Annotated in this window: 204 protein-coding genes and 1 pseudogene (2 of these 205 only partly in view); 83 read left to right on the top strand and 122 right to left on the bottom strand. The window is 61.4% G+C overall.

Annotation, left to right across the window (positions count from 1 at the left end; translation table 11 throughout):
- The 5 genes from QQL64_RS15685 to QQL64_RS15705 all read right to left on the bottom strand — a co-directional run.
- Nucleotides 1-160, bottom strand: the 5' end (the start) of a protein-coding gene (locus QQL64_RS15685) for an RNA polymerase sigma factor (protein ID WP_284401340.1). Its footprint begins 365 nt before the window's first position; 160 of the gene's 525 nt are visible here — the first part of the coding sequence; its start codon is at nucleotides 158-160; its stop codon lies off the left edge, out of view.
- A gap of 20 nt (nucleotides 161-180) precedes the next feature.
- On the bottom strand, nucleotides 181-1326 hold the full coding sequence (locus QQL64_RS15690; protein WP_284401342.1) for a VirK/YbjX family protein: 1146 nt from the start codon (nucleotides 1324-1326) through the stop codon (nucleotides 181-183).
- Nucleotides 1327-1434: 108 nt separating this feature from the next.
- Nucleotides 1435-2895 (bottom strand): efflux transporter outer membrane subunit, encoded by a 1461-nt coding sequence (locus tag QQL64_RS15695; protein ID WP_284401343.1) that lies wholly within the window; start codon nucleotides 2893-2895, stop codon nucleotides 1435-1437.
- Entirely contained in the window at nucleotides 2892-6068 is a 3177-nt protein-coding gene (locus QQL64_RS15700; protein ID WP_284401345.1) for an efflux RND transporter permease subunit, read from the bottom strand. The genes QQL64_RS15695 and QQL64_RS15700 overlap by 4 nt, the downstream gene beginning before the upstream one ends.
- Nucleotides 6065-7204, bottom strand: coding sequence for an efflux RND transporter periplasmic adaptor subunit (locus QQL64_RS15705; protein WP_284401347.1), 1140 nt, complete (start codon nucleotides 7202-7204; stop codon nucleotides 6065-6067). Before QQL64_RS15705 ends, QQL64_RS15700 begins: the two co-directional genes overlap by 4 nt.
- A 136-nt stretch (nucleotides 7205-7340) precedes the next feature.
- Between QQL64_RS15705 and QQL64_RS15710 the strand changes: the two genes are divergently transcribed.
- Nucleotides 7341-7958 (top strand): TetR/AcrR family transcriptional regulator, encoded by a 618-nt coding sequence (locus QQL64_RS15710; protein ID WP_284401349.1) that lies wholly within the window; start codon nucleotides 7341-7343, stop codon nucleotides 7956-7958.
- Between the two features lie 15 nt (nucleotides 7959-7973).
- On the opposite strand, the gene QQL64_RS15715 is transcribed toward QQL64_RS15710, so the two are convergent.
- The 5 genes from QQL64_RS15715 to cyoA form a co-directional block, all read right to left on the bottom strand.
- Nucleotides 7974-8747, bottom strand: a complete 774-nt coding sequence (locus QQL64_RS15715; RefSeq protein WP_284401351.1) for an SURF1 family protein — start codon at nucleotides 8745-8747, stop codon at nucleotides 7974-7976.
- Nucleotides 8748-8780: 33 nt separating this feature from the next.
- Nucleotides 8781-9179 (bottom strand): cytochrome o ubiquinol oxidase subunit IV, encoded by a 399-nt coding sequence (cyoD, locus tag QQL64_RS15720; RefSeq protein WP_284401353.1) that lies wholly within the window; start codon nucleotides 9177-9179, stop codon nucleotides 8781-8783.
- Nucleotides 9176-9805, bottom strand: coding sequence for a cytochrome o ubiquinol oxidase subunit III (gene cyoC / locus QQL64_RS15725; RefSeq protein ID WP_284401355.1), 630 nt, complete (start codon nucleotides 9803-9805; stop codon nucleotides 9176-9178). Before cyoC ends, cyoD begins: the two co-directional genes overlap by 4 nt.
- The gene (gene cyoB / locus QQL64_RS15730) at nucleotides 9798-11768 is read right to left on the bottom strand and encodes a cytochrome o ubiquinol oxidase subunit I (RefSeq protein WP_284402222.1); all 1971 of its coding nucleotides are present in this window, start codon (nucleotides 11766-11768) and stop codon (nucleotides 9798-9800) included. The genes cyoC and cyoB overlap by 8 nt, the downstream gene beginning before the upstream one ends.
- Nucleotides 11769-11829: 61 nt before the next feature.
- Complete coding sequence (gene cyoA / locus QQL64_RS15735) at nucleotides 11830-12792, bottom strand: ubiquinol oxidase subunit II (protein ID WP_284401357.1); 963 nt, start codon at nucleotides 12790-12792, stop codon at nucleotides 11830-11832.
- Between the two features lie 368 nt (nucleotides 12793-13160).
- On the opposite strand from cyoA, the gene QQL64_RS15740 reads away from it, so the two are divergent.
- Nucleotides 13161-14492, top strand: coding sequence for an MFS transporter (locus QQL64_RS15740; protein ID WP_284401358.1), 1332 nt, complete (start codon nucleotides 13161-13163; stop codon nucleotides 14490-14492).
- Nucleotides 14493-14522: 30 nt separating this feature from the next.
- Here the strand turns inward: QQL64_RS15740 and glmS are convergent, their stop codons facing one another.
- The 5 genes from glmS to QQL64_RS15765 form a co-directional block, all read right to left on the bottom strand.
- Nucleotides 14523-16352, bottom strand: coding sequence for a glutamine--fructose-6-phosphate transaminase (isomerizing) (gene glmS, locus QQL64_RS15745; protein ID WP_284401359.1), 1830 nt, complete (start codon nucleotides 16350-16352; stop codon nucleotides 14523-14525).
- A gap of 97 nt (nucleotides 16353-16449) precedes the next feature.
- Nucleotides 16450-17820 (bottom strand): pyridoxal-phosphate dependent enzyme, encoded by a 1371-nt coding sequence (locus QQL64_RS15750; RefSeq protein ID WP_284401360.1) that lies wholly within the window; start codon nucleotides 17818-17820, stop codon nucleotides 16450-16452.
- A gap of 174 nt (nucleotides 17821-17994) precedes the next feature.
- The gene (locus QQL64_RS15755) at nucleotides 17995-18225 is read right to left on the bottom strand and encodes an HP1242/YdcH family protein (protein ID WP_284401362.1); all 231 of its coding nucleotides are present in this window, start codon (nucleotides 18223-18225) and stop codon (nucleotides 17995-17997) included.
- A 292-nt stretch (nucleotides 18226-18517) separates the two neighbouring features.
- Nucleotides 18518-19135: a hypothetical protein gene (locus QQL64_RS15760; RefSeq protein ID WP_284401364.1), complete on the bottom strand. Its 618-nt coding sequence runs from the start codon at nucleotides 19133-19135 to the stop codon at nucleotides 18518-18520.
- A complete protein-coding gene (locus QQL64_RS15765; RefSeq protein ID WP_284401366.1) occupies nucleotides 19132-19812 on the bottom strand; it encodes a DUF4398 domain-containing protein in 681 nt (226 codons plus the stop codon). Before QQL64_RS15765 ends, QQL64_RS15760 begins: the two co-directional genes overlap by 4 nt.
- An 84-nt stretch (nucleotides 19813-19896) precedes the next feature.
- On the opposite strand from QQL64_RS15765, the gene QQL64_RS15770 reads away from it, so the two are divergent.
- Nucleotides 19897-21012: a PilT/PilU family type 4a pilus ATPase gene (locus QQL64_RS15770; RefSeq protein ID WP_284401369.1), complete on the top strand. Its 1116-nt coding sequence runs from the start codon at nucleotides 19897-19899 to the stop codon at nucleotides 21010-21012.
- A gap of 248 nt (nucleotides 21013-21260) precedes the next feature.
- Here the strand turns inward: QQL64_RS15770 and maiA are convergent, their stop codons facing one another.
- Nucleotides 21261-21923: a maleylacetoacetate isomerase gene (maiA, locus tag QQL64_RS15775; protein ID WP_284401370.1), complete on the bottom strand. Its 663-nt coding sequence runs from the start codon at nucleotides 21921-21923 to the stop codon at nucleotides 21261-21263.
- 168 nt (nucleotides 21924-22091) lie between these two features.
- Between maiA and QQL64_RS15780 the strand changes: the two genes are divergently transcribed.
- Together QQL64_RS15780 and QQL64_RS15785 are read left to right on the top strand one after the other, a co-directional pair.
- Nucleotides 22092-23255, top strand: coding sequence for a phosphoglycerate kinase (locus tag QQL64_RS15780; RefSeq protein ID WP_404601073.1), 1164 nt, complete (start codon nucleotides 22092-22094; stop codon nucleotides 23253-23255).
- Complete coding sequence (locus QQL64_RS15785; protein WP_284401374.1) at nucleotides 23255-23890, top strand: HAD hydrolase-like protein; 636 nt, start codon at nucleotides 23255-23257, stop codon at nucleotides 23888-23890. Before QQL64_RS15780 ends, QQL64_RS15785 begins: the two co-directional genes overlap by 1 nt.
- Before the next feature lie 18 nt (nucleotides 23891-23908).
- Here QQL64_RS15785 and QQL64_RS15790 read toward each other — a convergent pair whose 3' ends face one another.
- The 7 genes and pseudogenes from QQL64_RS15790 to QQL64_RS15820 form a co-directional block, all read right to left on the bottom strand.
- A complete protein-coding gene (locus tag QQL64_RS15790; protein ID WP_284401375.1) occupies nucleotides 23909-24526 on the bottom strand; it encodes an alpha-ketoglutarate-dependent dioxygenase AlkB in 618 nt (205 codons plus the stop codon).
- Between the two features lie 49 nt (nucleotides 24527-24575).
- On the bottom strand, nucleotides 24576-27653 hold the full coding sequence (locus QQL64_RS15795) for an error-prone DNA polymerase (RefSeq protein ID WP_284401377.1): 3078 nt from the start codon (nucleotides 27651-27653) through the stop codon (nucleotides 24576-24578).
- Complete coding sequence (locus QQL64_RS15800; RefSeq protein ID WP_284401379.1) at nucleotides 27650-29050, bottom strand: Y-family DNA polymerase; 1401 nt, start codon at nucleotides 29048-29050, stop codon at nucleotides 27650-27652. Before QQL64_RS15800 ends, QQL64_RS15795 begins: the two co-directional genes overlap by 4 nt.
- A gap of 144 nt (nucleotides 29051-29194) precedes the next feature.
- Nucleotides 29195-29797, bottom strand: a pseudogene (gene imuA, locus QQL64_RS15805) (translesion DNA synthesis-associated protein ImuA); the annotation flags it as partial.
- The gene (gene lexA / locus QQL64_RS15810) at nucleotides 29797-30417 is read right to left on the bottom strand and encodes a transcriptional repressor LexA (RefSeq protein ID WP_284401381.1); all 621 of its coding nucleotides are present in this window, start codon (nucleotides 30415-30417) and stop codon (nucleotides 29797-29799) included. The pseudogene imuA and the gene lexA, both read right to left, overlap by 1 nt.
- Before the next feature lie 141 nt (nucleotides 30418-30558).
- Nucleotides 30559-32709, bottom strand: a complete 2151-nt coding sequence (locus tag QQL64_RS15815) for a beta-agarase (RefSeq protein ID WP_284401383.1) — start codon at nucleotides 32707-32709, stop codon at nucleotides 30559-30561.
- Nucleotides 32706-34037, bottom strand: coding sequence for an APC family permease (locus tag QQL64_RS15820; protein WP_284401384.1), 1332 nt, complete (start codon nucleotides 34035-34037; stop codon nucleotides 32706-32708). Before QQL64_RS15820 ends, QQL64_RS15815 begins: the two co-directional genes overlap by 4 nt.
- 307 nt (nucleotides 34038-34344) lie before the next feature.
- Here QQL64_RS15820 and QQL64_RS15825 point away from each other — a divergent pair, with 307 nt between their 5' ends.
- Nucleotides 34345-35283 (top strand): ATP-grasp domain-containing protein, encoded by a 939-nt coding sequence (locus QQL64_RS15825; RefSeq protein ID WP_284401386.1) that lies wholly within the window; start codon nucleotides 34345-34347, stop codon nucleotides 35281-35283.
- A gap of 32 nt (nucleotides 35284-35315) precedes the next feature.
- On the top strand, nucleotides 35316-36416 hold the full coding sequence (gene dinB / locus QQL64_RS15830; RefSeq protein ID WP_284401388.1) for a DNA polymerase IV: 1101 nt from the start codon (nucleotides 35316-35318) through the stop codon (nucleotides 36414-36416).
- 37 nt (nucleotides 36417-36453) lie between these two features.
- Here dinB and QQL64_RS15835 read toward each other — a convergent pair whose 3' ends face one another.
- The 5 genes from QQL64_RS15835 to QQL64_RS15855 form a co-directional block, all read right to left on the bottom strand.
- Nucleotides 36454-37797, bottom strand: coding sequence for a DUF389 domain-containing protein (locus QQL64_RS15835; RefSeq protein WP_284401390.1), 1344 nt, complete (start codon nucleotides 37795-37797; stop codon nucleotides 36454-36456).
- 334 nt (nucleotides 37798-38131) lie between these two features.
- Nucleotides 38132-39973 (bottom strand): dihydrolipoyl dehydrogenase, encoded by a 1842-nt coding sequence (gene lpdA, locus QQL64_RS15840; RefSeq protein WP_284401392.1) that lies wholly within the window; start codon nucleotides 39971-39973, stop codon nucleotides 38132-38134.
- 12 nt (nucleotides 39974-39985) lie between these two features.
- Nucleotides 39986-41341: a dihydrolipoyllysine-residue acetyltransferase gene (gene aceF / locus QQL64_RS15845; RefSeq protein ID WP_284401394.1), complete on the bottom strand. Its 1356-nt coding sequence runs from the start codon at nucleotides 41339-41341 to the stop codon at nucleotides 39986-39988.
- Nucleotides 41342-41480: 139 nt separating this feature from the next.
- Nucleotides 41481-42311, bottom strand: coding sequence for a mechanosensitive ion channel family protein (locus tag QQL64_RS15850; protein ID WP_284401396.1), 831 nt, complete (start codon nucleotides 42309-42311; stop codon nucleotides 41481-41483).
- Between the two features lie 138 nt (nucleotides 42312-42449).
- Nucleotides 42450-43256 carry a DUF2884 family protein gene (locus QQL64_RS15855; RefSeq protein WP_284401398.1) on the bottom strand — a complete coding sequence of 269 codons (807 nt, stop codon included), beginning with the start codon at nucleotides 43254-43256 and terminating at the stop codon, nucleotides 42450-42452.
- Nucleotides 43257-43468: 212 nt separating this feature from the next.
- Here QQL64_RS15855 and QQL64_RS15860 point away from each other — a divergent pair, with 212 nt between their 5' ends.
- Nucleotides 43469-45124, top strand: coding sequence for an FAD-binding dehydrogenase (locus QQL64_RS15860; RefSeq protein WP_284401400.1), 1656 nt, complete (start codon nucleotides 43469-43471; stop codon nucleotides 45122-45124).
- Nucleotides 45121-46134: a 2-dehydropantoate 2-reductase gene (locus tag QQL64_RS15865; RefSeq protein WP_284401401.1), complete on the top strand. Its 1014-nt coding sequence runs from the start codon at nucleotides 45121-45123 to the stop codon at nucleotides 46132-46134. Before QQL64_RS15860 ends, QQL64_RS15865 begins: the two co-directional genes overlap by 4 nt.
- A 6-nt stretch (nucleotides 46135-46140) precedes the next feature.
- On the opposite strand, the gene QQL64_RS15870 is transcribed toward QQL64_RS15865, so the two are convergent.
- The 7 genes from QQL64_RS15870 to QQL64_RS15900 form a co-directional block, all read right to left on the bottom strand.
- Nucleotides 46141-46485, bottom strand: coding sequence for a DUF2845 domain-containing protein (locus QQL64_RS15870; RefSeq protein ID WP_284401402.1), 345 nt, complete (start codon nucleotides 46483-46485; stop codon nucleotides 46141-46143).
- A gap of 54 nt (nucleotides 46486-46539) precedes the next feature.
- Complete coding sequence (locus QQL64_RS15875; protein ID WP_284401405.1) at nucleotides 46540-47124, bottom strand: DUF924 family protein; 585 nt, start codon at nucleotides 47122-47124, stop codon at nucleotides 46540-46542.
- Nucleotides 47125-47126: 2 nt separating this feature from the next.
- Nucleotides 47127-47570 (bottom strand): PA2169 family four-helix-bundle protein, encoded by a 444-nt coding sequence (locus QQL64_RS15880; protein ID WP_284401406.1) that lies wholly within the window; start codon nucleotides 47568-47570, stop codon nucleotides 47127-47129.
- Nucleotides 47571-47679: 109 nt separating this feature from the next.
- The gene (locus tag QQL64_RS15885; protein WP_284401407.1) at nucleotides 47680-48432 is read right to left on the bottom strand and encodes a DUF2884 family protein; all 753 of its coding nucleotides are present in this window, start codon (nucleotides 48430-48432) and stop codon (nucleotides 47680-47682) included.
- Between the two features lie 71 nt (nucleotides 48433-48503).
- Entirely contained in the window at nucleotides 48504-49061 is a 558-nt protein-coding gene (locus QQL64_RS15890) for a hypothetical protein (protein WP_284401410.1), read from the bottom strand.
- On the bottom strand, nucleotides 49061-49606 hold the full coding sequence (locus QQL64_RS15895; RefSeq protein WP_284401412.1) for a peroxiredoxin: 546 nt from the start codon (nucleotides 49604-49606) through the stop codon (nucleotides 49061-49063). The genes QQL64_RS15890 and QQL64_RS15895 overlap by 1 nt, the downstream gene beginning before the upstream one ends.
- A gap of 99 nt (nucleotides 49607-49705) precedes the next feature.
- On the bottom strand, nucleotides 49706-50161 hold the full coding sequence (locus QQL64_RS15900; RefSeq protein WP_284401414.1) for a hypothetical protein: 456 nt from the start codon (nucleotides 50159-50161) through the stop codon (nucleotides 49706-49708).
- Nucleotides 50162-50392: 231 nt separating this feature from the next.
- Between QQL64_RS15900 and QQL64_RS15905 the strand changes: the two genes are divergently transcribed.
- A complete protein-coding gene (locus QQL64_RS15905) occupies nucleotides 50393-50809 on the top strand; it encodes a universal stress protein (protein WP_284401416.1) in 417 nt (138 codons plus the stop codon).
- 115 nt (nucleotides 50810-50924) lie between these two features.
- Complete coding sequence (locus QQL64_RS15910; protein WP_284401417.1) at nucleotides 50925-51746, top strand: ferritin-like domain-containing protein; 822 nt, start codon at nucleotides 50925-50927, stop codon at nucleotides 51744-51746.
- A 44-nt stretch (nucleotides 51747-51790) separates the two neighbouring features.
- Here the strand turns inward: QQL64_RS15910 and QQL64_RS15915 are convergent, their stop codons facing one another.
- The 4 genes from QQL64_RS15915 to QQL64_RS15930 all read right to left on the bottom strand — a co-directional run bounded on the left by QQL64_RS15915 (nucleotide 51791) and on the right by QQL64_RS15930 (nucleotide 54819).
- Nucleotides 51791-52258, bottom strand: coding sequence for a DUF6491 family protein (locus tag QQL64_RS15915; protein ID WP_284401419.1), 468 nt, complete (start codon nucleotides 52256-52258; stop codon nucleotides 51791-51793).
- Between the two features lie 354 nt (nucleotides 52259-52612).
- Complete coding sequence (locus QQL64_RS15920) at nucleotides 52613-53086, bottom strand: DUF6491 family protein (protein ID WP_284401421.1); 474 nt, start codon at nucleotides 53084-53086, stop codon at nucleotides 52613-52615.
- Between the two features lie 62 nt (nucleotides 53087-53148).
- Nucleotides 53149-53883 (bottom strand): hypothetical protein, encoded by a 735-nt coding sequence (locus QQL64_RS15925; RefSeq protein ID WP_284401422.1) that lies wholly within the window; start codon nucleotides 53881-53883, stop codon nucleotides 53149-53151.
- A 63-nt stretch (nucleotides 53884-53946) separates the two neighbouring features.
- The gene (locus tag QQL64_RS15930) at nucleotides 53947-54819 is read right to left on the bottom strand and encodes a LytTR family DNA-binding domain-containing protein (protein ID WP_284401424.1); all 873 of its coding nucleotides are present in this window, start codon (nucleotides 54817-54819) and stop codon (nucleotides 53947-53949) included.
- Nucleotides 54820-54926: 107 nt separating this feature from the next.
- Between QQL64_RS15930 and QQL64_RS15935 the strand changes: the two genes are divergently transcribed.
- From QQL64_RS15935 to QQL64_RS15945, 3 genes are all read left to right on the top strand, one after another.
- Complete coding sequence (locus QQL64_RS15935) at nucleotides 54927-56198, top strand: MFS transporter (RefSeq protein ID WP_284401425.1); 1272 nt, start codon at nucleotides 54927-54929, stop codon at nucleotides 56196-56198.
- Between the two features lie 25 nt (nucleotides 56199-56223).
- Nucleotides 56224-56889 (top strand): glutathione S-transferase family protein, encoded by a 666-nt coding sequence (locus tag QQL64_RS15940; RefSeq protein ID WP_284401426.1) that lies wholly within the window; start codon nucleotides 56224-56226, stop codon nucleotides 56887-56889.
- 88 nt (nucleotides 56890-56977) lie between these two features.
- Nucleotides 56978-57295: a glycoside hydrolase family 183 protein gene (locus QQL64_RS15945; protein WP_284401428.1), complete on the top strand. Its 318-nt coding sequence runs from the start codon at nucleotides 56978-56980 to the stop codon at nucleotides 57293-57295.
- 72 nt (nucleotides 57296-57367) lie between these two features.
- Here the strand turns inward: QQL64_RS15945 and aceE are convergent, their stop codons facing one another.
- From aceE to rsgA, 4 genes are all read right to left on the bottom strand, one after another.
- Nucleotides 57368-60061 (bottom strand): pyruvate dehydrogenase (acetyl-transferring), homodimeric type, encoded by a 2694-nt coding sequence (gene aceE, locus QQL64_RS15950; RefSeq protein WP_284401430.1) that lies wholly within the window; start codon nucleotides 60059-60061, stop codon nucleotides 57368-57370.
- Nucleotides 60062-60345: 284 nt separating this feature from the next.
- Nucleotides 60346-62634 carry an NADP-dependent malic enzyme gene (locus tag QQL64_RS15955; RefSeq protein ID WP_284401432.1) on the bottom strand — a complete coding sequence of 763 codons (2289 nt, stop codon included), beginning with the start codon at nucleotides 62632-62634 and terminating at the stop codon, nucleotides 60346-60348.
- Nucleotides 62635-62813: 179 nt separating this feature from the next.
- Nucleotides 62814-64088 (bottom strand): peptidase MATCAP family protein, encoded by a 1275-nt coding sequence (locus QQL64_RS15960; RefSeq protein ID WP_284401434.1) that lies wholly within the window; start codon nucleotides 64086-64088, stop codon nucleotides 62814-62816.
- Between the two features lie 7 nt (nucleotides 64089-64095).
- A complete protein-coding gene (gene rsgA, locus QQL64_RS15965) occupies nucleotides 64096-65151 on the bottom strand; it encodes a ribosome small subunit-dependent GTPase A (protein WP_284401437.1) in 1056 nt (351 codons plus the stop codon).
- Nucleotides 65152-65297: 146 nt separating this feature from the next.
- Here rsgA and QQL64_RS15970 point away from each other — a divergent pair, with 146 nt between their 5' ends.
- From QQL64_RS15970 to grxD, 4 genes are all read left to right on the top strand, one after another.
- The gene (locus tag QQL64_RS15970) at nucleotides 65298-66542 is read left to right on the top strand and encodes an aminotransferase class I/II-fold pyridoxal phosphate-dependent enzyme (RefSeq protein WP_284401439.1); all 1245 of its coding nucleotides are present in this window, start codon (nucleotides 65298-65300) and stop codon (nucleotides 66540-66542) included.
- Nucleotides 66543-66545: 3 nt separating this feature from the next.
- Nucleotides 66546-67145: an SGNH/GDSL hydrolase family protein gene (locus tag QQL64_RS15975; protein WP_284401440.1), complete on the top strand. Its 600-nt coding sequence runs from the start codon at nucleotides 66546-66548 to the stop codon at nucleotides 67143-67145.
- Nucleotides 67146-67253: 108 nt separating this feature from the next.
- Nucleotides 67254-68111 (top strand): UDP-2,3-diacylglucosamine diphosphatase, encoded by an 858-nt coding sequence (locus QQL64_RS15980; RefSeq protein ID WP_284401442.1) that lies wholly within the window; start codon nucleotides 67254-67256, stop codon nucleotides 68109-68111.
- 124 nt (nucleotides 68112-68235) lie between these two features.
- Nucleotides 68236-69156 carry a Grx4 family monothiol glutaredoxin gene (gene grxD, locus QQL64_RS15985; protein ID WP_284401444.1) on the top strand — a complete coding sequence of 307 codons (921 nt, stop codon included), beginning with the start codon at nucleotides 68236-68238 and terminating at the stop codon, nucleotides 69154-69156.
- 33 nt (nucleotides 69157-69189) lie between these two features.
- Here the strand turns inward: grxD and QQL64_RS15990 are convergent, their stop codons facing one another.
- Nucleotides 69190-69864, bottom strand: a complete 675-nt coding sequence (locus tag QQL64_RS15990) for a Fe2+-dependent dioxygenase (protein WP_284401445.1) — start codon at nucleotides 69862-69864, stop codon at nucleotides 69190-69192.
- Between the two features lie 153 nt (nucleotides 69865-70017).
- On the opposite strand from QQL64_RS15990, the gene QQL64_RS15995 reads away from it, so the two are divergent.
- Nucleotides 70018-71580 carry a tetratricopeptide repeat-containing sulfotransferase family protein gene (locus tag QQL64_RS15995; RefSeq protein WP_284401446.1) on the top strand — a complete coding sequence of 521 codons (1563 nt, stop codon included), beginning with the start codon at nucleotides 70018-70020 and terminating at the stop codon, nucleotides 71578-71580.
- Between the two features lie 89 nt (nucleotides 71581-71669).
- Here QQL64_RS15995 and QQL64_RS16000 read toward each other — a convergent pair whose 3' ends face one another.
- Nucleotides 71670-74876, bottom strand: coding sequence for a TonB-dependent receptor (locus QQL64_RS16000; RefSeq protein ID WP_284401448.1), 3207 nt, complete (start codon nucleotides 74874-74876; stop codon nucleotides 71670-71672).
- Between the two features lie 345 nt (nucleotides 74877-75221).
- Nucleotides 75222-76010 carry an AMP nucleosidase gene (locus QQL64_RS16005; protein WP_284401449.1) on the bottom strand — a complete coding sequence of 263 codons (789 nt, stop codon included), beginning with the start codon at nucleotides 76008-76010 and terminating at the stop codon, nucleotides 75222-75224.
- 230 nt (nucleotides 76011-76240) lie between these two features.
- On the opposite strand from QQL64_RS16005, the gene QQL64_RS16010 reads away from it, so the two are divergent.
- Complete coding sequence (locus QQL64_RS16010; RefSeq protein WP_284401451.1) at nucleotides 76241-77185, top strand: DegV family protein; 945 nt, start codon at nucleotides 76241-76243, stop codon at nucleotides 77183-77185.
- A gap of 21 nt (nucleotides 77186-77206) precedes the next feature.
- Here QQL64_RS16010 and QQL64_RS16015 read toward each other — a convergent pair whose 3' ends face one another.
- Nucleotides 77207-77989, bottom strand: a complete 783-nt coding sequence (locus QQL64_RS16015; RefSeq protein WP_284401453.1) for an SDR family oxidoreductase — start codon at nucleotides 77987-77989, stop codon at nucleotides 77207-77209.
- An 80-nt stretch (nucleotides 77990-78069) separates the two neighbouring features.
- On the opposite strand from QQL64_RS16015, the gene QQL64_RS16020 reads away from it, so the two are divergent.
- Nucleotides 78070-78285 (top strand): hypothetical protein, encoded by a 216-nt coding sequence (locus QQL64_RS16020; RefSeq protein ID WP_284401455.1) that lies wholly within the window; start codon nucleotides 78070-78072, stop codon nucleotides 78283-78285.
- Nucleotides 78286-78349: 64 nt separating this feature from the next.
- On the opposite strand, the gene sppA is transcribed toward QQL64_RS16020, so the two are convergent.
- Both sppA and QQL64_RS16030 read right to left on the bottom strand, forming a co-directional pair.
- The gene (sppA, locus tag QQL64_RS16025) at nucleotides 78350-80233 is read right to left on the bottom strand and encodes a signal peptide peptidase SppA (RefSeq protein WP_284401456.1); all 1884 of its coding nucleotides are present in this window, start codon (nucleotides 80231-80233) and stop codon (nucleotides 78350-78352) included.
- Nucleotides 80234-80288: 55 nt separating this feature from the next.
- Nucleotides 80289-81695, bottom strand: coding sequence for an MATE family efflux transporter (locus QQL64_RS16030; protein WP_284401457.1), 1407 nt, complete (start codon nucleotides 81693-81695; stop codon nucleotides 80289-80291).
- 90 nt (nucleotides 81696-81785) lie between these two features.
- On the opposite strand from QQL64_RS16030, the gene QQL64_RS16035 reads away from it, so the two are divergent.
- Both QQL64_RS16035 and QQL64_RS16040 read left to right on the top strand, forming a co-directional pair.
- Nucleotides 81786-82955, top strand: a complete 1170-nt coding sequence (locus QQL64_RS16035) for a DUF3667 domain-containing protein (protein WP_284401458.1) — start codon at nucleotides 81786-81788, stop codon at nucleotides 82953-82955.
- Nucleotides 82956-83364: 409 nt separating this feature from the next.
- The gene (locus tag QQL64_RS16040) at nucleotides 83365-85539 is read left to right on the top strand and encodes a primosomal protein N' (protein WP_284401460.1); all 2175 of its coding nucleotides are present in this window, start codon (nucleotides 83365-83367) and stop codon (nucleotides 85537-85539) included.
- Nucleotides 85540-85544: 5 nt separating this feature from the next.
- On the opposite strand, the gene QQL64_RS16045 is transcribed toward QQL64_RS16040, so the two are convergent.
- The 11 genes from QQL64_RS16045 to QQL64_RS16095 form a co-directional block, all read right to left on the bottom strand.
- The gene (locus tag QQL64_RS16045; protein WP_284401462.1) at nucleotides 85545-88790 is read right to left on the bottom strand and encodes an efflux RND transporter permease subunit; all 3246 of its coding nucleotides are present in this window, start codon (nucleotides 88788-88790) and stop codon (nucleotides 85545-85547) included.
- Between the two features lie 5 nt (nucleotides 88791-88795).
- Entirely contained in the window at nucleotides 88796-90277 is a 1482-nt protein-coding gene (locus tag QQL64_RS16050; RefSeq protein ID WP_284402224.1) for an efflux transporter outer membrane subunit, read from the bottom strand.
- Nucleotides 90264-91481 (bottom strand): efflux RND transporter periplasmic adaptor subunit, encoded by a 1218-nt coding sequence (locus tag QQL64_RS16055; protein WP_284401464.1) that lies wholly within the window; start codon nucleotides 91479-91481, stop codon nucleotides 90264-90266. The genes QQL64_RS16050 and QQL64_RS16055 overlap by 14 nt, the downstream gene beginning before the upstream one ends.
- Nucleotides 91482-91611: 130 nt before the next feature.
- Nucleotides 91612-93006, bottom strand: a complete 1395-nt coding sequence (locus QQL64_RS16060) for a sensor histidine kinase (RefSeq protein WP_284401466.1) — start codon at nucleotides 93004-93006, stop codon at nucleotides 91612-91614.
- Nucleotides 92999-93673 (bottom strand): response regulator transcription factor, encoded by a 675-nt coding sequence (locus QQL64_RS16065; protein WP_284402228.1) that lies wholly within the window; start codon nucleotides 93671-93673, stop codon nucleotides 92999-93001. The genes QQL64_RS16060 and QQL64_RS16065 overlap by 8 nt, the downstream gene beginning before the upstream one ends.
- An 89-nt stretch (nucleotides 93674-93762) precedes the next feature.
- Nucleotides 93763-94620: an RNA polymerase sigma factor RpoH gene (gene rpoH, locus QQL64_RS16070; RefSeq protein WP_284401468.1), complete on the bottom strand. Its 858-nt coding sequence runs from the start codon at nucleotides 94618-94620 to the stop codon at nucleotides 93763-93765.
- Between the two features lie 193 nt (nucleotides 94621-94813).
- A complete protein-coding gene (gene ung / locus QQL64_RS16075) occupies nucleotides 94814-95524 on the bottom strand; it encodes a uracil-DNA glycosylase (protein WP_284401469.1) in 711 nt (236 codons plus the stop codon).
- The gene (locus QQL64_RS16080) at nucleotides 95521-96363 is read right to left on the bottom strand and encodes a response regulator (RefSeq protein WP_284401470.1); all 843 of its coding nucleotides are present in this window, start codon (nucleotides 96361-96363) and stop codon (nucleotides 95521-95523) included. The genes ung and QQL64_RS16080 overlap by 4 nt, the downstream gene beginning before the upstream one ends.
- 146 nt (nucleotides 96364-96509) lie before the next feature.
- Nucleotides 96510-97475 carry a permease-like cell division protein FtsX gene (gene ftsX, locus QQL64_RS16085; protein WP_284401472.1) on the bottom strand — a complete coding sequence of 322 codons (966 nt, stop codon included), beginning with the start codon at nucleotides 97473-97475 and terminating at the stop codon, nucleotides 96510-96512.
- Nucleotides 97472-98161 carry a cell division ATP-binding protein FtsE gene (gene ftsE / locus QQL64_RS16090; RefSeq protein ID WP_284401473.1) on the bottom strand — a complete coding sequence of 230 codons (690 nt, stop codon included), beginning with the start codon at nucleotides 98159-98161 and terminating at the stop codon, nucleotides 97472-97474. The genes ftsX and ftsE overlap by 4 nt, the downstream gene beginning before the upstream one ends.
- Before the next feature lie 103 nt (nucleotides 98162-98264).
- Nucleotides 98265-99935: a DEAD/DEAH box helicase gene (locus QQL64_RS16095; RefSeq protein ID WP_284401474.1), complete on the bottom strand. Its 1671-nt coding sequence runs from the start codon at nucleotides 99933-99935 to the stop codon at nucleotides 98265-98267.
- A 369-nt stretch (nucleotides 99936-100304) separates the two neighbouring features.
- Here QQL64_RS16095 and trxA point away from each other — a divergent pair, with 369 nt between their 5' ends.
- The 6 genes from trxA (at nucleotide 100305) to QQL64_RS16125 (ending at nucleotide 106994) form a co-directional block, all read left to right on the top strand.
- On the top strand, nucleotides 100305-100631 hold the full coding sequence (gene trxA, locus QQL64_RS16100; protein WP_284401475.1) for a thioredoxin TrxA: 327 nt from the start codon (nucleotides 100305-100307) through the stop codon (nucleotides 100629-100631).
- A 157-nt stretch (nucleotides 100632-100788) separates the two neighbouring features.
- A complete protein-coding gene (gene rho, locus QQL64_RS16105; RefSeq protein WP_284401477.1) occupies nucleotides 100789-102576 on the top strand; it encodes a transcription termination factor Rho in 1788 nt (595 codons plus the stop codon).
- Between the two features lie 116 nt (nucleotides 102577-102692).
- Nucleotides 102693-103358 carry a response regulator gene (locus QQL64_RS16110; RefSeq protein ID WP_284401479.1) on the top strand — a complete coding sequence of 222 codons (666 nt, stop codon included), beginning with the start codon at nucleotides 102693-102695 and terminating at the stop codon, nucleotides 103356-103358.
- Between the two features lie 8 nt (nucleotides 103359-103366).
- Entirely contained in the window at nucleotides 103367-104857 is a 1491-nt protein-coding gene (locus QQL64_RS16115) for a sensor histidine kinase (protein WP_284401481.1), read from the top strand.
- A gap of 134 nt (nucleotides 104858-104991) precedes the next feature.
- Nucleotides 104992-106359, top strand: coding sequence for a glutamate--cysteine ligase (locus QQL64_RS16120; RefSeq protein WP_284401483.1), 1368 nt, complete (start codon nucleotides 104992-104994; stop codon nucleotides 106357-106359).
- Nucleotides 106356-106994, top strand: a complete 639-nt coding sequence (locus QQL64_RS16125; protein ID WP_284401485.1) for a LysE/ArgO family amino acid transporter — start codon at nucleotides 106356-106358, stop codon at nucleotides 106992-106994. Before QQL64_RS16120 ends, QQL64_RS16125 begins: the two co-directional genes overlap by 4 nt.
- On the opposite strand, the gene QQL64_RS16130 is transcribed toward QQL64_RS16125, so the two are convergent.
- Complete coding sequence (locus QQL64_RS16130; RefSeq protein ID WP_284401487.1) at nucleotides 106995-107456, bottom strand: DoxX family protein; 462 nt, start codon at nucleotides 107454-107456, stop codon at nucleotides 106995-106997. It abuts the gene before it with no gap.
- A gap of 275 nt (nucleotides 107457-107731) precedes the next feature.
- Here QQL64_RS16130 and bufA2 point away from each other — a divergent pair, with 275 nt between their 5' ends.
- The 4 genes from bufA2 to QQL64_RS16150 all read left to right on the top strand — a co-directional run bounded on the left by bufA2 (nucleotide 107732) and on the right by QQL64_RS16150 (nucleotide 110695).
- Nucleotides 107732-108001, top strand: coding sequence for a BufA2 family periplasmic bufferin-type metallophore (gene bufA2, locus QQL64_RS16135; protein ID WP_284401488.1), 270 nt, complete (start codon nucleotides 107732-107734; stop codon nucleotides 107999-108001).
- Nucleotides 108002-108068: 67 nt separating this feature from the next.
- Nucleotides 108069-108926, top strand: coding sequence for an MNIO family bufferin maturase (bufB, locus tag QQL64_RS16140; RefSeq protein ID WP_284401490.1), 858 nt, complete (start codon nucleotides 108069-108071; stop codon nucleotides 108924-108926).
- Nucleotides 108923-109726, top strand: a complete 804-nt coding sequence (locus QQL64_RS16145) for an HvfC/BufC N-terminal domain-containing protein (RefSeq protein ID WP_284401492.1) — start codon at nucleotides 108923-108925, stop codon at nucleotides 109724-109726. Before bufB ends, QQL64_RS16145 begins: the two co-directional genes overlap by 4 nt.
- Before the next feature lie 57 nt (nucleotides 109727-109783).
- On the top strand, nucleotides 109784-110695 hold the full coding sequence (locus QQL64_RS16150) for an AraC family transcriptional regulator (RefSeq protein ID WP_284401494.1): 912 nt from the start codon (nucleotides 109784-109786) through the stop codon (nucleotides 110693-110695).
- A gap of 56 nt (nucleotides 110696-110751) precedes the next feature.
- Here QQL64_RS16150 and dcp read toward each other — a convergent pair whose 3' ends face one another.
- The 8 genes from dcp to QQL64_RS16190 all read right to left on the bottom strand — a co-directional run bounded on the left by dcp (nucleotide 110752) and on the right by QQL64_RS16190 (nucleotide 121168).
- Complete coding sequence (dcp, locus tag QQL64_RS16155; protein ID WP_284401496.1) at nucleotides 110752-112962, bottom strand: peptidyl-dipeptidase Dcp; 2211 nt, start codon at nucleotides 112960-112962, stop codon at nucleotides 110752-110754.
- A gap of 119 nt (nucleotides 112963-113081) precedes the next feature.
- Nucleotides 113082-114185 carry a glycosyltransferase gene (locus QQL64_RS16160; protein WP_284401497.1) on the bottom strand — a complete coding sequence of 368 codons (1104 nt, stop codon included), beginning with the start codon at nucleotides 114183-114185 and terminating at the stop codon, nucleotides 113082-113084.
- A gap of 24 nt (nucleotides 114186-114209) precedes the next feature.
- Complete coding sequence (hpnH, locus tag QQL64_RS16165; protein WP_284401498.1) at nucleotides 114210-115349, bottom strand: adenosyl-hopene transferase HpnH; 1140 nt, start codon at nucleotides 115347-115349, stop codon at nucleotides 114210-114212.
- A 130-nt stretch (nucleotides 115350-115479) separates the two neighbouring features.
- On the bottom strand, nucleotides 115480-116082 hold the full coding sequence (gene idi, locus QQL64_RS16170) for an isopentenyl-diphosphate Delta-isomerase (protein ID WP_284401500.1): 603 nt from the start codon (nucleotides 116080-116082) through the stop codon (nucleotides 115480-115482).
- Nucleotides 116075-118357: a hydroxymethylglutaryl-CoA reductase, degradative gene (locus QQL64_RS16175; RefSeq protein WP_284401501.1), complete on the bottom strand. Its 2283-nt coding sequence runs from the start codon at nucleotides 118355-118357 to the stop codon at nucleotides 116075-116077. Before QQL64_RS16175 ends, idi begins: the two co-directional genes overlap by 8 nt.
- Before the next feature lie 90 nt (nucleotides 118358-118447).
- Nucleotides 118448-119524 (bottom strand): mevalonate kinase family protein, encoded by a 1077-nt coding sequence (locus QQL64_RS16180; protein WP_284401502.1) that lies wholly within the window; start codon nucleotides 119522-119524, stop codon nucleotides 118448-118450.
- Nucleotides 119521-120549 (bottom strand): diphosphomevalonate decarboxylase, encoded by a 1029-nt coding sequence (mvaD, locus tag QQL64_RS16185; RefSeq protein WP_284401504.1) that lies wholly within the window; start codon nucleotides 120547-120549, stop codon nucleotides 119521-119523. The genes QQL64_RS16180 and mvaD overlap by 4 nt, the downstream gene beginning before the upstream one ends.
- 46 nt (nucleotides 120550-120595) lie before the next feature.
- On the bottom strand, nucleotides 120596-121168 hold the full coding sequence (locus QQL64_RS16190) for a DUF2147 domain-containing protein (RefSeq protein WP_284401505.1): 573 nt from the start codon (nucleotides 121166-121168) through the stop codon (nucleotides 120596-120598).
- A 79-nt stretch (nucleotides 121169-121247) separates the two neighbouring features.
- Between QQL64_RS16190 and hpnI the strand changes: the two genes are divergently transcribed.
- The 5 genes from hpnI (at nucleotide 121248) to QQL64_RS16215 (ending at nucleotide 126769) form a co-directional block, all read left to right on the top strand.
- The gene (hpnI, locus tag QQL64_RS16195; protein WP_284401507.1) at nucleotides 121248-122393 is read left to right on the top strand and encodes a bacteriohopanetetrol glucosamine biosynthesis glycosyltransferase HpnI; all 1146 of its coding nucleotides are present in this window, start codon (nucleotides 121248-121250) and stop codon (nucleotides 122391-122393) included.
- Nucleotides 122394-122471: 78 nt separating this feature from the next.
- Nucleotides 122472-123899 carry a hopanoid biosynthesis associated radical SAM protein HpnJ gene (gene hpnJ, locus QQL64_RS16200; RefSeq protein WP_284401509.1) on the top strand — a complete coding sequence of 476 codons (1428 nt, stop codon included), beginning with the start codon at nucleotides 122472-122474 and terminating at the stop codon, nucleotides 123897-123899.
- A 59-nt stretch (nucleotides 123900-123958) separates the two neighbouring features.
- Complete coding sequence (gene hpnK, locus QQL64_RS16205; protein ID WP_284401510.1) at nucleotides 123959-124795, top strand: hopanoid biosynthesis-associated protein HpnK; 837 nt, start codon at nucleotides 123959-123961, stop codon at nucleotides 124793-124795.
- 2 nt (nucleotides 124796-124797) lie between these two features.
- The gene (locus tag QQL64_RS16210; RefSeq protein WP_284402230.1) at nucleotides 124798-125829 is read left to right on the top strand and encodes a flippase-like domain-containing protein; all 1032 of its coding nucleotides are present in this window, start codon (nucleotides 124798-124800) and stop codon (nucleotides 125827-125829) included.
- Between the two features lie 46 nt (nucleotides 125830-125875).
- On the top strand, nucleotides 125876-126769 hold the full coding sequence (locus tag QQL64_RS16215) for a ferritin-like domain-containing protein (protein WP_284401512.1): 894 nt from the start codon (nucleotides 125876-125878) through the stop codon (nucleotides 126767-126769).
- A gap of 275 nt (nucleotides 126770-127044) precedes the next feature.
- Here the strand turns inward: QQL64_RS16215 and hpnA are convergent, their stop codons facing one another.
- Nucleotides 127045-128037: a hopanoid-associated sugar epimerase gene (gene hpnA, locus QQL64_RS16220; protein WP_284401513.1), complete on the bottom strand. Its 993-nt coding sequence runs from the start codon at nucleotides 128035-128037 to the stop codon at nucleotides 127045-127047.
- Between the two features lie 236 nt (nucleotides 128038-128273).
- Here hpnA and QQL64_RS16225 point away from each other — a divergent pair, with 236 nt between their 5' ends.
- From QQL64_RS16225 to QQL64_RS16250, 6 genes are all read left to right on the top strand, one after another.
- Entirely contained in the window at nucleotides 128274-129443 is a 1170-nt protein-coding gene (locus QQL64_RS16225; RefSeq protein WP_284401515.1) for a phytoene/squalene synthase family protein, read from the top strand.
- A complete protein-coding gene (gene shc / locus QQL64_RS16230; RefSeq protein ID WP_284401518.1) occupies nucleotides 129440-131416 on the top strand; it encodes a squalene--hopene cyclase in 1977 nt (658 codons plus the stop codon). The genes QQL64_RS16225 and shc overlap by 4 nt, the downstream gene beginning before the upstream one ends.
- Entirely contained in the window at nucleotides 131413-132150 is a 738-nt protein-coding gene (locus tag QQL64_RS16235; protein WP_284401521.1) for a phosphorylase family protein, read from the top strand. Before shc ends, QQL64_RS16235 begins: the two co-directional genes overlap by 4 nt.
- 55 nt (nucleotides 132151-132205) lie before the next feature.
- Nucleotides 132206-132574, top strand: a complete 369-nt coding sequence (locus QQL64_RS16240) for a copper resistance CopC family protein (RefSeq protein ID WP_284401523.1) — start codon at nucleotides 132206-132208, stop codon at nucleotides 132572-132574.
- 31 nt (nucleotides 132575-132605) lie between these two features.
- A complete protein-coding gene (locus QQL64_RS16245; protein WP_284401524.1) occupies nucleotides 132606-134261 on the top strand; it encodes a copper resistance D family protein in 1656 nt (551 codons plus the stop codon).
- A gap of 96 nt (nucleotides 134262-134357) precedes the next feature.
- Complete coding sequence (locus tag QQL64_RS16250; protein WP_284401526.1) at nucleotides 134358-135260, top strand: polyprenyl synthetase family protein; 903 nt, start codon at nucleotides 134358-134360, stop codon at nucleotides 135258-135260.
- A 156-nt stretch (nucleotides 135261-135416) separates the two neighbouring features.
- Here QQL64_RS16250 and QQL64_RS16255 read toward each other — a convergent pair whose 3' ends face one another.
- The 3 genes from QQL64_RS16255 to QQL64_RS16265 are packed head-to-tail and all read right to left on the bottom strand — an operon-like array spanning nucleotide 135417 to nucleotide 137209.
- Nucleotides 135417-135767, bottom strand: a complete 351-nt coding sequence (locus QQL64_RS16255) for a hypothetical protein (protein WP_284401527.1) — start codon at nucleotides 135765-135767, stop codon at nucleotides 135417-135419.
- A gap of 60 nt (nucleotides 135768-135827) precedes the next feature.
- Complete coding sequence (gene bioD / locus QQL64_RS16260; RefSeq protein ID WP_284401529.1) at nucleotides 135828-136508, bottom strand: dethiobiotin synthase; 681 nt, start codon at nucleotides 136506-136508, stop codon at nucleotides 135828-135830.
- Complete coding sequence (locus QQL64_RS16265) at nucleotides 136505-137209, bottom strand: TMEM175 family protein (RefSeq protein WP_284401531.1); 705 nt, start codon at nucleotides 137207-137209, stop codon at nucleotides 136505-136507. The genes bioD and QQL64_RS16265 overlap by 4 nt, the downstream gene beginning before the upstream one ends.
- Before the next feature lie 80 nt (nucleotides 137210-137289).
- On the opposite strand from QQL64_RS16265, the gene QQL64_RS16270 reads away from it, so the two are divergent.
- Complete coding sequence (locus tag QQL64_RS16270; protein ID WP_284401533.1) at nucleotides 137290-137787, top strand: GAF domain-containing protein; 498 nt, start codon at nucleotides 137290-137292, stop codon at nucleotides 137785-137787.
- A gap of 53 nt (nucleotides 137788-137840) precedes the next feature.
- Here the strand turns inward: QQL64_RS16270 and yihA are convergent, their stop codons facing one another.
- Nucleotides 137841-138485: a ribosome biogenesis GTP-binding protein YihA/YsxC gene (gene yihA, locus QQL64_RS16275; RefSeq protein ID WP_284401535.1), complete on the bottom strand. Its 645-nt coding sequence runs from the start codon at nucleotides 138483-138485 to the stop codon at nucleotides 137841-137843.
- A gap of 114 nt (nucleotides 138486-138599) precedes the next feature.
- Here yihA and QQL64_RS16280 point away from each other — a divergent pair, with 114 nt between their 5' ends.
- The 5 genes from QQL64_RS16280 (at nucleotide 138600) to QQL64_RS16300 (ending at nucleotide 142382) form a co-directional block, all read left to right on the top strand.
- Nucleotides 138600-139412, top strand: a complete 813-nt coding sequence (locus QQL64_RS16280) for a c-type cytochrome (RefSeq protein ID WP_284401537.1) — start codon at nucleotides 138600-138602, stop codon at nucleotides 139410-139412.
- 57 nt (nucleotides 139413-139469) lie between these two features.
- Nucleotides 139470-140366 carry a thiol:disulfide interchange protein DsbA/DsbL gene (locus tag QQL64_RS16285; protein WP_284401538.1) on the top strand — a complete coding sequence of 299 codons (897 nt, stop codon included), beginning with the start codon at nucleotides 139470-139472 and terminating at the stop codon, nucleotides 140364-140366.
- A gap of 92 nt (nucleotides 140367-140458) precedes the next feature.
- Nucleotides 140459-141121, top strand: coding sequence for a thiol:disulfide interchange protein DsbA/DsbL (locus QQL64_RS16290; protein ID WP_284401539.1), 663 nt, complete (start codon nucleotides 140459-140461; stop codon nucleotides 141119-141121).
- 56 nt (nucleotides 141122-141177) lie between these two features.
- Nucleotides 141178-141963 (top strand): endonuclease/exonuclease/phosphatase family protein, encoded by a 786-nt coding sequence (locus tag QQL64_RS16295; protein WP_284401541.1) that lies wholly within the window; start codon nucleotides 141178-141180, stop codon nucleotides 141961-141963.
- On the top strand, nucleotides 141960-142382 hold the full coding sequence (locus QQL64_RS16300; RefSeq protein WP_284401543.1) for a hypothetical protein: 423 nt from the start codon (nucleotides 141960-141962) through the stop codon (nucleotides 142380-142382). Before QQL64_RS16295 ends, QQL64_RS16300 begins: the two co-directional genes overlap by 4 nt.
- On the opposite strand, the gene QQL64_RS16305 is transcribed toward QQL64_RS16300, so the two are convergent.
- Nucleotides 142293-143891 (bottom strand): glycoside hydrolase family 17 protein, encoded by a 1599-nt coding sequence (locus tag QQL64_RS16305; protein WP_284401545.1) that lies wholly within the window; start codon nucleotides 143889-143891, stop codon nucleotides 142293-142295. The two genes, QQL64_RS16300 and QQL64_RS16305, sit on opposite strands and share 90 nt — an antisense overlap.
- A gap of 170 nt (nucleotides 143892-144061) precedes the next feature.
- Between QQL64_RS16305 and QQL64_RS16310 the strand changes: the two genes are divergently transcribed.
- The 4 genes from QQL64_RS16310 to QQL64_RS16325 all read left to right on the top strand — a co-directional run bounded on the left by QQL64_RS16310 (nucleotide 144062) and on the right by QQL64_RS16325 (nucleotide 149439).
- Complete coding sequence (locus QQL64_RS16310; protein WP_284401546.1) at nucleotides 144062-146134, top strand: transglycosylase SLT domain-containing protein; 2073 nt, start codon at nucleotides 144062-144064, stop codon at nucleotides 146132-146134.
- Between the two features lie 11 nt (nucleotides 146135-146145).
- Complete coding sequence (locus QQL64_RS16315; RefSeq protein WP_284401548.1) at nucleotides 146146-147090, top strand: complex I NDUFA9 subunit family protein; 945 nt, start codon at nucleotides 146146-146148, stop codon at nucleotides 147088-147090.
- Nucleotides 147091-147138: 48 nt separating this feature from the next.
- Nucleotides 147139-148362, top strand: a complete 1224-nt coding sequence (locus tag QQL64_RS16320; RefSeq protein ID WP_284401550.1) for a multifunctional CCA addition/repair protein — start codon at nucleotides 147139-147141, stop codon at nucleotides 148360-148362.
- 141 nt (nucleotides 148363-148503) lie between these two features.
- Nucleotides 148504-149439 carry a glycosyltransferase family 2 protein gene (locus QQL64_RS16325; protein ID WP_284401552.1) on the top strand — a complete coding sequence of 312 codons (936 nt, stop codon included), beginning with the start codon at nucleotides 148504-148506 and terminating at the stop codon, nucleotides 149437-149439.
- An 11-nt stretch (nucleotides 149440-149450) separates the two neighbouring features.
- Here QQL64_RS16325 and QQL64_RS16330 read toward each other — a convergent pair whose 3' ends face one another.
- Genes QQL64_RS16330 through QQL64_RS16350 form a run of 5 tightly spaced genes read right to left on the bottom strand, consistent with a single transcriptional unit; the run spans nucleotide 149451 to nucleotide 152775 of the window.
- On the bottom strand, nucleotides 149451-150656 hold the full coding sequence (locus tag QQL64_RS16330; protein ID WP_284401554.1) for a class I SAM-dependent methyltransferase: 1206 nt from the start codon (nucleotides 150654-150656) through the stop codon (nucleotides 149451-149453).
- A gap of 3 nt (nucleotides 150657-150659) precedes the next feature.
- A complete protein-coding gene (gene tatC, locus QQL64_RS16335; protein ID WP_284401556.1) occupies nucleotides 150660-151415 on the bottom strand; it encodes a twin-arginine translocase subunit TatC in 756 nt (251 codons plus the stop codon).
- Nucleotides 151402-151764, bottom strand: coding sequence for a Sec-independent protein translocase protein TatB (gene tatB, locus QQL64_RS16340; protein ID WP_284401557.1), 363 nt, complete (start codon nucleotides 151762-151764; stop codon nucleotides 151402-151404). The genes tatC and tatB overlap by 14 nt, the downstream gene beginning before the upstream one ends.
- A 6-nt stretch (nucleotides 151765-151770) precedes the next feature.
- On the bottom strand, nucleotides 151771-152022 hold the full coding sequence (gene tatA / locus QQL64_RS16345; RefSeq protein ID WP_284401559.1) for a Sec-independent protein translocase subunit TatA: 252 nt from the start codon (nucleotides 152020-152022) through the stop codon (nucleotides 151771-151773).
- A 60-nt stretch (nucleotides 152023-152082) separates the two neighbouring features.
- Entirely contained in the window at nucleotides 152083-152775 is a 693-nt protein-coding gene (locus QQL64_RS16350; protein WP_284401561.1) for a lipid-binding SYLF domain-containing protein, read from the bottom strand.
- A 126-nt stretch (nucleotides 152776-152901) separates the two neighbouring features.
- Between QQL64_RS16350 and hemH the strand changes: the two genes are divergently transcribed.
- Together hemH and QQL64_RS16360 are read left to right on the top strand one after the other, a co-directional pair.
- Nucleotides 152902-153984, top strand: coding sequence for a ferrochelatase (hemH, locus tag QQL64_RS16355; RefSeq protein WP_284402232.1), 1083 nt, complete (start codon nucleotides 152902-152904; stop codon nucleotides 153982-153984).
- The gene (locus QQL64_RS16360) at nucleotides 153933-154823 is read left to right on the top strand and encodes an alpha/beta fold hydrolase (RefSeq protein WP_404601049.1); all 891 of its coding nucleotides are present in this window, start codon (nucleotides 153933-153935) and stop codon (nucleotides 154821-154823) included. Before hemH ends, QQL64_RS16360 begins: the two co-directional genes overlap by 52 nt.
- Before the next feature lie 31 nt (nucleotides 154824-154854).
- Here QQL64_RS16360 and QQL64_RS16365 read toward each other — a convergent pair whose 3' ends face one another.
- From QQL64_RS16365 to QQL64_RS16385, 5 genes are read right to left on the bottom strand one after another with little or no spacing between them, the layout of a single operon-like run.
- Nucleotides 154855-156030 (bottom strand): ABC transporter permease, encoded by a 1176-nt coding sequence (locus tag QQL64_RS16365; RefSeq protein WP_284401565.1) that lies wholly within the window; start codon nucleotides 156028-156030, stop codon nucleotides 154855-154857.
- A complete protein-coding gene (locus tag QQL64_RS16370) occupies nucleotides 156027-156761 on the bottom strand; it encodes an ABC transporter ATP-binding protein (protein WP_284401566.1) in 735 nt (244 codons plus the stop codon). Before QQL64_RS16370 ends, QQL64_RS16365 begins: the two co-directional genes overlap by 4 nt.
- Nucleotides 156758-158335, bottom strand: coding sequence for an alpha/beta fold hydrolase (locus QQL64_RS16375; RefSeq protein WP_284401568.1), 1578 nt, complete (start codon nucleotides 158333-158335; stop codon nucleotides 156758-156760). Before QQL64_RS16375 ends, QQL64_RS16370 begins: the two co-directional genes overlap by 4 nt.
- Before the next feature lie 7 nt (nucleotides 158336-158342).
- Nucleotides 158343-158540, bottom strand: coding sequence for a helix-turn-helix transcriptional regulator (locus QQL64_RS16380; protein WP_284401570.1), 198 nt, complete (start codon nucleotides 158538-158540; stop codon nucleotides 158343-158345).
- A gap of 45 nt (nucleotides 158541-158585) precedes the next feature.
- Nucleotides 158586-159188: a hypothetical protein gene (locus QQL64_RS16385; RefSeq protein WP_284401572.1), complete on the bottom strand. Its 603-nt coding sequence runs from the start codon at nucleotides 159186-159188 to the stop codon at nucleotides 158586-158588.
- Between the two features lie 491 nt (nucleotides 159189-159679).
- Here QQL64_RS16385 and QQL64_RS16390 point away from each other — a divergent pair, with 491 nt between their 5' ends.
- From QQL64_RS16390 to QQL64_RS16405, 4 genes are all read left to right on the top strand, one after another.
- Nucleotides 159680-160237 (top strand): fimbrial protein, encoded by a 558-nt coding sequence (locus QQL64_RS16390; protein WP_284401573.1) that lies wholly within the window; start codon nucleotides 159680-159682, stop codon nucleotides 160235-160237.
- 91 nt (nucleotides 160238-160328) lie between these two features.
- A complete protein-coding gene (locus QQL64_RS16395; RefSeq protein WP_284401575.1) occupies nucleotides 160329-161072 on the top strand; it encodes a fimbrial biogenesis chaperone in 744 nt (247 codons plus the stop codon).
- A gap of 50 nt (nucleotides 161073-161122) precedes the next feature.
- Nucleotides 161123-163876: a fimbria/pilus outer membrane usher protein gene (locus QQL64_RS16400; RefSeq protein ID WP_284401576.1), complete on the top strand. Its 2754-nt coding sequence runs from the start codon at nucleotides 161123-161125 to the stop codon at nucleotides 163874-163876.
- A complete protein-coding gene (locus QQL64_RS16405; protein ID WP_284401578.1) occupies nucleotides 163873-165060 on the top strand; it encodes a fimbrial protein in 1188 nt (395 codons plus the stop codon). The genes QQL64_RS16400 and QQL64_RS16405 overlap by 4 nt, the downstream gene beginning before the upstream one ends.
- Nucleotides 165061-165129: 69 nt before the next feature.
- Here QQL64_RS16405 and QQL64_RS16410 read toward each other — a convergent pair whose 3' ends face one another.
- A complete protein-coding gene (locus tag QQL64_RS16410) occupies nucleotides 165130-165477 on the bottom strand; it encodes a hypothetical protein (protein ID WP_284401580.1) in 348 nt (115 codons plus the stop codon).
- Between the two features lie 481 nt (nucleotides 165478-165958).
- On the bottom strand, nucleotides 165959-166705 hold the full coding sequence (locus QQL64_RS16415; RefSeq protein ID WP_284401582.1) for a ferredoxin--NADP reductase: 747 nt from the start codon (nucleotides 166703-166705) through the stop codon (nucleotides 165959-165961).
- A 95-nt stretch (nucleotides 166706-166800) separates the two neighbouring features.
- On the opposite strand from QQL64_RS16415, the gene QQL64_RS16420 reads away from it, so the two are divergent.
- From QQL64_RS16420 to QQL64_RS16430, 3 genes are read left to right on the top strand one after another with little or no spacing between them, the layout of a single operon-like run.
- A complete protein-coding gene (locus tag QQL64_RS16420; protein ID WP_284401584.1) occupies nucleotides 166801-167751 on the top strand; it encodes an ABC transporter ATP-binding protein in 951 nt (316 codons plus the stop codon).
- A complete protein-coding gene (locus QQL64_RS16425) occupies nucleotides 167748-168527 on the top strand; it encodes an ABC transporter permease (protein WP_284401586.1) in 780 nt (259 codons plus the stop codon). Before QQL64_RS16420 ends, QQL64_RS16425 begins: the two co-directional genes overlap by 4 nt.
- 55 nt (nucleotides 168528-168582) lie before the next feature.
- Nucleotides 168583-169302: a pseudouridine synthase gene (locus QQL64_RS16430; protein ID WP_284401587.1), complete on the top strand. Its 720-nt coding sequence runs from the start codon at nucleotides 168583-168585 to the stop codon at nucleotides 169300-169302.
- 3 nt (nucleotides 169303-169305) lie between these two features.
- On the opposite strand, the gene QQL64_RS16435 is transcribed toward QQL64_RS16430, so the two are convergent.
- Complete coding sequence (locus QQL64_RS16435; RefSeq protein WP_284401588.1) at nucleotides 169306-170844, bottom strand: MDR family MFS transporter; 1539 nt, start codon at nucleotides 170842-170844, stop codon at nucleotides 169306-169308.
- Between the two features lie 64 nt (nucleotides 170845-170908).
- Here QQL64_RS16435 and QQL64_RS16440 point away from each other — a divergent pair, with 64 nt between their 5' ends.
- Nucleotides 170909-171610, top strand: a complete 702-nt coding sequence (locus QQL64_RS16440; protein ID WP_284401589.1) for a TetR/AcrR family transcriptional regulator — start codon at nucleotides 170909-170911, stop codon at nucleotides 171608-171610.
- A gap of 101 nt (nucleotides 171611-171711) precedes the next feature.
- Here the strand turns inward: QQL64_RS16440 and QQL64_RS16445 are convergent, their stop codons facing one another.
- Together QQL64_RS16445 and QQL64_RS16450 are read right to left on the bottom strand one after the other, a co-directional pair.
- Nucleotides 171712-174408, bottom strand: coding sequence for a PKD domain-containing protein (locus tag QQL64_RS16445; RefSeq protein WP_284401591.1), 2697 nt, complete (start codon nucleotides 174406-174408; stop codon nucleotides 171712-171714).
- Nucleotides 174409-175136: 728 nt separating this feature from the next.
- Nucleotides 175137-175835, bottom strand: coding sequence for an ArsR/SmtB family transcription factor (locus tag QQL64_RS16450; RefSeq protein WP_284401593.1), 699 nt, complete (start codon nucleotides 175833-175835; stop codon nucleotides 175137-175139).
- Nucleotides 175836-175917: 82 nt separating this feature from the next.
- On the opposite strand from QQL64_RS16450, the gene QQL64_RS16455 reads away from it, so the two are divergent.
- Nucleotides 175918-176556 carry a flavin reductase family protein gene (locus QQL64_RS16455; protein ID WP_284401595.1) on the top strand — a complete coding sequence of 213 codons (639 nt, stop codon included), beginning with the start codon at nucleotides 175918-175920 and terminating at the stop codon, nucleotides 176554-176556.
- A 1-nt stretch (nucleotide 176557) separates the two neighbouring features.
- Here QQL64_RS16455 and QQL64_RS16460 read toward each other — a convergent pair whose 3' ends face one another.
- On the bottom strand, nucleotides 176558-177496 hold the full coding sequence (locus QQL64_RS16460; RefSeq protein ID WP_284401597.1) for a LysR family transcriptional regulator: 939 nt from the start codon (nucleotides 177494-177496) through the stop codon (nucleotides 176558-176560).
- A 92-nt stretch (nucleotides 177497-177588) separates the two neighbouring features.
- On the opposite strand from QQL64_RS16460, the gene QQL64_RS16465 reads away from it, so the two are divergent.
- On the top strand, nucleotides 177589-178563 hold the full coding sequence (locus tag QQL64_RS16465; RefSeq protein ID WP_284401599.1) for an NAD(P)H-binding protein: 975 nt from the start codon (nucleotides 177589-177591) through the stop codon (nucleotides 178561-178563).
- A 71-nt stretch (nucleotides 178564-178634) separates the two neighbouring features.
- Here the strand turns inward: QQL64_RS16465 and hrpB are convergent, their stop codons facing one another.
- From hrpB to gspE, 12 genes are all read right to left on the bottom strand, one after another.
- Nucleotides 178635-181145, bottom strand: coding sequence for an ATP-dependent helicase HrpB (gene hrpB, locus QQL64_RS16470; RefSeq protein ID WP_284401600.1), 2511 nt, complete (start codon nucleotides 181143-181145; stop codon nucleotides 178635-178637).
- A gap of 80 nt (nucleotides 181146-181225) precedes the next feature.
- Entirely contained in the window at nucleotides 181226-183652 is a 2427-nt protein-coding gene (gene gspD, locus QQL64_RS16475) for a type II secretion system secretin GspD (protein ID WP_284401602.1), read from the bottom strand.
- A 3-nt stretch (nucleotides 183653-183655) separates the two neighbouring features.
- A complete protein-coding gene (locus QQL64_RS16480; RefSeq protein ID WP_284401604.1) occupies nucleotides 183656-184363 on the bottom strand; it encodes a general secretion pathway protein GspN in 708 nt (235 codons plus the stop codon).
- The gene (gspM, locus tag QQL64_RS16485) at nucleotides 184360-185016 is read right to left on the bottom strand and encodes a type II secretion system protein GspM (RefSeq protein WP_284401605.1); all 657 of its coding nucleotides are present in this window, start codon (nucleotides 185014-185016) and stop codon (nucleotides 184360-184362) included. Before gspM ends, QQL64_RS16480 begins: the two co-directional genes overlap by 4 nt.
- The gene (locus QQL64_RS16490) at nucleotides 185013-186173 is read right to left on the bottom strand and encodes a PilN domain-containing protein (protein ID WP_284401607.1); all 1161 of its coding nucleotides are present in this window, start codon (nucleotides 186171-186173) and stop codon (nucleotides 185013-185015) included. The genes gspM and QQL64_RS16490 overlap by 4 nt, the downstream gene beginning before the upstream one ends.
- Nucleotides 186170-187030 (bottom strand): type II secretion system minor pseudopilin, encoded by an 861-nt coding sequence (locus tag QQL64_RS16495; protein ID WP_284401608.1) that lies wholly within the window; start codon nucleotides 187028-187030, stop codon nucleotides 186170-186172. The genes QQL64_RS16490 and QQL64_RS16495 overlap by 4 nt, the downstream gene beginning before the upstream one ends.
- Nucleotides 187027-187692: a prepilin-type N-terminal cleavage/methylation domain-containing protein gene (locus tag QQL64_RS16500; protein ID WP_284401609.1), complete on the bottom strand. Its 666-nt coding sequence runs from the start codon at nucleotides 187690-187692 to the stop codon at nucleotides 187027-187029. The genes QQL64_RS16495 and QQL64_RS16500 overlap by 4 nt, the downstream gene beginning before the upstream one ends.
- On the bottom strand, nucleotides 187689-188111 hold the full coding sequence (locus QQL64_RS16505; RefSeq protein WP_284401611.1) for a type IV pilus modification PilV family protein: 423 nt from the start codon (nucleotides 188109-188111) through the stop codon (nucleotides 187689-187691). Before QQL64_RS16505 ends, QQL64_RS16500 begins: the two co-directional genes overlap by 4 nt.
- Nucleotides 188108-188551, bottom strand: a complete 444-nt coding sequence (locus tag QQL64_RS16510) for a GspH/FimT family pseudopilin (protein ID WP_284401613.1) — start codon at nucleotides 188549-188551, stop codon at nucleotides 188108-188110. Before QQL64_RS16510 ends, QQL64_RS16505 begins: the two co-directional genes overlap by 4 nt.
- A 101-nt stretch (nucleotides 188552-188652) precedes the next feature.
- On the bottom strand, nucleotides 188653-189093 hold the full coding sequence (gene gspG / locus QQL64_RS16515; protein ID WP_284401614.1) for a type II secretion system major pseudopilin GspG: 441 nt from the start codon (nucleotides 189091-189093) through the stop codon (nucleotides 188653-188655).
- 59 nt (nucleotides 189094-189152) lie between these two features.
- Nucleotides 189153-190370 (bottom strand): type II secretion system inner membrane protein GspF, encoded by a 1218-nt coding sequence (gene gspF / locus QQL64_RS16520; RefSeq protein ID WP_284401616.1) that lies wholly within the window; start codon nucleotides 190368-190370, stop codon nucleotides 189153-189155.
- A 168-nt stretch (nucleotides 190371-190538) separates the two neighbouring features.
- Entirely contained in the window at nucleotides 190539-192272 is a 1734-nt protein-coding gene (gene gspE / locus QQL64_RS16525) for a type II secretion system ATPase GspE (RefSeq protein WP_284401617.1), read from the bottom strand.
- A 200-nt stretch (nucleotides 192273-192472) separates the two neighbouring features.
- Here gspE and QQL64_RS16530 point away from each other — a divergent pair, with 200 nt between their 5' ends.
- The gene (locus QQL64_RS16530; RefSeq protein ID WP_284401618.1) at nucleotides 192473-193258 is read left to right on the top strand and encodes a TatD family hydrolase; all 786 of its coding nucleotides are present in this window, start codon (nucleotides 192473-192475) and stop codon (nucleotides 193256-193258) included.
- 47 nt (nucleotides 193259-193305) lie between these two features.
- Here QQL64_RS16530 and QQL64_RS16535 read toward each other — a convergent pair whose 3' ends face one another.
- From QQL64_RS16535 to QQL64_RS16550, 4 genes are all read right to left on the bottom strand, one after another.
- Complete coding sequence (locus QQL64_RS16535) at nucleotides 193306-193842, bottom strand: pseudouridine synthase (protein ID WP_284401620.1); 537 nt, start codon at nucleotides 193840-193842, stop codon at nucleotides 193306-193308.
- A gap of 79 nt (nucleotides 193843-193921) precedes the next feature.
- Nucleotides 193922-194824 (bottom strand): class I SAM-dependent methyltransferase, encoded by a 903-nt coding sequence (locus QQL64_RS16540; protein WP_284401622.1) that lies wholly within the window; start codon nucleotides 194822-194824, stop codon nucleotides 193922-193924.
- 224 nt (nucleotides 194825-195048) lie between these two features.
- Nucleotides 195049-195513: a protease inhibitor I42 family protein gene (locus QQL64_RS16545; RefSeq protein ID WP_284401623.1), complete on the bottom strand. Its 465-nt coding sequence runs from the start codon at nucleotides 195511-195513 to the stop codon at nucleotides 195049-195051.
- 30 nt (nucleotides 195514-195543) lie between these two features.
- Nucleotides 195544-196461 carry a LysR substrate-binding domain-containing protein gene (locus QQL64_RS16550; protein ID WP_284401625.1) on the bottom strand — a complete coding sequence of 306 codons (918 nt, stop codon included), beginning with the start codon at nucleotides 196459-196461 and terminating at the stop codon, nucleotides 195544-195546.
- Nucleotides 196462-196830: 369 nt separating this feature from the next.
- On the opposite strand from QQL64_RS16550, the gene QQL64_RS16555 reads away from it, so the two are divergent.
- Complete coding sequence (locus QQL64_RS16555) at nucleotides 196831-197775, top strand: aldo/keto reductase (RefSeq protein ID WP_284401627.1); 945 nt, start codon at nucleotides 196831-196833, stop codon at nucleotides 197773-197775.
- A gap of 253 nt (nucleotides 197776-198028) precedes the next feature.
- Here the strand turns inward: QQL64_RS16555 and QQL64_RS16560 are convergent, their stop codons facing one another.
- The 7 genes from QQL64_RS16560 to QQL64_RS16590 all read right to left on the bottom strand — a co-directional run bounded on the left by QQL64_RS16560 (nucleotide 198029) and on the right by QQL64_RS16590 (nucleotide 203808).
- Complete coding sequence (locus QQL64_RS16560; RefSeq protein WP_284401628.1) at nucleotides 198029-198400, bottom strand: J domain-containing protein; 372 nt, start codon at nucleotides 198398-198400, stop codon at nucleotides 198029-198031.
- A complete protein-coding gene (locus tag QQL64_RS16565; protein ID WP_284401629.1) occupies nucleotides 198397-199119 on the bottom strand; it encodes a hypothetical protein in 723 nt (240 codons plus the stop codon). Before QQL64_RS16565 ends, QQL64_RS16560 begins: the two co-directional genes overlap by 4 nt.
- Nucleotides 199119-199964, bottom strand: a complete 846-nt coding sequence (locus QQL64_RS16570) for a DUF2167 domain-containing protein (RefSeq protein ID WP_284401631.1) — start codon at nucleotides 199962-199964, stop codon at nucleotides 199119-199121. Before QQL64_RS16570 ends, QQL64_RS16565 begins: the two co-directional genes overlap by 1 nt.
- Before the next feature lie 76 nt (nucleotides 199965-200040).
- Entirely contained in the window at nucleotides 200041-201078 is a 1038-nt protein-coding gene (locus QQL64_RS16575; RefSeq protein ID WP_284401633.1) for a TraB/GumN family protein, read from the bottom strand.
- Nucleotides 201079-201161: 83 nt separating this feature from the next.
- The gene (locus QQL64_RS16580) at nucleotides 201162-201971 is read right to left on the bottom strand and encodes an oxidoreductase (RefSeq protein WP_284401634.1); all 810 of its coding nucleotides are present in this window, start codon (nucleotides 201969-201971) and stop codon (nucleotides 201162-201164) included.
- A gap of 56 nt (nucleotides 201972-202027) precedes the next feature.
- Complete coding sequence (locus QQL64_RS16585; protein WP_284401635.1) at nucleotides 202028-202603, bottom strand: class I SAM-dependent methyltransferase; 576 nt, start codon at nucleotides 202601-202603, stop codon at nucleotides 202028-202030.
- Between the two features lie 362 nt (nucleotides 202604-202965).
- On the bottom strand, nucleotides 202966-203808 hold the full coding sequence (locus tag QQL64_RS16590) for a class I SAM-dependent methyltransferase (protein ID WP_284401637.1): 843 nt from the start codon (nucleotides 203806-203808) through the stop codon (nucleotides 202966-202968).
- Nucleotides 203809-203945: 137 nt separating this feature from the next.
- On the opposite strand from QQL64_RS16590, the gene QQL64_RS16595 reads away from it, so the two are divergent.
- Nucleotides 203946-204578 carry a peroxiredoxin gene (locus tag QQL64_RS16595; RefSeq protein ID WP_284401639.1) on the top strand — a complete coding sequence of 211 codons (633 nt, stop codon included), beginning with the start codon at nucleotides 203946-203948 and terminating at the stop codon, nucleotides 204576-204578.
- A 161-nt stretch (nucleotides 204579-204739) separates the two neighbouring features.
- The gene (locus QQL64_RS16600; protein ID WP_284401641.1) at nucleotides 204740-205408 is read left to right on the top strand and encodes a MarC family protein; all 669 of its coding nucleotides are present in this window, start codon (nucleotides 204740-204742) and stop codon (nucleotides 205406-205408) included.
- A 92-nt stretch (nucleotides 205409-205500) separates the two neighbouring features.
- Here the strand turns inward: QQL64_RS16600 and QQL64_RS16605 are convergent, their stop codons facing one another.
- The 3 genes from QQL64_RS16605 to QQL64_RS16615 form a co-directional block, all read right to left on the bottom strand.
- Complete coding sequence (locus QQL64_RS16605) at nucleotides 205501-205722, bottom strand: TonB-dependent receptor (protein WP_284401643.1); 222 nt, start codon at nucleotides 205720-205722, stop codon at nucleotides 205501-205503.
- Nucleotides 205723-205890: 168 nt separating this feature from the next.
- Nucleotides 205891-207018 carry a hypothetical protein gene (locus QQL64_RS16610; RefSeq protein ID WP_284401645.1) on the bottom strand — a complete coding sequence of 376 codons (1128 nt, stop codon included), beginning with the start codon at nucleotides 207016-207018 and terminating at the stop codon, nucleotides 205891-205893.
- A 167-nt stretch (nucleotides 207019-207185) separates the two neighbouring features.
- Nucleotides 207186-207560, bottom strand: coding sequence for an ArsR/SmtB family transcription factor (locus tag QQL64_RS16615; protein WP_284401647.1), 375 nt, complete (start codon nucleotides 207558-207560; stop codon nucleotides 207186-207188).
- 105 nt (nucleotides 207561-207665) lie between these two features.
- Between QQL64_RS16615 and QQL64_RS16620 the strand changes: the two genes are divergently transcribed.
- The 5 genes from QQL64_RS16620 (at nucleotide 207666) to QQL64_RS16640 (ending at nucleotide 215363) form a co-directional block, all read left to right on the top strand.
- Entirely contained in the window at nucleotides 207666-208412 is a 747-nt protein-coding gene (locus tag QQL64_RS16620) for a glucose 1-dehydrogenase (RefSeq protein WP_284401649.1), read from the top strand.
- 599 nt (nucleotides 208413-209011) lie between these two features.
- Nucleotides 209012-210247, top strand: coding sequence for a parallel beta-helix domain-containing protein (locus QQL64_RS16625; RefSeq protein ID WP_284401651.1), 1236 nt, complete (start codon nucleotides 209012-209014; stop codon nucleotides 210245-210247).
- Nucleotides 210248-210260: 13 nt separating this feature from the next.
- Nucleotides 210261-211415 carry an SO2930 family diheme c-type cytochrome gene (locus QQL64_RS16630; protein WP_284401653.1) on the top strand — a complete coding sequence of 385 codons (1155 nt, stop codon included), beginning with the start codon at nucleotides 210261-210263 and terminating at the stop codon, nucleotides 211413-211415.
- Between the two features lie 66 nt (nucleotides 211416-211481).
- Complete coding sequence (locus QQL64_RS16635; protein WP_284401655.1) at nucleotides 211482-213941, top strand: TonB-dependent receptor; 2460 nt, start codon at nucleotides 211482-211484, stop codon at nucleotides 213939-213941.
- 6 nt (nucleotides 213942-213947) lie between these two features.
- Nucleotides 213948-215363, top strand: a complete 1416-nt coding sequence (locus QQL64_RS16640; protein WP_284401656.1) for a coniferyl aldehyde dehydrogenase — start codon at nucleotides 213948-213950, stop codon at nucleotides 215361-215363.
- 90 nt (nucleotides 215364-215453) lie between these two features.
- On the opposite strand, the gene QQL64_RS16645 is transcribed toward QQL64_RS16640, so the two are convergent.
- Nucleotides 215454-216875 (bottom strand): OmpP1/FadL family transporter, encoded by a 1422-nt coding sequence (locus QQL64_RS16645; RefSeq protein ID WP_284401658.1) that lies wholly within the window; start codon nucleotides 216873-216875, stop codon nucleotides 215454-215456.
- 249 nt (nucleotides 216876-217124) lie between these two features.
- Here QQL64_RS16645 and QQL64_RS16650 point away from each other — a divergent pair, with 249 nt between their 5' ends.
- Complete coding sequence (locus QQL64_RS16650; RefSeq protein WP_284401660.1) at nucleotides 217125-217415, top strand: YcgL domain-containing protein; 291 nt, start codon at nucleotides 217125-217127, stop codon at nucleotides 217413-217415.
- A 53-nt stretch (nucleotides 217416-217468) separates the two neighbouring features.
- Nucleotides 217469-220933, top strand: a complete 3465-nt coding sequence (locus tag QQL64_RS16655) for an ankyrin repeat domain-containing protein (RefSeq protein WP_284401662.1) — start codon at nucleotides 217469-217471, stop codon at nucleotides 220931-220933.
- Nucleotides 220934-220943: 10 nt separating this feature from the next.
- Here the strand turns inward: QQL64_RS16655 and QQL64_RS16660 are convergent, their stop codons facing one another.
- The gene (locus QQL64_RS16660) at nucleotides 220944-222044 is read right to left on the bottom strand and encodes a glycosyltransferase family 9 protein (RefSeq protein ID WP_284401664.1); all 1101 of its coding nucleotides are present in this window, start codon (nucleotides 222042-222044) and stop codon (nucleotides 220944-220946) included.
- A gap of 135 nt (nucleotides 222045-222179) precedes the next feature.
- Nucleotides 222180-224015 carry a monovalent cation:proton antiporter-2 (CPA2) family protein gene (locus tag QQL64_RS16665; protein WP_284401665.1) on the bottom strand — a complete coding sequence of 612 codons (1836 nt, stop codon included), beginning with the start codon at nucleotides 224013-224015 and terminating at the stop codon, nucleotides 222180-222182.
- A 117-nt stretch (nucleotides 224016-224132) separates the two neighbouring features.
- On the opposite strand from QQL64_RS16665, the gene QQL64_RS16670 reads away from it, so the two are divergent.
- The 3 genes from QQL64_RS16670 (at nucleotide 224133) to QQL64_RS16680 (ending at nucleotide 226010) form a co-directional block, all read left to right on the top strand.
- Nucleotides 224133-224921 (top strand): glutaminyl-peptide cyclotransferase, encoded by a 789-nt coding sequence (locus QQL64_RS16670; protein WP_284401666.1) that lies wholly within the window; start codon nucleotides 224133-224135, stop codon nucleotides 224919-224921.
- A 110-nt stretch (nucleotides 224922-225031) separates the two neighbouring features.
- Nucleotides 225032-225604: a DUF4865 family protein gene (locus tag QQL64_RS16675; protein WP_284401667.1), complete on the top strand. Its 573-nt coding sequence runs from the start codon at nucleotides 225032-225034 to the stop codon at nucleotides 225602-225604.
- 25 nt (nucleotides 225605-225629) lie between these two features.
- The gene (locus tag QQL64_RS16680; protein ID WP_284401669.1) at nucleotides 225630-226010 is read left to right on the top strand and encodes a tautomerase family protein; all 381 of its coding nucleotides are present in this window, start codon (nucleotides 225630-225632) and stop codon (nucleotides 226008-226010) included.
- Nucleotides 226011-226028: 18 nt separating this feature from the next.
- Here QQL64_RS16680 and hemB read toward each other — a convergent pair whose 3' ends face one another.
- Complete coding sequence (hemB, locus tag QQL64_RS16685) at nucleotides 226029-227021, bottom strand: porphobilinogen synthase (protein WP_284401670.1); 993 nt, start codon at nucleotides 227019-227021, stop codon at nucleotides 226029-226031.
- Nucleotides 227022-227231: 210 nt separating this feature from the next.
- Between hemB and QQL64_RS16690 the strand changes: the two genes are divergently transcribed.
- The 3 genes from QQL64_RS16690 (at nucleotide 227232) to QQL64_RS16700 (ending at nucleotide 230604) form a co-directional block, all read left to right on the top strand.
- On the top strand, nucleotides 227232-228758 hold the full coding sequence (locus tag QQL64_RS16690; protein ID WP_284401671.1) for a S53 family peptidase: 1527 nt from the start codon (nucleotides 227232-227234) through the stop codon (nucleotides 228756-228758).
- A 120-nt stretch (nucleotides 228759-228878) separates the two neighbouring features.
- Nucleotides 228879-229895: a glucokinase gene (gene glk, locus QQL64_RS16695; RefSeq protein WP_284401673.1), complete on the top strand. Its 1017-nt coding sequence runs from the start codon at nucleotides 228879-228881 to the stop codon at nucleotides 229893-229895.
- A gap of 25 nt (nucleotides 229896-229920) precedes the next feature.
- Complete coding sequence (locus QQL64_RS16700) at nucleotides 229921-230604, top strand: HAD family hydrolase (protein WP_284401675.1); 684 nt, start codon at nucleotides 229921-229923, stop codon at nucleotides 230602-230604.
- Between the two features lie 38 nt (nucleotides 230605-230642).
- On the opposite strand, the gene QQL64_RS16705 is transcribed toward QQL64_RS16700, so the two are convergent.
- On the bottom strand, nucleotides 230643-230686 hold the 3' end of the coding sequence (locus QQL64_RS16705; protein WP_284402234.1) for a DEAD/DEAH box helicase. The gene runs 2983 nt beyond the window's last position; the window shows 44 of its 3027 coding nt (coding positions 2984-3027); its start codon lies off the right edge, out of view; its stop codon occupies nucleotides 230643-230645.

Here is a 230686-nt window from a genome sequence, read left to right on the forward strand (position 1 = left end):
TATCCAGGGTAAGCATGCGCAGGTAAGCTTCTTGAGCAACTTCCTGTGCGTCGGAAAGCGAATTGAGGCGACACTGAAGAAACGCGATCAAGGCACGATTGTGCTCGCGAAACAGCTTTTCGATGTCGCCTATGTGCTCCGACAGCGTCACTGTCGCCATCCCCTCATTAACCAATGTGTTTAGCTTACCCACAATGTTTCACGGAAGTTCTGCATGGGCCTGTATGCCGCTTGCCGCTCCGGTGCCAGGGACTCGGGGACCCGGCAAGCGGGCTGCCCGAGCGCATTGGCCAGCAGTTGTTCGGCCTGCAGCCTGAGCGCTTCGCGACGGCGGAAAGCAGAACGATGGTTGCTCGGCACGTCCGCTTCCGACTTATGCGTCTGCGATGACGGTAGCGCATACCAGCCGCCGTCGACGGGCTTGCCCTGTTGTTCCTCCCAGAACGCATCGTAGTCGGAATGCAGCGGGCGTCCAGCGCGCCGCAGGGGATGCTGCGCATTGCTGATCGCTACGATCTGCTCGATGCCGTAGCGCCGTGCGAACGCATAGACCAGCGACAGCATCAGCTGCTTAGGACGCATGCCATGCAGGTTGCGGGTCAGAACACGAACAACTTCTCTGGCGTTTTCACCATTGGGTCCTTGCAGGCATCCGATCACGATGCGCGGACGATGCTCGTCAACGATCGAGAACACGATGCGGTAAAGCGGATGACCGTTAGCGTCATTGAGCTGCAGGCATAGCTCACCTTCGCAGCCCATGAAAATAGGTGGGCGCAGGCATAGCGCCAGCAACGTGCCATCCTTGGCGACAAGCATTCCCAAACTAGCGTGGCCTTGCGCATAAATCGCGTTGAACAACGACCTAGGCAACTGCGCCAACGTAAATCGATAGTGCTGACTCAGACTTTCCAGGCGCTGTCGCCGGCGCCATGCGGCGTTCACATAACGGTGCATGTGACGCTCCAGCATGCGTGGATCGCGTTGCCGATAGGCACGCATGCTTGCATGACCGTACACCAAATTGAGGAAGTGCCCATGCCGCCGCGGCATGCAAGCACTACGCGCAATGTACTTCAGCGCAGACGCGGCGCGCTTGTACCAGGCACCACGCCAATCCTGACGATCGCGTAGCGAATGCAGCATGGGGGCCAGTGAAATTCTGGCGAGAGCATGCCTCAGCCGTGTCACGACGATGCGGCACTTTCCGAGGAACGATGAGGATCGGCCGAAGCGTTGCGATTCCGACGGCGATGCACCCGGGGGCAGGAAGGCTTCGATGCCGACGCCCAGAACGCCGGCAGGTGGATGATTGGGTTTGTTCAAGGCAATCGCCCCAAGAGACAGTCACAGTTCTCTCAAGACGTTTCAGGGCCGCGATTTTGAAATGCTGAGGCGGGGGCGAGCTTCTCCCCCTGCAAGCAGGGGGGAGAATCAGCGGGCAAGCATGGTCGCAGGGGGCTCGCCCATCGCCTGGAACAAGGCTGCGGTATCGGTCATGCGGGCGGCTTTGGCCTGGATTTCCGTCAACCTCGCGCTCTGCCAATGCTGCTCGCTAAGTACCGCCGTCGGGTAGGAAACCGCACCCAAGCGATAACGCGCACCGGTATCGGTGAAGGATTGCTCCGCCGCCGTGGCGGCGTCCTGTGCGGCTTGCAGCGCCAACGCGTCCTGATTCAGCGCTGTCAGGGTATCGGCAACGTTTTGGAACGCGTTGAGCACCGCCTGCTGGTACTGCGCCAGCGCCGCGTCGTAGCTGTCGATAGCGGCTCTGCGCTGCGCCATCAACGCCCCGCCGTGAAAGATCGGCTGCGTGAGCGAAGCGCCCACGCTCCAGATCGAGGCGGCGCCGGTGAACAAGGTCGATGGTTTGAAAGCCGCCGAACCCAACGAGGCGGACAACGAGATATGCGGAAACAGATTGGCCGTGGCAACACCGACCTGCGCGGACGCCGCATGCACCGCCGCCTCTGCCGCTAGCACGTCCGGCCGCTGTTGCAGCAGTTCGGAAGGCACGCTGACTGGCACGTCCGTCGGCAGATGCAGCTGCGCCAGCGTCAGGTTCGACGGCGCCTGGTCTGGCGTGCGGCCCATCAGTACCGCCAGCGCATGGCTCGCGCGCATGGCTTGCGCACGCAACGGCGGAAGCGACGTATCGACGCTCGCCGCCGCTTGTTGCGCGGCCAGCAGATCGTCATGCGATGCCGCACCAAGCCGGTAGGCGCGCTCCGTTAGATCGGACTGCTCGTGCGCCAACACAGACAGCCGCTCGCTGGCGCTCACTTGTTCGGCGAGCGAGGCTGCGTTGACGGCGGCGATAACGATATTGGCTGCCAATGCTCGTTGAGCAGCATCGAATTCGTAGGACTGCTGATCGACCTTTGCGGTGACTTGTTCGATGTCGTGGCGTGTCGCGCCAAACAGATCGAAGTTGTAGTTCAGCTCGAGCTGGCCGGCATAGACGTCATAGAGGTTGGTCTGTGGCCCAAATTCCGGCACACCCAAGGCGCGCTGTCGACTCGCCTGCCCGCCGGCGTCGAGGGACGGCAGCATGCTGGCACCGATCTGCGCGCGCAGTAGTTGATGCGCCGCTTCAAGCGTGTGTTTCGTCGCGGCCAGCGATGGATTGTTGCGCAGCCCCTCGTCGACCCATGCATTGAGCGTGTCGTTACCATACAAGCGCCACCATGCCGGCACCGCACGCGCACCTAGACTGAAATGCTGCGCAACGCTGTCCGCCTTGGCGCTGTCGGCGGGAATCGGCTGCACGGCATAGTGGTCAGGCGAAGGCGGTGCCGGCGGCCTGGACGGCGGCGCGAAGGCACATCCGGCCAGCCCCATCGCTGCAAACAGCATGGTCACGCGCGTTGATCGAATGATATGTCCAGGTTTCATGCGGCAGCCTCCGGTTCCTGCGCCGGCTCATCGGCGCGCACGCGGAACCACACGGCGTAGAGCGCCGGCAGATAAAACAACGTCAGCACCGTCGCGATGGTGATTCCGCCCATCAAAGCGGTGGCCATCGGTCCGAAGAAGTTGCTGCGCAATAACGGGATCAGTGCGAGCACGGCCGCGGCAGCCGTCAAGGTAATCGGCCGGAAACGCCGCACCGTGGCACCGACGATGGCCTCCCAACGCGGATGGCCGGCACGGATATCCTGTTCGATCTGGTCGACCAGGATCACCGAGTTGCGCATGATGATGCCGAACATCGCAATGGTGCCGAGCATGGCGACGAAACCGAACGGCTGACCGAACAGCAACAACGCGGCAATCACACCGATCAGACCGAGCGGCGCCGTCAGCACCACCATGAACGTGCGACTGACGCTTTGCAGCTGGATCATCAGCAAGGTCAGCACAGCGATCACCATCAAGGGCATCTGCGCATTGATCGAACTTTGCGCCTTCTCGTTTTGTTCCACTGCACCGCCTATTTCGACGCGATAGCCGACCGGCAAATGGCTGCGGATATCGGCGAGCTTTTTGTCGACGGCGTTCGTGACGTCGAGACCCTGCGCACCGCCACGCGTATCCGACTGCACGGTGATCGACGGTTGCCGATCGCGCTCCCAGATCACGCCATACTCGAGCCCGTATGTAACGTGTCCGAGTTGCGCGAGCGGTATCGCGGTTCCGCTGGGTGTCGGTATCGCCAGCCGTTCGATCTCATCGGGATGGATGCGGTCGCCATGCATGCTGCGCAGGTCTACTGCGATCAATTTGTCGCGCTCGCGGAACTGCGTCACCGTGGTTCCCGACAGCGTCATCGCGAGGAAATTGGCCACGTCCTGCGAGCTGATACCTAGCTGACGCGCCTTCACCTGATCGACTTCGAAACGCACCGAGCGTTCGGCGGGCTCGTCCCAATCGAACTGCACATTGGTGGTGTTCGGGTCGGCGCGCATCACTGTGGCGACTTGTTCGGCGATTCCGCGCACCGTCGCGATATCGTCGCCGTTGACCCGGAACGCTACCGGGAAGCCCACCGGCGGACCGTTCTCCAAGCGACTGACGCGGCTGCGCACGGCGCTGAAATCCTGCTTCAACTCGCCATCCAGAAATGCCGCCAGTTGTTCGCGCTGCTTGACGTCCTTGGCGGTGATCACGAACTGGGCAAAGTTGGGCTGCGCCAACTGCTGATCCAGCGGCAGATAGAAACGCGGCGCGCCGCTGCCCACAAAACTGACGTAGCTGGCGATTTCCTTGCGTCCTTGAATAGCTGCTTCGAAACGCTTTGTTTCGCGCAACGTTGCCGCATAAGACGCCCCTTCCGGCAGACGCAGATCGACCAGCAACTCAGGGCGATCGGAACTCGGAAAGAACTGCTTGGGCACTAGGCCAAAACCCGCCAGCGAAATTACGAACAGCGCCACCGTCGAGGCTAGCACCAGCCATCGATTGCGCAGGCAGAAATCCAGCCAGCGGCGGAAGCGACGATAAAAGGCGGTGTCGTAGATCTCGATGTCTTCGCCGTTATGCACCGGCTGCGAAGCTTTCGCGCTGCGCGCTGCGCGTAAACGCTGCGGCAAGAAGCGGGCCCACCATTCCTGCCCCACCTTCGCGCGCTCATGATGCTCCGGCAGCATGTGATAGCCCAGCAGCGGAATCACGATCACCGCGGCCAACCAGGACACCAGCAAAGCGATCGCCGACACTTCGAAAATCGACCGCGTGTATTCGCCGGTGCCCGACTTCGCCAAGGCAATAGGCAAGAAACCGGACACCGTCACCAAGGTGCCCGTCAACATCGGAAAGGCGGTGCTGGTATAGGCAAACGCAGCGGCGCGCATGCGGCCCCAACCCTGCTCCAGCTTCACCGACATCATCTCGACGGCGATGATCGCATCGTCCACCAGCAGGCCCAACGCGAGCACCAGGGTACCCAGGGATACTTTGTGCAGGCCTATGCCGAAGATATCCATGCATAGTGCCGTAGCGGCCAGCACGAACGGAATCGAGATCACCACCACCATGCCCGTGCGAAAACCCAGGCTCAACAAACTCACCAACAGAACGATGGTGACCGCTTCGGCCACCGATTCCAGAAAGTCGTCCACCGAATGCGAGACGGCGTGCGGCATGCTGGTAACTTCCGACAGCTTCAAACCGGCCGGGAGACGCTTCTGCAATGCGACCGTCGTCTGATCCAACGCTTTGCCGAGCTGGATCACATCGCCGCCAGGTTGCATGGTGACACCGATGCCTAGCACCGGCTGTCCCATAAACCGCACTTGCTGGGTCGGCGGATCATCGTAGCCGCGGCGAATGGTGGCGATATCGCCAAGCCGGATGCTTTTGCCGTTGATGTGCAGCAACGTGTCCGCCAGCGCATTCATATCGTCGAACTGTCCGCTCGGTCGTACGAACATGCGATCGTCGGCAGTCGTCAGCACGCCGACCGACGCCACCGCGTTCTGCTGATCGATCGCCTGTGCGATCTGTTGCGGGCTGATGCCCAACTTAGCCAGCTGCACGTTGGGAATGTCGATATAGATGTGCTGGTTCTGGTCGCCAAAGTAATCGACCTTGCCTACCCCAGGTACGCGCAGCAGTTCGGCGCGCAACTGGTCGGCGTAGTCGTGCAATTGCGCCGGTGTATAGCCGTCGCCTTCCAGCGCATAGATGTTGGTGTAGACGTCGCCGAATTCGTCGTTGAAGAACGGCCCCTGCACGCCCTGCGGCAGCTGCGTGCCGATATCGCCCACTTTCTTGCGTACTTGATACCAGGTCTCCGGCACGATGGAGGCGGGTGCCGAGTCCTTGATGTTGAAGAAGATCAGCGACTCGCCGGGACGCGAATAACTGCGCAGAAAATCGATCGACGGCGTTTCCTGCAGCTTGCGGGAAATGCGGTCGGTCACTTCTTCTTGCACTTGTTGCGCGCTGGCGCCGGGCCAGAAGGTTTGGATAACCATCACCTTGAAGGTGAACGGCGGGTCTTCCGACTGCGACAGATGCTTGTACGACAGCATGCCGAACAACGCGATCATGCCCATCAGAAAAAATACCAACGACTGATGGCGCAGTGTCCACGCCGAAAGATTGAAGCGTTCGCTACTGCTCATTGCGGCGCATCCTCAGGATGCGGCGGCGCTATCGGCGTCACCTTTTCGCCCGCCGTGACGGTGTGCACACCCTGCATCACCACCCGTTCGCCTGCCTTCAATCCATCGGCGATCAACACATCGCGCTCGCCGTAGCGGACGATGGTGACGGGTCGCAGTTCCAGTGTCGCATCGGCAGGACGTACCACCCACACGGCCGGATGCTCGCCCTGGTGGAACAACGCAGTGGCCGGGATGCTTACCGTTGCGCCGGATGGCTTGCTGCTCTGGAGCGCTACATCGGCGGTCATGCCGAGTTGCAGCAGCGTCCCGGGCTGGTCGATAGTGAGTTTGACGAGATAAGTGCGCGACTGCGGATCGGCTGCTGGTGCGATTTCCCGCACATGCGCAGCGAAGACGCGACCCGGCAATGCGGGCAAGGTCACCGTGGCTGTTTGTCCGATGACGATGCCGTCGACTCGGCTTTCCGGCACATCGAGATCCACATCGCGGTCGCCCGACCATGCAAAGCCGAACACCGCCTGCCCCGCGGCAAGCACTTGGCCCACATCCGCCTGCCGGCTGGTGATGGCGCCGTCGTGATCGGCGACCAGCATGGTGTAGCGCGATTGATTCTGCGCCAGCTCGACCTGCTGCTTTGCCTGATCGCGTGCGGCAAGCGCGGAGGCGTAGGCATCCTGCGTCTGTTCCAGCTGTAGCTGGCTGATGAGGTTCTGTTTGGACTGCGCTTCGTCCCGGTCGCGTTGCTGCGTGGCGAAAAGCAGGCGATGTTCGGCCGCCTCCAGCGCCGCCTTGGCTGCGGCGAGCTGGTTGCCCGCATCGGCTGGATCGAGCTGGGCCAAGGCCTGCCCTTTCTTCACGACATCGCCCGCGGTGACATAGCGCGCGGTCAATTGGCCGCTCACTCGGAACGACAGTGGCATCTCATAGCGCGCATGAATTTCGCCAGGGAAGCGACCGTAGGACAGACCGTCGACTGCCTGCACCGGCAATGCGATGACCGGCAAGGCCGCCTCTGATTCCGGCGCTTTCCTGCCGCATGCCGCCAGCAGGATCAGCGGCACGGCCACGGCATATGGCAGCCAGGCGCGCCGCCGCATCCGTTGGCGTGGCTGGGGAAATTCTCGGACGTTCACGGGCCGCTCCTGGGGATGGAAGGGGTTTGGCGGTCGCGACCGCCGGAAATACGATAATGAACTCTAATACACAACTGTATCTGAATTCAAATGGGTATCGAAATACATGTGCCAGAGGTCGTGGTAATATGGCGCCATGCCACGTAAACGACTGACCCGCGAAGAAAGCCGAGAACAGACGCGAGTACGCCTGCTCGATGCGGCTGCGGTCGCGATTGCCAAGAAAGGCTTGACCGCGACCAGCGTGGAAGACATCACCGGCCACGCCGGCTACACCCGCGGCGCGTTCTACTCGAACTTCAAAAGCAAGACCGACTTGTTCATCGAGCTGCTCAAGCGCGATCACGTGGACGTACAGGAAGGCTTGCAGCAGCTGCTCGACACCGATCTTTCCGGCAAGGATCTGCAGCGACAACTCGCGCTGTTCTACAGCCAGTGTTACGGCGATAACACCAGTTATGTACTGTGGGCCGAAGCACGGCTGCATTCGGTGCGCGACGCGAAATTTCGTCAACGCCTGAACGCCTTGTGCCTGGAAAAGCGCGATGTGATCGCTTACTTCATCACGCAATTCTGCAAGCGGATGGAAATGCCCTTGCCCGCTTCGGCGGCCGATCTTGCACTGGCAATGATGGGGCTGTGCGACGGCGTGAAGTATTTCAACATGAGCATGCCCGGCGAGCTACCGGACAACGCCGCCGAGTCGGTGCTCAGCGCGATCTTTAGCGCGACGTTCTTCGGTTCTCGCGCCTGAAGCCACTGCGCTTGTTCACGCAGAACGACGAAGCCGATATTCGTCGTAGCCCACGTAAAGGCTGGCAGCGAGCACCATCAAGGCAAGCAGATACCAGGTGATCAGGTAGCTGAGATGGTTGTTGGGAAAGCTGATGACGGTCTTGCCACCATGAGGCCATGACGGCTGACCCGCATCAGCTGGTGCAGCATCGGCGTCCACGAAATAAGGCGCCACACCGGTGAGGCCGCGGGCGGCGGCAATCGCCTGCACATCGCGCGTATACCAGCTGTTGCGTGCAGGATCGTTGTGACGCAGGAAAACCGACGGTTCGGACATGCGCAGCAACCCGGTCACGGTGGTTTCGCCGCTGGGGCCGGCTGCGCAATGCCCATCACGGCCGCACCAGTCGGAAGGCGCATACCCCCGATTGATCAACACGATGGAACCATCGGCCATGCGCAACGGCGTCATGACCCAGTAGCCGCTGCCTTCGTCCGTGGCGGCCCAGATCAGCGTCTGACGATCGTTGAGGAAGACACCGCGCAGAAGCACATGCCGGTACTCATCGTCTTCGGCATTTACATGGCTCCATTGACCGGGCGCAGGCGGCGCAACAGGCGGCGCGTGCACGCGTTGATCGACACGCGCGATGAGATCGCGCTTCCAGGCAAGGCGGTGAACTTGCCAGTTGCCCAGGGCGACAAAGCCGCTGAACAAGCACAACGCGAAGATGGCGAGCAGCGTCAGCCCCAGCGGACCGCGCGGGCCGCGCACAACGTCTTCAGTGGAAGTATCAGCGGGAGGCATGATCGGGAATGATCGCATGCCTCCGATGTTTGGTCACGGCTGGTTGCGCGCGTCCTGCATTGTCCACGGCATCATGTTGCTGTTGAGGTGGTACATGATCCAGATGGAACCGCTCAACGTGATGACCACCAGTACGATCGTGAAGACCAGCGCGAGCATGTTCCAGCCGCCCTCGGACTTCGTGTTCATATGCAGGAAGTAGACCATGTGCACGATGATCTGGATGCCCGCCAGCAAGAGTATCAAGGCGTCGGCCGGGCCGGTTTTCGCGAACGCACCGCTCATCACCAACCAGAACGGAATGGCCGTCAGAATCGCCGCGAGCGCAAAACCCGTCATGTAACCTTTCAGGGTGGCATGGATGGCGCCGACGCCGCTGTCATCGTGCTCATGCGCATCGTCGCCGTGAACGGGCTGGGTGTGTTCGCTCATGGCAGCACTCCCATCAGATAGACAAAGCTGAAAACACCCACCCACACCACGTCCAGGAAGTGCCAGAACATGGACAGGCACATCAGCCGGCGCTTGTTGGCAGGAATCAAACCTTTCTTGCCGACCTGCACCATCAGCGTAATCAGCCAGATGATGCCGCAGGTGACGTGCAGGCCGTGCGTACCGACCAAGGTGAAGAACGACGAAAGAAACGCGCTGCGCTGCGGACCGGCGCCGATGGAGATGAGGTGGGCAAACTCCGTCAATTCCAAGCCGATAAAGCCCGCACCAAGCAGGCCGGTGACCGTCAACCACGCCATCATCGGAGCACGCCGGTTTTGCTGCATTTCGAGCACCGCAAAGCCATACGTGATCGATGAGAGCAACAACAGCGTGGTGTTGACTGCTACCACGGGCAGCTCGAGCACCTGCGCCGCTGTGGGCCCGCCCGCATAGTTCCGACCTAGCACGCCGTAGGCCGCAAACAGGCAGGCGAAGACGAGGCAGTCGCTCATCAGATACAGCCAGAAACCGAGCAGCGTGCCGTTTTCGACGTGATGCTCGCCCTCCACATGGAAGCGCAGCGGTTCCGACGGACTGCCCATGGCGATCGAGGTATCAGACATGGCCAAGCAGCTCCGTACGTGACGACTCGACGCGCGCCACTTCGTCCGCCGGTATGTAGTAGTCGCGGTGGTAGTTGAAGGTATGGCCGATCGCGGTGGCGATCAGCGCGGCGAAAGAGATGATCGCCAACGGCCACATGTACCAGATCATCGCAAAGCCGAACACAGTGGCGATGCCCGCAAGAATGATCCCTGCGCCCGTATTCTTCGGCATGTGAATGGGCTGGAAGCCTTGCAGCGGCCGCTGGTAGCGATGTTGCTTCATCTGCCACCACGCATCGATGTCGTGGATGCACGGCGTAAAAGCAAAGTTGTATTTCGGCGGCGGCGACGAAGTGGACCATTCCAGCGTGCGCCCGCCCCAGGGATCACCGGTGACGTCGCGCAGTCTCTCGCGGTCGCGGAAGCTGACGTAAAACTGCATCAGCATGCTGAGGATGCCCAGCAAAATCAGGAAGGCGCCGAACGCCGCGATCTCGAACCAGATCTGCAGCGAAGGATCGTCGAAGTGACTGAGCCGGCGCGTGACACCCATGAAGCCAAGCACGTAAAGCGGCATGAAAGCGAAATAGAACCCGGCCACCCAGAACCAGAACGAGCACTTGCCCCAGAACGGATCGAGCCTGAAGCCGAAGGCCTTGGGGAACCAGTAATTGACACCCGCGAACATGCCGAACAGCACACCGCCAATGATCACGTTGTGGAAGTGAGCGACCAGAAACAGGCTGTTGTGCAGCGAGAAATCCGCCGGCGGCACGGCGAGCATCACGCCGGTCATGCCACCGAGGACGAAGGTCACCATGAAGGCCACCGTCCACAGCATCGGCACTTCGAACGTGATGCGCCCGCGATACATGGTGAACAACCAGTTGAAGATCTTCGCGCCCGTGGGAATCGAGATGATCATCGTGGTGATGCCGAAGAACGAATTGACGCTGGCACCCGACCCCATCGTAAAGAAGTGGTGCAGCCACACGAGGTAGGACAGCACCGTGATCACCACCGTGGCGTACACCATCGACGCATAGCCGAACAGTCGCTTGCGGCAGAACGTGGCGGTTACCTCGGAGAAGACACCGAACGCCGGCAAGATCAGGATGTAAACCTCCGGATGGCCCCAGATCCAGATCAGGTTGATGTACATCATGGCGTTGCCGCCAAGCATGGTGGTGAAGAAGTTCGTGCCGGCGTACCGGTCGAGCGCCAGCATCGCCAGCGCCGCGGTGAGTACGGGGAATGCCGCCACGATCAGCACGTTGGTGCATAGCGCCGTCCAGGTAAAAATCGGCATCCGCATCAGCGTCATGCCGGGCGCACGCATCTTGATGATGGTCGTGAGCAGATTCACGCCCGATAACAAAGTTCCGACACCGGCGATCTGCAAGGCCCAGATGTAGTAATCCACCCCGGCATCCGGGCTGGCCGCAATATCGGAAAGCGGTGGATACGCCAGCCATCCCGTACGCGCGAATTCGCCGACGAACAACGACATCATCACCAGCACGGCACCGGAAATGGTCATCCAGAGACTGAAATTGTTGAGGAAGGGAAATGCCACGTCGCGTGCGCCGATCTGCAGCGGCATCACGAAGTTCATGATGCCCGTCACCATCGGCATGGCGACGAAGAAAATCATGATCACGCCGTGCGCAGTAAATATCTGGTCGTAGTGGAACGGCGGCAGATAGCCCGTCGAATGGCCGAACGAAATGGCCTGCTGCGCGCGCATCATGATCGCGTCGGAAAAACCGCGCAGCAGCATCACCAGCGACAGAATGATGTACATCACACCGATCTTCTTGTGATCGATGCTGGTAAACCACTCGTGCCAGAGATAACCCCACAGGCGGAAATACGTGACCGCCCCCAGCAACGCTGCCCCAAGCAGCGCCACGACAATGAACGTGCCCACCACGATCGGCTCATGGAGTGGCAGTTGATCGATGGTGAGTCGACCGAAAATCAGTTGAGTCAGGTCGGGATGAGCAAGCATCTTTTGCACCCGTACGCGGTCTGGCAGGTCACTATGGATGGGCCGTCGGCATGGCGGCCATGCCGGTCGAATCGTTGCTGGATCGCATAGCGCCGGCATCCGATGCTTTCATGTTGCGCATGCATGACATGCTGTCTGGTTGAATACAGTTGGTCAGAATGTCCTCGTAAAGCCCCGCGTCCACGGTCGCGTAACGGTGTACTGGCTCGTCCTGGCTCGGCTGTTGGAGCTTCACATAAGCATCGCGACTCAACGCGTTGCCACTGGTCTTCGCTTGCTGGACCCACTGCGCGAAGGCGTCCTCGCTTACGGCGTGGAAGGTGAAGTGCATCCCGGAAAAGCCTGCGCCGCTGTAATTGGCCGAAAACCCCTCAAAATCGCCGGGTTTGTTCATCACCGCCTGCAACTGCGTCTCCATGTTCGGCATGGCGTAGATCTGGCCGGCCAGCGCTGGAATGAAGAACGAGTTCATCACTGTCGAGGCAGTTATCTTGAACTGGATGGGCCGATTCACTGGTGCGGCCAAGTCGTTCACGGTGGCAATGCCCTGTTCGGGGTAAATGAACAGCCATTTCCAGTCGAGCGCGACCACCTCCACCGTCAACGGCTTTACATCGGCGGGAACCGAGTGCCCGGCCGCTATACGGTCCAAGGGACGATAGGGATCCAGCTTATGCGTGCTGACCCAAGTCAGTGCGCCCAGCGCGATGATGATCAGCAACGGAGCCGACCAGATCAGCAGCTCGAGCATGGTGGAGTGATCCCAATCCGGGTCGTAGTCGGCCTCTTTGTTCGACGCACGGAAGTGCCAGGCGAACAGCAAGGTCAACGCGATCACCGGCACGATGATCAACAGCATGAGCAACACGGAGTCGATGATCAGATTGCGCTGCTGCAGCGCCAAGTCGCCGGAAGGCGACATGAGTACCGTATGGCACCCGGCTAGCAGGGCAACGGGAATCAGGAGCAGTCCTCGGAGAGCCTTGATGGACATAACCGGCGACTTAACCAAGAGGGAAAGGGTGTGCTGCTCTGAAAAGGTACGCCGATCGGCGGGTCACAAGCAAATGATGTGGATACTTTGTTCGATTCTGCCTAGTTTTGTACGATTCTGCCTATGCGCTGTGCCACCAAACGAAGCCCGTGGAGCGTGCAGACCGACCTACCGTATTGAAACGTCGTGACAAGCTGATGCTAAAAAGGCTACCGATCGCGCCTGGCTAAGTCACCACCCGTTTGGGGGTTAACGGCGAACGCAGTCGCCTCATACACTCCGCGAGAAATTGAACGCCTATCCCTAGCCTTGACGCTAAGACGGTGCCATGCTGTAGCTGCCGCACCTCCCTTTTCCGGGTAACGACGATGTCAGGTACGTTTCAGGATCAGCGCGAACCCGCCGGCTTCACCGAGGAAGAACTCGGGCGCATCCACGCCCACGCGAAAGTGGCGCCGGGCGAGATTGCCATCGGCGTGGTGATTGGGCGAACTTCCGAATACTTCGATTTCTTCGTGTTCGGCATCGCATGCGTATTGGTGTTTCCGTCGGTGTTCTTCCCGTTCGAAAACCGATTGGACGGCATGCTGCTGTCCTTCATGGTTTTCTCGCTCGCATTTATCGCGCGCCCGATCGGCACCACGCTGTTCATGTCGTTTCAGCGGCGCTGGAGCCGCGGCACCAAGCTGACGATCGCGCTTTTTTTGCTCGGCAGCGCGACGGCGGGCATGGCTTTCCTGCCCAGCTACACCACGATTGGCGGCTGGGCGATCGGTCTGTTGGCGTTCTTCCGTTTCCTGCAAGGCATCGCATTGGGCGGTTCGTGGGACGGCCTGCCTTCCCTGCTCGCGCTCAACACGCCGCCGGAACGCCGTGGCTGGTACGCGATGCTAGGTCAGCTCAGCGCCCCCATCGGCTTCATGATCGCTAGCGCGCTGTTCCTTTTTCTGCACTCGCAGTTGTCCCACGACGACTTCATCGACTGGGGTTGGCGCTATCCGTTCTTCGTCGCGTTCACCATCAACGTGGTCGCTCTGTTCGCGCGCTTGCGACTCGTGGTGACCCAGGAATACACGCACGCGATGGAAGAACGCGAGCTGGATCCGATCGGCATCATCGACATGCTGCGCAAGCAAGGCTACAACATTTTTGTCGGCGCATTCGCGGCGCTCGCGAGCTATGCGCTGTTCCACCTGGTCTCGATCTTCCCGCTCTCGTGGATCGTGCTGGGTTCGGTGCAGTCGGTGAATTCCGTGCTGGCCGTGCAGATCTTTGGCGCTATGGCGGGCATCCTCGGCATCATCGCATCGGGCATCATCGCCGACCGCATCGGCCGACGGACGACGCTCGGCACAGCAGCCGTGCTCATCGGCATCTTTGCGCTGTTCGCGCCATGGCTGCTCGGTGGAGGCAAAGCCGCCCAGGACGCTTTCATCGTAGTGGGCTTCACCTTGCTCGGCCTGTCGTATGGCCAGGCGGCAGGTAGCGTCACATCGAATTTCGAAATTCGACTGCGCTACACCGGCGCGGCACTCACTTCCGACTTCGCGTGGCTGATTGGCGCCGGGTTCGCACCGCTCGTCGCGCTGGGCCTATCTACACGCTTTGGCTTGGGCGCCGTGAGCGTGTATCTGCTTTCCGGTGTTGCATGCACGTTGATTGCGCTGCGGGTCAACCGCGCACTCGCAGCTCGCGAGTGACTGCACAGAAGCCGCGCGATCTCGGCCAAATCACTCCACTGTCACGGATTTCGCCAAATTGCGCGGCTGATCGACGTCAGTGCCGCGCAACACAGCGACGTGATAAGCGAGCAGTTGCAGCGGCACCGTGAACACCGCAGGCGCAATGAAGTCGCCGCCGGCATCGATGCGCAGGATGCTGCCGCGCGTAGCACCGCCGTCGATATGCGCAGCCGAGTCGGCGAACACGATCAGTTCACCGCCGCGAGCACGCACTTCCTGCAAGTTGGATTTGAGTTTATCGAGCAACGGACCGTTGGGTGCTACGGCAACCACCGGCATATCTTCGTCCACCAAGGCTAGCGGCCCGTGCTTGAGTTCGCCGGCGGGATAAGCCTCGGCGTGGATGTATGAGATTTCCTTGAGCTTAAGCGAACCTTCCAGGGCGACCGGAAAGTGTGCACCTCGACCCAGGAACAGCGCGTGGTGGCGCGGAATGAAGCTGGCGGCGAGCTCGATGATCTGCGGCTCGAGCTTCAACGCTTCGTCGATGGCGCGTGGAAGGCGATGCAGTTGCGCGCACAAGTCGTTGTAGCGCGCGCTATCGAGCCCTTGTTGCTTGGCCAGATGCAGCGTCAGCAAGGCCAGTGCGGCGAGCTGAGTGGTGAAGGCCTTGGTAGAGGCGACGCCGATTTCGGGGCCGGCGCGCGTCATCAATTTCAGATCGGCTTCGCGCACGGCGGACGATTCGGGCACGTTGCAGATGGCGAGTGTGCCCAGATAGCCGCGACGACGCGATTCGCGCATGGCGGCCAACGTGTCGGCCGTTTCGCCGGATTGCGAGATGGCGATGAACAGTGTGCCTTCCGGCACCACGGCTTCGCGATAACGATATTCGCTGGCGACTTCCACGCTGACCGGCAGGCGTGCGTATTCTTCGATCCAGTATTTGGCGACCATGCCGGCGTGATAGCTGGTGCCGCAGGCGATGATGTGCACGCCTTTTACTTTCGCCAACAGTTCGTCGCCGCCGATACCGAAGACGTTGGGCAGCACGCCGCCGGCGCCGATGCGCGCTTCGAGCGTGTTGGCGACAGCGCGCGGCTGCTCGAAGATTTCCTTCTGCATGTAGTGGCGGTATTCGCCACGCTCGACGGCGTCGGCGGAAAGCTCGCTTTCATGCGTGGCACGTTCGACGGGCTTGCCGTCGAGCGTGTAGATACGTGCGCCTTCGCGGCTAATCTCGACGACGTCGTCTTCCTCGAGATAGATGATCTTGTTGGTGACCTGGACCAGTGCCTGCGCATCCGAACCAAGAAAGTTTTCGCCGATGCCCACGCCGATCAGCAGCGGTGCGCCGCGGCGTGCGCCGACCACGCGACCGGGTTCGTCGCGGCTGATCACGGCGATGGCATAAGCGCCCTCGAGTTCGCGCACGGTGGCGAGTACGGCCTCGCGCAGACTCATGCCCTTGGAGATATTCACATCGACCAGGGCGGCCATCACTTCAGTATCGGTTTCAGACGTGAAGACGTAGCCCTTCGCCTGCAGCTCCGTGCGCAACGATACGTAGTTTTCAATGATGCCGTTATGCACCAGGGTCACACGGCCGACCATATGCGGGTGCGCGTTTGCTTCGTTGGGTACGCCGTGCGTGGCCCAGCGGGTGTGTGCGATGCCGGTGCCGCCCGGAAAGGGATCGGCGAGATACAGGGCTTCCATCTCGCGCACTTTGCCCTTGGCGCGCACACGGTGGACCTGCCCTGCCTCCAGCACGGCGAGACCTGCCGAATCGTAACCGCGGTATTCGAGCGCCTTGAGACCGGCGATCAAGAGTGGTGCCACATCACGTTGGGCGGCGGCAGCGACGATTCCACACATGGCGGCGACTCCTAAGACGGGTAATGCGAGGCCGTGGCCCCAATGTAGCCGGCGACTTTGCCGGCATCCCGTTTCGACAAGCTTTCGGTCTGGAAATTCAGTGCACTCGGCGACGCAGATAGTTCAATAGATCGATGCGCGTAATCAGGCCCAGGAACTGATCGCCATCGATCACGATGGCAACGTGGCCGCGTTCGAATACCGGTAGCAAGGACTGGATCGGCGAGCGCACGTCCAGCATCTGCAGGTCGCTGATCATGGCAGTGGCGACGGAGTCGCGGAAACGCGCTTCGTCCACGTGCACGTGCATCAGCACATCCGATTCGTCGAGGATACCGACGATGCGGGCACCGTCCATCACCGGCAGCTGCGACACATCGTAGAGTTTCATGCGCGTGTAGGCAGTCATCAGCAATTCGTTTGGGCCGACCACCACGGTGTCGCGCTGCGCGAACGGACGCATCAGCAGATCGCGCAGGTCGCCATGCTTTTCGCGCTCGATGAAGCCGTTGTCGAGCATCCAGTAGTCGTTGTACATCTTCGACAAGTATTTGTTGCCGGTGTCGCAAACGAGTGTGACCACACGCTTCGGCTCGGTCTGCTCGCGGCAGTATTTCAGTGCGGCGGCGAGCAAGGTGCCGGTGGAGGATCCGCCCAGCACGCCTTCCTTAGCCAACAGTTCGCGCGCAGCGAGGAAGCTTTCCTTGTCGGAAATCGCGTAAGCCTTTTTCACGCGCGTGAAGTCGCTGATGCTCGGCAGAAAATCTTCGCCGATGCCTTCCACCATCCAGCTGCCCGACTTGGTCGAGAGCACACCTTCATTGATGTATTGCGCGAGGATGGAGCCCACCGGATCGGCCAGTACGAACGCGGTGTGCGGCGACGCTTCGGCGAAGTATTTCGACAGGCCGCTGAGCGTGCCGGATGAACCGCAGCCGACCACGATCGCATCGACCTTGCCATCCATCTGCCGCAGAATTTCCGGGCCGGTGGTCTGGATGTGCGCCAGCGGGTTGTCGGGATTGCCGAACTGGTTAATGAAATACGCACCGGGCGTTTCGCGTGCGATGCGCTCGGCCATGTCCTGGTAATACTCCGGATGGCCCTTGGCGACATCCGAACGCGTTAGCACCACTTCGGCGCCCATCGCCTTGAGATTGAAGATCTTCTCGCGGCTCATCTTGTCCGGCACGACGAGGATCAAGCGATAGCCTTTCTGCTGCGCCACCAGCGCCAGCCCCAGGCCGGTGTTGCCGGCGGTGCCTTCCACCAGGGTCGCGCCGGGCTTGATCTTGCCGGCTTTTTCGGCGCCTTCGATCATCGACAGGCCGATGCGGTCTTTGATCGATCCACCCGGATTCGCGCTTTCCAGTTTCAGGAACAGCTCGCAACGCCCCGTGTCCAGCCGCTGGGCGCGCACCAAGGGGGTGTTTCCGATCAGCTCGAGGACGCTTGCGTTGACCGACATGAAAACTCCGTGCGCGCGGTGTGGTGTGGTGTGCGATATGAATGGTAATCATAACGGGGAACTGCGCGAGTTATGCATGCCGATGCTTTTGTTCCCTGCCCCCCTCGTTCCAAAAACAGAACGGCCCCGGCAGCGTTCCGCTCCGAGGCCGTATGTCACGTGAAAACGCGCAGATCAGTTGACGTGGTGCTGTTGTCGGCTATCCCACATTCGCTGCAATCGTTCCTTGGCGTATAACTTTTCCTTCTTCATCCCTGCCAAGGTCACATCATCGATGGGAAGCACGCCGATTTCGGCGTCGTGCACCTTGCTGTCGAGTTCCCTGTGATGCTGGTAAAGCCGACGAAACTCCGCATCGGCCTTCATCAAGGCTTCGACATCGTCATGCTGCTGGTTTTCAAACATGATCCAACCTCCTCGCGGTAAGACGGCGGGCACCCAACGACTGCGCCCGCGAACAGATTTGAATCACGCGCATAACCAAGACCCAGGCCCTTGATGCAGGACACGGGTGAAGTGACGTTGAAGGGTAGGCGCATGATTCGGGTCAGTAAGCCGCGGAAGCTGGAGGTCCGCGGCAATTCGACCCTACTCCCCGTTCGGAAGAGGCGCAAGAACCCCTCCGAAAGGCGCATGGCAGCGTGGTTTGTAGTCGAAAGCCGATAAACCGGCGCGATATTTTCGCGCCGGTATCGGGTCAGTTACCGCCGCTGGGCGCGGTGCTGTCTTGCATCTGCGAGCGCAATGCCTTGGCTGCTTTGGCAGCCAGTTCGGCCTGGCGCTTGGCGGCCTGGGCGACCTTGCTTTGCGCTGCGGCGAGCCGGCGGGCCTGGTCGGCCTCGGCACGAGCCTGCGCGGCTTGATCGGCGGCTTCCTGGCCTTGCGCCTGCAGGCGTGCGGTTTCCTGCTGTGACAGCTGGTATTGCATGCGCTGGACATCCAGCTGCTGCTGCGCCGCCGTAGCGTCGATGCGGCTGCGGTCGAGCTGCAGTTGCGCGTTTTCCTGATCGAGCTGGTTGAGCTGGCGCTGCGCGACCTGCAATTGCGCTTCTGCTCGCGCCTGATCGACGCGGCGCTCTGCGATGTAAAGCGCGTGCGGCCGCTCGCGCGAACTGGCCTGGGTCAGTTGGCTGATCGCGTCGCGCGCCAGCGCCTGATCCGCCTGAGCGTAGATCCCCAGGTTGGGATCGCTGGCCAGCTGGTTAAGGCTATTGTTGAGACGATCGACGTCCAGATCGTCCTTGCGCGCCTGGGCGGCGGTGCTGGCGAGCAAGGCCAGCAACGAAACGGCAATGATCGATGCGAAGCGCTTCATAGCTGGCCTCCCTGGTTCTGCTGGCCAGTATTATCAGGCAGAGTCTGGAAACCTTGCCCTTGCTGCTGTGGTTGTTGCGACTGAGGATTGCCGAGCACCGAGGACGACGGCGCGGGCATATCCTGCTGCATGGGCGCCTGGGTTGGCAGCGCGGGGCTTGATGCAGGCGCAGGCGCGGTCGAGGAGGAGGCAGGATTGCCATTATCGCCGGCCGGCTGCGCCGCCGCCTGCTGGGCGGCTAGCTGGGCTTTCTGTTGCTGATAGTGCTGATCGTTCTCGGACTGCGCTTCGGCGTTTTGTGCGCGCAACTGACTGTTTGCGTCCGTTTTGGACTTAATTTGGGCACGTGCCGCGCCCAGCATGGCCTTGGTGCGTGCCAGCGTGGCATCCGCGCGCGATTCGTCGGCCAGATCGGCGGCGAGGGCGTATTTGCGGTCGGCCACGGCCACCTGGGCCTGCTGGAATTTATCCTGCGCGAAGCCGAAATCGACCGGGTCGTAGTCCGCCGCACCCGCGTCGCGGGCGGATTGCAGCTGGGCCTGGGCCTGGTTCATTGCGCTATCCGGCGGGGGTACGCTGGCACAGCCGCCAAGCAGCGACATGGTCAACAGTAACGCCGGAACCACCGCACAAATGCGCCCGCGGCGCGTCTGCAGCGGGGAAAATGTGTGCACCATCACTCATTCCTCTCGGAGGATCACGGCGTATTGTGAGCGGGCACAATCCTTGAATGCAATGCGTAAAATTTTAGGATCTTTAAAGTGGATATCGGTTACTTCCTCAAGCTGATGGTGGACAAGGGCGCGTCGGACATGTTTCTGACGACCGGAGCCCCGGTGAATATCAAGGTGGAGGGCAAACTCTACCCCTTGGGCAACACCGGCCTCCCCAGTGGCATGGTGAAGAAGATCGCCTATTCGCTGATGGACGAAGGCCAGGTGCCGCAGTTCGAGCGCGATCTGGAGCTCAACATGGCGCTGGCGGTGAAAGAAGCCGGCCGATTCCGTATCAACGTGTTCAAGCAGCGCGGCGAAGTAGGCATGGTGATCCGCGCGATCAAGAGCGAGATCCCCAGCATCAACCAGCTACAGCTGCCGGCGATTTTCAGCGAGCTGATCATGGAGCCGCGCGGACTGATCCTGGTGGTCGGTGCGACAGGTTCAGGCAAGTCGACCACGCTGGCGGCGATGCTCGACCATCGCAATTCCAATACGCCCGGTCACATCCTCACCATCGAGGACCCGATCGAGTATCTGCATCGCCACAAGAAATCGATCGTCAACCAGCGCGAAGTGGGCTTGGACACGCACACGTATCACGAGGCCTTGCGCAACGCGATGCGCGAAGCGCCGGATGTGATCATGATCGGCGAGATTCGCGACACCGACACGATGGAAGCGGCGATCGCGTTCTCCGAAACCGGTCACCTGTGCCTGGCCACGCTGCACTCCAACAATGCCGACCAGACGCTTGAGCGCATTCTCAACTTCTTCCCCGAGTCGGCGCACAAGAACGTATTGATGAACCTTGCTCTGAACTTGCGCGCGGTGATCAGCCAGCGACTGGTGAGCGGCAAGGATGGCCGTCGCATACCCGCAGTAGAAGTGCTGCTCAATTCGCCCTTCATTCGCGACATGATTCGACGCGGCCAGATCCATGAGGTGAAGGAAGCGATGGATCGCAGTCTGCAGGACGGTATGCAGACGTTCGATCAGTCGTTGTACCGGCTATATAAGAGTGGCCGTATCGACCTGGAAGAGGCGTTGGCGAAGGCGGACTCGCGTGACGGTCTGGCGCTGAAGATTCGCCTTGCCGAGGGCGGCAATGCGGAGAACACGGAGTTGGCGGGCAACGATCCGTACGGGTTGGGATTTTAAAAGCGTGGCCAACGGCCACTCTGATTAACTTCTCCCCTTCGGGGAGCACGCGGAGAGTGACCATGGATGGTCACGGCTTTGGGGAGCGAGGAAGGTGGCCCGAAGGGTCGGATGAGGGGCCAGCCTCGCGAGGTGCTGATCTGCGAAAAAGATCAGCGGCAAAACCTTTCCGACAAACAAACTCCATCGCAAGAATGACCCCTCACCCCAACCCTCTCCCCGAAGGGGAGAGGTAGAAATGCGAGTATTCACGCCTTCGGCGCATCCGGCTGGTGTTCCGGCATCGCATCGCGGAACGCATCCAGCCCATCACACGTCGCATCGATACGCAGAATCGTCGGATAGTCTCCCAACGGCACCTTCCAGCGTCGTGCGTTGTATACCTGCGGCACCAGGCACGCGTCGGCCATACCCGGCGTATCGCCATGACAGTAGCGACCCGTCTCCTTGCTGCCGGCCAGCATCGTTTCCAGTGCCCGGAGACCGGTGGCCATCCAATGCCGTGCCCACACGCCCTTTTGCTCGTCGTTCGCACCGAACTGACTTTCTATCCACTGCAGCATGCGCAGGTTGCCGATCGGGTGGATATCGCAGGCGATGACCTGCGACAGCGCGCGCGCACGTGCTCGACCTGCGGCATCCGCCGGCAGCAATGCCGGCGGCGGATGGGTTTCGTCCAGGTATTCGAGGATCGCCAGCGACTGGGTCAGCACCCGCTGACCGTCAACCAGGGTGGGCACCAGCTCCTGGGGGTTGAGCGCGGCGTAGGCTGCCGTATGTTGCTCACCACCTTCACGAAGTAGATGGATTGCCCGCGTTTCGTAACGCAATCCCTTTAGATTCAGCGCAATGCGTACACGGAAGGCCGCGCTGGAACGCCAGTAGCTGTAAAGAACCAGATCGGACGCCATAGCACACCACTCCATGGAAGGGACGTTGGGCACAGTGTAGTTGCCTTCTCTCACGCTCCGCATAGCCCGCCGTTTGCATCGCCGCGAGGCGGGCGGGAAAATATGCGGTTCCGGCCTCCAAGGCCGACTTCCTCAGTTGCCAGGAGTTCCCACGTGACCGTCACCCGCATGAGCGACCTCGATCTGCACGGCAAGCGCGTACTGATCCGCGAAGACTTGAATGTGCCGATCGAAAACGGCCGTATCACCTCCACTCAGCGTCTTGATGCCGCGCTGCCCACCATCAAAGCGGCGCGCGATGCCGGCGCCAAGGTGATGGTGATCTCGCACCTGGGCCGGCCGAAGGAAGGTCAGTTCGACGCCGAGTCTTCGCTGGCACCCGTGGCGAAGTGGCTGGGCGAGCAGCTCGGCAAGCCGGTACGTCTCGTGGCCGATTACCTCGATGGCGTCGACGTCGCCGAAGGCGAGGTGGTAGTGCTGGAAAACTGCCGCATGAATGTCGGCGAAGGCAAGGACGACGAAGCGCTCTCGAAGAAATATGCCGCCCTGTGCGACGTGTTTGTGATGGACGCGTTCGGCACCGCACATCGCGCGCAGGCCTCGACCCACGGCGTGATCAAATTCGCCCCGGTCGCCGCCGCCGGTCCGCTGCTGTGCGATGAGCTGGATGCACTCGGCAAGGCGCTGGAACATCCGGCGCATCCGTTACTGGCGATCGTGGCCGGTTCGAAGGTGTCCACCAAGCTCACCCTGCTCGAAAACCTGATCGGCAAAGTCGATCAGCTGATCGTAGGCGGCGGCATCGCCAACACGTTTATCGCCGCCATGGGTCACTCGGTGGGAAACTCGCTGTACGAACCGGATCTGCTGTCGGCCGCCAAGAAAGTGCTTGCCGACGCCAAGCGCCGCGGCGCCGACGTGCCGATGCCGGTGGATGTGGTGGTGGCGCCCGAGTTTTCTGCGCATGCCTCGGCTACGGTCAAGGCGGTGGACGAGGTGAAGGACGACGAAATGATCCTCGACATCGGCCCGGAAACCGCCAAACGCTACGCCGAACTAATCGCCAAGGCTGGTACCGTGGTGTGGAACGGTCCGGTGGGCGTGTTCGAGTTCGACGCCTTCGGCAAGGGCACGGAAGCGCTGGCCCATGCCATCGCCGATTCCAAAGCATTTTCGATCGCTGGCGGCGGCGACACGCTGGCCGCTGTCGACAAGTACGGCATCGCCGAAAAGATTTCCTACATTTCCACTGGCGGCGGCGCGTTTCTGGAATTCCTGGAAGGCAAGGAACTGCCGGCCGTTACTGCACTGAAAGCGCGCGCGACGAAATAATGCTCTGTTTGTTCGACCTCGACGGCACACTGATCGATTCCGAGCCAGGCATCACCGCATGCATCCGGCATGCGCTGGCGAAGCTGGCGGTGCCCGCGCCGGTTGATTTGCGTTCGTGGATCGGCCCACCGCTGCGGCACAGTTTTGCGCCGCTGCTGGACCACGATGCGACACGTATCGAAGCCGCGGTGGATTATTACCACGAGCGCTTCGCCACGCTCGGTTGGCGCGAACACGCGATCTATCCGGGCATCGCAGACATGATCGCCACCCTGCAAGGTGCCGGCCATCAACTTGCCGTGGTTACCAGCAAGCCGCATCGGCATGCGGCCCCCATCATCGAAGCGCTACCGTTCGGCGACAGTTTCGAGAAGCTTTACGGGCCGGATCCCTCCAGCCCGCACAGCGAAAAAGCGTCGATGATCGCCGCCGCCCTGGCTGACTTCGGCGCGTCGCCGCAAGACACCGTCATGGTTGGCGACCGCCGCTTCGATATCGAAGGTGCCGTTGCCAATGGTGTGGCGGGCATCGGCGTGTTGTGGGGCTTCGGCAGCCGCGAAGAATTGGAAGCTGCCGGCGCCCGCGCTGTTGTCATGCATCCGGAGCATTTGAGCGCGCTGCTGCAAACAGCCTGACACACGGCTCCGATGCGGCTACTTGTCCGAGCCTTCAGCGCGGACACCCCAGCTCCCGGTAGCGTGGGGTCGCACACGAAACGCCAGACTGATCCTCGGTCCCACAGGTTGCTGCAGCTTGGGAATGCCATGGTCGTAATGAAGCTGCGCATTCCATCCCATCAACAACAAGCTACCCGCTTCCAGCGCCAGCTCCGTCTTTAGATGCGGGGGCATCTTGCGACGAATGATCATGGTGCGCGTGGCGCCTAGCGATAGCAGGACGATGGGTTGATGAACGACTAGTTCATGCAGTTTGTCGTTATGCGGCGCAACGCTGTCGTGCTCGTCGCGATACAGGTTCAGATCGATGCTGTTGAACGGCGCCTGGACTTGCTCCTTGACGACAGCAAGCGCAGTGCCCAGCACAGCAGGAAGCAAGGGGTCGTCGATCGCGTAATGGCTGTACAAACGCGGCACATCCACCATGCGTTCGTACATCATCCGGGTGCCTCCGTGCCAGGCAACCTGTTCATGCAACGCCGTAAACCAGCGCGCTGCCAGCGCGGGCGATATCACATCGGGCTGGTAGGTAATCGGTCCGGTCGTTTCATCGGCAATCCTTTGCACGCTTTGGTCAAAGAGCAGTGCTTGCATGATGGTCACCGCGAATGAAGATGTTTTTGCGTGGAAGCGATAAGCGGGCTCAATGGAAATCTCGTGAACGTGCATCCAGATCGCCGAGCATGCTGCTGACATCCTGCAATCGCCGCGCGATCAGATGGCTCACACCATCGACCGCCTCCCATCGACCTTCGATCGCCAGCAGGCGCGCCTCCAGATAAGGCCTGCGCTGGTTTTGCGCCACGTGATTCCAGACCACGACATTCACGTAGCCGAATTCGTCTTCGATAGTGATGAAGGTGACGCCGCTGGCGGTTTGCGGCCGCTGGCGCTGCGTCACCAGCCCCACCGTCCGCACCTGTGTTTCGTGCGGCTGCTTCTGCAGGCTGCGCGAATCTATGAAACGCGCGGCGCGCAGACGCTTGCGCAACAATTTCAGCGGATGCGGCCCAAGAGTCAGGCCACTGTGCGCGTAATCGGCGTCCAGATTTTCCTTGAGCGTAGGTAACGGCAGCACGATGTCCTGCTCGCGCGGACTTTCGCGACCGAACAGCGGGAGTTGCGCTTCTACGCCGGACATCAACCATAACGCCCGATGACGGTGCCCGGCCAGGCCGCGCAATGCGCCCGCATCGGCCAGCAGGTCCTGATGCCGCGCATCCAAGGCGCTGCGCGCGCAAAAATCGACGACATCGCGAAAAGCATGCTCTTGGCGTGCCATCGAGATGCGTTTCGCCACATCCTCACTGCAACCGCGCAATTGGCGCAGCCCAAGGCGAAGGGTCAATCCTCCTTGGCTGCGCGAGTCGGCTTCCAGCGTGCAATCCCAGTCGCTGTAGCGCACATCCATGGGCCGCACGCAGATACCGTGCCGCTGCGCGTCCTGCACGATCTGGCTTGCGTTGTAGAAACCCATCGGTTGCGCATTGAGCAACGCACAAACGAAAGCCGCCGGTTCGTGACATTTCAGCCAGCTGCTGACATAGGCGAGATTGGCGAAACTGGCCGCGTGGCTTTCCGGAAAACCGTAGCTGCCGAAACCCTTGATCTGCTCGAAGATCTGTTCGGCGAAAGCTTGTGTGTAGCCTCTTTCCAACATCCCGTGGGTGATGCGCTCGCGATGCACTTCCATGTCGCCGTGGCGTCGCCACGCCGCCATCGAGCGACGTAGTTGATCAGCCTGCCCGGGCGTATAGCCGGCGGCCACCACCGCCAGCTTCATCACCTGTTCCTGGAACAACGGCACGCCCTTGGTGCGTTCGAGCACCGGTCGCAGCGCTTCCGACGGATAGTCGATCGGCTCTTCGCCCTTCCGCCGCCGCAGATAGGGATGCACCATGCCGCCCTGGATCGGCCCTGGTCGCACGATGGCAATTTGAACCACCAGGTCGTAGTAATCGGCCGGCTTCAATCGCGGCAGCATCGACATCTGCGCGCGGCTTTCGATCTGGAACACGCCGATGGTGTCGGCGCGCTGGATCATCGCGTAAGTGTCCTTGTCGTCGTGCTCGATCGTCGCGATCGCCCACGCCTTGCCGCGATGCTTGTGGACGATGTCGAAGCATTTGCGCAGGCATGTCAGCATGCCCAGCGCAAGGCAATCGACCTTGAGCAGCCCCATGGCGTCGAGATCATCCTTGTCCCATTGGATGATGGTGCGATCGGGCATCGCTGCGTTTTCCACCGGGACAAGTTCGTGCAGCGGCGCGTCGGCAATAATGAAACCGCCCACGTGCTGGCTCAGGTGACGCGGCATATCGATCAACTGCGAGGTCAGCGACAGCACTTTGTGCAGTAACGGCGCATCCGGATCGAAACCCTGCTCGCGCAGGCGCGCGTACAGCGAGGCATCGCCATCCCACCATGCCAGGATGCGACTGAGCTTGTCGATCTGGTCATCGGGCATGTCCATGGCCTTGGCCACATCGCGCACCGCACTCTTGCCGCGATAGCTGATCACCGTCGCCGCCAGCGCGGCGCGCTCGCGCCCGTATTTGCGATAGATGTACTGGATGACTTCCTCGCGCCGTTCGTGTTCGAAATCGATATCGATGTCCGGCGGCTCGTTACGCTCTTCGGAGATGAAACGCTCCACCAGCAGGTCGACTTTCTCCGGATCGGCATGCATCACACCCAGCGCGTAGCAGACGATGGAGTTGGCGGCCGAACCGCGCCCCTGGCATAAAATGCTCTGGCTTTGCGCGAAGCGCACGATGTCGTTCACGGTAAGAAAATAGGCGGCGTAGTTTTTCTTTTCGATCAGGCACAGCTCGGTTTCGAGCTTTACCTGGATATCCGCCCGAATGCCGTGCGGCCACCGCCATGCCACGCCCTTGTCGACCAGATGCCGCAGCCACTGCATGGGCGTATAGCCATCCGGCACCAGTTCGGCGGGATAGGCGTATCTCAGTTCGCCCAGGTCGAACGTGCAGCGTTTGGCGATGCGCACGCTTTCGGCCAGCCATGCTTCCGGATAGATTTTTTGCAGCACGGCGCGGCGGCGCAGATGGCGCTCGCCATTGCGAAAAAGCACGGCACCTGCTTGGGCAATGGTCAAGTGATGACGAATCGCGGTCATCGTGTGCTGCAACGGTAGACGCCCGCGCACGTGCATGTGCACGTCGCCGGCCGCGACGCGCGGGAGCTGCAGACGTTCGCCCAACGCATCCAGTTCGGCCATGCGAGCGTCATCGTCTGCATCGCGATGCAACTCCACCGCCAACCATGCGCGCACCTCGAACGTATGCTTCACCCATGCGCCATGTTCCGGATCCGGTTCGCGGCCGGGAATCCACAACGCCAGCGTGCCGGGAGCGCCATCATCGAGGTCTGCCATCGACAGGCGATAGGTGCCTTTGGCAGAGGCACGGCGTCCCTGCGTGATCAGGCGGCACAGCGAGACATAACCCTGCTTGGTTTCTGCCAGCAACACCAGCTTGGGACCGTCGTTGAGCTGGATTTCGGTGCCGACGATCAACGGCACCTTGGTTTCGCGCGAAGCCTCCCATGCGCGCACGATGCCGGCGAACGAACACTCGTCGGTGATCGCCAGCGCGGCATAGCCGCACACCGCAGCGCGTTCGAACAATTCGCGCGCACTGGATGCACCGCGCTGGAATGAGAAATCGGAGAGGCAATGCAATTCGGCGTAATCGCTCATGCGAACCACCCGTGCAACATCCAACCCGATCGTTCGCCCGGAGCACAGAATGCCCATGCACGCTGACCCATCTCGGTTTCGACGACGTAGTAATCGCGACGCGTGTCACCGCCGTCCCACCAGCCGGTTTCCAATCGCTCAGGGCCGGCAATGACACGCAATGCGCCGCGCAGTGGAATCGGCCGTTGCAACAACCATGTCGGACGCGGGCGCGGTTCGAGCGGCGTGTCGTCCTGCGCGGCGATGCGCTGCGAATGTTCCGGACGTGGATCGATCGTCGTGCCCCATTGATACACCGCATCATCGCCGAGCCGCGCGCGCAGGCGTTCGCGCAATTGCTCGAACGGCAAGGCATGGGCGGGACGCTCGTCGAAAAGGTCGCGGCCGGCCGGTACGAAACCGGGCAAGTCGGCGGCGATCAAGCGTAAAACAAGTACCGGCGCGGGCAACTGCACCTGTTCGAGACGGCCGCGCGCGGCGTCGAACAACACATCGGCACTGCGTTCCGGCGAGAGCATGCCGATGGGCACGTCGGTCGCGGCGCGATCGCGATGTTCCAGTTTCAACACGAAGCGTTGCACACCGCCGTCGCGTCCGGACAGGTACGCAGCGAGATCGCTCGTCATACGGCGCAGTGGAAAAACCAGCGCGGCGATATTTTCCACTTCGTGCGACAACTCGATCGACCAATCGACGGTATCGGGCGGCGTGTACAGTTCGAGTCCGGCGGGCAGATCGCCGATCAGACGATCCATCGCCCGGAGCAGCTCGGCGCCAAAGCGCCGCTGCAAACCATCGCGCGGCATCCGCAACAGTTGCCCCAAACGGCGCACGCCCATACGCGGCAGTGCATCCATCGCTGGCGTCGGCAAGCGGCTCTTGCTCAGCGGTACGTGGTCGAGCAGGTGCTGCATGCCTTCGTGGCTGAGCGCTGTCTGTCCATCGCTCACACCTGCCAGCACATACGCGCCATGCGGCGTCGGCGCGGCGGCGATGCGATAACGAAAGCCAAGCGCGGAAAAATCCTCACGCAGACGGCGCTCCATCACCGACCATGAGCCGAATAGACTCTGGCTCTTGCTCACTTCGAGCACGATGGCATGCGGCAGCAAAGCCACTTGCGAGCTGTAGCGATAGGCCACGCCAGCAAGAAACTGCTGCCAGCGCGCAACATCGGCCGCGTCGTACTGCACCGCTTCGAAACGCGCCAGCAATGCCTGGGCGGCCGTCAGGCGTTGACCGATACGCAAACCTGCCGCACGTGCGGACGCATTGACGGCCACCACCGTGCGCGCATTGACTGCACCGTCCACCAGCACCAGCGGCGTGTCATCGGCGCGGCGACGGAGGACTCCATCCAGCGCCAACTGCGGCAGCAACAGGCAGGCCCACAGCATCGGTCGGCCTCACGCGTCGGACTTCTTGCGGATGTGGTTCCCGCGGGGGCCTGAATCGGCAGCGCCATGCACGTGCTGATGAACCACGTACGTTGTCGCCACCGCATTCCGGCCCCCGCGAGGAAAACCTTGAACGTGCTCGAACGGAATCGCCTGCGCCGGCACGTTGCCGCCGCGGCATTTGCAAACCCGGATCGCCGTGCGCGGCGCACCATCGAGTTCCAGGCGCAACGATGCAGGCGATGCATTCGCCAGATGCTTGCGGTCGCGAAACACGAACGCCAGCGCACGTCCCGTATCGGCTGCCACCTGCAAGCGGCGCAGGCTGCGGTCGTCCGCCTGATACGGCCACGCCAGTACTGCCGCACAACTGCCCGAGCGCAGGCATTGCTCGGCCGCCCACAACACTTCTTTCTCGCTGGCGTCGACGATTTCCACGCGACGCAGGTTCACGCCTTGCTGGCGCCACCCCATCGCACATGGCGCATACGGCGGTGCCACCAGCACCACGGGGCGATCGCCCTGGGTAAGCCTCGCCAAGACGGGCAACACCAGACGCAACTCGCCGACGCCATCCGCCGGCATCAGAATTTCCGACAGCGAAGCTTGCGGCCAGCCACGCGACGGCAACGCCGCATCGAGCAGCGGCCAACCGGTGGGTTGTTCGCCCTCCAGCAAGGGCGCCGCGCGCCCGCGCCAGACTTGCCGGGCATCCAGCAAGCTCGACAAGGCCACCACTGCGCTCATCAGACGCCCCTCACGAGACCTGCAAACAATCCCTCGATGGCAAAGTCTTCGGTGGGATCGGGATCGATCGGTTGATAGCCGGGGCTGTTGGGCAGCAAGCGAATCACATCGCCCTGCCAGTACAGACGCTTGATGGTGAAGCGTTCGCCCTCCACGCGCGCGGCCACCACTTGGCCGTGCCGGGCCACGGGTGTGGCGTGCACGGCGACGAGGTCGCCATCGAGAATGCCTTCATCGCGCATCGAATCGCCGACTACGCGCACCAGATAATCCGGCTGCAGGCGGAACAACCAGCGCGATACGCGCAAGCTGCGTTCCACGCGCGACTCGGAAAAGATCGGCTCACCCGCTGCGATGCGACCGATCAGCGGCAGCTCCATGGTGTCGGCGGCCAGCGGGTCGGCCTCCTCCACCAATCGGATGCCGCGCGCACGATTCGGTTCGATCACCAGCCGCCCTTTCGCTTCCAGTGAGCGCACGTGCTTGAGCACGGCGCTGACGTTGGGCAAACCCATCGCCTGGCCGATTTCCTCCAGCGTGGGTGCCTCCCCGCCATGCTCCAGACGGGTGCGGATAAAGGCGAGGATGTTGAACTGACGGCTGGTGAGCTGGAGGGTCATGCCTGGCATCTTTTCACCTTTTTTGGTGAAAATAAAGCGAAACAGGTGCCCGCCCGGGCGAATCTTTATATCCCTCGGATAATCAAGTACTTGCCGGTGCCCGGGCGAATGATTTAGCCCACAAGGTGCCGCTTGGCGATGTCAGGGGTTGAGACCGCCCTGCTCGATGCCGAGATGGGTTTTGCGCACCGCCTCCACGAAGCCGCCGAAAGGGAGGTCGGTGATGCCGACCAGACCGATATGGCTGTTCTCGCCATCGATTAGGCGGCCGGTTACCGGCTGGTCGATGTATTCGAACCAGTGCGTGCCCACGATGGCCGGATCGTGCGCGGCGGCCTGCACGAAGCGCGCATAGGCTTCACCGCGCTGCGCTTCGTTCCACACCGACACCACGCCCTTGCCGAACGGGCCGCGGTCGTCGGAGCCGAAATGGAATTCGCTGATCAGCACGGGCTTGTCCAGCTTATGCACGGCATCGAGATCGACACCATGCTGCGGAAGATCGGCATACACGTTGAAACTGATCACATCGCAATACTGCGCACACGAAGCCACGGCTTCCGGCGTGTTCGCCGCGAAACGTCCGCCGAGGAACAGGTGATGCGGATCGTGGCGATGAATCGCCGCCGCGACGAGGCCAAAATACGCATCGGCATATGCACGCAACCACGCGCTGTAATCGTCGGCTATGGCCGGATGCGCTTCGTTCGGCTCAGGAGCGGCGAAATTCGTGGCGTTCAAACCCGACCAATCGATGAATGCGATGCCCCATGCCGCCGCCAGCTTCGCAGGCTCGCCATATTTCTTTTTCAACATGGCGATGAACGCTTGCTTCGCATCGCTGCGCGCTTCGCCACGCAAGGTGCCGATCGCCAATCCCCAGCGCCCCTGCGGCCCCTGCCCGGCCCACGCCAGTTCGTTGTCGGCGAAATAGCCCAGCAGCCACGGATCGTTATGCGACGGTGCCGTTGCTTTCGTCACTGCACGTTCGACGGCCTGCGCAAAGCGTGGATCGAAGGGGTCGGGCATGCGGCCCCAGTAGTCGAAACCGCTGGAGACATTGCCGAAGTTGCCGTTGATATAAATCGGCAAGGTGTACGGCACGCGATGCAACTTGCCCAGCGCATCGTCGCTCCAGTTGCCGATGGTGTTGAAACCCCATGCTTGCAGACGATCGAGCGTGCGTTTGCGCCACACGGTCAACCAATCGGCGCTCTCGACGCGATAGAGATTGGCTTCATAGAAATCGAACCAGCGCCCGCGATTGGCACCGATGCCTGCGCTTGCGCCACGTTCGGCATCGCGGCTATCGCTGATACCGTAGAAGGTATGCCATGGCGATTGATCTGGCGGCAGATCGACGAACATGAATTCGCGACCTTGCACATAGGTGCGCGAGTTATCGGCAGCCACCGCATTGATGCCAAGAGAGAAAAACGCGTGGCCATCCGGCGTGACCAGCCACCAGCGCCCATTGGCTTTCTGCGTATGAAACCAGCCGGTGCGTTTGAGCGCGATAGCCTGACGACCACCGTAGGTGTCCAATCCATGCCGCTCCGCCAGTTGTGCGTCGAGCGTGCGGCGTTCCTGCATATGAGCTGTGCGTAAAGCGGTGTCGCTATCGATCTTCTCCGGCCACGTGCCGCGCGTGTACTGTCCCCACCGATCGACGATGCCGCGATAGGCATGCTGCAGCGCCATGTCACCCGTCGCCGTATCCACGTTGCCAAGCAGCAGTTGCTGTGCAGCTTGCGGCGCCGGCATGCTCAAACGAATGGCGCGCACCTGTGCCAAATCGATGGAGCCTTCGACTGTCGTCGCTACGAAGACAGCATGACCTTGGTCATCAAAAGGCATCGACGGCCCCACCTGCATGCCGAAGGCGCGTGGTGAAGTCGCATGCAGCGGAAGCACCAAGGTTTGTGCCGGACCCGCAGGCAACCCGACAACGGCATGCAGATGTTGTTCCGGCGCAGCACCATCGATATCGATGGTGAGCGTGAGCGCCCACGGCATGGCGTTCTGCACCTGTATCCGCAACGCGCCCTGTCCTGACCAATGCCACACGCCAGCAGCAGGTGTGATGATCAATTGCGGCTGACTGGATGGTTGGAACGCGTAACGTTGCAGCGGCGTGCCGTGGCTGTCGTGCTCCACGTTGCCGACGCGTTGCACTTGCTGCAGCTGCACGCCCGTCGACGAAACCGCGAGATCGGCCACGTCGGTTGCCATAGCGCGGCCGACGGGCAGCGCGCATAGCGCCGCGCTTGCGAGTAGCGCGACCCGCTTCATCTGACCTGCCGCCTCTGCCGATAACGCCAGACCGCATACACCGGCACACCGAGCGCAATAATCAGCAGACTCATGCCGGCATCGTGTGGCTTATCGATCGCCGTAGCCACGATGACACCCAACACGGTAGTGACGAATACAAACGGCAACAGGGGATACAAGGGCACGCGATACGGAGACGGTTGATCGGCAAAGCGGCGCCGATACCAGAACAACGTGGCGATGCCGAACGCATGGCCGAGCCATTCGCCCACCGTGGTGTAATCCAGCAATTGACCGAACGTACCCATCAAGGTCAGCACGATGGCCCATCCGCCCAGCACCGCCAGTGCGATCTGCGGTGCATGCCAGCGCGAGTCGATGCGACCCACCGAACGAAAGAACATGCCGTCCGCGCCCATGGTCTGCAGCACGCGCGCACCACCGGCAATGGCGATGCTGCAATAACCGAAGGTGGAGCAAGCGATGCCGACGGCCATGATCGTTGCGCCGCGCGCGCCAAAGATATGGCTCATCACATCTGCGGCCGGCGCAATGCTAGCGGCCAGACCGGCATGTCCAAGTCCCGTCAGATAGGCGATATTGACCAGCAGATAACACACCACGACACCGACCATGCCCATCGCCAGCGCGCGCGGCAGTGTGCGCTGCGGGTCACGGACCTCGCCGGCCAGATCGTTGAGATAGTGAAAACCGCCATAGGCGAACAGCACCGGCAGCAGTGCGCCGATCCACGCTCCGCTCGGCACCTGATGCGTGGTGTCCACGGCAAGCACACTATCGACATGTCCGTGCGCCAGCGCCAGCCCCACCACCACCAGCATCGCGATGGCTGCCACCTTGAGTATGGTGAACAAGTTCTGCATCCACGCGCCGGCGCGAATGCCGAACAGATTCACGCCGACGATGAAGGCAATCGCGCCCACAGCCACCGGCTTCACCCACCAACCGGGTAAGCCACCTGCGCGACAGAAATAATCGGCGAAGGTGGTCGCCACCGCCGCCACGCTGCCTGGATAGTTGATCAATGCCATGGTCCAGCCGAACAGGAAAGCCGGCAGTGACCCGAAGGCTTCACGCAAATAGATGTAGATGCCACCTGCCTGTGGGCGTCGCGCACCGAGCTCGGCGTAACACAACACACCGGCGAGGGTGAGCAAGCCGCCCACTGCCCATAGCGCCAGCAGTGGCAACCCGGAGGCCGTGCGCTCGGCCACCGTCGCTGGCGTGCGGAAGATGCCTCCGCCGATCACACCACCGACGACGATAGCGGCACCGTCCCAGACGCCAAGCCGCCGCACATAGGAATTGGAAGTTTCATCAGTCATAGGTGTCGACATTAACCTGAGTCGGCATCAAAAATCCGATGACCTCTGCCCTATGTACTGTCGTCCTTGACGGATCGGGCGCACCTCATGGGTACCGCCGTCAACGCAAAGTTGCATTGCCACTCGACAAAAGTCACGTTGACAGCCTCGATACAGGGCCCGGATACTTACGAGGTCACGCGCCATGACAGCTTTGCTGGCGCTTCGGCCCCGAGGGGTGCTGCGACGGACGCCAGTCCGCTACGCTCGGCCGGCCGACCATACAAAACGTTCAAGGGCGCCCACCCCAGTCAATGGAGGTGTACCCATGTCCGTGTCTCTTTCCGGCTATCGTCTAGCCATCGCTACATGTTCGCTATTTCCGACGGTCCATCCGGACGATGTTTATTTTGTCGACGTGCTGGAACGTCTTGGCGTGCAGACTACGTTCTGCATTTGGAACGATCCTGCGGTGGATTGGGCAGCGTTCGATGCTGTGCTGATCCGCACCATGTGGGATTATTTTCAGCATTACTCGGCATTTCTCTCGTGGGTGGAGTCGCTCGACCGACTTGGCGTTCCGGCGATCAACGACACTCGCCTGATTCGCTGGAACAGCGAGAAGCGCTATCTGCTCGATCTGGAACGACAAGGCGTCCCCATCATCCCAACCCGTATCGGACGTGGCGGACATCTATCGGAAGTATTGCCATCGATGTCTGGGCAAGATGTCGTCATCAAGCCCACGGTGAGCGGCGGTGCATGGCACACCTTGCGCGGTACGGTCGGCAGTGCGGATTTTCAACAGGCACTCGCGCTGCTTCCCACGCACCTCGATTACCTGGTGCAACCGTTCGTGCCGGAAATTGCGAGCCATGGCGAGTGGTCCTTGCTCCACTTCGCCGGGATCTACAGCCACGCGGTCATCAAATATCCCGCGGCCGGCGACTACCGCGTACAGCAGCAACACGGCGGCAGCGCCACCCAGGCCGTTCCTGATGCGGCCATCGTGAACGCGGCGGACAAGGCACTGGCTGCCGTGGCGGCACTGGGTCACCGCGAGCAAGCTTATGTCCGCGTCGACGGCGTGATGGTGGACGGTCAATTCCGCATCATGGAACTGGAGTTCATCGAACCGTTCTTGCATCTGGCGATACGTCCCGACGCCGCCGAACGTTTTGCGGAGTACATCATTGATCGGCTTCGCCGCTTGAAGAACGGTAGCGATAACCAGATAGCTTCTGCGAATGCCGGCGGTACGTCCTAGAATCGCACTTATCGTCCTCCGCCCGTACTTTTGTGCCCAACCTGCCGCCACGCAAGATTCTTCACGTCGACATGGACGCGTTCTACGCGTCGGTGGAACAGCGTGACGATCCTGCGCTGCGCGGCAAGCCGGTGGTCGTGGCATGGCGCGGCGCACGCTCGGTGGTGTGCGCCGCGAGTTATGAAGCACGCACGTTCGGCGTGCGCTCGGCGATGCCGGCGGTACGCGCCGAGCGGCTTTGCCCGCAGGCGATTTTCGTGCCGCCGGATTTTGTTCGTTACAAAGCCGTGTCGCGGCAAGTGCGCGAGATCTTTGCGCGGCATACGGATCTGATCGAGCCGCTGTCGTTGGACGAAGCCTATCTCGACGTCACCATTACCAAGACCGGATTGCCCTCGGCCACCGCAACGGCCGAGGCCATTCGCGCATCGATTCGCGAAGAAACACAGCTCACCGCATCGGCCGGTGTGGCGCCCAACAAATTCCTGGCGAAGATCGCTTCGGACTTCCGCAAACCCGATGGGCTGTTTGTAGTACGCCCGCATCAGATCGAAGCTTTCCTTGCGCCGTTGTCAGTGAGTCGCCTGCCCGGCGTAGGCAAAGTGATGGAGGCGAAGCTCGAGGCACTCGGCATAAAGACGGTGAGCGATTTGCGTGAATTGCCGCTAGCCGACATCGAGATGCGTTTCGGTCGCTGGGGCCGGCGTCTGCACGAGCTTTCGCTGGGTATCGATGAACATCCTGTGCAACCGAACCAACTCACACTGCAAGTTTCGGCCGAAGACACGTTCGAGCAGGATCTCACTTTGGACCAACTCGAGCCGCACATCCGCCGCCTGGCAGAGAAAACCTGGGCTGCGCATCAACGCGAAGCACTGGGCGGACGCATCGCGCGCACCATCGTGCTCAAGCTCAAGACCGCCGACTTTCACACGCTCACGCGCAGCTTCACGCCATCCATCCCCCCGCAAACAGCGAGCGAGCTGGCCGATGTGGCATGTGCCTTGCGCGATCGCGTGGAACGCCCCGCCGATAGCCGCTATCGCCTCGTCGGCGTGGGGTTATCGGGTTTTGTGGATAGGGACAACTTTATGGCTCAGAGCGATCTGTTCGCCAACGAGCGCGAGCGATGACCTACGCTGTTGATCGAAAGTGCAATCACAACGTCGTTCAATGATCCGCCGCTTGCGGCACGGGTTGATTGTCTGAGGCAACTGGCTGCACAGCCGCTGCTTTCGCTATCTCGATATTCCAGCCCGGTTCGAGCGGCGCCAAACGTTCTCTCAATGCACGCATATCCCCGGCGTCGGCACCGCTCGTAGCGGGAAGCGTGACGGTGATCTTGCGCCTGTTCATGTCGACAGCGACATCGCATGGCTGCTGCAAGAGATTCTTCACGTGCAAAGCGATCCAGGGTTCTGCTTGTCTTTTCAGTTCTTCTACCTGCAAATTCAAATCATCGACTTGGACGCGAAGCGCGTCTACCGTGGCTCTATCTCGCGTTATGCTGTCGCTCGCTTCCAAGGTCTGACGAACCTTCACTATCGGCGCGTGTTTGAGTTTTTGGCCGATCAGTGTCTGAATTTCTTCCTGCGCACCATTGAGATAGGAAGGCACCAGCAGAACCAGGTTGACCGCGAATCGCTCACCTCGGCGTTCCACCTTCATCTGCTCAATACTCCCGCCATGCTCGTGCAGATAGCCATCGACCGCTGCAGTCGCTTCTTTGGCCGCCCAGGACTGCTCGCCGATATTGCGTAGCGCGAGGCCCAAGGGAATGACCAGCACGGCAAACGTCACGACGATAACCGTAGCCTGCCAAGCGGTGTGCTGTGGTGAGTTGCCGGTGCCGAATCCGTACCATTTCGCAATCAGGGTGACGGAAAGTGCTATCACCAGCAGGTTGGTCATGAACAGGAAGGACGCGCCACCGGCGATACCCATGTCGCCGACAGCCAAACCATAGGCCACTACCGCAAGCGGCGGCATCAACGCCGTGGCAATGGCGACACCGACGATGGTTTCTCCCTTGCGAGTGATAACGGCGTAACCGCCAGCGAGACCGGAGAACAGCGCGACCAGAAGATCGAAGAGCGTGGGCTGCGTTCGCGCGAGAATTTCGCTGGTGGCTTCGCGCAACGGGGAAAGCCAAACAATGCACATTGCTGTCAGCAACGCTAGCGCGATGCCCGCCAGCAGCGCCACCAACGCGCGTCCCATCATGCGGAAGTCGACCACGCATAGCGAGAAGCCCAATTGAACAATCGGCCCCATCAGCGGCGAAATAAGCATCGCGCCGATGACCACGGCAGCGGACGATTGCAGAAGACCAAGGATAGCGATGCCGCAGGACATGATCGCCATGAAGGTGTAGCGCGGCGTCAGAACGCCACCATCCATGACGTTTGCCATAACGGCCGCATGATCGACGCCGCGAATCAAGTAGGCATTTCGCCAACGCCAAAAACGATTCACGCGGGATTGACCCGACGGCGTGGAACGGTCCGTATTCATGGGGAAGTCCTGAAATTCATCAAAATCGGAACAGTGCCGGTTCGCGAGCGAATGCCCTGGCATGTCCGCTGCACACGCAACCAAATCGTATTCATACCAAGCACCACGATGGCACCCGCATAAAACGCCGAAAAACCGTTGGCCAGCGATTCCTTGCGCGCAACTATATCCGCGAATCGCGCGGCTGTCTTGGAGTATATACGTCCATCAAAGTTCCGACTCACGCTGACCCGCAATGCACTCCGTGCACATTGGACGGCTAAATTGTCGCTCGGATTTGGGCAAAAAAAGACCCGGATCGCTCCGGGTCTCTTCGCTCGCACTGTGAGGAACGTTATTTTTTCTTGGGCATGTACAGATCGGTGATCGTGCCTTCGTAGACTTCGGCCGCCATGCCCACCGATTCGCTCAGCGTCGGATGCGGATGGATGGTCATGCCGATATCGGCGGCTTCGCTACCCATCTCGATGGCGAGCGCGATCTCGGAAATCAGATCGCCTGCATGTGGACCGATGATCGCACCGCCGACCACCCGATGGGTTTCTTCGTCGAACAGCAGCTTGGTGAAGCCTTCGGTGCGGTCGATGCCGATGGCGCGGCCGCTGGCCACCCACGGGAATTTGCCGACGCCGATCTTCAGACCCTTTTCCTTCGCTTCGCGCTCGGTTACGCCAACCCATGCCACTTCCGGATCGGTGAAGGCGACAGACGGAATGACGCGCGCATCGAAGTAGCTCTTCATGCCGGCGACGACTTCCGCCGCGACGCGTGCTTCGTGCGTGGCCTTATGCGCCAGCATCGGCTGACCGACCAGGTCGCCGATGGCAAAAATGTGAGGCACATTGGTGCGCATCTGCGTGTCGACGTTGATGAACCCGCGTTCGGTCACTGCTACACCGGCCTTGTCTGCGCCAATCTTGTTGCCGTTGGGCGAGCGGCCCACGGACACCAGTACGCGATCAAACACATTTGTGGCGGGAATGCTGTCGCCTTCGTAGCTGACTTCGATGCCTTTCTTGGTGGCCTTCGCGTCGACCACTTTGGTCTTGAGGTGCGCACCCTTGAGCTTGCCGCCCAGGCGCTTGGCCAGCGGTTTGATCAGATCGGCGTCGGCGCCGGGGATCAACTGGTCCATGAATTCGACGACAGTCACTTCGCTGCCGAGCGCGGAATACACGGTGGCCATTTCCAGGCCGATGATGCCGCCGCCCACGACCAGCAGCTTGGCCGGCACGTCCTTCAATTCAAGTGCTCCGGTGGAATCGACGATGCGCTCGTCGTCCCACGGGAATGCGGGCAGTTTCACCGATTGCGAACCCGCGGCGATGATGGCGTATTCGAAGCGGATCAGCTTCTTGCCTTCGGCCGTTTCGACTTCCATCTCGTTCGGCGAGACGAATGTACCGACGCCCTGCACAGTGCGCACTTTGCGCTGCTTGGCCATGCTGGCGAGGCCGCCGGTGAGCTGGCCGACCACCTTGGTCTTGAAGCTGCGTAGCTTGTCGATATCGATCTTGGGTTTGCCGAAGCTGACGCCGTGCGCAGCCATGGCTTCGGCTTCGTCGATCACTGCCGCCGCATGCAGCAGCGCTTTCGACGGAATGCAGCCGACATTGAGGCAGACACCACCGAGTGCGGCGTAACGTTCCACCAGCACGGTATCGACACCGAGATCGGCAGCGCGGAAGGCGGCGGTATAGCCACCCGGACCGGAACCAAGCACGACGAGTTTGCACTCGATATCGGCGGCTCTTCCAGATAGAGCCGCCGCTTGCGGCACCTTCGTTTCCTCTCCCCTCCGGGGAGAGGATTGAGTTGAGGGGGCGGGGCTCGCGGGTGATTGGCTAGTGCCACTCGCAATAGCGGGAGCACCTGGCGAGGTTGCCCCCTCACCCCGACCCTCTCCCCGAAGGGGAGAGGGAGTATCGGCTTCGGCGGAAGTTTCGAGTACGGCGATCACCGCACCTTCGGAAACCTCATCGCCCACTTTGAGCTTGAACTCTTTGATCACGCCGGCAGCGCTGGAGGGAATCTCCATCGTCGCCTTATCCGATTCCAGTGTGATCAGGCTTTGTTCTTTTTCGACTTTGTCGCCGACTTTCACCAGCACTTCGATCACCGGCACATGGTCGTGACCGCCGATGTCGGGGACTTTCACTTCGATCGTGTTCGCCATGATCGTTCCCCGTCAGAGCAGCAGGCGACGGATGTCGCCGAGCTGGGTGGCAAGGAAGGAGGCGAAGCGCGCGGCGAGTGCGCCGTCGATTACGCGATGGTCGTAGCTGAGCGACAGCGGCAGGATCAGCCGCGGCGCGAATTCCTTGCCGTTCCACACCGGCTTGGTCTGCGCCTTGGAGACGCCGAGGATCGCCACTTCCGGCGCGTTGACGATCGGCGTAAACGCGGTGCCGCCGATGCCGCCGAGCGAGGAGATCGAGAAGCAGCCGCCGGACATATCGTTCGGACCGAGCTTTTTGTCGCGCGCCTTCTTGGAGATTTCGCCCAGTTCGACAGCAAGATCCAGCAAACCTTTCTTGTCGCAGTCGCGAATCACCGGCACCACCAGGCCATCGGGCGTATCCACCGCGATGCCGATGTGGAAGTACTTCTTGAGAATCAGCTTCTCGGTGCTCTCATCCAACGATGCATTGAATTGCGGGAATTTCTTCAGCGCCGCGACCACCGCCTTGATCTGGAACACCAGCGGGGTGATCTTGAGGTCCTTGTTCTCTTCGCCGAGCTTCTTGCGGAAGGCTTCCAACTCGGTGATGTCGGCATCTTCGTGCTGGGTGACGTGCGGAATCATCGCCCAGTTGCGCGCGAGGTTGGCGCCGGAAATTTTCTGGATGCGCGACAGCGGCTTCTCTTCGATCTCGCCGAACTTGGCGAAATCGACCTTGGGCCACGGCAGCAGATTGAGGCCACCCGCCGAGGCAGCGGCACCCGACACGGGGCGTGCACCGGAAGCGAGCGCATGCTTGACGTAAGCCGTGACGTCCTCGCGCACGATGCGGCCACCGCGGCTGCTGCCCTTCACCTGCTGGATATCCACACCCAGCTCGCGCGCGAAGGCACGGATGGCGGGGCTGGCATACGGTGCATCGCCCGGCATGACGAGCTTGGCGTCGAACGGCGGGCGTGCCTGGGGCGACGCATCGCCTTCCGGCGCATTGCCGGGAAGCACGCTGCGGCCGCCCAGCGGGATCGGCTCTTCCTTTACCTCGGGTACCTTTGCGGGTGCCGGTGCCGGCGCGGGAGCTGTCGCGGCCGGAGCCGGGCTGGGCGCTGCAGCTACTGCGCCATCGGCCGCCTCGATAGTGGCAATGAGGGCGCCTTCCGATACTTCGTCGCCCACTTTGAGCTTCACTTCCTTGACCACACCGGCGAAGGGCGCGGGCACTTCCATCGTGGCCTTGTCCGACTCCAGGGTGATCAGGCTCTGGTCCTTTTCGACCCTGTCACCGGGTTTGATGAGCACCTCGATGACGGGCACATCGGCGTTGCCGCCGATATCAGGGACGCGGGCTTCTTTGAGGTCGGCCATGATTTCTCCTGCAGAGCGAAGGGCGGCCACGCTGGGGAGGCGGAGGCGGCCGCAAGGCTTCCATCATAGCAACCGGCACCCGCTACGGACATGCCGAATGGGCCCGAAAAGGCCATGCGCATACGTATGCGAAGATTTCCTACTCCGCAGCTCCCCTGACGATGTGCACTTCGCGCTGTGGGTACGGAATGTGGATGCCTTCGGCGTCAAAACCTTCCTTCACCGCACGCAACAGATCGGTCTGCGCCGGCCAGAAGTCGTTATTGCGTGTATAGGCGCGCAGCAACAGGTTCACCGAGCTCTCACCGAGGCTATCGGTCCAGGCGGTCGGCGCGGGATCTTTCAGGATGCGCGGATCGGCTTCGAACAAACGCTGCACGATACCGATGGCCTTGCCGATGTCATCGCCGTAGCCAATACCGACACGCAATTCGAAGCGCCGCGTACCGCGTCGGTTGAAATTGATGATGGCTTCGGCACCAATTTTCGAATTGGGTACGACAGCTTCGCGGTTGTCGGCCAGCACTAGTTGGGTGTGCATGAGATTGATGCTTTCCACCGTGCCATCGATGCCGCCGGCATGGATGAAATCACCCACCTTGAACGGGCGGAATATGATCAGCAACACACCCCATGCGAGATTGCTTAGCGAACCTTGCAGAGCCAGGCCGATGGCCAGACCGCCGGCGCCGAGTGCGGCAAGCAACGGTGCGCTGGGAACACCCGCCGTCTGCAGCGCAATCACGATCAGCACGGCAATCAGCACGCCGTAGAGCAGATTGCGCAGGAAGCCGCTCAGCGTGGGATCGATCGACGCGCGGTTCATCGCGCGCCGCAAAAAGTTCGCCAACCGCGCCGCCAGCCAGCTTCCTACCAGCAGAATCAACAACGCACCGATCAGTGCCGGACCGTGCCGGGTGAAAAAGCCGGTCAGATCGTCGAGCGAAAGTTGCAGGAGGTAATCGAACATGGCGCAATCCTTGGCAAAGCTGCTTGGAGCCTAGCAGCCGAGGTATGAATTGGCGTAGAGCCTGCAAAAAAAAGCCCGGTGGGGACCGGGCTTGCGACTGTCCCATGCCGGGGAAGCATGGCGTTTCGTGGGGAGTTACTAACGTTCGGCGTATTGGCTCGCCTTGTTGGAACCATCCATGTCGGTGGTCAGAAGCTGCAGGCGCCCGCCATCGGAAAGACGGAACTGGAATTGCTGCTGCAGTCGTTCGAGTTCGCCGAATTGCGGGCATAACGCTTCAGCGCGCTGCGCAAGCTTGTTGGCAGGTGCGTCGACGGCTTTGTCGATGGTGGCATCCAATGCATCCGTTCGCGCCTGCAGTGCAGCCAGCTTGTTCGGATCGCCGCTGAGTGCGTCTCGCACTACATCGCGCGTGACGTTACCGACCAGATCGGCCACCGTCCGCTGCATGTTGTCGCCAAACGCTTCGCCATCGTCGCCGGCTTTCCAGAAGCCGTGACCGAGCGAACCGTCGATCTGCTGCAGCGCATCGGTATGCCTGTCACGCAACTCCTGCAACATGCGTGTGCGCTCGTCGCCGTTGTCGGCCAGCGTGGCGACGACGGTCGTGAGTGCGGAATAGCCGATATCGACGCCATCGCGCGCAATCAACGCCATCGCCGGCAGTAACTCGCGCACGTGCTGCTCGTACTCGCGCAAGCGAGCCGCATCCTCTGCAGAAACAGGCGTCGCGCGGCCATCCACGCGCAATTGGCCGTCGTGTATGAAGACGTCGCCCGGATGGCCGTGATCGCGAGTGAACGCGATGCCATCCGGTTTGATCTGCACGTCGTAATCACTGTTGTAATTGCACTGGAGGTGATGCGTATGACTATCCGCGGCCTGCGCTCCGCCAGCGGCGGCGAGGCCAAGGACAATCGCGGTCACGATGGCATGACGAAGCATGAGCGGTTCCCTCCCAGGGACACGGACCGGAACGGCCGTTATGGGCTTTGATGCAATCCGTTGTGCATAGGGTTTAACACCAAGCCACTCGCCGGCATGGGCCGTACGTCATCCCGTGCCATCGGTCATGGACACGATGGCGCAGCGCACATAGGCAAACAGGCGAGTGCGCGATAAGTTGAGGCTTCAAAGCACACCCAGGGGCACCGTTTATGCAATCCACCGATGTCATTGTGGTCGGCGGCGGCCTGGCCGGCCTAGTCGCCGCCACCGAGCTGACCGATGCCGGCCGGCGGGTGCTGGTAGTCGAGCAGGAGCCGGAGCAGAGCCTCGGCGGACAAGCGTTCTGGTCCTTCGGCGGTCTGTTTTTCGTGGATTCGCCGGAACAGCGCCGCATGGGCGTTCGCGATTCGCACGCGCTGGCCCTGGCCGACTGGATGGGTACCGCCGCATTCGATCGCGCTGAAGATCATTGGCCGCGCCAGTGGGCCGAGGCTTACGTCGATTTTGCGGCGGGGGAGAAGCGCGCGTGGTTGCATGGCATGGGCATGCGCTGGTTCCCGGTCGTAGGCTGGGCCGAACGCGGTGGCTACGGCGCGATCGGTCACGGCAATTCGGTGCCGCGCTTCCATGTGACATGGGGCACTGGGCCGGGTGTTCTGGAACCCTTTCTGCGTCGTGCACGCGACGCGCAGAGCAAAGGTTTGCTGCAGTTCGCTTTCCGTCATCGCGTCGATGGATTGATGGTGGAAAACGGTAGCGTAGTCGGCGTGCATGGAGCGCAACTGGCAAACGATGTCGTCGAACGCGGTAAGCCGAGTTCGCGCGACGCAATCGGTGATTTCGAGTTTCGCGCGCAAGCCGTCATCGTTGCTTCCGGCGGTATCGGCGGCAATCACGAACTGGTGCGCAAGAACTGGCCCGGACGACTGGGGCCGCCACCTTCACACATGCTGTGCGGCGTACCCGCCCATGTAGACGGCCGCATGCTCGGCATCAGCGAAACGGCCGGCGCACGACTGATTAACCGCGACCGCATGTGGCATTACGTAGAAGGCATCGAGAATTGGAATCCGATCTGGCCGATGCATGCGATTCGCATTCTGCCCGGTCCTTCGTCGCTGTGGTTCGATGCGCGCGGCCAACGTCTTCCCGGTCCGCTGTGGCCCGGCTTCGACACCATGGGCACGCTCGAATACCTGCGACGCACCGGCTATGACTACAGCTGGTTTGTGCTGGATCAGCAAATCATCCGGCGCGAATTCGCACTTTCCGGCTCCGAACAGAACCCGGATCTCACCGGCAAGAGTTGGCGACAGGTGGCGAAACGCGCTGTCGGCAAGCTTGCACCCGGGCCGGTGGAAGCCTTCAAGCAGCACGGCCGCGACTTTATCGTGCGCGATAATCTGGATGATCTGGTCGCGGGCATGAATGCGCTGGCCGGCAATCAGCTGCTCGATGCGGCGCACGTACGCGCGGAGATCGAGGCGCGCGACCGCCAGTTCGACAATCCCTATGCGAAAGACAGCCAGGTGATGGCCATCCATAATGCGCGTCGTTATCGCGGTGATCGCCTGGTGCGTGTCGCGAAACCGCATCGCATGCTCGATCCGGCCAACGGCCCGCTGATCGCGGTACGACTGAACATTCTTACGCGCAAAACGCTGGGCGGATTGGAAACGGATCTGCAGGCGCGCGTATTGGGACACGACGGCCAGCCGCTGCGCGGACTTTACGCCGTTGGCGAAGCCGCGGGTTTTGGCGGCGGCGGATTGCACGGTTACCGCGCGCTGGAAGGTAGCTTCCTCGGCGGCTGTCTGTTTTCAGGGCGTGTCGCAGGACGCTCCGCCGCGTCCGCCATCGCATGATTTATCGGCCGCGCATCGCGATCTATGGTGCCGGCATGGTCGGCAACTATCTGGGCGGTCGACTGCACGAGCATGCACGCGTGCGATTCATTGCCCGGCCACGCATCGCCGCCACATTGAAAGAGCACGGACTAAAAATCAGCGACCTGCACGGACATCGGCAATACATCGCACCGGATGCATTGGACGTGCAGACAGGACCCGAGGCGGCGCACGATGCCGAGCTGGTGCTTGTCACGGTGAAATCCGCGGCGACGATGGAGGTGGCGCACGAACTGTCCAGCGTGATCGCTTCGGGCGTCCCCGTGATCAGCTTTCAGAACGGCGTGCGCAATGCCGCAGAGCTGCGCGCATCACTGCCCGGCCACACCGTCTTGGCCGGCATGGTGCCGTTCAATGTCACCCAGCCCGAACCCGGCCATTTCCACCAAGGCTCCTCCGGCGAGCTAACAGTGGAACGTTCTACTGCCATCGACGCTTTTTTGCCCGCCTTTGCAGCAAGCGGCACAGCGCTGCAGCTACAGGACAACATGCAAGCGGTGCTGTGGGCGAAATTGCTGATCAATCTCAACAATCCCCTGAACGCACTGAGCGGCTTGCCGCTGCGAGAAGAGTTGGCGCTACGACCGTGGCGGCGCTGTCTTGCACTGTTACAGCGCGAAGGTTTACGGGCATTGGATGCGGCCGGCATTTACCCTGCTCAACTCACCACCCTGCCCGCTCGCTGGCTGCCAAACGTGTTGTCCTTGCCGGATGCGCTGTTCAACCGTATGGCCGCACGCATGCTGGCGATCGATCCGCTGGCGCGCTCGTCGACCTGGGAAGATCTGCAGGCGGGGCGACGCACCGAGGTCGATTACATCAATGGTGAGATCGTCGCGCTTGCAGGATCAAATGGGTTACGTGCCCCCGCCAATGCGCGCATCGTTGCCTTGATACGCGAGGCGGAACGGTCATACGTTCGATGGGATGCAATGACCCTGCTGAACGAGTTGCGCAGCGCACGCTAACGAAGATCAGCGTCGCACATCTTCGATATGCGCAACCTTACCGTCCACGATGGTAACGGTGGTGATGTGACCGTCACGCAAGTATTGCCATTTCTCGCCCTTGTCTGTCTTGGCGGATGAGGCCTGCTTTCCCTTGCGATGACTGGAAGCCTTGGACGACGTCTTGTGCGAGCTGCTGCTTTTGCCTGATGTCGCACTCTTTGCACGCCCGGAAGGGTTGCCCAGCAACGCCTTCACTCGCGCAGCGCTGTCGCCGACCACCAGCAACTGACTCCCAACGCGCAAACTTTCCAGCGCCTGCGCGGAGAAAGTGCACGTCAGCAAAACCAACAAAATAAGAAAACGTCGCATGACATGCTCCATGTCGTAGTGAGGCCAGGTTCCATGGCCGAATCGGGTGCGTTGTCAGAAGCCGGCGTCGGGCTCTGCGAGGTAGGCCAGTTCGTCTGGCGTACTGACGCGACCGAGCACGGCGTTCCGATGCGGGAAGCGACCGAAACGCGCAATCACCTCCCGATGCTGCCGAGCATAATCGAGAAAACCGGCGTAGCGATCACGCTCATTCGGCGGAACGCCGTTGCACAATGCCTCGAACAACGTGACGGAACGCTGCTGCAATGCGCTGTTCTCGGCGTGCTCCAGTGGCATGTAGGCGAACACACGCTGGATCGCTGGCAGTTGGCGGTCGAAACCTTCCTCGATACCCCACAACGCCAGTTGCTGTGCGAGAAGGTCCTGCGCCCAAGCGCGCGGATCGTGGCGATAGAGATTGCGCGGAAACTGGTCCAGTACGATCAGCAAGGCCAGCCATCCCGATGGCGTTGCTGACCAGTCGCTAAGCTTTCCTGCCGCGGCAGATTCAGTCGTTTTCGCGAAATGCTCGCGGATCAAGGCATCGAAGTGCGAGTTGGTGGCGTACCACTCGCTGTGGTTTGCAGGGTCGAACCAGAACGCCAGTACCGCCAAGGCCTCGGGCGGCGGATTCGCCACACTCAATGCCCGACGGCCTTGGCCAAACTGTGCATATCCAGATGGATCGACCGCAGGCGCGGAAGCTGGCGATGCAGCGCGGTCGTCACGTCGCCAGGCGCTACCCGGGTCAAGACGCGCTCGAATGCACGCAGCAGGCTTTGTTCGTGGTGCGCGAGCAGGCGAATCCAGGCGTCGTCACTGCGCGGTATGCCGCGTACCAACCATGCATCGAGTCGCTGACGTGCAGCGCCGATCATGCCGCTGCGCGTGGCAGGCGCATTGGCGTTGCTGCGCATCTGGGCTTGCAATTCGGCGATCACTTCGGTCAGTGACTGCGCTTCTTCATCCAGCACGGTGCGCAAACCCGGCTCACTCACCTGTGCGGCGGCATGACGATACAACGCGCACAGCTCGATGCTGCGGCGTATCAGGTCATTGCACAGATGTCGGGGTTCAAGCGACACGGTGTCGCCTCCTGCCTAGTCTCGAATCAAGAACGACCCCATGGTGCAGGACCGGCACTTAGCGGCGGATAAACCCGCCTGCTCCGCCGCGAACCCGCTCAGCGACGTTTCATCGACCGATCAGGACAAGGTTCAAAGGCCGGCCGTTGCTGGCTCGAACGCCTTGCTGGAGCTCGGACAGGCGCTGGATATCCGGGCAAAGCGCCTGGATTTCGGGTCGCAGGGCCTGCAAGCGTTGCTGCAGGCGAGGCTGAAAACCAGCGGTGAGGTTGGTAGCGCGATCGCGCAGCTCGGCCGCTTGCTGCAGATCTCCGCTCAGGGCCGCATTGAGAGCCTGCTGCCCGAGCGCCGAGGCGAACAGCGGGGCAATGTCGTCGACGACCTGGTTGGCGTATTGATTGGCCGCGTCACCGTGCCAGTCGTGCGTGCTCTGGCTGGCAGCGATGCGCTGGCGCAATTCGGCCGAGTGTGCGGCCAAGCGGCGATCGAGCTCTGCCCGTGTGTCGGCATCCAGACTCAGACTGCCCGACTCGTCGTCGATCGCCTTCATGGTCAAACCGACACCCTGCTGGGCTACCGCTTTCACCCGCGGCATCAAGGCACGCAGGTCGCGCTGGAACAGCTCGAGGCGGTCCTGATCCTCTGCACTCAAGGAGACGGACTGACCATCGGTTTGCAGCATGCCCTGACTCAGTACAACGCGTGTGGGCGAGGGGGCTGCGCGATCGAACACCAACCGATCCGATTGCACGGTGAGGTCGTAGCTGCTGGTGGCATGGCAGACCTTGCCTAGATCCTGCGCATGCACGCTGCCGCAGGCAACGACAAGCATGGCGGTGGCGAGCAGTCGATTCATAGACATAGGAAAGCTTTGTCGGCACGATTGAACCATGGCCGATACCGATAAGGCCCGCTATGGGAACCGGTGCTGAATCAGCCCCTGCGCGCCCGGAATTGCAGGCGGACGGCAGGCTGACCTAATTGCCAGGCCAGCCACAGCAGCACTGGCACGGCGATCGCTCTCAGCCCCAACCCGACCAGCACGATGCGTCGCAAGTCCCCGAGCTGCATGTTCGGTATCGATGACGCTTGTGCATTCGCCGATAAAGCCGAGCCGGCCTCATTGAGCGTGCCCCATTGCTGCCACAGCAGGAGGCCGCGATAGGCGCTCCATACGCATAAAACCAGCGCGATCACCCGCAAAACCGGTCGCGCCCACGCCTGCCGCAGAATGCAACCGGCACAAGCGACGATCAGCACCAGCGCTGCCACCAGATACCCGAGATCCCAGGCCAGCATACCGTGCAGGGCCGCACCGCTCTGTTCATCGCCGGCCGGCAGCGTTTGCAAGACACCCCACACCTGCTGCGCATGCTTGATGTATTGCACGCCACCGTACGCTGCCAACAGCAGCAGCAGCCACGCGAGCATGCGCCACCAGGCAAACCCGGACTTTGTTCGTCCGCCCAAATCGGCTCCGGAAATCAGCATCAGGCAGCCTTTTTCAACGTAGCGAGGTCGCTCAGCACTTGAGCGGAATTTTTCTCCGGATCCACGTCGCGGTAAATCTTGGCGATCTTGCCGTTCGGGTCGATCAGGAACGTGGTGCGCTTGGCGAAATGCAGCCCGATGGCCGAGGTCAGCACGCCGTAGCTAGTAGCTACCTGGCGGTTGGCGTCGGACAGCAGCGGAAACGGCACGTGATATTTGGCTGCGAATTCGGCGTGCGACTTCACATCGTCCAGGCTCACGCCCACTACTTCGGCGCCCGCCTGGCGCAGCTTGGCGATGTCATCGCGAAAGGTGCAGACCTCGGTGGTGCAGCCCGGCGTGAAATCCTTGGGATAGAAGTACATCACCAGCCAATGCCCGTGAAAATCGACCGGCGTATGCCAATGACCGCTCTGATCCTGCAGATTGAACGCAGGCGCGGTCTGACCGACCTGCGGATTACCTTGCGTGGGGGCGCCAAACACGGGAACCGCGAGCAGGCTCAGCAAGAAGGTCATCACGAGCACAACCGAAAAACGGCGCATGGACGAAACCCCACGAGGAAATAGGCTGCGGCGAGTATACGCCGCCCCATAAATACGAAAGGCGCCGCAAGGCGCCTTTCGCAATGGAGCACTTTCGCATCAATGAGTAATCGTGAACTTGCCCACCGAAACGCCCAGATTGATGCCCTCGCCAGCGCCAGCCAGCGCCAGCGACGTGGTGCCCTTGGTCAGCACGTCGGCGGAGCCGCTTTTCACCACGCCTGCCTCGGCCCCCGCCTGCGCGTAATCGCCGAACACATCCTGGATACTGCGAACATGGGTGATCTCGCCCGTGCCGTTGTCGATACGGTACTTGCCGGCAGTCAGGCCGCCGCCGACCACATTGATCTTCACTGCCGCGCGCTCGCCGTTGTCGCAGACAACCGTGCCGTGGCCTTCGGCGTGCTTATAAAGAATCGACCAACCCGCCAGGCTGAACTTCAGATGGCACTTCAGGTTGGCTTCGGCAGCCTGTGCCGGGGCCGCCGGCAAACTCGCCAGCCCGCCCGCACAAAGCAACAGGGCGGCGGTCAAACCAAGGGTGCGCTTACTCATGGACGTTCTCCTTTACGTTGCGTTACGGTCATCGATAAAGGCCGCGTTGCGAGAGTGTCCCGCTTAGCGACTGAACAAACAGGCAAGCACGACTAAGGACGTTCAGGATCGGTAAGCCCGTGTTACGAGGACGTGGAGACGAAGTCTATTGTTTCTCCCTGCTTGATGCTTAACTAACAACACGCCGCGCACACTGAAATGCGCCGTCCATGTTCCTGCCATGGAGGAAACATGCTCAAGTATTCGCTAGTGGGCTATGACAGTTCCGATTCTTCGCAACGTGCTTTTCGTTTCGCCATGGAACTGGCGCGAGCGGCCGGCGGCCGGGTGCGGGTCGTCTCGGTGCTGCAGGTTATCCAGGGAGGCGCGGACGCCTGCGCCCTGATGATGAGCGACTCGGCCGCACAGCGTACCCAGGAACTGCAGCAGGAACTTCAGGCCATCGCCCCAGACACCGACAAACTGGTGGACCTGGAAATTACCCATGGCAGCCCCGGCGACGTGCTGCTCAACCAGATCCGGCAGCACCCCATCGACCACATTGTGATCGGCCACACCGCCCGCGGCACGCTCGGCCGCTGGCTGCTCGGCTCGGTCTCTGAAGACGTGCTGGCGCGTGCCCGGGTACCCGTCACAGTGGTTCGCTGAGGCGCCCTTAGCAATTTGGGTCGGCTAGCATTAATCCGTCTCACTGTTCACCCTTTATGCTGTTGTCCCCGATCTGTCATGGGACGGATGGTCTTTTCTGCACAGGAAACTCCACGTGGACTACAGCCCCGTCCTGCCATGGACCCTGGAAAGCCTAAATTTCGCCGACATCGACATCGCTCGCGTCCGGCACAATGAAAATCTCTTCCTACTGCTTTGCGGCGCCTCGTTCGTCGAGAGCGGCTCGGATCTGTATACGCACAATCTGATCGAACATTTCGACGGCGACCTGGAGCTGCAAACCTGGCTGCGTGAGCATTGGGAGCACGAGGAGCTACAACACGGCCGCGCCCTGGCCGCTTACGTGCAATATGTCTGGCCCGAGTTCGACTGGGATGCCGGCTTTCAGGCCTTCTGGGAAGACTACGGCGCCTTGTGCACGAACGAGCATCTGGAACCCTCGCGCGGGCTGGAACTGGCTGCGCGCTGCGTCGTCGAGACCGGCACCGCCAGCCTCTATCGCGCGCTGAACGATATCGTGGACGAGCCCGTGCTGAAGCAGCTCACCAATCACATCAAGAGCGACGAAGTGCGGCACTACAAGCACTTCTATCAGGCGTTCCTGCGCTATCGCGAGCATGAGCGGCTGGGGCGCTACAAGGTTTTCCGCGCCATCCTTCGCAGGGTCAACGAGATCCGCAACGAGGACAGCGATATTGCGTTGCGTCACGTGTTCAACCAGTGCTACCCGCAACACAAGGACGACAAAGTGCAGTTTCAGAAGGTCGCCGGACCTGCTCAAGCACTACTACGCCGGCATATCCCCGCCGATATGACGGTGAAAATGCTGCTCAAGCCATTGGATCTGCCGCCGCGGCTGCAGCAGTCGCTGGAAAAGCCACTGGCCCGTATCAGCGAAAAGCTGTTTTTGCAGTAGCGAGCCCTTCTTCGCCGTCCCGGCGCAGGCAGGAGTGATGCGCGTCAATGATCCGCTGGCGGCGCCGCGTTATCGCCGCCATCGGCCCGCGACTGCACATCGACCTCACGCTGCGCCTGCTGCTCGAGCTGGAGCTTGGCAAGGTCGATCGGCCGGATCTTGATGATCGGGCACGGGACATAGGGTCGGCCGGTAAGCACTTTGTCGAGATTGGCCGATACCTCTCGGATGCTCGAGGTCAAACCGATCGCATTGGCGAACGTAAGGTTCGGGCAGGCCCAAACATCCAGCAGGTAGGCTCGACTGGGCACGGTATAGACCACCAGCTGCGAGTTGGAGAGCGGCTCCCACGACCACATCCGACCCAGGAAGCGGAAGCTGGGTACAGGCGCGCCGGCGGCGGCGTTATAGGCATCCTGGCGCTGCTGCATGCGCTGCGCGTAAGGTGCGCTGGAGCAGGCCGCCAATAGGGCAACTAGCCATACGGTGGCGATCACTCGCATCGTTGTCATGGTCATGCTCCGATTCATCTGCCATGGCTTAACGCATGAGAGCTGCGGGAGTGCACAACGGCATGTCGTGAGGACGCTCTAGTCCACTGCGGGTTGTTCCGTTTCACGCACGCGGTCTTGATCGTGCGTATTCGATGCCGGCCAGTGGTACCAATCTTGATGCAACGCAAACTGCTTGCAGGCCAAACAGGCGGTGATTTCCCAGCGATAGCCGCAACCCGGGCAAACGCCACGGGTCCAGAAGGTGTTCCACACCGTGCCGCACCCACCCATGTGGTGCGAGCACAGCCAACGGCTAGTGCCCAACGGACGCCAAGTACAGTGCGGGCAGTAGATCTCCGGTTCGTTCATCGCTCAATGGTTGCCGGAGGGAGGCGGCGTCCCGCCGGCGTTGTCGCGCGGCACGGAGTCGACATGGCGCTGGTCCTGCTTTTCCAGCCTGAGCTGCGCCAGATCGATGGGGCGGATCTGCTTGATCATGCATGGAATGTAGCCACGACCCGTGAGCACTTTGTCGAAACCCGTCTGGACTTGATCGGCGAAACTGGTCAGTCCGATGGTGTTGGTAAAGGTCAAATTGTTGCAAGGCCAGACATCGAGCAGATACGCACGGTTGGGCAGCGTATAAACCACCAGCTGGGTTTCGCTGAGCGGCTCCCACGAGTAGATCGAGGCGCCCAAAACAAGACGGAAGCTGCGCACCGGCGCACCCGCCGAGGCGCTATAAGCCTGCTGTCGCTGCTGCAGGCGTTGTGCGTAGGGCACACTCGAGCACGCCGCCAGCAGCATGCCCAACAGCACCGCGGTCAAGACGTGGATCTTCGACATGGCACTTCCTCCGTACTCGGATACGCGGTTTAACGCACCGGCACGCGACCAGTGCACCGCGATTATTTCTTGCCCACTTCGGTCCATTTGGACGGATCGTAACCGCCGACTTCGAACACCAGCGTTAGCTTGCCGCCATCCTGCATTTCCGCATCGATGGTGAGGCGTTTGGCTTTTTCCATGGTCGTGATGAAAGACTTGTCATCGCGGATGAAAATGGCGGGTTCGCCGGTCGTGGGCAGGAAAGCGCGCAGCGGATGCGGCTTGCCGTCGAACTGCGCCTGCAGCACGCAGTTGCCCTTGCAGACAAAGCCGTGACCGTTACCGAACATAAAGACGCTTTGTCCCCATTTGGTATGGCGGCGCAGCACCAGTCGCACGACACGATCGCCCGACGGGAATTTGCTAAACAGGCTGGCCGTGGATTGCGTGCCGCCTTCCATCGGGCCTACCTGGTACGTCCATAGCGCCGCGAGGCGCTGCTTTTCGCTGGTCTCTTTCCAGCGCTGCTCCACGTCGGGCAGCGTCTGCTGCACTTCCTTGGCCGCATCGGAATTCGGGAATTGCTTGACGATTTCCTCGCCGAGCTGGGAAGCCATGCCGTCGTTCTTCGCCTGCAGCATTTGGCGATAGCTTTGCAGCTGGCTATTGGCCTGGGCGGCCTCGGCCTGTGCCTGGGCCTTGGCGGCATCGGCCGGAGATGGCGTGTTCTGGTCCTGCGGGGAGCAGGCCGCTAGAGCCAGCAAGCCACACGCGGCGGCAACGACCATGGAGCGATGGAAGAGCGAACGAGTCATCGGCAGCACACCGGCAAGGGACAGACCATTAGCTTGGAACGAGCGATTGTCCGGTGCAACCGTTCAGACCGCCGCAGGCTGGCCGAAACGTTCGCGTAGGGCCGCGCGATAACGGCGGCTGCAGGGAATCTTGACGCCATCGCGCATCAGCAAACGCGCGTCTCCTGTATCCAGCGGTTCGATCTCCACCAGAAAATCCAGATTGGCGACGTAGCTGCGATGCACACGCACAAAACGCTGCGTGTCGAGCCGCGCCTCGATGCCCGCCATGGTGGCGCGCAAGGGATAGTCGCGACCGCGCACATGAAGATTGACGTAGTTGCCCGAAGCCTGCAGCCACTCGATCTCGCGTGCCGCCAGCAGGAATTCCTTGCCCAGCTTGCGCACCAGAAACCGCTCGGGTTGCTCCACGGATTCCAGCGGCGGACCGACATCCGGCTCGGCGAGCAAGCGTGCTTCGCCCTGGAAGCGCATCACCCAAAGGCGATAAAGGCCGATTCCCGCCAACATCCAGAAATAGGTGCGCACATCTTTGAGATATTCGTAGCCGAAGTGGGACCACCAGAGGCCGTCATCGTAGTGCTGACCGACCACCGCATAGGCGAGCTTGCGCAAAGCCACCATGCCACCCACATGAATCACACTGAACGCCACACTGAAAGCCAGGTGCCGTGGCAGGTTGTTCTGCCATGTCTCGAACCGGATGGGCCATCGCCGCGACGCCGCGATTAGCGCCGGGACCAAGGCCAACATCACGATAGCGCTGCTCGACTCCCACACCCAGGGTTGCCAGGCTGGAAAGTTGGGATGATCCATCACGGAAATGATGGCATTGAAGACGGTGTTGACGACAAAGAGCACCGGCCAGAAGCCGATCTCGAACGACCGGCGCCAGCGCTGGAAGCTTTCAAAACTGAAACCGCGGTTGATCCCCATGGCGGAATTCTACATAGCCGCCTTTCCCCTTGGACCCGTCATGTTGCCAACGGCTTTGCTTGGCGGCGGCACGCACCGATAATGCGGCCTCAAGACAAGGATTACTGATGTCGTCATCCCCCTCGCAGGGTTCGGCAGATTCACTGTTCCAGCATCGCGCCTACGTCGCGTTTTGGTGCGCCCGCACCGCTTCCAGCTTCGGTTTCCAAATGTTGTCGGTGGCGGTGGGCTGGCAAATCTACGCCATAACCGGTCGCGCCTTCGATCTTGGCCTGATCGGACTGGTGCAATTTTTTCCGTCGGTATTGCTGGCGTTACCGGCGGGTCATCTCGCGGACCAGTTCGATCGACGCCGCATCGTATTGATGGGGCAGATCGTCGAATGGGTGGCGATCGTGCTGCTGGCGACGCTGACGCTGCTGCACGCCATCAATGAGGTGGGCATTCTGCTGCTGATTTTTACGATCAGCGTGGCGAAAGCATTCGAATCGCCCTCGATGCAATCGATGGTGCCCGCGCTGGTGCCGCCTGCCCTACTGCCGCGCGCCATGGCGGTGAACGGTTCGGCGATGCAAGCGGCGATGATCATGGGTCCTGCGCTGGGTGGCTTTCTTTATGTCGCGGGGCCGGGCGTGGTGTATGCGGTGTCGGCCGTGCTGTACCTGATCGCCGCCACCATGGTGTCCCAGCTGCGTTACGAGCAGACACCGCCAAAACGCGAACCCGCTACGCTCAAGACACTGTTCGCCGGTGTGCATTTCATCCGCGAACGCAAGGACGTGCTCGGCGTGATTTCGCTGGACCTTTTTGCGGTGTTGCTGGGTGGCGCAACGGCTTTGCTGCCGATCTTCGCCAAGGATGTGTTGCACACCGGGCCGTGGGGTCTTGGTCTGTTGCGCGCGGCACCGGCGGTGGGTGCGTTGCTGATGTCGTTCTGGCTAGCGCACAACAGCATGGAGCGGCGCGTGGGCAAGATCATGTTCGCTTCAGTCGCTGGCTTTGGCGTAGCGACGCTGGTGTTCGCCCTGTCGAAGGTGCTGTGGCTGTCGCTGCTTGCGCTGTTTGTGCTGGGCGCGTTCGATATGGTCAGCATGGTGATCCGCGGTTCGCTGGTTCAACTCGATACGCCCGATGCGATGCGCGGCCGTGTCAGCGCGGTCAATGCGATCTTTATCAATACCTCCAATCAGCTGGGCGAGTTCGAGTCGGGCATGGTTGCCGCGTGGCTGGGGGCCGTTGGATCGGCGGTCGTCGGTGGCATCGGCACATTGGTCGTCGTCGGTTTATGGATGTGGATGTTTCCAGGTCTGCGCCGTCGTCAGCGCTTGCATATGGAGCAGGCGACGCAGGATCAGGAAGCATCGGCGCAAACTATTTGAAGCGATCAAGGAAGCGGATTAGCCCATGATTACCGTTCATCACCTCAACAATTCGCGCTCGCAGCGCGTTCTTTGGCTGCTGGAAGAACTGGGTCTGCCGTATGAGATCAAACGCTACCAGCGCGATCCGAAAACCATGTTGGCTCCGCCCGAGCTGCGCGCGGTACACCCGTTGGGCAAATCGCCGGTTATCACTGACGGCGAACTCACGCTGGCCGAATCGGGCGCGATCATCGAATACCTGGCCGACCGTTATGGCGCGGGCCGCTTGATTCCCGCGCCAGGCTCGACTGCACGACTGCGCTGCAATTACTGGCTGCATTACGCCGAAGGTTCGGCCATGCCGCCGCTGTTGCTGAAGTTGGTGTTTCGGCGCGTCGAAGCCGCTCCCCTACCGTTTTTCGCGCGCCCGGTGGCGAAAGGCATTGCCGGCAAGGTGCAGCAGAGTTTCGTCGATCCGCAGATTGGCTTGCATCTCTCCTACATGGAAGGAGAGTTGGCCAAGGCGGACTGGTTTGGCGGGGTAGATTTCAGCGCCGCCGACGTCGCCATGAGTTTTCCCCTGGAAGCAGCAACGGCTCGCGGCGGCCTGGATGACCGCTATCCGCGCCTGCAGGCATTTTTGCAGCGCATTCACGCGCGCCCGGCCTATCAGCGCGCACTTGAACGCGGCGGCGACTACCATCTCTGACTAGCTGAACCACAGCGCCGCCGGTTAACGCTGCGCTCACGTCACCACTGGCAATTTCATCTTTCTGGACAGCGGCGGAGTACACACCATGAGCAGGCAAGCTGATATCGAACGTCGACTCGACAACCTTGGTAGCCGCGTGCGGCAGTATTCCGACGGCGCGGCGGATACCGCCGATAGTCTTTTGGCCCGCGGACGGCGCGCCGTTGGCCGCTTCAATGGCCGCGATGCGGGCAAACGACTCAGCCGTGCAGCGGAGGATTTCGCAGACGAGGCGAATTATCAGTACCGTCGCCTGCGCCGGCAGGTGAATCGTCATCCAGCCGCCACGGTGGCGATCGTGGCGGGCACCATTGGCGCTTTCCTACTGCTGCGTCGCGTGTTTCGCAGCGATGATGAGGATTGATCCGGTCGGCGCCGACATATCGACTCGATAAAAAGAAACCCGCCGAATGGCGGGTTTCTTTTTGGGTGACGATCAAACGGTTTGCGGGTTCGGCTTGTCCGGATCGAGCTTGTACTCGCGGATGGCGCGCGCCACGTCTTTGGCATTGACCTTGCCGTCTTTCGCCAAGGCGGCGAGTGCGGCGTGTGCGATCCAGTAACGATCCACTTCGAAGAAACCGCGCAGATGTTCGCGCGTATCCGAGCGGCCAAAGCCATCGGTGCCGAGCACGGTGTAACGCATGCCATCGGGCATGAAGGCGCGGACCTGATCGGCAAACTCACGCACATAGTCGGTAGCGGCAATCGCCGGACCCTGGCGGCCCTGCAGCAAACCGGTGACATACGGCACGCGTTGTGTGCTTTCCGGATGCAGGCGGTTCCACCGTTCGGCATCGAAGCCATCGCGACGCAGTTCGATGAAGCTCGGCACGGACCAGATATCGGCCGTAACGCCGAAGTCCTTTTCCAGCAACTCGGCGGCCGCGATCACTTCGCGCAGGATGGTGCCCGAACCAAGCAACTGCACGCGGGTTTCGCCCTTTTTCGGCTTGCCGCCATCCTTGAACAGGTACATGCCCTTGACGATGCCCTCTTCCACGCCTTGCGGCAGGTCGGGGTGGGCATAGTTCTCGTTCATCACTGTTAGGTAGTAGTAGACGTCTTCCTGATCTTCGAGCATGCGGCGCACGCCATCCTGCATGATCACCGCAACTTCGTAGGAGAAGGTCGGGTCATACGCGCGCACGTTCGGGATCGAGCCGGCCATCAGATGCGAATGGCCGTCTTCGTGCTGCAAGCCTTCGCCATTGAGCGTGGTGCGGCCCGCGGTGCCGCCGATGAGGAAGCCGCGCGAACGCATATCGCCTGCGGCCCAGGCCAAGTCGCCGATGCGCTGGAAGCCGAACATCGAGTAGTAGATGAAGAACGGCAGCATCGGTTGGTTGCTGACGCTGTAGCTGGTGGCTGCCGCCATCCATGCGGCCATGCCGCCAGCTTCGGAAATACCTTCCTGCAGCACCTGGCCTTTCTGGTCTTCGCGGTAGTAGAGCAGCTGATCGGCGTCCTGCGGGCGATATTTCTGGCCGAACGGCGCGTAGATGCCGATCTGGCGGAACATGCCTTCCATGCCGAAGGTGCGTGCTTCATCGGCAACGATCGGGACCACGCGCGGACCGATCGTTTTGTCGCGCAGCAACAGGTTCATGCCGCGCACCAGTGCCATGGTGGTGGAGATCTCGCGATCGCCGGTGCCCTTGGTGATCTGCTCGAACGCTGCCAGATCCGGCGCCTTGATCTTTACATCGGTGTGGCGGCGACGCTGCGGCAGGAAGCCGCCAAGCGCCTTGCGGCGCTCGAGCATGTACTGCACCTCCGGCGAATCCTTGCCCGGGTGGTAATACGGCACGTCTTTGAGCTTGTCGTCCGGCACCGGAATGTTGAAGCGGTCGCGGAAGTGGCGCACGGCTTCGTCGTCCAGCTTCTTCTGCTGGTGCGTGGGGTTCTGCGACTCGCCGGCCGCACCCATGCCGTAACCCTTCACGGTCTTGGCGAGGATCACCGTGGGCATGCCCTTGGTGTTCACTGCCTGGTGATAGGCCGCATAAACCTTGTGCGGGTCGTGACCGCCACGATTGAGGCGCCAGATGTCGTCGTCACTCAAGTTGGCGACCATCTCGCGCGTCTCCGGATACTTGCCGAAGAAATGCTCGCGCGTGTACGCGCCGCCGAAGGCCTTGCACGCCTGATACTCGCCGTCGACGGTTTCCATCATCAGCTTGCGCAGCACGCCCTTGGTGTCGCGGGCGAGGAGCGGATCCCAGTAACTGCCCCACACCACCTTGAGTGCGTTCCAGCCGGCGCCACGGAACACGCCTTCCAGTTCCTGGATGATCTTGCCGTTGCCGCGCACCGGGCCATCGAGGCGCTGCAGGTTGCAGTTGATGACGAAGATCAGGTTGTCCAGGCCTTCGCGGCCGGCCAGCGCGATGGCACCGAGCGATTCGGGCTCATCGGTTTCGCCGTCGCCCATGAAGCACCAGATCTTTCGATCGGACTTCGGAATGAGACCGCGGTGCTCCAAATACTTCCAGAACTGCGCCTGATAGATCGCCTGGATCGGACCCAGCCCCATCGACACCGTCGGCACCTGCCAGTAATCCGGCATCAACCAGGGATGCGGGTACGACGACAGGCCGCGGCCATGGCCGGCGACTTCCATGCGGAACAGATCGAGCTGGTCTTCGCCGACGCGGCCTTCGAGGAACGAACGCGCATAAATGCCAGGGCTGGAATGGCCCTGATGGAACACCAGGTCGCCCGGATGATCGGCACTGGGTGCGCGCCAGAAATGATTGAAGCCCACGTCGTACAGCGTCGCCGCCGAAGAAAAACTGGCGATATGGCCGCCCAGTTCGCCGGGCTTGCGGTTGGCGCGCACCACCATCGCCATCGCGTTCCAGCGGATCAGGGTACGGATGCGCCATTCCATCGCGCCATCACCCGGACATTTGGCCTCGAGGTGCGGCGGAATGGTATTGACGTATTCGGTGGTGGGGTCGAACGGGAGATAGCCACCGGAACGGCGCGTCGAGTCGACCAGTCGCTCCAGCAGGAAATGCGCGCGCTCCGTGCCTTCGCGATTGATGACGGCGCTGAGCGATTCGACCCATTCCTGGGTTTCGGTAGGGTCGAGGTCCTGGTGGAGGATGTCGTCGAGCTGATCCATGGAACGTCTCCGCGGCGCCGGGCGCCGACTTGCGTGGATGCGCGTCGCTGGGGAGGGCGACGAAACCGTGGCATCGGTCCCGCGACGTTGGCCGGCACGGAACGGAACCGCGTGGCATGTTCGCCGCAGGGCGAGCTGAGTCTTCCGATTCTAGCTGCGGTGTGGCGATCCCGCCAATTGGAAAGGGTTTACATACGTATGCGCACGGGCAGCACTTCCGTCCCGCGGCGAAATACGGAAAAGCGGGCTAGGTGGGGTTCGCTTGGCTCACCCCACCCGACGCTTCAGCTGCGCTCGCTTTGCGCGGCGCGAATCTGCGCATCCACCGCCGCAATCGCGGTCATGTTCACCACACGGCGCACGGTGGAGGCCGGCGTCAGAATGTGCGCCGGCTTGTCCACGCCCATCAGGATCGGCCCAATAGCCACGCCATCGGTCATCACCCGCACCATGTTGTAGGTGATGTTGGCGGCGTCGAGGTTGGGCATCACGTAGAGATTGGCGCGACCGCTGAGCGTGGTGCTGGGGAACATGCGCTGACGCATCGCCTCATCCCACGCGGTGTCGGCCTGCATTTCGCCGTCCATTTCGAGCTTGGGTGCGCGCGCTTTCAGAATCTTCCATACCTCGCGCATCTTCGCTGCGCTGGCATTCTCGTGACTGCCGTAGTTGGAGTGCGAGAGCAGCGCCACCTTCGGCTCGATACCGAACAGCTTGAGGCGATAACTGGCTTGCAGCGTCGCTTCGGCGATCTGTTCAGCGGTGGGATCGCACTGCACATGCGTGTCGAGGAAGAACCATGTGCCCTTATCGTTGATCACGCCGCTCAACGCCGACGTGCACTGCACGCCTGGGTCAAGCCCGAACACGCTGCGCAGATAACCGAGCTTCTTGTGGTAACGCCCGACCAGGCCGCAGATCAGCGCGTCTGCTTCACCACGTTTGACCATGATCGCGGCGATCAGGGTGGGGCGCGAACGCACCAGGTTCTTCGCCGCCGACGGCGACACCCCGCGACGTTCGGTCAAGGAGTGATAAAGCTGCCAGTATTCGTTGAAGCGCGGATCGTCGTTGATATTGGTCAACTCGAAATCGATGCCCGCGCGCATACGCAAGCCCAGACGCTCGATGCGCGTTTGGATCACATCCGGACGACCGATCAGGATCGGATAGGCCAGTTTGTCATCGATCACCGTCTGCACTGCGCGCAGTACGGTTTCTTCCTCGCCTTCGGCGTACACCACGCGCTTGCGGTCGGCACGCGCGCGTTCGTACACCGGCTTCATGATCAGACCGGTGCGATAAATAAATTGCGCGAGTTTTTCGAGATAGGCATCCATGTCGGTGATCGGGCGTGTAGCGATGCCCGAGTCCATCGCAGCCTGCGCGACGGCAGGCGCAAGCATCACCAGCAAGCGTGGATCGAACGGACGCGGAATCAAATACTCCGGACCGAAGGTCGGCGCTTCGCCGCCATAAGCAGCCGCCAGATCTCCGGCTTCCATCTGCGCTAGCGCAGCAATGGCGCGCACGCAGGCGAGCTTCATCGCTTCGTTGATGCCAGTGGCGCCTACATCCAGCGCACCGCGGAAAATGTAGGGAAAGCACAGCGCGTTGTTGACCTGGTTCGGGTAATCCGAACGACCGGTGGCGATGATGCAGTCCGGTCGGACCTTCTTGGCGTCTTCCGGCAAGATCTCCGGATTCGGGTTGGCCAGCGCCAGAATGATCGGCTGCCTGGCCATCGTGGCGACCATCTCCGGCTTCAGCACGCCACCGGCGGACAAGCCCAAGAAGATATCCGCACCATTGACGATCTCGGCCAGCGTGCGAGCTTTGGTGTCGCGCGCATAGCGCTGCTTGTCCGGATCCATATGATCGCGGCCGGTGTACAGCACACCTTCGCGGTCATAGGCGAGGATGTTCTCCGGCTTCAGGCCCAGCGCCACCAGCATATCCAGGCAAGCGATGCCCGCTGCACCGGCGCCAGCAGTGGCCAGCTTCACTTCTTCGATCTTTTTGCCGACCACTTGCAGCGCGTTGATGACGGCGGCGCCGACGATGATGGCAGTGCCATGCTGATCGTCGTGGAAAACCGGGATTTTCATCCGCTCGCGCAGCTTGCGCTCGACGATGAAGCACTCCGGCGCCTTGATGTCTTCCAGATTGATGCCGCCGAAAGTGGGTTCCATCGAGGCGATGATGTCGACCAGCTTGTCCGGATCGCGTTCGTTGAGTTCGATGTCGAACACATCGATACCGGCGAATTTCTGGAACAGCACGCCCTTGCCTTCCATCACCGGCTTGCCGGCCAGCGGACCGATATCGCCCAGGCCCAGCACCGCCGTGCCATTGGTGATGACCGCGACTAGGTTGGAGCGCGCGGTGTACTCGCTGGCGCTGCTCGGATCTTCAACGATCGCCTCGCAGGCGTAGGCCACCCCGGGCGAATACGCCAGCGACAAATCGTGCTGGGTAAGCAGCGGCGTGGTCGGCGAGACCTTGATCTTGCCAGGGCGCGGAAGGCGGTGATATTCGAGAGCGGCTTGGCGGAAATCGTCAGAGTGGGCCATCGGATGCTTTTAAAACAGACGGAAGTGGGAAAAGGGGCCGCCCTGGCGGCATCGGACCATGGTAGCACCCGGTCGGTTTTCTCATGACCGATGACACACGTAGATATTTGTCCCGTATGGCTTTGATTTACAGCGTACTAGCTCTCTGTCTCTGACCTTACGAGCAAGGGTCCTGGCACTTACACACCCGTGGAAAGCGACTCCGCCTCCACCTTCGACATACGGATGCGATTGATAAACAGCGAAAACGCCAGCTTGCCGGCCAGGCCGTGCACATGCTGCATCCACGGCGGCAGCCAGCGCGGCGCGGCAATGACACCCGAAGTGAAATGCGATTCCAGGCTCATCACGTCGTGCAGGGTCATCTTGCCGGCGAACAGATAACGCAGCAGATCCATGCGCCGTTCCTTCAGAGCCCAGCGGAAGAACGTATGCACGTCCAGCAAACCGGACAGGTAGACATTGTCTTTGGCGAACGCCGAGCCGCCGGTCAGCGGTACACCGCGGTACACGCGCTGCGCGGAATGGAAGCTATCCGCCACGCTTTGCCCGCAGCGGTTGAAGAAACGGTAGACCTCGACAAAGTCCGCACCGTTGAGCGCCATGTCGATGGCAAGGATGCGCAAGCTGATGCGCTTGAGCCGCGCGATGTCGATCGCGCCCGACATCAACTCGGAGAACACGGCCAGCCCTTCCTGCGTCGCCGTTACGCGCGGCGACGTGCGCGCCAGTGACGCCAGCAGCGGCTGCCCACGTCCGTTGAGCGCGGTCAGCGAATGTACGAACGCTTCGTGATTGAGCAGCTGATGGCGATCGTATTGGCTGAAGCGCGTACCGCCGCGCAAACGGATGCGCGTGGCGCCGGCAGCCGCTTTGGCGGTGAGATCGTTATCCACCTCGACGGCGATCATGCCGGCACCGAAAAACCCGTCCAGCACTTTGGCCAGATCCGCACGCAAGGTCTCGGCAGGAATATTGGCGGTGATGTCGTCGTCCTGCAGATCGGCGCCGAGCTCGTCGGACAGCTCCACGAAGTAACGCGCGGCATCGAGGTTGCTGCGGTCGCTGCCCGGAATGGCATCGCCCGGGCGACCGTATAGCTGGATGGAGGGTGCGGTGACACCTTCCGTGCCTACTGCCTCGAGCATTTCCGCAGCGATGCGCCAGGATTCGGCCGTGCGGCGCAGATAATCGCCAAGCGGATCGCTATCCCCTGCTTCGCTTTCAATGGCCGCGAGTTCCTTGCGCACCTCGGAGAAATCCGGCTTTTTGTAGCTCACCTCCGGCAAGGCGTACTGACCTTTGCCGTACTCCTCGATCATGCGGTCTTCCAGCGAGGCGGGCCAGCTGACGGTCGACAGAATGTTGATGCCGCGCACAGCCAGGAGCAGGCGCTTGTCGAGTGCGGCGTAGGGCTCTAATGCAACGGGAATGGCGTCGGCAGGTGTACTCATGATGCCGTTACTCCCTATCCCGCGAACCGCGCGAACCATGCGGTTTCGTGACGGGTCGCCCACCACGCTGGCGACGCAGGCGCGACTCCAGCATGGCGGCCTGTTCTTCGCGTTCGTCGCGCAGCTTCAGGTAATTGCGCCAGCGCTCGGGTGTGAGCTCGCCCTCGTCCAACGCAGCCTGCACCGCGCAACCCGGCTCGCTGCCATGACCGCAATCGGCGAAGCGGCAGTTTTCGGCCAGCGCCTCGATATCGGCGAACAGATCCAGGTTTTCCTCGCCGGTGAGTTTGAGCTCGCGCATACCGGGCGTATCGATCAGACAACCGCCGCTGGGTAGCTGCAACAAGGCGCGATAAGTAGTGGTGTGGCGGCCGCGACTGTCATGCTCGCGCACGGTACGGGTGGCCATGTGCTGACTGCCCAGCAACGTATTGGTGAGGGTGGATTTGCCCGCACCAGAAGAACCCACCAGCACGGCGCTGTCGCCCGGCTTGAGGTAAGCGGCCAGCGCGGCAACGCTGGCGGAATCCTTACCGTTGATCGCGTGAATAGGTGTTCCATTGGGCAGCCGCTCGCGCAGTTCCGCGATGCGGTCAGCGCCGCCGTCGCGCAGATCCAGCTTGCTCAAAATCACGACTGGCTGCGCACCGGAGCCTTCGGTAAGCGAAAGGTAGCGCTCGATGCGGGCAGGATTGAAATCGCCATCCAGTCCAGTCAGCACCAGCACGTAGTCGATGTTGGTGGCGATCACCTGGCGTTCGTAACGCTCGCCGGCCGCGGCACGCGACAGCACGGTACGGCGGGACTGCACGGTGACGATATGTGGCGGCTTGCCCGGTTCGATCTCCACAAAATCGCCCACGGCGGGCCGCTCTGCCGGATCGAGGCCGCGCTTGAGGAAATGGCCGGCGGGCTGGGCGCCGAAGACCTGGCTGCCGTCATGCAGTTCGTAACCTGCGCGGTGCTGGGCCACGACGCGTGCGAGTCGCCGCCCTTCACCTGGCAGTACCTGGCCGCGCCAACCGATATGACGCAGTTGTTCGATGGTCTGGGCATCGCTCATGAGCCGGATTATGCCTGCCCACGGCCCTACCCGTCGTCTGCCCTGATTCCGCCCGACATCGCCTCCCACGAGACACACAGACGCTGTTAGCATCGGGGCGAACCGGCGGTATGCCGGGTTTTCGCGAAGAAATAAGGACTCCTCCGTTGGCCCCGATCAAACCAAGTGCGCACCTGGCCGAGGTGCGTTATGAAATCCGCGGTGCGCTCACCCGTCGTGCGCGCGAACTGGAAGCAGCCGGACAGCCGATCATCAAGCTCAATATCGGTAATCCGGCTCGCTACGGATTTTCCGTGCCCAATCATTTGCGCGAGGCCATTGCCGCGCATTTGCACGAGAGCGAAGCGTACGGCCACGAGCAAGGTCTGGAGGAAGCGCGCGAAACTATCGCCGCGCAACAGCGCGCACGCGGTGCTCGCCATGTCGAAGTGGAGCGCATCTTTATCGGCAATGGTGTCAGCGAGCTGATCGATCTGAGCCTGCGCGCCTTGCTGCAACCGGGCGACGAAGTGCTGCTGCCGAGTCCGGATTATCCGTTGTGGAGCGCCGCCACTATTCTGAACAGCGGTGTGCCGCGCTATTACCGCTGTCTGGCCGAGAACCGGCATATGCCGGATCCGGAAGAAATCGAAGCGTTGATCACGCCTCGTACGCGCGCCCTGGTCATGATCAATCCGAACAATCCCACGGGTGCGGTGTATCCGCGCGCGTTGCTGGAACGCATCGTCGCCATCGCGGCACGCCATCGCTTGTTACTGCTGTGCGATGAGATCTACGACGAAATACTCTACGACGGCACGTCGTTCCAACCGTTGGCGGAAGTCGCGGGCAATACGCCATGCGTCAGTTTCGGCGGCTTGAGCAAAGTGCATCGCGCGTGCGGTTATCGCGTCGGCTGGCTCAGCCTTTCCGGCGATCCGGCACACACGCATGACTATCGCGACGCCTTGCAGCTGTTGGCCGCATTGCGCCTATGCGCCAACGTCACCGCACAGTGGGCAGTGATTCCCGCCCTGCAGGACGCACCTACGATCGGCGCACTCACCTCGCCGGGTGGACGCTTGCACGAGGCTCGTCAGGCTGTGCTCGACGGCGTCGCCGCCAGCCATTATCTGGATCTGGTTACGCCGGGTGGCGCGCTATACGCGTTCCCGCGCGTGCGCAGCGATCGGATCGCCAATTTCAACGACGACGCTTTTGCGCTGCGCCTGCTGGAAGAGGAATCCGTATTGGTCGTGCCCGGCTCCAGCTTCAACGTACCAACCAGCCGCCATATGCGCCTTACGTTGCTGCCGCAGCCGACCCAGTTGCGCGAAGTGTTCGTGCGCATGGAACGCGTATTGACGCGGATGGCGACAGAACATTCGTCGCGCGCCGCCGCCATCGCCTGATCTATGCCATTGCATTACCTCGCCCTCGGCGATTCCTACACCATCGGCGAGGATGTTCCCGCGCACGCACGCTGGCCAGTGCAATTGGTCGACAAGCTGCGCAAGCATGGCGTAGCGATCGACGATCCGCGCATCGTGGCAGTCACCGGCTGGACCACGGACGAGTTGTCGGCGGGGATAGATCAAGCCAAGCTCGCCCCAGATTACGACCTGGTTACGTTGCTGATCGGGGTCAACAACCAGTATCGCGGTCGTTCGGCCGGGGAATATCGAGAGCAGTTCCATAATCTGTTGCTGCGAGCCATTGCACTGGCGGGCAACCGCCCAGGACGCGTGGTGGTGGTCTCCATTCCCGACTGGGGCGTCACGCCGTTCGGCCATGCCAGCGGTCGCGATGTGGCGAAAATTACCCATGAACTGGACGTGTTCAATGCGATTGGCCGCGACGAGGCCGTCCGTGCCGGCGCCCATTTTGTGAACATCACCAGCATTTCCCGCACCCACCCTTGGTTTGTGGCGAATGATGGGTTGCACCCCTCGGCCGCCCAATACACCTTGTGGACCAACGCGATCGAGCCGGTTGTGCGGACCGCCCTGCACTAAAAAACCGCTCGAAGGACCCACGGCAACCTCCCTGCAACCATTTCGCCATCGCACGGTGACGTTGGAGTACGAGACTGTGATCCCGGCAACCAACCGGGGACCGACGCCATGGCCATTCTTCGCTGCCGCAGCGTTTTCATATCCGACGTCCACCTGGGCACACCGGACTGCAAAGCCGCTTATTTGCTGGATTTTCTGCGACAACTGCAGTGCCAGAAGCTGTATCTGGTGGGCGACATCATCGATCTGGAATCCCTGAGCCGCCGCCGATGGTGGCATCCGGACCACGGCACCGTGATCGCCGAAGTGCTGGATATGGCGCGTCGAGGGGTCGAGGTCACCTACATCCCCGGCAACCATGATGCAGCCTTCCGCGGCATGGTCGGGCAATCCATCTGCGGCGTGCGCATCGAGCTGGACGCTGTTCACGTGGGCGCGGATGGGCGTCGCTACCGAGTCAGCCACGGCGACGAATACGATCCGGAACAGATCGGGCGCAGCTGGATGCTGAATATCGGCGAGGCGATGCACCGCTTCATCTGCTGGGGCAACCGCCGGGTGAACGCTTGGCGTCGTCGCATGGCGATGCCGTATCTGCCGCTGTCGATCATCGTGAAATCGCATATTGGCAAGGCGTTGGCGTATATCCGCGCTTACGAAGAACGCGTGGCCGCCGATGCCCGCGAGCGGGGTATGGATGGGCACATCTGCGGTCATATCCACTACGGCCAGGTGCGCACCATCGATGGCGTGGTGTACCTCAACGATGGCGACTGGGTGGAACACTGCACGGCACTGGTCGAGGATGAGATCGGCGCGATGGAGCTGATCCACTGGAGCGAGCAACCCACCGCCCTGGGACGCGCCAGCCGCGAGCTGGTCATGCCCTCGCCTACCGCCGCCCTGGCGCTCGCCCCCCTGGCCCGTCGCAAACGCAGCCTGGAAGACCTCCGGCCGGCCGCTTGAGCTGGCGGGGGTCGGCAAGAGCTTCGCGTATCCACGCACCTGTCTCCTGCTTCCCCATCTTGAAGCCGCCAAAATCGCCAGCATCTCGTAGGGGTACAATATCGCCTCTTTGCTGGAGCCCTACATGTCCCTCGACACCACCACCCGCGACCGTATCGAACACTTGCTCAAGGACCACCGCGTGGTGCTGTTCATGAAGGGCACTCGTCAGCAGCCGATGTGTGGCTTCTCCGCGGCAGCGACCAATACGCTCAACGAACTACTGCCCGACTACCACACGGTCAACGTGCTGGAAGATCAGGAAATCCGCGAAGGCATCAAGGCGTTCGGCAACTGGCCGACCATCCCGCAGCTGTATGTCGACGGTGAACTGGTCGGCGGCGCCGACATCATCCGGCAGATGTATGGCAGCGGCGAACTGCATCAACTGTTCGGTGCCGCAGCGCCGGACCGTACACCGCCGGAAATCATCATTACCGACAAAGCCGCCGAAGCGATCCGCGCAGGCACCGCGAACGCGCAGGGCCTTGCGCTGCATTTGGAAATCGGTCCCGATCATAGCGCCGGCTTCCAGCTGGCACCGGGCAACGAGCACGACATCGTGGTGAGCGCCAACGGTATAGAAGTGCATTTCGATCCGGCCAGCGCGCAGCGTGCGAAGGGCATCGTGATCGACTGGGTATCCACCATGCAGGGCGAAGGCCTCAGCCTGAAGTTTCCCGGTGCCGTCGAATTGCGTTCCTTGAGCGTGCACGAACTACAGCAACGCCTCGCTGTTGGCGACATCACGCTGGTGGACGTGCGTCCCGCTCACGGTCGCGCCGCTGCCGCACCGCTGAAGCAAGCACGGATTCTGGATGAGGAAGGCACCGCCCTCGCCGCCCTGCCCAAAAACAGTCCGCTCGCCTTCATCTGCCACCACGGCATTTCCAGCCGCGGCGCCGCCGAGCGTTTCATCGCACACGGCTTCACCAACGTGTTCAACGTGGAAGGCGGCATGGATGCATGGGCGGCGGAGATTGATTCGAGCGTGCCGCGTTATTGAGCCCTAAGCTTTCCACGCATCAGGGCCGATGCATCAGACGTCGGCCCACATGCGTAGCAGATTCGCGCGTGATTTGCTGATCACATCGAAGGTTGGACTCTTGCCTTCACGGGTGAATACCTGTCGTTTGGCAGTCTCCAGATCCCACAGCAGTTCACGCTGCGCTGGATCGCGTACCTGACTCTGCACCCAGATGATCGCCGCGTCGCGTACGCCACGAGTGACCGGCGTGACATGGTGCAGCGTATTGGCAGGGTAGGCGATCGCAGCGCCTGCCTCGAGCTTGAACTGACTGGCGATGCCATTCATGAAGACGGTCAACTCGCCGCCATCGTAGCTTCGCGGGTCGGAAAGAAAAATGGTGATGGCAATATCGCTGCGTACCGCATTGCTCATGCTGCCCATGATCGGCGTGTCGACATGGGGACCATATTCCATGCCTTGTCCATAACGATTGAACAACACCGGCGTAGCCGCCGCCGGTAGCAAGGCCGCTTGCAATTCACCACTGCGCATGAAGGCTTCGCGCACGATGCGTGCAATCTGCTCATATTCGGGCGTACCCGAAGGCACTTGCAGATTTTTCTTCACCTCGCGCGCGGACCAGCCGGCCGTACCGGCGCCATCCGTGAAAGGTGCGCGCTCCAGCTTGGAATTGATGGCTGCTAGTTCATCAGGACCGAGAACGGCGGGAAGACAGAAAATCAAGGCAATAATCCTGCATGAGGTTATGCGGCGGTGTGTCATTCATGGTAATCGCACGCCGCATGAAGCGGAATCCCTGCCGCCACTCGACCGTCTTACCATGAAGAACATGCCAGACTAGGCATGGATTCTGAGACAACCTGCACCAGGTAGCCCATGTCGCCCCCTTCCCTCTCCCCCGCAGCACGCCAGTGGCTGAGCGATGCCGGTAAAGCATTGTCCCAAGGGCGCCCGGATTTGGCCGAGCAACCCTTAAAACGTGTACTCGCCGAGGCCCCTGGCTTTGCTAACGCGCAGTTCCTGTTCGGCATAGCCTGTCAGATGCGTGGCGACAACATCACCGCCGTTGAGTACATGCGCAAAGCCGCAAAGCAACGCCCTGATGATCCGAGCATCCTCACGAATCTAGGGGGCGCCCTTTACGATTCTGGCTCAACCGAAGAAGCATTCGTATGCCTGCGCCGCGCCACGGAACTGGCCCCCACGCAAGCGTCAAACTGGTACAACCTCGGTAAAGCGCTGAAATTGCAGTGGCAGCTGGACGAAGCCGCGGATGCTTTGCGACGCGCCCTCGATCTGGACGAACGGCATATCGCTGCGCGCAACACGCTTGCCGACATTTTCACGATACGCGGCAATATCCCCGATGCGGTTACCGAATACCGCAAAGTATTGGCGCTGCAGCCCGATGAGGCGCTGGCCTGGCATGGATTGGCCAATCTGAAAACCGAGTCACTCACACCGGCGGACGCAAAACAGATCCGTCACATCCTGCAAAACCAGCAACTTCCGCCCGACGCACGTGTATTACTCGGTTTCAGCCTGTACAAAGCCCTGGAAGACCAGCACGAATACCGTGGCGCGTTCGAAGCATTGCGCGAGGCCAATGCACTCAAACGCAAGTTGGTCCCATGGGATGCAGCTGCCGAGCATGCCCATGTTGAGGACATCGTCGGAGCCTTTCGCCATCCCTTGCCAGCGCCGCTCGATCCGACCCTCGGACACGAGGTGATTTTCATCGCCAGCCTTCCTCGCTCTGGATCGACACTGGTTGAACATATTCTTGCTTCGCACCCGCTAGTAGAAGGTGCAAACGAGATCAGCGACCTCTCACAGATTCTCGAAGAAGAATCGAAACAACGCGGCAAGGACTTTCCGCATTGGGTGACTGACGCCACCGCGGGAGATTGGGCACGGCTGGGCAAGAACTATCTTGCGCGCACCGCTCGTTGGCGCATCAAGCGTCCTTATTTCACCGACAAAGGGTTGCAGAACTGGCAATGGATCGGCGCCATTCGCGCCATGTTGCCTGGCGCCAAAATCATTGACTGCCATCGCGATCCGGTCGAAACCTGTTTTGCCTGTTACCGCCAGTTATTCAGCGAAGGCACCTACTTCAGCTACGACTTGAAAGATCTCGCCAGTTATTACAACGACTACCAAAAACTCAGTGACCATTGGCAAGAGCATTACCCGGACAAAGTGTTCGATCTTGCCTACGAGAAACTGGTGCAAGAGCCCGAAGCGCAGATTCGGCACTTGCTTGCGTTCTGCCAATTGCCATTCGATGTGGCGTGCCTCTCGCCACATCAGACGCAACGCGATGTGCACAGCACGGCGAGTGCGGCGCAAGTGCGCCAACCCATAAGAGGTGATACCGCGCGCAGTCCACACTATCGGGACTTTCTGGCACCGCTGATCCAGCATCTCGATCACTGAAACGAAGAAGGCCGCCGGTTGCCCGGCGGCCTTCTTTGTTACTCCCATTACCGATGCCTTCCTTGGCACCGGTGTATCGTCAATGGGAATTACCAGTCGAACTTCACGCTGAAGTCCATGTAGCGCGGCGCTTCCGTCGACTGCGCGGTGTGGTAGACCGGGTTGTAAATATACGTGCCCGAGTTGTTTCCTCCGGCTCCGCCGCCGTTACCAATGGCGTATTGGGTGTAGTAAAGCGTCGCTTTCTGCTCGTTGAGCAGGTTATGCACTTCCCACTGCAAGGTGAGGTGCTTCTTCGCCCATTCCGGCGTGTACGTCAAACTCAGGTTGATCTGGCGAGTCCACGGTGTACGGCCACTGGAGCCACCGGGAGATCCCTCGCCGCCAAAACCCACGCCCGTCGCCGAAATAGAACTCGGCACACCACCGCAGTAGTGCTGATAGGGGCCGTTATACGCATCCGCAAAAATGGTGGAGCCAAAACCGCTCAGGCAGATGTTCGGCGCACCCGACTGAATGATCGCGGTGGCGCTGACCATCCATTCCGGCGTAATGGTATACGCGCCAAACGCCTTGAAGGTGTGGCGATGGTCATTGGCCTGATCACCATTGGCGTATTGCATGAGGTCAGGGAAATCCCACTGCGCCGTGGTCGAACCGGAGAAAGAGCCAGTCCTCTGGTTCGTGATCTGCCCAATAGCGGTGTCGGTCGGACCTTCGGTGCTACCGTACGACTTGGAGAACAGGTAATCGACCTTGGCGTACCACTTGCCGTCCCAGCTGTGTTCCAAATAGTTTTCCAGGGCGTAGTACTTGCGCGACGGCTTCGGGAACCCAATGAAAGGTTGACCCGCCGTGTAAACCCCTTCACCCGTGTTCGGATTCCAGACCACCTGACCGCCGGGCGCATTGGCGCACGGGATGTAGTTGGTCTTGCCAGGGTTGACCAGACCAGCAGCGCAGTACGGGCTGTTGAGGTCGGTGTCATCGACGATATTGCCGAACTTCTCCCAGGTCGCCTGCGCACCCCATACCAAACCGGTATCGCCGAGCTGCTTCTGCATGCCCAGCACGTATTCGTCCTGATACGACGGCTTGAGGTTGCTCGAGGCGTAGTCGTGGACATTGCCCCTGACGCCATTCTCACCATCCGACGAGAAGAACCCTGGCGTTGTCACACCCGGAGCCAATACCGTGGGAACCACGGTCAGCCCGGTCGGAACACCATTCGAGGCGATACCTGTGTAGGTATAGACGATTTGTCCGTTGATGGAAGCTAGCGCACTGTTACGTGTGGCCAGACCCGCCGGCAACGCCAAGTAGTAACGCCCTGCGTTACCGAAGACCTTAAACGTACTGTCGCCAAACACATCCCAGCTGGCGCCGATGCGCGGCGCCCATTGCGGGCTGGTTTCCTTCAGGTAGGACTGACCGAGGGCGGTGTTTTCGAACTGATCGTTGCGCAGACCAAGGTCAAGCAACAGGTTGGGCATGACCTGCCAGCGATCTTCCACATACTGTGCCTTCTGGTTAACGCCCATCGAGGCGTCCTGATGCACCAGGTTTTGGACAACATAATTGCCGTAACCAGGGCTACCGATAAATGGCGCATTGGAGAAGGTAGACGGAGTGCCCAATACATAGCTATACGAACTGCCATTGATGATATCGGAACCGTCGTTGTCGTCTCGGTACTGAAGGTTGTCGATACCGAACTTCAGGTCGTGGCTGTCGGTGACCTTCCAATCAATGTCGACGCGCAGGTTGGTGCTCTTGGTGGTGTGGTCCGGATTGGTCTGGGATAGATCAATCAGGTTCGGGACGGTAACACCCGCCGGTATAACTACGCCGGGACCAAAAGTCACTGGAGACTGATTGCCGCCAGCCAGACTGGTGAAGTAGTCGCCCCACATCGCGCCGTATTGCACTTCGAGCGTGAGATTGTCGGTGATGTACGAGGTGTACTTCAGGATACCGATCTTGTAGGTATCTTTGGTCAAGATGCCTGGACCGTAAAAGTTGGCGACTTTCTGGTTCGTGTAGTCGTAGTTATAGAAGTTGTTGGTGGTCTCGTTGCTCTGGCTTTGGACGCCCGTCAACTCCAACACGTTGCTGTCGTTGATGTTCCAGTCCAACTTGCCGTACAGCTTGGGGCTGCTGGTACCCGTCGATTGCCAGTAACCCTGCGGCGACGTGACGCCAAAAGCCGGCAAGCCGCCCTGGCTGCTGTCGTGCTGCCATTCGGCAGTGACGAAGAAGAACAGTTTGTCCTTGATCAGCGGGCCGCTGAGGTAGGCGTCATACACGTTCGACCAGTCGCTGTTCTGCTTTCTGCCGGTTTCGATCTTGCCGTAACCGGGAGCATAGGCCGTGGTGCCTTGGGTGGAGGCCAGATATGGAACACCGGCGTTGTTCACTGCACCCACCGGCGTCAGCGGATTGTTGTAATGAATGTTGTCGTAGCTGCTTTCGGCCCAGGACGGACGGTAAGACACATACACGCCGGCATGCCACTCGTTGCTACCGCGCGCGCCAATTTGGCTGATCACGCCACCGGTCGAACGGCCGTATTCGGGGCCATAACCGGAGGTGATGGTCTGCTGCTCGGCAATGGCCCAGTACGGCAGCGCAACACCACCCGCGCCACCGATCGGATCGGTGGTATTGAAACCGTTGAGGTAATAAGCGTTTTCCACGACGCTGTTGCCGCCAAAAGAAAGCAACGGCGTACCGGTCGGACCCGTGCCGAGACTGGAGCCACCCTGGTTTACACCGGGGGCCAGCAGCGCAATGGCTTCAGCACTGTGAGCCAACGGCAAAGTCTTCAACTGCTGCGCAGTGATCACCGAGGTCTGGCGGGTGGAGGACACGTCGATCGCCGGCACCGAGTTGGCCGTAACCGTGACGGTGGAGAGGTTTTGCGCGTTCTTCTCCGAGGCAGCAGCAGCGGCAAACGGCACGTTCGTGCCGCCAGACACGCTTACCTGCACATGGTTCTGCGTAGCCACCACGCTGCCGTTCTGCACCAGCGACACGGTGTAGTCGCCCACCGGCAACTGGTTGGCGCCGTAGCGGCCATCGCTGCCGACTGCTACTTCGCGGGTCAGGCCAGTCTGGCTGTTGACGATACGAACCGTCTCACCAGCCGATACCGGCGCGGTACCAAACACGGAACCGGTCGTGGACTGTGCAAGCACCTGTCCGGAAAAGCCAAAGCCCATGGCGACTGCCACGGCCAACGCAGTGTGACGCACCGGCATCCGCTTGGATGCAGGCGCAAACTTTTTAGTACTCATGTAGTAAAACTCCCCAGCGGCAAGTATTTCCAAAAGAGATAAAAAACTGCCGACGCTACCCTTACCCAGTTTGGCGCTTACGACCAAACCAGGTGGCCGACGGCTTTTATCTTCCCCATCCCCTACAAATTGCCTAGACAGCCAAACATTGACTTAACACGTGTTTAGCAATTTGTTCCCATGAACATAAGGGTCCAAATAACAAAAAGTCAACGGCAATAACTTGCGATCCTATAGCAAAAAAATACGACGTAAGAAAATGCCTGTAACCCCTTACAAGCGGTCGGAAATATCCCCGCGTATGCGTCAGGCTCACCAGGATCCTGCGTCAGGGAATGAAACCCTTCAGTCCCCAAATTCATCTTCGAAGCGCAGATGCTTCACGCTGCGCCCGTTACGTCGGACCAGCTTCAGGGCTTCGATGCCGATGCGGATATGCGCATCCACAAACGCTGCCGTAACACTGCGGTCGCTGAGTTCGGTCTTCACGCCCTCGGGGATCATCGGCTGGTCGGAGACAAGCAGCAGGGCGCCACAGGGAATGCCGTTGGCGAAACCGGCCGCGAAGATCGTGGCGGTTTCCATGTCCACCGCCATGCAGCGGGTGCGGCGCAGGTATTCCTTGAAGGTATCGTCGTGCTCCCACACGCGGCGGTTGGTGGTGTAGACCGTGCCGGTCCAGTAGTCATGCCCCATGTCGCGGATCATGGTGGAGACGCCGCGCTGCAATTGGAACGCGGGCAGTGCCGGCACTTCGGGCGGAAGGTAGTCGTTGCTCGTGCCTTCGCCGCGAATAGCGGCGATCGGTAGCACGAGGTCACCGAGTTTGTTCTTCTTTTTCACACCGCCGCACTTACCCAGAAACAATGTGGCACTGGGTCGTATGGCGCCCAATAGATCCATGACGGTAGCGGCGTTGGGACTGCCCATGCCGAAGTTGATTATCGTGATGCCGTCGGCCGTCGCGTTGGGCATGGGCCGATCACGGCCCTGCACTTCCACACCATGCCATTCCGCGAACAGATCGACGTAATGGCCGAAATTGGTAAGCAGGATATGCGGGCCGAACTGCTCAAGCGGAATGCCGGTATAGCGCGGCAACCAGTTGGTGACGATCTCGTGTTTGGTCTTCATAAGAGCTCTTGCGTTAAGCACAGCAAACCTTCGCTGTGAATGACCGGCACCGCCACAGCGGCACGATGCCAAAACCTAAGATGCGTCCATCTTAGAGCCTGTTCGCGATACGCAGCATGGCTCCTATGCAACACGTCGCAAAGCCATTGAACCTTGGCGCAGTGCGACAATCACATAGCGTAACCGCGTGCTATGTTCGGCGCGCACGATTGAAGTGAGGGATGGGCACTATGCGAATGGGTTTGGCTATCGATGCCTCCTGCGATCTGCCGCAGGAATTTCTGCAGCAGCACGACATCGCCGTCATGCCTATTGCGGTACGCGTCGACAACTCCTCTTTCAAAGACAACCGCGACCCTGCCGAAGTGCAGCGCTTCCTAAGCCTGAAACTGGGCAGCCGCAGTCACTCCGCCGAGACCGAGCCCTGCTCGGTGGAAGACGTGCAAAAGCTGTTCCTGGAAAAGCTGGTGCTGGAAAAGGACTGCGTGTTCTGCCTCACGATCACCGCCACGCGCAGCCCCATCTACGACCATGTGGTCAAGGCCAGCTTCGGAGTGCTCAAGCATTACCGGCAAGTGCGCGAACCGGCCGGCATCACTGGCCCGTTCCTGATGCGCGTGATGGATACGCGCAGTTTATTTGCCGGCTCCGCGCCCTGCGTAGTCGAAGCCGTGCGCCTGATGCAGGCCAACGAAACGCCTGCGGCGATTCGCGAACGGCTCGCCTATATCGCCGAGAACTCCTACGGCTACATGCTGCCGCGCGACCTTTACTACTTGCGCGCGCGCGCCAAGAAAAAGGGTGACCGCAGCGTCGGCCTTTTCAGTGCCGTGCTGGGCTCCACCCTCGATATCAAACCGCTGCTGCGCGGCTACCGCGGCGACACCACGCCGGTGGGCAAGGTGCGCGGTTGGGAGCACGGTTGCGAAACGCTGTTCAACTACGCTGCCGATCGTGTGCGTGCAGGTCTGCTGGTACCGGTTATGTGCACGGCCTATGGCGGTGATCTTTCCGAGCTGCCGACATTGCCGGGCTACGCCAAGCTGGCCGAAGCCTGCCAGGAATGTGGCGTCACCTTGATGCAGGCGCCGATGAGTATCACCGGCATGGTCAACGTCGGCGAAGGCGCGGTCACCGTCGGTTTCGCGGCCGAAGAACATACCGTCGAGTTTTGAGCGGGCACACCGCGGGTGACGTCAGAACCCGTAGTTGATAAAGCCGCCGTCCACGGCCAATACCTGGCCAGTGATGTAGCTGGCAGCTGGTAGACATAAGAAAGCAATGGCCGCGGCTACTTCTTCCGGCTCGCCGATGCGCCGCAGCGGCGTGCGGTCGAGTACCTCGTCGAGATAATCGGCATCCGCCAACGCCGGTTCGGAGCGCTGAGTGCGGATGTACCACGGCGCCACCGCATTCACGCGGATACCGTCGATCGCCCACTCGGCGGCAAGGTTGCGGGTGAGCTGATGCAAAGCAGCCTTGGTCATGCCGTAAGGCGAGCCGGTGCGCACGTGCGTCATACCGGACACCGAGCCCACATTCACGATAGCCGCATTCGGATGTTGAACCAGTTGCGGGTGCGCAAGCCGGCACATTTCGTAGGCTGAAAACAGATTCTGCTCGAAGATGTCGCGATATTCGTCCGTGCTGTAATCGAGCGTGGCCATCGGCTGATTCCCGCCGGCGTTGTTGACCAGGATTGACAACGGCATGCCCAGGTCGGCAATCCAGTCGAACACCGCAAGGCGCTCTTCCGCTTCACTGACGTCGGCAGCAAAGGCCAACACATCGATGCCGGGATAATCGTCCGTCAATTCCACGCAGACTTGCTCGAGATAATCCTCGTCGCGTGCCACCAGCAACAGGTTGGCACCCAGTCCGGCGAGCTCGCGCGCCGCAGCATAGCCGATGCCTTTGCTGGCGCCGGTGATCAAAGCGGTGTGGCCTTGTAGCTGCCAGGCATCGATGCGGCTGTTCATGCGCGCAGCTTACACGAACGACTTGTCTGGAGGGCAGCGCGGCGTGACACTGCATGTTGCCGCCGCGAGAAGCCACCACCATGAAAACCATCCCAGCACTGCTCTGCCTTTTTGCCCTTGCCGCCTGCAGCAACAAACCACCCGCGCCGGAGTCGGACCCCAAGGCCGCCACCGCGCAGCCGGCCGCACCGTGGGATGCGATGAAGCAAGATGAGCAGCGCGCCAAGGACGTGCAAAAGATAGTCGATAAGCAAGCTGCCGATCAGAACAAGCAGATCGAGCAGCAGACGCAGTGACTGCTTGTGTTTGGACGTCTGTACGTCTCATGTGCTGCGCGCCGAAGATCGCCGCGCGGCCCGGTCAATGTGGCGAACAGAAGCAGTACGAATACACGTTCGGCCTGCCGGCTTGCGCCGTACGCAGCATCTGCAATTCCGGTGCAAGCATCGGCAACTGCGCAACCCAGCTAGGCAGCTTCACACCGTAGTTCTGCATGGTCGAGACCATGACATTCTGGTTGAGGCTGACAATGAAGCGCTCGAAGGCGCCCAAGGGTTGTTCCTGGTAGCGCACGGAATAATCCTTGCCCAGCCGCGCCAGGTCGGCCGCCTGCGCAACGGCGGCATCGAGTCCGCCGAGCTGGTCGACCAACCCGCGCTGGTGCGCCTGATCGCCAGTCCACACGCGGCCCTGCGCAATAGCATCGATGGCGGCGTAATCCTTGCCGCGCGCCTGCGCCACGCCGCCCACGAAATCGTGGTAACCCTTGTTGATGATCGACTGAATCACCGTACCGACCTTGGGATCGAGCGGACGGCTGATATCGAACGCGCCCGCCAGCGGCGTAGTACCGACACCGTCGCTGCTGATGCCGAGTTTGCTCAACGCATTGGGCACCGTGTAGTACATGCCGAAGATGCCGATCGAACCGGTGATGGTGTTGGGTTCGGCGTAAATCTTGTCGGCATTCATCGAGATCCAGTAGCCGCCGCTAGCTGCCACGTCACCCATCGACACCACTACCGGGATGCCCGCTTCTCGCGTCTGCGCCACTTCACGCCGGATTTCTTCGGCCGCATACACTTCGCCGCCCGGCGAATTCACGCGCAACACCAGCGCCTTGGTACGTTTGTCTTCGCGCGCACTGCGGATCAACGCGGCAGTGGATTCACCGCCGATCGAACCCGCCGGCTGCTCCCCCGCAGAAATCTCACCTTCTGCCACCACTACCGTGACGCCGGAACCACTCAGCTTGTTGCGGCTGGGCACGTTGGCGACATAACGATCCATGCCGACCCCGCGGAAACCGTGCCCGTCCTTGCCAGCGGGAACGCCTTGCGAACGCAGCATCTCGATGAGTTGCTCGCGCGTGGCCAGGCCATCGATCAGATGCTCATCCAGCGCAAGCTTGGCGAGATCGCCCTGTGTCGTCGCGATGCGGTCCGGCAGATCGTCGATATCGGCACGCAGCACGGCGGGATCGAGCTTGCGAAGTTTAGCCACATCGTTGATGTAGCTATCCCACAAACCACCCATCCAGTAACTGTCGGCCTCTTTGGATTCCGGCGAGGCATGGTTGAGGATGAACGGTTCGGCCGCGCTTTTGAACTGGCCCACTCGGAACAGATGGACGTCAACGCCCAATTTGTCGAGCAGGTCTTTGTAGAACAAACGGTAGTCGGACAGGCCCGTAATAAGCACGCCGCCCTTTGGATCGAGCAGGATGCGATCGGCATGCGCTGCCAGGTAGTACTGGTATTGATCCAGACTCGATGCCCACACCATGACCGGTTTACCGGCGGTACGAAAACGATCCAGTGCTGCGCCGACTTCGCTCAATGCGGCAAATCCGCCACTCTGCAATTGAGCCGGATCGAGCACGATGCGCGTGATGCGCGAATCCTTGGCCGCCGCATCGATGGCACCGGTCAGGTCGCGCAGCTGCACTTCTTTCGGTTCGTTGCCGGAGAGTTTGGACAACGCGCGCTGCATCGGGTTGATGCTGTATTGCTCGACTAGCCGCCCTTCCGGCCGCAGCACCAGCACGCTGCTGTCCTGGATGTCATTAAGGTGACTGGCCGCTCCGACACCCAGCATCAGCAACAGCAGCAGGAACAAGAAGCCGAAGAACACCACGTTGATGATGACCAGCCTGACGACATTGATCCCGCGCCCGAATACGCGCAGGACTGCCCAGAATCCGTTCGACTGCGGCGACTGGCGCATGGGCGGTGGTGTCGGCATAGATCTACGCGCTCCTCGTGATTACCCGCCAGCGTAACCTTTCAGGCGCCGCCGGTCATGAGGATATGGTGGCATCCACGGTTGTCGGCGCAACAGGGCCAAACGTCCCGGGTTGGTGTCGGTGAGAGCTCCGCCAGAAACGCACGAACAACAGCAAAGCGGCCATGCTCAATCCGGCGATCAATCCCATCCAGATGCCGCGTGGCCCCAGTCCGATATGGAAGGCCAGCCACCAGCCCACCGGCATACCGATCAACCAATAGGCGAACAAAGTGATCGCCATCGGCACGCGGGTGTCCTTCAGACCGCGCAAGGCGCCGTTGGACGCCACTTGTATGCCGTCGGAAAACTGAAACAACCCGGCCAGCAGAAGCAGTTGGGCCGCCAGTGCGATCACAGTTTCGTCATGGGTATAGAGCGACGCGATGGCGCGCGGAAAACCGAGCATCAGGCCGGCCGATACCATCTGAGTCAGCAGCGTTAGACCGATGCCGCAAAACCCCGCATAACGCACGCCCGCCGCATCGCCACGACCCACCGCGTTGCCGACCCGCACGGTGATCGCCATCGCCAAACCGAGCGGAATCATGAAGAACAGCGATGCTACATTGAGCGCCACCTGGTGGCTGGCAACCGCGTCCTCGCCCATCTTGCCGATCAGCAAGGCCGCAGCGACAAACAGGCCTGCTTCGGCCAGCAAGGTAATCGCCATTGGCAAGCCGACATGCACCAGCATGCCGATACGCCGGAGTTGCGGCCATTCAAAGTGATCGAACATACCAAGGCCGCGGTAGTTGCGATGGCAGATCACATAGATCCCGAACGCCAGCATCTCCAGCCACAGGGCGATGGCCGTGGCGATGCCGCAACCGCGTGCTCCCTGCGGCGGCAGGCCGAGTTTGCCGAACATGAAAACGTAGCCAAGCGGCACCAACAGCACCAGGCCGCCAAAGGCGAAATACATCGACGGCCGGGTCAGCGAAAGACCTTCGGACAGACCGCGCAACGCGAAATAGCAGGTCAACGCGGGCGCGCCCCAGCTGATCGCGCGCAGAAATTCGCCGACGTCGATATACAGACCGGGCGACACGCCGATGATGCGGATCAGCGGCTCGGCATGCCGCACCGCAAACCACAGCAGTACGCCCATACCCAGCGCCAACCACAGGGCCTGACGGAATACCGCGCCCACCTCGTGCCTGCGCCCGGCCCCATCGAGCTGCGATATCGACGGCGGCACCGACATCATCATGCCGATGCCACTGACGATCGCCAGCGACCACACACTGGCACCCACCGCTACCGCACCCAGGACATGCGCGCTGACGTGACCGGCCAGCACGGCATCGATCACATTGCTGCCGACGGCGGCAAGCTGGGCCAAAATGAGCGGCAGGGCGAGGCGCACCGTGGTGCCGATCTCCCGCGACGCTCTGGCACGGTCGAGATGGGGAAATGTCATGGGTAAACGTACTCCGCGGCTGCCAATTGTACCCGAGCCATCGCAGCCGGGCTGTGCGAAGATCGCGCGCTGGATCGCAGAGGAATCGGCATGAAGGAACTGACCTCGTTCGAAGGCGTGCATTGCGCCAACTGCAGTACACCGCTGGAGGGTGAGTATTGCCATCATTGCGGGCAGTCCGTACATAGCGTGCTGCGACCGGTGCATGGGTTGTTCGAGGAGTTCTTCGAAACCTTTCTGCATATCGACGGGCGCATCCTGCACACCTTGCCGCCGCTGCTGCTCAAGCCCGGTTTTCTCACCCTGGAATATTTCAGCGGCCGGCGCGTGCGTTACATCGCACCGTTCCGGCTGATGTTCGTGCTGTGCCTGATGTCGTTCTTCGTGATGCACCTCGCCGCCAACGTCATCGCCCACCGCATTGAGCAGAAGCATGCGCACGTGGTGCTGCTCGACAACGGCAACGATTTTGCACAGGCGCAGACACCCAAGCAGGTCAACGATCTGCTGGAGCGCAAGCTCAGCGGACTCGATGCTGCGCGCCAGCTAGGTAATCCAAATGTCGTGACACAGGTGGATAACGCCGAGCGCAAGCTCCGAGAGCAGGCGAATGATCGCCTGACCCAACTGGGGGCCGCACCAGCTAACGCTTCCACCGCACCCGGCAAGCCAAGTGGCCTGGCGCAAAACGATGATTCCGATATGGATATGCCAGTGCCGCAGGTGCAGATCAGCTGGCTGCCGGATATCGCCAAACAGCGCCTGACCGAACTTTTCCAGGGGATTCGCGACAACATCCAAACCTACAGACACGGCAGTCCCACCGCCCGCCAAGAAGCCGAGCAACGCATGATCACGGGCGTGTTCGGGGCGCTGCCCGGAACCATGCTGGTGTTGATCCCAGTGTTCGCCCTGCTGCTCGCCCTCGTCTACCTCTTCAAGCGGCGGCTTTACATGGAGCACCTCATCGTGGCCCTGCACAGCCACGCCTTCCTGTTCCTGAGTCTGCTGCTGATCTTCCTAGCCGGTATGTTGTCGACTTGGCTCAAGCCCCATGCGGCCTGGGTCGGCTATGCCATGGGGGTCATCCAGGCGCCCCTGATGATCTGGATACCGACTTATTTGCTGATCATGCAGAAGCGGATCTACCGGCAGGGCTGGGTGATGACCCTCGTAAAATTCTTTTTTATTGCCTGGTGTTATTGCTGGCTATTGGGGTACGCCCTGCTCATTGCCGCCGTGCTCGGCATGGCTCATTGATTGTCACATCTGGGGGCGTAAAAGGCCGGTTTTACACAGCGTCAAGGGATTGACATACGCAGGTGTCAAGTCGGCGGGTGGAGCTGCAACACTACGGAAGCAATCTTTCAAAACATTGATATACATGACTATTTTTAGCTGGTCAAAAGTTGAACAGCGTGTCACGAGCGCCGTTCTGACGGGCAATAAGGCACACTCTCCCCGGCGCATCCACAGACTTATCCACAACTCTTGTGGATAAGGGAAAAACCGTGTGTCGATGAGCCACTTAGCTCCTGTTCCTAGATGACAGAACAGCAATCGCTGCCAAGCATCCAGCGCAACATCCTTCGCGGGTTTTTGTCGGGGTCGATAACCGCTCGCGATACACTCGAACCGGTATCGGGTCACAGAGCCTGTCCTCATCGCCATGTCATCCGTTCTTCGCGTCGCACTCCCGGTACCTCTTCCCACACTGTTCGACTATCTGCCGCCCACCACCGGTGAGGCCAAGGCCGGTAGCCGGGTGCTGGTGCCCTTCGGACGCAGCAAGGCCGTGGGTGTGGTGGTCGAAACCGACGTACCGACGAATGTGGGCAGCACGCGGCTCAAGCGCGCGCTGCGCGTGCTGGATGAGACGCCGTTGCTCGACGCCGAACTGATGCAGACATTGGCCTGGGCCGCCGACTACTGGCTCGGTGCACCGGGCGAGGCGTATGCAAACGCCCTGCCGCTGCTATTGCGCGAAGACAAACCCTTGCCGGAAACCGGCGAACCGATCTGGCAGCTAACCACCGCCGGTCGCAGTGCGCTGGATGCCGGCAGTCGGCGCGGCGGCAGTCGCGCACTGTTGCAAGCGTTATCGACCCGTCCTTTGTCGGCGGCCGAACTGGACGCCTTGATCACCGATTGGCGAGCCGCAGCGCGCCGATTGATCGAGGCCGGCCTGATCGAACGCGGCGAACAAACGCCCTCGCCCGCATCCGCCCCGTCGTTTACGGCGCCCGTGCTGCACACTGAGCAGAAAGCGGCGGTCGACGCCGTGACTGAGTCATTCGGCCGCTTTCAACCGTTCCTGCTCGACGGCATCACTGGCAGCGGCAAAACCGAGGTATACCTTGCGCTGATCGAACGAACCCTGGCCCAGGGCAAACAGTCACTGTTGCTGGTACCGGAGATTGGCCTGGCACCGCAAACAGTGCGTCGTCTGCGCGAACGACTTGGCGTGCCCATCGAAGTGCTGCATTCCAACCTCGCCGAAGGCGAACGCGCTCGTGCGTGGCTGCGCATGCGCTCGGGTGAAGCAAAGGTCGTGCTGGGAACGCGCTCCGCCGTATTCACACCGCTGCCACACGCGGGTCTGATCATCGTCGACGAAGAACACGATGGCTCCTACAAACAGCAGGAAGGCTTTCGCTATCACGCCCGCGACCTGGCGCTGGTGCGTGCACGTGCCTTGAATGTGCCCGTGCTGCTCGGTTCGGCTACACCATCGCTGGAAAGTCTGGCCAATGTCGAGGCGGGTCGTTATCACGCTTTGCATTTGCGCTCGCGCCCAAGCGCCGCGCATCCGCCGCAGGTGCAGATCGTGGACATGCGCGCCCAGCGGCTGGAGCATGGCCTTTCGCCGGCGCTATTGCATGTCGTCGGCGAAACAGTGGCGCGTGGCGAGCAGGTACTGGTGTTCCGTAACCGCCGCGGCTATGCGCCTGTTCTGTTTTGTCACGGCTGCGGCTGGCACGCCGAATGTCCACGCTGCGAGCATCCGCTGACGCTGCATGCTGCTTGGTGGCGGTTGGTGTGTCACCACTGCGATCAACAGTCGCCCGTGCCGCCTACTTGCCCGGTTTGCGGCAGTACCGAGCTGAAGCCGCAGGGTCAAGGTACCGAACGACTGGAGGAAGCGCTTACCGCTCATTTCCCGCAGATTCCGGTACTGCGCATCGACCGCGAAACCACCCGACGCCGCGATGCCTTCGAACAGTTGCTCGACAACTTGCAGACCGATGCACCGGCGATCCTGGTCGGAACGCAGATGTTGGCGAAGGGCCACGATTTGCCAAACCTGACCTTGGTCGCCATCGTCGGCGTGGACGAGGGATTGCTCAGCGTGGATTTCCGTGCCGGCGAACGACTCGCACAATTGGTCGTGCAAGTGGCCGGACGCGCGGGACGTGCGCGCAAACCGGGGCGCGTACTGTTGCAGACACATCATCCCGATCATCCGCTGCTGCGAGGTTTGCTTGCGCAAGGTTATGCCGCAGCCGCCAAGGAACTACTGGCCGAACGCCGACAAACGGGATTACCGCCTTATGGCCATCAGGTGCTGCTGCGCTGCGAAGCGCATCAGCGCGCGACCGTAGATGCTTTCCTGAGCGAAGCGCGCGCCGCGCTTCCGGATACCGACACCTTGCAGATCGCCGGTCCGATGCCTGCACCGATGCCGCTGCGTGCTGGCCGTCAGCGCGGACAGCTTCTGATCGAATCCACGACACGCCGTCATCTGCACGCCGCCACGCGTCCGTGGTCGACACAGCTCGCGCAACTACCTAGCGCACGCAAAGTGCGCTGGTCGCTGGACGTCGATCCGATCGATCTCTATTGAGATCGCTATACCGGATCCACAAGACGTGGAAGCCCTGGTGCAGCATCGAGGTTACCGGCGTGCTGTTCGCGGCCGTGCACGATGCTAAACACCACCGGCACAAATAGCAGCGTCGCACACGTTGCAAACAGCAGGCCACCGATGACCGCAAGGCCGAGCGGCGAGTTCTGCTCATGCGCCAACGCCATCGGCAACATGCCGATAATCATCGCCAGCGCGGTCATGCACACCGGGCGGAAACGGGTGAAGCCAGCTTCCAGCGCTGCTTTCATCGCATCGCCGTGCTCGGCCAGTCGTTCGCGCGCAAAGCTCACCACCAGGATCGAGTTGGCCGTCGCCACGCCCATGCACATGATCGCGCCGGTCAACGCGGGCACCGACAACGTGGTGTGCGTGATGAACAACATCCACACGATGCCGGCAAGCGCAGCCGGCAAGGCCGTGATGATCACGAATGGATCCAACCACGATTGGAAGTTCACCACGATCAACATGTAGATCAGCACCACCGCACCCAGCAAGCCGAACAGCAAGCCGGAGAACGCCGTATTCATCGCCGTGACCTGGCCAAGCAATCGCACTACCGAACCTTTCGGCCGATCCTTGGCAGCTGCACTTAGAACCTTCTGGATATCGCTCGATACCGCACCGAGATCGCGCCCCTGTACGGCAGCGTAAACATCGAACGAGGGGGCGATATCGTAATGCGATATCACCGCGGGACTCGCCGTGCGGTTGATCGATGCCAGTGCGCCGAGAATCTGTCTGGCACCGGCGGTCGATGAGGTAATCGGCAGACTCTGCAACGCCGCAAGCGTGTCCATGCGATATTGCGGGGTCTGTGCCACCACGGCATACGACACACCATTGTCCCGATTCAACCAGAACGTAGGTGCTACCTGCAGACTACCGGCCAGCGAAGCCACCATGCTGTTGGTGACATCATGCTCGGTAATGCCTAACGCATCTGCACGTACACGATCGACATCCACGTTCAACTGCGGTGCGCCGGTCGACTGCTGCAAGCGGACATCGGCGATGCCGGGGATCTTGCGCATCTGGCGCAAAAGCTCAATGGCGTAGGCCTGATTGGCCGCATTGTTGCGACCGGAGACTTTGACATCCAGAGGTGCCGGCGCACCGAAATTGAGAATCTGACTGCTCATGTCGGCGGGCAGGAAAGCGAAGCTAGTGCCGGGAAATTCGCGCGGCAATGCGGCGCGCAAGTCTTTGACATAGACATCGCTAGGGCCGTGCCCTTCCTTGAGAAGCACCTGAATGTCGCCATCTTGCGGCCCGATCGTGCCGCTGTTGTTGTAGACCATGTTGGTGCCGCTAAGCGGCAAACCGATATTGTCGATGATGCCATCCAGCTGATCGGGCGGAATGATGCGGCGAATCGCATTCTCGATATGGTCGAACTGGGCCGCCGTATCTTCGATACGAGTACCTACCGGAGCGCGCACATGGATCGCTATCGCGCCCGCATCCGTGCTCGGGAAAAAGTCGCGCCCCAGGAACGGTACCAGCGCGAACGATACGATCACCGTCACAAGAAAGCCGATCACAAATGGCCGTCTCGTCGCCAGCGCTAACGATAGTGTGCCGTAATAGGTGTCGCGGACTTTGGTGAAACGGTGTTCGAAGCCTTGTTGGAATGCCACCAGCGCCATCCGCAACCGACCACGCTTCATAGCGGGATGCTGATCACCCTCGTGATGATTGATATACGCATCTTCCGGGTGATCGCCCAGGCCGCTTTCGACCATATGCGGCTTGAGCAGATACATCGCCATTGTCGGCACCAACGTGCGCGACAGTACAAACGACGAAGCCATGGCGAAAATGACCGCCAGCGCCATCGGCCGGAACAGAAAGCCCGCGATGCCGTCGAGCATGAACATCGGTACGAACACGATGCAGATGCACAGCAGCGACACGAAAGCCGGCGTCACAATCTGCTTGGCACCATCCATGATGGCCGTGTGTACGTCCTTGCCCTGCTCCAAGTGCCAATTGATGTTCTCGATCGTTACCGTGGCGTCGTCCACCAGAATGCCGACCGCCAGCGCCAAGCCGCCCAGCGTCATCACGTTCAAGGTCTGCCCGAACGCCGCGAGCAGCGCGATCGCCGACAACACCGCCAACGGAATCGAGACGGCAATAATCACTGTCGATCGCCAACTACCCAGGAAGACCAGGATCATCACCGAGGTCAGCATCGCCGCGATGATGCCCTCGCGCGCTACCGACGCGATGGCGCTGCGCACGAATATCGACTGATCGCCCAATAGCTTCATCTTCAAGGACGGTGGCAGCGTTTCCTCCGCCAGCGGCAGCAGCTTCTTGATACCGGCCACCACGGCCAACGTCGATGCGTTGCCGCCCTTGAGCGCCGGCATCAGTACGGCGCGGCGACCATCCACACGAACCACGTTGTTTTGCGGCGGGGAGCCGTCGCGCACGTGCGCGACCTGCCCAATGGTGATGGTCGCGCCGTCCACCGTCTTGATCGGCAGGTTGTTGAGTTCGTCGATCGCGGTAGGACTGTCGTTGAGCTCGACTGTGTATTCGTCATGGCCGATCTTCATGGTACCGACCGGTACGATCTGGTTCTGCGCCGCCAGCGCGTTACCGACGTCTTGCGCCGACAGACCTTTGGCCGCCAGCGCTTGCGGATCGAGATCGAGCATGATCTGTCGTTGCTTGCCACCGTACGGCGTAGGAATGGCGATGCCCGGTACCGACACCAGCATCGGCCGCAGGAAATTTTGCGCAAGGTCGCGGATCTTCTCTTCGGACAATTGCGTGCTCGACAAGGCCATCTGCAAGATCGGCACCGTGGAGGCGTTGTAGTTGATGATTTGCGGCGGCGTGATGCCCGGCGGCATCTGTTTGAGTACCGTCTGCGAGATCGAGGTGACCTGCGCGGTGGCCGTGCGAATATCCACGCCCGGCTGGAAAAAGATCTTCACCACGCCGATGCCAGGCAACGACTGCGATTCGATGTGCTCGATATCCGTTACCGTCGAAGTGAGCTGACGCTCGTAGTAGTAGATCACCCGTCCAGACATCGCACTGGGCGACAAGCCGTTGTATGTCCACACCACGCTGATCACCGGTATACCGATGTTCGGGAAGATGTCGGTCGGTGTGCGCAGCGCGGCCAATGGCCCCACGATCAGGATAAACAGCGCAAGGACGACAAAGGTGTAAGGGCGCGCGAGCGCGATGCGGACAAGACCCAACATGTTGCTTATTCCTCTTCGCTTGCGTGGTGCGTCGTGACCTTGGCGGTGTCTGCGGCGTCGATACCTGCCTGCTCGCGAGTCCAGCCGCCGCCCAATGCGCGGATCAGATCCACGCTGGCCTGCAATCGACGTGTGCGGATGGTCTGCGCGTCCCGCTCGGCACTCAGCGCCGCGGTCTGTGCGACGACCACGTCCAGATAATTGACGATGCCTTCGCGATAACGGTTCGTTGCGATCGACAGCGTCTTCTGCGCCGCCACTACCGCCTGATCTTCCTGCTGCGCTTCGGTACCCAGATCGCGCAGCAGCACGAGATCGTCTTCCACCTGACGGAACGCATTCAGCACGGTCTGCCGGTAATCGGCCGATGCGGCCGCAAACTCGGCCTTGGCCTCGCGCAATTGCGCGCGCCGTAGTCCGGCATCAAAAAGGTTCAATGTGGCCAGCGGCCCCAAAGCCCAGAAGCGGTTACCAACGGAAAGCAGGTTGCCCATCCCAGTGTCCTGGAAACCGTAGGCACCCGATAAGCTCAGGTCAGGGAAGAAAGCCGCACGTGCCACGCCGATACCTGCATTGGCTGCGTAGACGCGACGCTCCGCCGACGCGATATCGGGACGACGTTCCAGCAAAGTGGAAGGCAGCCCTATCGGCGTTATCGGAGCCTGCAGCTGTTCCTGCAACGGCGCCATGGCAAAGCTGGAAGCAGGCACACCCACCAGGCTGGCGATGGCGTGCTCGACCAGCGCACGCTGTGCCTGGATATCGGTCACCTGCGCTTGAGCATCATGCAGCTGCGTCTGCGCGCGCGATACATCGAGCCCGGAGGCGACACCGCCAGCGTGGCGGTTCTCCGTCAGCGTGAGCGCACGCGTGTATGCCTTGAGCGCGTCGTCGAGAATGCTTGCCTGGATGTCGTAGCCGCGCAGGCGCACGTAGTTGTCGGCCAGTTGTGCCTCGAGGCTCAGCTTTGCAGCGGCGAGATCCGCTTGTGCTGCTTGCGCCAACGCGTGGCCCTGGCTCACTTCGTTGCGGATGCGTCCCCACAGATCGAGATCGACATCCGCTTCGACGCCAATGGTGTCGCTGTCGTATTCATTTGGCTGATTGCTACCGCGCAGGGGACGGTTATTCGATTGGCGTGCGCGGATCGGACTGGCTATAGCACCGATATGCGGAAACAATCCCGCATTGAGTTGGCTTTCGAAGGCGCGAGCGGTGTCGTAGCGCGCGAGCGCTGCCGCAAGACTGGGGTTGTCGGCATCGAGCTTGGATTCAAGCTGGTCCAACGTGCTGTCGCCGTACACGGACCACCACGCACCACGCGACTGCTGGTCCGACGGCTCCGCCGCTTTCCATGCGGTGCCGGCCTCTTTGTAGCTCGCCGGCATCGGCGGCAGAGTCGGCGTGCGATAGGTCGGCGCCAGCGAGCAACCGCCCAGCAGGACGGCCGCGGCCGCAGCCGCCAACAGGCGATTAGCGTGTCGCATCACGATCGTGCTCCGGCGCCTCGTTCTGTGCGGCGAGATTCTCGGGTGACGCAACCGCTACCCGGACCTTGTCGCCCTCCATCAGTGAATCCGGCGGGTTCTCGATGACCTGATCGGTGGGCGCCAACCCATGATCGATCTGCAAGGTCGTACCGAGGTCGACGGCGATATGCACGTTATGCAAATGTGCCCGGCCATCGGCGCCAAGCACCGCGACTTGCGGCCCGCGCGCGCGGAAGATCAAAGCGCTGGCCGGCACGCTGACCATGTGCGGATCGACCGCGAGATTGAGTTGTACATCCGCATAGTCGCCAGGCTTGAGCGCACCATCGCTGTTGTCCGCGATGAATTGCGCCAGCAAGCTGCCTGAGCTTTGGTTGATGGCATCGGAGCTGCCGATCAGAGTGGCATGGAAGGTTCGCCCAGGAAGTTCCGGCACATTGAGCGTCACCGTCATGCCCGGTTTGATACCGTCAGCATTCACCTCCGGCACCGGCACGTAGAGACGCATACGGCTCGTGTCGGCCACGGTGAAAAGCTCCGGGCCGCTTTCATTGTTGGCGGTGATCAGGTCACCCACGTCCGTGCTGCGAGCCGTGACCGTGCCGGCGAACGGCGCGACGATCTGCTTGAATGTTTCCAACGCATCGAGCCGATCCACATCGGCCTTGGCCGCCAACACGGTGGCCTGCGCCGCCTCTGCTTCACCGCTCTTTTCATCCGCTTCCTGCTTGGACACCGAGTCGGACGACAGCAGATGCTGCCAGCGATGAGAAGTAATGTTGGCGAGATTGGCGTCGGCCTGTGCTTTTACCAGCACGGCCTTGGCCTGCTCCAGCTGCTGGTCCAATTCCGGCGTATCGATCGTTGCGAGCACGTCGCCCGCTTTCACTTTGGCGCCGATGTCTTTGTACCAGGCCTTCAGATAACCGCCGACGCGCGCATGAATCGGTGCGCTGTTCCAAGCTTCCAGATGACCCGGCAAGGTGATCACGTGTTCCTTGGCAGGATCGGACGACGGCGCGAGGCGCACGCTTGGAATCAACTGCGCATCGGTCCACTGCACTAGTTCGTGGTGTTCGCGATAGCGAAGACTCAGCCCGAGGATGACAACCAACACAGCCAGAAGAGCAGCGCCGATACCGACGGCTTTGAGACGAGGCGGCTTTTGCGCCACCTGCACGGGTGCGTGATTGTGCGACATGAGTAGCTTCCAGTGGCGCAGGCCAACGAAGCTCGCATTATCGGGAAGGGCCGTCCGCAGCACCTTTCGCCGGCATGAAGAATGTTTCATGAAACGCCGCCTTGGGCGCTCAAGCGGCTTTTTTGCGCGTCTAGACCGCAGATTGCAATCGGCAATCCATACCAATACGGCTACCTTTTTGGTCGCCATGGATATAGAGCTCGAAGTCGTGCAGCTTGGCGATGGCGGCAACGATGCTGAGGCCCAAGCCATGCCCGGGCATATCGCGACCGGCCTCGCCTCGGTAGAACCGTTGCCAAATGGCTTGGCGCTGTTCGACCGGAATGCCGGGACCGCTGTCCGACACTTCGATACGCGCCAGATCTGTCCCGACACGCGTGGCGCTAAGCACTACCTTTCCATCTGCCGGCGTGAACTTGATGGCATTGGCGACGAGATTGCCCAGCGCCTCGAACAGTAGGTCAGGATCCGCCTGTACCAGCAATCCAGGTTCTATATGCAACTCGAAGCTCTGCTGCTGGTCTTCGGCCAACGGTGCATACAATTCATGCACATGCTGCAATGTCTCACCAAGATCAACCGCTACGAAACCTTCGCGGCGACGACGATCTTCCAACTCCGAGATGCGCAGCAAGGCGCGAAAACGACTAAGCACTTCATCGATGTCACCGACGCAGCGTTCGATCAGTCCCGCATGCGGATCTTCCTCACCCATCTGTTGCTGCATGCGGTACAGCTGTGAGCGCAACCGGGTGAGCGGCGTACGCAGATCGTGCGCAATGTTGTCGCAGACGCCTTTTACCTCGCCCATCAGCCGCTCGATCTGATCGAGCATGCCGTTGACGATCGCGGCAAGGCGGTCGAGCTCATCACCGCGATGGCTGACCGGCAGACGCTGATGCAGATCGCCGTGCGTGATTAGCTGAGTAGCCGCTTCGATCTGCCGGATCCGACGCCGCGGCGCGCGATTGAGGATCAAGCCACCGATAAGGCCGGGCACCAAGGTGAACGACAAACCCCACCATAGAGCGTGCTTGATGATGCTGCTGACATGCGCAGTGACTCCGGTGGTATGCGCTAACGCAAGCACTTCGCCGCTATCGAGGCGCGCCGCGATGATGGTGAGACTTTCCTCTGTCGGCAGTGCATCCCTCGCGATCACCTCGTCGGTATCCACGCGTAGCGGACCGCCGTCGATTTTCAGTGTTGGCGGAAGCCGCGCCACATCGCCAGCCACCCATTCGCCATGTGCATCGAAGAGGCCCCACGCGTTGTAATTGGCACCCTTCAATACAACGTAATCGTTCAACATGGATTGCAAGTGCGTGCGGTCGACACTCCGCATCGCATCGACTTGTTGCACCAGATCGCGGTCGGCACGTACCTGCAGATAGCGCACGGTTTCCCAATAGATCAGCCCCAGCAACACCGTGCCCCAGATCACGAAGAAAAGGCCGTAACCGAGCAACAGCCGCGATGTCGTGGCACGCCAGTGCATCGACCAGTCTTTGCCGGAATTAGCCAAGGCGATATCCCGATCCGCGCATGGTGCGGATCAACGACGGCTCGCCGTCGATATCGACTTTGCGGCGCAGACGGGCGATGTGCACATCGATCAGGTTGGTGCCGGGATCAAAACGCAGACCCCACACGCTCTCGAAAATCATCGCGCGCGTCAGCACCTGACCGGGATAGCGCATCAGAAATTCCAGTAGTCGGTATTCGGTGGGCAGCAGCGTCAATTCGCGCATGCCGCGGCGGGCAGTGCGAGCGATCAGATCCAGTTCCAGGTCGGCGACGCGCAGGCGCGTCTGTGCGGGCTGTTCCTGCCGATGCCGCCGCAGCAGCACTTCGATGCGCGCCGCCATTTCGTCCGGCGCGAACGGTTTGGTGAGGTAATCATCGCCACCGGCGCGCAGGCCGCGTACGCGTTCGTCGACGTCGCCCAATGCGCTGATCATCAGCACAGGTGTGGTGACGCCGCTTTCGCGCAGCTGCTTGACCAGTTTGAGGCCGTCCATCCCGGGCAGCATCAGATCCAGCGTGATGGCGTCGTAGTGCGGCTCCAGCGCACGCTGCAAACCTTGCAGGCCATCGCTCACCCGATCCGCGCTGATGCCGTGCGCAGCCAGTTCCAGCGCGATTTCGCGCGCGGTGATCTCGTCGTCTTCGATGACCAGGATGTGAGGCATGCGCCGTCCAGGCGTGGTGTCCACGCGGGACTTAAACACAAAACGGCCTCCGCGAGGGAGGCCGTCGTGAAGTGCATGTCAGCGCGACTTCAGGCTGCGAACAAACCGCGCATCTTCTTCATGGCGTTGGCTTCCACCTGGCGGATGCGCTCGGCGGAGACGCCATATTCGTCGGCGAGATCCTGCAGCGTGGCCTTTTCTTCGTTGAGCCAGCGGCGCTGGATGATGTCGCGGGAGCGCTCGTCCAGCTTCTGCAGCGCGGCCGACAGCGTTTCCAGTTGGTTGTCGGACTGGTCGGCATCGGCGACGTTCTGGTACGGATCGGCGCCTTCGTCGATCAGGAACGCTTCCGGTGCCGGCTTGGCATCTTCGTCCGCGTCGGCCGGGGCTTCGAAGCCGATATCGCGACCGGACAGGCGTGACTCCATTTCACGCACGGTGGCTTCCGGCACGCCCAGGTCCTTGGCGACCATGCGCACTTCCTCGGCATTCATCCAACCCAGGCGCTTCTTGCTCTTGCGCAGGTTGAAGAACAGCTTGCGCTGCGCCTTGGTGGTAGCCACTTTCACGATGCGCCAGTTGCGCAGGATGAACTCGTGCATTTCTGCACGGATCCAGTGCACGGCGAAGCTGACCAGGCGCACGCCCTGGTCGGGATCGAAACGCTTGACCGCCTTCATCAGGCCGATGTTGCCTTCCTGAATGAGATCGGCCAGCTGCAGGCCGTAGCCGTTGTAGCCACGGGCCACGTGAACGACGAAACGCAGGTGCGACATCACCAGCTTGCGGGCGGAGGCAAGGTCCTCCTCCGACTGGTAGCGGCGCGACAGGTCCTGCTCTTCTTCCTGGCTGAGCACCGGGATGCGGTGAACCGCCGAGATATAGGCATCCAGACTGCCGACGAGGCTAGGAACCGGCAGATAGGCCGTCGCCAAGGCTTGAGACATGTTGGAACCTCCAAAATTTGGGGATCAGCTTAGCACTCTGATACTTGGAGTGCTAAAGGCGTCAGCAAGTTCCGGCGCCTTTTATGTACCGAATAGTACACGAATGATCCGGCCTTGTCCATTCCCAGTGGACGCCGCCAGGCGGGGTTTCAAGCATGACTTCCGGGACGTAAAGGCAGACCGGCCCAGGGAATCAGACCCCAGCGAGCTGGGCCCGAGACGGCAGGGACCAGTCGATAGGTGCCTGTCCATGCGCCTCCAGATAACGATTTGCCGCTGAGAAGTGGCCACAGCCAATAAACCCGCGATGTGCCGACAGGGGCGAGGGATGGACGGCCTTCAGCACGGTATGGCGACGGATATCGATCAGCTGGCCTTTGCGCTGCGCGTAGGAGCCCCAGAGCATGAACACCAGACCTTCACGTTCGCGGTTGAGCGCGTCGATAGCGGCATCCGTGAAACCTTCCCAGCCCTTGCCTTGATGCGAAGCGGCCAATCCACGTTCCACCGTAAGCACGGCGTTGAGCAACAGCACCCCGCGATCGGCCCATGGCGTAAGGCAGCCATGATCGGGGGGTGGAATGCCGAGGTCGCGCTGTATTTCCTTGAAGATGTTGACCAACGAAGGCGGCGACGGCACGCCCGGACGCACCGAAAAGCACAATCCATGCGCCTGACCCGGACCGTGATACGGATCCTGCCCCAGGATCACCACACGCACCGACGCGAATGGCGTGTGCGCGAACGCGTTGAAGATGTCAGGTCCCGGCGGATAGATCACCTTGCCCGCGTGTTTCTCCGCGCGCAAAAACTCAGACAGCGTGCGCATGTCAGGGCGCTGTAAATAATCGCCGATGCGGCTCTTCCACGATGGTTCGAGCTTGACGCGTTCTTCTTCGCTCATGTGATGCTTTCGCGTGTGCGCAAATGCTGAGCAACGCGTAATTGGAACAGTAATTTGGTGATCAGCAGACGCTCTTCCACCGGCTTCTCGACCAGATCGTTGGCGCCGGCGCGAATCAACGCGGCCTGGTTGTCGGGATTCTCATCGCCCGTCATCACCAGTACCGGCAACTTGCCCTTGCCGTAACCGAAATCGCTGCGGATGAATTTGAGTAGATCGCCGCCGGTAAGTTCGCCTTTCAAACTAACGTCGGTCAGGACGAGGTCGGCGCCCACGGCACCCTGCGCGCGCTCGGTCTCCAGCAACGCCAGCGCATCTTCCACGCTGACGACGTGGCGCACGGTAAGGCCAATCTTTTCCAGCATACGGCGCGTGGCTAGCGCGACCACGCGACTATCTTCCACATACAGCACCACGCCTTCGGCGACGCTCTCCGGACGTACATAGCCGCGAATGAATTCTGCCAACGCCTGGAAACCGAGCGACTTGTCGAAGTAATCGGTGACGTGCTCACCCAGTGCACGGCGGTGCAAGCGATCGTCGACATCGCCGGACACCACCACAATCGGCACATAGATCTGCGGCGCGGATTCGCGCACATAGCGCGCCAGCTCCAGGCCATCCATATCGGGCAAGCGCAGGGCCACCGTAATGAAATCGAACACACCGCGATCGAGCAGCTGATGCGCTTCGGCGCCCGTGCCGCAGCCCACCACTTCGGCCTGCGGCAATTCAGCCTGCAGCACTCGCGTGATCAGTTGGCGGACGACCTTGGAACCATCCACCACCAGCACGCGCGGTGCGGTGCTGAGGTCGCGGCTGCTGATACTTGCACTCATCAAAAAATCCCACCATCCCGGTCAAGCTTGGCTTCCGTGCTCACGCGTCGGCGGGCGCCCCCCTGCGCCCGTTTGGCCCACCCATCTTGCCCCAGAGTAGCCGGGAATGGTTGCGAACGACTTCACCACCCGCCAAGTTCGATCGTTCAGGCAGCGCGGCGCAACTGCCATGCGCTGACCAAACGCGCCCCGAGCCACCCCAGGAAGGCGGCGGCAATCGGCACCGCCAGCAACAGCCACGGCGGCAGGCCGCCGACGTGGAGCTTGCCTTCGTAAACCTGACTGAGACGCGCCACCGGATCGACCAGCGCGAACTCGATCAGCAGCGCCAATGCCACCGCCAGGATGCCGCCGGACAGCCCGTACCAGATCCCCGCATAAAGATACGGGCGGCGCACGAAGGCACGGCTGGCGCCGACCAGCTTCAAGACGCCGATTTCATCGGCGCGGCTGGTGATGTCCACGCGCACCGTATTGCCGACTACCAGCAATACCGCCAGCGCGAACAACGCCGCCAGAATTAGCACGGCGCGATTGCCGACGCCAAGCAAGGCGTCGAGGCGCTGCCGCCACGTGCCGCTGTCTTGCACCATGTCCACGCCCTGCATGCCGCGCAGATCGTCCACGAGATGACCCACCGCATCGGCGGAAAGTCCGTCCTGCGGTTGCACTTCGAGCACGTAAGGCAACGGGTTGTCGTCCAGCGCATGCAGCGAATCGGAGAAGCCCTGCATCTTGCTCAATTCGTCCATGCCCTGCTGCGGCGATTTCAACGTGACATTCGCGACGCCATCGTGCTGCTGCACCTGTTTGGCCAGCAGCTGCGCGTTGGCCGCCACCTGGTCCGGCTTCAGGAAGACATTGATCACCTGATTGCGGCCCAACGCATCACCCAGCGACTGCGCGTTGGAGAGCAGCAGATAGAACGCCAGCGGCAAGGCCAGCGCCAGGCCCATCACCGCGATGGTCAGGAAGCTGCCCACTGGCTTGGAAGCAAGACGGCGCAAGCTCGCGCCGGCACTCCAGCTGTGGTGTTCACGCCAGCTCGACACGGGGCGCCGATGGCTACGTTCGCTGCGCGTCGGAGGCTGGACGTCGGTCGGCGTGCTCATAGCACCTCCTCCGCGGCGACATCCGCCACCAGGCGGCCATGGTCGAGCACAACGACACGTTTCTTCATGCGCTTGATCAGAGGCAGATCGTGACTGGCGATCAGCACGGTCGTGCCGACCTGCTGGAATTCGGCGAAAAGACCCATGATTTCGACGGCGAGCTGCGGATCGAGGTTGCCAGTAGGTTCATCGGCGATCAGCACGTTCGGCTTGGCGACGATGGCACGGGCAATGCCGACGCGTTGCTGCTCGCCGGTAGACAGCGAGGCGGGCAACTGACGTTCGTAATCGAGCAGGCCGACTTTTTCGAGCGCCGCGCGTACACGTCGACCGCGTTCCAGTGGCGCGATGCCACCGATCACCAACGGCAATTCGACATTGGCAAAAACGGTGCGATCCATTAGCAAACGATGATCCTGGAACACCATGCCGAGGCTGCGGCGCAGCTTGGGAATCCCGCTACGACCGATCTTTGCCAGGCTTTGCCCGTCGAGACTGATGTGCCCGTGCGAGGGACGCTCGATCAGCGCCAGCAACTTGAGCAAGGTGCTCTTGCCGGCGCCCGAATGACCGGTGACGAACGCCATTTCGCCCTTGGCGACTTCGAACGTAAGCTGCGAAAGGGCCTCGTGGCCGCCTTCATAGCGTTTGCTGACTTGATCGAAGCGGATCACCGCGTTCCCCATCCTTAAGCCGTGCCACTGGCCGCAAGGATAAGGGAAGCATTGGCGATATGCGCGTGTTTGCTTACTGCATCACCACAAATTCGTGTGGCGACGCAGTACCGGTTCAGCGACCGGTGAACAGGCGCGTCAGGCGGCGAAAGAAACCTGGCTTCTTAGATGCGACATGCTCGCCCGACGCTGGCGACTGGGCGACGACCTGCCGTGAGGGGCGATTGCCATTATTCGGCGTAGCGGCGGCGTGATTGGCCGCCGCCTCGGTACCCGGTGCACCGCCGGAACGACGGCGACCCCGACCGCCGCGACGACGGCGACGCTGACCTTCTGCCGTCACGTCATCCTGCGGCGATGACGTCGGCGCGGGTGCGGGATGCGCACTACCGTTGGCGGCAGCAGCCTCTGCGGCACGTGGTTTGCGCGGACGATCCTCACGGCGACGTTCCGACGGCGGACCCGAACGTTCGCCATCGCGTTTGCCACGACCGCGTGGACCTTTCGGAGAAGATTTCTTGGCATCGTCGCGCGGCGTCACCTTGTCGCCAAACGCTGCGCTGTCGGCTGCAGCATCCGCAACGAACTGCGCGTCGATCTGCTTCGGCTGCGGCATCACCAGCAGCTCCGGCCCGATCGCCGCCACCGGAATCTTCTGGCCGATGTATTCCTCGATATCCGGCAGGGACATCGCATACAAATCGCAGGCAAAACTGATCGCATCGCCTTCGGCGCCCAAGCGCGCGGTACGGCCGATGCGGTGCACGTAGTCCTCGGCGTCCTGCGGCAGGTCGTAGTTGAATACGTGACTGACCGCCGGGATGTGCAAGCCGCGCGCCGCCACATCCGTGCACACAAGAATGTCGAGCTGACCATCCTGGAAACGTTGCAACAGTTTCTGGCGCTTCAGCTGCGGCACATCGCCGGACAATGCGCCGACGCGATAGCCTTGTCGCTTCACGCGATCGGTCACGCGCTCGGCAGCTGCCTTGGTGTTGACGAAAATGATGCTGCGCGACGCCGACGCCTGTTCGAGCAAATTCAGCAGCAACGGCAGCTTTTCTTCCTTGGCGGGGAAATAAACCTGCTGGCGTACGCGGTCGGCGGTGACGTTGTCGGTCTCCACCACGAGCTTCTCGGCGTTGTGCATGTGCTCATAGGCCAGCTCTAGCACGCGATGCGAGAGCGTGGCGGAGAACAGCAGCACCTGACGCTGCTCGCGCGCTGGCAGACGACGGAAGATGAAACGCACGTCCTTGATGAAGCCCAGATCGAACATGCGATCGGCTTCGTCGACCACCATCACTTCAACGCCGTTGAAGCCGAACACGTTCTGCTTGTAATAGTCGAGCAGGCGGCCAGGCGTGGCGATGATGATGTCGCAGCCATCTTTCAACTGCTGTCGCTGCTTGTCGTAATCGACGCCGCCGTAGATCAGCGCGGAGCGCAGGCCGGTGTAGCGGCCGATGCTCTTGGCATCCTTTTCGATCTGGATCGCCAGTTCGCGGGTCGGCGCGATCACCAAGGCACGAGGGTCGGAGTCCTTGCGCTCGGCCACGGCCGGCTGGGTCAGCAGGCGATTCATCAGCGCGACCAGGAAGGCGCAGGTTTTGCCGGTACCGGTTTGCGCCTGTCCGGCGACGTCGCGTCCGGTGAGTGCGACCGGCAGGGTCAAATCCTGGATCGGCGTGCAGCGCGCAAAGCCGGCCTCGTCGAGGCCTTTCTGCAGCAGCGGATGCAAGTCGAATTGGGTAAAGAAGGTTTCAGTCAGTACGGTTTGGGACATGAAGGGGAGTCTGGTGGAGGCCGGTGCCGAAGCGACTGGCCCGGTCCCGCGGCAGTCTGGCAACCTTGGGACAGGTGGATGGATGCGACGCGCTGGGCAGCAGCGCCGAAAGGTGGGAACGACACACCGCAACCCCGCCGGCATAGGTGAAACGGCTCGCGGAGCCACCTCACCTATGCCAGCCGGAAACTTCGCGGCTGCCCTTGAATCGCTTGAATCGCGTCCCGACTTAGGCTGGAATGGAGCCCTGCCGCAACGGCATCGCTTCCATTCCCGGATCGACCCGAGCCTCATGGGCACCCCATAGTGTAGCTGATGATCGGCACGCGGTCTTAAACCCCTCTCTACCGCCTACCTCGGAGACCCACGGTGAGCGAACTTATCAGCCATGTGAGCGACGACGCCTTCGACCAGGAAGTGCTGAAGTCCGATACCCCTGTCCTGCTGGATTTCTGGGCCGAATGGTGCGGCCCCTGTAAAGCCATTGCCCCCACGCTGGAGGACTTGGCCAAGCAGTACGAGGGCAAGCTGCGCGTGGTCAAACTGAACATCGACCACAACCAAAAGACCCCTCGCACCTACGGCGTTCGCGGTATCCCGACCCTGATGGTGTTCAAGAACGGCAAGGTCGAAGCCACCCAGATCGGTGCGGTCAGCAAGGGGCAGCTGGTCCAGATGATCGACAAGGCGATCTGAGCGCTACCGCATAAACCCGCCGTTGCGCGCACCCTTTACGGCGCTGCGCGGCGGGTGTTAGATTCCATACCTAGTTGGGGCTGTCCTGCCTCCTCGCGCGTTCCGCGCAACGCTCGTCTTCCCTTCTGTAATTAACGGCGCCCCGTGAGGTTTGCCCGTGTCCGATATAGAAAGCAAAGATTCGTCCGACGCCATCAGCGCCGAAACCAAACCCGTGACTGAAACCCGTACTCGTTCGCCGCGTCGATCCGCTGCTGCGATCGAGAACGAGGCCAATCGCGTGCGCAGCGAGAAACCCGCGAGCGAGCCGCCTGCGCCTGTCGTGGAGCGACCGGCACCCGCGGCCGACACCCGCGTCTTGCCAAACCTGCCGATGCCTCCCGCCCCGACCGACGAAGCGCCCCGCTACGGCAACAGCCAGAGCAACGGCAACGAAGGTCAGGAGAGTCGCGAAGGCGGCCAGGGCAATGGCAATGGCCAGCCGAACGCGCCGCAGCAGCAAGGCCAGGGTCAAGGCCAAGGTGGCAACGATCGACGCAACGACCGCAATGATCGCAACCGCCGTCGCCGCCACGAGCGCGGTCCGCGCCCGCAGGGCGGTCCCGGTGGCGGCGGTCAGCCGCGCAATCCGCATGGCCTGCCGGTGGACGACGACAATGCCGATATCGGCAGCAACGACCGCCTGATCAACCTCACCGAACTCAAGCGCAAGAACGCGATCCAGTTGCTGGAGTTCGCCGAATCGCTCGGCATCCAGGAAGGCGTCGCCCGCCAGCGCCGCCAGGATGTGATCTTCAATGTCCTCAAGGCGCACGCCCGCTCCGGCGGCGGCATCTGGGCCGAGGGTGTGCTTGAGATCTTGCAGGACGGCTTCGGCTTCCTGCGCTCGGCTGACGAGTCTTACCTCGCCGGCCCGGACGACATCTACGTGTCGCCCAGCCAGATCCGCCGCTTCAACCTGCGCACCGGCGATTACATCACCGGACGCGTGCGTCATCCGAAGGAAGGCGAGCGCTACTTCGCCATGCTCAAGGTCGACGACATCAACGGCGATCCGCCGGAGGCGTCGAAGAACAAGCTGCTGTTCGAAAACCTCACGCCGCTGTTCCCGCGTAAAGCGTTCAAGCTCGAGCGCGGCAACGGTTCGAGCGAGGACATCACCGGCCGCATCCTCGACTTGGTAGCGCCGATCGGTCGCGGCCAGCGCGGCCTGATCGTCTCTCAGCCGAAATCCGGCAAAACGATGATGCTGCAGAACATCGCGCAGGCCATCACGTACAACCATCCCGACGCGCACCTGATCATGCTGTTGATCGACGAGCGCCCGGAAGAAGTGACGGAAATCGCCCGCACCGTTCGCGCCGAGGTGATCTCCTCGACCTTCGATGAGCCGGCCGTGCGCCACGTGCAGGTTGCCGAAATGGTGATCGAACGCGCCAAACGCCTGGTTGAGCACAAGAAGGATGTGGTCATCCTGCTCGACTCGATTACTCGCCTCGCCCGCGCTTACAACACCGTGGTACCCAGCTCCGGCAAGGTGCTCACCGGCGGTGTCGACGCGAACGCGCTGCAGCGTCCGAAGCGCTTCTTCGGCGCCGCGCGTAACGTCGAAGAAGGCGGCTCGCTGACCATCATCGCCACCGCGCTGACCGACACCGGCAGCAAGATGGACGAGGTGATCTACGAAGAGTTCAAGGGCACCGGCAATATGGAAGTGCACCTGTCTCGCCGCATTTCCGAGAAGCGCGTCTACCCGGCCATCGACATCAACCGATCCGGCACGCGCCGCGAGGATCTGCTGATCGATCCGGACCTGCTCGCCAAGATCTGGATCCTGCGCAAGCTGCTGCATCCGATGGACGAGCTGGCGGCCATGGAATTCATGCTCGACAAGATGAAGAACACCAAGTCCAACGATGAATTCTTCAATTCGATGAAGCGCTAATCGTTACGCTGTGAAAGAGGAATCGGCCGCCCAGGGCGGCCGATTCCTTTTGCGCCACTCTGTGTCCCCGGTGTGTCAGCTGCTAGGATCTTGCGACCCCCCCGTTCCCTGGTCGTATGCGCATCCTGCTAGTTGAAGACGATCTCCTGGTTTCCGACGCCATCGTGCGCGGGTTGGCCACTGCTGGTTATGTGGTCGATGCCGTGGTCGACGCCGAATCGGTGCAAAGTCGCCTGGACTCCACCCACTACGATCTTGCGATCGTGGACCTCGGCCTGCCCGGCGAAGACGGGTTCGCCCTGGTGCGCCGCCTGCGCCGCGACGGCAACGCCTTGCCGCTACTGATTGTGACCGCCCGCGACGGCCTGGACGACCGCGTCAACGCGCTGGATCTCGGTGCCGACGATTACCTGGTCAAACCCTTCGCTCTGCCCGAATTGGCCGCCCGCTGCCGTGCGTTGATTCGCCGCGCCACCGCCGCTACGGCGAATGAAATGGTGGTGGGACGCCTACGCATCGATCTCGCCGGACGCCGCGCGCTGGACGATACTGGCCGCGTGCTCGAACTCACCCGTCGCGAATGGTCGATTCTCGAATGCCTGGCCCATCACAGCGGTCGCGTGGTGAGCAAGGAGCGACTGATCCAGGCTATTGTGAGCTGGGATGAAGAAATCTCCGGCAATGCCATCGAAGTACACGTTTCGCGTTTGCGCGCGAAGCTGGGCGATGCAGCTACGGTGCGCGGCATCCGCGGGCTCGGCTATCGTCTCGACGATGCGTAGGTCACGCCATGTTCTCGGGCGCTAATCCCCGGCGCGCCCCCAGCGTCCGCGGCCGCCTGCTCGGCTATTTGCTGCTGCCGCTCCTGCTGCTGATGATCGCCAGTATCTGGGCCGACCATCGCACCTTTGTCACCCCGATGTACGACACCTTCGATCGTGCGCTATCGCGCGCGGCAGTCGCTATCGCGGCGCATGTACAACGAGCGCCGGACGGAGAGCTCTACCTCGAAAGACCGGATCCAGGCCCTATTCCGCTGCATGCTTCCGGCACTCCACCCTTGCAGCCACCTTCTGGCAACGAGCACGGCAAACCACCTATACGCTTCGATGCCGGCAACCGACCGATGTCGTGGATGCGACTTTATCCCGGCGCGCGGGATAGCTTTGTGTACCGGGTCAGCGTTCCAGACGGCCGAACCGTGGCGGGCGATGCTGGGTTGCCCATCGCGGAAAGCAATGAAATAGACAACCTGACCTACAACAACACAACCTACAAACAGCTGCCCTTACGCGTCGTCAGTTATCACACGACGGTCAGCGGCCAACCGCTGGTGGTCACGGTAGGCGAGACCGTGCATCGACGCGACATGGTCGTGCGCCGACTGGACACCGTCATCGGAATAAGCGACGGGATCCAGCTGCTGCTGGTACTGGGCTTGTGTCTGTTCGGCATCACGGTGGCGTTACGTCCGATCAACCGACTGCGTGATCAGATCATGCGCCACCCGCCGCAATCGCTGCACCCGCTGCCGCTGGAACCCGTGCCGGGCGAAGTGCGCCCCCTGGTGGAGTCGCTCAATACATTGCTGGTGACGGTTCGCGATTCCACGCTTGCCCAACAACACTTTCTGACCAATGCCGCCCACCAGTTGCGCACACCACTCACGGGGTTAAAGGCACAACTGGAAGTGCTGGCGAACGAAACCCAGGACCACGCACAGCAAGAGCGCATCTCGCGCCTGCAAGGCAGCGTGGATCGCTTGGCCCACACCGCCAACCAGTTGCTCGCCCTTGCGCGAGCGGAGCCGTCCGCGCACGGTCCCGGCGATTTTGTTGCGATCCAGCTCGACACCCTGATCGGCACCGTAGTCGATTCGATGCTGGATAGGGCGCTGGCCCACGACATCGACCTCGGCGCCGAATGCGAACCGGCGCAGGTCCATGGCGTCTACTGGTTGCTGCACGAGTTGCTGATCAACCTGCTCGATAACGCGCTACGCCATACGCCCGATGGCGGCAATATCACGCTCCGCTGCGGCCTCCACCGTGGCTCGCCGTATCTGGAAGTGGAGGACAGCGGCCCCGGCGTTCCGATCGCCGAACGCGAACGCGTGCGCGAACGCTTCTATCGTGCCGCCGGAAGCGATTTGCAGAGCAGCGGCCTGGGCCTGGCGATCGTCGAGGAAATTGCACGCAGTCATCGCGCGCGTTTCGAAATTCTGGATGCGCTTCAGGGCAGCGGCGCGCGGATGCGCATTGAATTCCCTGCACATGCGTAAGTAATTACTTTCACATACGTAGGTTCAGGCCGTAGCTGTACTGTCACGTACAATTTATTTTCGCTCGCCCCCTTTTGGGGGCTGTGCAGCGCCTCCATAGTCGGAGGCTATTCCCGTGCGATGAGGCTTGCCACGTGTCCATCCCCAGTGCCGTCAAGAGCACCCCCATCCACGGTCGCCAGCAGTTGATCGATTACCTCGCCGCCGGCGAAAAGCCGCGCGACGCCTGGCGCATCGGCACCGAGCACGAGAAGTTCGGTTTCCGCACCGACGATCTGCGTCCACCTACTTTCGAGGGGGATCACGGCATCCGTGCGCTGCTTGAAGGGATCGCCGCCCGCTACGGCTGGGATATCGCCCGCGAAGGCGAGATTCCGGTGGCGCTGACTCGCGGCCAAGCCAACATCACGCTCGAACCGGCCGGCCAGCTGGAGCTTTCAGGCGCCCCGCTGGAGACCATTCACCAGACGTGTTCCGAAGTGAACAGCCATCTGGAGGAAGTGCGCTCCGTCGCCGACGGCATGGGCCTGGGTTTCCTCGGCATGGGTTTCCAACCCAAGTGGCGCCGCGACGAGATGCCGTGGATGCCGAAAGGCCGCTACAAGATCATGCGCGAATACATGCCCAAGGTCGGCTCCCTGGGACTGGACATGATGACGCGCACCTGCACCGTGCAGGTGAACCTCGATTTCGGCAGCGAAGCGGACATGGTGCGCAAGTTCCGCACCAGCTTGGCGCTGCAACCGATCGCCACCGCGCTGTTCGCCGACTCGCCCTTCACCGAGGGCAAGCCCAATGGTTATCTGTCGTATCGCTCGCACGTATGGACCGACACCGACGCAGACCGCACTGGCATGCTCGATTTCGTGTTCGAAGAGGGCTTCGGCTACGAGCGCTACGTGGATTACATCCTCGATGTACCGATGTATTTCAGCTACCAGAACGGTCGCTACATCGATCTGGCAGGCAAAGATTTCAAGCGGTTCATGGACGGCACACTCGACGCCCTGCCCGGCACGCGCGCCACGATGAAGGACTGGGCCGACCACCTCACCACCGCCTTCCCCGAAGTGCGCCTGAAGCAATACCTGGAAATGCGCGGCGCCGACGGCGGTCCCTGGAATCGCCTGTGTGCATTGCCCGCGCTGTGGGTTGGTCTGCTTTACGACGACGACGCGCTGTATGCCGCATGGGATTTGGTGAAGGACTTCACTCGCGAGGAACGCCACGCGCTGCGCGATGGCGTGCCGAAGCATGGATTGAAGCTACCGTTCCGCCAGGGCACGGTGCGCGATCTCGCACATGAAACCTTGCAGATCGCCTCGCATGGTCTCAAGCGCCGCCATCGGCTCAATCGCAACGGCGCTGACGAAAGCATTTTCCTGGAACCGATGATCGAAATCGTCCACGCCAACCAGACTCCGGCCGAACGCAAGCTCGAATTGTTCCATGGCGAATGGAACGGCAGCGTCGATCCGGTGTTCAAGGATTTCGCGTATTGATCACGGCGGCAGCGGCACACGCTCCGTTCCTGTCGGGGTTGCTGCTCGGAGCGTCTTTGATCGTCGCGATCGGCGCGCAGAGTGCCTTCGTCCTGCGCCAGGGCTTGCTGCAGTCGCACCGATTTCCAGTCGCGCTGTTCTGCGCCCTCTCCGATGCATTACTCATCGCCGCCGGCGTGGGCGGCCTGGGCATCGCCATTGGACACCATCCGCGCGCACTGGCATTCGTCGCAGGCGCTGGTGCTCTGGCGCTTGTGTGGTACGGCGTGCAGGCATTGCGCCGCGCGATTCATCCCCATGCACTGACTGCTGATACCCACGGCAAATCCAGCAGCATGTGGCGAGTCATCGCCACATGCGCCGGTTTCACCTGGCTCAATCCACATGTCTATCTCGATACGGTCTTGCTCATCGGCAGCCTTGCCTCGGCATGGCCATTGCCGGGGCCGCGACTGCTATTCGCCATCGGTGCTGCAACGTCGTCCTTCATCTGGTTCTTCGCGCTCGCCTACGGTGCGCGGCTCCTTGCGCCCCTGTTCCGCAAGCCGATGGCATGGCGCGTCTTGGACATTCTGATCGCGCTGGTGATGTGGAGTATCGCCAGCAAGTTGCTGATGTCCTTCCTCGCGCGCTGATCAATCCTGGGTACGAATACCCAGCCAGCGTGCCACCCAGGTGTCGAGACTGACCTTGCCTGGGCCGGCTATCAGGAACCAGAAGAAGATCAGCGTATAGACCACTTCATCGGCTTCGACGTAGTCATCCAAACCCATCAGATTGCTCGACACCACCAGCGTCACGGCCACGATCATGTTGATGATCATTGGGATGGTGACTAGCCGGGTAAACAGGCCGAGCATCAACAGCAGCCCGCCAACCAGCTCGGTCCACGCCGACAGCGCGGCGCTGAATGCCGGGAATGGAATGCCCCATCCCATAAAGCGCTGGGTGAAACCCTCCAGGTTGTGGACCTTGGCGATGCCGGTTTCCAGCCAGAAGTAGCCGAACACCAGCCGCACGACCAGTGGCCCAAGCCAGCGCCAGGCATGAAGTATCTCGAGCAGGCGCGAGGCCTTTGCCGCCATAAATTGACGCATCGCACATATTCCTTTGAATGAAGTGAGCGCATGATGCGCGAGCCCACCCATACCCACCATGTCCGTACGTCCAGGCTTTCTTGCCTTGGGTCCAACCATGCCACAGACCGGACGATCGAGCATAAAAGCGGGATGCCTGGGCGCAGCTATAAAGAGTTGCAGGCAACACAATGAACCTGTCGAGACCGATACAAGCAGGCGATACCTGCATGACGGACAAGACACCCCCCTTTGCCGCACCGCGGCGAACACAAACTTCTTACGGAGCCATAACTATGAACATCAAGACAGTCAACGCCAGTGCCATGGCCGTGTTGGTGGCCGGTCTGTTCGCCGCCACCGCGGTATCCGCCGCACCGGCTGGCGCACCGGCCGGCGACCAGGCAGCGGTCAAGTGCATGAACTCGTCGTCCTGTAAGGGCCACGGCGCCTGCAAGCAGGCCACGAACTCCTGCAAGGGCCAGAACTCGTGCAAGGGTCAGGGTTTCACCATGCAGAAGACCCAGGCCGATTGCGACGCTGCGCAGGCCGCCGCGAAGAAGTGATGGATCCGGCGGGGTCGCGCGCACATCGCGCGCACCCCGCCCTTATCTCGAGAATACGAGTCACGCCATGGCCATAACATCCACGACATGTTCCGGCTCACTTCCCTATCTCGGCTACGGACTCGGTTTGCGCGTGGAGCACTACGAAGCGCTGCTCGCCAACCCCGGCAAGGTCGAATGGCTGGAAGTGGTTTCGGAGAACTACATGGTGAGCGGCGGCTTGCCGCTGGTGTGGCTCGATCGTTTCCGCGAACGCTTCCCGCTGGTGATGCATGGCGTGTCGTTGTCGATCGGCAGTACCGACCCGCTGGATGACGACTATCTCGCTCGGCTGGCTGCACTGGCACAACGCATCGAGCCGGCGTGGGTGTCCGATCATCTGTGCTGGACCGGCGTGCAGGGCGTCAATCTGCATGACCTGATGCCGCTGCCGTATACCGAAGAAGCGCTCGACCATGTCGTAAGCCGTGTGAAACGCGTGCAGGACACGCTCAAACGACGCATCCTGCTGGAGAACGTCTCCAGTTACGTGAGCTTCGCCGATTCGCAACTGAGCGAATGGGACTTCCTGGCCGCGGTGGCGGAACGCGCCGATTGCCTGATCCTGCTCGATGTCAACAACGTGCATGTCAGCGCGATGAACCATGGCTTCTCGCCGTTGGATTATCTGCGCGGCATTCCCGCATCGCGTGTACAGCAATTTCATCTTGCCGGTTACGAGCAAGGCGAGCAATTGATTATCGACACGCACGATGCGCCCGTTTCCAACGCGGTGTGGGACCTGTATCTCGAGGCCGTACGCCGTTTCGGTCGCGTATCGACCATGATCGAACGCGACGACAACTTCCCGCCGCTGGCCGAACTCATGGCCGAGCTCGAACATGCCCGCACGCTGGCCGAACCGCTGCTGCAGGATGCCGCATGAGCTCGCTGCAAGCGATCCAGCAACAGATGCTGCAGGCGGTGCTTGCCGAGAAGGCGCTGCCGCCGCACATCGTGCGCGGTGACCGCATCGCCGATACCAACAGCCGGCTTGCTGTTTATCGGCATGGCTACCGCTTTCGCTTGCGCGATGCTTTGAAAGGTGAATTCACCGGCCTGCAATGCATGGTTGGCCAGCGCTTCGAGACGTTGCTGGACCGTTACATCGACGCGCATCCTTCCGAGCACTACAACATTCGCTGGTATGGCGCCGGCCTGGCCGCATTCCTCGACTACGCCCGGCCTTGGCGCGACAAGCCGCAGCTGACCGAGATGGCTCGCCTTGACTGGGCCATTTCCACCGCATTTGACGCGGCAGACGAATCGAGCATGGGCGTCGCTGAACTATCGGTCGTGCCGCCCGATGCATGGGCCGATCTGCGCTTGTCGTTGCAGAAGAATCTGCAAGTACTTACATGTATGCACAACACCGATGCATTCCGCCGCGCCGCGGACCGCGACGCCAAACGCCCGCGCCTGCAACGCTTTGCCCACCCGCACCAAGTGATGGTGTGGCGACAAGCGATGACGGTTCACTATCGCCCCCTGGATGGCGACGAATGGCAAGTGCTAGGCGCTGCGATGCGCGGCGAGCCCTTCGCGTCACTGTGCGAAAGGCTGGCCGAGCACCATGACGAATCCGCCGCTACGCTGCGCATGGTGGCCTTGCTGAAACGCTGGCTGGAGGCTGGCCTGATATGCGGCTGGACATTCGACCCCTCCTTGTCGGGGTCCGCGATGTAACCGGCGCCGGCTTCCGGCGAATAACTGGCATAGAGCCCAGTCACGGAAGCGTCGCCCATGTACATCGAGCACCAACCCGTTCTCGCCGACAGGCCGCGGCCGCTGCTGGTCGAGCCAGCCCTGGAATCCCTGCTCAACCAATCCATGCTACGCGTGGACGTCGTGGCCGAGCTGCATCACTGCGGATCATGGTTCATGGACGAGCCGCGTTATGCCTGCGGACTGTTCCATCTGGTGGGCGCCGGCGAATGCCTCGTGGAAAGCACGGTGCTCACCGAAGCACTGCATCTTGAAGCCGGCGACCTGATCGTGCTCCCGCACGGCGACCCGCATCGCTTATGTGCAGCCGATGGCAGCGACACCTCTTCGACCAGCCTTATCTGCGGCGAACTGCATTTTTCCAGTCATACCCAGCATCCGCTCAGCCATGCCCTGCCTACCTGTTTCGTCGTGCGCGCAGCGCAAGCCGACCAGGTGTTCCGGCGCTTGTCGGCCATGATGGTCGACGTTGTGAATTCCGGTATGGCCGGACGCCAGGTGCTGTTGAACAAACTCGCCGATACGCTGTTCACGCTCGCCGTCTGCGACTATGCCAATCGCAACACGGATCACCGCGGCCTGTTCGCCGCGCTGACCGATACGCGCATCTGCAAAGTATTGCAGGCCGTGCACGAAAATCCCGGCCGCCCGTGGACTATGCAATCGATGGCCTCGCTCGCCTGCATGTCGCGTTCCGCCTTCGCCGAACGCTTTGCGCAACTGATGAAAATGCCGCCGATGCAGTACGTCACGCAATGGCGAGTGAGCGTTGCCGAACGTTTGCTTCGCGATCGGCAGCTGTCTGTGGCATCGATTGCCGATCAGCTCGGCTATAGCAGCGAAGCGGCGTTCCGGCGGCTATTCAAGCGAGTGAGCGGCATATGCCCGGGGCGAATCCGCGCGGGGCGAGAAGTCCGCACGTTGAACTGAGAAAAAAGGGCCGACAATATGCCGGCCCTTTTTGCATTGCTTTGCGCACGCACATCTTACTTCGCGGGCGCCTGCTTCAGACCACGATCGATCAGCATCGGCTCGATGACCGGGTCCTGGCCGCGCCAGTCCTTGTACAACTTGGACAGTTCTACCGTGTTGCCGCGCGAGAGGATCATGGCGCGGAAGTGGTCGCCGTTTTCGCGGGTCAGGCCGCCGTGCTCCTTGAAATCTTCGAACGCGTCGTCAGCCAGCATCTGCGTCCACAGATAGGCGTAGTAACCCGCCGAGTAGCCGTTGCTCCAAATGTGCAGGAAGTAGCTGGAGCGGTAGCGCGGCGGCACATAGGAAAGATCCACGCCGTCTTTTTTCAGCGAAGCGGTTTCGAAGGCATCGGCATCCTGCTTGGGCGCGTCGGCGCTGAGCATGTGCCAGTTCATGTCGAGCATCGCCGCGGCGACTAGCTCGGTCATGTCGTAGCCCTTGTTGAACAGGCCGGCCTTTTTCATCTTGTCGACCAGTGGCTGCGGCATCGGCTCGGCGGTCTTGTAGTTCTTGGCGTAGTTGGCGAACACCTTCGGATCGGTGGCCCAGTGTTCGTTGAACTGCGACGGGAACTCGACGAAGTCGCGTGCGGTTTGCGTACCGGACAGCGTCGGGTATTGCTCGTCGGCGAACAAGCCATGCAGACCGTGGCCGAATTCGTGGAACATGGTGATCACGTCGTCCATCGACAGCAAGGCCGGCTGGCCTGCGGCAGGCTTGGTGAAGTTGGCGACGTTGTAGATCACCGGCTTGGTGCCAAGCAGCTTGGACTGGCCGACAAAGTTGTCCATCCAGGCGCCGCCGTTCTTGTTGTCGCGCTTGAAGTAGTCGCAATAGAACAGTGCCAGCGACTTGCCGTCCTTGTCGAACACTTCGAACACGCGTACATCCGGGTTGTACACCGGGATGTCCTTGCGCTCCTTGAAGGTCAAGCCGTAGAGCTGGTTCGCGGCGTAGAACACGCCGTTCTGCAGCACGTTATCCAGTTCGAAGTACGGCTTGATCTGCGAGTCGTCGAGATCGTATTTGGCCTTGCGCACTTCTTCGGCGTAGTGCTCCCAATCCCACGGTTCGAGCTTAAAGGTCGGCTGCTTGAGCGCAGCCTGATCCTGGTCGATCTGCTTCTGGATATCGGCAGCTTCGACCTTGGCGCGCGCCACAGCGGCCGGTGCCAGCTTGTCCATGAAGCTCATGACCGTCTCGGGCGTCTTGGCCATCTGGTCTTCCAGCGTCCAGGCGGCGAAGTTGGGGAAGCCGAGCAGCTTGGCTTCCTGCGCACGCAACTGGGCAAGACGCTCGATGATTTCGCGAGTGTCGTTGGCATTGCCCTTTTCGGCACGATTCCACGAGGCCTCGAACAGCGCCTGGCGCGTGGCGCGATCGGTCAGGTCCTGCAGCAGGGGCTGCTGCGTGGTGTTCTGCAGCGTGAGTACCCACTTGCCGTCGAGATGACGATCCTTGGCGGCCTGCGCAGCGGCTGCGATGTCTTCATCGGAAAGACCGGCGAGCTTGCTCTTGTCGTCAACTACCAGCGCGCCATCCTTCGCAGCGGCAAGCAGCTTGTTGTTGAACTGTGCTTCAAGCCCGGCCTCTTCCTTGTTGTATTCCTTGAGCTTGGTCTTGTCGGCTTCCGACAGCTTCGCACCCGCCATCACGAACTGGCGATAGACGACTTCGATCAGGCGCTGCGATTCGGGATCGAGCTTGAGCGAATTACGCTGGTCATACACCGTCTGGATGCGCTGGAACAGTTTGTCGTTGAGATGGATAGCATCGGCATGCGCAGCGAGCTTGGGCGCTTCGTCTTCCTGCACTTTCTGCAGCGCGTCGTTGGTGTTGGCGGCAGTCACGCCGTTGAATACCATCATCACGCGACTGAGCAGCACACCGGATTTCTCCAGCGCCACATACGTGTTCTCGAATGTCGGCGGCTCAGGGTTGTTAGCGATCTTGTCGACTTCCGTCAGCTGCTGCTTCATGCCTTCTTCGATGGCCGGCTGGTAGTCGCTGTCCTGGATCTTGTCGAACGGCGGCGCCTGATACGGCAGCGTGCTGGCAGTGAAGAACGGATTGCTGGCCGGTGCCTGCGCCGCCGTGCTGGCCGCCTGGGCCGGCGCACTCGCGGACGATTCCGGTGTCGGGTTGCCTGCGTTATTGGAACTCTGCGAACAGGCGGCGAGAGCGATCGAGGTGGCAATCGCTAGAAGACGAAGACGAGGCATGAAAGCTCCCCAAAGTGGTGTGCCCGGCGGGCGGGGCGTGAATAGTCAGCCTCCGACTCTAGCCAGAGCGTGCCGATCTTCCAAGCCTGACGGACGACACGGGCGGGAAGCAGGCCCCGTCAAGTGCTGTAGGTACGGTCTTTCCAGCGCGAGCGGACGCCGCGCCAGTAGCGGATCGCCGAGCTCCAGGTCATGCCCAGGTAGAGCACCGCACTGACCGGCAGCAGCAAAGCCCAGGCCAGCGGCATCCGGTAATAGCGCAGCATCGGCAGGTAACTGAGCATCATGGCCACCCAGGCGATCAATCCCAACCGCCAGGCGTGCGCCGAACCCAGCAGTAGAAATGGCAACCCGTAGGCCAGGCCAAACAATGCCGTCACCACCAGCAACAACAGCGTGGAATAGCCGAGCTGGGTGAAGGCTGAGCGAGCCACCATGTCGTGGATGGAACGCAGCGTGCCGTAAGGACGCAGGCTCACCACGCTGCGACTCAGGCCCAGCCAGATACGATAGCCAGCGTTCTTGACCTGGCGTGCCAGCGTGCAGTCGTCGATCAGTGCATGGCGCAAGCTGGCGAAAGCACCTGCGCGTTGCAGGGCCTCGGTATCGACCAGGATGCAGCCGCCGGCCGCCGCCGCCACGTGGCGGAAGCTGGAATTGGACAGCGCAAACGGATACAGCAGCTTGAAGTAGTACACGAAGGCCGGCAGCAGCAGGCGATCCCAGAAGCTGGTGCGACGCAGGTCGGCCATCAGCGAGACGAATTGGCGGTTGTCGTGCCGCTTGTGCGCCAGCAGAGCCGCGAGCAGGCCAGGCTGCAGCTGGATATCGGCATCCAGCAGCAAGGTCATCGGCGTATGCACATGCGCCTTGCCCTGTTCCAGCGCCCACAACTTGCCGGCCCAGCCTTCCGGCAAGGGCTGGCCGCTGACAACGCGGGTGTTCGGAAAAGAGGCGGCGATCTGCGCGGTGGCGTCGCTGGATTGGTCATCGATCACGACGACCTGCAAACCTGTTCCTTGCGTTTGCAGACCAGCGAGCGTGAGGCCGATGACATCGGCCTCGTTGCGCGCGGGAATAAGTACCGTGATCTCGCCGAGATCGGCCAACCCGGCTTGCGGGTCGGCCTCAATGCGTTCGCGGGTACTCCAGGGCCGCCACGGTACGAGCAGCAGGCCCACCCACATTACTGCCGGTATCGACGCGGCAATCCATCCCAGCATGCCCATCGGTCTCGGCGGTTTGCGTCAATGATTCGCGTCGGTACCCGTCGCACTACGGCGCTGGATCGAGCTGATCGGAATATGGATCGCGGTGGCGTCAGCACGGTTGCCGTACTTCACCGGTAGATCCGGCGCCATCGGACCGTCGGTGCGCGGACCGAACATCGACACCTTCAGCGCCTTCAGCGGATGGGCAAACATATCGTCGACCGCCGTACCTTCGAAGCCGCAGTGCGCCATGCAGTTGTCGCACTTCGGATTGATGCCGACACCGTATTTTTCCCACTCGGTGTCTTCCATCAGTTCCTTGTACGTCTTGGCATAGCCTTCATCCACCAGCAGATAGCACGGCTTCTGCCAACCGAAAATGTTGTAGGTGGGGTTGGACCACGGCGTGCACTGGTAGGACTGATTGCCCGCGATGAAATCCACGAACAGCGCCGACTGATTGAACGCCCACTTGCGCTTGCGTTCCTTGCCGACCTTGAAGATGTTGCGGAACAGCTGCTTGCTTTCGCTGCGACCGAGGAACACGTCCTGGCGCGGCGCATGCTGGTAGCTGTAGCCGGGCGACACGGTGATGCCTTCCACGCCCAGTTCCATCGCATAGTCGAAGAAGTCGGCCACTTCTTCCGGCGGCTCGCTGTTGAACAGCGTGCAGTTGACCGTGACGCGGAAACCCTTGGACAGCGCAAGCTTGATCGCCGTCACCGCCTTCTCGAACACGCCATCCATGCAAACGGATTCGTCGTGACGCTTTTCAAGGCCATCCAGATGCACCGACCAAGTGAAGTATGGCGACGGTTTGTATTCGTCGATGTGCTTGGGCATCAGGATCGCATTGGTGCACAGGTATACGAACTTCTTGCGCTCAATGAGGCCCTCGACGATCTTCGGCAGGTCCTTGTGGATCAGCGGCTCGCCGCCGGGAATCGAAACCACCGGTGCGTCGCATTCGTCCACAGCTGCCAAAGCCTGCTCGACGCTCATGCGCTTTTGCAGGATTTCCTTGGGCTGGTCGATCTTGCCGCAGCCTGCGCACGCCAGATTGCACTGGAACAGCGGCTCCAACATCATCGCCAACGGGTAACGCTTCTGACCGCTCAGCTTCTTGCCGAGGATGTAGCGCGCGATCGTGGTCTGCTGAATAAGTGGGATACCCAAAGGACTCTCCGGAACGTCAGTTCGTTTCGCGCAAGCAGACCATCGGGTACAGCTCGCGCATCAACGGAATCAAGTCTTGCACATGGTTCAGTATAAGCCACCCGCGTGGCCGCTGTTATTACTACCCTGCCTAACCCTTGGACTGCGGCGCGAACACGTGAGCGTGTTCACGACGAATCCGCTGCCATTCGATCTTGAACCAGGGTGTGAAAGCCTCCGGCTTGGCCGCCATCTCCGCATCGAGCGCGTCCGGCGAGATATAGCGCAAAGCTGAGATCTCGTTCACATTAACGGTCGGTGCGTCGTCGCTGCGGCCTGCATAGACCCAGCAAAGTTCGTGCTCCGCACCCTCGGCGTCGAATTGCGCTTGGTACTCGAACTTGAACAGAAATTCGAGCGGACACGCCAGACCCAGCTCTTCTTTCAAGCGACGATGAATCGCGTTGTCCAGCGTTTCGCCGCGGCGCGGATGGCTGCAACAGGTGTTGGACCAGTAACCCGGCCACAGGCGCTTGCCTGCTGCTCGCTGTTGCAGCAGCAGCTCGCCCTTCGCGTTGAACACGAACAGCGAGAACGCCCGGTGCAAGGTGCCCTTGCCGGTATGCGCGGAAGCCTTATCGAGGAAACCTACTTCGCGATCGTCTTGATCGACCAGCACCAAGGGCTCGTCGTCGAAGGAGACTACTTCCTTCGAATCGCGCCACTCTTGGCGTTCCAGTTCTTGATTATCCAATGTCGACCTCCATCGCCTGATAACCGGCGTCGCGCATCGCGGCCGCGACTTTCTCGCGGTTCTGCGGGCACAAGGCGACGATGGAACCGCCGCCGCCACCGCCGGTGAGCTTGGCGCCGAGCGCGCCATGCTCGCGCGCGATCTGCACCAGTTCTTCCACTTCCCAGCTCGATACGCGCAACGCATTGAGCAGGCCGTGGCAGATGTTCATCAAATCGCCGAGACGCTCCAGGTCGTACTGCTGCATGGCTTCCACGCCTTGCAGGGTCAATCCGTCGATCTGCTGGAAGATGCCGTCGTATAGCGCTGGGTTGCGCTGCCACGCCGTCCGCACCTTGCCGACCGTTACAGCGGTAAGACTTTCCTTGCCGCTGATGCCGATCACCAGCGGAATGCGCTTGGGCAGTTTCAACTCCTGCACCATCGGTGCGCCGCCCGCTTTGGCCGCCCGCTTGTAGAGCAGAGGTTTACCGTAAGTTGCCACCGTGTTGTCGATGCCGGAGGCCGAGCCGTGCGCCACTTCTTCGCAGCGGAAGGCCAGCGCGTTGATTTCCTCATCGCTCAGGCCAAGCTTGTAATGCTGGTCGAGTGCACGGATCACCGCCACCGCCATCGCCGCGGAACCACCCAGGCCCATCGCGCGCGGCACATTCGGGAACACTTCGATGCGCACCGAGCGCTCGGTCAGTTCCAGCGTGTCGAAGATGATGCCGAGCGAGCGCTGGAACGAATCGCGGTGTGCCGGATCGCGATGCAGGCGATATTCCACACCCCAGCGCGGGATAAGCATGTCGACGCCGCCGGATGTCGTGTCCTGCGCGATGGCGCGCACAGCCAGCGGCACCGGTGCGGCGATCGCGTGGCTGCCGTAAACCACGGCATGCTCGCCGAGCAGGATGATCTTGCCGTGACCGCAAGCGCGGTGATCGACCGCCGGATGCTCGACCGTTGTTTCGGGAACGCCGCGCGACTCCTTGCGCACCTGATCGACGATCTCCTGCGCTTTCCAGATCTTGATCTCGCCGCTTTCCACCAGGCGCTCGACCACCGTGTCGAAGATCTCCGCCGTGGCACCTGCGGCCACCGCAACACTGCGCGCATGCAGGGTCATATGACCTTGCTGGATGCCTTCGGTGACAAGCGCACGCAGCGCCGAGAAATTCTGCGCCAGACCGACCGCGCCCATCACTTCAGCCAGTTCGCGCGCGGTCTTCACGCCAAGCAGGCGTAGATCGAGCGCTACCGTGGCATTGGATTGCAGCGGGCCGCCGACGATACCGACCTTCATCGGAATATCGAGCTCGCCGATCAGCTCACCCTTCTCGCCCTTGTACCAGCGCGTCAGCGAGGTATAACGACCGCCGCGCGCAGCATAAGCATGCGCAGCAGCCTCGATCGCGCGCCAGTCGTTGCCGGTGGCCAGCGCGACGGCATCCACGCCGTTCATGATGCCCTTGTTGTGCGTGGCGGCGCGGTAAGGATCGATGCTGGCGAACTCGTTCGCGAGCATGATGCCATCACGCACTTCCTCGCCCGCAAAACCTTTGCCGGTGAGATGCTCGACGGGAATCACGCAACGCGCGCGCACCATCGAACGATCGGTGAGGTTGGAGAGAATGCGCAGGAATACGCGGCCGCCGGTCATCGTCTCCACCAGCGAGGCAACGCCTTCGCACATGGTGTTGACCAGGTTGGCGCCCATCGCATCGCGCGTATCGACCAGCAAATGCACCACCAGCATGTCGCCGCCTTCGGCGCGAGCATGCACATGCACTTCCAGATCCTGCGCACCGCCGCCGCGCGCCACCATCTGCGGATGCAGACTGTTGGCGAGGTTGAGCAGTTCGTCTTTCCGTTGCAGCAACGTCGCCTTGGCATGCGCCAGGTGCGGCACATCCACCACTTGCACTTGTCCGATCAGCACCGGCTCAGTGCTTTCGACGGTGAAGCCACCGGTGCCGCGAACGACTTTGGCTGCCGACGACAAGGCCGCCACGATCGACGGCTCTTCCACCACCAGCGGCACGATGTAATCGCGACCATTGACGAGAAAATTGAGACCCAGGCCGACCGGCAGACCCATCACGCCGACGACGTTCTCGATCATCTTGTCGGCTTTGTGAATCTTCAGCGTGTGCTCGCCGGACACGAGCGCCTGATAGTCCTCCGAGGACAACCAGCCGCGCTCATGCATGATGCGTACGCGGTCGGAGACGGAAAGTTTGTAGAAGGCGGGGAATCGGGAACGTTCGGCACTCGAAGATTCGGCGCTCATGCTTTCTGCACTCCGCATAGGTCTGTATGTACGTGCCCCACTGCCGGGACGTCGCTTGCGATCACGTCAAATATCCTGGGCATGGAAAACTCACGTCTGCCGCATATGGCAGCTGAATCCTTGGGATTCAAGGTGCAAGGGCACAACTCGCATATCTTCCATAACGATGGCGCGTTCAAATGTCGCCAACCTTTCTGCATCTTCGGCAAAAACCACGCCGAAGTCGCCACCCGCGCCGCAAGGCTTGTAACTGACGCCTGCACTGACCGCCATTTGCGCCAAATGTTTCTGCGCAGGCGAATAGATTTCCAGGCCGCAGGCATCGCCGAAGTTCTGCAATGCCAATGCGTAGTCTTTTGTCAGTTCAATGAAAGATTGCGCACGTTGCTGCTGCCATGCATCCACGGCGGCCTCGGAAATCATGCGAAGTTTGCCCATATGCGCGGCATAGTCAGCGGCCCGAGTCACGCGCCACTGCGCCAGACGCTGCAGGAAATCGTTGGTCGATACGGCATGGCCGGACCACACGAACAGGCCATGCACCCCGGGTATAGGCCATGTCAGCGGCGTGAACGTAGGCACGCGCTCCGGCCCTGTCAGCTGATAGCTGATCAAACCTCCGGCCACGCTCGCTGCGACATCCACGCCACTGCCGCGTCCACCCTGCCAGCCGCCGTGCATGTGGAACAACCGGCGCAGCCATTGCAGGCGATCCGCGGTCGCATCGCCATGACCGGCATACGTCGCCAACGCAGAGGCAAGTGCGACGGTCAGCGCCGCGCTGGAGCCGAGCCCCAGCTTGGCGCGCGCTGCGCCATCTGTGTGGAAGAAGCCCGAGGTATCCAGATGCAGGCTGAAACCTTCAGCGGCATGCGGCGACAGCCCTTCGCGCACGAGGCCTTGCCACACGTGACTGACCAGCGTGAGGCGGGCCGACGTAGCCTCGTCGCACTGCCACTGCAATGCCCCGTCGGCTCCGATGGACATGCGAGCGTCGGTGATATCAAGATCTGGTGCATACACATTGCATACACCATCAGCACGCGAGGTGATGCGCACATGGGCGCGGCGATTCACTGCTAGCACCAGCGCGGGTGCACCTTCCAGTACGGCGTATTCACCCAGCAACACCAGCTTGCCAGGCGCGCTTGCGGTGAGCTCCATCATGCCTCCAGCGTGCTCGCCGAAATGCTGCGCGCGCCCGCCCCGAGACCGGTGTCGAGCACATCGAGTACGCCGGGAACATCCTTCAGCGCCGCTTTCACCCGCTCGATCGCCGACGGCTCGCACACCGCTTTCAACTGCGGCCCTGCATCGACGGTGAAGAACACCGGCAAACCTTGCTGACGCAGCGCGCGCACGCGATGCATGCACTCGATGGTGGCGCCATTCCAGTACAGCAATCCAGGCTGCGCGGCCATCGCCAGCGCATGCATCTTCAGGCAACTGTGTTCGGAAATCAGCGCGAGCGCCTCGAAATCGCGCGCAAGAATGGCACGACGCGCGGTGGCGAGATCCGCTTCCTGCGTATCGATCCAGGCGGACTGAAACGGTGACGTCTGCGCGGTGCGGCGCATGCCTTCGCTGGAACCGACCTGCTTGGCTGCGGTGGAAGTGATCGCCACCGCGACGCGCAACGGCCATGCGTCCGCAGCCAGTAACGGCCGTGCAACGGAGTCGGTGCCATCGACCCGTTGACCATGCGCCCATTCGACATAACCGCCGAAGATGGAGCGCGCTGCCGATCCCGAGCAACGCCGCGCCAGCACCGATTGCTCCGCTTCGCTGAGATCAAGACCTAACGCTTGCGTGCCGGCGTGCACCAGCGCGGCAAACCCGGAGGCGGAAGAAGCCAGACCCGCAGCCGTTGGGAAATTATTGCGGCTCGCCACGTCAGCGCCGTAGTCGACCGCCGCGCGTTGGCGCAGCAGATCCAGGCAGGCCGTGACGCGCTTCGATTCGGCTTCGTCGCTGCGCCCGTTGAGGCTGACGCGGTCCTGCTTCTGTCCGGGCACAAAGCGCACTTCCGTGCGCGTCCACAGACTTTCCAGCGTGATGGAAATGGAGCCGACCACGGGCAGGTTCAGCGCGGCATCGCGCTTGCCCCAATATTTGATCAGGGCGATGTTGGGCTGAGCCTGCGACGCAGCATGGAGTTCACCGAGTGCATCGGCGTGGGGTTCACGTTTCATACGTTTCGCTGGGGAAGGGAGCAGTTAAAAATAAACCGGGCGGGGGTTATTTGTCTGGCACATCCATCACAAAGGGTAAGCCGCCAGGGCCGGGGTTCCTCATGGCAACCCGGCTCCACACGGTGTTTCCGCCCAACAGGCTGATACCGATGTAACCACGGAGCTGCAGCCGGTTCGGACTGAGCAACCGCACCAAACAACGGTATGTACGCCCATTCTCTGCATTATAAACGCGACCGCCGGTCCACTTGTTGTCGCCAACGTCATAGCGCAGTCCTTTGAGCAGGCGCAACCCGGTCAGCGGCTGGGAGCGCTGCGCTGGATCGGGGTTGTTTCGATCCGTGACGGTCTTGCCGTTGAGCTGCGGACCATCCTCCGGCCCATAGGTATCGTGCAACTGCCAAAGGATATAGCCCTGATATTCATCGCCGACGCGCTCGATGCGGATCACGGCGTCACGGCTTTCCACCAGCCAGTCGCCGACGATGGCCGAAGCGGCGGGCGCCGCGGTGACGACATCCGCTACCGCGACACCTTCAAAGCCACCAGGCACTACGAAAAAAACGAGCACGCACAACCACAGGTAACGATATGCGCGTCCGAAGCGAAAAGCAGTCATCGGCCCCTCCTTGCGTGATGGGTGTATGGACCACATGTCCGCCCTTCCGGCGAAATATTTGCCTGTAGCATAAACGTCCATGTCATCAAGCTGGATCGCCCACGCCATTATCCACGGGCTCGGCATCGCACTCACTTTTGCTGCGACCGGGTACGCCTGTGTCGCCCTGTGGGCCGTGCTGAGAGGCAGGCGCGCGTCGAACCGTGCGGAACGCGGCCTGCAACCGGTCACCATCCTCAAACCACTGCATGGGACAGAGCCCAGGCTTTACGAGAACCTGCGCAGCTTCTGTGTGCAGGTGCATCCGGATTATCAACTGGTGTTCGGCGTGCGCGATCCGGACGATCCGGCCATTGCGGTCGTGCAGCGGCTTCGCGCGGAATTCCCGCAGCTTGCGATGGTGTTGGCGGTGGAGCCGCGCGTGCATGGCGCGAATCTGAAAGTCAGCAATCTTATGAACATGCTGCCGCATGCGCAGCACGACTGGCTGGTGCTGGCCGACAGCGACATCAGCGTGTCCGCCGATTACCTGACGCGTGTGACTGCACCGCTGGCGGACCCCGAGGTGGGCATTGTCACTTGCCTTTACCACGGCATCCCCGGGCCTTCGTTCTGGTCGCGCCTCGGCCGCCTGTTTATCGATGACTGGTTCGCGCCCTCGGTGCGGCTCTCGCATGCCTTCGGTTCGACGCGTTTCGCCTTCGGCTCGACCATCGCATTACGGCGCAACGCGCTGGCGACGATCGGCGGGTTCGAGGTCTTGCGCGATACGCTCGCCGACGACTTCTGGCTCGGCGAACTGACGCGCCGCGCCGGACTGCGCACCGTGCTATCAGACGTGGTGGTGGGCACGGATGTCGGCGAAGCCCGATTGTCCGAGTTATGGACGCATGAGCTGCGCTGGCTGCGCACCATACGGTCCATCGCTCCCTTGGGTTTTGCGATGACCTTCGTGTGTTTCACCACCCCGTTACTGCTGCTCGGACTTTGTCTGGCGCCCGGCCCAGCGACGATGGCCCTGGCACTACTGGGTGGCGCCGCGCGGGTTTTGCTACACTTTTTGCAGCGGCGCACCAGTGATGAAGCCTTCGCCTGGCATGAAGTCCTGTTGGTCCCCCCCCGCGATGTCTTATTGCTGATGGAATGGGCAGTCGCCCTGGCCGGTTGGCAGGTAAGATGGCGCGGGCAGGTACTGCACGCACGCGGTGGCGGTTCAGCGCCGTAGACCTAAGCTATTTGCCATATTTCTGAACTATCTGCTGTCCCCGGGCACAGTTAAGTGCCTCCGCAGGAGTCATTCGTAATGAAAACGCTTTTTCTGCAAGCTCCCTCTTTTGACGGCTTCGATGGCGGCGCCGGTTCGCGCTATCAGGCCAAACGCGAGATCAAGAGCTTTTGGTACCCGACCTGGCTGGCGCAGCCGGCAGCGATGGTGCCCGATTCGCGCGTGCTCGATGCGCCCGCCGACGAGATCTCGGTGGAAGACAGCCTGCGCATCGCCGAGGGCTACGACTTGGTGATCATCCACACCAGCACGCCTTCGTTCCCGACGGATGCGAAGTTCGCGGAGCTGCTGAAGGAACGCAAGCCGAATGTGATGATCGGCCTGGTGGGTGCGAAGGTCGCGGTGGATCCGTCCGGTTCGCTGACCGCCTCGTCCGCCATCGACTTTGTCGCGCGCGAAGAGTTCGACTACACCTGCAAGGAAGTCGCCGAGGGTCGTCCGTTCGAAAGCATCACCGGCATCAGCTACAAGCTGGCCGACGGCACGGTGCAGCACAATCCGCCGCGCGCGATGATCGAGAACATGGATGATCTGCCCTTCGTGGCGCCGATCTACAAGCGCGACCTGACGATCAACAATTACTTCATCGGTTATCTCAAGCACCCGTACGTCTCGATCTACACGGGTCGCGGCTGCCGCTCCAAGTGCACGTTCTGCCTGTGGCCGCAGACCGTGGGCGGTCACCGCTACCGCACGCGTTCGGCCGCCAATGTGCTGGCCGAAGCGAAGTGGATCAAGGAGAACATGCCCGAAGTGAAGGAGCTGATGTTCGATGACGACACCTTCACCGACAGCTCCAACATGGATCGCGTGCACGAGATCGCGCGCGGCCTGGGTGCGATGGGCTGGACCTGGTCCTGCAACGCCAAGGCGAACGTGCCGTACGAGTCGTTGAAGATCATGAAGGAAAACGGCCTGCGCCTGCTGTTGGTGGGCTACGAGTCGGGCGACGACCAGATCCTGCACAACATCAAGAAGGGCCTGCGTACCGACATCGCGCGCCGCTTCACCGAAGACTGCCGCAAGCTCGGCGTCATGATCCACGGCACCTTCATCCTGGGTCTGCCGGGCGAGACGAAAGAAACGATCGACAAGACGATCCAGTTCGCCAAGGAAATCAATCCGCATACCATCCAGGTATCGCTAGCCGCGCCGTATCCAGGTACCACCCTGTACAAACAGGCCGTCGACAACGGCTGGCTGCAGGAAAATGAAGCAGTCAACCTGGTCAATGACAAGGGTGTGCAGTTGGCGCTGATCGAGTACCCGCATCTTTCCAAGCAAGACATCTTCCACGGTGTCGAGAAGTTCTACCGGGCGTTCTATTTCCGCCCGTCGAAAATCTGGGAAATCGTCAAGGAAATGCTGGCCAGCTGGGAAATGATGAAGCGTCGTTTACGCGAAGGTGTGGAGTTCTTCCGCTTCCTGCGCGCGCACGAGGCTTGAGCGGGCTTACGCATGTGCGTACTGCACGGTCGACTGCTTTTTTCTGAGGTATAGCGACCGTGCAGACCTCGCCCACCACGACGATCCGTCCGCGCCTGATCGTCACAGCGGATGATTTCGGTTTGCATGAGGCCGTCAACGAAGCCGTCGAGCGCGGCTATCGCGACGGCGTGCTGCGCGCCGCCAGCCTGATGGTTACCGCCCCTGCCGCGGCCGACGCCGTTCTTCGTGCGCGCCGGCTTCCGGGTTTGGCCGTGGGGCTGCATCTCGTGCTCGCTGACGGCAAGGCCATACTGCCTCCTGCACAGATTCCCGATCTGGTTGATGCGCAAGGCATGTTCAACTCCGACATGGTGCGCAACGGTTTCCGTTTTTTCTTTTTGCCGCACGTGCGGCGGCAACTAGCTGCTGAGATCCGCGCGCAATTCAAAGCGTTCGCCGCCACAGGGCTGCGTCTTGATCACGTCAATGCACACAAGCATTTTCATTTGCACCCCACGATTCTGTCGCTGATGCTCTCGATCGGTGGCGAATATGGTCTGCGCGCAATCCGTCTGCCGGCGGAACCCGGCATGGGACCGTGGCTGCGTCCGTGGCTAGCGCTGATGCGCTGGCGCATGAAGAAAGCCGGCATCACGTACAACGATCATGTCTTTGGCATTCGCCATAGCGGCGGCATGGACGAAACCGTGATGCTGGATATCTTGAGACAACTGCCGCCTGGCCTTTCGGAGGTGTATCTGCACCCTGCCTCGCACGGCCACCTGACTGACAGCATGGCCGATTACCGTCACGCCGACGAACTCGCCGCACTGCTGTCGCCGCGCGTGCGCGACACCATCGCCGAACGCTATCGCTTGTGCGATGGCTTCGCCGATCCGGCGGCAGCCGCGTGAACATGAAGCTGCTCAGCTATATCGCCGGCCTGCTTGGCCTGGCTGTCGCCATCGCACTGGTGGCACATCAGGGTTGGGGTGAAATCGCCAGCGCCATCGATCGCGCCGGCTGGCCCCTGTTGTGGTTGTTGCCGTTCCACGTACTCCCACTGCTGCTGGACGTGATCGGCTGGCGCGTGCTGATCGCGCCACGCGATCCACATCGGCGAGCCACCCTTCCTTTCCTGTTCTGGATCGCCGCGATCCGCGAGGCAAGCAACCGCTTGTTGCCGGTCGCGAACATCGGCGGCGAAATCATCGGCATCCGCCTGGTGAAGTGGCGCGGCATCGCCGGCGCGGCCGCGGCGGCAAGCATCATCATGGAAGTGCTGCTCACACTGGTGAACCAATATCTGTTCACCGCGCTGGGCATCATCCTGTTGATCGAACTGACGCGGAATATCAGCGCTTTCAGCACGGTCATTTCGGCGCTCGTCGCCAGCCTGCCGCTGCCGATTTTCCTGATCATCGTGTTGCGTCATGGCAAGGTGTTTTCGCGCCTGGAGACCTTCGCGGAGAAATTGCTGGGTGGCCGCTCGAAGCTTACGGAGCTGATCGACGGTTCGAACCTGGATCTGGAAATCCGCGCGCAATATTCGCGACCGCTACGCCTGATCGTCGCCTGCGGCTGGCAATTCCTCGGTTACGTAGTCGGCAGTTTCGAAACCTGGCTGGCGCTGCACCTGCTGGGTTATCCGATCAGCATGTGGGACGCTATTGCTATCGAAGCGGTGACGCAGGCGCTGCGCCATATCATCTTCGTGGTGCCGGCCGGCCTGGGTGTGCAGGAAGGCGGTCTGGTGCTGTTTGGCAACATGATCGGCCTTCCGCCGGAAGCCAGCGTGGCGCTGTCGCTGGTCAAGCGCATGCGCGAGGTTGGCTTCGGCGTGCCCGCGCTGATTTCCTGGCAGTGGGCCGAAGCGCGCCGAATACGCACCCAGTGGCGCGACGGCGCGGGCGCGGCGCCTGAATTGTCCAACAGCCGCGACGCATAACACCGCCCAACGCCATACGTTAAAAGAAAGAAGACGAGGTTTTTTGATGTCGAACGACGCCGCCATTGCTGCCGCCGATTACGCCATGCGCAACTGGCTGGGTGCCGAGCCCGGCAAGATCAAAATCGGCTCGGATGCACACAAGCGCCTGTTCTGCCGGATGCTGCTGGACACGCATAACCCGTATAAGCCCGCCGTCATCGTGTGGCCAACGTTGGGCGCGGATGCTTTGCATCGCATCACCTCGCTACCGATCTGGGATATCGCGGTGCAAACCGAAGGCCGCGCCACGTTGCGCGTGGAGACATTCACCAAGACGGTAAAAGATCCGCTGCTGGTGGACGCGCTAACCATGGACGGTGGTGAAGAAGCGCGCCACAAGGTAGTGCTGAGCAAGCTGGTGGAAGCCTATGGCATTGCACTCGCGCCGGAACCCGAATACGAAGTACCGAAGGATCCCGAATGGGGTTGGCTGGTCACCGGCTACAGCGAATGTATCGACAGCTTCTTCGCTTTCGGTCTGTTCGAATCGGCCAAGCGCACCGGCTACTTTCCTGCCGAACTGGTGGAAACCTTCGAGCCGGTGATCCAGGAAGAAGCGCGGCATATTTTGTTCTTTGCCAACTGGGCGGCGTGGTACCGCCGCCAGCTGCCCTGGTGGCGACGTCCGCTGTTCGCGCTGAAAGTGCTGCGCGTATGGACGTTCCTGATCTGGGAGCGCATCGGCATCGCCAAGGGCCTGGACACCAATGGTGAGATGCAGGATGCGAACTTCGCGATGACCGGTCACGAACAGATGGGCATCGACCTCAAGGTCGGCGAACTGATCGACATCTGCCTGGCCGAAGACAAGCGGCGCATGGATGGTTATGACAGCCGGCTTCTACGCCCGACCTTTGTTCCGCGCTTGGCACGCATCGCGCGCTTCTTTATCCGCTAACGGGGCGTTAGAGCCTGTCTACGATGTCGGCGTGGCCCGCGCCGGGACTGTTTGCCTGTCGGGCAAGGAGGAACGAAGGCGTGTATGTCGATACACAACTGAGTGAGGACGCAGCCCGGCGGGCAAACAGACCCGGCCCTTCGGGTTGTCACGGTGCGGCCGCCATGCGGCAGCGCGCGGCTTGGCTTGCCAGCCAGGCAAGCGCTGCGCCACGCACTACCACCTGCCGGCCGCACCGTGACAACGCGGGCTACGCCGACATCGTAGACAGGCTCTCACTGCTGCTGACGAAACCACTGCACGGCATCTTCCAGCGCCAGACGTGCGGGACGCGCCGAGTAACCGAGTTCGCGCTCGGCCTTCGCACTGGAAAAGAACATGCGTTTTTTCGACATGCGCACTTCTTCCACGGTGGCGATCGGATTCATGCCCGTGAGGCGCGCCCATGCTTCGGATGCATACGCAATCGGCATCACCACCGCATGCGGCAAGCGAACCTTGGGCGGCGACCGTCCCGCGATGTCCGCGATCTCGATCAGCACATCGCGCAGGCTCATATCGAAGCCGCCAAGAATGTAGCGCTCGCCCACCACGCCGCGTTCGAACGCCAGCCAGTGTCCTTCGGCCACATCGTCCACATGCACGATGTTGAGTCCGGTATCGACGTACGCAGGAACGCGGCCGTTCATCGCGTCGCGCACCACGCGGCCGGTAGGCGTGGGTTTGATGTCGTGCGGACCGATCGGCGTGGAGGGATTGACGATCACCACCGGCAAACCGTCGGCGGCAAATTTTCTAGCCTCCGCTTCGGCGAGAAATTTGGAGCGCTTGTAGTGTCCGATCATGTCGTCGACCGTCACCGGGGTGGTCTCGCTGCCGGGCGTACCGTCCTTGGGGATACCCAGCGTGGCGACGCTGCTGGTGTAGACGATGCGCGGCACGCCGACCCGCTTCGCCGCTTCCAGGATCGCGCGCGTACCGTCGACATTGGCGCGATACAACTCCGCGGGATCGGGCGCCCAAAGTCGATAATCGGCCGCGACATGGAACAGCGCATCGCAGCCGTCGCAAGCTGGCAGCAAGGAAGCCGGCTTGGTGAGATCACCCTCGAGGACTTCTACGTCGAGCCCCTGCAAATTGCGGCGATCCGAGCCGGCTCTCGCCAGCACTCGGACACTATGTCCGCCGCGGAGCAAGCGCCGTGCGACCGCCGAGCCGACAAAACCCGTGGCCCCCGTGACCAGCGCCTTCACGGTGAAACCGCCCACATGGGGACCGGCGGCGCGTATCGGTCATGGGCCCGCACATTCAAACGAGTTGGGACTGTCATCGCACAATTATGGACGAAAACCGCTCGCTGCTTCAGCATAATAGCGATGGTTGCCCCACCCCCACCCGCTTCGCAACCTGATGCGCGTTGTGACGCGGGAACTTCAAACAGCGCCAGCATTCCAAATTCCAGCACTCGTCGGTGTGGCATAATTGGAACGGCCGAGGCATGCCCATGACCCAACAACAAAATGCCACCATCCACGCGATAGGCGATGAGGCCAACACCTATCAGGATGCGATCCTGCCGAAGGTGTCCCGGACCTTTGCGCTGACCATCCCCCAGCTTCCCCCGGAGCTGCGGCGCGCCGTGGCCAACGCCTATCTGCTGTGTCGCATCGCCGACACCATCGAAGACGAGCCGGCGCTGTCGGCCGCACAGAAGCGCGCTTTCGAGAATGCCTTCGTCGATGCCGTCACCGGCGATGCCGATCCGCAACGCGTCGCCAACGATGTTGCGCCCCTACTTTCGAACGAGACGCTGGAAGCCGAACGCGACCTGATGCGGCAGCTGCCGCTGGTGTTGCAGGTCACGCGCAGCCTCGCGCCTGCGCAGCAAGCCTCCATCGTGAAGTGCCTGCAGATCATGTCGCACGGCATGCACGACTTTCAGCGCAAGGCCGGACTGCATGGCCTGCCCACGCTGCATGACCTGGATCGCTACTGCTACTGCGTCGCCGGCGTGGTGGGCGAGATGCTGACCGAACTGTTCGTCGACTTCGAACCTGCACTCGCTCCGCATCGCAACACCATGTTGCGTCTGGCCGTGTCCTTCGGTCAGGGCTTGCAGATGACCAACATCCTCAAGGATCAATGGGAAGACCGCGCGCGCGGCGCCTGCTGGTTGCCGCAGGACATGTTTGCGCGTCACGGCATCAAGCTGATCGATCTGCAAGCCGGCAAGCAGAACGCTGGTTATGCCGCCACGATGTCCGAGCTGATCGGCATTGCCCATGCGCACCTGCGCCAGGCGCTCGAGTACACCCTGCTGATTCCGGTCAAGCATGCTGGCATTCGCCGTTTCTGCCTGTGGGCGATCGGCTTGGCGCTGCCGACCCTGCGCAATCTGCAGAACAACCTCGACTTCTCGGCCGGTACGCAAATCAAGATTTCGCGCAAGGCCGTCGGGCGCACCATCGTGATGACGCGCCTGCTCGGCAAATCCAACGCGGGTTTGCGCTGGCTGTTTGCGATGAACGCGCGCGGTCTGCCGCTCACGCCGCTGACCGTCGAATGGAGCGAGCCTTCGACGCCCACGCACACCTGGCCTAAGCGCTCCATTCCGCACATCACGAACGTTACCTGGCACGAGCCGGCGGAAGTCCAGGAAGTTCGGCAGCGATGAAGTCTTCGACGCCCAACACCGCTTCCGCCGCCACTGCCGATCTCTTCCAGTCACCTCAAACGACCCGCCTGGACGAGGCCATCGAACGCGGCCGCGCAGCCCTGCTGGCGCATCAGCACCATGACGGACACTGGTGCTTCGAACTGGAGTCCGACTGCACGATCACCGCCGAATACATCCTGATGATGCATTACATGGATGAGATCGACGATGTGTTGCAGGAAAAGATGGCGCGATACCTGCGCGCCATCCAGGCGACCGATACGCACGGCGGTTGGCCGCAGTATATCGGCGGCGCGATTGACCTGTCGTGCACCGTGAAGGCTTATTACGCGCTCAAAGCTGCGGGCGACGATCCCGCGGCGGAACACATGCGGCTGGCGCGCGAAGCCATTCTGGCACTCGGCGGTGCGGCGAAAACCAATGTGTTCACGCGTATTCTGCTGGCTTTGTTCGAGCAGGTGCCGTGGCGCGCCACGCCGTACGTGCCGGTCGAAATCATGCTGCTGCCGCGCTGGTTCCCGTTCCATATCGAGAAGATTTCGTATTGGGCGCGCACCACGCTGGTGCCGCTGACCGTGCTCTGCTCGCTCAAGGCCAAAGCGATCAATCCGCGCAAGATCGACATCCGCGAGTTGTTCGTCACACCGCCCGAACTGGAGCGTCACTATTTCATTCGCGGCAACCTGCTGAATCGCAGCTTCCTGGTGCTGGACAAGGTCGGCCGCATGGTCGATCGCTTCATTCCTAAGAAACTGCGGCAACGCGCGGTCAAGAAAGCGGAAGCGTGGTTCTTACCTCGCATGAACGGCGAAGACGGCATCGGCGCCATCTTTCCGCCGATGGTCAACAGTTACGAAGCGATGGCCCTGCTCGGCTATCCGAAGGATCATCCGGCGCGACAGACGTGTCTGCGCTCGATCCAGAAGCTGGTGATCCATCGCAGCGACGGTTCTGCCTACTGCCAGCCTTGCGTGTCGCCGATCTGGGACACCGTGTGGAGCGCGTTGACGCTGATGCATACCAGCGACGATGCATCGACACAGGCCGCCGTTGCCAAGTCCGTCGACTGGCTCACCGCGAAGCAGGAGCTGGAACTCAAGGGCGACTGGGCCGCACGGGCGCCCGATGCAGCACCGGGCGGCTGGGCCTTTCAGTACAACAACGCGTATTACCCCGATATCGACGATACGGCGGTAGTCGCCGCTTTGCTGCATATCCAGGATCGCCGTCGTGGCGAATCGGGGCGTCATCGTTTCAACACCGATCGCGCTGCCGACTGGATGATCGCGCTGCAATCGAAGAATGGCGGCTTCGCTGCCTTCGATGCCGACAACACGCATTACAACCTCAACGCGATTCCCTTCGCCGACCACGGCGCGCTGCTTGATCCGCCGACCGAGGATGTATCCGGTCGCGTCGCGGCGTGCCTGGGTGTGCTTGCACGTCCGCAAGACAAAGAAAGCTTGCGCCGCTGCATCGACTACCTGCGCTCCGCGCAGCTGGACGATGGCAGCTGGTGGGGCCGCTGGGGTAGCAACTACATCTACGGCACCTGGAGCGTGCTCGGCGGTCTTGCGCTGGCCGGCGAGGATCTTCGCCAGCCATATATTCGCAAAGCCATCGACTGGTTGCGCTCGAAGCAACATGCCGACGGCGGCTGGGGCGAAACCAACGACAGCTACATCGAGGCCGCTCTGCGCGGCACCAATCACAACGTAAGCACGCCGCAATCCACCGCGTGGGCCGTGCTCGCACAGCTGGCCGTGGGTGACGTGCACTCGGAGTCGGTGCGACGCGGCATCGCTTTCCTGATGGCCGACCAGCGGGCGAATGGGTTGTGGTTCCACCCTTCGCACAACGCACCCGGCTTCCCACGCGTGTACTACCTCAAATACCACGGCTACACGGCGTATTTCCCGCTGTGGGCGTTGGCCCGGTATCGGCAACTGCTGCAACCGGCTGCGGCTTGAGCGGCGCGGCGACCATCCGCACCACCGGTGTCGTGGTGGCACTGGCATCGGAAGCCAAGGCGCTTGTTTCACGTAACGTGCAACCCGAATGCGTGACACCGCTCGCGGATGGAGCAGCACTGTGGTTGAGCGGCATGGGTCAGGCTGCGGCACAGCGTGCGGCACATGGATTGATCGATGCTGGCGCCAAGGCGCTGGCAATCTTTGGTGTCGCAGGCGCACTGGATGCACGCCTGCGCAATGGCACGTTGTTTTGTCCTGAGTGCATTCTCGACGACAACGGCCGTGACTACGCGACAGACGCTCGCTGGCGCACCCATCTAGTACAGCGATTGGCGGCGACAACACAGCTACCGCATGCAAACGGATCGTTACTCAGCGTCCAAACACCCTTGCTGACAGCGTTGGCAAAGACGGCCGCACATGAACGTTACGCGACACTGGCGGTAGACATGGAAAGCGCCGCAGTCGCCGCGGTCGCACGCGAGCGCGACCTGCCATTCGTGTGTGTGCGCGCCATCGTCGACGAAGTGGACGACACGGTTCCCCTCGCCTTGCACGACAGCGTCGATGCATGGGGGCGTCCGCGTCCGCTCGGCCTGATCGCCGCCCTCTGCCGCCATCCGTCGCTATGGGCAGACCTGCCCCGACTATACTCACGCATGCAAGGAGCCACGCTTGCGCTACGCACCGTCGCCGAGGCGACGGGACCGACGCTTGGCTGGCGCGCATGAGTCGCCTATTTCGTATCGCCGTCATCACGGCCACGTCCCACCGGAGAACCCTCTGATGTCCCTGCATCGTCGTTTTGGAATTTTCCTGGTCGCTGCGACCTGCACTTTCGTCAGCCTGTCCGCATCGGCGCATGCCATTCTGGTCGACAGCACGCCCAAGCCAAACGGCACGCTGACCGCGGGCCACGCAGCATTGGTCTTCAAGTACAACAGCAAGATCGACCAGCATCGTTCGCGGCTTACCCTGGTCAAGCCCGACCACAGCGAAACGGTGCTGACTATCGCCGCCAACAGCAAAAGCAACGAACTGGATAGCAGTGCCGATCTTGCGCCGGGTTCGTACTCGGTGCGCTGGCAGGCGCTTGCTCTGGATGGACACATCACCCGTGGCGATGTGCCCTTCACCGTCATTGCCGCGCCGTAACGCCTAACCCCTCCAGTCTGAGCGAACCCTCGTGGAACTTCTCGTCGATCTCTTCGGCTACTTGAGCATCATTCTGCACGGCTTCGTGATCGTCGCCCAATCGATGACGCTTGGTGGTGTGCTATTTCTGGTTTTCCTGTTGCGGCCATTTGTGAATGTGCTCGCACAAGGCGCGGAACTGGAGCGACGCGTAGCGCGCCTCACCATGTACAGCGCAGTGGGCCTTGCGGTCGCGGAGCTCTTAGGCACGGCCTTGCAAGTCTCAGTGCTGATGTCCACCGTTGACCTGTCGTTCTTTGACGTGATGCAGGCGCCGTTCGCCGTCAGTGGTGTCGTCAAGATCGCATGCGCCCTGATACTGATTCCCTGCCTGGGCAAGCGTGTTTCCTCCAGTCCGCTGTCCGCCGTATTGCCGCTGCTGATCGGCGCAGTAGAACTGACCGCCGCGACCTTCACCACGCACGCTTATGCGCGACTGGGCGACAACACACTGTTGTTGTTCGTCGAGGGACTGCATCAGTTCGGCGCGGCGATCTGGGTTGGCGCCATTCCCTGCTTCGTTCTCGCGCTCAGCAAGCTAAACGATGCAAACGGTTGGCGATTGGTCGGCGCGCGTTTCTCGCGCATGTCGATGATCGGCGTAGCCTCCATCGTGATCTCCGGCGCGATCATGACTGTGTTCTACATCGGTAGCCTGCAAGGGTTTTACGGCACGGCTTATGGCGTGATGGTGGGTGCGAAGATCGCGATGTTCCTCGCGCTGCTCGCGCTCGGCCTCGGCAACCTGATGGTGACCGAACGGCTGCGCAAGAACCAAGACACGTCGGTGATCCGACTGCGTCGCTTCGCGGAAGTGGAGATCGGCATCGGCTTCACTATTTTCTTTGCCGCTGCGTCACTGACTTCCGTGCCGCCGGCGGTCGATCTCACGACCGACCGCGTGACGCTGCACGAGATCGCCGTGCGCAATGCGCCGGTGTGGCCGCGCTTTACGTCGCCCGATCACGATCAGCTGGCGATTTCGCAAATGCAGACGCAGCTGGATCAAGAAGCCGCGCAGCGCCATCAAATCGCCGCACAGGCCAATGTGCCAGGCTCGGGCATTATCCCGCCGCGTAATGCGCAGGACATCGCGTGGTCGGAATACAACCATCACTGGGCCGGCGTCTTCGTGTTGTTGATCGGCTTGCTGGCTTTGCTCAATCGCGCCGGCGTGGGATGGCTCAAGCACTGGCCACTGTTGTTTCTGTTGATGGCCGGGTTCTTGCTGGTCCGTTCGGATCCGGAAGTGTGGCCGATGGGCAACGAAGGATTCTGGGTGGCGTGGCGCGATGTGGAAGTCGCACAGCATCGGTTCTTCGTGCTGTTGATCGTGCTGTTCGGGGTGTTCGAATGGGCGGTGCGCACGGGCAAGCTGCGCAGTCCCAAGGCGGCCCTGGTGTTTCCATTGTTGGTGTCGGCCGGTGGCGCGATGTTGTTGACGCACAACCACCAAATTGCCAACGTCAAGGATCAGCTGCTGATCGAACTGACCCACACGCCGCTGGCGCTAGCCGGCGTGTCTGCGGGCTGGGCGCGTTGGCTGGAGCTGCGCCTACCCGGGCGCGGTGGTCGCATCGCCGGCTGGGTATGGCCGATCTGCTTCATGTTGGTCGGCGTGATCCTGCTCTGGTATCGCGAAGCCTGAACCCCGCGATGCTAAAGTTATCCGGCAGCCCTCGGCCCGCTCCGGGCGGGGGCCTGCCATAACCATGATCGCCCCGCTCCCTGCCCCGGATACCGCATGAGCCTGATTTCCCAAGAGGTTCCCGCCTTCGACACCCGCGTTCCCGCCTATCTGCAGCGGCTGGAGCGCGCTATGGACGCCCTCCTGCCTCCTGCCGGCACCGATCCTGATCGACTCCATCAGGCCATGCGCTATGCCTGCGATGGCGGCAAGCATCTGCGTGCGCTGATGGTGTACGCCACCGGCGAGACGCTGGGCGTGGCACCGGAATGTCTCGACCCGGCCGCCTGCGCTGTCGAACTGATCCACGCCTACTCACTGGTACACGACGACCTGCCGGGCATGGACAACGACGATCTGCGTCGCGGTCGCCCGACCGTGCACAAGGCGTTCGACATCGCCACCGCGATCCTGGTTGGCGATGCGTTGCAGACGCTTGCCTTCGAGGCGCTAGCGAATGCGGGCGCGATCGATGCGGAGCAAAAGGTGCGGATGATTCGCAGTCTCGCCCATGCTTCCGGATCGCTAGGCATGGTCGGCGGTCAGGCCGTGGATATGGCCTCGGAAAATCTCACCTTGAACATCGGTCAGCTGGAGTCGCTGCATGCTCGCAAGACCGGTGCGTTGATTCTCGTCACTTGTCAGCTTGCCGGCATCGCCGCACGTGCACCGGAACAGGTTCGCCACGCGCTCGACCGCTACGGCCGGTGTATCGGCCTGGCGTTCCAGATCCAGGACGATGTGCTCGATCAGATCGCCGATACCGCCACGCTCGGCAAGACGGCCGGTAAGGATCAGGTGCAGAACAAATCCACGTTCCCTTCCTTGCTTGGATTGGAACAGGCCCAGCATCGCGCGAATGCGCTGTTCGACGAAGCACGCGACGCCGCACGCAGCATCTCAGGCGATGCTGAGCCGTTGTTGTGGTTGGCCGATCACATCCAGCAGCGCGATCACTGATTTTGCTTTAGCCCCTCTCCCCTCGGGAGAGGGGTTGGGGTGAGGGTTCGGACAGCGCGCGGCGTTGAACGCTTGCACAAGATTCGTTTATCACGCTCCGATCGTACCCTCATCCGCCCCATGGGCACCTTCTCCCAAAGGGAGAAGGACAACAGCTCAGGCCGGGCGCACGTCGTGCAATTTCCAGCTTGCGCCGATCAGCCAATTCAGACGCTGGCGCAGGATGCTCATCGGCAAATCGCTGATCACTTCCACTTCGGTGTGAAGATCAACGACCTTCGCGCTCACGCTGGCCAGTTGGTCGGTGACACCAAGGCGTTCATCCACCTCATCGGGTTCGGGCTGCATCGCGCGCCAGCGCTGGAACAACAGCGGACTGCGCAGCGCTTCCTGCAGCGCTGCGGCGAAATCGCCCGGACCGGCGCCGCCGTAACTCAACTCGGGTTGCGCACCTCGCGCATGTGCAAGGTCGCTGACCTGCAAGTAGTAATGATTGCGATGGGTCATAGTCGCTCCCTTTGTGCCTGACCGTACTCACGAAGCACCGGCGTGCCGGTCCCCTTCCCTTCAAAACCCTATCGCGACGCAATCCAGCAAGCTCGACGCCCGTTCGGCTGCCAGCCCATGCGGCAGAATGCCCAGGCAAGGCGCCGGCAATAGCGTACGCAGGGTGTCGATATTCTCCTCGATGGCGGCCATCTGCGGGTCGATCCGGTTGCCGATCCATCCGACCAGACGGCAGCCATCGGCTTCGATCGCCTCGGCAGTGAGCAGTGCATGACTGAGACACCCCAGGCGCAGCCCGACCACCAGCACGACTGGCAGCGACCATGTCTTGGCGATATCCGCTGCAAACAACCCAGGCAGCGCCAGCGGCACGCGCCAGCCACCGACGCCTTCGACCACTACCGTGTCGTAGCGTGAACGCAGCACGTCGAATGCGGCGTGCAACGGCGGCAACGTGATCGTTACACCTTCGCGCGCAGCAGCCAGATGTGGCGACAGCGCGTCACGCAAGGCGACGGGGTTGACCTGCTCGTAAGACGGTTGCGGCGCACTGCTGGCCGCCAGCAGCGCCAGCGCATCGTCGTTGCGCAAACCTTGCGGCGTCTCGATGCAGCCACTGGCGACCGGCTTCATCCCGCATACGTTGCGACCGGTTGCGCGCAGGGCGTGCAGCACGGTACACGCCGCATGCGTTTTGCCAATGCCGGTGTCGGTGCCGGCGATAAACAAAGCACGCGTCATGCCGTTCGCGCCAACGCTCGTCTCGACCAACGGCCAGGAATCCAGTAGGCCACGAACAGCAAGCCATAGATGTAGCCCGGCAGTCCGCTCCATGCGCCTGTATCGGGTATCAGTAGTGCCGCGATCAAGGACAACAACGCCACTGCGATGGAACCCAGTTGCGCGTAGAACGTAGCGCAGGCCTCGATCCGTTCCGCGTGCACCACATCCGATCGCCGCAAGCTGTGACCGTAAAGCGCGGCGAGACAGCCGGCCATGCATGCGTATGCCAGGCCGTAGCAGATGTAGAGGGCTTTGAGCTCATGCACGCTGCCGATCATCGGTTCGTTCGGCAACGCCGTATGCGTCAACGCATCGTGGATCGAACCGAAGAAAGCCTGGAAAAGCATGTTGAGCGGGTACACGAAGATCAAGGCGAAAAACACCAGCATCAGGCTGAGAAAAATACTGAGCCCGTCGTGAAGACGGAAACGATCGCGCCAGCGCACGTGCCGGTGCCAGAAAAGCAGCAGCGTAGCGAAACTGCAGGCAAAGCCCGGAACACGATCCAGCGCCAACAACAGATCGTGCAGGCTGTGCGGGACATCCGCCCCGGCGATGGCCAGCACGCTTACCGCAAAGGCGAATGCCGCGTCGATAAAGCCATCCAGTCGGTGCGCCTCGACGCGTCCGACACGTGCCGCATCGTGCTGATCGCTCATGGTGTTCGTACTCCCCTTGTACCCTGGCTCAAGACGTCCCATCTTGTTGTACCAGTCTGCAGCAATCGAGCCTTCTCGTCATGTTTGAGATCAAAAACGGCCAAGCGGCCAACAAATCCGAGCACTATGCCGACCTGGCCCAGCAGGCCCGGGGCGTGCTGGCCGGCGAACCCAGCCTGATCGCCAACGCCGCCAATTTCGCCGCACTGGTGTTTCACAGCCTGCCCGACCTGAATTGGGCCGGGTTCTATCTCTATGACGGCACCGAGCTGGTGGTGGGTCCATTCCAAGGTAAGCCGGCGTGTATCCGCATCGCGCTTGGCAAGGGCGTCTGCGGCACCGCCGCGCTAACGCGCCAAACGCAAGTCGTACGCGATGTAGACAGCTTCGCCGGCCATATTGCCTGCGATGCGGCGTCGCAATCGGAGATCGTGGTGCCGCTAGTGAAGGCCGATGGCAGTTTGCTAGGCGTGTGGGACGTGGACAGTCCGTCGATCGCACGCTTCGACGAGGAAGATCGCGCCGGTATGGAAGCGCTGTGCGACGTGTTTATGGAAAGTCTTACCAGTAGCAAGTGAACTGGAACGAGAGGTCAGCAAAGCCCGCCAGGTTGGGCATGTCCTCCATGGACTCACTTCTCTTCGCTCACCTCACCTTTTAAGAACGCCATCACCTTCGCCCGCGCCTCCTCGACACCGGTCCCTTCGGCAGCAGAAAACACCTGCGCAGTCACCGGCGTGCTCGCATCCAGCTGCTTGCGCAGCGTAGCCAGCGCCTGGCTGGCCTGATTGCGCGACAGCTTGTCTGCCTTGGTCATCAGCACATGGCAAGGCAACAGGGTGCCGAAGCAGAACTCCAACATCGTCCGGTCGAATTCCTTCAAGGGATGGCGAATATCGACGATAAGCACCACGCCTCGCAAACTGCGCCGCTGATGCAAATAGTTATCGATCTCCTGCCGCCAATGCTCGCGCAGGGATTCGGGAACCTTGGCATAGCCATAGCCGGGAAGATCGATCAGACGCGTTTCCATGGCCTGCGACATTTCGCCCTGCACGGTAGACGGCAATGAGAACGCCACCATCTGCTGGGTGCGGCCCGGTGTCTTGGAGGTGCGCGCAAGCCCCTTATGGCCAGTCAACGCGTTCAATGCACTCGACTTTCCGGCATTGGAGCGGCCAGCAAACGCAACCTCGGCCCCCTCATCGGCGGGTAATTGGTCAATGCGATGGGCAGCCAGCACGAACTGTGCGCCTTGCAGCGGATTAGTAGACATATACGGTAGTTTGACCGGCTAGTATGGCGTGGCGATAATTTCGAGGTTCTGCCAGTCACGGTCGCTGAGGGTGCGTGCCGTACATTCGTAGCAGTATTTCCTGGAGGCAAGTGTATGAGTTTTCGGCTCGCCGGTTTGCGGCCCGCTGTTGTGAGTGCAGTAGCCCTAGTCTTCGCGCTGTCTGCCAGCGTGGCATGTGCGCAGAATGCAAAGGGTCAGGCGGCCCAGAAAGCACCGGCTCCGGCCACGGCCTCCAGCGCTGCGAAGCCCGCGGTCGCCAGCAGTGCCCCGGCCGCCGCCGCGCCCGCTTCCGACGACGATGCGATGGCCGCCGCGAAGCCCGGCGATGCCACGGCGGGTCAGGCCAAGGCCGCCGCCTGTGGCGCCTGCCATGGCATGGACGGCAATTCCACCGATCCGCAGTACCCGAAACTCGCCGGTCAGCACGAGGCTTATATCGTCCATCAGCTGCACAACTTCAAGTCGGGCTCGCGGCAGAACCCGATCATGATGGGCATGTCCACACCGCTTTCCTCGCAGGACATGCATGACGTTGGCGCGTACTTCGCCAGCAAGCAGTCGCTGCCCGGCGTGGCCGACCAGGCGCTGGTCGCGCAGGGTGAGAAGCTCTATCGCGAAGGCGACGCCACGCGCGGCATTCCCGCCTGCATGGCCTGCCACGCCATCGACGGACGCGGCAACCCGGGCGCGATGTATCCGCAGCTCACCAGCCAGCACGCGCAGTATGTCGAAGCCACGCTGAAAGCGTTCCATGACGGCACCGTCTGGGGTACCGAGGCGCACGCCCAGATCATGCCGACGATCGCCAAGAAGCTCGAACCGCAGGACATCGCCGCGTTGGCTAGCTATATCGAAGGCCTGCACGTGGCGGACAACGGCAGCGCCCCGACATCGGCATCGCCGTAACTTCCCGGTGTCGATGTTGTCTAAGGCTCTTCTGTTTTTCCCATTTCGAGGCCAGCCATGCTGAAGCGATTGTCTTTCCTTTGCGCGGCGCTGCTTGCGCTCTCCGCCTGCAGTCATAACGGTTCCGACAACGGCACCTCCCCGCAACCCGCACCTGCGCAGACCTCGGCCCCGGCAGCACCGGCATCGGCGACCAAACCGGCGGCGACTACCACCACGCCAGCTCCGGCTGCTGCCTCTACCGCTGCGGCAACCAGCAGCAGTAGCGCGGCCGCTCCGGCCGCCGCCAGCACGGCAGCGTCGAAGCCTGCCGCTCCGGCAGAGCCGTTTGTCGACAACGGCAAGTGGGTGGAAGGCAAGAACTACTTCACCATCGAACCGGCGCAGCCGACCGGTGTCCCGGACAAGATCACGGTGACCGAGGCGTTCTCTTACGCCTGCCCGGCCTGCAATGCGTTCCACACCACGGCCGACCAGCTTGCGCAGGGCCTGCCGCCGAATGCGGTGATGACCTATTTGCCCGTGTCGTTCCGTCCGGACGAAAACTTCCCGTTGTTCCAACGCGCGTACTTCGCCGCGAAGGCGCTGGGCGTGGCCGACAAGACTACCGACGCGATGTTCGATGCCGTGTGGAAGACCGGCGAGCTGGCGTCCGACGATCTCACCACCGGCCGGCCAAAACCGCAGTCCGCATGGCCCACCATCGACGACGTGGCGAAGTTCTATGCCAAGTACGGTGTCGATCCGAAGGAATTCGTCGCTGTGGCGAACTCCTTTAGCATCAACACGCAAATGAAGCGTGCGGATGACATGGTGAAAGCCTATGGCGTCGACGGCACGCCGACGATCATTGTCAATGGCAAGTACCGCTTTTCGCCGGGGGATGCCGGCGGTTACCCGCAATCGATCGAGCTGACCAAGTGGTTGATCGCCAAGGAAGCGGCCGGCAAGTAATTCTTAAGTGCAAAGCGCCCGGTTCGCCGGGCGCTTTGTTGTTTTCAATACCTCGTACATACAACGACCGTCGTCATTGCGCAGGAAGAATCATGTTCAAGACCGCCCGCTTCCGTTTAATCACCTTGTTCTGCGGCTTGCTGTTGACCGGCGCATGCAACGCCGCCGGCCCCAATACCTCGGCTGCGGCTCCGTTTACAGATGGCGACCAGTACGTGACGCTGCCCGCGCCGTATCAGCGCGACAGCAGCAGCGGCAAGGTCGAAGTAACGGAGGTGTTCTCCTACGCCTGCGTCCATTGCGCCGAGTTTTCGACCTACGCTGACGACTTGCGCGCATCACTGCCGCCGGGTGTGGAGTTCAAGCTGGTGCCGGCGCCGTTCAACAACGCGTGGGTACCGTTCGCACGCGCTTACTATGCGGCCAAGAAGCTGGGCGTGGTCGAACAAACGCACGATGCGCTGTTCAAGGCCAAATTCGCGGATAACTATCCGATCAATTCCATGGATGAAATTGCCGATTTCTACGTCAGCCACGGCGTGAAACGCGACGAATTCCTGAGCATTGTCAATTCGCCCGAAGTGAACTCTCAGATCCAGCACGACCTCACGCTGCTCCAGACCTGGGGCGTCGATGGCACGCCCACTATCGTCGTTGACGGCAAGTACCGCAGCGCCAACGTCAAGAGCTTCGATCAGCTGGTTGCGTTGACGAAGTGGCTGGTGCAGCGCGAGCTGGATGCCAAGGGTAAATAACACTCGGCGGTGCGGCTTTCACAACGGCTGCACCGCAAGCAGGTAACGTTGGACCCATGACCCGCGCCGGATCCCCCGTCAAGCAACGGCTGCGCCTGTTGAGCTGTAATGTCCTGGCCGGCGCCAGCGTACAGCGTTACCGGCAATACGTTACGCGCAGCATCAATGCAGTGCTGCCGGCACGCAGCAAGCTGGACAACCTCGATCGTCTGGCTGAACTGCTGCCGCAGTTCGATGTGATTGGTCTGCAAGAGGTCGATGCCGGAAGCTTACGATCCGGCTTCCTCAACCAGACGCGCTATCTCGCCGAAACCTCCGGCATGCCGTTCTGGAGCCATCAGCCCAATCGGCCGGTGGCGCAGCTCTCGCATACCGCGAACGGCCTGATCTGCCGGTTCGAACCCAGGGCAGTGATCGACTATCCGTTGCCCAGCCGCATTCCGGGACGCGGCGCGTTACTGGCTCGCTTCGGCGATGACGCCAACGGGCTGGCCGTGATGATTGCGCACCTGTCGCTGAGCGCGCAGGCGCGGACCAAGCAGCTCGGCTTCATTGCCGAAGTGTTACAGGATCATCCACATGCGGTGTTGATGGGCGACCTCAACACCGACGCGCACAGCAAAGAGATGCGGCATCTGTTTGCACGTTGCAATCTGCAACCGCCGGCGCATCCGGTGCCGACATTTCCAAGCTGGAAACCGCGGCGCGCACTCGATCACATTCTGGTTTCTGCGGAAATTCACGTCGAGAAAGTATGGACGTTGCCGCAAGCCTTCTCCGATCATCTGGCGCTGGCCGCCGAGATCCAGTTGCCCTCACATTCCGCCAGGCCGCATCGATGACAGCCAAACGATTCGTTTCCGTTTTCTTACCGTGGCTCATGCTCGCCGCGGTCGGCGTGTTGTCGGCATGGTTGCGCTACGGCTTTATCGAGCCGCCTGCGCTGGCGCACCTTTGCGACGACCGCAACGGCCCGGCGTCATGCAGCTTGCGCCAGTTCATCGTGGTGGGATTCAACAGTTACGGCTTCGGTTTCGCCGCACTGGCCATCACGCTGCTTGCACTGATTTGGAAAAAACCGGCGTTGGCGTGGCTGGCAGCGGCGCTCGGCATGTTCGCCCTCGTCATGTACTGCTACGACGCCGGTGCCGTGGCGCTATTGATCGGCAGCCTACGCTTGCTGCGGCTGCAGGCGGACCGCATGGCGACGCCAATTGACGAACACCGGCAACGCAATCAACAGGTTCAAGCCCAGCCATAGCCAGGCGATTTTGTTCATGCCGACTTCCTGCACCACCGGCACGACGGCGAGCAAAGGGGCGGCGCAGGCAAGAAAGCGTTGCTCCAGCGACGGCATGGCGTGCTCGCGCGTCAGCAGCCCGAACACGGCATACGCCACGCACGGCAGCGCGAACAAGCCCATCGGAAAATCCATATAGCGGCCATTGAACGCCATCAGAATGTCGTACAGCACCAGCGCGAACAGCGAGCCGAAGCGCCACCATGACGCTGGCTCCGTGCTGTCGTAACGATCCGCAAGATGCGCCGCGATACGGCGCGCCAAAGCTAACGCCACCGCTACCGCCAACATCAGGCAAATCGACGACAACAACCACTCCCACAGTGGCCCGCAGGCGTACATCATTTTTCTCAGCTGCCACGCAGTGGCCGTACCGGCCGCAAAACCCGCCAGCAACAGCGCGAGCCAGCCGCGTGCGCTATGCCATGTGCGAGGCCAAGCGCCAACCACTATAAACAGGATCACGCCGGCTGCGCCGGCCAGCCAGCCCAGCCACCAGCGTGGTTCTTCGGTCACCGGCCCTAGCATCGAGAACTTCGGCTGCGCCTGTGAATTGAAGATGCCCCAATAACCGCCCACCGTACCTTCCTGCGCACGCTTCCACGGCTGGTCGAAGGCCTCGATCACGTTGTAAGGCATGTGCACCTGCGCGGCAAAACGAAGAAATTCGCGCAGGTAGCGCGCTTCGTTGACGATGCTCGGTTCTGCCGTACGACGCAGACGTCCCGCACTGGGCCAGCCGGTTTCACCGATCATCAGCTGCTTACCGGGGAACACATGCTGCATGCGTTCGTAAACATCTTCTACGTGATGCACGGCATCAACCGTCGCCACCGGGTTGTCCTCCCAGTACGGAAGAATATGGATGGTGACGAAGTCCACTGCACTAGCCATTTGCGGGTAGCGCAGCCAGTTTTCCCACACGTCAGCATAGGTGACCGGGATCGATGGTGGCGTCGCGACGCGCACGGTCTTGATGTATTCGGCCAAGCGCTTGGGTGATAGTTCACCGCGCAGCAGCACTTCATTGCCCACGATGATGCCGCGGATCGTCTGGGGATTCGCCTGTGCCGTGGCAATGCCGAGCGCCACTTCTTTCTCGTTATCTTTCACCACGCCGCCAAGCCAGATGCCCATTAACACCTGCATGTGATAGCGCGCAGCAATCGCGGGCACAGCATTGAGTCCATTGCCCTGCGAGTAGGTACGCACGCAGTCAAAACGCTGCGATAGCGCGCGTAAGTCCTCATCGATCCGCTCAGGGGTAATGATGAACTTCGCGTTGTAAGGCGTTTCGCCCGGTTTGCGGAACGGCGCATATGAGACGCAGGCGATGCGCGCCGACGGCGCATCGGGCAAGTCAACCGGCCGTCCGACACTCCACCACCAGACACCGCCCGTGAGCGCGGTCAGCGCCAGCAACAGCCAGGCGAATCCGTAGGAAGCAGCGTTGTTGGACGGTGACGACATGCGGGCCCTATAGATACAGCACACTCGAAGCGCGCAAGCTTAGCAGCCTGTCTGCAGCGAGCATCAGACAGTCACTGATCGTCGACACCAGCGCTGCAAAACTTACGACCCGTTCAGGGCGCTCCGAACCCATCCATTACACTTCGTCGGGATTGTTCGCAGGAGTTTCCATGGCCCCGCAAGTCGCACCGCCGCGCCTTGGCCCCCGTCTGCTGATCGTGTTTGCCGGCTGGATGCTGGTCAATGCGGCTACGGCGCAGACGGACACCACCCCTCGTCTCGAGGCCCAACGCGTCGCCTTCAAACAAGCCTACGCGGCAGCCAGTCAGGGCGGCGACAGCTGGCGCGCGCTGGCTGACGGTCTGCAGAATTATCCGCTGTATCCGTACTTGCAAGCCGCATCGCTGCAGCACGATATCCGGCAGGTGGACCGTCCGACCGTAGAGGCTTATCTCAAGCAGTACCCGGACATGATCCCGACCAACGATCTGCGCCGCAATTTTCTGCAGGAACTGGCACAGCGCCAGGATTGGAGCGATTTCCAGGCGATGTACCAGCCCGGCCTCGGCGACGCGCTCACCTGCGACGCCTTGCAGGCGCGGCTGGCGGGCGGCGCTACGCTCGACTTCGACAAAGATCTCGCAACGCTATGGACGCAACCCTCCCTGCCATCCGACTGCGACGCCGTGCTGCAGGCGGCGCACGATCAGGGCCTGCTGACCCCGGAGCGCCTGTGGGCGCGTATCGACCTGGCGGCTGATGCCGGCAAGGGCGGCACCATTTCAAACATGACGCAGTGGCTATCGGACGATGACGCTGAAGAGGCGAAGTACCTGGCCCTGGCACTCAATGAACCCGCGACAGCCGTACAGGCTGCCGCAAACTGGCCCGACACGGCCCGCGCGCGACAAGCCGCCACGCTTGCCCTGGTGCGCCTGGCACGACGCCAGTCCGACACAGCCGATACCGCATGGCAAAACCTGCAGAGTCGCCTTCACCTCGCGCCGACGCAGCGCGACAGCGTGCTCAACGCCCTGGCTGTCTTTCATGCCACCGATTACGACGCCAATGCCCTGACGCGCCTGGTCGATCTGCCGCTTAACGCGCAGACCGACGTCAGCCGCGAATGGCGCGTGCGCGTAGCCCTCGCGGAACAGAACTGGAGCGCCGTACTGTCCGCGATCGATGCGATGCCGCCCGGCCAGCAGCAGAACGACGAGTGGCTCTACTTTCGCGCACGTGCGCTGAGCGAACTGGGGCAGTCCGACAATGCGCAACGCGCGTACGTCCGAGCTGCCGCGCAATCCAGTTACTTCGGTTACCTTGCTGCCGATCATCAGCACGCGTCTTATTCCCTGTGTGTCTTGCAGCCCGTCGTCAGTCCGCAAGGCGAGCAAGCGGTGCTGGCGATCCCCGGCATGCAGCGCGCCTTCGAGCTGTTCGCCGTCGGCATGCTCAAACCGGCACGCCGCGAATGGAGCCAGGCGCTGGCCAATGCCGATGCGCAGACCTTGCGGCAAGCGGTGAATCTTGCCGATCGGCGCGGTTGGTACGACCGCGCCGTGTTCACCTTCAACAATGGACAAGCCCTGGGCTACTACACGCTGCGCTTCCCGCTCGCCAGTCAGGACGGCGTGGTGTCGCAGGCCGAGCAGGCCGGTATCGATCCCGCCTGGGCCTACGGCATCCTGCGGCAGGAAAGCGCCTGGATGAGCGACGCTCAATCGGGCGCCGATGCGCGCGGACTCATGCAACTGCTGCCTGACACCGCAGCTGACGTGGCACGCCATAACGGCCTGCCCTGGGATGGCGGCAACAGCCTGTACGACCCTGCCGTCAACATCGAGCTAGGCACACGCTACCTCGCGCAGATGGCAGGGCGCTTCAACGGCGCACCGTGGCTCGCCAGCGCGGCCTACAACGCAGGCGCAGCACGGGTAAGCCAGTGGCTGGACGCACGCGGCACCCTGCCGCCCGATATCTTCGTCGCCACCATTCCGTTCAAGGAAACCCGCGAATACGTCGCGCGTGTGATGTACTACAGCGTGATCTATGATTGGCGTCTGCACGGCACGGCCGCAGCGATCTCCACCCGCATGACGCCGATCGGACAGCCGTATAGCCGTCCGGATGCCCAGGATCCTCGCAAAAACATAAGCTGTACGACGCCGCCTGCAGCGGCCCCTGCGCCCTCGACTACGACCTCGAAAGCCAGCGCACCCGCCACGGACAAGGCGCACTGAGGACTTTCGCCATGACAATCCAGCGTCTCGTCCTACTCGGCGGAACCGGTTTCGTCGGCAGTTATCTCGTGCCTCGCCTGGCCGCCGACGGGCACCGCATCACGTTGTTATCGCGCAATCGCGAACTGCATCGCTCCTTGGCAGTGCTGCCCAACGTTGCCGTCCGCAGCGCAGATGTCTACGACGACGCGGCGTTGCGCCAGCAGCTTGAAGGGGCCGATGCGGTGATCAACCTGATCGGCATTCTCAACTCAAGCGGCCGTCATACCTTCCAGCGCGCGCACGTGGAACTGGCACGCCGGCTGATCGACGCCTGCAAAGTCATCGGCGTAAAACGCCTGCACCAGATGAGCTCGCTGAAGGCTGGTCAAGGGCTTTCGCAATACTTGAAGACGCGTGGCGAGGCGGAGGCACTGGTCAAGGCATCGCCGCTCGACTGGACGATCTACCAGCCGAGCGTCATCTTCGGCGATGGCGATGGCCTGGTCACGCGCTTCGCTGCCTTGCTGCGAAAGATGCCGGCGCTACCGCTGGCACGCGTCACATCAAAGCTTGCGCCCACTTATGTAGGCGACGTGGCCGAAGCCATCGCGCGTTGCGTGGCCGACGACAAGCTTGCCACGCGCAGCAGCTTCGAACTTTACGGACCTGAGGTGCTTACGCTCGGCGAGATCGTGCACGCCATCCGCGACGCAGCCGGCCTGCACACACCGATCATTCCCCTGCACGACAGCCTCGGACGCCTGCAGGCGCAGTTCGCCGGCATGCTGCCCGGCAAACCATTTTCGCCGGACAATTTCCTGTCGCTGCGCACCGATTCCGTCGGCAAGCTGGACGGCTATGCCGCGCTTAGCATCGTGCCGCAGCCATTTACGCCATGGTTGCCCACGCTTGTTCATGGGTTGCCGCGGCAACGTCGATTGGATATGGCACGGCAAGCCTTTCGCCACCACTGAGCCAGCCGGCGCCAAAGCGCGATCAGCGCGGCATGGCAGAATGCCCCTATGCGTACCTATCTGGTGGGCGGCGCCGTCCGCGACAAATGGCTGGGACGACCGGTGGTCGATCGCGACCACGTGGTCGTCGGCGCGCAACCGGATGACTTGCTGGCACGGGGATACAAGCCCGTCGGCAAGGATTTCCCGGTTTTCCTGCATCCCGAATCCGGCGAGGAATATGCGTTGGCGCGCACCGAGCGCAAAACCGGACGCGGCTATCACGGCTTTGCCTTCCATGCCGATCCAAACGTGACGCTCGAGCAGGATCTCGCCCGGCGCGACCTCACCATCAACGCGATCGCCGAGGATGAGCACGGCGTGCTGGTAGACCCTTACGGCGGCGTACGTGACCTTGAGCAGCGCTTGCTGCGGCACGTCTCGCCAGCCTTCGTGGAAGATCCTGTACGCTTGTTGCGTGTGGCCCGCTTTGCCGCGCGCTTCGCGCCACTCGGCTTCACGGTGGCCGAAGAAACGATGACGTTGCTGCAGCAGATGGTGCGCAATGGCGAAATCGATCATCTGGTGCCGGAGCGCGTGTGGGCCGAAACACGCAAAGCGCTTGGCGAAGCGCAGCCTTCGGCATTTCTGCGCGTGCTACGCGACGCTGGGGCGCTGGCGGTGTTGTTTCCGGAGATCGATGCTTTGTACGGCGTTCCGCAACGCGCCGAATTCCACCCTGAAATCGACACCGGCGTACATCAGGAAATGGTGTTGGATGCCGCCGCGCAACTCGCACCTGGCAACGACTTGGTCGGCTTCTGCGCACTTACCCACGATCTTGGCAAAGCACTGACACCTGCGGATGAATTGCCGCGTCATATCGGGCACGAGCAACGTGGCGTGAAGCCGTTGCGCGCACTGGCTGCGCGGCTCAAGGTGCCTACTGACTATGCCGAGCTGGCAGAACTTGTCTGCCGCGAACATCTCAATGCGCATCGGGCGCTGGAATTGAAGCCCGCCACGCTGTTGAAGCTGTTCGTGGCACTTGACGCTCTGCGCCGGCCGGATCGGTTGGAGACGTTCCTCACCGCCTGCATGGCGGACAAACGCGGCCGGCTCGGACACGAGCAGGATGACTATCCGCAAGCGACATGGTTGCGGCAGGCACGCCATGCGGCGGCATCGATCACGTCGGATCCGTTCGTAGCGCAAGGGCTGCAAGGTCCAGCCATCGGCGCGGCCATGGAAAAGGCGCGGATCCGGGCGATTGCCGAAATGAAACTTATGTAACGCCTAAAGGCTTCGGATGCACCCGCCGTGATTCCGGCACAGGTGAATTCCACGCCCACTACGTCAAGCAGTGCCGCCAAAGGTCTTTTCGGTCGCTGCCGCGCATGCCACCATGTTGCGGGCTTCCAGGGCATGATCACGATGACTCGTATAGCCGTATTGATTCCATGCTTCAACGAGGCGGTCGCCGTTCCCACCGTCATACGCGATTTTGCCGCGGCGTTGCCTCAGTCGCGCATCTATGTCTACGACAACAACTCTACGGATGGAACGGCAGAGGTAGCGAAGGCTGCCGGAGCCATCGTCCGCAAGCAGGACCTTCAGGGCAAAGGGCATGTCGTACGGCGCATGTTCGCCGACGTGGAGGCCGATGTGTATGTGATGATAGACGGTGACGCGACCTATGAAGCCGCCGCCGCTCCCGCGATGATCGAAAAGCTGCTGGCCGAAAAGCTGGATATGGTCGTAGGCACACGCAGCAGCACCGAACTCGAGGCTTATCGGCAGGGACATCGTTTCGGCAACTGGCTGTTGACCGACCTGACAGGCCGCATCTTCGGCCGCACGTTTAGCGACATGCTTTCCGGATATCGCGTGCTTTCCCGGCGATTCGTGAAATCGTATCCCGCGCACGCGGGCGGCTTCGAAGTGGAAACGGAATTGACCGTCCACGCGCTGGAGCTGCATATGCCGGTCGCCGAGCACTCGACTCGCTATATCAGCCGCATGAATGACTCCCATAGCAAATTGAATACATGGGGCGATGGCTGGCGCATTCTTATGGCTATTCTGAAGTTGACCAAGAATGGCAAACCATTGTTGTTCTTCAGCTCTGCGGCTGCGATCTGTTTCATCGTCGCCATTTTGCTTGCACTGCCGCTACTGGCGACTTATCTCCACACCGGCCTGGTGCCGCGCTTTCCCACGGCGATCCTGTGTTCTGCATTGACGGTACTCGCGGGCATCTTCGTAGTGTGCGGACTGGTGCTGGATACCGTCACACTTGGGCGGCGCGAGCAAAAGCATCTGACCTATCTGTCCTACCAGTCTCCGTACGCTGAAGGCGAGAATGACTGACAGCGATCGTATCAAAGCCGGTTGCTTTGATCGGCGGAGAGAATCTCTGCAGGCACGGGCAACGCAGAAAGTCCGCGTGCCATCATCATGGCCTGGAACCGCTCACCCATCTGGTCGGGCAGCATGAGCTTCTTCACCTGCTGCGCGAGACGGTAAGCTGCGGCATTATCGTCGGCTCGCTCATACGCCTGCTCGAACACTTGCTGTAAGCCAGCAGCAATCAGGAATTGAGCCTGCGGCAAATAGGCTGCCACACCGAAACCGGCGCCGTTGCCGGCCTCTGCCAGCGCGGTGAAATCAACCGAAGCGGTAAGGTCGTTGAGGCCAGGTAGGTACAGCGGATCGTTATGCGCGCGATGGCGATAGTGCGCCATCAGCGTGCCGTCCTGGCGCTCGGGCAAATAGAACTCACGACGCACATAGCCATAGTCGATGAACAGCATCAAGCCGGCCTCGAGCGAGCCAGCTATGGCCTGAATCCAGTAAGGCAGTTGCGGCAGTATTTCGGAGCGGTACTCGTTGTCGAATGGACGGCCGAGGTCGCGCTCGACATGCCGCACCGCGCCTGCCACCAACGCATCCGCGGGACGGTCGACACGCAATAAGCGACCGTCGCCGTCGAGCGCCACGTACTCTTCGTACACCTCACCGTGGCGCATGACGAATCGCGTGGTTGGTAAGGCGTCGATCACCTCGTTGGCGAACAACACGCCGCGCCAGGTTTCCTCCGGCGGACGATCCACCCAGGCAACACGCGCGAACAGTTCCTTCGACAACGCGGCGCCGAGTCGCTCGCGTTGTCGTTCGCGTAGATCGGCGCTTGGCTCAAGAATTAGGTAGCGACGCGGCAACATGCCGTTATCGGCAAATGCCAGCAGCGCCGCTTCGGCAAACGCGCCACTGCCGCCGCCGAGCTCAAGAAAGTCCGCCTCGTCGCCCAGCATGGCCAGCGCAGGTTGCACAACCTGGACAACGCAACGCGCGAAGAGGTCGCCGAGTTCCGGTGCCGTGACAAAGTCACCTGCTTCACCAAACTTGGTCTTGCCAGCGCTGTAGTAGCCCAGCCCAGGCGCGTAGAGGCAACGTTCCATGTATTGCGAGAACGGCATAGCGCCGCGCGAAGCGATCTGTTCGCGCAGATGCTGAAGCAGGCGCTGGGAATGCGCGAGCTCGTCCGGAGCGGGCTCGGGCAGCTGCGAAGTCTTGGATGGATTCATGGACTAAGACGCGGCTTCCGCGGCATGAGGCTTGAGCAGCCAGCGCACGGCGAGCACGCCGATTTCGTAAAGCAGGCACATCGGAATGGCCAGCATGATCATCGATGTGATATCTGGCGGGGTGACTACAGCGGCAATGGCGAACGCACCGACCATGGCGTAACGACGGCCCTTGCGCAGCTTGTCCAGATCGACGATGCCGACGGCGGCGAGGATCACTACCGCCACCGGTACCTCGAAACACAAACCGAAAGCGAAAAACATCAGCATCACGAAATCGAGGTAATGAGTGATGTCGGTCATCATCTCCACGCCCTGCGGCGTGACCGCCGTGAGGAAGCGGAATGCCGCCGGCAGCACCAGGAAAAACGCGAAGGCGCAACCGATGTAAAACAAGATCAACGCGGCAATCAGCAGTGGACGCGCCAGACGTTTTTCGTGCTTGTACAAGCCCGGGCTGACGAAAGCCCACAGCTGATAGAGGATGACCGGCATGCTGATAAAGAGCGCCGCATAGAACGCCAGCTTCAACGGCGTTACGAAGGGGCTAGCGACTTCGGTAGCAATCAGATGCGCGCCTTGCGGCAAACGCGACACCAAGGGTGCGGCCAGCAACGAATAAAGACGATTGGCGAACGGCACCAGTGCGACCAGCACGACTACGACCGCCAGAATCGCTTTGATCAAGCGGGTGCGAAGTTCGAGCAGGTGCGAGAACAGACCTTGTTGCAGATCCAGCTCAGGCTCAGGCGCTGCCATGCGAGGATTCCTTCGGCGCGTCGATCTGCGTGATGTCGTGCTGCACTTCGGCGATGCTGTCCTTCGCTTCGGCCGCCGTGGTAGCAACCTGTTCGCGTGTCTGACGCATCACGTTGTTCACTTCGGCCTGGGCGGCCTCGGCACGTGCCGCTGCTTCGCGTGCGGTGCGCTTGAGTTCTTCGATTTCCAGTTCGCGCTCGACTTCGGCGCGCACGCTATCCCAGCCCGAGCGCAGACGGCGCACCAAAGCGCCGGCGGTGCGCGCTGCGTGTGGGAGTTTTTCGGGGCCAAGCACGATCAGGGCGACCAGCGCTAGCAACACCAGCTTGCCGAGGCTGATCTCGATCATGGCGCGTTACTTCGATTCGCTGGAGTCGCGCTGGCTCTGATTGGCCTGGGTACTGCTGCCGGCCGCCGGCGGCGGATCGGCCTTCAGCGTTTCCTGCGCCTTGCGCTTTTCCTCGTCCTCGTCACCTTGCATGGCCTTCTTGAAGCCACGCACGGCGTTACCGAGATCGGAGCCAACCCGAGTCAGCTTGCCGGTGCCGAACACCAGCAAAATGATGACCAGCAGGATCGCCCAATGCCAAATGCTGTCCAAACCCATGAGTACCTCGTTGCGGAAGTTTGCCGTAGACGACTGCGGGTGCAGCGCCGGCGTTCCGGATCAATGTGAAGTGTACTCCTCCAGGGTGTCACGGAAGTGGACCACCGGCCCAGGAACGTTGCTCACGCCACCCTCGAAAATGCGCCGCGGGGTGATGCCCTGTCCATAAACAGCCGCATTGGCGTCACGATCGATCTTGATCACGGAACCATCCAGCGCCACGCCGGCAAACAGGCCGCGTGCCCGCGAGTAGGAATAGATTTCGGCTTTGAGCTGCTGGTCGGTGGCGGCCGATGCGGTACGGCCGACGGGGCCCGCCGCCGCCGATGCATCCGCACCGATGGTGAATTTGCCGTTGACGATGGAGTCCACGCCACGCTGCGTGCGGAAAACCAGAATCACATCGGTTTTGGACACACCGATCTGGAAGCCGACGCTGCCCCCGCCAAAAGAAATGAAGCTGGGATTGGACCAGGTGCCATCGGGGCTCTTCACCGAAATGAGACCTTCGCCACGCCGGCCGCCGAAGACGAAACCGACCTTCAGCACATCGGGGATGACCGCAATCGCCTTGGCGTCCTTGAGCAGATCGCCCGGAATGGACTTGTCCGGCGCCTGCTCGATCTCGTTGAGCACGCGCACAGCATTCTGCGCACGCTCCAGCGGGGTGTCGTCTTCGGCATGCACGATTGCGACGGGCAACAACAGCGTCAAGGCGAGGAACGAAATACGACGCAGCGATGCTTTGAACATGGGCAGCTCCGGTTGGTCAATAAATTAGATCGCAGCGGGTTGGATCGCAGCAGCGACGGCACGGAACCGGCGCGGTGCGGAGCGCTTGTGGCAGACTTTGTCCGCTATCCAGCCGCCCTAGCCACGATGCCACGCAGCTACTATACCGGCCTTACCGGCCCATCCCACGACCCGTCTGCACAGACTGGCGTACTGCTCGTGAACCTTGGCACACCGGTGGCCCCCACCGCGCGGGCGGTGCGGCCCTACCTGGCGGAATTTCTTGGCGATCCTCGGGTGATCGAGTATCCGCGCTGGCTGTGGTGGCCAATCCTGCACGGCGTGATCCTGCGCCTCCGACCGGCACGTTCCGCCCACGCCTATGCGCGCATCTGGACGGCCGAAGGCTCGCCGCTACGCGTCGGCTCCGAAAAGCTCGCCGAAGGCCTGCAGGACAAACTGCGCCGCGATCGCGGGGAGCCGATTCGCGTCGCACTGGCTATGCGTTATGGCGAGCCATCGGTGCGCGCGCAGATCGAACAGCTGCAACGCGAGGGAGTGCGCCGGCTACTGGTGCTACCCCTGTACCCGCAGTACTCGGCCACCTCCACCGGTTCGGTGATCGACGCAGTCGCCGATACGCTCAAGCACCTGCGCTGGCCGCCGGAGTTGCGCATCGTCAACGATTACCACGATGACAACGACCATATCGAGGCACTGGCCCTTTCCATCGAACGCGGGTGGGCGGTGCACGGTCGCGGCGAGAAACTGCTGCTCTCTTTTCATGGTATTCCGCAGCGCTACGTCGATGCCGGCGATCCTTACTTCAACCAGTGCCACACCACCGCACGCTTGCTGCGCGCGCGGCTCGGACTGGACGAATCGCGGCTCGTGGTGAGTTTTCAGTCACGCGTGGGTCGCGAGCCATGGCTGCAACCCTATACCGATGCCACCGTGCGGCGCCTCGCTGCGGAAGGCATCAGGCGACTGGATGTGGCATGCCCGGGCTTTGCCGTCGATTGCCTGGAAACGCTGGAAGAGATCGCGATGCAGAACCGCGATTTCTTTACCGCAGCCGGCGGCGAAACACTGCGTTATATCCCTGCGCTCAACGATAGTCCGGAACAAGTCAACAGCCTTGCGGTGCTCATCCAGCGACACATGCAAGGCTGGCCGGCATGCGCTGCGACGGCAACACCGCACCATGGATACGGCGGGAAATCTGCGTGACCGCACCGACTGAGCAGCGCATTGCACTCCCTCATCATCTCTCGCTGACCGCGCAAGTCTGGGGCGAACCGGACGCACCACCGCTGCTGGCGCTGCACGGCTGGTTGGACAACGCGGGCAGTTACGCCTTTCTCGCCCCGATCCTCGTGCGACGTTGGCGAGTGATAGCGCTTGAATTGCCCGGTCACGGCCACTCCGGCCATCTGCCTGCTGGTGCCGGCTATCACTTCCTCGATTACGTAGGTGCAGTGCTTGCGGCGGCTGACGCGTTAGGGTTGGAACGCTACACGCTGCTTGGTCATTCGCTTGGCGCGGGCATCGCTTCGTTGGTGGCAGCCGCAGCGCCGCAACGCGTTGAAAGGTTGTGCCTGATCGAAGGCCTTGGCCCGCTTGGCGATGATGGCACGCACACATTGCAACGTTTTCGCGATGCTTTTGCCGCCCCCACAACGAACGGCAAATCGATGCGGATATTCCGCAACATCGACCAGGCGATCAGTGCACGCACGCTTGCCAGCGGTTTGCGTGCCGACCTGGCGCGCCCGATTGTCGAGCGCGGCCTGATCGAGACCGAAAACGGCTGGCGCTGGCGCAGCGATTCGCGCCTTACGCGGCCCAGTCCAGCGCGGCTAGCCGAGGATCAGGTCCGCGCGCTTATTGCGGGCATTGATGCGCCGACGACTCTGCTGCTGGCAAACCCGATGACCCCGTACCTGCCAACGCCATTGATGCAGGCGCGCGCAAACAAGGTGCGGCAGATTGCCGTCACGCACATGGACGGCGGTCATCATCTCCATCTGGAACATCCCGAAGCAGTCGCCGCGTGGCTCGTGTCTTAGCACCCTCTCCCCATGGGGAGAGGGCGCCGTCTTAAACAGAAATCGCGAGCCGCTCGGAACGGTACACCCAAGCCGTGACCAGGGTTGCCAGGATCGCTATGACGAGGCCGGATGCCATGCAGGTCGAAATCTGCATCGTCGTGACCTGCTCGCCGCGAAGCAGCTGAGCAATACCCACCTGCTGTCCGAGCAGTGGCACCGTGTACATCCAGTTGGCTACCTTGATCGGCAACACGCTCAGCAGAACCGATGGCAGCGCCGGCACCATCATCAGGATCGACAAATAGGTCTGCGCCTCGCGGTAACTTTTGGCGAACGCGGCGACCAGGGTTTGCAACGAAGCCAGCAGGATCACCAACGGCACCATCATCAGTAGCACCTGCAATGCGAAGGCAGGCCCAAGGCTCAAGGTCATGCCGAGCTTCTCGGCGGGAATGATCCTGCCGCACACCCCAAAACCCACGACGCAGATCAGCAAGCTGGTCAGCGAGAACACGCAAATCGCACCCAGCTTGCCCAGCAACACCTGCCAACGCGGCACGGGATTGGCGAACAGCGGCTCCAACGATTGCCGCTCCCGTTCGCCCGCTGTGAGATCGATGGCGAGATACATGCCGCCCATGAAAATGGTCAGCACGAAGAAGTACGGCAGAATAGAGAACAGCTGCCCGGCACGGGATTGCGGCGTGGACTGATCGCGGTCATCGACCGACACCGGTGCCATCATGGTTGGCGACAAGCCGCGCGCCACCAACCGCATCGCGCCCTGGTGACGGCTGTAGGTCTCGAGCATGCGCCGCAAGCGATCGACCGAACTGCCGGTCTCGCGCTGAGAGGAGTCGTAGACCATCTCGACCTGCGACGTCTCACCCTTACGCCAGGATGTGCCGAAATCCGCCGGAATGCGTAACACCACGTCGGCATCCTGATTGCGCACGGCAGCTTCCGGATCGGCGATCGCCAACTGCGGTTGCAAACCCTGTTGCTTGAGCGCGTCGATCAGGTTCGGCGCGTATTGCGCGCCGATCACTGGAATCTTGAGCGGTTGATCGGCCTTGTTCAGTTCGCGCGTGATGATCGTGTTCATCAGCATCACGAAAATGATCGGTCCGATCAGGGGGCCATAGAGCAAGGCGCTCATGACGGTGCGCTTGTCGCGCAGGTTTTCCTTCACTTCTTTGACGAAGACGGTCAGCATCGCGTTCATGCAGCAAGGCCCTCCTCGCTGCCGATGATTTTCACGAAAGCATCCTCCAGATTCGCTTGGCCGGTTTGCGCACGCAGCGCGTCGGGCGTTTCGTCGGCGACTACGCGGCCGTGCGCGATCACCACGATACGATCGCAGAGCGCGGCCACCTCCTGCATGATGTGGCTGGAAAACAGCACGCAGCGGCCTTCGTCTTTCAGTCGGCGCATGAACTGGCGCAGCCCGCGTGTCGCCATCACGTCGAGGCCGTTGGTCGGCTCGTCCAAAATCACGTTCTTCGGATCGTGCACCAGCGCACGCGCGATCGCTGTCTTCACCCGCTGGCCTTGCGAGAAGCCTTCGGCGCGGCGGTCGCCGATGTCGGCCATCTCCAGTGCCTGGATCAATTGCTCGCGACGCGTTCGGATCAGCGCATCGTCCATGCCCTGAAGACGTGCGAAATAGTCGATGTTCTCGCGCGCCGTCAGCCGCTTGTACAAACCGCGCGCATCGGGCAACACACCCAGCTGACGCCGCACCGCTTGCGCATCGCGCGCCACGTCGATGCCGTCGACCAATACCTGACCCTTATCGGGATTCATCAACGTGTAAAGCATGCGCAACGTGGTGGTTTTACCGGCACCGTTGGGGCCGAGCAAGCCGGTGATTTCGCCGTCGCGTGCCTTGAAACTGACCCCATCGACGGCTTTGACCGTGCCGAAGTGTTTGTGCAGATCCCTTACTTCGATCATGGCGAAGCTCCGTTGAAGTCGATGAACGCGGGCATGTCGCTTAGTTTGTCCAAACAGCTCGCGTCGAGCTGTTTCGGATCGGGCTTGGTGATGAACTTGCCCAGCAGTTGCGGCATGCAGCCGCGGGCGAGCAAGGAATGGCCCTGACCTTTGAAGATCAGCTGCCGTCCGTTCGTCAGTCCCGGAAGGATTTGCTCGCCGTAGCTGGGTGGCGTAACGGGATCGAATTCACCGGACAGTATCAGGATCGGCTTGTCGCTTTTCAGCGGCGCGTGAAAATCGGCCGGGCGTATGCCGTGCGGCCATACATCGCATTGCGCCTTGATCGCGTCGACAAGGTGATTGCCCAGGATGGCGTTCTGATCCTGCGGCCTTGGCTGTAGCAGGTCTGCATCTTCGCTGCAGATCACGCTCATCGACATACCGTTGTTCATATCTCCTCTGAGATCGCCGTTGAGCAGTTTGGCCTGACCCAGCAGCGGACCGACGTCGCCGTGTGCGGCAGCGTTGATCGACAGCGGGAGCAGCGCCGCCGTCTCGGGTTCATACGCAAACATGCGCACGACGCTGGCAAGCGAGAACTCGCTCAACGGACGCTCTACGGTTTCGTAGGTTTGCGGGTCGCGGAAACTTACCGTATGCGGATTGGCGCGCAAGGCGTCGCGCAACTGGTACAGCGTCTGCATCGAATCGCCGAAGCGTTGCTTGCATGCAGCGACCGCGATGCAGCCGGCAAAATTCTTCTTAAGCGCATTGTCCAGGTTGGCGGCGAAATCCTCGCCCAGTACCGCTTGGTTCGGTACGGCAGAATCGAGTACGACACTGCGCACGCTATCGGGGTAATGCACCAGATATTGCTGGGCCATGCGCGTGCCGTAGGACACGCCAATCAGATCGAAGGTGGGCGACCCCAGCGCCTTGCGCACGTCCTCCAAATCTTGCGCGGCAATCGTGGTGGTGTAGTAGCGCGGGTCGGCCTTCTGTTTCACCTCGGCCAGACAGGCAGCCACATTCTTGCGCACCTTGTCCAAGTCCAGCGTGAAAGTCGTTTCATCGGCGGCGTCCTCCGCTTTTTTGCAGCTCAGCGGATTGGAGCCGCCGGTGCCACGCTGATCGAGCAGCAGCACGTCATGATGTTTGCGTACTTCGGCGAACGCGGGTGCTTCGATGACCCACGATTCGGTAGCTGCTTCGCCAGGACCGCCCGCTAGCAGCACCGCCATGTCGGGTTCGGGCACTTGCGCATCGCTGCGTGCGATCGCCAGTTTCAGCCCGATGCGCCGGCTTTGCGGATCATCGCGGTTCTCCGGCACCTCGAAGACGGTGCACCAGGCCTCGGCGGTAGCACCACTGCCCGGACGCCCCAGTTCACACGACTTGAACGTGAGCGCACCGCGTTGCCACGTGCGCACCACTGGCGGTACCTGCTTCGTTGACGCCGATGCGCTATCCGTTGCGGCATGGTTCTCGGTCGCTCCATTCGCTTCGTCGCGATGCCAATGCTGGTACGCCAGCAGGCCAATCGCGGCCGCGGCGACAACAATGCGTAAAGCGGTTTTTGCCTGCATGGCCATCTAAGCCTTACTCCTCTCCAGGAACGAAGATCGTTTCGATCGGCATGCCGAACAGGCGCGCGATCTTGAACGCCAGCGGCAGACTGGGATCGTATTTCCCGGTCTCGATGGCATTGATGGTTTGTCGCGATACATCCAGTTTTTGCGCAAGGTCGGCTTGCGACCAGTCGCGCTCACCGCGCAGTGCACGGACATAATTGTTCATGGCGCTTGGCGTCCACGCCGTTTGTGCGGCTGGTGCAGCACACGCTTATCCATTGCGATCCCTTCGCTTGCGCCAGCGCGCAACGCCCAGGGCAATGCCGAGTGCGGTGAATCCAGCACCCATTCCCCATAAAAACCCGAGGCGCATGTCATCGAGCGCCGCGCGACACCACCATGCGATGACTAGCACGATCGCGCCAGCACTCAGGAAACGCACATAAAGCGGTATTGCAGCTTCCTCGTCGCATGTCATGTCACCGCCATAACCACGCAAAACCCGCCAGCGTGCCAGGCCGTAACAGAACGCCATCACAGGAAATACCCAAATCAGAATCGAGCCATCCAGCGTCAGGACGCCGGCGATGCTCAGAAACCCTCCCGCGAGACTGAGCGCGCTCACCACTCCCGTCGCGACGCTCAGTGCAACCAGGTGCGTACGCTGTTCGAGTTCATCACTAGCGCGGATACGCCGGACCAGCTGCGCGATCACGTAGAACACCGGCACAACCGGCGCGAGCGCCAATAGCACCTTCAGCGGAAGACTCTCCGTGGCACGCACCAGCGGCCATGCGATCAGCATGAACCCGCTATAGATCGCCATGGCCACCAGAACGCGCCATTGGTACTGCTTTTCCGTAAAGCGCGTCATGGCGCCCGCCTAACCGCTATTGGGCAAACGCGCATCGAGGTGGCCGCTGCCGCTCGTGCCCGGCGAATCATCTGTTCGCTATGCATATCCCCTCCCCAGCATCCATGTAAAGCGTACTTGACATGAAGCCTAGATTGCATACGTATGCATGTCAAGCACGCTTGACAAAGTGGCCATTTTTGACCTTAGGGGGACCTGCTGGTTGGACCTATCGCGTCACTTTTGGACGGACCACTTCGTGAATTTCGGGATTCAAGCCGTGTCTTTCCTTTAAAAATGTCAACTTTTTCTTAAATTCGTGAAGGTAATGTGTAGGAAAATAGGCGGCCAACAGGGAAAATGTGATGGGTATCACGCTTTGGCCCGATTGTTGCTCAAGTGTCCCTGCAAGGCGTGGGCCTGCCCGAGAGGGGGCGGGAAGACGCCCGGCCCACCGCAAGCGCTTTACCGAACGCTGCACCCTTACCTAGACGTTAAACAAGGAAATTTGTATGAAGAAGACTCTACTTACCGCCGCGCTGATTGCTAGCTTTGGCGTTATCGCAATGGCTCCGAACATCGCCGGGGCTGCTGCTCCCGATGGCACCATTACTTTCACCGGCAAGGTTGTTGCCAATACCTGCACGTTCAGCGTGGCTGGCGGCAGCGCCTCCAACACGGTTCAGTTGCCGGTGGTGTTCACGACGGCCCTGAATGCAGCCGGCAGCGTTGCCGGTAACACGCCCTTCACCATCAAGGTGAGCGGTTGCGATCCGAACCTCACCAGCGTGCAGGAACAGTTCGGCGGCGCCAACATCAATGCTGCCGACGGCAACCTCAAGAACATCGCTACCGCTACTTCTCCGCAGACCGTCGCCGGCAATGTCGAAGTGCAGTTGCTCAGCGGCACCGGCACGGCCATCAATCTCAACACCAATGCCAACTCGCCAGTGGGAACGCTCTCGAGTGGCGGCGTTACGCTGAGCTATCAGGCTCAGTACTACGCCACTGCCGCCGCTACCGCGGGCCTGGTGAACACGACCGTGACGTACACGACCCAGTACCAGTAAGTCGCGGAACAAGTGCGCTGCGGCAGGGCAATTTCTGCCGCAGCGTAGTTCGGACACGCTCCGTCATTCGTTGACCTTCGAGAGTCCTTCCATGAATACCCTCATCCGCGCTGTCCGCGCGGGCCTGATGTCCATGTGCCTCGTCGCCGGTGCTGCGAATGCCAGCGTGCTGATCGCAGGCACGCGCGTGGTGTTTCCGGCCCAGGACGGCGAAGTCACCGTGCGGCTGACCAACGACAACGCCCATCCGGCACTGGTGGAAGCATGGATCGACAATGGCGATCCCAAGTCCACGCCGGACAAGGTCAATGTGCCGTTTCTGATCACGCCTCCGCTGTTCCGTATGGAGGCGCACAAGGATCAGAGCCTGCGCATCATTTCCACGCCCACGCAGCTGCCCAGTGACCGCGAGTCGCTGTTCTGGCTCAACGTGCTTGAAATACCTCCCAAGCCCAGCGGAGAAGAAGCTGCTGGCAAGAACCTGTTGCAGTTCGCGATCCGCTCGCGCCTCAAACTTTTCTACCGTCCCGCGCACCTGCCCGGCGACGCGCAGAAAGCACCCGAACAGGTGACCTGGAAGGCTGTTGCCGATGGCCAAGGCTACGCACTGGAAGTGCGCAACCCCACGCCATACCACGTCACTATCGTCAAATTGTCGCTGGATGTCGGCGGCAAGTCGTACAGCGCCGACACCGGCATGGTCGATCCGCTCGGCGTGCTGCACCTGAAAGTAAAGGGACTGACGGCGACGCCGGCAGCGGGCACGTCCGTCGCCTATGACATCGTCAATGACTACGGCGCGACGGCCTCGTTCAAGGGCAGCGTTTCGCCGTGACGCATCGTCGGCACACATTTCATGGAACAGGCCCTGCGCCTAAACATGGTGTGTGTCGCCAGATTTTGCTTTGCGTAGGAATTGCTGCCGCGCTAAGCAGCTGGACGAGCGCTTTTGCTGCTCCCGCTGCCGCATCACCCGACGCATCCGCGGCTGCAGCCAACGGTGCGGATGCCAGCGCCAGCAGCGGCTTTGCCGATTTCGATCGCAGCCTGCTCGCCGGTGCCGGACAGAACACCACGGACCTTTCTCGCTTCGAGCACGGCAATCCCGTGCTTCCAGGCAGTTACAACGCGGACGTCTATCTCAATAACGTCTGGGTTGGCCGCAGCGACGTACGTTTCGCTGCCACTTCCGCGAATGCCAGCGCCATGCCGTGCATCGACCGGCGATTGCTCGATCAATTGGGTCTGCACCCGGCGAAGCTGTCTGCCGAGACCGTTGCCAGCCTGAGCGACCCAAAGACCTGCGTGAGCATGGGCAGCCTGATCCCGGGGGCGACCATGGCATTCGACATGTCGCAGCTGCGCGTCGATGTCAGCGTGCCGCAGGCTTACCTGGGCCAGGTGGCTCGTGGCTACGTCAACCCGGAATACTGGGACGCCGGCGTGCCGGCGGCCCTGCTGAACTACAACTTCAACAGCTACCGCAGCCGCAGCCAGGGCCAGACGCAGACCACGTCGTATCTGGGGCTAAACAGCGGCCTGAATCTCGGCCCCTGGCATTTCCGCGAAGACGCCACCGCCAACTGGGAATCAGGGGCTGCCGGTGCGCCGGCGCGCAGTCAGTGGCAAAACATCAATACCTACGTACAGCGCGACCTGTCTTCACTGCGCGCGCAGCTGACGATCGGCGACAGCTTTACGGATGGCGCCGTCTTCGACAGTTACGGTATTCGTGGCATACAGCTCGGTACCGACGATCGCATGCTGCCGCAGTCGCTGCAGGGCTACGCTCCAGTAGTGCATGGCGTGGCCCAGACCAATGCCAAGATCACCGTGCGGCAGAACGGCGTAGTGATCTACGAGACCACCGTGTCACCCGGTCCGTTCACGCTCAGCGACCTTTATCCCACCGGTTACGGCGGTAGCCTGCAGGTTACGGTGACCGAGGCAGACGGCCGTGTGAGCACCTTCGCCGTACCTTATGCCTCGGTGGCGCAACTGTTGCGCCCCGGCATCACCCGCTTCGACATCGCCGTCGGCCAGTTGCGTGATGCGACGATCCAGGACAAGCCGGCCGTGGTGCAGGCCACTGTGCAGCACGGTTTCAACAACCTGCTGACGGGATATGCCGGCATCGCAGGCTCACAAGGCTATGGCGCGCTGCTGGCGGGTGCCGCGATCAATACGCGCTATGGCGCATTGGCGATGGACGTCACCGAGGCCGATGCCCATATCCGGGGTTACTCGACGCAGTCGGGCCAGAGTGTGCGTTTGACCTACAGCAAGATCATCCCGTCGACAGGAACGACTCTGTCGGTTGCCACCTATCGCTATTCCACCGGCGGCTTCCTCAGCCTGACCCAGGCCGAACAAGCCCGCGATTACGCGCGCCAGGGCATCAATGCCTTTGATGTCGTGCCACAGCAGATCGTGCCGACGATCGATGGCGTGCCGGCACAGAGTGTATTGACGCCCGCCCAGCAGGCTGCCCTCACCGGAAGCGCGTTCACCACCAATCCGATCCTCTCCGCCACCGGAGTGGAACGGCAGCGCAGCAATTTCACGCTTTCGGTCAACCAGTCCCTGGGACACAACGGCGGCTCGTTCTACGCCAACGTGTCCGCCAGCGACTACTGGAATCGCCGCGGCAACGACACGCAATTTCAGGTCGGCTACAACAACCACTTCCACCAGCTCACCTACAGCCTGTCCGCGACACGCTCGGTGGACCCGCTGGGCCACTACGACAACGAGTACTTCGTGAGCGTCTCGTTGCCGCTGGGCCGCAACACGCACTCGCCGACCTTTACGCTGAACGTCAGTCATGATCAACAAGGTGGCTCGCAGGATCAGGCGATGCTCAACGGCACGCTCGGCAGCGATAGCCAGTTCAACTACAGCGCCGCGGCGACGCACAGCAGCGATGGCGGCGGCAATGCCGGCTCGGTGAACGTGGGCTACCGCAGTCCGTACGCGGTGTTCAACGCCAGCTACGGCGACGGCAACGGTTATTCGCAGGCATCGGTAAACGCGAGTGGTTCGGTGATTGCGCACCCGGGTGGTGTTACGTTCGGTCAGCCGCTCGGCGACACCGTAGGTATCGTGTATTTGCCAGACGCCGCCGGCGCACGCCTGGCCAATGCCCCGGGCGCACGCGTGGACCGCTTCGGTTATGCGGTGGTGCCGTACCTGACGCCTTACCAGCTAAATACCATCCAGATCGATCCCAAAGGATTGCCGCTGGATGTGCAACTCGATGCCACCAGCGCGCAAGTCGTACCCTATGCTGGCGCAGTGGTGATGCTGAAATTCAAGACCGAAAACGGTCGCACGCTCATCGTGCGCGCGCGCCTCAAGGACGGCGAGGCGTTGCCATTCGGTGCCGAAGTGTTCAATGAGAAAGGTTTCTCGCTGGGTGTCGTGGGTCAGGCGGGACAGATTCTGCTGCGCGGTGTCGATCAGGCTGGTCGATTGACCGCGCGCTGGCAGGACGATAATGGGGCGGCACAATCGTGTTCGTTCGATTATCGGCTCGAGCCCAAATCCAAGCACAAAAAAACGACAGTGGGCTACGAACAGATGAGCGTCACATGCACAAAACCGGGCACCGACGCACTTGTTTTGAGGGACGGCACATGAAATACGCAACATTTGCCTCGCCGCTCGCAAGACGAGTCGCCGCACTAGTGCTAGCCGTTGGCCTGTTGTCGCCCACGATCTGCTCTGCGTTTGTCATCAAGACCGTATCGGGTGGCAAGACCGGACATGCTCACGCCTTAGCCGCTCAGGTCGCGGGCGGCCAAGCCCCCGCATGCAGCGCAACACCGACCAGTGCTGCCATTGCCCTGCCGTCCACCATCAGCATTGCGCCGGGCACGGCCAACGGACTGATTGGCAGTGCGGCGTCCGTAACGGTAGATGTCAATTGCTATACGGCCTTTGCGTTGACGCCGAACTATTACGATGACTTCACGGTACTGGCCGGCCAACTGGCAACCATCGACTCGACGAATGCCTCTCCCAGCGGAAGCGGCATCATGTTCCAGACCAATGTGCCGGGCATCGATGTGCTGCTCACCGCGACGCCTACCCAGGCGAGTAGCGGCAGCAACGGTCCCAATGGCACCACCGGATGGGCCGTACAAACCAGCAATTGCACTTCAGCAGGTGGAACCAACAACAATCCCGGAAGTTGCACCCCAAACCCTATTGCAGCCAAATTTACCGCTCAGCTGGTCAAAACCGGCCCGGTGAGTCCAGGCACCATAAGCAGCATCCAGCTGCTGCAGCTTTTCGATTCCGATAGCGTCCCCCCCAATCCCCCGGGAAATGGCCCGATAACGACGTACAGCAGCGCTTCCGTTTCCTTCGCCACGGTGACGCTGAACGCAATCACCGTATCCATGAGCACCTGCAGTGTCGTCGCGGGTTCGAGCAATCTCAGCGTCACGTTGCCAACGATAGTCAGCAACGCATTGCCGACAACCGGTTCCGTGGCGGGCAAGACGTCTTTCAACATCCAGTACACCTGCCCGTCAGGCTGGTCGCTCTACATGACAATGAGCACGGCGAATCCCGGAACGGCAACGGGTGTGATCCTGCCTTCCGCTACCTGCGCGGCGGGCACACCGGCGACGAATGTCGGCATTCAACTGCTGCAAAGCAATCTGCAGGCCGTGCAATTCAATACCGCGCAATCGGTCGGCAACTCGCCCAATGGCAAGCTCACGCTCCCTTACTACGCGCAATACTATGCAACTGGCTCGCCGATCAGCGCAGGTCAAGTCTGCGGCACTGCCACGTTTACTATGTCTTATCAGTGAGCACGCTACATGCTGAGCGTGCAACTAAGGCTCAAGTTTTCCTCAGCGCGTACCGATAAATCCCCAGCATCACTCATAGGTCTGCGTTAGCAACACCGGATCCGCCGAGCTGGGCTGGGCAGCGCGAACATAATTGGCGAAGTACTTGAGCACCCGGTCGGATTCCGAACCGGACAGATGCACGACATCGACGTCGTAGGGCCGGGACGCATTCGCTACTGCGCCCGTAGTCGTTGGATCAGAACAGCTTCGCTGAAGCGACGGATGCGTTTGCGCAGCGCTGACGACCAGCCTCACGTCGTCATGCATGCCCGCAACACTGCACGTCGGCTCTACCACAGCGCCGACGAAGGTGATTGTTCCGCCTTCGATCGTTCCGCCACCGCTCGCCTTCGCGGCAGATGACGCGAACATCATCGCGACTGAACAACTTGCCAAAACAAACCAGTGCGGCCCACGCATAATGCTGCCCTCCACCGGCGCCCACGCGTATCGCGGGTACCTGTAGGCACCATCGGCCGCGATGCACCGGCCTTAAGAGGCTCTGCCGACTCCAGTGACGAAAATGCGAAATGGATCACATTCTTCGCGTGATCGGACCGTCAAAAGACTCGCGCACATCAGTTACGTCGGCAATTGTGTTGATTGCGTGAATTTCTTGTGAAACAAATAGTTACCCGCACATTTTCGCCATTGAGCCAGGCGTTGGTTTTTTGTCGCGATAAACGTTGGAACGTGTCCGCGGTCCGCACTCACCTCGGCTCAAGGGCAGTTGAACCGTCGCGAGAGAACGCTTTTTGCTCCAACGCGTCATGACTATGACGCTCGCGCAGGACGCTCATGTCCCGCACTTTCCATATCGGCAAAAAATCGACGCGCTTTAGGCCCGATGAAGCGTTTAGCGAGACGAAATGTATTTCTCGCGGCGAATCTGCGGAATCGGCAAAGCGAATTCCTTCAACGCATTGAAAGCAGCGTCGACCATGTTGGGATTGCCGCACAGATAAGCGATATCGCGCTGCGCGGAAGGCGCCAATTCCGCCAGCACGCTCTGCACATGGCCCTGGCGGTCATGCGGACGCGGCACCGCGCGCGGCTGACGACTCAGGCAACCATGGAAGGTGAAGCCGGGATGCGTTTGTGCAAAGGCTTCGAATTCTTCGCCATAGAGCAATTCCGTTTCGTTGCGCGCGCCGTACAGAAGCACCACTTCGCGGTTGCCCTGCGCCAGCAGCTTTTCGAATTGCGGCAGCATGGCGCGATACGGCGTAACGCCGGTGCCCGTGGCCAGCAAAAGGTAGCGCGGATGCGTATCGGCATCCTGCAGGCAGAAACGACCATACGGGCCGCTCGCTTCGATCGTCCCGCCCATCTCCAGACCGCTCAGCAGCTTGGTGGCCGCACCACCGTCCACATAACTCACCGCGATCTCGATGCGCTGCACCGGCGAACCGCCATCGCCCACGGTCGCCACCGAATAGCTGCGCTTGGTGGCCGTGCCGTCGTCGTAGTGAAAGTGGATCTGCAGGAACTGACCGGGAATGAAGGCCAGCGGCTGTCCATCGACTCGCTCGAAGACCAGATGTCGCACGGTGGGAGCCAGCATGCGGCTGTCGGCGAGGCGTAGGGTGAAGTGTTCGGCCATGCGGGTATCCGGGGGAAACAGTGAGTGCGCCCGGCGGGACCGGTCGGCTGGACAAGGCCCGCTATAATAGAGGGCTAGCCCCTATGGTGCAGCTCATGTCTTCTACCCCCGCGCTTGTCGTCGATAACCTGCGTAAAACCTACGGAAACGGTGTCCAGGCGCTCAAAGGCATCAGCCTGACGGTGCAACCCGGCGATTTCTTTGCCCTGCTTGGCCCCAACGGCGCCGGCAAATCCACGTTGATCGGCATTCTTTCCTCGCTGGTGAATTCCACCAGCGGCGATGCCCAGATCTTCGGCATGTCGGTCAACAAGCAGCGCAACGAGGCGATGAAGCTGATCGGCCTGGTGCCGCAGGAGCTCAACTTCAACCAGTTCGAGCGACCCTTCGACATCTGCGTGAACGAGGCCGGCTTCTATGGCATCCCCCGCAAGATCGCCGCCGAGCGTGCCGAGAAGTACCTGAAGGAGCTGCGCCTGTGGGACAAGGCCAAGGATCAGGCGCGCATGCTTTCCGGCGGCATGAAGCGACGACTGATGATCGCACGCGCGATGATGAACGAGCCGCGCCTGCTGATTCTGGATGAACCGACGGCCGGCGTGGATATCGAGATACGCCGTTCGATGTGGCAGTTCATCAGCGGCATCAACGCTGCCGGCACCACGGTGATTCTCACCACGCATTACCTGGAAGAAGCCGAACAGCTGTGCCGCAATATCGCCATCATCGACCACGGCACCATCGTGGAGAACACCACGATGAAACAGCTGCTGTCCAAGCTGGACGTGGAAACGTTTGTGTTCGACGTCAACCACGCGCCGAACCCGCTGCCGTCCCTCCCCGGAATCACTTTCCGTCGCGTCGACGAGCACACGCTGGAAGCGGAAATGCCTCGCACGCAGGCGCTCAACGTGTTGTTCGAGACATTCAGCGCGCACGGCATCACCGTCACGTCGATGCGCAACAAGACCAATCGCCTCGAAGAATTGTTCGTGCGATTGGTGGAGAACGGTCGACAAGTGCCCGGTAAGGAGAAAGTGGCATGAGCTATATGTCCGGCAACCTCGTCGCCCTGCAGACCATCGTCCGCCGCGAAATCGTGCGCATCCTGCGTATCTGGACGCAGACGCTTATCCCACCGGCCATCACGATGACGCTGTATTTCGTGATTTTCGGCAAGTTGATCGGCAGCCGTATCGGCACCATCCAGGGCGGCTTCAGCTACATGCAGTACATCGTGCCCGGACTGGTGATGATGAGCATCATCACCAATAGCTACGGCAATATCTCCAGCTCGTTCTTCGGCGCGAAATTCCAGCGCTCGGTGGAGGAGATGCTGGTGTCGCCGATGTCGAACTGGGTCATTTTGCTGGGTTACGTGACGGGTGCGGTAGCGCGCGGTCTTGTGGTCGGCCTGTTGGTGCTGCTGATCGCACTGGGTTTCACGTCGCTGCACGTCGCACATCCGCTGATCACACTGCTTTCCGTGCTGTTCGGCGCCACGATCTTTTCGCTAGCCGGCTTCGTCAACGCCATCTACGCGAAGAAGTTCGACGATATCGCGCTGGTGCCGACCTTCGTGCTCACGCCGCTGACCTATCTCGGCGGTGTGTTCTACTCGGTCACCATGCTCGGCGAACCGTGGCAAGCCATCTCGCGCATCAACCCGATCCTCTACATGGTCAATGCCTTCCGCTTTGGCGTGCTGGGCATCAGCGATGTGCAGATTGGCGTTGCTTTTGCGGTGATGATGGCGTTCGTGATCGGCTTGTCCTGGCTCGCGCTGAATTTGCTCAAGCGCGGCGTCGGGCTGCGTTCGTGATTCTGGATGGTCATTCCGGCTTGCGCCGGCGTGACGATCAGGCCTGAACACGCTCATGCGCGTCAATAAATACATCAGCGAAGCCGGTCTCTGCTCGCGCCGCGAAGCGGACGAACTGCTACTGGCTGGCCGCGTCACCATCAACGGCGAGGTGGTCGGCACGGGTGCCAAAGCGCTGGATGGCGATGAGGTGCGGGTGGACGGCGAGATCGTCCGTGCCCGTATTCTCGCCAGCACGCCAGGCGCAAAGCGCGCGGTCTATATCGCACTGTACAAACCGGTCGGCATCACCTGCACCACCGACCAGAGCGTGGACGGCAACATCGTCGATTTCGTCGACCACCAGGAACGCATTTTTCCTATCGGTCGGCTGGACAAAGATTCCGAAGGATTGATCCTGCTAACCAGCAACGGCGATATCGTCAACGAGATTCTGCGGGCGGAAAATCACCACGAAAAAGAATATCTCGTGGCGGTGAACAAGCCGGTTACCGATGAATTTCTCGCTGCCATGGCGAAAGGTGTGCGCATCCACCGCCAGATGACCAAGCCGTGCCGCACGCGCAAGATCGCCAAATTCGGCTTCGCCATCGTGCTGACCCAGGGCCTGAATCGGCAAATTCGCCTGATGGCTGCCGAGTTCGGCTACCGCGTGACCCAGTTGCGTCGCGTGCGCATCATCAACGTAAAGCTAGGCCATCTGAAACCTGGCCAGTGGCGCAATCTCACCGACGCGGAACTGAAAGGGTTGCTTCCAAACCGCACTCAGTGGTGATGATTAGTGTTTCTTGCGCAGTGGCACATCTTCCAACAGCCACGCCAACCCGAACGCCAGCACGATCACACCGGCGGCGATCGTATAGACCATATGCAACGCCCCACCGAACGCCTGCAGGTAGATGGTGCGCACGGCATCCGGCAGATCATGCACGGCTCGCGGTCCCATCGAATGCGGCAGCACGGCGTCGTGCGGAATCGTGGCGGCCAGCCGCGAATGCAGCCCGTTGGTGAACAAGGCACCGAAAGCGGCTACGCCTATCGAACCGCCGATGGAACGAAATAACGTCGCGCCGGATGTCGCCACGCCCATATGCTTGAAATGCACGCTGTTCTGAACCGCCAGAATCAGCACCTGCATCACCATGCCGAGCCCCAGGCCGAGCAGGCAGATATAGAGATAGAGAAATCCGATCGGCGTCGCGTTGTTGAGCGTGCCGAGCAAGCCCATCGCAACACATGCCAGCAAGGTGCCGACGATCGGGAAGATGCGATATCTCCCGATTTTGCTGATGATCCGCCCGCTCACTATCGAGCTGAGCATGATGCCGCCCATCATCGGCAGCAACTGCATGCCGGCCTCCGAGGGCGTGGAGTTCTTGACCACCTGCAGATACAACGGCAGGAAGGTCATGGAGCCGAACAGCGACATGCCGATGATGAAACCGATCAGGCAGCACAGCAGAAACGTGCGCTCCTTGAACAGCTCCAGCGGAATGATGGGTTCGGACGCTTTGCGTTCTTCGTAGACAAAGCCAACCAGCGCCACCAGACCGAACACCAGCGTGAACCAGAGTTGCGGTGACGACCACGGCAATATCACGCCGCCCTGCGTGGTGAACAGCACAATACAGGTGAGTGTCGTCGCCAAAAATCCGGCGCCCATGTAATCGATCTCGTGCTTCACGTGCGCGGTATGCGGCTTGAAAACGGCGCCGATCACCGCGAGCGCCACGATGCCCAGCGGCAAGTTGATGTAGAAAATCCAGCGCCACGACAGATGTTCAACCAGGAAGCCGCCAATCAGCGGTCCGATCACCGTCGCCAAGCCATAGATGCCACCGAACATACCTTGATAGCGGCCGCGCTCGGCGGGTGGGATCACGTCACCGATCGACGCCATCGTCACCACCAGCAACCCGCCGCCGCCCAGACCTTGCAACGCGCGCATCAGGATCAGCTGCGTCATGTTCTGCGCGACGCCACATAGCACCGAGCCGACCAGGAACAACACGATCGCCGCCTGCAGCACGATCTTCCGGCCGAACAGGTCGCCGAATTTTCCGTAGAGCGGCACCACGATCGTCGAGGTGAGCAGATACGCCGTCACCACCCACGACAGGCTTTCCAAACCGCCGAGCTCGCCCACGATGGTGGGCAGCGCCGTGGACACGATGGTTTGGTCCAACGCAGCAAGCAGCATCACCAGCATCAGCGCGGAGAACAGCAGGCGGATCGGCGGATGCTCGCGCTCTTGCGCGTGCGTCCGCTCGATCACCCTGTCGGGATTTTCTTTGATTAAAGGCGTATCGGCGCTCATGACCGGGCTGATTGAAATTAATTAACTACTTGGTTAATATATAGTGCACTGGTCAGTTCAGTCAATGGGTCGTATCACCATGGTGGCGCGAAACGCCGACAAACCCGCCGTACGGAAGCCAAAAAACACACCGCGCCGGCCAGGACGGCCATCCGGTGCCGCCAGCGGCCCAGAGCAACGCAATCGCTTGCTCGATACGGCGCTGGTGTTGTTCGCCCGGCAAGGTATCGCTGACACCTCGCTCGCCGCCATCGCACGCCAAGCCGGTGTGACGCCGGCCATGCTGCACTACTACTTCAAGACGCGCGATCAGCTGCTGGATGTCTTGATCGAGGAGCGTATCCAGCCGCGCAGAGCTGCCATCGGCAAGATGTTCGACATCAACGCAGGCGATCCCGTTACGGTCATCACGCAATTGGCGGAGCGCCTTATGCACACGGCCACGGAGCACGAGTGGTTTCCCGCGCTATGGATGCGCGAAGTGCTTAGCGACAACGGTATGTTGAGGCAGCGCATCGTCAAGCGCTACGGCAAGCTACATCAGCAACCGGCCATAGACTGCATCGCACATTGGCAAGCCGAAGGTAAGCTCAACCCTGATCTCGAACCTGCACTGATCTTCATCTCGATCTTCGGTCTGACCATTGTGCCGCTCATCGCCGCCAAGTCGTGGAGCAGAGATTCCATGGGTGGCAAGTTGAGCGCCGCAGACATTGCGCGGCATTCCGTGGCGCTACTTGCCCATGGCGTCGGCCCGAAGCGATAAATCGAATGCCTCCAAATAAATAGATAGGGCCGCCTTTCGGCAGCCCTATCCGTCTTTCTTGCCGCTTCAAGGCGCGCATGACTCGCCTTGATCGCAGACGCTTACTGCGCGTTCAACTGAACCTGGCCGAGCACGAACGAGGTCTCTCTACCGCGCCTCGGCGCTTCTTTACCCGTGAACTTCAAAGTGAACGTTTGGCCGATCAAGGAGCTGACGTTTACCGATTCGGCGACATAGCCCGACGACGGATTGAGGTTGGAGTACGTCGCCAGCGTGGTCGCTGTACCGTTGCTGCTGATGGCCTGCACAGTCAAGGTATCGATCGCACTCGTGGAGGTCTCGGTGGTATCGATGTGCAGTTCATATTGTAGCGTTGCGCTGGTATGGCCCGACGGAATCGTCACCGATTGCGACAATGTGTCGGTATGCGACGTGGTATAGCCGTCCAGCCACATGAACCAGTTGCCGGTGTACGGGCTCTCGCCCGTGCAGTAGTCCACGCTGCTGCTCTGGTTGCTGCACAAGACGCCCGCGGTCTCCGTCCACGACGTGCCATTGGTGAACGTGGGGTTCGCGATCACCTGCACTGGCGCGCTACTGCTCACCGTCACCGACTGACTGGTGCTGTTGCTGGCACCGGTGTTGTCCGTCACCTTCAACGTGACGGTATACGTGCCCGCCGCTGCATAGGTGTGGCTGGGGCTGGCCGAGGTGGATGTACCGCCATCTCCAAAGGTCCACGCATACGCGTTGATCGTGCCGCCCGAATCGGTGGACGTGTTGGTGAAGGCCACCGTCAGTCCACTCACGCTATCGGTGAAGCTCGCCACCGGATTGCCGCCGGAGCCCGAAGACACCGTGACCGAACCGGTCTTGGTATTGGTGGCGCCCGTGTTGTCGGTCACTTTCAGCGATACCGAGTACGTACCTGCCGCCGTATATGTGTGGCTCGGGCTAGCCGACGTGGACGTGCCGCCGTCGCCGAACGTCCATGCATACGATGTGATCGTGCCGCCCGTATCGGTGGAGGTATTGGTGAAGTTCACCGTGAGCCCGCTCACTGAGTCGGTGAAGTTGGCTACCGGATTGCCCGACGAACCACCACCGGCCAGACTGACCAGCTGATTGACGATGCTGCTGCCCCAACCGGTGGTGTAATCCCAACCGGTGCCGGCGTTTTCACCGCTGTTGTTGCCGGAGGTGATGTCATGGAAGGCCGCCGCATAGTTGGCCGACGATGATTGGGCAACTTTGTAAATCACCGGTGCAGCAAAGCCGACGCTGGCGCCATCCGCTTGCAGTACATGCGCCCACACGCCCACCGCCAATGGTGCGGCGAGACTGGTGCCGCCAATCTGCTGATCGGCTGCGCCGTCCACGGTCACCAAGGCGCCGCTGTCCGGGCTGGCGTCGAAAGCGATATCCGGTACACCGCGAAACGTTTGATTGGTGATACCTGCTACACCTTTCTGCCAGCTAGGAATCGGCTCGAAGGTGCTGGGGCTGCCGCCGGTGGCACCCTCGCCCTCGTTGAGGTTGTTCCACACGGTCTCGCTTTGCCAGGTAGTGTTGGGGCTGGTATAGACCTCGGTACCGCCTACGGAGGTGACGTATTGCGAGCTTGCCGGCCAGCTTGGCGTGGTACCGCCGGTGCCGCACTCATCCGCGCCGGAATCGCCCGCCGACACGAAGAAGGTTTGGCCCTGTGCATCGGCCTGTTCGAAGGTCTGGTCGTTCGATGCAGCGGCACCGCTCGACTGTGCATCGGTTTCGCATTCGCCCAGCGACACGTCGATGGCTTTGACGATATTGTCGGACACCGCTAGCGCGTAATCGGTCTGCAGATCCGAATCGTTCAAGGAAGCGGCGACATAGAAGTAATACTGCGTGACGCCGGTGAACGCGATGATGTCCTGGCTATCCAGATCCCATTCGCCATCGCCGCTGGTGTCGCTACCGGAAGTGTTGCCTTTCAGCGTGAGCGTCACGCTCGGCAGCCCATTCGCAGACAGATACGAGGCGACGTCGCTTTGCACGTTGCTCATCGAACCTTCCGAGACCGAGCCGATCGCCACCGAGGTGACCTTCGGCAAACTGCTTGCGCCATAGATCGACGGGAAGTCAGTGGGGTTGTGTCCCACCGCTGAGCCGGTTGCTAAAGGATGGGCGGTATTGCCGTGCACCACATTGGGATTCAAACGCTGCGCAAAGACATGCGAGGTATGCACATTTTGCACGCCGAGCACGGCCAGCACCGAATCCTGCAGACCGGCAGGAATCTTCACATCGCTGCTATTGGCGTATGCATCGCGGCCATCATGCGTCTTCACATGCACGAACGTGGTGTTGAATGCCGCCTGCGCTGTATCGGCGTGACCATCGGCTTCCACCTGCATGCGATTGGCTGCGATCTGCACATGGCCGAAGCCGGCCTTGGTCAGGTAATCGGCGACCGCTTGCGCCTGCTCCGCCGTAGGTGCGTAGAGCGCATTGAATTGATCCGAGGTCAACGGCTTGAAGCCGGGCTTGGCGACATAAGCGTCGAGTTGTTGCTTGTTTCGCAGCTTCAGCGTGACGACCACATGCATGGGCTGCGAAAAAGCCAGAGGGCCTACCACCTGATCGCCGTTTCGCAAACTGACGGCCGGGTGGAGGGTAACCAGCGCGGCGCTGGTAGCAGGGATAGTCGAGACCGCAGCTGTATTGTCCGCTACCGGTTTCGCGACGACGTACACCGAATTCATCGCGACGAGACCGAACGCGGCAATCAGCGTTTTCATACGAAGATTGCTTGGCATTTCTAACTCCCCAGGGAATCCAGGGACGAACGACCCCGATGAGGTCGCACGTACCCCATGACAGTTAAGTCGCGCTCGCGCGCGACGCCGTTGTTTCGATAGATTGCCTAGCGACTCCTCGAGCCTCGGCGTGCTGCTGCTCCCCCTGCGTTCCTAATGCGGGCAGTGCCGACTCAACACTCGAACGACGCGCGTGTTCCCTAATCAATGGCGTCGTCGTGGAATCATTCGTCGTGTGCTCCCTACGGCGAATGCATTTGAAGCTATCCGTCGAACAAACCTACGTCAAGTCGAAAACTTAGTGCCGATTGGCAAAAACTAATTACAAAATAAACGCTGCAAATGAAGGCATTTCATTCACAAAAATTAATGGCGTATTGCGACGCATAAACTTGCAAATTGATATCGATAGCAGCTTCTCGGTGCTGCTAAGCACATCGGTCATCGTTATGTGAAAGTCTTATGTGCCGCCACTTCTTACGTCGATAATTCGTGAACGTGAAGAAGAAAATCACGCAAGTTATTCCGGGCAATGAGGTTCATGACAGCACTACGCGCGATCTGACAATCAATCGCGCCAGCTTTACGCAAGTATGGGTTTCACAAACTGTCATCATGACTGCACGTCTACTTCGCATTCGCACGATCCAATCTTTCATACGTTTGCTCGCATGAAGATATGTGCAACGCAAAAAGAATGAACGAACGCTGACACGCGATGCTGCGTCTCAGGTATCTAGGCGCACACCGAGCTCGGCAAGCCGGCGCAATCCATCCGGTGTTGGCAGTAAAGCGCGCTGGCGAGGCGCGCGTCGTAACCATCCTGCGTCGAGCATGGCATCTGTGATGGCAACACCCAACGGACCGCCTAAATGTAAGCGTCGTTCGGTCCAATCCAGGCAACCACGTCCACGCAAACGCAAAAGCTGTTGCGTCGGCGACGCCTGCCAACCGGTGTGCACTAGCGCATCGGCGGCGACAGGAAGCAGGCAGATACCATCGCTTCCCGTTTGCAGCCAACCGCGGTCCAACCATGCTTCACAAAGCGCGACACCCAACTGCCCAGCAAGATGGCGATAGCAAGTGCGCGCGCGACACAACACCGGATCGCGTGCAGCAGCTGCGGGCGCGGTGCGTGATGCGTGCGGCAGCACCATCCCTTCCAGCCACGCCGCTATGTCGTCATTCGCCAATCGAAAATAGCGGTGACGCCCCTGCTCGTGCAGGCCGAGCAAACCGCCATCGAGCAAGCGCTTGAGATGCGCACTGGCCGTCGCCGGACTGACGCCTGCGATGCGCGCCAGTTCACCCGCAGGGCGCGTGGTGCCGTCCATCAAGGCAAGCAGGATCGCTGCCCGCGCTGGTTCCGCCAGCAACGCGCCCAGCTCGGCAAGTTGGTAACGACTGAGCGGACTGGCTTCGGTCATGCGCGCAGTCTAGCCGCCGTGCGACACGAACGCTTCGTTGTTGAGCGAAACATGACGGGTCGAACGTCGCCACACTTGCGGCATGGAAACCAAACAGACACCCGACACACTGAGCATCCGGCCGCCGATTCTCTATTTCGGCACACCGGTGGTCCTAATCACCACGCGCAACGAAGACGGCACAGCGAATATCACCCCCATGTCGTCGGCCTGGGCATTGGCCGATCGGGTGGTGATCGGTCTCACCGGCGGTGGCCAGGGGCTGGCCAACTTGTTGCGCGAAGGCGAGTGCGTGCTGAATCTGGCCAGCGAATCCATGCACAAGGCCGTGGAGCGCCTCGCCCCGACCAGCGGAAGCAATCCGGTTCCCACATGGAAATGCAAAGCCGGCTATCGCCATGAAGCGGACAAGTTCTCACTGGGCGGTTTGCACGCGCGTCCGTCTTTGAAAGTGGCCGCTCCACGCATTGCCGAATGCCCCCTGCAGCTCGAAGCGCGCATGACGCATCACGTGCTTCGCCCGCTGGAAGCATGGCGCGACGATGCGGGTGGGTTCGCCATCATCGAGCTGGAAGTGCTGCACGTGCATGCACACGCCGATATCGTGGTGCCGGGCACGCAACATATCGATCCCGTCCACTATGCGCCGCTGTTCTATCTGTTCCGCCACTACGTGGGTCGCGGCACGGCCTTCGGAAAGACCTTCAAGGCCCAAGTGTGAGCTATCGCGACTTGCGTGCGGCGGGTGGGCGACGCACTCGCGTTGCCAGCGGTTTCGCGTACTCGCTCAACGCTGTTGCGAGATGGTCATACAACGCACGTGTTCTTGCACTTCGACGCTGGTCTTCGTGCATCACCACCCATGCATCCATATGCAAGAGGAAGCTGTCGGCAAATAGCGGCCGCAATGCGGGATCGCGGCTGGCGATACCGACCTGGCAGACGCCAATGCCGTATCCGGCGCGGATCGCGGCCAGCGCCGCCAAATCGCTGTCGGTACGCAAGGCAAAGTTTTCGCGCGTATAGGGTATGCCCGCTGGGCGCATGCTACGTATGTAAGCAGTCTCACGATCGAAACCGATCAAGGCGTGCGCGGCGAGATCCGCCATCGTTTTGGGCCGCCCATTCGCCTCGAGATAGCGTTGGTGTGCGTAAACCCCCAGCGCGATCTTGCCGATATGCCGCGCCACCAGCGCGCCTTGCGTCGGACGAACCATTCGTATCGCGATATCGGCATCACGCCGCAGCAAATCTTCGGCCTGATTGGACAATGACAGCTCGATCACGATACCCGGGTGCTGCTGCCGGAATGCAGCCAGGATAGGCGGCAACACTTCGGCGCCGATGACATCGCTGGCCGTAATGCGCACCACGCCGGCAATCGCATTCTGTCCGGTGGAGGCGGCCCGGCGCAGTGCCGCCGACGCCGATGCCATCGCCTGCGCATGCGGTACCAACTCGTGCGCGAGGTCGGTGGGAGCCAAGCCCTGTGGCGAACGCGCGAACAACGGCGCGCGCAACGTCTCCTCCAGCTCCCGCATGTGCCGGCCCAGGCTGGGCTGGGTCATGCCCAGCGCACGGGCCGCACCAGACAGGCTTCCTTCGCGCATGACCGCAAGGAAGGATCGATATAGCTCCCAACCGGGCTCGGTCTTTGCCATGCATATTTGTATATCAGATCAACATCATTAGGCAATTTTCTTTTATCTGTGCCGAGCCCAGACTCTGTCCATCCCAAACGGAGGACAGCGTCATGAACACATCGAAGATGGCACTGGTGATCGGCGCCAATGGCGGCATCGGCCGCGAGGCTTGTCTTGCGCTGAAGCGTCACGACTGGCAGGTGCGCGCCCTGGTCCGCACGCCGCCTGCAGAGCAAAACGCACACGGCGTCACCTGGATCAAGGGCGATGCCATGAACGCCACCGATGTGCTCGGTGCGGCTGCCGGCGCGCAACTCATTGTGCATGCCGTGAACCCTGCCGGTTATCGCGGCTGGGACAAAGTGGTGCTGCCGATGCTGGATAACACCATCGATGCGGCCAAGGCGACAGGCGCGCGAATCGTGCTGCCTGGCACGATCTACAACTTCGGACCTGACGCGTTTCCGCTGCTGCGCGAGGACTCTCCTCAGCATCCGATCACTCGCAAAGGCGAGATTCGTGCGGAGATGGAACGGCGGCTGGCAACGGCTGGCGTACGCGTGCTGATTCTGCGCTGCGGCGACTTCATCGGGCCGCAGGCGGCCAGCACATGGTTTTCGCAAGGACTGGTGCAACCGAACAAGCCCGTCACGGTGCTTCGCTATCCCGGCGACTACAGCATCGCTCATGCGTGGGCTTATTTGCCGGACGTCGGCGAAACGATGGCGCGTCTGCTTGACCGCGAGCATGCACTGGCCGATGTCGATGTTTTTCACTTCGGAGGCTATTGGCTGGACGGTCATGCGATGACCGAGGCTGTGCGCCGCGCGACGAATAGCCCGCGTATCCCCTTGCGCCGTTTTCCGTGGTGGATGACGGCGGTGCTTGCTCCATTCATGGAAACGCTGCGCGAGCTGCGCAAGATGCGCTATCTGTGGCAATCGCCGATCCAGCTCGACGACCGCAAGCTCGTCGCCTTCCTCGGCAATAAGCCTTACACACCGATTGACGAAGCGCTGCGCGCGACGTTGATGGGTATCGGTTGCTTGTCTGGAAGGAGCGATTCAGCTCACGTGGCTGTTTGATCTCCCCGCGCGGAACAGCCCGATGACCTCACCCTTCGCCTCGGCACAGGCCGGGCCGACGGGTCCGCACATCACGTACCACGCGGTTTCGCACGATGCGTCGGCGTCGCCGTCCACGGATCGTCGGGCCAGGGATGTTTGGGATAGCGCCCCTTCAGTTCTTTCTTCACTTCGGGATACGTGCGTTCCCAGAAGCCTTTCAAATCCTGCGTCACCTGAATCGGGCGTCCCGCCGGCGACAGCAGATGCAGCGTTACAGGAATGCGGCCACCTGCCACGCGCGGCGTGTCGGCAAGACCGAACAGTTCCTGCAGCTTTACCGCCAACACCGGAGGCTCACCGGGGCCATAGTCGAGCCGACGCGTCTGCCCGCTTGGTACGGTCAGGTGGTCGGGAGCCTGCGCATCGAGCTGTCTGCGCTGCTCGTAATCGAATAAGGCGACCAACGCTTGCGAAAGATCCTCGCCGGACAATGCATCGAGTTTGCGTTTGCCTTGCAGATAAGGCGACAGCCAATCGTCCAGGGTATCGAGCAAGCGCGCATCCGATACATCGGGCAGGCCGAGCTCCGGCATCCACTCACGGAGCGACTGCATGCGTAGACGCAGCCGGCGTGCGGATTCGCTCCACGGCAAAGCATCCAAGCCACGGCTGCGAATAGCCGCAAGCAATGCGGGCACGGCGTCTTCCGCTTGCACGGGAACGCTACGGCGCTCAAGCACAATGGCCGCAAAACGCCTTTCCTCGAACGCTTCCACGGCGGCGCGTTCGTCATTCCAGCGCACGTTGCGCACACGCTGGAATTGATCGGGATAGTCACTCTCTAGCACGCGCGGATCGAACGGCGCGGCGGAGAGGATCAAGCTATCGCGCGTTTCGTGCCGCAAGTCCAGCACGACCAGCCAAGGCTCGCCCAACAAGGCTGTCTGTTCGTGCAAACGCGCGCCGCGCCCATTGGACAAGGTATAGCGCAGCGGATTGCTTTCATCCTGCCGCGCGAGGCGATCGGGAAAAGCGTGCAGCAGCAAGTCGCCCACGGCGTGACTATGCGGCACGCCGCTCGGCGCGCTGCGTACATCCAGTCGACGGCGCCAGCCTTTGCTGGCTTGCTCGATCGCGGCCAGCGCACCCGCGTCGGCGCCGCTGCTATGCCCTGTCGCACTGCGACGGTCGCGCCAGGCATGCAGGGCGGCGACGCGTATCCGGAAATCGTCGCTGCGCGATGGCTCTCCGCGCAAAGGCGAACGCGCTTCCATGAGGGCGAGCAGATCGGCAACTAGTGCATACAAGGTCTCTGGTGCACGCAAGGCGGCGGCACCGAGGCGCGGCGTTGCGCCGAGTTCGAGCATGCGGCGGCCGAGTGCCGTGATGCGCTCTTGCGCATCGAGTGCACCCAGACGCGTCAATAGCCCGCGCGCTTGCGCGATGGCACCCGTCGGCGGCGGGTCGAGCCACGGCAGTTCCGTACTGCCCCATGCCGCCAATTCCAGCGCAAGTCCGGATAATTCGGCCTGCGTGATTTCCGCCGTGCGCGCCGGGTCCAGCCGGCGGCTCTGCGGCCAAAGCCGATAGGCCGTGCCCTCGGCGACACGACCGGCGCGGCCGGCACGCTGATCGGCCGATGCCTGAGATATGTTCACGGTCTCCAATCGGGTAAATCCCGAATTGGGATCGAAGCGCGGCTCGCGCGCCAAACCCGCATCGATCACAGCGCGGATGCCCGGCAGCGTGACGCTGGATTCGGCAACGTTGGTCGCCAGCACCACGCGCCGCATGCCCTCTTCCGCCGGCGCGAGTGCAAGCTGCTGTTCGGCAAGCGACAGTTCGCCGTGCAACGCAACGGTTTCTACATCGTCCCGCTGCAAAGTCTGCGCCAGAATGCTTTGCACGCGCACGATTTCGCGGCGGCCGGGAAGAAAGGCCAATACGTCGCCGGCGTTTTCATCCAAGGCCTGTCGCGCGACACGCGCCAGATGATGCTCCACACTTTCCTGAGTGCGCGCCGCTGGATATTCGACGCGAACTGGAAAACTACGTCCCGGACTGCTGATGCGCGGCGCATCGAGCCACTGCGCGATGCGCTCGCCATCCAGCGTGGCCGACATCACCACGATGCGCAGGTCCGGACGCAAAGTGGCCTGGATATCCAGTGCCAAGGCCGCACCGAGATCGCCTGCAAGATGCCGCTCATGAAACTCGTCGAACAGAATCGCACCGATATCGGTGAGCTCTGGATCGTCTTGAATCAAACGCGTGAGAATGCCTTCGGTGACCACTTCAATACGCGTGGCCGCACTGACTTTCGACTCGAAGCGAATGCGATAGCCCACCGTCTGCCCGATCGGTTCGCCCAACTGCTGCGACATGAACTGTGCTGCTGCGCGCGCGGCGATGCGTCGCGGTTCCAGCATCACGATCTTTTTGTCCCCCAGCCATCGCTCATCACGCAAGGCCAGCGGCACCTGGGTCGTCTTGCCGGCTCCGGGTGGCGCCTCCAGTACCAACCGCGGCTGCGCGGCCAGCGATGCGCAGATATCCGGCAGCAGCGGAGTAATCGGAAACATCGGCACAGACTTATTCATGTGCACGATGATAATGGCCGCAGGAACGGTGTCCTACCGGGTGGATGCATGCCTCCACGTGGAGGCATGCATCGCGAGGACTATTGCTTGATCGGCGCCGTCACCGCAGCAGCCGGCGGCGTGGCAACCGGCCTTGCACGCAGCGGTGCCAGCGACTCGAACCCGCTCTGGTAGTCATCCGTAATTTGTTTGGCATCCTCACTATTCGTAATCACGCGCGGCGTGATCAGTACGATCAGCTCGGTGCGCGTCTTGCTCTTGCCTGTTGAGCCGAACAGCTTGCCCAGTATGGGAATATCGCTCAACCACGGAACGCCCTGGCCATTATCCGCGTTCTGCTGCTGGATCAGGCCGCCGAGCAGCACGGTCTGACCATTCTGCACGCCAAGCTGGGTCGCGATCTGGCGCTGTTGAATCGTGTAGTTGCCCTGGCTGTTGGCCGGACCCGTCGTGGCGCTGACTTGCTGATCGATATTGAGATAGACCAGTCCACCCGGATTCACGCGCGGCTGCACGTCCAGAATGATGCCGGTGGGAAGGTATTGCACCTGGCCTACCGTGGTTGCTGTAGTGCCCGTTGTCAGTCCGTTGTAATAGGTCTGGTTGATCGGGATCTGATTGCCTACCTGGATATGCGCTACCTGATTGTTGAGCACGACCAGCGAAGGTGCCGACAGCGTCTTGGTATTCTGGCTGCTTTCCAGAGCGTTGATGGCCACCTGGAATTTTCCGTTCGAACTCAGGAAGGAGTAGAAGAACGGCTGCCCGTTGTACGAGTTGGTTGAGGTTGATTGACCACCGATGCCGCCACCCAGGCCAATCATGCGGTGCGCGTACGGATTACCTGGCGTGTAGCCACCGCTGGAATTTTGCGAACCGCCAGCCAATCCTTGCAGATACCACTGCACGCCATACTCGAGGTCGCCAACCAGATCCACCTCGAACACCCGTGTCTCGATCTGCACTTGCAAAGGAGGCACGTCGAGCTGCTTGATGGCACCGAGAATCTCTTCCCACTGTGCCGGACGCGCACGCACCAGCAACTGATTGTTAGCATCCACCGAGCTGATGCGAATGCTGCCGTCTTTGGAGCTGTAGCCTTGCTCCTGATTCGCATTATTGGCCAGACCGCCATTCATGCCGACACCGCTCACTGAGGTGCCGCCGCCAATGCCGCCCGTGGAGCTGGACGAACCGCCGAATCCGCCACCCGTCGAAGACGATGAGGGATAGCTGCTGGATCCGGTGCTCCCACCGATACCGCTGGACAGACCGCCCGTCGTGGAGCTGCCAAAGCTGCCAGCCGTGCTACCTATGCCGCTGGCCGAACCGCTGGCGTTGTTGCCAACGCCCAGCGTAGTCGCGCCGCCCGCACCCGGCCCAACGCTGCCGCCACGGTCATTGCCACCATTGCCAGCGTTATCCGTGTAGATCTGCGCCAGATAGTGCGCGAGATCCCCCGCGCTGATGTTGCGCACGTCGTAAACATACAGCTGCGGCTCGTTGCCTCCGCCAAGATCGATCTTGGCGATCCAGTCGCCGACTTCGTGGAGGTAGCTGGGCTGCGTACTGATGACTACCAGCGCATTGGTGCGCTTGATCGGAATGAAACGCAGCATGCCTGCCAGCGGCGTATCGCCTTTGGCACCGAACATGCCGTCCAGCTGCGGCATCAGATCATCAACCGTGGCGTGCTGCAGATTGAACACGCCCACCGACATACCGCGCAGCCAATCCACGTCGAAGGTGCGTACGGTTCGGGCGTAGTTCTCCAGCTCGTCGGGTGTGCCGGACACCACGATCACGTTGCGCGTGGGATCGACCAGCAAAATCGAATCGGCGCGCGCGAAGGGCTTGAGCAGTTTCTCCATCTGCGGAGCGGCGATGTAGTGCAGCGGAAACAGGCGTGCCTGTAAGCCACCCGCGGGCGCCGCAGCGCCAAGGCTGGGGACGAGATTGCCGGCTACCGCGTCCTTTTCGGGCATCACTACATACCGGCCGTCGGTCTTGACCAACGCATTGTGCGTCCACGACAGCAGCGTCTCCAGAATTGGCATGGCCTGGGCGCTGTCGACCGGTTCGGAAGTGGAGAACGAGATATTGCCTTGCACGCCCGGCACGATGGTGTAGTTCTGCTGCAGTAGATCGCCCAGGATCGCCTTCACGACGGCTTGTACGGGTTGGTTCTCGAAATTGAACGTCACCGCGCCGCTGCCGGTGGCAGCCGGGCGCGGTGTAGAGAGCGCGGTGGGTTGAACGAAGCGACCTGTGCCGGTGCTGATGCTGGCCACTGCTGGCGCAGCCGCCGCGTTAGGCAACGCGCTGTTCAACGGCTGCGGCTGCGGCGCAGGTTTTTCCGTACCGGCCACTGCCTCGCGTTCGAGTTCGTGGTTATCGGGTGGAATAAGCGGTTTGTTGGCGGCACAGCCGCTCAGGAAGACTGCCAGCGCGATCGCGCCAATCCGCAGTCCGTAGCGTTGATAAGGTGGCATGCGCTCGTGTGACATGAATCAATGTACTCCTTCGGCATTCCCGGACTGCTGGGAGCGCTGCTTAAGAATGGCGGCCCTGAGCTTGAGCAATCGTTGTGATTGTGCGTCGTTCGGTGGCGGTGGCGGTAATGGCTGCGACGCTCCCATGACGGGCGTCTGCACGGGCATGCCCGCTGGCGGATGATTCATCGGTATCGCGTTCTGCTGTGCAGCACCCGAGCTCTGCTGATCGATGGGAGCGCCTGCGGGCAGTTTCAGCTCTGTGCGTCCGCTGGATGAAGCGAAAATCGCCGAACGCGGCAGCACCTTGATCAGCTTCCAGCTGCTATCGGGCAGCGTTGCGCCTTCGCGCACGCGAACTTCCTGACTGTCGTCGTCCTTGGCGGGATGCGTGGGACCGAGCAAGGCCATGTGCAGCGTCGGAGTGAGAATGACGCCCGTCAACTGCAGATCGCCCAGGCTTACGCCCTCGCTGCTGCCGTTGGTGACGATCGGCTTGCGGTCGCTGCTGAATAAGGGGTGCTGCCAGACCTGCGCATAGCTATCCAGCGCCGGCGGCGACGGCAAGGTGACGTTGTGAGCTGGCGGCAAGGGCGGCGTGGTACGCGGTGGATTCCATCGCACGCCGCGGCCCCAACCGAATAGCAGCGAGAGCAGCACGACGCCGAATACGGCGACGACCGCGACACTCATGGGAGTGAGTCGACGTTGCGCGGCAGCGTTCATGGCGAATCGCCCTCCGACGCTGCATTGGCGTTATCGCCGGTACCGGCGCTGGCGCCGGCGGCCGCACGCACGTAGCCGGCCAGGGTGAACTGCACTTCGAGCGGCGCCGCGCTGCTCTTTTGCATAGCCACCAGCGGATTGCGATACACGCTGAAGTCCTGCACGAACAGATACGGCTTGCCTTTTTCCAGCGCGTACAACAGCCCGATCAGCGGTTGCATATCGCAATGCAAGCTGATGCTCACCACTACTTTTTTATACGGATCGCCCGCTGTCGTGGGCGGGTTCGATACGGGCATTTTCTGGCTGACTTCGCAGCTGCCTTCCTGCGCATGCGCGGCGGCGTCATCGACCACGCGCTGCATCAAACCTGCGGCCGCGGCGTTCGGATCGCTCTCGGGCAAAAACGTGCTGCTGTCTGCCGAGTCATGACCCAGCTCGGCGAGGCGCTTTTGCAGTTGCGGCTTTTCGGCAATCGCCGCCGCGAAACGGCTCTGCGTATCGCGCAGGTCGTCCATCTGGCTGCTCACATCGCGCAGCGGTGCCACGAACCACCAGTGCAGCAACAGGAAGTACGCCAGTACCAGCATCAGCACCAGCAAGCCGATGGCGGCGAGGCGGCTTTCCAGCGGTTTCATGGGCCGGAGGTTCATCGCGCAGCTCCCGCGCTGCTGCTCGCGGCAGGCTTGGCGCTGGTGGGGTTGTGCAGTTCCGCATCCATGAAGAAACGTTCTTTGTTGGTGGCGGGATCGCGCTGGATCACGCCCTGGAAATTCGCACCGGTGATCAGCTTGCTGCCTTGCAAGGCATCAATCAGCGAAGCGGCCTTGGCGCTTTGCCCCTGGATGCCAATGCGACCGCTGCTATCGACGGTGAATCGCTCCAGCCAAGTGTCATCGGGAATGCGTGTGGTCAGATCCTGCAACACATCGACGACGGCGATGGATTCGGTCTTGCGTCGCGCGAGGAATCCTGCCGCACCGCTACTATCTTCGAGCTGTTTGCGTAGCTCGCCGATCTTCTGCGCATCGCCGCGCATATCCTCGACCTGCGCCTGCATCGCGGCCAGCGCTTCCTGGCGGTTATGTAGCCATTGCCCCAAGCAAAACAGCAGCAGGCATACGGCGGCCGCGGCCAAACCAAGATTGAGTCGGCGCCGCGGATCGCGATGTACGCGTGCCATCTCCGGCGGCAACAGGTTGACCCCCAGGCGGACATCACCGTCGCACAGATCCACGGCATCGATGGCAATGCCCGCATTGCGCAGATGCTCGAGCTTGGCGTCCACCGCGCTACGCGGTGCGGCGACCAACTCGGCTGCGATGCGACCTGCCGGCGCTGGACCGGGCAGTTCGCGCAAGTCGTAATAAACCTGGTCGGTGCGGAACGGTGTCTGCCGATCCATTTCGAATGCGCCGATCTGGCGCAGGTTGTCGCGCGCCGCTTCAGGCAGCAGCAGACGGCGACGCAACACTGCATCATGCGGCAGGCACAGGGCGAGCCGCAGATCCTGCCGGTCGACACCGGCCACGGCCGTACTCAACATCGCCTGTTGTGCGGAAGCATCCAGCGCATCGCTCCATGGCGGCGAGGTGGACACCTGTCCGCTGCGCCGTACATGCCATTGCCCCTCTTCGTGCCGTAGCAAGCACCATACGTTGCCGCCACTGAAAAACGCCTGCCAACGAACCGGCAGCAGGGCACGCAGTTCACCTCCCCACCACGCCAGGAATCCCGGCAGGGGCGAGCCGCGCCAGGCGCGGCGTGCGCGATCGATCTGCGGTCGCAGTGTCTGCGTTGCGGAATTCACTCCCCATCTCCTTCTTGCCAGCGCAGCACCGCAAAAGATTGCGAGCCGGGCCGAAATCCCTGCAAGCGTACCGTGGCGCGCAGCACAGCGCGCGTTCCATCGGCAAGCACGGCCTCTGAGCGAATACTATGCGTGATGCCATTGTTGGCGACCAGCCCTACGCCTGCATTGGCCGTCGCAGGGGGTCGCGCTGCGATGGTCGCCGCTGCTTGTTGCAGGCTCATGCCAGGCAATGACGCCAGCGCCAGCAGCGGCGCGGTATTCGGATCGGGGCTGGACCGGCCGGACCAGATGGTGACGACCGGTGCCACCGCTTCGTACAACGCCGTATCCATGCCCAGCACCATCTGCAATTCCTCGACGCTGGCGAACGGGCCGTTGCGCGGACCGTAATCGCGGCCGGCGGCGGTATAGGCCGCAGCGCGTTGCGCGGTCTGCTGCGGGGATATGGGGAAGCTGCGCCAGTCGACGACCGCCTGCGCGATGGTTACGGCGCGTGTGGGATCGGCGCCGGCGGCGCGGAAAAGATTGGCGAGCACATCGGGCGTCGCCGCGTTGAGATCCACCTTACCGCTTTCGGTGATCACCGAGATGCCGACTTTCGCCTTGTCGAAGGGGAAGGGGTAGACGCGCCCGTCCGCGATCCAGCGATCATTGATATTCGGCGCCTGCAAGGCATAGATAGCACGCATCACGCCCGCTTCGGCGGCGTAGTGCGCCTGGGTCTGCTGGAACTGATAACTGGCTTGCAGGCCTTCGGTATGCGCCAGCGCCGCGTAGCCGCCCAACAAAATGGCGAGCAGGGTGCATGCCCACATCACCAGCAGCAGCGCGACACCTTGTTGCTTGCGCCTCATGGCCCAACTCCCGGACCGCGCAAACCACGCAGCAAGTTGCCCGGACCTTGTGCGGCGGCGGCATTCACGCGCAACGGCGCACTCAGCAATGGCCACTCGCGACCGTTCTCCAACGCGAGCTTGATGGTGACCACGTTGGGCATGCTGTTGCTGTCTTTCCAGTCGCTTTGCCAATCCGTCGGCTGGCCTTGCTGATTCACGCCGCGATAGCTGAAACCGCCGCCGCTGATGCCATCGACGAGCACCTGCGGATCACCCAGCGGTTTGGGTGCGCTGCCGTCCGGCGGAAGCACGGCGAGGGTGGCTTCAAGCCGCTCGCCCTTGTCGCCTGGAATCAGTTTTATGCGGATCAGCTGCGGTCCCATCTTGCCGAGATAACCGGGCAAAGGCGCGACGAAACGCATCTCGCTGCCACTGCCGATGAAGTAGATGTTGTTGCCGCTATCGTCGCGAGACATCGGCTGCGCCAATGCCTGCGCCAATTCACGGCGCAGGAACTGCTGCGCGGAACGCACTTCGTCGAGCTGCTCGATCTTTACCGTACCCGCCTGCACCGTGTGCGTAGCGGAGCGCACGCCGGAATACACACCCAGCAGCAGCAGCGCCAGCAGCACCAGCGCAGCGAGCACTTCCAGCAAGGTGAAACCTGCCGCGCGCTTCATAACCCGGGCGCCGCGGACGTGTTGTTGCCGATGCGCAACGTGCTGAAGTGTGCGTGATGCTCGAACGGCACCGAGCCCCACATCACATCCAGATCGAGCCGGTACATCTGCATGGCGTTGGTATTGGGTGCGGACGCGGTACCGGGTGCGACCCACGGCGTAACATTCAGCCGCCAGCGATAACGATCGTTGAAGTGCCCGTCACTCTGGCCAGGTTGGATCGGATCGAGCACAAAGCGCGTATCCAGCAGCGTGCGCGCCCATAGCGCTACCTGACTGTGTTCGGCAGCATTTTGCGAAAGACGGATGGAACCGCCCGCCACTTCCATCAGTGCCGCGAAGGTAATCGCCAGCAGCATGATCGCCGCGATCACTTCAAGCAGGCTGAAGCCGCGTGCGTGGCGGCGCGGCGCGTTCATGTATGCGTTCCGGTGTCGAACACGCTGATCGCGCCGGTGAGCCAGGACACGTTGACGTGCCATTCGCGCTGTCCGCTGCGCAAGGTAATGCGACCGCCGGTAGAGCTGCCATCCGGAAAGAACCGGATGCGCGCGATATCGCCGCTGCTCTGATCGCTGGTTGCGCTCGTTACCGACAGTTCCAGGCCTTTAGGCAAGCGCACATCACGCTGGTTCGCACCGCGATACACATCGTCGCGCGTGTTGACCTGAAAGACGCGTTGCTCGCCATGCACGATCGCCTGCGTACGCGTCGCGCGCAGCGCTCCGGCGAGTTCGCCGGCTGCGGCATTGATGCGCGCGCTGGCCAGACCATGCGTAATAGAAATGGACACTGCCGCCGCCGCAATGCCGATCAGCAAAATCACGGCGAGCATTTCAAGCAGAGTGAAGGCGCGCATGGCGCGCCGCGAGCGGGAAACTGGGAATCGGGAAAAGGCAGCGGAATGAGGCAACGTTGCTTTGCCCCATTCCCTGCTGCTCCGTCCTGATTCCCACGCTTTCACTGCCAGTTACCCACGTCGGCGCTGTAACCGTCACCGCCTGGCTTGCCGTCTTGACCGTAGAAGATCAGGTCATAGTTTCCGTGGTCGCCGGGGTACTTGTAGCCAAAGTCATGGCCCCACGGATCCTTCAGCTGCGAAGGCTTTACATAAGGACCCTGCCAGTTGTTCGCATTGGCCGGCTTGGCAACGAGATCTAGCAACTGAGCCGGCGGCGAACCGTTATCCAGCGCGTAGCTGTCGATAGCCTGGCTCAAGGTGGTGAGCTGCGCCTTACCGGCGCCGTATTTGCCCTTGTCCACGCTGCTGCCGACCTGGCGCACTACGATGGCGCCAACGATGCCGATCAGCACGATCACCGCCAGCATTTCCAGCAGGGTGAAGCCGGCGCTGCGGGTCGGATGGCGCAGTTGCCGGGTTCGGGGATATCTGTACTGCATGGACTGGTTTCTCCGTTTCATGGACGTGAACTTCGGGTACATAGATCGGACAACGCCGATCACTGGATGTTGCTGGTCAGACTGAGCAACGGCAGCAAAATGGCCGACATGATGATTGCCACAAACACCGTCATGATGATGGTGAGCGCAGGCACCAGGGCGGCCAGCAGGCGGTCGATGGAACGGCGGCTTTCCAGCTCGAAGGTATCGGCCACTTTCAGCAGCATCGTGTCCAGCTGCCCGGCCTCTTCACCGACCTGCACCATCTGGATTGCCAAACGCGGAAAACGCTGCGAATGAGCGAGCGCCAGACTGAGACCGTTGCCGCCCTTGACCATCTCGGTGGCCTGGATCAGCGATTCGTCGAGGGCGCGATTGGAAGTGACCATGCGCGCGATGCTCAATGCGGACAGCAAGGGCACGCCGTTCTTCACCAGCGTACCGAGCGTACGCGCCAGGCGTGCGGTTTCGACCTTCAGCACCAGCGGACCGACCAGGCGCATCTTCAGCAACCGTTCGTGCCAGGCCAGGCGCAAGGCGGGATCGCGCATGCGTGCGCGCCATACGAATACGCTGCCGACGATGATGGTCAGCAGCAGCCACCACCAATCCTGCAACGTGGTGCCCAGCGCCAGCACGGCGCGGGTGATGAAGGGAATCGGCACCTGCATGTCCTGGAAGATCGGCACGAACTGCGGCACCACATAGGTAAGCAGCAGCAGTAGCGAACCGAGCACACCGACCATCAGGAAAGCTGGATAAATCAGCGCGTTGATGATGCTGCCGCGCAATTGCTGAGTGCGTTCCAGATAATCGGCGAGACGGCGCAGCGTATCTTCCAGCGATCCGCCGACTTCGCCGGCGCGCACCAGCGCGATGTAGAGCTTCGGAAATACGCCGTGTTCCTCATCGAGCGCCTGCGACAAGGGCGTACCGCCGCGCACGCGATCGCGCACGCGCTCGATCAGTTTTTTGGCGTGCTCGCCTTCGGGCAAATCCATCAGGATGCCCAGCGCGCGATCCAGCGGCTGTCCCGCACCGAGCAGGGTCGCCAGCTGATGAGTGAACTGGGCGAGTTGGTCGCCGCTGAAGGGGCCGCGCTTGAACAGGCCACCCAATCCGCCGCCTTGACTGCCGGCGTCGGCGGGCGTGGCTTCCAGCGGCGTGTGGCCCTGGTCCTGCAGGCGCACGACGACCTCGTCGAGGCTGGCGGCCTCCATCTGTCCCTGCACGATTTCGCCGGAGGCGCTGACCGCGCGGTAGCGGAACTGGCTCATAAAGAATGGCCTTTTGCGCTCGCCTCCTCTCCCCTCCGGGGAGAGGATTGAGGTGAGGGGTCAATCTTGCGCTGATCTACATCGAAGCTCGCTCCGATGTCTGGTCCTCGCAAGATTGACCCCTCACCCCAGCCCTCTCCCCGAAGGGGAGAGGGCGTAGTGGCGGCGCTAACCTTCCTGCGTAACACGCAACACCTCCTCAATGGTGGTGATGCCCGCCACGGCCTTGGCGATGCCGTCTTCATACATCGTGCGCATGCCTTCTGCGCGCGCCTGCCGCTCGATCTCGCCGGCATCGGCGCGCTGCATCACCAGGCGGCGCAGCGGATCGCTCATCACCAGAAATTCCATGATGGCGCGGCGCCCGCGATAACCGGTGGGATTGGCCGCGCTGGTGCCAGGCTTCCACAAACGGATCGGTCGTTCGTCGGTGTATTTTTCAAGCTCGAACTGCGCGATGACTTCGGGCGGCGCCTCGTAGGAAGTCGCGGTTTCCGGATCGAGCCGGCGCACCAGTCGCTGCGCGAGGATGCCGTTGACGGTGGAACCGAGGAGGTAATCCTCCACGCCCATGTCGAGCATGCGAGTCACGCCGCCGGCCGCACTGTTGGTATGCAGCGTGGACAGCACCAGGTGACCGGTGAGGGCCGACTGGATCGCGATGCGGCAGGTTTCCAGGTCGCGCATTTCGCCGATCATGATCACATCCGGATCCTGGCGCATGATCGAACGCAGCGCGTTGGCGAAATCCAGCCCGATCTGCGGCTTCACCTGAATCTGATTGATGCCTTCGAGCTGGTATTCGACCGGATCTTCGACGGTGATGATCTTCACGCCCGGCGTGTTGATCTTCGACAGTGCGGTGTACAGCGTGGTGGTCTTGCCCGAGCCGGTGGGCCCTGTGACCAGCAAAATGCCGTGCGGCCGCTCCAGCACTTCCACGAAACGATGGCGAAAGTTTTCGGTAAAGCCCAGCGATGCAAAGTCGAACACCACCGTTTCGCGGTCGAGAATACGCATCACCACCGATTCGCCGAAGCTGGTGGGCACGGTAGAAACGCGCAGGTCCAGTTCCTTACCCTGCACGCGCAACTGGATACGACCGTCCTGCGGCAGGCGACGCTCGGCGATGTTGAGCTTGGCCATGATCTTGACGCGGCTGATCACCGCCGCGGTGGAACTGGATGGCGGCGCTTCCACTTCGTGCAGCACGCCGTCGATGCGGTAGCGCACTTTCAATCGATTCTCGAACGGCTCGATGTGCACGTCCGATGCGCGCTGCTCGACCGCGCGCTGCAGGATGAGATTGACCAGACGGATCACCGGCGCTTCGGAAGCGAGGTCGCGCAGATGCTCCACGTCATCCTCTTCCGCGGCGCTGCCGTCGAGGTTCTCCACGATGGTGCCCATCGCGGAACGACCCTGACCGTAATAACGCTCGATCAGATCGTCGATCTCCGAGCGCACACCGATGCACAGCGCGATGGCTTTGCCGCACGCCAGACGAACGGCGTGCAGCGGATACGGATCGGCCGGATCGGCCACCACCAGGGCGACCCCGTCTTCACCGGAACGCACCGGCACCACGTGCTGCTGCTTGAGAAAGCGGACAGAAATATCGATTTCGGCGGGCGGCAGTTCGGGCGCATCGCGCGCCGCCAACAGCGGGGCATTCAGCCGTTCCGCCCAGGCTTCGGCAAGCTCGCGTTCGGAGACCAGGCCCAACCGCGCCAGCAGGGTGGTAAGGGTGCCTTCCGGGGCCTCCTCATGCAGGCGCCGGGCGCGCGCCAGGTCGTTGTCTTTCAGGCGCCCACGCGCAACCAGCAGCGCGCACACTGCCGACTCTTGGTCATCCGTGGCCTTAATCGCCCCAACGGACGCCGGCTTTACGACTGCCGACATGTTCCACCCCGCTCGTTACTACGTCTAAAAACACATCCCTGCCTGCCCGGCGTCCCACGCGTCGAACAGGCGAATCCCATTCGTAACACAACCGTGAAGCGGCTGGCGAGCCTTGCCGGCGAGTACAGCGACGGTGTTCATGCTACGGCTGGGCGGAACGCCTCATGGATGTGACAATTCAAACTTTAAAAGGGTTCTCCATGCAGCTTGTCGATATCGGGGCCAACCTCACCCACGAATCCTTCCGGCACGATTTCGATGCCGTGCTGGACCGTGCCCGGGCGCATGGAATCACTCGCATGGTTGTCACGGGTGCGTCACAGGTCGGTAGCGAGCATGCCTTGGAGCTGGCGCGCGCCCATTCCGGCCTGCTGTACGCCACGGCCGGCGTGCATCCGCATCACGCCGTCGACTACACCGACACAACCGATGCGCGTTTGCGCGAACTTGCGCAGGCGCCGGAAGTTCGCGCAGTAGGCGAGACGGGACTGGACTACAACCGCAATTATTCGCCGCGGGACGTGCAACGAATGGTGTTCGAACGCCAGCTGCAGATTGCCGTGACCGCGGGCAAACCGCTGTTCCTGCATCAGCGCGACGCGCATGAAGATTTTCTTGCACTGCTCAAACGTTATCGTGACAAGGTGCCGGCGGCGGTCGTGCATTGCTTTACCGATACGCGCGAAGCGTTGCGCGATTACCTCGCACTGGATTGCCATATCGGCATCACGGGCTGGATTTGCGACGAGCGGCGCGGCACGCATCTGCGCGAATTCGTGCGGGAGATTCCGGCGAACCGCTTGATGATCGAAACGGATGCACCCTATCTATTGCCGCGCACGGTGCGGCCGCAGCCGAGTCATCGTCGCAACGAGCCCATGTATTTGAAGCACATTTGCGAGGAAATCGCGCGGGATCGCGGTGAACCGGTGGATGTCACCGCTGCGAACAGCACCGCGGCAGCGATGGCGTTCTTCCATCTGTAAGCATTGCCACTCATCCGGCTCGGGCCGGAATGACGAGCAAAAACCTCTCAAGGCGCGAGTATGCGCGTTTGCCCCGGCGGCAAATCGTCCAGCGCATGCGCGCCAATACTTACGCGTATCAACCGGAGCGTAGGAAACCCCACTGCCGCCGTCATTCGCCTGATCTGCCGATTGCGCCCTTCGCGCAAGGTGATGGACATCCAGCTAGTGGGAATGTTTTTTCGAAAACGTACCGGCGGATCGCGCGGCCAAAGCCACGACGGTTCGACGGCGTGCTCGGCGACAACCGGCAACGTTGGCCCGTCGTTCAATACCACGCCGCGGCGCAATGCCTGCAACGCTTCATCGTTTAGCGCGCCATCCACCTGCACCAGATAGGTTTTGGGCTGCTTATGACGCGGATCGGTAAGCCGATGCGCCAGTACGCCGTCATCGGTGAGCAGCAACAAGCCTTCGCTATCGTGATCCAGCCGACCAGCCGGATAGACATCCTTCTGTCGCACATAGTCGGCCAGAGTCGGGCGTCCATCGTTGGTGGTGAACTGGCACAGCACACCGAACGGCTTGTTCAGTGCAATGAGCATGGCTTATTGCGTTCGCGTCCTCTCCCCTGTGGGGAGAGGATTGAGGTGAGGGGCGCGGACTTGCGGTAAATCACCTATCTCAGTGCGTCGCCGTACTCGACGGCGCACCTGGCGATGCCTTGGTCGCCGCCGGCTTGACGAAGCGTAGCGTCATGCGATCCGACTCGCCGATCGCCAGGTATTTGGCGCGATCCTGGTCGCCGAGCGTCAAGGTCGGCGGCAAGGTCCAGACACCTTTCGGGTAATCCTTGGTGTCCTTGGGATTGGCGTTGACCTCGCTCTGCCCGTCCAGCTTGAAGCCGGCTTCGGTAGCGAGCTTGATGACGTAATCGGTAGGTACATAACCGCTGCTCTTCACCGATTCCAAGCTGGCGCCCAGAGGCGCGCGGTGGTCTGTCACGCCCAACACGCCGCCTGGCTTGAGCACGGCATAAAAGGCTTTGAACATCGCCTGCGCCGTACCGGCCATGGCCCAGTTGTGCACGTTGCGGAAGGTCAACACCATATCGGCCGAGCCGGCGGGACCCAACACCGGCGTCTGCGGATTGAAGGTTGCGATGCTGGCCTTGCCGTATTCCGTCGGGTCGGCCGCAAACTTGGCGTGCAAGGCAGAAGTGTCCTGCTTGGCTTCGGCATTGTTATCTGCCACAGCGGCGATGTAATGGCCGTTGTCGCGCAGCAGCGGTGCGAGGATTTCGCTATACCAGCCCGCGCCAGGGGTGATTTCAATGACCGTCTGGTCCGGCTGCAACCCGAAGAACTGCAGCGTGGCCTTGGGATGGCGATACGTATCGCGAGCCTTGTTGGTGGCCGAGCGCCAGGAGCCGGCGATCACCGCGTCGAGCTGCCCGGCGGTGAAATCGCTGGCGCTGGTCGGTGGCACCAGGTCGCCGGACGGCTGATCCTGCGACGCTTGTTGCGCGTTGGCGATGCCAGCAAGCAACAGGGCGGCGGACAATCCGAGGGCAAGCCTGATTTTCATGACAACTCCTTCCAAGTTCTCAACGGCAGCCTGCCGCCAGAGGTGTAAAGCGCGTGTAGGCATTTTACAATTAATTTACGTCAACTGCGCAGTTGGTGCTCGCTTTGACTCGTATTCCCCACGGACCTTGCGGAAAGAGTGGCCGAACGCTAAGAACGTTTTGATCAAAAGGGCCGTGGACAGGATGCGCCGCTACGAGCACGCCCTTACGCACAATGCATGAGTCATTGACGTGCGTTGCTGTTCCGGGCTCTCACCACGACGTGATAGAAAATCACCCTGCCTGGTTCGTCGAAATCGGATGACCACCATCGGCGATATTCGAAACGAAGCGTCTGCTGCACGGCTGATGTGTCGACGCCAGTAGCCACGAAAGTCCACACGCGGACGCCCGGTTTCCCAGGGATCGGCCTTCCTTCCGCGCGATCAACCGGTGTTCCCACCGTCTTGAGTACGGTATCTGGCACCACGTTCATGGACCACGTGTAGCCGGTACCGGGAGTCTGTGGCAGCTGCACGGAAAACACTTGCCCCGGATTGAGTGTGATCTCGCGGCGATTGTCTATCTCCGTCAACACGAACGAAGGCGACGGCGCAGATGCCGGCGCGTTCGCCGCTCCCGCAGTACGCATCAACAAGGTGGCAGCTGTCGTCAGTAGCATGCCGAGTGCGTAGGTGTATGGCTTCATGGCATCTCCTGATGAGCTGAATCGAGCCTTTTATGCAGCAGCCTCGTCGCGCCGCAACTGCGGCATCTGCCGGCAATACGCCTCCGCCTCTTCATGCAACCAGTCGCGGAATGTGCTCATGCCGCGATGGTCTTCCGACCGCGGCGGATAGACCAGGTAATACGCCTCGGGCACTGGCAGGTAGCGGTCGCCCAGCACGACGAGTCGACCCGCATCGATCAGCGATTTGCACGTCACCATGCGGCCAAGCGCGACGCCCAAGCCTTCGAGCGCCGCTTGGCGCAGGGCATCGACGGTATCCACGTGCGCCACGTAGCGACGCGGTAGTTTGCCGCCGTAATGCGCGAACCAATCGTTCCAGCGATTGTTGCTGTTGGGATCGCCGATCAGCGGCCAATGCGCGAGATCGAGCGGGTCCTTGCCGGCCATGCGTTGAACCAGTTCGGGCGCGGCCACCGGGGCGATCCATTCGCCGAACAAACATTCGCTGCGCAAGCCTTCCCATTCGCCCTTGCCATAACGCACGGCCGCGTCGACGGCCTCGCGTTCGAAATTCACCAGCGCGGAACTGGATTGCAGATTGAGTTCCAGCTCCGGATGCGCAGCGAGCAAGCGCGGCAGGCGCGGCATCAGCCAACTGGAGATGATGCCGGGGCTGGCGCTTAAGGTGAGCGCATCGTGACGGCGTTCGCGATAGCGCGATAACGCGTGCTCGATGCCGTCGAAATGTTCGGCGACAGCTTCAAGCAAGCCGCAACCTTCGACGGTGAGGGTCACGCCGCGTGGACCGCGCTCAAACAACCGTCGCTCCAGGCGATCTTCGAGCTGACGCATCTGGTGGCTCAACGCACTGACGGTGAGATTGGCCTGCACAGCAGCGCGCGACAGATTGCCCAATCGCGCCACCTGCACGAATTGCTGCAAAAGACTGAGCGGTATCCGGCCCATGTTGAATATCCCTCAAATCTGGCTTGCGAATATATCGCTTTTCCGTGTCGGTGCAGGCCATTACCTTGAGCACTCCCCGCCTCCATCCCGGAACTCCACCATGCGTTCGCCATGGATCGATCTGCTGTTCCTGCACGGTCACGCGACCCCCGGCAAACTGAGCTGGCGCCCCGATGCGCCGTCCTGTGAATGCCAGGCACGACCACAACAGGTAGAGGTAGACGTTACGCAGCTACCGTTGTCCAGCCGTTGCGAGAAACGAGACTCCACCTGCTGCGCTTGATTACATTCGCATAGGTACCCACCTCGGAAGCATCATGTGCCGCCGCACGGCGGCACATCGGTTCACTCTGTTCCGAGGATTTCCCTATGCAACTGCGTCAACTCGGCCGCTCCGCCCTTTCCATCGCCCCGCTCGCCTTCGGCGGCAACGTGTTCGGCTGGAGCGTGGATGAGCAACGCTCATTCGAACTGCTCGACGCCTTCGTCGACGCTGGCTTCAACCTGATCGATACAGCCGATGTGTATTCGGCGTGGGCGCAGGGCAACCGCGGCGGCGAATCGGAAACGATCATTGGCAAATGGCTCAAGCGCAGCGGCAAGCGCGATCGCGTGGTGATCGCTACCAAGGTGGGCAAGTGGGCCGAGCATCCCGGCCTATCACCGATGAACATCCGCCAGGCGGTAGAGGGTTCGCTCAAACGCTTGCAGACTGACCATATCGATCTGTACCAGTCCCATGCGGACGACGCCACGGTGCCGTTGCACGAGACCTTGGGTGCGTTTGCGCAACTGATCGCGGAAGGCAAAGTGCGCGCGATCGGCGCATCCAACTACGGTGCCGACCGATTCGCTGAATCGCTCAAGGTTTCGAAAGAACACAAGCTGCCGCGCTACGAAAGCCTGCAACCCGAATACAACCTGGTCAGCCGCGCCGGTTACGAACAGGAACTCGAGCCGTTAATTCGCCAGGAAAACATTGGCGTGATCAATTACTACGCTTTGGCCAGCGGCTTTCTCAGCGGCAAATACCGCAGCGAAGCAGACCTGGCCAAGAGTAGCGCGCGCGGTGGTTCGGTGAAGAAGTACCTCAACGCGCGTGGATTGAAAGTGCTTGCCGCGTTGGATGAGATCGCCGCCGCGCATAAGGCGACGGTGGCGCAAGTGGCGCTCGCGTGGCTGATGGCGCGACCCGGCATCACAGCACCGATTGCCAGTGCGACCAGTGTGGAGCAGCTGCAGGAATTGGTCGGCGCGGTGAAGCTGTCGTTGGCCGCCAATGAAATCGAAGCGCTGAATCGGGCTAGCGCCTGATTCACAAGACTCGAACCATCGCGATGATCGCGATGCCTTAGCCCCTCTCCCTCCGGACGCGGGGAGGGGCCATGGATGGCCCCGCCTTGAGGAGCGAGGAAGAGGGGTTGGGGTGAGGGTACGACCTTGCGCGAAATCTAAATCTCTCGCTTCAACGCTCCGCTCGTACCCTCATCCGCCTCTCGGCACCTTCTCCCGAAGGGAGAAGGATCGGCGCTTAACTGTGCGGCAAGACGGGTTCCAGCAGAACCATTTAACGCCTACGCAGCCGCATCGCTGTGTCATACGCAGCATTGATCTCTTTGGATTTCGCCTCGGCCAGCTGCCTAATATCCTCGCCCAGCTGCGCCACTTTGTCCGGATGGTATTGACTCATCTTGACCCGATACGCGCGCTCGATCTCCGCAACATCCGCACTTTCGGCAACACCAAGCACATCGAACCACGTCGGCACTTTCGCAGTTGGCGATGCCCAATGCTGTTCCCAGTTTTGACGTGCCGAATCGGCGGCGTTGGCACGCGAGGGTCCCTGCTTGTCGCCCGTACTGGGTGACAGATAGTTGCTGACGAGGCGGTAGCCGAAAAACAGGCCTGCGGCGATAACGACCATGTCCAAAGCTGTCATTTCCGCAAACCCTCGAAATAATTCAGATAAGCATCCAATGCGCGGGACGCAGCGGTATCGGGATCGACGAATCCGAGGCTGGTCTTGATGCGCTCACGGAGAATGCCAGTGAGATCATGCAACGCCGGCGCAGGCAGCATGGTCGCTGCCACGGTGCGCAAATCGACGTCGACGCGTTGACGCAAACCGATTTTCCGGATGACGTTCAACGCGAACGGCGCACAAAGCACAGCATCCAGCGCAATCGCCGCCACCGCCCGGCTGGAAAGATTCAGCGCCTTGCGATAGCGATAGACCTGCATCAACGTAACGACAATCACCGCATAGACAACCGCGAGCCACGCCAGCAACGCCGTAGCGTTACGCGATACAAACAACACATATGGCAAGCCGACGACAAAAAGCGCCAGCAGCAACAACGTCCATGGCGCAATAACTTCCAATGCAACCCGCACGCGGTGAAACCGAACGGGCTGCACGCTTCCGTCAAACACCCCTTGCTGCGGCCAAGTCAATCGAAACAAAGGTTGATGCGGGAAGAGCGGAAGCGGCAGGAAGACGTACCTACCGCCCAGCTCGAATGCCGATCCACCGGAGATGCGGCATCCACGGCGACTGCTTATGAGAATGACTTCGTTGTGATACAGCAGCAGCGCGGAGTCGTATAGATACAGCGCGACGACTCCGCCCAATAACAGCAGCCCATCATGCAAGATCATCAGGGCTGCTGTTTTTTCTTGAAGAAGTTTTTGAACCAGGCGCTCAGTGCAACGAAGCCGGCGAGCACGAACTTCCATGCCGCCACCAGGAAGCCGCCGATCACCGTAAACAAGCCCTTCTTGGCAGCGACCGCCAGCGCACCGCCGGTGATCAGCGCCGCCAGACCGTATTCCGCCACGCGATCGCCGGGACGGTATTCGGCATAGCTCTCGCCCGGCGAATACTGAAACCCTGGCAGGGTGTTTTTAAAGTCGTCGATGGCCGCTGCAAGTTTTTCTGGCCGAGTGACGAGCGTTACATCCATTACGCCACGTCGCCCCAGCAATCGTGTGTTGTAGTTCACGATGTGCTTATGGTTTTCGGCATCCTCGAGCAGAATGGACCAGGCCAACGACTTGATCTGCGCGTCGTATTCCGGCTTTGCACTCCAGCCGAGGATGTTGAGTTCATCCCATCCACGCGCCTTGCGTTCCTTATTGCCCTCCGCCGTGCCATCGCGATACGACTGCAGGATGGTGTCCGGGTCGAGTTTTTCGTCGTCCTTCACATAGCCTATGTCTTCGTAAGCGAAGAACGCGATCCAATTTAGGGTCTTGGGCGCAAGTGTGTATTGATCCCCGTTGACCGGCGGGTTGTGCAGAATCTCGTTGAGCGATTTGCTCCCGGCCGCATCGAGAAACGCGTAACCGTCGGGAACATTCAGCGTAGCGCGGTCGCCCAGCTTGACCGTCGCCGGCCCCATCTGCCACGGCAATGCGGCAAGCGGACTCTGCTGCTGCGCGACGGCCGTGCCACCCGCCCACGCCAGCAGCAGTGCAACAAGCACTAGATAGAACCGTTTCATTCCTTCCCCCTTGATTGACTGAACTCCATGCACCCCAGCCCACTGTATCAGGACCTGGAATGCCAGGGAGCCGCCCCTATTGGTCCAGCTCATCCGGCGACTGCACCGTGTATCCCTTGGCTTTTAGATGCGCAAGAAAGCCATCGGGAGATAACACTTGCTCCATCGGCAATACCGCAAAGGTCTGGGCGTTGCGTGCCAGCGCCGCCTGGGCGGCAGTCAGCCAGACACCTTCGATACGTTCGGGCAAATCGTGCAGCCCCAATTGCTGTGCGAAATCGGCATTGACCACGGCGATCACACAGGATTCGTGGCGATCGTTCAGCGCGAAGCTGCGCAAGCTCTGGATGTCGCCGGTCGACCAGGCATTGGCGCGCGCGGTGAGGGCACCCATATTGTTCTGGACCGTATCCAGGGTCTGATTGAAACAACTGATGTCATGCAGGTTGGTTTGCTTGATCGCTTCCACCGCATCCCGCGGATGTTCCACGACTAGCTGATAGCTGACAGGCGTACGTTTTACATCGTGCCTTTCTGCCAGCTTCTTCACAGTGTTCGTGACATCACTCGCATTGGTTAGGCCCGCCTTGTCCAATGCCTTCTGATACAACTTCATCGCCACCAGGATCGGTCGCCAGTATTCAATGCCCTTGTCGTTGCCGAAATAATCCTGCTTCGCTACTTCCCAACGCGCATACATGTCAGGCGGAAGAATTTGTTGCAGATCCGCACCGCCGGGATTCTTGCGCGCACCGTAAACGGAAGGCAGCAGCGCCAACTTGCTGAGAAAGCCCGCATCCACCGTCAATTCTGCTGACGGTGATTCGAGCAGCTCCTGCGAATGCGCGATCATTTGCTCCACCTCCGTCGATCGCCACTCCATGTGCTTGGGCAACGGCGACAGTGTGCCGAGCACCCACATGACGTGGTCGCCCTTGCTTACTTTCCACAAGCCCGGTCCCGGTTGTACGCCAGTGACCGTGATGGCTTGCAGCACCGGCACATTGGCGCGAGACGGCGCGGGCGCAGTGCTGGATGCCGCAGGTACGGATTGCGCCCATGCCGGCGCCGCAAGAGAAAGAACAAACAACCCTACAGCCATGGGTAGGCGCATGTGTGATTGCTCCTGGATCGCGGGGAAACGAACCATCGTCGATAAGTGCGATTCTAACCACACATATTAAGGTTCGCGCTTCCTCACTTCACCGCCGAAAGAATGACTTTGTCGAAGACGCGGTCACCCAACCATTTTCGGATGAACATCATCGGCTTCGCGTACTTTCCTGCGACATAGCGGGTCTTTGGCTTGTCCGCGCGAATCGCCTTCACCATCAGATCCACGATCACTTGCGGATCCGAAGCGGCGCCCTTCTCGTAAGAGGCTTTGGTCGCAGATGCGATGGCGTGAGCCATTTTGCTGTAAGGGCCGGCTCCGGACCGCTCGAGCATGGGATTCATCATGACGCTACCAAATTCCGTGGCAATCACACCGGGCTCAATGATCACCACGTCGATATTGAACGGATTCAACTCCAGTCGCAGACAATCCGACCAGCCTTCGATCGCGTGTTTGGTGGCGTGATACCAGCTGCCCAGCGGGGTGTATATCTTTCCACCCATGGAGGAAATATTGATGATTTTTCCGGCCCGTTTTTTACGCATCGCGGGCAGCAGCAGTTGGGTAAGCCTCGCCATACCAAACAGGTTGACCTCGAACTGATAGCGCGCATCCGCCAACGAGGTCTCTTCCATGGCACCGTACAGGCCGAAGCCTGCGTTGTTGATCAAGACATCCACGCTGCCGTGATCTTCTTCGATGCGTTTGACTGCTGCCTGGACGTCGTCGTCGCGGGTAATGTCCATCTTGATAGCGATGGCTCCGAGCGTCACCAAATCATCCATGTGATCTACCCGGCGAGCTGCCGCGTAGACGATCAAGCCTTCGGCTAGCAGCGCCTTGGCGAATGCCTTGCCCATCCCCGAGGAAGCCCCGGTGATGAGTGCCACTTTCTTGCCTGCGGTAGTGGAAACCATCGCGTACTCCTAGGGATGCTCTGTATCGATTAGCGCCGGGCAACCAAGCCAAAGTGATACGGGCAGAGAGCGTGTATATCGACGAATGCGGCATCGAGAAAGCCCGCCTTCTCCAACCAGGTTAGGCACTGATCGGGGCGCGGTCGGATCGCCAAGGAAGGCCCCCGAGGCGTCGGAATGTCGCTACGCCAATGAATGATCGAGACTCGTCCACCCGTGTGCAACACCCGATGGACCTCCTGCAACAGCACAATAGGCTGTTCCAAATGCAGCAGATTGAACACCATGACATGGGCTTGCGTACGCGCGTCCACCCCTATTCCTTGAGCGACAAAATCTCTCACTTCGGCACGGATGTTGGGTAACCGCAAAGTTGCAGCTTTCTGCTGGACACCAGCAACCATGTCGGGGTCGATGTCCAGCGCCGTGACTATACCTCGCGTGCGCAAAGCGGCAGGAATCGTAAAGGTGCCGTAACCGCAACCCAACTCGACCAGATTACCGGCCACACCCTCCTTGCCGAGCAACCTATCGGTGACCGCCTCGGCGTCGAAGAAGCTCTCCCAACTGGCCTCTTCAGGCATGCCACTTTCGCGCGCTTTCATGCGAGGCTCCTTAATACATTCACATCAAGGAGCGTACGAAATTCAGAAACGGAGTTTCATGCAGACGCTCCGCGAGCAGAAGAAGAACACCCACGGCAGCTAAGACGTACAACACAACTTTACCCATCAAACTCAATATCTTCTTGACTGTAACTTTCATTGTCAGAGACCGTGCGATGAGTTGGTGTGGTGATTGACGTGTAAATCAGATGTTCCGCGATAGATTCGTCCTAGCGGGAGCTAGCGTGCAGATGTACAGGCGCAATAGCAAGGGCTGCGTTCAGCCAGAGCTGGACATTGTTCGGCACTATTAGATTGCGCCGATTTGTACTCGACGCAGCACCCTAAGTTGATCACACTGTTTAGCGCCGTGTCGCCAGTACGCCATCCAGCGCCAGTTGCGCCTTGAAACCTGCTTTCTCCAGACGCTTCGCTACTTCGCGCGGGACGTCACGATCGCTGGTGAGCTTGTTGGGGCTACCGGTGTAGTGGAACAGGCGCCCTTCGCGGCGAAGCACTCGCGCGAGTTGATCGTAGAACGCCTGTGAATAGAGCTCGCCAGCGATGCCAAAACGCGGGGGGTCGTGAAGCAGTGCATCCACCGAGGCGTCAGCGATCTGTGTGATCGCTTGTGACACATCCGCGTGAGTGAGCTGCAAGCGGCCGCCGTAGGCTGGTTCGTCCGGATCCGGCGACCACGGGTTGAGTGTGCGCAGCCACAACACGTCGGGGTTCTTCTCGAACGAGTGGATGCGCGCCACGCCAGCCTCCAGACAGCAAGCAGCGAAGTAGCCTAGGCCGCCGCAAGTATCGAGCAGCACCTTGCCGTGCGGCTCAACCAGCGCCACTTTGCGGCGCGCATCCTCAAACGGCGATTCCTTCGCAGTCGGTAGCATCTTGATGCCGTCGATCTCGAAGGTGGGCGCGCCCCACTCGGTGGGTACGAGCTTGATCAGCGAGCCGGAAAAGCGCGAAACCGGCGCAAACTCGTCGCCGTCCCAGAAATAGATCGTGCGGTCTTTCAGTTTATGTGGATACGGGTAGCTCTTTTCCCTCCACTGCCAAGCGTCCGGCTGTAGCGGCGCGCTGTCGTTTGAGCGGCCCAGATCCAATGATCCGATCCATTCGCCCACACCGCCATCGCGTGCGGCCAGCAGTGTCTCGGCAATGGGGCGCGTGAGCAGAGGCCCGAAATAGTGCGACACGGTGAGTAATCTCCAGGAATAGCGTCGAAAAACGAAACACAGGATGGCTCAGGATTGAAACCTTTGCGCAAGATATGGGCACAAACACACTTGTACCGCCCCTATGTACGGGCTTACAAATAGGTTTTTCGCGATACTTGTTATCTATCAAGAGGATATTAGGCATGAAAAAGCGTTCTGCGTTTACGGTTAGCGTGCTGGCCGCGCTTCTCCTGGCAACGCCATCCTTTGCCGCGCTCAAATCGGGCACCATGGCGCCCGATTTCACCCTCGAGGCCAGCCTGGCTGGCAAGGACTTCACCTTTTCACTCAAAGACGCCCTGAAAAAAGGACCGGTAGTGCTTTACTTCTACCCATCGGCTTATACCGGCGGCTGCGATCTCGAAGCGCATACTTTTGCGATCAACAAGGACAAGTTCGACGCAGCGGGCGCCACCATCATCGGGGTGTCGGCCGATAGCATCAAACGTCTCAACCAGTTTTCGTCCGATCCGAGTTATTGCGCCGGAAAATTTCCAGTCGCCTCGGATACGGACAGCAAGGTCGCAGCCGCCTATAACCTTCAGACAGAGGCGGCGCAGCCAGGGCTGAATGATGTGCGCGGCGCGACGATCGATCACGCCTTTATAGAGCGGGTGACCTTCGTTATCGCCAGCAACGGTCAGATCGTCGCAACGCTTTCCTCAGACGCCGATCACCTTTCGCCTGATCAACACATGAAGAAGTCGCTGTCGATCGTGCAGAACATCCATGCGGGCAAAGCACCCTAATTCGGCTTAACTCCCTGACCGGATCGTTAGAACGAACGTACAATGGTTAGGGTCGGCAGCGCCGGCCTTAACCGAACTAGCACGATAAGCGTCACCATCGGCCAGAAGTAGACATTCAACGCCACGCACGAGCTTTACCGTCCATCGGAGGGCCGTAAGCCATGTTGCATGACTTCATCCAAACCGTTCTGCTGCTCGTCACTGGTTTGTTTCCGATCATCAACCCGCCGGCGTCCGCACTCATCGTGCTTAGCCTGGTTCCTCGCGCGACGCAGGCAGAACGCAACGATTTGGCGCGGCGCATCACCTTGAACAGCTTCGTGATCCTGCTGGTGTCGCTGTCCATCGGCGCGTATGTGCTTTCGTTTTTTGGAATCTCCATTCCCGTGCTCCGCGTGGCGGGCGGCCTGATCATCGCCATGGCGGGATGGAACCTGCTGCAAGAGCCCAATGACGATCAGACCGACGATCAAACGCAAGCGCTGCAGGCCAGCAAGAGCGACACATCGATGGCCTCCAAGGCCTTCTATCCGTTAACGCTCCCGCTCACGGTGGGTCCTGGATCGATTGCCGTGGCTATTGCGCTCGGCACGGGTTCACCGAAGGAAGGCCTTTCCGCTGGGCACTTCGCCGGGGTGGGAGCGGCGCTGATCGTTCTCTGCGCAAGCATCTATTTATGCATACGTTTTGCCGGCGCCTTCGAGCGATTGCTTGGCAAGGTCGGCACTCAGGTCGCCATGCGCCTTTTTGCGTTTGTGATCTTTTGCATCGGCGTGCAACTGTGCTGGATCGGTCTTTCTGGATTGCTCGCTTCGGTGCAATGGAAATAACGGTGGCCGCACCTTCAACCTTCACCTGACATGCCACCGGCGCGCTGACCGGCGCCATGGCCTGACGGCTCGACCTATGGCTGGAACCGTATTTAGCTGGACTGGGTCCATGTCGACTCGATGTCGTCCTTTACGGCTGTATCGACCTCGGCGACAGGAACACCTAGCAGTTCGTTGACACGACCGTGCCGCATTCCATAGAAATGACCGCCGCGCCTGTATGTTGCGGTCCAGGTGACGCGATCTGAGTTTGCATGCTCGTAGTCGCCTTCGTACGTGAAGCCATTCGATGTCTTACCGGAAACGCTGGTCATGACGGTTCTCCTTGGGCAGGTCACTCTCCCAGCATATTCCTTTGTCGGGACGTCAGCGGTGCCGATCACTCAGGTCTCGACGCATTTTGCGCGCCAGCTAGTCCGGCAACGCCAGTTGACGAGGTCGATTGACTGCGAAGTGATTATTTCGCCTCCACTTTCGCCGTATTAGTGATGCAGCACCATAGTCACCGCAATCTCCAGAATGATGAGAACGACGATGGTGATTTCCAACAATTCGGCACGCCTGCTGGAAGCCTCCGCATAAAGCGCGGCATACGTGTCCCGAATGATGGCCAGCTTGCGATCCACCGAGGCGCTGAGCGTCGGCACCTTGAACAGTTCAAGCGCGGCGCTGTAGACGCGCGCGAGGTAAACGTCTTCCGTGACTTGCAATGCGTTATCGACTTTCTCGGTCAGCTGGGTGACTTCCGCCACCAGCGTGTACAAGTGGCGCGCCAGATGGGCAAAGCGCCGCGATGCGAGCAGGGACACCAGGCGCCTCGCTGTTTCGACGCGGTCGTACATGCGGGGCAATTCGTCGTCCAGCAGCGTGTCGTAATAGCGAAACTCCACGAGCTGCGCATTGGCCACCTCGATCACGTCCGCCACGTCGGAATCGCCGCGCGGTTCGTAGATAAAGGCGCGATCCCAGGTCAGCACCACTAGATCATCGGCATAGTAAGAATAGCTACGCGCAAGCAGGTCGCGTCGTGATGCGGTGGACAGCTGTCGTGTTTCTCCAGAAAGAAGGCCATGTAGGTCGACTTGTTCGCTGAGTGCCGCAGCGTTGAGTGGCTCATTGAGGGCGTGTACGACGCCAAGCAGATAATCCTCTTGCAGACGTGTGTCGGACGCTGGTCGATCCAGCGCCGGCAAGATCACCGCACGCACGCGGTCCAGCAAGGCGGTCCAGAATTCCTCCGGAGCGTTGGGTCCGACGGCCTGATCGAGCGCGTTGAACTGCGTGACGAAGGCGCCCCATGCGATATCCGCGACAGCAACGCGAACAGCCAGTGCCGCCACGCCGAAGTCGTACAAACGCACGGATATCTCCGCGGCAACCTCTTGGGAGCCTAGCCTCAACGTGGTCTTGCCCAGTGATAGACGCAACGGGGGAATATCGAACGCAATCGCCTTGGTTGGCGTGCTGGAAAGCGATGTGCGACTGATTGCGCCGCCTACGTGCGCGGCCCATAGGATTTCGGATCGCGCAAGATCGATCGAATAGGCAATGTCGAAGAGGCGCAACGCAACAAGCTCGCCCGAGCGGACCGTAATCGCATGCGCGTTCATAACCCGATGACTTTGCGTAAGCGCATAGTGTTGGCCATGATAATCCGTTGGCGAAATAACCGCTTCATGCTGATCGCGAAATCCGACATTGTCATGACGGCGGTTCGAGCGACGCGCCGCAACGCTAAAGACAGTGGCAGCTCAACGCGAGTTGACGCGCATCTGCATCAGCCAGCTTTCGCCTTCCCAGCCGCGCGCTTTCGCTTTGCCCCATGTGCAGCCTGCACGGCATGCGCTTTCAAAATGGCGGGTATCAAACCCGGAAAGCGCTGTTCTATTTCGCTGCAACGCGTGGTGTTGAACATTTCCACGCCTTGTCGTTCGCTGCGGATCAGACCCGCCTCCCGCAACGCGCGGAAGTGTTGCGACAGCGTCGACTTGGGGATGTTGCGCTCTTTGATCTGCAAGAAGTCCGAGCAAGTAGAAGCGCCGCTGGAAACCGCCAGCTCCATATAGATCGCGGCACGCACGGGATCGGACAGGGCGTGGAGGATGCCTTCCACGGAGATGTCTTCGATCGATGGATGAATCAAGGGCCTCATGACACGCAGTTTACCAGTCCCTTGACAAATAGTTCTATAGTTCATATGTTGCGAACTATTGGAATTCAGAACTCCTTCAGCCCCCACCCATCAGCAGGAATCGTCATGAGCAAGCTCAAAGGTAAAGTCGCCCTCGTTACCGGCGCATCCAAAGGTATCGGCGCGGCCGTCGCCAAGGCGCTAGCCGCCGAAGGCGCGTCGGTCGTCGTGAATTACGCCTCCAGCAAGGCCGGCGCGGACGCCGTGGTTGCCGAGATCGGCAAGGCCGGTGGCAAGGCGGTGGCCGTGCGTGGCGATGTCTCCAAGGCCGCCGACGCACAAGCGATCGTCGATGAGTCGGTCAAGCACTTCGGCCGGCTGGATATCCTCGTCAACAACTCGGGCGTCTATGAGTTCGCCCCTCTCGACGCGATCACCGAAGAGCACTATCACAAGCAGTTCAATGTGAATGTTCTCGGGTTGCTGCTAACGACTCAGGCCGCAGCCAAGCACCTGGGCGAAGGCGCCAGCGTGATCAATATCGGCTCCCTTGTTACACGCATCGTGCCGCCGGGAAGTGCTGTCTATACGGCGACCAAGGGTGCAGTAGATGCCATTACCGGCGTGCTGTCGCGTGAGCTCGGCCCGCGCAAGATTCGCGTCAATGCGCTGAACCCGGGCATGGTCGAAACGGAAGGCACACACGCGGCCGGTTTTATTGGCTCCGACTTCCATGCCGAAGCCATTTCGCATACACCGCTGGGTCGCATCGGCCAGCCTAATGACATTGCGTCGATCGCCGTATTCCTGGCGTCCGACGATTCCTACTGGCTGACCGGCGAGCATTTGTTTGCTGGCGGCGGTGTGCGCTAAACCAAGAAGCAAAAGCCAAGTAGCTGTTTACTTTGGGCCCGGATAGTCCACGTTGTAGATAGCTCGTCATCCCGGCGACATCCGGGATGACGAGCTGAAACCTAACGGCGGCTCCTGATTCACTGCCTGCGCAAACTGCCGTCGCCTATGCCAAGACACAGGCGAGCGGACCTTTTCAAAGTTACCTCGCGAGATACTTTGACGCGGCTTTTGTCGGAAGTGCGCGATGGCGAAAAGGCGGCTACTCCCCCTGTCAACATGGCCGATTCGAGGTCACCGCCGTGAATAGGCCGGAACAGCTGATCAACCCAGGTCGAGCGCATGGCGATCTCCCGAAACACTTGAGGTGTTCTCAAGGTATAGGGAAGAAATGACCCGGAAAAGCGACATCTCTGCAAGCCAGACTTGAATGTCTTGCAATAGCTCAACATCCCGACCAAGGCGAAGCAGCAGCGGATGCTGGGAGGCGCACCACGGTTATACCGTGATAACACTGGCCGATCTGCCCCCCATCCCAGTCCCGTTTGCCCTCCCCGGCATCGCCTACATGCGTGACAGTGCATGCGTACAGCACCGCAGGGTGCGAGGGAGAGACCAACATGCGCAAGACCCATACGCTGATCGCCGTCGCGCTGCTGCTGGCTGGCTGCGGCCACCAGGAAGCGGCTCTGCAAAATCAGAACGACGCGTCGTTCGAAAGCAAGCTCGAACAACAGCTGCTGGATGCCAAGCCCGGCAGCGTGATCGACATTCCCGCCGGCCACTACTCGCTCAAGCGCGGCCTTAGCTTGCGTACCGATGGCGTGACGATTCGCGGCGCCGGCATGGACAAGACCGTGCTCTCGTTCAAAGGTCAGGTAGTAGGCCCCGAGGGCCTGTTGGTGAACGCCAACGACTTCACCATCGAGAACCTCGCCATCGAAGACACGATGGGCGATGCGCTGAAGATCAACCAGGGCAAGAACATCACCATCCATGGTGTGCGCATCGAATGGACGAATGGGCCCAGCAGTACGAACGGCGCGTACGGTCTTTATCCGGTGAAGACGCAGAACGTGCTGGTGGAAGACTCCGTGGTCATCGGCGCATCGGACGCCGGCATTTACGTCGGTCAATCCAACAATATTGTCGTGCGGCGCAATCGCGCCGAGCAGAATGTGGCGGGTATCGAGATCGAGAACTCGGTGAATGCCGATGTGTACGACAACACGGCGACCAAGAACACCGGCGGCATCCTGGTTTTCAACATGCCCAACCTGTCGCAGGCCGGCCATGCCTCGCGCGTGTTCCACAACAAGGTGTTTGCCAACAACACCGGCAATTTTGCGAAGAAGGGCGCGGCCGTGGCGAGCGTGCCGGCCGGTTCGGGCGTGGTGGTGAATTCCAACGACAAGGTCGAGATCTTTGATAACGATATCGCCGACAACCAGACGGCGAGCATCATCATCTCCAGTTACTTCTCTACCAATTACTACAACGCGACCGGCGTAGCCGCCGACTACAACCCGTATCCCAAGGGTATCTACGTCTACGGCAATCGCATCACGGGCGGCGGCGATTCACCGGACGGGCTGAAGCTGAAAACGCTGAAGACGGCGGTATACGGTCTCACCGGCAAATTCCCGGATGTACTGTGGGATGGCTATGCGGATCAGAAAGACCTGGTGGATGGTCTGCCGCCGGCAAACGACCGCATCTGCATTCAGGACGTGAACGGTGTACTCAATGCCGATGGTCCGCATGAATACAAAAATCCGAGTACGGATACCAAGCCCTACCAGTGCACCTTGCCCAAGCTGCCGCCGGTCGTGCTGAACCCGGAACCGAAAGTCTAAGAGTACGTAGTCCATGCAGATGAAGATGTGGATGCGCGGGCTGCTATTGCTCGCGCTGTTGTGCCTGTCGGCTTGTCATCGCGGGATGGATCCGGTGGCGTTTCATGACGATGGTTTTCCACCGAAGCTGAGCGACTGGCACGTGGTCGAGGCGCGTGATGGCGTATTGCAGTTGAACGACGGCGTGGTTCCTTATGAGCTCAACACGCCGCTGTTCACCGATTACGCGCACAAGCTGCGCACGATCTGGATGCCCAAGGGTGTGTCGGCCAAATACAGCCCCACCGATACGTTCGATTTCCCAGTCGGCACCATCATCAGCAAGACGTTTTTCTATCCCTTGCCGAAGGGCGCGACGCGCAATGCCACCGATGTGGCGCGTACCTACGACACCAGCCGCGATTTCGCGGGACAGGGCCTGAGTCTTGCCAACGTGCATCTGATCGAGACACGCCTGCTGGTGCGTCGCAAGGATGGCTGGGTGGCGATTCCTTATGTATGGAATGCAGACCAGACCGAGGCCATCCTCGCACGCACCGGCGACATTCAGGCGCTGACCCTGGTGAGCGACACCGGCGAACGCGAAAACTTCAACTATGTGGTACCCGACCAGAGCCAGTGCGTGAGCTGCCACGCGCACGACTGGACCACGCGTGCGCTGCAACCGATCGGTCCAAAAGCACGTCATCTCAATCGCGACTACCGCTATGCCGACGGCGACGAGAACGAACTCGCGCATTTGATGCGAGTGGGCTACCTCACCGGCGCACCCACACCGACCGATGCGCCGCGCAATGCAAACTGGATGGATACGAACGCTTCGCTGGATGCACGTGCTCGCGCCTATCTCGACATCAACTGCGGTCATTGCCACAACCCCAAAGGCGCGGCAAACACCACGGGCCTGACGCTGGATATCGCTACGCCTGAAGATCGCCACCTTGGTCTATGCAAACCGCCGACCGCGGCGGGCCAAGGCACGGGCGACCATATGTTCGACATCGTGCCCGGTCATCCGGATGATTCGATTCTGCCGTACCGGCTCGGCTCCACCGTGCCCGGAACGATGATGCCGGAGATCGGACGCAGTACCGTGCATAAGGAAGGTCTGGCGCTGATCAAAGCGTGGATTGCGGCGCAGCCGGGAGACTGCGTCGTGCTTCATTAATAACGAACAAGAGTAAGCAGCGGCCTAACCAAGGCCGCGCGATTCGCCATTGAGGGGAGAAACCAGATGACCATGCGTCAACGAGCATTGCCCGCGTGCGTACGCTACCTGCTGCTAGGTGGCGCCGCCTTGCTGATGTGGGCGCCGCTACCGGCATTTGCGGACGACGCCGCGCAAAACACCGGCACCAACGCACAGAGCCAGCCGGATGCGAGCAAGGCCAAGCAGCTGGGCAATATCACGGTGACGGCACAGAGCCGCACGCAGGAAATGGAGCAGGTACCGATCCCGCTGCAAATCATCACTGCCAAGCAGATCGATACGCTTGCCGCCACCGATTTGAGCAAGATGTCGCTGTTCGTGCCGGGCCTGGTGGTCTCTGGCAGCCAGCCCACGCAGCCGAACTACTCATTGCGCGGCGTCAGCACCAGCGACTTCGGCGTGGGTACGGAATCGGCGGTAGGCGTGTACGTGGACGGTGTGTACGCGGCACGTTCCGGCGGCGCATTGCTGGCGTTCAACGACGTGCAGCGCATCGAGGTGCTCAAGGGTCCGCAAGGCACGCTGTTCGGCCGCAATGCGGCAGGCGGCGCGATCTCGATCGTGACTAACGAACCCACCGATAAATTCGAAGGCAAAGCGGTGGTGCGCATCGGTAACGAAGGCGAGCGCTATGGCAACGCGCTGCTCAACATACCGATCAACAAAGACATGGCGCTGCGCATCAGCGTGCTAGACAACCAGAGCGATGGCTGGATCAAGGATCAGGCCAACGGTCAGCATTACGGCAAGAACGATGACTGGGGTAGCCGCATGGTCTACCGCTGGAACATCACGCCCGATACGCGCGTGCTGTGGTCCTGGGATCACGAGCGGCTCAACCAGCCGCCGCAGCCGGCGATCGGCGTGGTCGCGCTGTCGAACGATGTCTACCAGCGCCCGCCGTTTCCATTGCAAACCTCCAGCTATATCAATCCGCTGACGGCGCCGCTGTACAACGATGCGATCGAGGCGGACGAGAGGCGTCAATTCAACGGCTCCACCTTGACCATCGATCATTCATTCAGCTGGGGCAGCTTCACTTCGACGACGGCGTGGCGGCATTTCAACACCTTCAACGACGAGGACAACGACGGTACCAATCACATCGTCACGTACCTCGACACGGCCAACATCGAACACAACAACAGTTGGTATCAGGAGTTCAAGCTGTCGGGTAACACGAATCTCATCGACTGGGTGGCGGGCACGAGTTACTACTACGAGCAAGCACGCCAGACCAGCCAGACCAATATCAACACCGACAGTGTCGATACGTTGGCGCAGAACGTGTTGGGCGTCGGTTTGCCGTTGACGGAAATCAGCCAGGGTCTGGCAGCGTTCGGGTTGCCGTACAACCTGCTGGGTGATCCGTGGCGCGAGCAGATCAGCAATGACGGCAATTTCAAGGCGTATGCCGCGTTCGGCGACGTCATCTGGCATCTCAACGACAATCTGGACCTGACTACCGGTCTGCGTTTTACCGAGGATCACAAGGAATTCAGCTGGTACAACGCACCGCGCCAGGCAGCAGCCTTCGACCAGACCATCGCCGAGCTCAAAGCGAACGGCATCTTCGCGATTCTGCCCCCCGCTGCACAGGGCGCGCTGAATGCGTTCGGCAGCAACATCATCTTCCCGAACGCCGTCGGTATTCCGGTCGAGACCAATCATTCCTGGCACGACTTCAGCCCGCGCGCAGTACTGAGCTACAAGTTCACACCGGACATGATGGCCTACGCTTCGATCACCAAGGGCTACAAGGCCGGCGGCTATAACAGTCTGCAGGTGGGTTCGCTCTATGCGCCCGAGACGGTCTGGAACTACGAAATCGGCCTCAAAACGGTGGTGCCGGAATACAACCTGCTGTTCAACACATCCGCCTATCACTACCGCTATACCAACTTGCAGTCTTCGGTGCTGGATCCGAACAGCACCGGCTCGGGCATTCCGTTCTATATCGTCAGCACCAGCGATCAGGAAGCCAGCGGACTGGAATTTGAAGCCCAATGGCAGCCGGTCGAGGCGCTGCGCCTGAATTTCACCAGCGCCTATATCGACAGCACCTATCTCAAGTACGTCGATACCTCCGGCGTCAGCCTGGCCGGCCAACCGACCGGCGAACCGAGTTTCTCGGCGACCGGCGGCCTTGCCTATACCTGGCATGGCGTCGCCAACGGCGATCTGGAATTTGATCTGCAATACGCCTATCGCGGTCGAACCCGCTGCAACAGCGATTCCCAGGAGCAAGGGTCATGCCTGGTCACGCCGTATTTCACGGTCGGCACGTCGACTACGCGTACCGATGCTCGCCTGGATTGGCATACCCCTGGCGACCGTTGGGGCGTAGCCTTGTACGGCAACAATATCTTCAATAGGCGCTATGTGACGGGTATCGGCAACTACACCACCAACGTCTTTGGGACCACCTACGCCACCGTCACGCCGCCGCGGACGTGGGGGTTGGAACTGCGCACAAAATTCTGAGCAGCCATGAACCAGCCTGATCGTCTCGACCTGTCCAACGAACTCGCCCGGCTGCGTGATGCGCAATCGCGCGATCCCCTTCCTAGTTGGGCGACCCGGGCGCGACGGCTTAAGGCGCTCGATGCGACGGTGCGTGAGCACCGCGCCGAGATCGCCGACGCCATCAACGCGGACTTCGGTTGCCGACCCCGCGAGGAAACCGAGATGCTGGAGATTTTCCCCAGCCTGTCGGCGATCCGCCACGCGTTACGCCACGGTCGCCGCTGGATGCGACCGCAACGCGGGCTGGCCAATCTGGCCTTTCTGCCTGCGCGGATCGAGATGAGGCCGCAGCCGCTGGGTGTGATCGGCATCATCGTGCCGTGGAACTACCCGCTGTTCCTTGCTGTGGGCCCGCTGGTGGATGCGCTCGCCGCGGGTAACCGCGTGATGGTGAAGATGAGCGAGTACACGCCGCGTTTTGCGCAACTGTTCGCCGAGCTCGTCGCGCGCCATTTTCAGCCCGACGAAGTCGTCGTAGTGAATGGTGACGCGTCGGTCGGTGAAGCGTTTGCCGGCTTGCCGTTCGACCATCTGCTATTCACCGGCTCCACCGCCGTGGGTCATCACGTGATGCGTTCGGCGTCAGCGAATCTCACTCCGGTCACGCTGGAGCTGGGCGGGAAGTCGCCCGCCATCGTCGGCCCCGGCGCACGTTTCGAGCATGCGGTAGAACGCATCGTGTTCGGCAAGCTGGTCAATGCAGGACAGACCTGCATCGCGCCGGACTACGTGCTGGTGCCGCGAGCGGAGCTTGCACGTTTTGCCTCCACGGCACGCGATGTCGTGGCACGCTTGTATCCGGACTTCGCCAACAACAAGCAATACGCCAGCATCGCCACCGATCGCCACTATCAGCGTCTGGCCGATCTGCGCGATGGCGCCGTGGCGGCCGGTGCGCGCAGCGAGCGTCTCAGCGACGTGTCCGACCGGTCAGCGCAGCGCCTGCTGACGCCGGTGCTGCTGACCGATGTGCGCGACGACATGCCGGTGATGCAGCAGGAAATTTTCGGCCCGCTGCTGCCGGTGCTGCCTTACGACGATCTCGACGGAGCGATTGACTACGTCGCCGCTCGTCCGCGCCCGCTCGCGCTGTATCTGTTCGAACAGGATCAGGGCAAAGTCGATCGCGTGCTGGCGCGTACTCACGCCGGTGGCGTGACGCTCAACGATACGATCTATCACATCGCCCAGCATGATCTGCCGTTCGGCGGGGTTGGCCCTTCGGGCATGGGCGGTTATCACGGCGAAGCCGGTTTCCGCACGTTCTCCCACATGAAACCGGTGTTCCATCAGGCCCGTCTCAACGGCGCCGGCCTGCTCAATCCGCCTTATGGCAAACGCTTCCGGCAGATGTTGGAGATTCTGCTGCGTCGAGGTTGAAAACCGTCGGCGCGTTCAGGCGCCCTAGACTAGAAACGAAAAAACCTCTCCGCTTGCGCGGAGAGGTTGTCGAGTACGGCGTACAACCGATCAGAACTTGTAGACGGCCGACAGGGCAAACAGATTGCCGTAGTCGTCGTAGGTCCCGGTGATGGTGTCTTCGGTCGCGCTCACGTCGTTGTTGATCGACGCGCGATTCACAAAAATGTGCGCATACGAGGCATTGAGTGACAGGTGCTCGCTCGCCTTGTAGCCGACACCGAACGAGAGCAGTTTGCGCGTCTCGTCCGGCACGCGCACATCGCGCGTCGCCGCAGCCGTCGGGGTGGTGTCGAAGCCGATACCGCCACGCAGCGTCAGCTTGTCGGTGAGGTAGTACTCGCCACCGAACGATGCGTACCAGGAGTTGTGCCAGTCGAACACCTGGGTGGTGGCCGGCTGTGCCGCATTGCCGTAGTTGACGGTGAGGTTCTTGAAGACGTCCCACTGGGTGTAGCTGACGTCTGCACCGAAGCCGAACTTATCTTCCTGATGCCAGTAGCTGGTGGTCGTCACAGCCGGGGTCGTGAAATCGGCCGTACCACTGGTGTTCTGGAAGGGCAGGTTGCTCGTATTCAGGCCCAGCACGGGCGCCAGCTGGTTGATCAGGGTCGACACGTTCTGCGGCACATTGAAATCTGCCGTGCCCTGCAGGCGGTGGCTGATCTTGGAGCGGTAGTTGAAGGCCAGGCGATCCTGCGAATCGATCTTCCACAGACCGCCCAACTGCCAACCCCAGGCCCAGTCACTACCGGTGATGCGTGCCTGCCCGTCGGTACCTGGCGGAATCAAACCGTACACCGCGCTAGGAGGCAGATTGAGCTTGCTGCCCGGGCCCGCCAAGGCCAGGCCAACACTGGCGAAATTGATCGCATTGGTCAGCGTGGCGCTGGTGCGCTGCGCGATGGCGCTGCCGCCGATGCTGAAGTTGTCGGCGACATCAAACGATGCCGACAGCGTGCCATCCAACGACTCGAACTTCGATTCGATCGCGTTGTAGCGGCCGACCCAACCGTTGTCGTATTCGGTCTTGAAGCCGAACGGCACCGTGAACGCCGCGCCGACGTGCCAGCGATCGCTTACCTGGGTTTCGAAGAAAAACGCCGGCACCGGCATGGTGGTGCCGGCATCGCCGCCATTGTTGCCGCTGATCGGGTTGCCAAGTACGTCGTGGGCGCTGCCGCTGAATTGGGCGCTGAAGTTGATGGCGGTGACGTCCGCCTCGAAATAGGTACCCTTGAGGTCGGTCATGGATGCCGGGCCGTTGGCCACGACAGACACATCACCACCACCAGCGGCCAGGGAGCCTGCATAGGCGCGGCCCATAGCCTGGGCGCTGTCTTCCTTCAGCTGAAAAGCGCTCGCGCGGGCCTGCTGCGGGGCTGCCAGGGCGCCTGCAATGGCCAGGCCGAGGGCGGCCAGCGCAAACGGACGGGCACCACAACGGGTGGTGTTACGGGAAAACATGGACATCGCTTGCTCCTGCTTTTTTGTTGACGGCTCGGGTCGTAGCGGGGGCATGCGGTTCGCCGGAAATTCATACGCGCGTTTGATACCCCAGGCGGGCACTGTGCCGACTCGAGTCAGGGCATGCAAGTGCAGTTGCAGCAATCGGCGCGGGCCGAGAGGAGAGTGCTGAGAGCCTGCCTAAGTTCTCCGAGGGCGACGCTGACGATAGGTACTGCTAACCTTCGGCCACAGGTCATCCCCGCGGGCATCGCCATGCATTGTTTCGTTTATGCCAGCCAGCGCAAGGCCGACACGTATGTGTGGCTGGATCGCCAGGATAACTTCGAGGTGTTGCCCGCGCCGCTGGCCTTGCTGCTCGGCGATTTGCGTTTCGTGCTGGAAGTGGAGTTGCACGTGCAACGGCGTCTGCCGCAGGAAGACGTTGCCGTGGTGATGGAACACCTGCGCACGCGCGGCTGGCACTTGCAATTGCCGCCGCAGGAAACGCTCGCCACCGCCGGCATGCTCGATCAGGAAGCGGCGCCCAAACGCCATGACGAATAACCGTTAACAAGCGATTACCGTCTGACGCGCCCCTGATTCCTATACTCGCCGACATGCCACCCATTAAATCGCGCCGCTCATCTTCCGTGCTGACTTCCTTTATCTGGTTCGTGCCAGGTTTGATCGCAGCCGCCATCGCCGCCGCCATCGGCGCCCATCCGCTCACGCTGATCCCACTGCTGCTGGCCAATACGTTGACCATGACCGCAGTTTGTCACGCGATCGGATTCGATCCAGAACCCAACTTCACCCGCACTGCCCTGCGGCGCGGTGCGGCGCACTTGGCCATGCTCACCTGTTATGTGGCGGTGGTATTCCTGCTGATCGCGTGGCCGATGCTGCGACTCAGCCAGCACCCGACACTGGGCGCCAGCTTGCTGTTGGCGGCCGCGCTGGTCGTGGCGCTGATGGTGCTATGGCGCCTATGGCCGGCCTTTGCACTGGTGTTTGTCTGGGATGACGCCTATCCCGCGCACGGCAGCAACGAAGGCTCGTGGCTGTTCACGGCCACGGTGCGCAGTGTGGCGTTTGGGCGGCACCTTGCGCGCGAGGAAGATTTTTTCAGCCATTTCCTACCCAGCGCACTGAGTCTGCTCATACTCTCGTTCGCTGCCATCGCGCTGAGCGGGCTGTACGGCGTCCTGCCGACAGAAATGCGCACCGCTGCGCTGGTGCTGTATGCCGTGGTGCTGATGCCCTTGGGTTGCCTGCTCATCGCCAACCGCACGCTGCGCGTGATGTTGTGCGAGAGCCGTCGATCGCGGCGGCGTGATGCGCCGCGTTCCGAGACCACGACGCCGGTTGCGGCGGCGCCCGCTTCCACACCTCAGCTGAGCGAACAAGAACGCCTGGCCGGTACGCCGGAACAGGCGCAAGCATTGCTGGCTGCGACCCGCCAGGGCGACATCGCGCGCGCCCTCGCCCTGGTCGAGGCCGGAGCCGATCCAAACACGGCGCCAACCGCTGGCGATCGCGACCAGCGCCCGGTGCTGATGCTGGCTGCGCTGTTGCCTGATCCGCACCTGCTGCGCGCGCTGATCGTCAAAGGCGCCGACGTCAACCGCGCTAGCGGTGGCCTCACACCGCTGCTGGCTGCCACGCGCGACAGCTGGCATGGTCGCGCGGACGCCGTGATGACCTTGCTGGCCAACGGCGCCAATCCGCTCGCCGCCGATGCCGACGGCAACACGCCGCTGCACGGCGCCGTACTTAGTGGCGAACCCACTGTTGCGGCGATGCTGCTCGATGCGGGTGCGTCGATCGACGCGCTCAACAAGGTCGGCGCCAGTCCGTTGTCGATCGCCTGCCGCGCCGCCAACTGGCCTTTGCTGCAATTCCTGCTGGAACGCGGTGCCAAGGCATCTCCGGCGCATGGCGAACCGGCGCTGATCGCCGCTGCCGGCATCGCCGATGACGACGTCACGGGCGTGAAGATGCTGCTGAAACATCGTGCAGCTGTAAATGCCGTCGACGCCAAGCAACGCAGTGCCTTGATGACCGCCGCCGCCGAGGGACACGAGCAGATCGCACGCGCACTGCGCATCGCGGGTGCGGATGTGAATCTGGTCGATCATCACGGCAGCACGGCGCTGATGGAAGCATCTCGTGCCGGTGCCGTCGGCGTCGTGCAACTACTTGCCGAGGCGCAGGCGGATGCGCGTGCCCGCGACAAGCACGGCCGCGATGCGTTGACGCTGGCCTGTCAGTCACCCCATGCACACGTTGAAACGGTGCGTGCCCTGCTCGCGCTCGGCGCCGAACCGAAAACCCCCGGCAGCAACGGCCGCAGCGCGCTCGATCACGCCGCCGCCAGCGGTCGCTGGGATCTGGTCGCGCTGCTCGATCCGGATACGCCGCTACCGGCCAGCCTGAATCTCGATGCGATTTCCGAAGGTGCCGATACGCCGGCGCACCTGCTCGACGCGCTTCGCTTCGGACATTGGGCGATCGTTTCCAGCTTCGCGACGCGCACGCGCGATTGGTCGCAAGCACAACTCGCACAGCTCTATCTCGATCTCACCGAACCCGGCCTCAGCGCGGCGCGGCGCTGGCTACTCGATCATGGCCTGCAGGCCGAAGCCCGCCTGCAACCGCAATTGATCGACGATATCGACAGCGACCATCCCATCCTTCCGCCGCTCGGACGTCGCTTGTTCGACGCCTTGCTGCCGCTGCTGCCCGACAGCACCGAAGCCATCGAAGATTTGCTCGATGGCGGCGCGACTCCCGCCGGCGCCGGACTACTCTCGCAAGCCCTGGGCCGACTGCACAACGCACCTCAAGCGACCGCATTGCCGCTGGCCTTGCTCGAGCGTGGCGCCGATCCGTTCGGCGCCGACGAACGCGAACGCACGCCGGTGTACCTGGCGGCCGCCCACGGCCAGCTTGCGTTGCTGCAAGCATTGCTGAGCCGCGGCTGCAATCCGAACAGCCGCGACGGCAACGGACGGACGCCGCTATTCGCCGCACTTGAACACGGCGCCGATGCGTTGCCGCTAGTGCGCACACTGGTGGCGCATGGCGCGGATGCCGAAGCCGTCGATGCGAACGGCGAAACGCCTCTCGGGCTCGCACTCGAACATCCAGAGCTGGAACGCTGGCTCGACTGGAACGGCTGGCAGCGCCCACGCCGACCGCTGCGCGCTGACGATCTGATTCGCGCCACCATGCACGGCGAAGACATCGCCGTACGCCGTCTGCTGGAACTCGGCTTCCCTGTCGATGCGCGCGATGCGCAAGGCGCCACCGCGCTGTTGCACGCCTGCGGTGCCGGGCATCGCGAAGTCGCCGTAACGCTGATCGATGCAGGTGCCGATGTAGGGGCCAGCGCCAGCAATGGCATGACGCCGCTTGCCGCAGCCGTCGCTGCGCGGCGTGAAGCGCTAGTGGCCTTGCTGCTTGAACGCGGTGCCACGGTGGACCAACGCCTGCCGGGCGATGCCACGGCCTTGATGGTTGCCGCCGTGCAGGGTTATCCCGAGATCGCCGAGCAACTGCTGGAAGCCGGCGCCGACGCCAACGCCGTAGACGCGCGCGGACATAGCGCACTGCATGCCGGCTCGCAGTTCGGCTTCGAACAGAACGACAGCTTGCGCGCGCGTCGCCTGTTCGATGCGCTGCTCAAGCGCAAGGCCGATCCGAATCTGGCCGATAGCGAAGGCAAAACGGCGCTGCTCTTGTTGCTCGGCGCTCATTTGCGCCCGGGCAGTCCGTGCGACGCAACGCATATCGGGGCTCTGTTGCCGGTGCTGCTCGATGCCGGTGCGCGTATCGAGCATGCCGATCAGCGCGGCGTGACTGCCCTGCATGCCTGCGCCATGCATGCTTTGCTGCCGCCGGCCCGCGTCTTGCTGGCGCGCGGCGCGGATCGCAACGCGGCGGATACTTTCGGCCGCACCGCGGCGGATGTGGCGCGACACCTGGGCTTTATCGACATCGCGCACGAGTTGGCCGCACGCGGAGGAGCCATTCCCAGCGTGCGTCAGACCTTGCGCCAACCGGCGCAGCCTTCCGAGTAAGTTGGGGTGACTACAGACGCGTATCGGCTAAGGCCGATGCTGCGTCGATGGACGGTGCGGCCGATAAGCGTGCCGGCAACTCGCGCCAGGCATCGATCACTTCGTCGGGGGCAATGGCATCGACGCGATTGAACGGCTGGCCGCCCAACACGCGTACAACATCCGGCGCGCGGCCTCGCGGCGTCCAATGGCAGGGTGATACCGACCCGAACAACACCACCAGCGGGCAACCCATCGCGGCCGCCATATGCGCCGGCCCGGTATCCACTGAAATCATGCTGTGCGCGACGGCCAGTAACGCTTTCAATCGGGACAGCGGCAAGTCTTTGGCGACGACTTCGACGTGCGGCTGCGCCATCGTCTTGCGAATGCTTTCCAGATATTCCACTTCGGCCGCCGATCCGCAAAGCAGAATACGGGCTTGCGGCAGCTTGGCGTGGATCGCCCCAACCACCCTGGCCCAATGTGCGATCGGCCACGACTTGTCGTCGTCGCTTGCCGCTCGCACGCCATTCCAGCGCATGGTGCGTTTGTTCGCCGGCTGCAATAGCACCAGCGGATGTCCGGCTAGTCCGCGATCGACCAGCCAGCGCTCGCATTCAGCACGTTCCTGCGTACTGACCAGCAACTCGGGCACGCAGCCGGTCATGCATGCCACCTGCGCAAACGGGTCGTGAAATGCTGGCGGCGTGGCGTTGGCCAGTTGCAGCAGATGTTCGATCCAGTGGCCGCCGGGCGGCAGTGCGATGTCGTTGAGGAACACGCAGTGACTGTCGGGAATGCCTGCCAGCTTCAGCATCAGGCGAATCCTGGCCAGCGAACGCGGCTGCGGTTCGCAGACATAGACCGGCACATGTCGCATCCGTCGTAACGCAAAGACGGCACGCCATTGTTCTGGACTCAGCGGCATAGGCCGGTGATGCGACTGCAGCGCAATCACCTCCGCCACATCAGGCTGATCCCGATATAGCTCGATCGCGTATGTGCCCACCGCCAGCAGCTGGCAGGGTTGCCCGTAGCGGGCATGCAGCCGGCGCAGCAGCGGCTGCAGCAACAGCGTGTCGCCGAGGCGGCCGAAACGGATGACGAGCGGGCGAAAAGGCTGAGACATGCGCATGCGGAACGCGGAGAGCTTTTGTCTGGTTTACATCAGGCAGGCTGAATGATCTTCGTCCGTTGCCTGCGCGCCAATCCCGTCGTTGTACCGAGTCAATGCTACAGCGATGAGTCTGCGTCGAAACCTTGTTTATCGCTCGCCGATGAGCGGCGTATCCGCGTCCGGCGCGTTGCTGGGCGCCGGCTTGATTTCGGCATCGGCCTCGAACAGCCGGTCCAGATCGGCCAGCGCCTCGCGCGTGGTTTGCACCAGCTTGGCTTCGTCGTCATAGACCAAATACTGAATCTTGATCAGCTCGGCGTCCTGGCGACGAAAACGCTCCACTTCCGCCACCGCTTCTTCCGGCGACAGGCCCAGTGCTTCCAACGCCTTGCGAGTCATTTTGAGGCTGGAAAACAACGTCTCGCGCACCGGCTCATCGATACCCAGATCCATCAATCGCCACACGTGTTGGCGATTGCGCGCACGGGCGACAATCTTCAGATGCGGATACTGGCGGCGTACCACACGCGCCACGCGCAGGCTGGCTTCCGGGTCGTCGCTGGCCAGCACGAATACTTCCGCTTTATCGGCCTGCGCTGCGCGCAACAGTTCCGGACGCGCCGGATCGCCATAGAAGATACCTGTCTGGCCACCGAAGCGCTGCACCAGATCGATTTGTTCGACCGAGTGATCCAGTGCCACGAATGGAATGTTTCGGGCGCGCAGCACGCGCGCGACGATCTGGCCCATGCGCCCGTAGCCGGCGATGATCACGCGCGGATGATCCACGTTGATGGTGTCGAACGGACGCGAAGATTTTTTCTGTTGCTTTCCAAGCACCTTCCCGATGACCGCCACCCACAACGGCGTCAGCCCCATCGACAACGTGATGGCCAGCACCAGCACACCGCCCTGGCGCTCGGCGATCAAGCCGCGATCGGCTGCCTGCCGCAACACGACGAAGGCGAACTCGCCGCCACTGGCCAGCAGCACCGCAAGGCGCAGGGCATCGCCGCGATGGAGGCCGCCCACCGTCAGCCCCAACGGCCACAACAGCAGACCTTTCACCAGCAGCAGGCCGAAGGTGAGCCCAAGCACCAGCCACGGCGATTGCAGCAGCAAATCGATCCGCATCGACATACCGACGCTGATGAAAAACAAGCCCAGCAGCAGACCCTTGAACGGTTCGATATTCGATTCGAGCTCGTGACGGTATTCGGAATCGGCTAGCAGCACGCCCGCGAGAAAGGCGCCCAGCGTGACCGACACACCCGTCTCTTCCATCAACAGCGCGACGCCCATCACCACCAGCAAGGCCGTCGCGGTCGACACTTCCACCGAATCGGCCCGCGCCACGAAGCGGAATATCGGGCGCAACAGGTAGCGACCGCCAACCACCACCGCCACAATCACCGCCACCGTGCGAAGCACGGCGTAGGGATCGATGCCGTGTTTGGCTGACGTCGATGCCAACAGCGGCACAGCGGCAATCAATGGAATCGCTGCCAGATCCTGGAACAGCAGGATCGCAAACGACTGCCGACCGTAGGACACGCCGGCCTCCTTGCGCTCGGCCAGAATCTGCAGGCCGAACGCCGTCGACGACAGCGCCAGGCTGCCGCCGACGATCGCCGCCGCGCCCGGCGTCAAGCCGAACCACGCGTAAGCGATCACCCCAATGACCGTGCTGCAGGTGAGCACCTGCAGTAGGCCGGTGCCGAACACGGGCCGGCGCATCACCCACAGCCGTTGCGGCGAGAGCTCCAGACCGATCACAAACAGCATCAGCACCACACCGAATTCGGCGATGGCGGCGGCGCCGCTGGGGTCCGCGATCAGGCCCAACTCCGCCGGTCCGATCACGATGCCTGCCAATAGATAGCCCAGCACGGCCCCAAGGCGGAACCGCTTGGTGAGCGGCACGGCGATGACCGTCGCCAAGAGGAAGATCACTGCGGTTCGCAGGAATTGATGGCTGTCCACGCTCACCCTCGATGATCGAAATGATCCTATGGCCGCGATTATTTCATGCGATTCCCGACAGGAACGTAAAAAGACACGGCTGACGAGAGTGCGCCGGACATGGGATCATCCGGCGCCATGAAACCACTCTCCCGCCTGCTCGTCCTTTTCGCGCTGTGCCTGGCCTCATCCGTCTACGCGCAGTCCGCCATACCGGTCTACGGCTACAAGGTGTTGCACACCTATCCGCACGACACCGGTGCTTACATCGAAGGCTTTTTCTATCTCAACGGATACTTCTACGAAGGCACCGGGACGGTCGGACAATCCTCCGTGCGCAAGGTCGACATGAAGACCGGTGAAGTGTTGCAGGTGGCGCATCTGCCACCGCCCGACTACGGCGAAGGCATCGTCGCCTGGAAGCACAAGCTGATCGAGCTCACGTGGCAATCGCATCGCGGCTATATCTACGACCTGGATAGCTTCAAGCAGATCGGCCAGTTCGATTATCCCGGCGAAGGCTGGGCGCTCACCGACGACGGTCATCACATTCTGATGAGCGACGGTACGCCGACTATTCGCGTGCTCGACCCGGAGACGCTCAGGCAGATCGGCAAGATCGATGTCACCGCCGATGGCGCGCCGCTCGTCAACATCAACGAACTGGAATGGGTGAAAGGTCAGATCTACGCAAACGTGTGGCTGACCCACCGCATTGCGCGTATCGATCCCGCCAGCGGCAAGGTCGTGGGCTGGATCGACCTGACCGGTCTCGGACCGAAGGCCAATGAAACCGTCGATCCCGACAATGATGTGCTCAATGGCATTGCTTACGACGCGAAGCACGATCGACTCTTCGTCACCGGCAAACGCTGGCCGTTGATCTATGAGATTCGCCTGACCTCGCCGTCACAAGAAAACCGGTAGGTTGACGTGGGCGGAACGAGCCCCCACGTGATGGAGTGCTGTGTGTTGGAGTTGGCGTTGCTCACTCCAACCTAAGCGGCGCTGCTCATCATCGTCGGAGTCGATTAGCCATGATCACGATGCAATATCGCATCAGCCTGCCTGCCGATTACGACATGAACATCATCCGCCGACGCATTGCGGAGAGAGGGCATCTGACGGACGACTTTCCGCAACTGTCGTTCAAAACCTACCTCTACGCAGATCGCACCCATGCACCGGCTGGCGGTCGTGAAAACCTCTATGCGCCGTTCTACCTGTGGCACAACGCGGAAGGCATGAACGCCTTTCTCGCTGGCGCGGGTTTTGCCGGCGTGGTCGAATCATTCGGTCGGCCCGTTGTGCGGACGTGGTCGGTATGGCGTGCGGAGACGGCACCGGATCTGTCCATCGCCACGCATGCGACGCGAGAGAGGGTGCCGATGGCCACTCACGCCGCGCTGGGCGCCGTGCGTGAAACGGAAAACACGAACGTGCAGACTGATCTCGACCGTGGCGCGCTCGCAGCGATCAGCGCTTACGATCCCACTACCTGGACGCTGCTGCGGTTCCGCCTGTGGCGCACGGCGACCACCCGACCGGCAGGCGACGACGTCGATGTCTACGACGTTGGCCATGTGTCCCAACCTTCGGCAAAGCACTGATCATCCCTTCTTAAGGAGCCAAGACATGCCTCTCGTCCGTATCGCCCTGCGTCGCGGTAAATCTCCGGCTTACATTGCCGCCTTGCGCAACGGCATCTACGCCGTCATGCGTGAAGCGTTCAACGTGCCGGAGAACGACCGCTTCATCCTAGTCAGCCAACATGACGCCGACGAGTTCGACTACGACCCCAACTATCTGGGCATCGCGCGCAGCGATGATCTGGTGATCGTGCAAATCGCCTGCAACAACACGCGCACGGTCGAACAGAAGCAGGCGTTCTACAAGCGCGTGATGGAAAAGCTGGTCGCCGATCCCGGCCTGCGACCCGAGGATGTTTTCATCAACCTGCTGGAGACGGCCAAAGAGAACTGGTCGTTCGGCAACGGCATCGCGCAGTACGCCTGATCCGTCGGAGGCGTGGCGTCATTCGCCACGCAGCCAGCGTGCTGCGTCGATTGCAAAGTACGTGAGGATCGCGTCGGCACCGGCGCGCTTGAATGCGGTGAGTGATTCGAGCACCACCGCGCGCTCGTCCAGCCAGCCGTTTTGCGCAGCGGCTTTCAGCATCGCGTATTCGCCGCTGACCTGATAGACGAAGGTGGGTACGCCGAATGCGTCCTTCACGCGACGCAGCACATCCAGATACGGCATACCTGGTTTCACCATCACCGCATCTGCTCCTTCCGCAATGTCCAGTTCCACTTCGCGCAGGGCTTCATCGCTGTTGGCGATATCCATCTGGTAGGTGTGCTTGTTGCCCTTGCCCAAGCTTGCCGACGAACCGACTGCATCGCGGAACGGGCCGTAGAACGCGGAGGCGTATTTGGCGGAGTAGGCAAGGATGCGCGTGTGTATATGTCCGGCGTGTTCGAGCGCATCGCGGATCGCGCCGATGCGGCCGTCCATCATGTCCGAAGGTGCGACAAAGTCCATGCCGGCTTCGGCTTGCGCCAGCGACATCTTGATGAGCGCTTCGACGGTGGGCTCGTTCATGACGTAACCGTGTTCGTCGATCAGACCGTCCTGGCCGTGCGTGGTGTACGGATCGAGTGCGACATCGCCAATCAGTCCGAGATCGGGATATTTTGCTTTCAGTGCACGCGTAGCGCGTTGCATCAAACCCTGCGGATTCCACGCCTCCGCGGCATCTTCGCTTTTCACCGCAGCACCTGGCGAGGGAAACAGCGCGAGCGCGGGAATACCCAAGCGCACGCACTCACCGGCCAGTGCCAGCAAGCCATCGATGGAGAGACGATCCACACCCGGCATCGACGGCACGGGCTCGCGCTTGCCTTCACCTTCGATCACGAAGGCCACCATGATCAGGTCGCTGGGCAGCAGCGTATGTTCACGCATCAGTGTGCGGGAAAAGGCGTCACGGCGCATGCGGCGCATGCGGATGGCAGGGAAGTTCATACGGAAATCTCTTGCGATCTGTTCACACAGTTTAACGCCGTGCGACCCCGGCGCGGCCAGACGGAATGCCGCGCCCCCACTGGCGCAGCTTCTGAGATGCCTCACGTTAAACATTGTCACGGAGATAAACGCCGATCTGCGCATACGCATGATCGACACACAATGTGTGCCATCTTTGAATGGTGCATATCCCCACCCAGGAGTTGCGTCATGGCCCCCCACACCGCGCGCACGTCGCATTGGACCACGCCCGAAGGCATGAAATACCTCGGCCCGCACGATGGCACCGAACCGATCGAAGTCACTCTCGTACTACGTCGCCGCCAGGGCGCTACGCCGACACCTGCATCGTGGCTGCACCCGCCGCGCTGGCCGCGTGGTGTCTTCGGCGAGCATTTCGGTGCCGATCCGGGCGATCTCGAAAGTCTTCGTCGCTTTGCACAAACACACGGACTGACTGAAACCAGCAACGATCCTCATCGGCGTGTGCTGAGCCTCAGCGGCACGCCGTCGGCGCTCGAGCAGGCCTTCGGCGTCACATTGGGTAAATATCAGCTCAACGGATGCGGGCCTTTCGTCGGCTGCGGTCACGCACCCACGCTGCCACCGGAAGCGATTGCAGTGCTTGGCCTGGATCGTCGGCCGGTGGCACAGCCGCGTTCGCGCCGGCCCAGAGCGCAACCGAGCAACACCTTCACGCCAATCCAGCTCGGCCAGCTTTACAACTTTCCTGCCGGCACAGACGGTACCGGCGAAACCATCGGCATCATCGAGCTGGGCGGCGGTTTCACCGCCAGCGATCTCAGCAAGTACTTCAGTAGCCTGGGTATCGCGAAGCCGCCCAAAGTCATCGCGGTCTCAGTGGCCGGTGGCAAGAACCAGCCGGGCGCCGGTAACGCCGACGACGAGGTGATGCTGGATATCGAAGTGGCCGGCGCATTGGCGCCCGGCGCGACGATCGCGGTGTATTTCACCGCCAACACCGACCAGGGTTTCTACGAAGCCATTTCGCAGGCTGCACACGATACAACCAACAAGCCTTCGGTGATTTCGATCAGCTGGGGCGGCCCCGAGGACAGCTGGAACAGCGCTTCGCGCACGGCGATGGAGAGCGCACTCGAGGATGCCGCGGCGTTGGGCGTGACTGTCACCGTAGCCGCGGGTGACAACGGCTCCAGCGACGGCGAAAGCGACGGTCAGCCGCATGTCGACTTTCCCGCATCCAGCCCCTATGCGCTCGGCTGCGGCGGCACCACGCTCAACGCCAGTGGCAATGCGATCCAGAGCGAAGTGGTATGGAATGAAACCGCCGGCAACGAAGGCGCGACAGGCGGCGGCGTCAGCATCGAGTACGGTCTGCCGTCCTGGCAGCAGAATGCGAATGTGCCCAAGTCTCCCAGCGGCAGCGCAGGGCGCGGCGTGCCTGACGTTGCCGGCAACGCCGACCCGCTCACCGGGTATCAGGTGCTGATCGGCGGGCAGTCGCTGGTCATCGGCGGCACCAGCGCGGTGGCGCCGCTGTGGGCGGCGCTGATCGCGCGCTTCAACCAGAAGCTCGGCAAGCCGGTCGGCGACATGCACGCCGCGCTTTATCAGATCGGCGAATCGGCCTTCCGCGATATCACGCAAGGGAACAACGGAAGCTACCAGGCGGGCCCAGGCTGGGATGCTTGCACGGGATGGGGCAGCCCCAACGGACAGGCCCTGCTCGATGCGCTGACAACGTTGAAAGCCTGAAGCCTTTCTTCACCCGCGCTGGGGACAGCACCGGCGCGGGTGGTCGCTTGCGATTAACCCCAAACTGGACGAATGAGGCAACACAGGGCAGTCTTGTCGGGCTCGCTGTCTGGATGACTCATGGAACGCCCCGTCACCTCCCCCACCCTGCTAGCCGACCTCGGCGGCACCAACGTTCGTTTCGCGCTCGCCGATACCGCCGTTGCCGCGCCGTTGCTGATGGATAGCGTGCGGCGCTATCGCGTGAAAGATTTCGACACGCTGGCCGATACCATCCGCCAGTATTTCACCGACACGGGCCACACGGCGTCACACGCGATCATCGCTGCGGCCGGGCGCATCGCCAACGGCGAGACCGTGCAAATCACCAACAATCCCTGGGCGGTTTCCGCGCACGGCCTGCAAGCCGAACTGGGTTTCGACGGCGTGCGCCTGGTGAACGATTTCGCCGCGCAAGGCATGTCGATCCCGCTGCTGAAGAACGACCAGTTGCAACCCGTCGGCCCCGCACTGCTGCCGCAGCACGACCACAAATCGGCGCAGACCTTTGTGGTGATGGGCCCAGGTACCGGCCTTGGCGTGGCAGGCCTGCTGCTGCGTTATGGCCACTGGATCGTGCTGGAAACCGAAGGCGGCCACGCTGGCTTCGCCGCACACACCGCCGAAGACGTAGAGATCCTGCACCGGCTCAACGCGCGCTTCGGCCGCGTTTCCAATGAACGCATGATTTGCGGCAACGGTTTAGTGAACCTCTATCTGGCGCTGGCCGATATCGCCGGCCAGCGCGCTGAGGAATACACGCCCGAAGACATCACCGCACGTGCAACGGACGGAAGCGATGCGCTCTGTGTGCGCACGGTGGAAACACTGGCCGGCATTTTCGGCAGCGTGGCCGGCGATCTGGTGTTGAGCCTGGGCGGTTGGGATGGCGTGTACCTCACCGGCGGTGTGCTGAAGATCCTGATGCCGTGGCTGCAAAGCGGCGGCTTCCGCGAACGCTTCGAGGCCAAAGGCCGTTTCCGCGAGACGATGGAACAGGTGCCGACGATCGCCATCACGCATCCGGAACCTGGTTTACTCGGCGCGGCTGCGCTCGCCGTGCTGGAATCGGGACGCCCTCTCGTAGCCGGCACCTAAGCCTCATCGACACCGCGGACTTTCCATGCCTCGCTCCAACACCGCTTTTCTCTTCGATCTCGACGGCACGCTGATCGATAGCGTCTACCAGCACGTGCTGGCGTGGAAGGAGTCGCTGGACCGGGAAGGGGTGGTGCTGCCGGTGTGGAGCATTCACCGCAAAATCGGTATGAGCGGTGGATTGTTCACCAACATCTTGCTGCGCGAAACGGGCCTGGATATCACCGAAGAACGCATCCAGCGTCTGCAGCGATGGCATGCCGAGGCGTTCAATCGACACCATGCCCAAGGTTCGGTACGACCGCTGCCTGGCGCACGTGCGTTGCTGGATTTCCTGACGCAGGAAAAGATTCCGTGGGCGATCGCCACCAGCGGTCGCATGCAGACTGCCGTGCACAACCTGGCCGCGCTCGGTGTAGATCCGGACAAAGTACCGGTGGTGACGCGCGATATGGTGCGCCACGCCAAACCCGATCCCGACCTGTTCCTGGCCGCCGCCGAGCGGCTGGGCGTGGATATCCATCAATCGCTGGTGATCGGCGACAGCATCTGGGACATGCTCGCCGCGCAGCGTGCGCGGGCCCTGGGCGTCGGCCTGTTATCGGGCGGCTATGGGCAGGACGAGTTGCAGCGTTCCGGCGCATTCCGGGTCTATGACGATCCGGCCGATCTGCTGCGGCATATCGACGAAGTGGCGGCGCGCGACTGATCGCCGACGGGCTTGGCCGGTCGATGACGCCATCGAAATCAGCTTGGCGCGAGTAACGCATCCAAGTCGGACTGATCGAAGC

Source organism: Dyella lipolytica, from assembly GCF_030160075.1.
Taxonomy (GTDB): Bacteria; Pseudomonadota; Gammaproteobacteria; order Xanthomonadales; family Rhodanobacteraceae; genus Dyella_B; species Dyella_B lipolytica.

Coding starts and splice junctions, on each gene's coding strand:
- QQL64_RS15695 (WP_284401343.1), bottom strand. CDS start 2,895: ATGAAACCTGGACATATCATTCGATCAACGCGCGTGACCATGCTGTTT.
- QQL64_RS15700 (WP_284401345.1), bottom strand. CDS start 6,068: ATGAGCAGTAGCGAACGCTTCAATCTTTCGGCGTGGACACTGCGCCAT.
- QQL64_RS15710 (WP_284401349.1), top strand. CDS start 7,341: ATGCCACGTAAACGACTGACCCGCGAAGAAAGCCGAGAACAGACGCGA.
- QQL64_RS15715 (WP_284401351.1), bottom strand. CDS start 8,747: ATGCCTCCCGCTGATACTTCCACTGAAGACGTTGTGCGCGGCCCGCGC.
- cyoD (WP_284401353.1), bottom strand. CDS start 9,179: ATGAGCGAACACACCCAGCCCGTTCACGGCGACGATGCGCATGAGCAC.
- cyoC (WP_284401355.1), bottom strand. CDS start 9,805: ATGTCTGATACCTCGATCGCCATGGGCAGTCCGTCGGAACCGCTGCGC.
- cyoA (WP_284401357.1), bottom strand. CDS start 12,792: ATGTCCATCAAGGCTCTCCGAGGACTGCTCCTGATTCCCGTTGCCCTG.
- QQL64_RS15740 (WP_284401358.1), top strand. CDS start 13,161: ATGTCAGGTACGTTTCAGGATCAGCGCGAACCCGCCGGCTTCACCGAG.
- glmS (WP_284401359.1), bottom strand. CDS start 16,352: ATGTGTGGAATCGTCGCTGCCGCCGCCCAACGTGATGTGGCACCACTC.
- QQL64_RS15750 (WP_284401360.1), bottom strand. CDS start 17,820: ATGTCGGTCAACGCAAGCGTCCTCGAGCTGATCGGAAACACCCCCTTG.
- QQL64_RS15755 (WP_284401362.1), bottom strand. CDS start 18,225: ATGTTTGAAAACCAGCAGCATGACGATGTCGAAGCCTTGATGAAGGCC.
- QQL64_RS15760 (WP_284401364.1), bottom strand. CDS start 19,135: ATGAAGCGCTTCGCATCGATCATTGCCGTTTCGTTGCTGGCCTTGCTC.
- QQL64_RS15765 (WP_284401366.1), bottom strand. CDS start 19,812: ATGGTGCACACATTTTCCCCGCTGCAGACGCGCCGCGGGCGCATTTGT.
- maiA (WP_284401370.1), bottom strand. CDS start 21,923: ATGGCGTCCGATCTGGTTCTTTACAGCTACTGGCGTTCCAGCGCGGCC.
- QQL64_RS15780 (WP_404601073.1), top strand. CDS start 22,092: ATGAGCGACCTCGATCTGCACGGCAAGCGCGTACTGATCCGCGAAGAC.
- QQL64_RS15785 (WP_284401374.1), top strand. CDS start 23,255: ATGCTCTGTTTGTTCGACCTCGACGGCACACTGATCGATTCCGAGCCA.
- QQL64_RS15790 (WP_284401375.1), bottom strand. CDS start 24,526: ATGCAAGCACTGCTCTTTGACCAAAGCGTGCAAAGGATTGCCGATGAA.
- QQL64_RS15795 (WP_284401377.1), bottom strand. CDS start 27,653: ATGAGCGATTACGCCGAATTGCATTGCCTCTCCGATTTCTCATTCCAG.
- QQL64_RS15800 (WP_284401379.1), bottom strand. CDS start 29,050: ATGCTGTGGGCCTGCCTGTTGCTGCCGCAGTTGGCGCTGGATGGAGTC.
- lexA (WP_284401381.1), bottom strand. CDS start 30,417: ATGACCCTCCAGCTCACCAGCCGTCAGTTCAACATCCTCGCCTTTATC.
- QQL64_RS15815 (WP_284401383.1), bottom strand. CDS start 32,709: ATGAAGCGGGTCGCGCTACTCGCAAGCGCGGCGCTATGCGCGCTGCCC.
- QQL64_RS15820 (WP_284401384.1), bottom strand. CDS start 34,037: ATGACTGATGAAACTTCCAATTCCTATGTGCGGCGGCTTGGCGTCTGG.
- QQL64_RS15825 (WP_284401386.1), top strand. CDS start 34,345: ATGTCCGTGTCTCTTTCCGGCTATCGTCTAGCCATCGCTACATGTTCG.
- QQL64_RS15835 (WP_284401390.1), bottom strand. CDS start 37,797: ATGAATACGGACCGTTCCACGCCGTCGGGTCAATCCCGCGTGAATCGT.
- lpdA (WP_284401392.1), bottom strand. CDS start 39,973: ATGGCGAACACGATCGAAGTGAAAGTCCCCGACATCGGCGGTCACGAC.
- aceF (WP_284401394.1), bottom strand. CDS start 41,341: ATGGCCGACCTCAAAGAAGCCCGCGTCCCTGATATCGGCGGCAACGCC.
- QQL64_RS15850 (WP_284401396.1), bottom strand. CDS start 42,311: ATGTTCGATTACCTCCTGCAACTTTCGCTCGACGATCTGACCGGCTTT.
- QQL64_RS15855 (WP_284401398.1), bottom strand. CDS start 43,256: ATGCTTCGTCATGCCATCGTGACCGCGATTGTCCTTGGCCTCGCCGCC.
- QQL64_RS15860 (WP_284401400.1), top strand. CDS start 43,469: ATGCAATCCACCGATGTCATTGTGGTCGGCGGCGGCCTGGCCGGCCTA.
- QQL64_RS15865 (WP_284401401.1), top strand. CDS start 45,121: ATGATTTATCGGCCGCGCATCGCGATCTATGGTGCCGGCATGGTCGGC.
- QQL64_RS15870 (WP_284401402.1), bottom strand. CDS start 46,485: ATGCGACGTTTTCTTATTTTGTTGGTTTTGCTGACGTGCACTTTCTCC.
- QQL64_RS15885 (WP_284401407.1), bottom strand. CDS start 48,432: ATGTCTATGAATCGACTGCTCGCCACCGCCATGCTTGTCGTTGCCTGC.
- QQL64_RS15890 (WP_284401410.1), bottom strand. CDS start 49,061: ATGCTGATTTCCGGAGCCGATTTGGGCGGACGAACAAAGTCCGGGTTT.
- QQL64_RS15895 (WP_284401412.1), bottom strand. CDS start 49,606: ATGCGCCGTTTTTCGGTTGTGCTCGTGATGACCTTCTTGCTGAGCCTG.
- QQL64_RS15900 (WP_284401414.1), bottom strand. CDS start 50,161: ATGAGTAAGCGCACCCTTGGTTTGACCGCCGCCCTGTTGCTTTGTGCG.
- QQL64_RS15905 (WP_284401416.1), top strand. CDS start 50,393: ATGCTCAAGTATTCGCTAGTGGGCTATGACAGTTCCGATTCTTCGCAA.
- QQL64_RS15915 (WP_284401419.1), bottom strand. CDS start 52,258: ATGACAACGATGCGAGTGATCGCCACCGTATGGCTAGTTGCCCTATTG.
- QQL64_RS15920 (WP_284401421.1), bottom strand. CDS start 53,086: ATGTCGAAGATCCACGTCTTGACCGCGGTGCTGTTGGGCATGCTGCTG.
- QQL64_RS15925 (WP_284401422.1), bottom strand. CDS start 53,883: ATGACTCGTTCGCTCTTCCATCGCTCCATGGTCGTTGCCGCCGCGTGT.
- QQL64_RS15930 (WP_284401424.1), bottom strand. CDS start 54,819: ATGGGGATCAACCGCGGTTTCAGTTTTGAAAGCTTCCAGCGCTGGCGC.
- QQL64_RS15935 (WP_284401425.1), top strand. CDS start 54,927: ATGTCGTCATCCCCCTCGCAGGGTTCGGCAGATTCACTGTTCCAGCAT.
- QQL64_RS15940 (WP_284401426.1), top strand. CDS start 56,224: ATGATTACCGTTCATCACCTCAACAATTCGCGCTCGCAGCGCGTTCTT.
- QQL64_RS15945 (WP_284401428.1), top strand. CDS start 56,978: ATGAGCAGGCAAGCTGATATCGAACGTCGACTCGACAACCTTGGTAGC.
- aceE (WP_284401430.1), bottom strand. CDS start 60,061: ATGGATCAGCTCGACGACATCCTCCACCAGGACCTCGACCCTACCGAA.
- QQL64_RS15955 (WP_284401432.1), bottom strand. CDS start 62,634: ATGGCCCACTCTGACGATTTCCGCCAAGCCGCTCTCGAATATCACCGC.
- QQL64_RS15960 (WP_284401434.1), bottom strand. CDS start 64,088: ATGAGTACACCTGCCGACGCCATTCCCGTTGCATTAGAGCCCTACGCC.
- rsgA (WP_284401437.1), bottom strand. CDS start 65,151: ATGAGCGATGCCCAGACCATCGAACAACTGCGTCATATCGGTTGGCGC.
- QQL64_RS15975 (WP_284401440.1), top strand. CDS start 66,546: ATGCCATTGCATTACCTCGCCCTCGGCGATTCCTACACCATCGGCGAG.
- QQL64_RS15980 (WP_284401442.1), top strand. CDS start 67,254: ATGGCCATTCTTCGCTGCCGCAGCGTTTTCATATCCGACGTCCACCTG.
- grxD (WP_284401444.1), top strand. CDS start 68,236: ATGTCCCTCGACACCACCACCCGCGACCGTATCGAACACTTGCTCAAG.
- QQL64_RS15995 (WP_284401446.1), top strand. CDS start 70,018: ATGTCGCCCCCTTCCCTCTCCCCCGCAGCACGCCAGTGGCTGAGCGAT.
- QQL64_RS16000 (WP_284401448.1), bottom strand. CDS start 74,876: ATGAGTACTAAAAAGTTTGCGCCTGCATCCAAGCGGATGCCGGTGCGT.
- QQL64_RS16005 (WP_284401449.1), bottom strand. CDS start 76,010: ATGAAGACCAAACACGAGATCGTCACCAACTGGTTGCCGCGCTATACC.
- QQL64_RS16010 (WP_284401451.1), top strand. CDS start 76,241: ATGCGAATGGGTTTGGCTATCGATGCCTCCTGCGATCTGCCGCAGGAA.
- QQL64_RS16015 (WP_284401453.1), bottom strand. CDS start 77,989: ATGAACAGCCGCATCGATGCCTGGCAGCTACAAGGCCACACCGCTTTG.
- QQL64_RS16020 (WP_284401455.1), top strand. CDS start 78,070: ATGAAAACCATCCCAGCACTGCTCTGCCTTTTTGCCCTTGCCGCCTGC.
- sppA (WP_284401456.1), bottom strand. CDS start 80,233: ATGCCGACACCACCGCCCATGCGCCAGTCGCCGCAGTCGAACGGATTC.
- QQL64_RS16030 (WP_284401457.1), bottom strand. CDS start 81,695: ATGACATTTCCCCATCTCGACCGTGCCAGAGCGTCGCGGGAGATCGGC.
- QQL64_RS16035 (WP_284401458.1), top strand. CDS start 81,786: ATGAAGGAACTGACCTCGTTCGAAGGCGTGCATTGCGCCAACTGCAGT.
- QQL64_RS16040 (WP_284401460.1), top strand. CDS start 83,365: ATGTCATCCGTTCTTCGCGTCGCACTCCCGGTACCTCTTCCCACACTG.
- QQL64_RS16045 (WP_284401462.1), bottom strand. CDS start 88,790: ATGTTGGGTCTTGTCCGCATCGCGCTCGCGCGCCCTTACACCTTTGTC.
- QQL64_RS16050 (WP_284402224.1), bottom strand. CDS start 90,277: ATGCGACACGCTAATCGCCTGTTGGCGGCTGCGGCCGCGGCCGTCCTG.
- QQL64_RS16055 (WP_284401464.1), bottom strand. CDS start 91,481: ATGTCGCACAATCACGCACCCGTGCAGGTGGCGCAAAAGCCGCCTCGT.
- QQL64_RS16065 (WP_284402228.1), bottom strand. CDS start 93,673: ATGCCTCACATCCTGGTCATCGAAGACGACGAGATCACCGCGCGCGAA.
- rpoH (WP_284401468.1), bottom strand. CDS start 94,620: ATGTCTCAAGCCTTGGCGACGGCCTATCTGCCGGTTCCTAGCCTCGTC.
- ung (WP_284401469.1), bottom strand. CDS start 95,524: ATGAGCGAAGAAGAACGCGTCAAGCTCGAACCATCGTGGAAGAGCCGC.
- QQL64_RS16080 (WP_284401470.1), bottom strand. CDS start 96,363: ATGAGTGCAAGTATCAGCAGCCGCGACCTCAGCACCGCACCGCGCGTG.
- ftsX (WP_284401472.1), bottom strand. CDS start 97,475: ATGAGCACGCCGACCGACGTCCAGCCTCCGACGCGCAGCGAACGTAGC.
- ftsE (WP_284401473.1), bottom strand. CDS start 98,161: ATGGGGAACGCGGTGATCCGCTTCGATCAAGTCAGCAAACGCTATGAA.
- QQL64_RS16095 (WP_284401474.1), bottom strand. CDS start 99,935: ATGTCCCAAACCGTACTGACTGAAACCTTCTTTACCCAATTCGACTTG.
- QQL64_RS16110 (WP_284401479.1), top strand. CDS start 102,693: ATGCGCATCCTGCTAGTTGAAGACGATCTCCTGGTTTCCGACGCCATC.
- QQL64_RS16115 (WP_284401481.1), top strand. CDS start 103,367: ATGTTCTCGGGCGCTAATCCCCGGCGCGCCCCCAGCGTCCGCGGCCGC.
- QQL64_RS16130 (WP_284401487.1), bottom strand. CDS start 107,456: ATGCGTCAATTTATGGCGGCAAAGGCCTCGCGCCTGCTCGAGATACTT.
- bufA2 (WP_284401488.1), top strand. CDS start 107,732: ATGAACATCAAGACAGTCAACGCCAGTGCCATGGCCGTGTTGGTGGCC.
- bufB (WP_284401490.1), top strand. CDS start 108,069: ATGGCCATAACATCCACGACATGTTCCGGCTCACTTCCCTATCTCGGC.
- QQL64_RS16145 (WP_284401492.1), top strand. CDS start 108,923: ATGAGCTCGCTGCAAGCGATCCAGCAACAGATGCTGCAGGCGGTGCTT.
- QQL64_RS16150 (WP_284401494.1), top strand. CDS start 109,784: ATGTACATCGAGCACCAACCCGTTCTCGCCGACAGGCCGCGGCCGCTG.
- dcp (WP_284401496.1), bottom strand. CDS start 112,962: ATGCCTCGTCTTCGTCTTCTAGCGATTGCCACCTCGATCGCTCTCGCC.
- QQL64_RS16160 (WP_284401497.1), bottom strand. CDS start 114,185: ATGCTGGGATGGATTGCCGCGTCGATACCGGCAGTAATGTGGGTGGGC.
- QQL64_RS16175 (WP_284401501.1), bottom strand. CDS start 118,357: ATGAGCGCCGAATCTTCGAGTGCCGAACGTTCCCGATTCCCCGCCTTC.
- QQL64_RS16180 (WP_284401502.1), bottom strand. CDS start 119,524: ATGATGGAGCTCACCGCAAGCGCGCCTGGCAAGCTGGTGTTGCTGGGT.
- mvaD (WP_284401504.1), bottom strand. CDS start 120,549: ATGAAACGTGAACCCCACGCCGATGCACTCGGTGAACTCCATGCTGCG.
- QQL64_RS16190 (WP_284401505.1), bottom strand. CDS start 121,168: ATGACTGCTTTTCGCTTCGGACGCGCATATCGTTACCTGTGGTTGTGC.
- hpnI (WP_284401507.1), top strand. CDS start 121,248: ATGTCATCAAGCTGGATCGCCCACGCCATTATCCACGGGCTCGGCATC.
- hpnJ (WP_284401509.1), top strand. CDS start 122,472: ATGAAAACGCTTTTTCTGCAAGCTCCCTCTTTTGACGGCTTCGATGGC.
- QQL64_RS16210 (WP_284402230.1), top strand. CDS start 124,798: ATGAAGCTGCTCAGCTATATCGCCGGCCTGCTTGGCCTGGCTGTCGCC.
- QQL64_RS16215 (WP_284401512.1), top strand. CDS start 125,876: ATGTCGAACGACGCCGCCATTGCTGCCGCCGATTACGCCATGCGCAAC.
- QQL64_RS16225 (WP_284401515.1), top strand. CDS start 128,274: ATGACCCAACAACAAAATGCCACCATCCACGCGATAGGCGATGAGGCC.
- shc (WP_284401518.1), top strand. CDS start 129,440: ATGAAGTCTTCGACGCCCAACACCGCTTCCGCCGCCACTGCCGATCTC.
- QQL64_RS16240 (WP_284401523.1), top strand. CDS start 132,206: ATGTCCCTGCATCGTCGTTTTGGAATTTTCCTGGTCGCTGCGACCTGC.
- QQL64_RS16250 (WP_284401526.1), top strand. CDS start 134,358: ATGAGCCTGATTTCCCAAGAGGTTCCCGCCTTCGACACCCGCGTTCCC.
- QQL64_RS16255 (WP_284401527.1), bottom strand. CDS start 135,767: ATGACCCATCGCAATCATTACTACTTGCAGGTCAGCGACCTTGCACAT.
- bioD (WP_284401529.1), bottom strand. CDS start 136,508: ATGACGCGTGCTTTGTTTATCGCCGGCACCGACACCGGCATTGGCAAA.
- QQL64_RS16265 (WP_284401531.1), bottom strand. CDS start 137,209: ATGAGCGATCAGCACGATGCGGCACGTGTCGGACGCGTCGAGGCGCAC.
- QQL64_RS16270 (WP_284401533.1), top strand. CDS start 137,290: ATGTTTGAGATCAAAAACGGCCAAGCGGCCAACAAATCCGAGCACTAT.
- yihA (WP_284401535.1), bottom strand. CDS start 138,485: ATGTCTACTAATCCGCTGCAAGGCGCACAGTTCGTGCTGGCTGCCCAT.
- QQL64_RS16280 (WP_284401537.1), top strand. CDS start 138,600: ATGAGTTTTCGGCTCGCCGGTTTGCGGCCCGCTGTTGTGAGTGCAGTA.
- QQL64_RS16285 (WP_284401538.1), top strand. CDS start 139,470: ATGCTGAAGCGATTGTCTTTCCTTTGCGCGGCGCTGCTTGCGCTCTCC.
- QQL64_RS16290 (WP_284401539.1), top strand. CDS start 140,459: ATGTTCAAGACCGCCCGCTTCCGTTTAATCACCTTGTTCTGCGGCTTG.
- QQL64_RS16295 (WP_284401541.1), top strand. CDS start 141,178: ATGACCCGCGCCGGATCCCCCGTCAAGCAACGGCTGCGCCTGTTGAGC.
- QQL64_RS16300 (WP_284401543.1), top strand. CDS start 141,960: ATGACAGCCAAACGATTCGTTTCCGTTTTCTTACCGTGGCTCATGCTC.
- QQL64_RS16305 (WP_284401545.1), bottom strand. CDS start 143,891: ATGTCGTCACCGTCCAACAACGCTGCTTCCTACGGATTCGCCTGGCTG.
- QQL64_RS16310 (WP_284401546.1), top strand. CDS start 144,062: ATGGCCCCGCAAGTCGCACCGCCGCGCCTTGGCCCCCGTCTGCTGATC.
- QQL64_RS16315 (WP_284401548.1), top strand. CDS start 146,146: ATGACAATCCAGCGTCTCGTCCTACTCGGCGGAACCGGTTTCGTCGGC.
- QQL64_RS16320 (WP_284401550.1), top strand. CDS start 147,139: ATGCGTACCTATCTGGTGGGCGGCGCCGTCCGCGACAAATGGCTGGGA.
- QQL64_RS16325 (WP_284401552.1), top strand. CDS start 148,504: ATGACTCGTATAGCCGTATTGATTCCATGCTTCAACGAGGCGGTCGCC.
- QQL64_RS16330 (WP_284401554.1), bottom strand. CDS start 150,656: ATGAATCCATCCAAGACTTCGCAGCTGCCCGAGCCCGCTCCGGACGAG.
- tatC (WP_284401556.1), bottom strand. CDS start 151,415: ATGGCAGCGCCTGAGCCTGAGCTGGATCTGCAACAAGGTCTGTTCTCG.
- tatB (WP_284401557.1), bottom strand. CDS start 151,764: ATGATCGAGATCAGCCTCGGCAAGCTGGTGTTGCTAGCGCTGGTCGCC.
- tatA (WP_284401559.1), bottom strand. CDS start 152,022: ATGGGTTTGGACAGCATTTGGCATTGGGCGATCCTGCTGGTCATCATT.
- QQL64_RS16350 (WP_284401561.1), bottom strand. CDS start 152,775: ATGTTCAAAGCATCGCTGCGTCGTATTTCGTTCCTCGCCTTGACGCTG.
- hemH (WP_284402232.1), top strand. CDS start 152,902: ATGCCACGCAGCTACTATACCGGCCTTACCGGCCCATCCCACGACCCG.
- QQL64_RS16360 (WP_404601049.1), top strand. CDS start 153,933: ATGCGCTGCGACGGCAACACCGCACCATGGATACGGCGGGAAATCTGC.
- QQL64_RS16365 (WP_284401565.1), bottom strand. CDS start 156,030: ATGAACGCGATGCTGACCGTCTTCGTCAAAGAAGTGAAGGAAAACCTG.
- QQL64_RS16370 (WP_284401566.1), bottom strand. CDS start 156,761: ATGATCGAAGTAAGGGATCTGCACAAACACTTCGGCACGGTCAAAGCC.
- QQL64_RS16375 (WP_284401568.1), bottom strand. CDS start 158,335: ATGGCCATGCAGGCAAAAACCGCTTTACGCATTGTTGTCGCCGCGGCC.
- QQL64_RS16380 (WP_284401570.1), bottom strand. CDS start 158,540: ATGAACAATTATGTCCGTGCACTGCGCGGTGAGCGCGACTGGTCGCAA.
- QQL64_RS16385 (WP_284401572.1), bottom strand. CDS start 159,188: ATGACGCGCTTTACGGAAAAGCAGTACCAATGGCGCGTTCTGGTGGCC.
- QQL64_RS16390 (WP_284401573.1), top strand. CDS start 159,680: ATGAAGAAGACTCTACTTACCGCCGCGCTGATTGCTAGCTTTGGCGTT.
- QQL64_RS16395 (WP_284401575.1), top strand. CDS start 160,329: ATGAATACCCTCATCCGCGCTGTCCGCGCGGGCCTGATGTCCATGTGC.
- QQL64_RS16405 (WP_284401578.1), top strand. CDS start 163,873: ATGAAATACGCAACATTTGCCTCGCCGCTCGCAAGACGAGTCGCCGCA.
- QQL64_RS16410 (WP_284401580.1), bottom strand. CDS start 165,477: ATGATGTTCGCGTCATCTGCCGCGAAGGCGAGCGGTGGCGGAACGATC.
- QQL64_RS16415 (WP_284401582.1), bottom strand. CDS start 166,705: ATGGCCGAACACTTCACCCTACGCCTCGCCGACAGCCGCATGCTGGCT.
- QQL64_RS16420 (WP_284401584.1), top strand. CDS start 166,801: ATGTCTTCTACCCCCGCGCTTGTCGTCGATAACCTGCGTAAAACCTAC.
- QQL64_RS16425 (WP_284401586.1), top strand. CDS start 167,748: ATGAGCTATATGTCCGGCAACCTCGTCGCCCTGCAGACCATCGTCCGC.
- QQL64_RS16430 (WP_284401587.1), top strand. CDS start 168,583: ATGCGCGTCAATAAATACATCAGCGAAGCCGGTCTCTGCTCGCGCCGC.
- QQL64_RS16435 (WP_284401588.1), bottom strand. CDS start 170,844: ATGAGCGCCGATACGCCTTTAATCAAAGAAAATCCCGACAGGGTGATC.
- QQL64_RS16440 (WP_284401589.1), top strand. CDS start 170,909: ATGGGTCGTATCACCATGGTGGCGCGAAACGCCGACAAACCCGCCGTA.
- QQL64_RS16445 (WP_284401591.1), bottom strand. CDS start 174,408: ATGCCAAGCAATCTTCGTATGAAAACGCTGATTGCCGCGTTCGGTCTC.
- QQL64_RS16450 (WP_284401593.1), bottom strand. CDS start 175,835: ATGACCGAAGCCAGTCCGCTCAGTCGTTACCAACTTGCCGAGCTGGGC.
- QQL64_RS16455 (WP_284401595.1), top strand. CDS start 175,918: ATGGAAACCAAACAGACACCCGACACACTGAGCATCCGGCCGCCGATT.
- QQL64_RS16460 (WP_284401597.1), bottom strand. CDS start 177,496: ATGGCAAAGACCGAGCCCGGTTGGGAGCTATATCGATCCTTCCTTGCG.
- QQL64_RS16465 (WP_284401599.1), top strand. CDS start 177,589: ATGAACACATCGAAGATGGCACTGGTGATCGGCGCCAATGGCGGCATC.
- hrpB (WP_284401600.1), bottom strand. CDS start 181,145: ATGAATAAGTCTGTGCCGATGTTTCCGATTACTCCGCTGCTGCCGGAT.
- gspD (WP_284401602.1), bottom strand. CDS start 183,652: ATGTCACACGAGCGCATGCCACCTTATCAACGCTACGGACTGCGGATT.
- QQL64_RS16480 (WP_284401604.1), bottom strand. CDS start 184,363: ATGAACGCTGCCGCGCAACGTCGACTCACTCCCATGAGTGTCGCGGTC.
- gspM (WP_284401605.1), bottom strand. CDS start 185,016: ATGAACCTCCGGCCCATGAAACCGCTGGAAAGCCGCCTCGCCGCCATC.
- QQL64_RS16495 (WP_284401608.1), bottom strand. CDS start 187,030: ATGAGGCGCAAGCAACAAGGTGTCGCGCTGCTGCTGGTGATGTGGGCA.
- QQL64_RS16500 (WP_284401609.1), bottom strand. CDS start 187,692: ATGAAGCGCGCGGCAGGTTTCACCTTGCTGGAAGTGCTCGCTGCGCTG.
- QQL64_RS16505 (WP_284401611.1), bottom strand. CDS start 188,111: ATGAACGCGCCGCGCCGCCACGCACGCGGCTTCAGCCTGCTTGAAGTG.
- QQL64_RS16510 (WP_284401613.1), bottom strand. CDS start 188,551: ATGCGCGCCTTCACTCTGCTTGAAATGCTCGCCGTGATTTTGCTGATC.
- gspG (WP_284401614.1), bottom strand. CDS start 189,093: ATGCAGTACAGATATCCCCGAACCCGGCAACTGCGCCATCCGACCCGC.
- gspF (WP_284401616.1), bottom strand. CDS start 190,370: ATGAGCCAGTTCCGCTACCGCGCGGTCAGCGCCTCCGGCGAAATCGTG.
- gspE (WP_284401617.1), bottom strand. CDS start 192,272: ATGTCGGCAGTCGTAAAGCCGGCGTCCGTTGGGGCGATTAAGGCCACG.
- QQL64_RS16530 (WP_284401618.1), top strand. CDS start 192,473: ATGCAGCTTGTCGATATCGGGGCCAACCTCACCCACGAATCCTTCCGG.
- QQL64_RS16535 (WP_284401620.1), bottom strand. CDS start 193,842: ATGCTCATTGCACTGAACAAGCCGTTCGGTGTGCTGTGCCAGTTCACC.
- QQL64_RS16540 (WP_284401622.1), bottom strand. CDS start 194,824: ATGAAAATCAGGCTTGCCCTCGGATTGTCCGCCGCCCTGTTGCTTGCT.
- QQL64_RS16545 (WP_284401623.1), bottom strand. CDS start 195,513: ATGAAGCCATACACCTACGCACTCGGCATGCTACTGACGACAGCTGCC.
- QQL64_RS16550 (WP_284401625.1), bottom strand. CDS start 196,461: ATGGGCCGGATACCGCTCAGTCTTTTGCAGCAATTCGTGCAGGTGGCG.
- QQL64_RS16555 (WP_284401627.1), top strand. CDS start 196,831: ATGCAACTGCGTCAACTCGGCCGCTCCGCCCTTTCCATCGCCCCGCTC.
- QQL64_RS16560 (WP_284401628.1), bottom strand. CDS start 198,400: ATGACAGCTTTGGACATGGTCGTTATCGCCGCAGGCCTGTTTTTCGGC.
- QQL64_RS16565 (WP_284401629.1), bottom strand. CDS start 199,119: ATGATCTTGCATGATGGGCTGCTGTTATTGGGCGGAGTCGTCGCGCTG.
- QQL64_RS16570 (WP_284401631.1), bottom strand. CDS start 199,964: ATGAAACGGTTCTATCTAGTGCTTGTTGCACTGCTGCTGGCGTGGGCG.
- QQL64_RS16575 (WP_284401633.1), bottom strand. CDS start 201,078: ATGCGCCTACCCATGGCTGTAGGGTTGTTTGTTCTTTCTCTTGCGGCG.
- QQL64_RS16585 (WP_284401635.1), bottom strand. CDS start 202,603: ATGAAAGCGCGCGAAAGTGGCATGCCTGAAGAGGCCAGTTGGGAGAGC.
- QQL64_RS16600 (WP_284401641.1), top strand. CDS start 204,740: ATGTTGCATGACTTCATCCAAACCGTTCTGCTGCTCGTCACTGGTTTG.
- QQL64_RS16605 (WP_284401643.1), bottom strand. CDS start 205,722: ATGACCAGCGTTTCCGGTAAGACATCGAATGGCTTCACGTACGAAGGC.
- QQL64_RS16610 (WP_284401645.1), bottom strand. CDS start 207,018: ATGAACGCGCATGCGATTACGGTCCGCTCGGGCGAGCTTGTTGCGTTG.
- QQL64_RS16615 (WP_284401647.1), bottom strand. CDS start 207,560: ATGAGGCCCTTGATTCATCCATCGATCGAAGACATCTCCGTGGAAGGC.
- QQL64_RS16620 (WP_284401649.1), top strand. CDS start 207,666: ATGAGCAAGCTCAAAGGTAAAGTCGCCCTCGTTACCGGCGCATCCAAA.
- QQL64_RS16625 (WP_284401651.1), top strand. CDS start 209,012: ATGCGCAAGACCCATACGCTGATCGCCGTCGCGCTGCTGCTGGCTGGC.
- QQL64_RS16630 (WP_284401653.1), top strand. CDS start 210,261: ATGCAGATGAAGATGTGGATGCGCGGGCTGCTATTGCTCGCGCTGTTG.
- QQL64_RS16635 (WP_284401655.1), top strand. CDS start 211,482: ATGACCATGCGTCAACGAGCATTGCCCGCGTGCGTACGCTACCTGCTG.
- QQL64_RS16640 (WP_284401656.1), top strand. CDS start 213,948: ATGAACCAGCCTGATCGTCTCGACCTGTCCAACGAACTCGCCCGGCTG.
- QQL64_RS16645 (WP_284401658.1), bottom strand. CDS start 216,875: ATGTCCATGTTTTCCCGTAACACCACCCGTTGTGGTGCCCGTCCGTTT.
- QQL64_RS16650 (WP_284401660.1), top strand. CDS start 217,125: ATGCATTGTTTCGTTTATGCCAGCCAGCGCAAGGCCGACACGTATGTG.
- QQL64_RS16655 (WP_284401662.1), top strand. CDS start 217,469: ATGCCACCCATTAAATCGCGCCGCTCATCTTCCGTGCTGACTTCCTTT.
- QQL64_RS16660 (WP_284401664.1), bottom strand. CDS start 222,044: ATGTCTCAGCCTTTTCGCCCGCTCGTCATCCGTTTCGGCCGCCTCGGC.
- QQL64_RS16670 (WP_284401666.1), top strand. CDS start 224,133: ATGAAACCACTCTCCCGCCTGCTCGTCCTTTTCGCGCTGTGCCTGGCC.
- QQL64_RS16675 (WP_284401667.1), top strand. CDS start 225,032: ATGATCACGATGCAATATCGCATCAGCCTGCCTGCCGATTACGACATG.
- QQL64_RS16680 (WP_284401669.1), top strand. CDS start 225,630: ATGCCTCTCGTCCGTATCGCCCTGCGTCGCGGTAAATCTCCGGCTTAC.
- hemB (WP_284401670.1), bottom strand. CDS start 227,021: ATGAACTTCCCTGCCATCCGCATGCGCCGCATGCGCCGTGACGCCTTT.
- QQL64_RS16690 (WP_284401671.1), top strand. CDS start 227,232: ATGGCCCCCCACACCGCGCGCACGTCGCATTGGACCACGCCCGAAGGC.
- glk (WP_284401673.1), top strand. CDS start 228,879: ATGGAACGCCCCGTCACCTCCCCCACCCTGCTAGCCGACCTCGGCGGC.
- QQL64_RS16700 (WP_284401675.1), top strand. CDS start 229,921: ATGCCTCGCTCCAACACCGCTTTTCTCTTCGATCTCGACGGCACGCTG.